224 protein-coding genes, 4 tRNA genes and 2 pseudogenes (2 of these 230 only partly in view) are annotated in these 230686 nt (G+C 64.2%); 168 read left to right on the top strand and 62 right to left on the bottom strand.

The features are described 5' to 3' along the window. Together J2X11_RS12100 and J2X11_RS12095 are read left to right on the top strand one after the other, a co-directional pair. Positions 1–1886, top strand: partial view of a hypothetical protein gene (locus J2X11_RS12100; protein ID WP_309971347.1) — the 3' portion only. Its footprint begins 94 nt before the window's first position; the window shows 1886 of its 1980 coding nt (coding positions 95–1980); its start codon lies off the left edge, out of view; the stop codon is at positions 1884–1886. A gap of 106 nt (positions 1887–1992) precedes the next feature. Next, positions 1993–2580 (top strand): YczE/YyaS/YitT family protein, encoded by a 588-nt coding sequence (locus J2X11_RS12095; protein WP_309971342.1) that lies wholly within the window; start codon positions 1993–1995, stop codon positions 2578–2580. A 53-nt stretch (positions 2581–2633) separates the two neighbouring features. Here J2X11_RS12095 and J2X11_RS12090 read toward each other — a convergent pair. The 5 genes from J2X11_RS12090 to J2X11_RS12070 form a co-directional block, all read right to left on the bottom strand. Next, positions 2634–2706, bottom strand: a tRNA-Lys gene (locus tag J2X11_RS12090). Between the two features lie 58 nt (positions 2707–2764). Further along, the gene (locus J2X11_RS12085) at positions 2765–4276 is read right to left on the bottom strand and encodes a phytoene desaturase family protein (protein ID WP_309971339.1); all 1512 of its coding nucleotides are present in this window, start codon (positions 4274–4276) and stop codon (positions 2765–2767) included. After that, positions 4266–4940: a DNA alkylation repair protein gene (locus J2X11_RS12080; protein ID WP_309971336.1), complete on the bottom strand. Its 675-nt coding sequence runs from the start codon at positions 4938–4940 to the stop codon at positions 4266–4268. The genes J2X11_RS12085 and J2X11_RS12080 overlap by 11 nt, the downstream gene beginning before the upstream one ends. 2 nt (positions 4941–4942) lie before the next feature. Then, positions 4943–5755 carry an ABC transporter permease gene (locus tag J2X11_RS12075; protein WP_309971333.1) on the bottom strand — a complete coding sequence of 271 codons (813 nt, stop codon included), beginning with the start codon at positions 5753–5755 and terminating at the stop codon, positions 4943–4945. Continuing rightward, positions 5752–6732: an ATP-binding cassette domain-containing protein gene (locus tag J2X11_RS12070; protein WP_309971329.1), complete on the bottom strand. Its 981-nt coding sequence runs from the start codon at positions 6730–6732 to the stop codon at positions 5752–5754. The genes J2X11_RS12075 and J2X11_RS12070 overlap by 4 nt, the downstream gene beginning before the upstream one ends. Positions 6733–6847: 115 nt before the next feature. Here J2X11_RS12070 and J2X11_RS12065 point away from each other — a divergent pair, with 115 nt between their 5' ends. The 4 genes from J2X11_RS12065 (at position 6848) to J2X11_RS12050 (ending at position 12002) form a co-directional block, all read left to right on the top strand. Continuing rightward, entirely contained in the window at positions 6848–7828 is a 981-nt protein-coding gene (locus tag J2X11_RS12065) for a pirin family protein (RefSeq protein WP_309971325.1), read from the top strand. A 13-nt stretch (positions 7829–7841) separates the two neighbouring features. Beyond that, a complete protein-coding gene (glpK, locus tag J2X11_RS12060) occupies positions 7842–9359 on the top strand; it encodes a glycerol kinase GlpK (RefSeq protein ID WP_309971322.1) in 1518 nt (505 codons plus the stop codon). A 148-nt stretch (positions 9360–9507) separates the two neighbouring features. Then, entirely contained in the window at positions 9508–11253 is a 1746-nt protein-coding gene (locus tag J2X11_RS12055; protein WP_309971319.1) for a glycerol-3-phosphate dehydrogenase/oxidase, read from the top strand. Beyond that, positions 11253–12002 (top strand): DUF4097 family beta strand repeat-containing protein, encoded by a 750-nt coding sequence (locus tag J2X11_RS12050; RefSeq protein WP_309971316.1) that lies wholly within the window; start codon positions 11253–11255, stop codon positions 12000–12002. Before J2X11_RS12055 ends, J2X11_RS12050 begins: the two co-directional genes overlap by 1 nt. Before the next feature lie 2 nt (positions 12003–12004). On the opposite strand, the gene J2X11_RS12045 is transcribed toward J2X11_RS12050, so the two are convergent. From J2X11_RS12045 to orn, 3 genes are all read right to left on the bottom strand, one after another. Then, positions 12005–13552, bottom strand: coding sequence for a peptidoglycan-binding protein (locus tag J2X11_RS12045; RefSeq protein WP_309971313.1), 1548 nt, complete (start codon positions 13550–13552; stop codon positions 12005–12007). A 263-nt stretch (positions 13553–13815) separates the two neighbouring features. Continuing rightward, a tRNA-His gene (locus J2X11_RS12040) sits at positions 13816–13891 on the bottom strand. Positions 13892–13952: 61 nt separating this feature from the next. After that, entirely contained in the window at positions 13953–14564 is a 612-nt protein-coding gene (gene orn, locus J2X11_RS12035; protein ID WP_309971310.1) for an oligoribonuclease, read from the bottom strand. A gap of 133 nt (positions 14565–14697) precedes the next feature. Here orn and J2X11_RS12030 point away from each other — a divergent pair, with 133 nt between their 5' ends. Beyond that, positions 14698–15459, top strand: coding sequence for a DsbA family protein (locus tag J2X11_RS12030; RefSeq protein WP_309971306.1), 762 nt, complete (start codon positions 14698–14700; stop codon positions 15457–15459). A gap of 187 nt (positions 15460–15646) precedes the next feature. After that, positions 15647–15850, top strand: a complete 204-nt coding sequence (locus J2X11_RS12025; protein ID WP_056208020.1) for a cold-shock protein — start codon at positions 15647–15649, stop codon at positions 15848–15850. Positions 15851–15915: 65 nt separating this feature from the next. Here the strand turns inward: J2X11_RS12025 and J2X11_RS12020 are convergent, their stop codons facing one another. The 3 genes from J2X11_RS12020 to J2X11_RS12010 are packed head-to-tail and all read right to left on the bottom strand — an operon-like array spanning position 15916 to position 18590. Beyond that, entirely contained in the window at positions 15916–16773 is an 858-nt protein-coding gene (locus tag J2X11_RS12020; protein ID WP_309971293.1) for an NUDIX hydrolase, read from the bottom strand. A 29-nt stretch (positions 16774–16802) separates the two neighbouring features. Continuing rightward, the gene (locus tag J2X11_RS12015; RefSeq protein WP_309971290.1) at positions 16803–18335 is read right to left on the bottom strand and encodes an alpha/beta hydrolase; all 1533 of its coding nucleotides are present in this window, start codon (positions 18333–18335) and stop codon (positions 16803–16805) included. A gap of 45 nt (positions 18336–18380) precedes the next feature. Next, a complete protein-coding gene (locus J2X11_RS12010; protein ID WP_309971288.1) occupies positions 18381–18590 on the bottom strand; it encodes a DUF6458 family protein in 210 nt (69 codons plus the stop codon). Between the two features lie 66 nt (positions 18591–18656). On the opposite strand from J2X11_RS12010, the gene J2X11_RS12005 reads away from it, so the two are divergent. The 12 genes from J2X11_RS12005 to J2X11_RS11950 all read left to right on the top strand — a co-directional run bounded on the left by J2X11_RS12005 (position 18657) and on the right by J2X11_RS11950 (position 36202). Further along, positions 18657–19487 (top strand): enoyl-CoA hydratase/isomerase family protein, encoded by an 831-nt coding sequence (locus J2X11_RS12005; protein WP_463675074.1) that lies wholly within the window; start codon positions 18657–18659, stop codon positions 19485–19487. A gap of 112 nt (positions 19488–19599) precedes the next feature. Then, positions 19600–21837, top strand: coding sequence for a coiled-coil domain-containing protein (locus tag J2X11_RS12000; protein WP_309971284.1), 2238 nt, complete (start codon positions 19600–19602; stop codon positions 21835–21837). Positions 21838–22171: 334 nt separating this feature from the next. Then, positions 22172–22996, top strand: coding sequence for a hypothetical protein (locus J2X11_RS11995; protein WP_309971282.1), 825 nt, complete (start codon positions 22172–22174; stop codon positions 22994–22996). Positions 22997–23177: 181 nt separating this feature from the next. Further along, complete coding sequence (locus tag J2X11_RS11990; RefSeq protein WP_309971279.1) at positions 23178–23957, top strand: electron transfer flavoprotein subunit beta/FixA family protein; 780 nt, start codon at positions 23178–23180, stop codon at positions 23955–23957. Positions 23958–23971: 14 nt separating this feature from the next. After that, positions 23972–24913 carry an electron transfer flavoprotein subunit alpha/FixB family protein gene (locus J2X11_RS11985; protein ID WP_309971276.1) on the top strand — a complete coding sequence of 314 codons (942 nt, stop codon included), beginning with the start codon at positions 23972–23974 and terminating at the stop codon, positions 24911–24913. Between the two features lie 258 nt (positions 24914–25171). Next, positions 25172–26809, top strand: a complete 1638-nt coding sequence (locus J2X11_RS11980; RefSeq protein ID WP_309971273.1) for a peptide ABC transporter substrate-binding protein — start codon at positions 25172–25174, stop codon at positions 26807–26809. 141 nt (positions 26810–26950) lie between these two features. After that, positions 26951–27877, top strand: a complete 927-nt coding sequence (locus tag J2X11_RS11975) for an ABC transporter permease (RefSeq protein ID WP_309971270.1) — start codon at positions 26951–26953, stop codon at positions 27875–27877. Continuing rightward, positions 27870–28844 (top strand): ABC transporter permease, encoded by a 975-nt coding sequence (locus J2X11_RS11970; RefSeq protein ID WP_309971268.1) that lies wholly within the window; start codon positions 27870–27872, stop codon positions 28842–28844. Before J2X11_RS11975 ends, J2X11_RS11970 begins: the two co-directional genes overlap by 8 nt. Beyond that, positions 28841–30553, top strand: coding sequence for an ABC transporter ATP-binding protein (locus J2X11_RS11965; protein ID WP_309971265.1), 1713 nt, complete (start codon positions 28841–28843; stop codon positions 30551–30553). Before J2X11_RS11970 ends, J2X11_RS11965 begins: the two co-directional genes overlap by 4 nt. Before the next feature lie 56 nt (positions 30554–30609). After that, entirely contained in the window at positions 30610–31281 is a 672-nt protein-coding gene (locus tag J2X11_RS11960) for a hypothetical protein (RefSeq protein ID WP_309971262.1), read from the top strand. After that, positions 31281–32789: a DNA polymerase Y family protein gene (locus J2X11_RS11955; protein ID WP_309971259.1), complete on the top strand. Its 1509-nt coding sequence runs from the start codon at positions 31281–31283 to the stop codon at positions 32787–32789. The genes J2X11_RS11960 and J2X11_RS11955 overlap by 1 nt, the downstream gene beginning before the upstream one ends. After that, positions 32789–36202 carry an error-prone DNA polymerase gene (locus J2X11_RS11950; protein WP_309971256.1) on the top strand — a complete coding sequence of 1138 codons (3414 nt, stop codon included), beginning with the start codon at positions 32789–32791 and terminating at the stop codon, positions 36200–36202. Before J2X11_RS11955 ends, J2X11_RS11950 begins: the two co-directional genes overlap by 1 nt. Before the next feature lie 28 nt (positions 36203–36230). Here the strand turns inward: J2X11_RS11950 and J2X11_RS11945 are convergent, their stop codons facing one another. The 3 genes from J2X11_RS11945 to J2X11_RS11935 all read right to left on the bottom strand — a co-directional run bounded on the left by J2X11_RS11945 (position 36231) and on the right by J2X11_RS11935 (position 39720). Continuing rightward, entirely contained in the window at positions 36231–37835 is a 1605-nt protein-coding gene (locus tag J2X11_RS11945; protein ID WP_309971254.1) for an MFS transporter, read from the bottom strand. Beyond that, complete coding sequence (locus J2X11_RS11940) at positions 37832–38449, bottom strand: TetR/AcrR family transcriptional regulator (RefSeq protein WP_309971251.1); 618 nt, start codon at positions 38447–38449, stop codon at positions 37832–37834. The genes J2X11_RS11945 and J2X11_RS11940 overlap by 4 nt, the downstream gene beginning before the upstream one ends. 101 nt (positions 38450–38550) lie before the next feature. Further along, a complete protein-coding gene (locus J2X11_RS11935) occupies positions 38551–39720 on the bottom strand; it encodes a GNAT family N-acetyltransferase (protein ID WP_309971249.1) in 1170 nt (389 codons plus the stop codon). A 106-nt stretch (positions 39721–39826) separates the two neighbouring features. Between J2X11_RS11935 and J2X11_RS11930 the strand changes: the two genes are divergently transcribed. The 8 genes from J2X11_RS11930 to J2X11_RS11895 are packed head-to-tail and all read left to right on the top strand — an operon-like array spanning position 39827 to position 48565. Next, a complete protein-coding gene (locus J2X11_RS11930; protein ID WP_309971246.1) occupies positions 39827–40519 on the top strand; it encodes an NUDIX hydrolase in 693 nt (230 codons plus the stop codon). Further along, positions 40516–41793, top strand: coding sequence for a quinolinate synthase NadA (nadA, locus tag J2X11_RS11925; RefSeq protein ID WP_309971244.1), 1278 nt, complete (start codon positions 40516–40518; stop codon positions 41791–41793). Before J2X11_RS11930 ends, nadA begins: the two co-directional genes overlap by 4 nt. Before the next feature lies 1 nt (position 41794). Then, the gene (gene nadB, locus J2X11_RS11920) at positions 41795–43327 is read left to right on the top strand and encodes an L-aspartate oxidase (RefSeq protein ID WP_309971241.1); all 1533 of its coding nucleotides are present in this window, start codon (positions 41795–41797) and stop codon (positions 43325–43327) included. Beyond that, a complete protein-coding gene (nadC, locus tag J2X11_RS11915) occupies positions 43320–44162 on the top strand; it encodes a carboxylating nicotinate-nucleotide diphosphorylase (protein WP_309971238.1) in 843 nt (280 codons plus the stop codon). Before nadB ends, nadC begins: the two co-directional genes overlap by 8 nt. Next, positions 44159–45280 carry a cysteine desulfurase family protein gene (locus J2X11_RS11910; RefSeq protein ID WP_309971235.1) on the top strand — a complete coding sequence of 374 codons (1122 nt, stop codon included), beginning with the start codon at positions 44159–44161 and terminating at the stop codon, positions 45278–45280. The genes nadC and J2X11_RS11910 overlap by 4 nt, the downstream gene beginning before the upstream one ends. A gap of 26 nt (positions 45281–45306) precedes the next feature. Then, positions 45307–46512: a cysteine desulfurase family protein gene (locus J2X11_RS11905; RefSeq protein ID WP_309971232.1), complete on the top strand. Its 1206-nt coding sequence runs from the start codon at positions 45307–45309 to the stop codon at positions 46510–46512. Next, positions 46509–47597 (top strand): tRNA 2-thiouridine(34) synthase MnmA, encoded by a 1089-nt coding sequence (gene mnmA / locus J2X11_RS11900; protein ID WP_309971229.1) that lies wholly within the window; start codon positions 46509–46511, stop codon positions 47595–47597. The genes J2X11_RS11905 and mnmA overlap by 4 nt, the downstream gene beginning before the upstream one ends. Then, positions 47594–48565 (top strand): uroporphyrinogen decarboxylase/cobalamine-independent methonine synthase family protein, encoded by a 972-nt coding sequence (locus J2X11_RS11895; protein WP_309971226.1) that lies wholly within the window; start codon positions 47594–47596, stop codon positions 48563–48565. Before mnmA ends, J2X11_RS11895 begins: the two co-directional genes overlap by 4 nt. Here the strand turns inward: J2X11_RS11895 and J2X11_RS11890 are convergent. Then, positions 48562–48753: a hypothetical protein gene (locus J2X11_RS11890; RefSeq protein WP_309971222.1), complete on the bottom strand. Its 192-nt coding sequence runs from the start codon at positions 48751–48753 to the stop codon at positions 48562–48564. The genes J2X11_RS11895 and J2X11_RS11890 overlap by 4 nt on opposite strands. Before the next feature lie 82 nt (positions 48754–48835). On the opposite strand from J2X11_RS11890, the gene ligA reads away from it, so the two are divergent. From ligA to J2X11_RS11875, 3 genes are all read left to right on the top strand, one after another. Next, on the top strand, positions 48836–50908 hold the full coding sequence (gene ligA, locus J2X11_RS11885; RefSeq protein ID WP_309971219.1) for an NAD-dependent DNA ligase LigA: 2073 nt from the start codon (positions 48836–48838) through the stop codon (positions 50906–50908). Continuing rightward, complete coding sequence (locus tag J2X11_RS11880; protein WP_309971216.1) at positions 50901–51134, top strand: DUF1272 domain-containing protein; 234 nt, start codon at positions 50901–50903, stop codon at positions 51132–51134. The genes ligA and J2X11_RS11880 overlap by 8 nt, the downstream gene beginning before the upstream one ends. 93 nt (positions 51135–51227) lie before the next feature. Further along, positions 51228–52040, top strand: a complete 813-nt coding sequence (locus J2X11_RS11875) for a pseudouridine synthase (RefSeq protein ID WP_309971212.1) — start codon at positions 51228–51230, stop codon at positions 52038–52040. On the opposite strand, the gene J2X11_RS11870 is transcribed toward J2X11_RS11875, so the two are convergent. Then, positions 52037–52378, bottom strand: coding sequence for a YrdB family protein (locus J2X11_RS11870; RefSeq protein ID WP_309971209.1), 342 nt, complete (start codon positions 52376–52378; stop codon positions 52037–52039). The two genes, J2X11_RS11875 and J2X11_RS11870, sit on opposite strands and share 4 nt — an antisense overlap. Before the next feature lie 32 nt (positions 52379–52410). On the opposite strand from J2X11_RS11870, the gene J2X11_RS11865 reads away from it, so the two are divergent. Further along, positions 52411–54072: an NAD(P)/FAD-dependent oxidoreductase gene (locus J2X11_RS11865; RefSeq protein WP_309971206.1), complete on the top strand. Its 1662-nt coding sequence runs from the start codon at positions 52411–52413 to the stop codon at positions 54070–54072. Here the strand turns inward: J2X11_RS11865 and J2X11_RS11860 are convergent, their stop codons facing one another. Continuing rightward, positions 54073–54912: an alpha/beta fold hydrolase gene (locus J2X11_RS11860; RefSeq protein WP_309971203.1), complete on the bottom strand. Its 840-nt coding sequence runs from the start codon at positions 54910–54912 to the stop codon at positions 54073–54075. It abuts the gene before it with no gap. An 85-nt stretch (positions 54913–54997) separates the two neighbouring features. Between J2X11_RS11860 and gatC the strand changes: the two genes are divergently transcribed. The 5 genes from gatC (at position 54998) to J2X11_RS11835 (ending at position 60518) form a co-directional block, all read left to right on the top strand. Next, positions 54998–55291, top strand: coding sequence for an Asp-tRNA(Asn)/Glu-tRNA(Gln) amidotransferase subunit GatC (gatC, locus tag J2X11_RS11855; RefSeq protein ID WP_425548534.1), 294 nt, complete (start codon positions 54998–55000; stop codon positions 55289–55291). Beyond that, positions 55288–56799 (top strand): Asp-tRNA(Asn)/Glu-tRNA(Gln) amidotransferase subunit GatA, encoded by a 1512-nt coding sequence (gatA, locus tag J2X11_RS11850; protein WP_309971196.1) that lies wholly within the window; start codon positions 55288–55290, stop codon positions 56797–56799. Before gatC ends, gatA begins: the two co-directional genes overlap by 4 nt. Continuing rightward, positions 56796–58289 (top strand): Asp-tRNA(Asn)/Glu-tRNA(Gln) amidotransferase subunit GatB, encoded by a 1494-nt coding sequence (gene gatB / locus J2X11_RS11845; protein WP_309971194.1) that lies wholly within the window; start codon positions 56796–56798, stop codon positions 58287–58289. The genes gatA and gatB overlap by 4 nt, the downstream gene beginning before the upstream one ends. Before the next feature lie 112 nt (positions 58290–58401). Next, a complete protein-coding gene (locus J2X11_RS11840) occupies positions 58402–59391 on the top strand; it encodes an endonuclease/exonuclease/phosphatase family protein (RefSeq protein WP_309971191.1) in 990 nt (329 codons plus the stop codon). Positions 59392–59537: 146 nt separating this feature from the next. Further along, positions 59538–60518 carry a GGDEF domain-containing protein gene (locus J2X11_RS11835; protein ID WP_309971188.1) on the top strand — a complete coding sequence of 327 codons (981 nt, stop codon included), beginning with the start codon at positions 59538–59540 and terminating at the stop codon, positions 60516–60518. Here the strand turns inward: J2X11_RS11835 and J2X11_RS11830 are convergent. Both J2X11_RS11830 and J2X11_RS11825 read right to left on the bottom strand, forming a co-directional pair. Continuing rightward, a complete protein-coding gene (locus J2X11_RS11830; protein WP_309971185.1) occupies positions 60509–61393 on the bottom strand; it encodes an alpha/beta fold hydrolase in 885 nt (294 codons plus the stop codon). The genes J2X11_RS11835 and J2X11_RS11830 overlap by 10 nt on opposite strands. A gap of 32 nt (positions 61394–61425) precedes the next feature. Next, entirely contained in the window at positions 61426–62280 is an 855-nt protein-coding gene (locus J2X11_RS11825) for an ATP-grasp domain-containing protein (protein ID WP_309971183.1), read from the bottom strand. A gap of 71 nt (positions 62281–62351) precedes the next feature. On the opposite strand from J2X11_RS11825, the gene J2X11_RS11820 reads away from it, so the two are divergent. The 7 genes from J2X11_RS11820 to ilvC all read left to right on the top strand — a co-directional run bounded on the left by J2X11_RS11820 (position 62352) and on the right by ilvC (position 70402). After that, positions 62352–62996: a SatD family protein gene (locus J2X11_RS11820; RefSeq protein WP_309971181.1), complete on the top strand. Its 645-nt coding sequence runs from the start codon at positions 62352–62354 to the stop codon at positions 62994–62996. Continuing rightward, entirely contained in the window at positions 62993–63652 is a 660-nt protein-coding gene (locus J2X11_RS11815) for a hypothetical protein (protein WP_309971178.1), read from the top strand. The genes J2X11_RS11820 and J2X11_RS11815 overlap by 4 nt, the downstream gene beginning before the upstream one ends. 42 nt (positions 63653–63694) lie before the next feature. Continuing rightward, positions 63695–65380, top strand: coding sequence for a dihydroxy-acid dehydratase (gene ilvD, locus J2X11_RS11810; RefSeq protein ID WP_309971175.1), 1686 nt, complete (start codon positions 63695–63697; stop codon positions 65378–65380). A gap of 5 nt (positions 65381–65385) precedes the next feature. Then, a complete protein-coding gene (locus J2X11_RS11805) occupies positions 65386–66813 on the top strand; it encodes an SDR family NAD(P)-dependent oxidoreductase (protein ID WP_309971172.1) in 1428 nt (475 codons plus the stop codon). 217 nt (positions 66814–67030) lie between these two features. Then, entirely contained in the window at positions 67031–68800 is a 1770-nt protein-coding gene (locus tag J2X11_RS11800; RefSeq protein WP_309971169.1) for an acetolactate synthase large subunit, read from the top strand. After that, positions 68800–69330: an acetolactate synthase small subunit gene (gene ilvN / locus J2X11_RS11795; RefSeq protein ID WP_309971166.1), complete on the top strand. Its 531-nt coding sequence runs from the start codon at positions 68800–68802 to the stop codon at positions 69328–69330. Before J2X11_RS11800 ends, ilvN begins: the two co-directional genes overlap by 1 nt. Positions 69331–69376: 46 nt before the next feature. Next, positions 69377–70402, top strand: a complete 1026-nt coding sequence (ilvC, locus tag J2X11_RS11790) for a ketol-acid reductoisomerase (protein WP_309971163.1) — start codon at positions 69377–69379, stop codon at positions 70400–70402. Here the strand turns inward: ilvC and yczR are convergent. Then, positions 70399–71850 carry a MocR-like transcription factor YczR gene (gene yczR / locus J2X11_RS11785; RefSeq protein WP_309971144.1) on the bottom strand — a complete coding sequence of 484 codons (1452 nt, stop codon included), beginning with the start codon at positions 71848–71850 and terminating at the stop codon, positions 70399–70401. The genes ilvC and yczR overlap by 4 nt on opposite strands. A gap of 60 nt (positions 71851–71910) precedes the next feature. Between yczR and J2X11_RS11780 the strand changes: the two genes are divergently transcribed. Further along, the gene (locus J2X11_RS11780) at positions 71911–72069 is read left to right on the top strand and encodes a hypothetical protein (RefSeq protein WP_309971141.1); all 159 of its coding nucleotides are present in this window, start codon (positions 71911–71913) and stop codon (positions 72067–72069) included. Continuing rightward, positions 72042–72617, top strand: a pseudogene (gene yczE, locus J2X11_RS14485) (membrane protein YczE); the annotation flags it as partial. The gene J2X11_RS11780 and the pseudogene yczE, both read left to right, overlap by 28 nt. Positions 72618–72647: 30 nt before the next feature. Here the strand turns inward: yczE and J2X11_RS11775 are convergent. After that, positions 72648–73211 carry an O-methyltransferase gene (locus J2X11_RS11775; RefSeq protein ID WP_309971138.1) on the bottom strand — a complete coding sequence of 188 codons (564 nt, stop codon included), beginning with the start codon at positions 73209–73211 and terminating at the stop codon, positions 72648–72650. A gap of 495 nt (positions 73212–73706) precedes the next feature. On the opposite strand from J2X11_RS11775, the gene J2X11_RS11770 reads away from it, so the two are divergent. From J2X11_RS11770 to J2X11_RS11760, 3 genes are all read left to right on the top strand, one after another. Then, on the top strand, positions 73707–74774 hold the full coding sequence (locus tag J2X11_RS11770; protein ID WP_396127860.1) for a 3-isopropylmalate dehydrogenase: 1068 nt from the start codon (positions 73707–73709) through the stop codon (positions 74772–74774). Between the two features lie 43 nt (positions 74775–74817). Further along, positions 74818–75921 carry a branched-chain amino acid aminotransferase gene (locus J2X11_RS11765; protein ID WP_309971131.1) on the top strand — a complete coding sequence of 368 codons (1104 nt, stop codon included), beginning with the start codon at positions 74818–74820 and terminating at the stop codon, positions 75919–75921. A gap of 108 nt (positions 75922–76029) precedes the next feature. Next, on the top strand, positions 76030–77439 hold the full coding sequence (locus J2X11_RS11760) for an aspartate ammonia-lyase (RefSeq protein WP_309971129.1): 1410 nt from the start codon (positions 76030–76032) through the stop codon (positions 77437–77439). Here the strand turns inward: J2X11_RS11760 and J2X11_RS11755 are convergent. Further along, on the bottom strand, positions 77396–79648 hold the full coding sequence (locus tag J2X11_RS11755; protein WP_309971126.1) for a hypothetical protein: 2253 nt from the start codon (positions 79646–79648) through the stop codon (positions 77396–77398). The genes J2X11_RS11760 and J2X11_RS11755 overlap by 44 nt on opposite strands. 13 nt (positions 79649–79661) lie before the next feature. Continuing rightward, a complete protein-coding gene (locus J2X11_RS11750; RefSeq protein ID WP_309971122.1) occupies positions 79662–80342 on the bottom strand; it encodes a hypothetical protein in 681 nt (226 codons plus the stop codon). Between the two features lie 167 nt (positions 80343–80509). Here J2X11_RS11750 and cimA point away from each other — a divergent pair, with 167 nt between their 5' ends. Continuing rightward, entirely contained in the window at positions 80510–82117 is a 1608-nt protein-coding gene (gene cimA, locus J2X11_RS11745; RefSeq protein ID WP_309971119.1) for a citramalate synthase, read from the top strand. Between the two features lie 13 nt (positions 82118–82130). After that, positions 82131–82883, top strand: coding sequence for a hypothetical protein (locus J2X11_RS11740; RefSeq protein ID WP_309971116.1), 753 nt, complete (start codon positions 82131–82133; stop codon positions 82881–82883). On the opposite strand, the gene J2X11_RS11735 is transcribed toward J2X11_RS11740, so the two are convergent. From J2X11_RS11735 to J2X11_RS11715, 5 genes are read right to left on the bottom strand one after another with little or no spacing between them, the layout of a single operon-like run. Continuing rightward, positions 82880–83335, bottom strand: coding sequence for a GNAT family N-acetyltransferase (locus J2X11_RS11735; protein ID WP_309971114.1), 456 nt, complete (start codon positions 83333–83335; stop codon positions 82880–82882). The genes J2X11_RS11740 and J2X11_RS11735 overlap by 4 nt on opposite strands. Position 83336: 1 nt before the next feature. Beyond that, positions 83337–83723 (bottom strand): Fur family transcriptional regulator, encoded by a 387-nt coding sequence (locus J2X11_RS11730; RefSeq protein WP_309971111.1) that lies wholly within the window; start codon positions 83721–83723, stop codon positions 83337–83339. A gap of 9 nt (positions 83724–83732) precedes the next feature. Then, positions 83733–84572, bottom strand: coding sequence for a metal ABC transporter permease (locus tag J2X11_RS11725; RefSeq protein ID WP_309971107.1), 840 nt, complete (start codon positions 84570–84572; stop codon positions 83733–83735). After that, on the bottom strand, positions 84572–85327 hold the full coding sequence (locus J2X11_RS11720; protein WP_309971104.1) for a metal ABC transporter ATP-binding protein: 756 nt from the start codon (positions 85325–85327) through the stop codon (positions 84572–84574). Before J2X11_RS11720 ends, J2X11_RS11725 begins: the two co-directional genes overlap by 1 nt. Continuing rightward, complete coding sequence (locus J2X11_RS11715; protein ID WP_309971101.1) at positions 85324–86253, bottom strand: metal ABC transporter substrate-binding protein; 930 nt, start codon at positions 86251–86253, stop codon at positions 85324–85326. The genes J2X11_RS11720 and J2X11_RS11715 overlap by 4 nt, the downstream gene beginning before the upstream one ends. Before the next feature lie 171 nt (positions 86254–86424). Between J2X11_RS11715 and J2X11_RS11710 the strand changes: the two genes are divergently transcribed. From J2X11_RS11710 to dusB, 3 genes are read left to right on the top strand one after another with little or no spacing between them, the layout of a single operon-like run. Further along, positions 86425–87825, top strand: a complete 1401-nt coding sequence (locus tag J2X11_RS11710; protein ID WP_309971098.1) for a glycine--tRNA ligase — start codon at positions 86425–86427, stop codon at positions 87823–87825. Positions 87826–87850: 25 nt separating this feature from the next. Beyond that, a complete protein-coding gene (locus J2X11_RS11705) occupies positions 87851–88432 on the top strand; it encodes a hypothetical protein (protein ID WP_309971095.1) in 582 nt (193 codons plus the stop codon). A gap of 29 nt (positions 88433–88461) precedes the next feature. Further along, positions 88462–89604, top strand: a complete 1143-nt coding sequence (dusB, locus tag J2X11_RS11700; protein WP_309971092.1) for a tRNA dihydrouridine synthase DusB — start codon at positions 88462–88464, stop codon at positions 89602–89604. Here dusB and J2X11_RS11695 read toward each other — a convergent pair. Genes J2X11_RS11695 through J2X11_RS11685 form a run of 3 tightly spaced genes read right to left on the bottom strand, consistent with a single transcriptional unit; the run spans position 89601 to position 91856 of the window. Then, a complete protein-coding gene (locus J2X11_RS11695) occupies positions 89601–90053 on the bottom strand; it encodes a GNAT family N-acetyltransferase (RefSeq protein WP_309971090.1) in 453 nt (150 codons plus the stop codon). The two genes, dusB and J2X11_RS11695, sit on opposite strands and share 4 nt — an antisense overlap. Continuing rightward, on the bottom strand, positions 90050–91369 hold the full coding sequence (locus J2X11_RS11690; RefSeq protein WP_309971088.1) for a PH domain-containing protein: 1320 nt from the start codon (positions 91367–91369) through the stop codon (positions 90050–90052). Before J2X11_RS11690 ends, J2X11_RS11695 begins: the two co-directional genes overlap by 4 nt. Continuing rightward, the gene (locus J2X11_RS11685) at positions 91362–91856 is read right to left on the bottom strand and encodes a PH domain-containing protein (RefSeq protein ID WP_309971085.1); all 495 of its coding nucleotides are present in this window, start codon (positions 91854–91856) and stop codon (positions 91362–91364) included. The genes J2X11_RS11690 and J2X11_RS11685 overlap by 8 nt, the downstream gene beginning before the upstream one ends. 168 nt (positions 91857–92024) lie before the next feature. On the opposite strand from J2X11_RS11685, the gene J2X11_RS11680 reads away from it, so the two are divergent. From J2X11_RS11680 to J2X11_RS11625, 12 genes are all read left to right on the top strand, one after another. Next, the gene (locus J2X11_RS11680) at positions 92025–92231 is read left to right on the top strand and encodes a hypothetical protein (protein WP_309971082.1); all 207 of its coding nucleotides are present in this window, start codon (positions 92025–92027) and stop codon (positions 92229–92231) included. A gap of 97 nt (positions 92232–92328) precedes the next feature. Further along, positions 92329–95889: a chromosome segregation protein SMC gene (smc, locus tag J2X11_RS11675; RefSeq protein ID WP_309971079.1), complete on the top strand. Its 3561-nt coding sequence runs from the start codon at positions 92329–92331 to the stop codon at positions 95887–95889. Beyond that, complete coding sequence (locus J2X11_RS11670; RefSeq protein ID WP_309971077.1) at positions 95886–96329, top strand: acyl-CoA thioesterase; 444 nt, start codon at positions 95886–95888, stop codon at positions 96327–96329. The genes smc and J2X11_RS11670 overlap by 4 nt, the downstream gene beginning before the upstream one ends. Positions 96330–96345: 16 nt before the next feature. Then, a complete protein-coding gene (ftsY, locus tag J2X11_RS11665) occupies positions 96346–97563 on the top strand; it encodes a signal recognition particle-docking protein FtsY (RefSeq protein WP_309971073.1) in 1218 nt (405 codons plus the stop codon). Positions 97564–97707: 144 nt separating this feature from the next. Continuing rightward, complete coding sequence (locus J2X11_RS11660) at positions 97708–98985, top strand: ammonium transporter (protein ID WP_309971070.1); 1278 nt, start codon at positions 97708–97710, stop codon at positions 98983–98985. A gap of 2 nt (positions 98986–98987) precedes the next feature. Beyond that, positions 98988–99326 (top strand): P-II family nitrogen regulator, encoded by a 339-nt coding sequence (locus J2X11_RS11655; RefSeq protein ID WP_309971067.1) that lies wholly within the window; start codon positions 98988–98990, stop codon positions 99324–99326. 135 nt (positions 99327–99461) lie between these two features. Continuing rightward, a complete protein-coding gene (locus tag J2X11_RS11650; RefSeq protein WP_309971065.1) occupies positions 99462–100736 on the top strand; it encodes an ammonium transporter in 1275 nt (424 codons plus the stop codon). Between the two features lie 10 nt (positions 100737–100746). Continuing rightward, entirely contained in the window at positions 100747–101085 is a 339-nt protein-coding gene (locus J2X11_RS11645; protein WP_309971061.1) for a P-II family nitrogen regulator, read from the top strand. Further along, complete coding sequence (locus tag J2X11_RS11640) at positions 101069–103354, top strand: [protein-PII] uridylyltransferase (RefSeq protein ID WP_309971057.1); 2286 nt, start codon at positions 101069–101071, stop codon at positions 103352–103354. Before J2X11_RS11645 ends, J2X11_RS11640 begins: the two co-directional genes overlap by 17 nt. Positions 103355–103405: 51 nt before the next feature. Beyond that, on the top strand, positions 103406–104944 hold the full coding sequence (ffh, locus tag J2X11_RS11635; RefSeq protein WP_309971054.1) for a signal recognition particle protein: 1539 nt from the start codon (positions 103406–103408) through the stop codon (positions 104942–104944). Between the two features lie 40 nt (positions 104945–104984). After that, positions 104985–106718, top strand: a complete 1734-nt coding sequence (locus J2X11_RS11630; RefSeq protein WP_309971051.1) for an ABC transporter ATP-binding protein — start codon at positions 104985–104987, stop codon at positions 106716–106718. Next, positions 106715–108625, top strand: coding sequence for an ABC transporter ATP-binding protein (locus tag J2X11_RS11625; protein WP_309971049.1), 1911 nt, complete (start codon positions 106715–106717; stop codon positions 108623–108625). The genes J2X11_RS11630 and J2X11_RS11625 overlap by 4 nt, the downstream gene beginning before the upstream one ends. On the opposite strand, the gene J2X11_RS11620 is transcribed toward J2X11_RS11625, so the two are convergent. Beyond that, the gene (locus J2X11_RS11620; protein WP_309971046.1) at positions 108622–108975 is read right to left on the bottom strand and encodes an arsenate reductase family protein; all 354 of its coding nucleotides are present in this window, start codon (positions 108973–108975) and stop codon (positions 108622–108624) included. The two genes, J2X11_RS11625 and J2X11_RS11620, sit on opposite strands and share 4 nt — an antisense overlap. A gap of 66 nt (positions 108976–109041) precedes the next feature. Between J2X11_RS11620 and J2X11_RS11615 the strand changes: the two genes are divergently transcribed. Continuing rightward, positions 109042–109953 carry a sterol desaturase family protein gene (locus J2X11_RS11615; RefSeq protein ID WP_309971043.1) on the top strand — a complete coding sequence of 304 codons (912 nt, stop codon included), beginning with the start codon at positions 109042–109044 and terminating at the stop codon, positions 109951–109953. Here J2X11_RS11615 and J2X11_RS11610 read toward each other — a convergent pair. After that, positions 109940–110281, bottom strand: coding sequence for a zinc ribbon domain-containing protein YjdM (locus tag J2X11_RS11610; protein WP_309971040.1), 342 nt, complete (start codon positions 110279–110281; stop codon positions 109940–109942). The two genes, J2X11_RS11615 and J2X11_RS11610, sit on opposite strands and share 14 nt — an antisense overlap. A 65-nt stretch (positions 110282–110346) precedes the next feature. On the opposite strand from J2X11_RS11610, the gene J2X11_RS11605 reads away from it, so the two are divergent. Beyond that, positions 110347–111135 carry a crotonase/enoyl-CoA hydratase family protein gene (locus J2X11_RS11605; protein WP_309971038.1) on the top strand — a complete coding sequence of 263 codons (789 nt, stop codon included), beginning with the start codon at positions 110347–110349 and terminating at the stop codon, positions 111133–111135. On the opposite strand, the gene J2X11_RS11600 is transcribed toward J2X11_RS11605, so the two are convergent. Then, positions 111132–111761, bottom strand: a complete 630-nt coding sequence (locus tag J2X11_RS11600; RefSeq protein WP_309971035.1) for a TetR/AcrR family transcriptional regulator — start codon at positions 111759–111761, stop codon at positions 111132–111134. The genes J2X11_RS11605 and J2X11_RS11600 overlap by 4 nt on opposite strands. A gap of 70 nt (positions 111762–111831) precedes the next feature. Between J2X11_RS11600 and J2X11_RS11595 the strand changes: the two genes are divergently transcribed. The 14 genes and pseudogenes from J2X11_RS11595 (at position 111832) to J2X11_RS11530 (ending at position 124221) form a co-directional block, all read left to right on the top strand. Beyond that, on the top strand, positions 111832–112665 hold the full coding sequence (locus J2X11_RS11595; protein ID WP_309971033.1) for an oxygenase MpaB family protein: 834 nt from the start codon (positions 111832–111834) through the stop codon (positions 112663–112665). A 192-nt stretch (positions 112666–112857) separates the two neighbouring features. Then, positions 112858–113295: pseudogene (gene rpsP / locus J2X11_RS11590) on the top strand (30S ribosomal protein S16); the annotation flags it as partial. A 218-nt stretch (positions 113296–113513) separates the two neighbouring features. Continuing rightward, positions 113514–113765 carry an RNA-binding protein gene (locus tag J2X11_RS11585; RefSeq protein ID WP_309971031.1) on the top strand — a complete coding sequence of 84 codons (252 nt, stop codon included), beginning with the start codon at positions 113514–113516 and terminating at the stop codon, positions 113763–113765. A 3-nt stretch (positions 113766–113768) separates the two neighbouring features. After that, positions 113769–114284 (top strand): ribosome maturation factor RimM, encoded by a 516-nt coding sequence (rimM, locus tag J2X11_RS11580; protein ID WP_309971029.1) that lies wholly within the window; start codon positions 113769–113771, stop codon positions 114282–114284. A 1-nt stretch (position 114285) separates the two neighbouring features. Continuing rightward, positions 114286–114972, top strand: coding sequence for a tRNA (guanosine(37)-N1)-methyltransferase TrmD (gene trmD / locus J2X11_RS11575; protein WP_309971026.1), 687 nt, complete (start codon positions 114286–114288; stop codon positions 114970–114972). Between the two features lie 119 nt (positions 114973–115091). Then, positions 115092–116381 (top strand): ammonium transporter, encoded by a 1290-nt coding sequence (locus tag J2X11_RS11570; RefSeq protein ID WP_309971023.1) that lies wholly within the window; start codon positions 115092–115094, stop codon positions 116379–116381. 305 nt (positions 116382–116686) lie between these two features. Next, positions 116687–117037, top strand: a complete 351-nt coding sequence (gene rplS / locus J2X11_RS11565) for a 50S ribosomal protein L19 (protein ID WP_309971020.1) — start codon at positions 116687–116689, stop codon at positions 117035–117037. 43 nt (positions 117038–117080) lie between these two features. Further along, complete coding sequence (gene lepB, locus J2X11_RS11560) at positions 117081–117746, top strand: signal peptidase I (RefSeq protein WP_309971017.1); 666 nt, start codon at positions 117081–117083, stop codon at positions 117744–117746. After that, a complete protein-coding gene (locus tag J2X11_RS11555; protein WP_309971014.1) occupies positions 117743–118399 on the top strand; it encodes a ribonuclease HII in 657 nt (218 codons plus the stop codon). Before lepB ends, J2X11_RS11555 begins: the two co-directional genes overlap by 4 nt. Continuing rightward, the gene (locus J2X11_RS11550) at positions 118389–118700 is read left to right on the top strand and encodes a DUF2469 domain-containing protein (RefSeq protein WP_309971011.1); all 312 of its coding nucleotides are present in this window, start codon (positions 118389–118391) and stop codon (positions 118698–118700) included. The genes J2X11_RS11555 and J2X11_RS11550 overlap by 11 nt, the downstream gene beginning before the upstream one ends. An 87-nt stretch (positions 118701–118787) precedes the next feature. Continuing rightward, complete coding sequence (locus J2X11_RS11545; protein ID WP_309971008.1) at positions 118788–119150, top strand: YraN family protein; 363 nt, start codon at positions 118788–118790, stop codon at positions 119148–119150. Beyond that, positions 119150–120736 carry a YifB family Mg chelatase-like AAA ATPase gene (locus tag J2X11_RS11540; protein ID WP_309971005.1) on the top strand — a complete coding sequence of 529 codons (1587 nt, stop codon included), beginning with the start codon at positions 119150–119152 and terminating at the stop codon, positions 120734–120736. Before J2X11_RS11545 ends, J2X11_RS11540 begins: the two co-directional genes overlap by 1 nt. Next, positions 120733–121866 (top strand): DNA-processing protein DprA, encoded by a 1134-nt coding sequence (gene dprA / locus J2X11_RS11535; protein WP_309971003.1) that lies wholly within the window; start codon positions 120733–120735, stop codon positions 121864–121866. Before J2X11_RS11540 ends, dprA begins: the two co-directional genes overlap by 4 nt. Before the next feature lie 66 nt (positions 121867–121932). Then, complete coding sequence (locus tag J2X11_RS11530; RefSeq protein ID WP_309971001.1) at positions 121933–124221, top strand: putative bifunctional diguanylate cyclase/phosphodiesterase; 2289 nt, start codon at positions 121933–121935, stop codon at positions 124219–124221. Here J2X11_RS11530 and J2X11_RS11525 read toward each other — a convergent pair. Continuing rightward, a complete protein-coding gene (locus tag J2X11_RS11525) occupies positions 124198–124539 on the bottom strand; it encodes a hypothetical protein (RefSeq protein WP_309970998.1) in 342 nt (113 codons plus the stop codon). The two genes, J2X11_RS11530 and J2X11_RS11525, sit on opposite strands and share 24 nt — an antisense overlap. A gap of 90 nt (positions 124540–124629) precedes the next feature. On the opposite strand from J2X11_RS11525, the gene J2X11_RS11520 reads away from it, so the two are divergent. Continuing rightward, positions 124630–125559, top strand: a complete 930-nt coding sequence (locus J2X11_RS11520; protein ID WP_309970995.1) for a tyrosine recombinase XerC — start codon at positions 124630–124632, stop codon at positions 125557–125559. Here J2X11_RS11520 and J2X11_RS11515 read toward each other — a convergent pair. Continuing rightward, positions 125556–126452, bottom strand: coding sequence for a peptidoglycan DD-metalloendopeptidase family protein (locus tag J2X11_RS11515; protein WP_309970993.1), 897 nt, complete (start codon positions 126450–126452; stop codon positions 125556–125558). The two genes, J2X11_RS11520 and J2X11_RS11515, sit on opposite strands and share 4 nt — an antisense overlap. A gap of 298 nt (positions 126453–126750) precedes the next feature. Between J2X11_RS11515 and rpsB the strand changes: the two genes are divergently transcribed. From rpsB to rlmN, 11 genes are all read left to right on the top strand, one after another. Further along, a complete protein-coding gene (rpsB, locus tag J2X11_RS11510) occupies positions 126751–127809 on the top strand; it encodes a 30S ribosomal protein S2 (protein ID WP_309970990.1) in 1059 nt (352 codons plus the stop codon). Positions 127810–127844: 35 nt separating this feature from the next. Next, positions 127845–128660: a translation elongation factor Ts gene (gene tsf / locus J2X11_RS11505; RefSeq protein WP_309970988.1), complete on the top strand. Its 816-nt coding sequence runs from the start codon at positions 127845–127847 to the stop codon at positions 128658–128660. Positions 128661–128709: 49 nt separating this feature from the next. After that, positions 128710–129459, top strand: coding sequence for a UMP kinase (gene pyrH / locus J2X11_RS11500; protein WP_309970985.1), 750 nt, complete (start codon positions 128710–128712; stop codon positions 129457–129459). Between the two features lie 37 nt (positions 129460–129496). After that, complete coding sequence (gene frr, locus J2X11_RS11495) at positions 129497–130051, top strand: ribosome recycling factor (RefSeq protein ID WP_309972361.1); 555 nt, start codon at positions 129497–129499, stop codon at positions 130049–130051. Then, a complete protein-coding gene (locus tag J2X11_RS11490) occupies positions 130041–130892 on the top strand; it encodes a phosphatidate cytidylyltransferase (protein WP_309970983.1) in 852 nt (283 codons plus the stop codon). The genes frr and J2X11_RS11490 overlap by 11 nt, the downstream gene beginning before the upstream one ends. A 12-nt stretch (positions 130893–130904) precedes the next feature. After that, positions 130905–131351 (top strand): nuclear transport factor 2 family protein, encoded by a 447-nt coding sequence (locus J2X11_RS11485; RefSeq protein ID WP_309970979.1) that lies wholly within the window; start codon positions 130905–130907, stop codon positions 131349–131351. Next, positions 131348–132070, top strand: coding sequence for an SDR family NAD(P)-dependent oxidoreductase (locus J2X11_RS11480; protein WP_309970975.1), 723 nt, complete (start codon positions 131348–131350; stop codon positions 132068–132070). Before J2X11_RS11485 ends, J2X11_RS11480 begins: the two co-directional genes overlap by 4 nt. A 217-nt stretch (positions 132071–132287) precedes the next feature. Beyond that, entirely contained in the window at positions 132288–134591 is a 2304-nt protein-coding gene (locus J2X11_RS11475) for an SGNH/GDSL hydrolase family protein (protein WP_309970972.1), read from the top strand. An 82-nt stretch (positions 134592–134673) separates the two neighbouring features. After that, entirely contained in the window at positions 134674–137127 is a 2454-nt protein-coding gene (locus J2X11_RS11470; protein WP_309970970.1) for a circularly permuted type 2 ATP-grasp protein, read from the top strand. Beyond that, positions 137124–137996: a transglutaminase family protein gene (locus tag J2X11_RS11465; RefSeq protein WP_309970968.1), complete on the top strand. Its 873-nt coding sequence runs from the start codon at positions 137124–137126 to the stop codon at positions 137994–137996. The genes J2X11_RS11470 and J2X11_RS11465 overlap by 4 nt, the downstream gene beginning before the upstream one ends. A gap of 39 nt (positions 137997–138035) precedes the next feature. Next, positions 138036–139163: a dual-specificity RNA methyltransferase RlmN gene (rlmN, locus tag J2X11_RS11460; RefSeq protein WP_309970966.1), complete on the top strand. Its 1128-nt coding sequence runs from the start codon at positions 138036–138038 to the stop codon at positions 139161–139163. Here rlmN and J2X11_RS11455 read toward each other — a convergent pair whose 3' ends face one another. Then, on the bottom strand, positions 139164–140843 hold the full coding sequence (locus J2X11_RS11455) for a TIGR03767 family metallophosphoesterase (RefSeq protein WP_309970963.1): 1680 nt from the start codon (positions 140841–140843) through the stop codon (positions 139164–139166). A gap of 183 nt (positions 140844–141026) precedes the next feature. Here J2X11_RS11455 and J2X11_RS11450 point away from each other — a divergent pair, with 183 nt between their 5' ends. After that, positions 141027–141746 (top strand): enoyl-CoA hydratase, encoded by a 720-nt coding sequence (locus J2X11_RS11450; protein ID WP_309970959.1) that lies wholly within the window; start codon positions 141027–141029, stop codon positions 141744–141746. After that, positions 141743–142186, top strand: coding sequence for an AMP-binding protein (locus J2X11_RS11445; protein ID WP_309970955.1), 444 nt, complete (start codon positions 141743–141745; stop codon positions 142184–142186). Before J2X11_RS11450 ends, J2X11_RS11445 begins: the two co-directional genes overlap by 4 nt. Here J2X11_RS11445 and J2X11_RS11440 read toward each other — a convergent pair. Further along, the gene (locus J2X11_RS11440) at positions 142179–142640 is read right to left on the bottom strand and encodes an Lrp/AsnC family transcriptional regulator (protein ID WP_309970953.1); all 462 of its coding nucleotides are present in this window, start codon (positions 142638–142640) and stop codon (positions 142179–142181) included. The two genes, J2X11_RS11445 and J2X11_RS11440, sit on opposite strands and share 8 nt — an antisense overlap. A gap of 97 nt (positions 142641–142737) precedes the next feature. On the opposite strand from J2X11_RS11440, the gene J2X11_RS11435 reads away from it, so the two are divergent. Continuing rightward, a complete protein-coding gene (locus J2X11_RS11435; protein ID WP_309972359.1) occupies positions 142738–143103 on the top strand; it encodes a helix-turn-helix transcriptional regulator in 366 nt (121 codons plus the stop codon). Positions 143104–143120: 17 nt separating this feature from the next. Next, positions 143121–143522 carry a VOC family protein gene (locus J2X11_RS11430; protein ID WP_309970950.1) on the top strand — a complete coding sequence of 134 codons (402 nt, stop codon included), beginning with the start codon at positions 143121–143123 and terminating at the stop codon, positions 143520–143522. Positions 143523–143554: 32 nt separating this feature from the next. On the opposite strand, the gene J2X11_RS11425 is transcribed toward J2X11_RS11430, so the two are convergent. Further along, entirely contained in the window at positions 143555–144934 is a 1380-nt protein-coding gene (locus J2X11_RS11425; protein ID WP_309970947.1) for an aspartate aminotransferase family protein, read from the bottom strand. 112 nt (positions 144935–145046) lie between these two features. Between J2X11_RS11425 and J2X11_RS11420 the strand changes: the two genes are divergently transcribed. Beyond that, entirely contained in the window at positions 145047–146384 is a 1338-nt protein-coding gene (locus J2X11_RS11420; RefSeq protein WP_309970944.1) for a flavin monoamine oxidase family protein, read from the top strand. Here J2X11_RS11420 and J2X11_RS11415 read toward each other — a convergent pair. The 3 genes from J2X11_RS11415 to J2X11_RS11405 are packed head-to-tail and all read right to left on the bottom strand — an operon-like array spanning position 146371 to position 149023. Next, positions 146371–147198, bottom strand: a complete 828-nt coding sequence (locus tag J2X11_RS11415; protein WP_309970941.1) for a class I SAM-dependent methyltransferase — start codon at positions 147196–147198, stop codon at positions 146371–146373. The two genes, J2X11_RS11420 and J2X11_RS11415, sit on opposite strands and share 14 nt — an antisense overlap. A gap of 20 nt (positions 147199–147218) precedes the next feature. Continuing rightward, complete coding sequence (locus tag J2X11_RS11410; protein WP_309970938.1) at positions 147219–147872, bottom strand: response regulator transcription factor; 654 nt, start codon at positions 147870–147872, stop codon at positions 147219–147221. After that, positions 147869–149023: a sensor histidine kinase gene (locus J2X11_RS11405; RefSeq protein ID WP_309970935.1), complete on the bottom strand. Its 1155-nt coding sequence runs from the start codon at positions 149021–149023 to the stop codon at positions 147869–147871. The genes J2X11_RS11410 and J2X11_RS11405 overlap by 4 nt, the downstream gene beginning before the upstream one ends. A gap of 129 nt (positions 149024–149152) precedes the next feature. Between J2X11_RS11405 and J2X11_RS11400 the strand changes: the two genes are divergently transcribed. From J2X11_RS11400 to J2X11_RS11360, 9 genes are all read left to right on the top strand, one after another. After that, on the top strand, positions 149153–150067 hold the full coding sequence (locus J2X11_RS11400; RefSeq protein ID WP_309970933.1) for an ABC transporter ATP-binding protein: 915 nt from the start codon (positions 149153–149155) through the stop codon (positions 150065–150067). Continuing rightward, the gene (locus tag J2X11_RS11395; protein WP_309970932.1) at positions 150064–150855 is read left to right on the top strand and encodes an ABC transporter permease; all 792 of its coding nucleotides are present in this window, start codon (positions 150064–150066) and stop codon (positions 150853–150855) included. Before J2X11_RS11400 ends, J2X11_RS11395 begins: the two co-directional genes overlap by 4 nt. Before the next feature lie 147 nt (positions 150856–151002). After that, positions 151003–152205 (top strand): 1-deoxy-D-xylulose-5-phosphate reductoisomerase, encoded by a 1203-nt coding sequence (gene dxr / locus J2X11_RS11390; protein ID WP_309970928.1) that lies wholly within the window; start codon positions 151003–151005, stop codon positions 152203–152205. Then, positions 152202–153500, top strand: a complete 1299-nt coding sequence (locus J2X11_RS11385) for a M50 family metallopeptidase (RefSeq protein ID WP_309970925.1) — start codon at positions 152202–152204, stop codon at positions 153498–153500. Before dxr ends, J2X11_RS11385 begins: the two co-directional genes overlap by 4 nt. Then, a complete protein-coding gene (ispG, locus tag J2X11_RS11380) occupies positions 153497–154642 on the top strand; it encodes a flavodoxin-dependent (E)-4-hydroxy-3-methylbut-2-enyl-diphosphate synthase (protein WP_309970924.1) in 1146 nt (381 codons plus the stop codon). Before J2X11_RS11385 ends, ispG begins: the two co-directional genes overlap by 4 nt. A 47-nt stretch (positions 154643–154689) precedes the next feature. Next, the gene (locus tag J2X11_RS11375) at positions 154690–155532 is read left to right on the top strand and encodes a GNAT family N-acetyltransferase (RefSeq protein WP_309970921.1); all 843 of its coding nucleotides are present in this window, start codon (positions 154690–154692) and stop codon (positions 155530–155532) included. 103 nt (positions 155533–155635) lie between these two features. Continuing rightward, positions 155636–155998 (top strand): DoxX family protein, encoded by a 363-nt coding sequence (locus J2X11_RS11370; RefSeq protein ID WP_309970919.1) that lies wholly within the window; start codon positions 155636–155638, stop codon positions 155996–155998. A gap of 37 nt (positions 155999–156035) precedes the next feature. After that, positions 156036–157781, top strand: a complete 1746-nt coding sequence (locus J2X11_RS11365) for a proline--tRNA ligase (RefSeq protein WP_309972357.1) — start codon at positions 156036–156038, stop codon at positions 157779–157781. Positions 157782–157783: 2 nt separating this feature from the next. Next, positions 157784–158650, top strand: coding sequence for a TylF/MycF/NovP-related O-methyltransferase (locus J2X11_RS11360; protein ID WP_309970916.1), 867 nt, complete (start codon positions 157784–157786; stop codon positions 158648–158650). Here the strand turns inward: J2X11_RS11360 and J2X11_RS11355 are convergent. Then, positions 158641–159054, bottom strand: coding sequence for a DUF4439 domain-containing protein (locus tag J2X11_RS11355; RefSeq protein ID WP_309970913.1), 414 nt, complete (start codon positions 159052–159054; stop codon positions 158641–158643). The two genes, J2X11_RS11360 and J2X11_RS11355, sit on opposite strands and share 10 nt — an antisense overlap. Further along, positions 159051–159536: a hypothetical protein gene (locus J2X11_RS11350; RefSeq protein ID WP_309970909.1), complete on the bottom strand. Its 486-nt coding sequence runs from the start codon at positions 159534–159536 to the stop codon at positions 159051–159053. The genes J2X11_RS11355 and J2X11_RS11350 overlap by 4 nt, the downstream gene beginning before the upstream one ends. A 138-nt stretch (positions 159537–159674) precedes the next feature. Between J2X11_RS11350 and rimP the strand changes: the two genes are divergently transcribed. The 9 genes from rimP to J2X11_RS11305 all read left to right on the top strand — a co-directional run bounded on the left by rimP (position 159675) and on the right by J2X11_RS11305 (position 167595). Next, the gene (rimP, locus tag J2X11_RS11345; protein WP_309970907.1) at positions 159675–160127 is read left to right on the top strand and encodes a ribosome maturation factor RimP; all 453 of its coding nucleotides are present in this window, start codon (positions 159675–159677) and stop codon (positions 160125–160127) included. Continuing rightward, positions 160127–161194 (top strand): transcription termination factor NusA, encoded by a 1068-nt coding sequence (nusA, locus tag J2X11_RS11340; protein ID WP_309970904.1) that lies wholly within the window; start codon positions 160127–160129, stop codon positions 161192–161194. The genes rimP and nusA overlap by 1 nt, the downstream gene beginning before the upstream one ends. Then, the gene (locus J2X11_RS11335; protein ID WP_309970901.1) at positions 161166–161471 is read left to right on the top strand and encodes a YlxR family protein; all 306 of its coding nucleotides are present in this window, start codon (positions 161166–161168) and stop codon (positions 161469–161471) included. Before nusA ends, J2X11_RS11335 begins: the two co-directional genes overlap by 29 nt. Before the next feature lie 152 nt (positions 161472–161623). Then, positions 161624–164386, top strand: coding sequence for a translation initiation factor IF-2 (gene infB, locus J2X11_RS11330; RefSeq protein WP_309970898.1), 2763 nt, complete (start codon positions 161624–161626; stop codon positions 164384–164386). A gap of 2 nt (positions 164387–164388) precedes the next feature. Next, positions 164389–164826: a 30S ribosome-binding factor RbfA gene (gene rbfA, locus J2X11_RS11325; protein ID WP_309970896.1), complete on the top strand. Its 438-nt coding sequence runs from the start codon at positions 164389–164391 to the stop codon at positions 164824–164826. Continuing rightward, a complete protein-coding gene (gene truB, locus J2X11_RS11320) occupies positions 164823–165695 on the top strand; it encodes a tRNA pseudouridine(55) synthase TruB (protein WP_309970895.1) in 873 nt (290 codons plus the stop codon). Before rbfA ends, truB begins: the two co-directional genes overlap by 4 nt. 11 nt (positions 165696–165706) lie before the next feature. Further along, a complete protein-coding gene (locus J2X11_RS11315; RefSeq protein WP_309970894.1) occupies positions 165707–166003 on the top strand; it encodes a phospholipase D-like domain-containing protein in 297 nt (98 codons plus the stop codon). Positions 166004–166018: 15 nt separating this feature from the next. Then, on the top strand, positions 166019–166945 hold the full coding sequence (locus J2X11_RS11310; protein ID WP_309970891.1) for a phospholipase D-like domain-containing protein: 927 nt from the start codon (positions 166019–166021) through the stop codon (positions 166943–166945). 158 nt (positions 166946–167103) lie between these two features. Then, positions 167104–167595 carry a hypothetical protein gene (locus J2X11_RS11305; protein WP_309970888.1) on the top strand — a complete coding sequence of 164 codons (492 nt, stop codon included), beginning with the start codon at positions 167104–167106 and terminating at the stop codon, positions 167593–167595. A 49-nt stretch (positions 167596–167644) separates the two neighbouring features. On the opposite strand, the gene J2X11_RS11300 is transcribed toward J2X11_RS11305, so the two are convergent. From J2X11_RS11300 to J2X11_RS11285, 4 genes are all read right to left on the bottom strand, one after another. Beyond that, a complete protein-coding gene (locus J2X11_RS11300; protein WP_309970885.1) occupies positions 167645–168307 on the bottom strand; it encodes a response regulator transcription factor in 663 nt (220 codons plus the stop codon). After that, positions 168304–169179 carry a sensor histidine kinase gene (locus J2X11_RS14470; protein ID WP_396127879.1) on the bottom strand — a complete coding sequence of 292 codons (876 nt, stop codon included), beginning with the start codon at positions 169177–169179 and terminating at the stop codon, positions 168304–168306. The genes J2X11_RS11300 and J2X11_RS14470 overlap by 4 nt, the downstream gene beginning before the upstream one ends. A gap of 528 nt (positions 169180–169707) precedes the next feature. Continuing rightward, positions 169708–170091 carry a hypothetical protein gene (locus J2X11_RS11290; protein ID WP_309970881.1) on the bottom strand — a complete coding sequence of 128 codons (384 nt, stop codon included), beginning with the start codon at positions 170089–170091 and terminating at the stop codon, positions 169708–169710. Positions 170092–170193: 102 nt separating this feature from the next. Then, on the bottom strand, positions 170194–171252 hold the full coding sequence (locus J2X11_RS11285) for an SDR family oxidoreductase (protein ID WP_309970879.1): 1059 nt from the start codon (positions 171250–171252) through the stop codon (positions 170194–170196). 66 nt (positions 171253–171318) lie between these two features. Here J2X11_RS11285 and J2X11_RS11280 point away from each other — a divergent pair, with 66 nt between their 5' ends. Together J2X11_RS11280 and J2X11_RS11275 are read left to right on the top strand one after the other, a co-directional pair. After that, on the top strand, positions 171319–171714 hold the full coding sequence (locus J2X11_RS11280) for a MerR family transcriptional regulator (RefSeq protein ID WP_309970876.1): 396 nt from the start codon (positions 171319–171321) through the stop codon (positions 171712–171714). A gap of 27 nt (positions 171715–171741) precedes the next feature. After that, entirely contained in the window at positions 171742–172668 is a 927-nt protein-coding gene (locus tag J2X11_RS11275; protein ID WP_309972355.1) for a bifunctional riboflavin kinase/FAD synthetase, read from the top strand. A gap of 3 nt (positions 172669–172671) precedes the next feature. Here J2X11_RS11275 and J2X11_RS11270 read toward each other — a convergent pair whose 3' ends face one another. The 3 genes from J2X11_RS11270 to J2X11_RS11260 are packed head-to-tail and all read right to left on the bottom strand — an operon-like array spanning position 172672 to position 175292. Further along, on the bottom strand, positions 172672–173535 hold the full coding sequence (locus tag J2X11_RS11270; RefSeq protein ID WP_309970874.1) for an SGNH/GDSL hydrolase family protein: 864 nt from the start codon (positions 173533–173535) through the stop codon (positions 172672–172674). Positions 173536–173566: 31 nt separating this feature from the next. Then, positions 173567–174433, bottom strand: coding sequence for an SGNH/GDSL hydrolase family protein (locus J2X11_RS11265; protein WP_309970870.1), 867 nt, complete (start codon positions 174431–174433; stop codon positions 173567–173569). A gap of 43 nt (positions 174434–174476) precedes the next feature. Beyond that, positions 174477–175292 (bottom strand): class I SAM-dependent methyltransferase, encoded by an 816-nt coding sequence (locus tag J2X11_RS11260; RefSeq protein ID WP_309970865.1) that lies wholly within the window; start codon positions 175290–175292, stop codon positions 174477–174479. A gap of 221 nt (positions 175293–175513) precedes the next feature. Between J2X11_RS11260 and rpsO the strand changes: the two genes are divergently transcribed. The 4 genes from rpsO to dapB all read left to right on the top strand — a co-directional run bounded on the left by rpsO (position 175514) and on the right by dapB (position 180210). After that, positions 175514–175768 (top strand): 30S ribosomal protein S15, encoded by a 255-nt coding sequence (rpsO, locus tag J2X11_RS11255; protein WP_309972353.1) that lies wholly within the window; start codon positions 175514–175516, stop codon positions 175766–175768. Positions 175769–175993: 225 nt separating this feature from the next. Then, a complete protein-coding gene (locus J2X11_RS11250) occupies positions 175994–178210 on the top strand; it encodes a polyribonucleotide nucleotidyltransferase (protein ID WP_309970862.1) in 2217 nt (738 codons plus the stop codon). Between the two features lie 68 nt (positions 178211–178278). Continuing rightward, positions 178279–179469 (top strand): kynureninase, encoded by a 1191-nt coding sequence (gene kynU / locus J2X11_RS11245; protein ID WP_309970859.1) that lies wholly within the window; start codon positions 178279–178281, stop codon positions 179467–179469. A gap of 9 nt (positions 179470–179478) precedes the next feature. Further along, on the top strand, positions 179479–180210 hold the full coding sequence (dapB, locus tag J2X11_RS11240; protein WP_309970855.1) for a 4-hydroxy-tetrahydrodipicolinate reductase: 732 nt from the start codon (positions 179479–179481) through the stop codon (positions 180208–180210). Here dapB and J2X11_RS11235 read toward each other — a convergent pair. The 4 genes from J2X11_RS11235 to J2X11_RS11220 are packed head-to-tail and all read right to left on the bottom strand — an operon-like array spanning position 180207 to position 182207. Next, entirely contained in the window at positions 180207–180512 is a 306-nt protein-coding gene (locus J2X11_RS11235) for an AzlD domain-containing protein (RefSeq protein WP_309970853.1), read from the bottom strand. The two genes, dapB and J2X11_RS11235, sit on opposite strands and share 4 nt — an antisense overlap. Beyond that, positions 180509–181180, bottom strand: coding sequence for an AzlC family ABC transporter permease (locus J2X11_RS11230; RefSeq protein WP_309970850.1), 672 nt, complete (start codon positions 181178–181180; stop codon positions 180509–180511). Before J2X11_RS11230 ends, J2X11_RS11235 begins: the two co-directional genes overlap by 4 nt. Further along, positions 181177–181710, bottom strand: coding sequence for a GNAT family N-acetyltransferase (locus J2X11_RS11225; protein ID WP_309970847.1), 534 nt, complete (start codon positions 181708–181710; stop codon positions 181177–181179). Before J2X11_RS11225 ends, J2X11_RS11230 begins: the two co-directional genes overlap by 4 nt. Beyond that, the gene (locus J2X11_RS11220; RefSeq protein ID WP_309970844.1) at positions 181707–182207 is read right to left on the bottom strand and encodes a hypothetical protein; all 501 of its coding nucleotides are present in this window, start codon (positions 182205–182207) and stop codon (positions 181707–181709) included. Before J2X11_RS11220 ends, J2X11_RS11225 begins: the two co-directional genes overlap by 4 nt. 50 nt (positions 182208–182257) lie before the next feature. Between J2X11_RS11220 and J2X11_RS11215 the strand changes: the two genes are divergently transcribed. Then, entirely contained in the window at positions 182258–183052 is a 795-nt protein-coding gene (locus J2X11_RS11215) for a thymidylate synthase (RefSeq protein WP_309970841.1), read from the top strand. Between the two features lie 25 nt (positions 183053–183077). After that, positions 183078–183566: a dihydrofolate reductase gene (locus J2X11_RS11210; protein WP_309970837.1), complete on the top strand. Its 489-nt coding sequence runs from the start codon at positions 183078–183080 to the stop codon at positions 183564–183566. Here J2X11_RS11210 and J2X11_RS11205 read toward each other — a convergent pair. After that, the gene (locus J2X11_RS11205; protein ID WP_309970834.1) at positions 183559–184350 is read right to left on the bottom strand and encodes a thioesterase family protein; all 792 of its coding nucleotides are present in this window, start codon (positions 184348–184350) and stop codon (positions 183559–183561) included. The genes J2X11_RS11210 and J2X11_RS11205 overlap by 8 nt on opposite strands. 129 nt (positions 184351–184479) lie before the next feature. Between J2X11_RS11205 and dapA the strand changes: the two genes are divergently transcribed. The 22 genes from dapA (at position 184480) to J2X11_RS11095 (ending at position 207781) form a co-directional block, all read left to right on the top strand. After that, positions 184480–185394 carry a 4-hydroxy-tetrahydrodipicolinate synthase gene (gene dapA, locus J2X11_RS11200; protein ID WP_309970831.1) on the top strand — a complete coding sequence of 305 codons (915 nt, stop codon included), beginning with the start codon at positions 184480–184482 and terminating at the stop codon, positions 185392–185394. Between the two features lie 10 nt (positions 185395–185404). After that, positions 185405–187084 carry a ribonuclease J gene (locus tag J2X11_RS11195; protein ID WP_309970828.1) on the top strand — a complete coding sequence of 560 codons (1680 nt, stop codon included), beginning with the start codon at positions 185405–185407 and terminating at the stop codon, positions 187082–187084. A gap of 102 nt (positions 187085–187186) precedes the next feature. After that, complete coding sequence (locus J2X11_RS11190; protein ID WP_309970825.1) at positions 187187–188371, top strand: molybdopterin molybdotransferase MoeA; 1185 nt, start codon at positions 187187–187189, stop codon at positions 188369–188371. A 148-nt stretch (positions 188372–188519) separates the two neighbouring features. Next, complete coding sequence (locus J2X11_RS11185) at positions 188520–190043, top strand: nitrate/nitrite transporter (protein ID WP_309970820.1); 1524 nt, start codon at positions 188520–188522, stop codon at positions 190041–190043. A 7-nt stretch (positions 190044–190050) separates the two neighbouring features. Continuing rightward, positions 190051–192135, top strand: a complete 2085-nt coding sequence (locus J2X11_RS11180; RefSeq protein ID WP_309970818.1) for a molybdopterin oxidoreductase family protein — start codon at positions 190051–190053, stop codon at positions 192133–192135. Then, complete coding sequence (locus tag J2X11_RS11175) at positions 192132–193604, top strand: FAD-dependent oxidoreductase (RefSeq protein WP_309970815.1); 1473 nt, start codon at positions 192132–192134, stop codon at positions 193602–193604. Before J2X11_RS11180 ends, J2X11_RS11175 begins: the two co-directional genes overlap by 4 nt. Before the next feature lie 45 nt (positions 193605–193649). Further along, positions 193650–196223 carry a nitrite reductase large subunit NirB gene (gene nirB, locus J2X11_RS11170; protein WP_309970812.1) on the top strand — a complete coding sequence of 858 codons (2574 nt, stop codon included), beginning with the start codon at positions 193650–193652 and terminating at the stop codon, positions 196221–196223. After that, on the top strand, positions 196220–196567 hold the full coding sequence (gene nirD, locus J2X11_RS11165; RefSeq protein ID WP_309970808.1) for a nitrite reductase small subunit NirD: 348 nt from the start codon (positions 196220–196222) through the stop codon (positions 196565–196567). The genes nirB and nirD overlap by 4 nt, the downstream gene beginning before the upstream one ends. Next, entirely contained in the window at positions 196564–197679 is a 1116-nt protein-coding gene (locus J2X11_RS11160; RefSeq protein WP_309970805.1) for a uroporphyrinogen-III synthase, read from the top strand. Before nirD ends, J2X11_RS11160 begins: the two co-directional genes overlap by 4 nt. Beyond that, positions 197676–198392 carry a sirohydrochlorin chelatase gene (locus J2X11_RS11155; RefSeq protein ID WP_309970802.1) on the top strand — a complete coding sequence of 239 codons (717 nt, stop codon included), beginning with the start codon at positions 197676–197678 and terminating at the stop codon, positions 198390–198392. Before J2X11_RS11160 ends, J2X11_RS11155 begins: the two co-directional genes overlap by 4 nt. 109 nt (positions 198393–198501) lie before the next feature. Continuing rightward, the gene (locus tag J2X11_RS11150; protein ID WP_309970799.1) at positions 198502–199215 is read left to right on the top strand and encodes a sirohydrochlorin chelatase; all 714 of its coding nucleotides are present in this window, start codon (positions 198502–198504) and stop codon (positions 199213–199215) included. Between the two features lie 68 nt (positions 199216–199283). Next, complete coding sequence (locus J2X11_RS11145) at positions 199284–201734, top strand: FtsK/SpoIIIE family DNA translocase (protein ID WP_309970796.1); 2451 nt, start codon at positions 199284–199286, stop codon at positions 201732–201734. A gap of 2 nt (positions 201735–201736) precedes the next feature. Further along, positions 201737–202180 carry a hypothetical protein gene (locus J2X11_RS11140; protein WP_309970793.1) on the top strand — a complete coding sequence of 148 codons (444 nt, stop codon included), beginning with the start codon at positions 201737–201739 and terminating at the stop codon, positions 202178–202180. 23 nt (positions 202181–202203) lie between these two features. Further along, the gene (locus J2X11_RS11135; RefSeq protein ID WP_309970790.1) at positions 202204–202824 is read left to right on the top strand and encodes a CDP-alcohol phosphatidyltransferase family protein; all 621 of its coding nucleotides are present in this window, start codon (positions 202204–202206) and stop codon (positions 202822–202824) included. Next, positions 202821–203294 (top strand): CinA family protein, encoded by a 474-nt coding sequence (locus J2X11_RS11130; protein WP_309970788.1) that lies wholly within the window; start codon positions 202821–202823, stop codon positions 203292–203294. Before J2X11_RS11135 ends, J2X11_RS11130 begins: the two co-directional genes overlap by 4 nt. A gap of 46 nt (positions 203295–203340) precedes the next feature. After that, positions 203341–203643: a helix-turn-helix domain-containing protein gene (locus J2X11_RS11125; RefSeq protein WP_309970785.1), complete on the top strand. Its 303-nt coding sequence runs from the start codon at positions 203341–203343 to the stop codon at positions 203641–203643. Between the two features lie 16 nt (positions 203644–203659). Next, positions 203660–203857, top strand: a complete 198-nt coding sequence (locus J2X11_RS11120; protein ID WP_309970782.1) for a DUF3046 domain-containing protein — start codon at positions 203660–203662, stop codon at positions 203855–203857. 182 nt (positions 203858–204039) lie between these two features. Beyond that, positions 204040–205116, top strand: a complete 1077-nt coding sequence (recA, locus tag J2X11_RS11115; RefSeq protein WP_309970779.1) for a recombinase RecA — start codon at positions 204040–204042, stop codon at positions 205114–205116. 2 nt (positions 205117–205118) lie between these two features. Further along, positions 205119–205613 carry a regulatory protein RecX gene (locus J2X11_RS11110; RefSeq protein WP_309970776.1) on the top strand — a complete coding sequence of 165 codons (495 nt, stop codon included), beginning with the start codon at positions 205119–205121 and terminating at the stop codon, positions 205611–205613. A 15-nt stretch (positions 205614–205628) separates the two neighbouring features. Next, on the top strand, positions 205629–206168 hold the full coding sequence (locus J2X11_RS11105; RefSeq protein ID WP_309970773.1) for a GNAT family N-acetyltransferase: 540 nt from the start codon (positions 205629–205631) through the stop codon (positions 206166–206168). Between the two features lie 106 nt (positions 206169–206274). After that, positions 206275–206733, top strand: a complete 459-nt coding sequence (locus tag J2X11_RS11100) for a hotdog fold domain-containing protein (RefSeq protein ID WP_309970771.1) — start codon at positions 206275–206277, stop codon at positions 206731–206733. 31 nt (positions 206734–206764) lie between these two features. Further along, entirely contained in the window at positions 206765–207781 is a 1017-nt protein-coding gene (locus tag J2X11_RS11095; RefSeq protein ID WP_309970768.1) for a lipase family alpha/beta hydrolase, read from the top strand. Here the strand turns inward: J2X11_RS11095 and J2X11_RS11090 are convergent. Then, positions 207778–208470 (bottom strand): VOC family protein, encoded by a 693-nt coding sequence (locus J2X11_RS11090; RefSeq protein WP_309970765.1) that lies wholly within the window; start codon positions 208468–208470, stop codon positions 207778–207780. The two genes, J2X11_RS11095 and J2X11_RS11090, sit on opposite strands and share 4 nt — an antisense overlap. A gap of 15 nt (positions 208471–208485) precedes the next feature. After that, positions 208486–209106 carry a TetR/AcrR family transcriptional regulator gene (locus J2X11_RS11085; protein WP_309970761.1) on the bottom strand — a complete coding sequence of 207 codons (621 nt, stop codon included), beginning with the start codon at positions 209104–209106 and terminating at the stop codon, positions 208486–208488. A 91-nt stretch (positions 209107–209197) separates the two neighbouring features. Between J2X11_RS11085 and J2X11_RS11080 the strand changes: the two genes are divergently transcribed. The 10 genes from J2X11_RS11080 to J2X11_RS11035 are packed head-to-tail and all read left to right on the top strand — an operon-like array spanning position 209198 to position 218660. Further along, the gene (locus J2X11_RS11080) at positions 209198–210130 is read left to right on the top strand and encodes an SCP2 sterol-binding domain-containing protein (protein WP_309970758.1); all 933 of its coding nucleotides are present in this window, start codon (positions 209198–209200) and stop codon (positions 210128–210130) included. Position 210131: 1 nt separating this feature from the next. Further along, complete coding sequence (locus tag J2X11_RS11075) at positions 210132–210935, top strand: MlaE family ABC transporter permease (protein WP_309970755.1); 804 nt, start codon at positions 210132–210134, stop codon at positions 210933–210935. Further along, positions 210935–211762, top strand: a complete 828-nt coding sequence (locus J2X11_RS11070; RefSeq protein ID WP_309970752.1) for an ABC transporter permease — start codon at positions 210935–210937, stop codon at positions 211760–211762. The genes J2X11_RS11075 and J2X11_RS11070 overlap by 1 nt, the downstream gene beginning before the upstream one ends. A gap of 4 nt (positions 211763–211766) precedes the next feature. Continuing rightward, entirely contained in the window at positions 211767–212978 is a 1212-nt protein-coding gene (locus J2X11_RS11065) for an MCE family protein (RefSeq protein ID WP_309970749.1), read from the top strand. Next, positions 212975–213979: an MlaD family protein gene (locus J2X11_RS11060; RefSeq protein ID WP_309970747.1), complete on the top strand. Its 1005-nt coding sequence runs from the start codon at positions 212975–212977 to the stop codon at positions 213977–213979. Before J2X11_RS11065 ends, J2X11_RS11060 begins: the two co-directional genes overlap by 4 nt. Beyond that, positions 213976–214941 (top strand): MCE family protein, encoded by a 966-nt coding sequence (locus J2X11_RS11055; protein ID WP_309970745.1) that lies wholly within the window; start codon positions 213976–213978, stop codon positions 214939–214941. Before J2X11_RS11060 ends, J2X11_RS11055 begins: the two co-directional genes overlap by 4 nt. Further along, on the top strand, positions 214935–215978 hold the full coding sequence (locus tag J2X11_RS11050; protein WP_309970742.1) for an MCE family protein: 1044 nt from the start codon (positions 214935–214937) through the stop codon (positions 215976–215978). Before J2X11_RS11055 ends, J2X11_RS11050 begins: the two co-directional genes overlap by 7 nt. After that, entirely contained in the window at positions 215975–217087 is a 1113-nt protein-coding gene (locus J2X11_RS11045; protein WP_309970739.1) for an MCE family protein, read from the top strand. The genes J2X11_RS11050 and J2X11_RS11045 overlap by 4 nt, the downstream gene beginning before the upstream one ends. Then, positions 217084–218169 carry an MlaD family protein gene (locus J2X11_RS11040; protein WP_309970736.1) on the top strand — a complete coding sequence of 362 codons (1086 nt, stop codon included), beginning with the start codon at positions 217084–217086 and terminating at the stop codon, positions 218167–218169. Before J2X11_RS11045 ends, J2X11_RS11040 begins: the two co-directional genes overlap by 4 nt. After that, complete coding sequence (locus tag J2X11_RS11035) at positions 218166–218660, top strand: hypothetical protein (RefSeq protein WP_309970733.1); 495 nt, start codon at positions 218166–218168, stop codon at positions 218658–218660. The genes J2X11_RS11040 and J2X11_RS11035 overlap by 4 nt, the downstream gene beginning before the upstream one ends. Here the strand turns inward: J2X11_RS11035 and J2X11_RS11030 are convergent. Continuing rightward, positions 218657–219076, bottom strand: a complete 420-nt coding sequence (locus tag J2X11_RS11030) for a helix-turn-helix domain-containing protein (RefSeq protein ID WP_309970730.1) — start codon at positions 219074–219076, stop codon at positions 218657–218659. The two genes, J2X11_RS11035 and J2X11_RS11030, sit on opposite strands and share 4 nt — an antisense overlap. Positions 219077–219127: 51 nt before the next feature. Between J2X11_RS11030 and J2X11_RS11025 the strand changes: the two genes are divergently transcribed. The 5 genes from J2X11_RS11025 (at position 219128) to J2X11_RS11005 (ending at position 222683) form a co-directional block, all read left to right on the top strand. Continuing rightward, positions 219128–219952 carry an NAD(P)/FAD-dependent oxidoreductase gene (locus J2X11_RS11025; RefSeq protein ID WP_309970727.1) on the top strand — a complete coding sequence of 275 codons (825 nt, stop codon included), beginning with the start codon at positions 219128–219130 and terminating at the stop codon, positions 219950–219952. A gap of 18 nt (positions 219953–219970) precedes the next feature. Further along, positions 219971–220765: a fumarylacetoacetate hydrolase family protein gene (locus J2X11_RS11020; RefSeq protein WP_309970724.1), complete on the top strand. Its 795-nt coding sequence runs from the start codon at positions 219971–219973 to the stop codon at positions 220763–220765. Beyond that, positions 220758–222233 (top strand): glutamate--tRNA ligase, encoded by a 1476-nt coding sequence (gltX, locus tag J2X11_RS11015; RefSeq protein WP_309970721.1) that lies wholly within the window; start codon positions 220758–220760, stop codon positions 222231–222233. The genes J2X11_RS11020 and gltX overlap by 8 nt, the downstream gene beginning before the upstream one ends. 239 nt (positions 222234–222472) lie before the next feature. Beyond that, positions 222473–222544: transfer RNA gene (locus tag J2X11_RS11010), tRNA-Gln, on the top strand. A 63-nt stretch (positions 222545–222607) separates the two neighbouring features. Next, positions 222608–222683, top strand: a tRNA-Glu gene (locus J2X11_RS11005). Between the two features lie 58 nt (positions 222684–222741). Here J2X11_RS11005 and J2X11_RS11000 read toward each other — a convergent pair. Beyond that, entirely contained in the window at positions 222742–223650 is a 909-nt protein-coding gene (locus J2X11_RS11000) for an SMP-30/gluconolactonase/LRE family protein (protein ID WP_309970718.1), read from the bottom strand. Between the two features lie 148 nt (positions 223651–223798). Here J2X11_RS11000 and J2X11_RS10995 point away from each other — a divergent pair, with 148 nt between their 5' ends. Together J2X11_RS10995 and J2X11_RS10990 are read left to right on the top strand one after the other, a co-directional pair. Then, a complete protein-coding gene (locus J2X11_RS10995) occupies positions 223799–224713 on the top strand; it encodes a hypothetical protein (RefSeq protein ID WP_309970716.1) in 915 nt (304 codons plus the stop codon). Between the two features lie 96 nt (positions 224714–224809). Continuing rightward, positions 224810–225211: a DUF1761 domain-containing protein gene (locus tag J2X11_RS10990; protein ID WP_309970713.1), complete on the top strand. Its 402-nt coding sequence runs from the start codon at positions 224810–224812 to the stop codon at positions 225209–225211. Between the two features lie 65 nt (positions 225212–225276). On the opposite strand, the gene J2X11_RS10985 is transcribed toward J2X11_RS10990, so the two are convergent. Continuing rightward, on the bottom strand, positions 225277–226734 hold the full coding sequence (locus J2X11_RS10985; RefSeq protein WP_309970710.1) for a glycosyltransferase 87 family protein: 1458 nt from the start codon (positions 226732–226734) through the stop codon (positions 225277–225279). A gap of 48 nt (positions 226735–226782) precedes the next feature. On the opposite strand from J2X11_RS10985, the gene J2X11_RS10980 reads away from it, so the two are divergent. Genes J2X11_RS10980 through J2X11_RS10970 form a run of 3 tightly spaced genes read left to right on the top strand, consistent with a single transcriptional unit; the run spans position 226783 to position 229162 of the window. Continuing rightward, positions 226783–228228, top strand: a complete 1446-nt coding sequence (locus J2X11_RS10980) for an AlkA N-terminal domain-containing protein (protein WP_309970707.1) — start codon at positions 226783–226785, stop codon at positions 228226–228228. Next, positions 228225–228689, top strand: coding sequence for a methylated-DNA--[protein]-cysteine S-methyltransferase (locus tag J2X11_RS10975; RefSeq protein ID WP_309970704.1), 465 nt, complete (start codon positions 228225–228227; stop codon positions 228687–228689). The genes J2X11_RS10980 and J2X11_RS10975 overlap by 4 nt, the downstream gene beginning before the upstream one ends. 38 nt (positions 228690–228727) lie before the next feature. Then, complete coding sequence (locus tag J2X11_RS10970; protein ID WP_309970701.1) at positions 228728–229162, top strand: Rho termination factor N-terminal domain-containing protein; 435 nt, start codon at positions 228728–228730, stop codon at positions 229160–229162. Here the strand turns inward: J2X11_RS10970 and J2X11_RS10965 are convergent, their stop codons facing one another. Continuing rightward, positions 229163–229879 (bottom strand): IclR family transcriptional regulator, encoded by a 717-nt coding sequence (locus tag J2X11_RS10965; protein ID WP_309970699.1) that lies wholly within the window; start codon positions 229877–229879, stop codon positions 229163–229165. Between the two features lie 56 nt (positions 229880–229935). Between J2X11_RS10965 and leuC the strand changes: the two genes are divergently transcribed. Next, positions 229936–230686 carry the 5' portion of a 3-isopropylmalate dehydratase large subunit gene (gene leuC, locus J2X11_RS10960; protein WP_309970696.1) on the top strand. The gene runs 671 nt beyond the window's last position, so the window shows 751 of its 1422 coding nt (coding positions 1–751); the start codon lies at positions 229936–229938; the stop codon falls past the right edge of the window.

Here is a 230686-nt window from a genome sequence, read left to right as displayed (position 1 = left end):
CGTCTGACGACACGGCCAAGACGGCTGACAGCCCGCCGCCTGCTGATGCAGCCGAACCGACAGACAGCTCGTCGTCTGACGACACGGCCAAGACGGCCGACAGCCCGCCGCCTGACAACACACCCAAGAAGGCCGCCAGCGCGCGGCATGCCGAAAGCACCAAGCCGGACGACAACACGTTGCCTGACGACACCGACCACAAGATCGACATCTGTCACCTCCCGCCGGGCAACCCCGCCAACGGGCAGTCCATCAGCGTCGACTTCGACTCGATCATCAATGGGACGGGCCACGGCAACGATGGTCTCGACATCATCCCGCCATTCGACTACACCAAGCAGGGTGTTCCCGGCAGCTTCCCGGGCCAGAACTGGACCGGTGAGGGTCAGTCGCAGTACAACAACGGCTGCGACGAGGACCAGCCGAATCAACCCGATGCGAAGGTCGAGAACAAGGACGAGACGGGAGACCCGAACTGCACCGAGAAGACCGTGACGACGACCTTCTACACCCGCTCGACTCCTTACGTCTTCGATGAGAACTCCTGGACCTGGGTCCTTGGCACTCCGGGCGAATGGGTTGTGGACCACACGACCTCGCGGGCCGCGACCGTTGAGGAATGCCCGACCGTGGTTGACGACACTGAGAAGACGATCGACATCTGTCACCTCCCGCCGGGCAACCCCGCAAACGGGCAGTCCATCAGCGTCGACTTCGACTCGATCATCAATGGGACGGGCCACGGCAACGATGGTCTCGACATCATCCCGCCATTCGACTACACCAAGCAGGGTGTTCCCGGCAGCTTCCCGGGCCAGAACTGGACCGTTGAGGGGCAGGCGCAGTACGGCAACGACTGCGACGATGTGATTGTCGTGACTCCGATCGCGCCGACAGTCACCGAGATCACGGCGTGTGGCACCGACGGGCTCGTGGTGCTTCCCACGACTGAGGGCGTGACGTACGCGTTCGATCCGGCTGGCGAGTCGCCGACGGAGGGTCCGTGGAAGGTGACGGCGACAGCCGATGAAGGCTTCGTCATTGCGGACGGTGCGTCGACGAGCTGGAACGGCAACTTGGGCGCGCACACCACGTGCGCGACTCCAGTCGCTCCGAGCGTCACGGATATCGAGAAGTGCGGTGAGGACGGAAACGTTGAACTCCCGACGACTGAAGGCGTGACCTACGCGTTCGATCCAGCTGGAGACTCGCCGACAGAGGGGCCGTGGAAGGTGACGGCTACCGCGAACGAAGACTTCGCGTTCCCAGCCGAGACTCAGACGATGTGGTCGGGTGACCTGGGAGATCGCATCGAATGCGCACTTCCAGTGCCGCCAACGGTCGCAGACAGCTGCGACGAGGATGGCTCGGTCACACTCCCTGTGACCGAAGGGGTCGCGTATGCCTTCACTGAGGGCGACGGGGTGACCGGCGAATGGACAGTCATGGCTACGCCGCAGGAGGGCTTCGGTTTCGCCGACGACACAGTCGCCGAGTGGAGTGGCACGGTGACGCTGCCCGAGCAGTGTGCAGGCGGTGCGCAGATCGTTGTGGCGGAGGTAGTTGTGGACGAAGGGTGCCCCGGTTCAGAGCGACCGACTCCGACGGTGATTGAAGGTGTCGTCTACACGTTCACAGTGGGCGATGGCGTCGAGGGCCCGTGGGAGATCACGGCGACTGCTGAAGAAGGCTACGAACTCGTCGGCCAGCAGGTCTTCATTGGAGACGCTGGCGCGGCAGAGTGCGGCAAGGTCGTACATCTGGACGATGAAGACGATGCCCTCTTGCCTGACACGGGAGGAGCTCCACTCGGGCCGCTCCTCGTCGGTGGCCTGCTGACAGTCGCAGGTGTCGCGGTGCTCGGCCGTCAGCGATTCGTGCAGTAACGGGAGGGGAGTGCAGGACGGGAGTCGCTTCGGCGGCTCCCTTCCTGCGTGAGCGACCACGTTCGATCCTGGCGTCCACCGACCCGCGGTCTGCGAGGATCGAGACGTGCTGTCCCAGTTGGCTCGACTCGTCGCTTCCTGTGTGATCCTCGGCATCGGGGTAGCCATGCTGCTGATCGCGGCACTCGGGTCGGATGGCTACTCCACGATGGTCAACGGCCTGTCGATCGCGTTCGACACGAAGTTCTGGGTCGTCAACCTGATTGTCGGAATCGTGCTTGTGTCGATGGCGTGGGCGCGGGGACTCAAGCCGGGGCTGGGAACAATTGTCCAGCCCCTTGTCGTGGGCTTCGTCGTGTCTGGTCTGTTGGATGCATTCGACGAGCCAAACAGCACGTGGATCCGCATCGCGCTTCTCGTGCTGTCATTCCCGGTGGTGGCCGTTGGTGTGGCGGGCTATCTCGCGGTCGACGCTGGCGCAGGGCCCACCGAGGCTGCAGCGCTGGCCTTCGACCCGCCGGTGCCGTTCAAGTGGAGCTACAGCGTCGTACAGGGCGGAGGAGCGCTGCTCGGCTGGCTGTGTGGTGCCGCGATCGGACCCGGAACGCTGCTGGTGATCTTCCTGCTCGGTCCGCTGGTCGACTGGCTCTCATCGCGATTCAGGATCCTGTCGATCGACCGCGTGAACGACTGAACTGTTCCGGGCAGAGCAAAGGCCCCGTTCGGCGAGGAACGAGGCCTTCACAGTGCGGCATCAGGGACTCGAACCCCGAACCCGCTGATTAAGAGTCAGCTGCTCTGCCAATTGAGCTAATGCCGCGAAGCGGGTGCAACATTATCAGCCGGTCCGGTCCCTTCCATAATCGGCTGGTCGAGGTCTAGGCCTCGAGGATTGCGTGCGCAGCATTGTGGCCGCCGATGCCGCTGACCGCACCGCCGCGACGTGCTCCGCTGCCGCACAAAAGCACCCTCGGATGCGCGGTCGCAACGCCCCAACGCTCTGCGGAATTGCGAGGTTTTTCACCTTCTTCGAGCCATGGCCAGGCCAGATCGCCATGGAAGATGTGGCCGCCGGGCATACCCAGCGCATCTTCGATCTGAGCGGGGGTCTTGTGCTCGACGCCCAGGATGAGTGGCTCGATCGGCTCGGCGAGGTGCTCGTTGATCGCCGCAAGGAACTGTTCGTACACACGCGTCGCCGCAGCTTCGTCCGGGAGTACCTCATAGGGAGTGTGAAGCCCGAAGTACGTCAGCGTCTGCGCATCCGAGCCCGCCAGGTCGGCGCCGAGGATCGAGCGATCGGTGAGGGTGTGGCAATACAGCTCACCAGCCGCAGCCTTTGGAAGCTGGCCTGCTGCGGCTGTCTTCCACGCCGCCTCCAGCTCAGTCATCGACTCGCCGAGGTGGAATGTGCCGGCGAATGCGATCGCCGGATCGATGCCTGACTTGAGCGCAGGGAGCCGTGACACCAGCAAGTTGATCTTGAACTGTGAGCCCGAGGGTTTGGTCGGGAGCTGGTCACCAAGTAGGCGCGCCAGTACGTACGGGGCGACACCGCTGAGCAGCCACTGGGCATCGATGACGAATCCGTCGCCGGTGACCGTGGCACCGTCGGGGTCACCGGCGATGCCGTCGACCTCACAGTTGGTACGGATGCTCACCCCGGCTTCGCGGGCGACTCGCTCGAGCTCGGCGGTCACGGCACCCATGCCGCCGACGGGCACCCGCCACTCGCCGGTGCCGTTGCCGATCAGGTGATAGAGGAAGCAGCGGTTCTGGATCAGAGTGCTGTCGTGTAGCGAGGCGAACGTGCCGATCAATGCGTCGGTGGCGACTACCCCGCGAACGAGATCGTTGGCGAATCGGCGCTCGACTGCTGTGCCGAGTGGTTCTTCGATCAGATCGGTCCAGATGGCCATCTCGACCTGGTCGCGCAGGTCTCCGACATGGGGGAGAGGTGACAGCAACGTGGGAGAGACTGCCGCAGCCACCGTGGCGACCTCGTCGTAGAACGACTTCCAGTGCGCGTATTCATCGTCGGAGCCAGTCAACGCACGGAATGACTCACGCGTGGCTTCGCCCTCTGCGGTCTCGATCAGTAGCCCACCACCGTCGTACGGCGTGTAGGAAGCCGTGTCGCGTGAACGCAGCTCAAGCTGGAGGCCGAGGTCCGCGATGACCTGCTCAGGCATCAGGCTGACGAGGTAGGAGTAGCGCGAGAGTCGAGCATCCAGGCCTTCGAAGACTGGCGCGCTGATCGCGGCGCCGCCGACATGTCCGAGCCGCTCGAGGATGACCACCGACTTGCCGGCACGCGCCAGGTAGGTCGCAGCGACGAGGGCGTTGTGGCCGCCACCGACGATCACGACGTCGGTGCGTTCATCCGACATGCTTCAAGGCCTCTCGTTTCGACAATCCGCTCAACTGATCTTCTCGCTCGGACACGAAGGTGCGCACCCAGTCAGCATCGACCTTCGCGTACTCACGCAGTGCCCATCCGATCGCCTTACGGATGAAGAACTCAGTGTCGCCCATGTTGGGCTCAATGACCTCGGTGAGCAGCTCGGTGTCGACTCGATCGCGCCGACCGAGCTGGCTGATGATCGACAGTCGCCGGAGCCACATGTCGTCAGAGGTGCTCCAACGCCGAACGTCGTGTGCTGTCTCGACGGGATGTACGTCGTGAAGGTCGGCGATGTGGTGAGCGACCTCGTCGACGTGGTCCCACCATGCCCCGGTGACTGCCATGTGTTCGTGGAGCGGAATCAAGGAGAGTCGACCCTTGGCTAGCTTGAGTCTGGTCAGCTCTGCGGCTGCGTAGCGTTCCTCGCGATGGGTCGCGTTGTCCCACAGCTCCAGCACGGTCGCTTCGAGGTCGTCGAGATTGGCAGGTGGCTGTGCCTTGGCAAGCGCACGCGCGATCTTGCGGACGTCAGGCACCCGAACGCCGAGGAATGGCATGGCCGACTTCATGTAGGCCTGCATCCGCGGCGCCCGGGTCGGATCAGCCGCCTCGCGCAATGCGCTGCGGATTGACGAGGCGAGCTGATCCACTGTCAGCGACTGGTCGAGCGACGGTATTGCGCGTTGGCCAGCGGTACGAAGATCAACAACACCGCCGCTGCCCAGATCAACGTGTAGGCCTCCGGATGGACCAACGGCCAAGCCGTCGGATCCGGTGCCAGCGGGTTGGGATCAGGGTTGCCGAACAGGTTGCGCGCAGCCTGCGTCACCGCAGAGACCGGGTTCCACTCGGCGAACACCTTGAGCGGGCCAGGCAGCGTGTCGAGCGGCACGAACGTGTTGGCGATGAACGTCAGCGGGAAGATGATGATGAACGACGCATTGTTGACCACCTCGGGACTTGGCACCAGCAGACCAACCCATGCCATCACCCACGAGATGGCGTAGGCGAAGACCAACAGCAGGATGAACCCCCACGCTGCCTCGAAGAACGACGTACGGATGCGCCATCCGACGATCAGGCCCGTCACGCTCATGACGAACAGCACGATGAGGTTGTTGACGACGTCGGACAACGTACGACCTGCGAGCACCGCCGATGGAGACATCGGTAGGGACCTGAAGCGGTCGATGATGCCCTTCTGAACGTCCTCGGCAAGACCAGCGCCCGTGATCGTCGCTCCGAAGATGACCGTCTGGGCGAAGATGCCTGCGATCAAGAACTCTCGGTAGCCACTGCCGCCGCCTTCTTGGTCGATCGCACCACCGAACACGTACGCGAACAGCAGCACGAACATGATGGGTGAAAGTGTGGTGAAGACCAGCAGGTCAGGGACTCGCTTGATCTTGATCAGGTTGCGCTTGGCGACGACGGCTGCGTCGCCGAGTACGGCGAGGGCGCTCATGCCGAGACCTCCTGGTCGGTCGTTTTGTCTTCTTCGACAGCGCGCCCCGTGAGAGTCAGGAACACGTCGTCGAGAGTTGGGCGGCGGAGGCCTGCGTCGTCGACGCTGATGCCTTCGTCCTCGAGCAACTGCAACGCCTGACGCAGGACGGCAACGCCACCTGTCACCGGCATGAGCAGGCTCTTCTGGCCTTCCGACAGGACTGGAGCTGAGACGCCCAGTGGCGCAAGCAGCTTCGCAACGCGGTCGAGATCTGCGCCTTCGCTGACGGTGACCTCGACTCGTTCGCCGCCGACCTGAGCCTTGAGTTGGTCTGACGTGCCTTGGGCGATGACCTTGCCGTGGTCGATCACGACGATGTCGTCGGCCAGCAGGTCAGCCTCCTCGAGGTATTGGGTCGTCAGCAGCAACGTCGTGCCGCCGGATACGAGTTCCTGGAGCACGGCCCACATCTCAGTACGACTACGTGGATCGAGACCGGTCGTCGGTTCGTCGAGGAACAGGACCGGGGGAGCGGCGACCAAAGCGCCGGCAAGGTCCAGGCGTCGACGCATGCCGCCGGAGTAGGTCTTGGCCGGTCGATCAGCGGCGTCCTCAAGGTTGAACCGCGCGAGCAGCTCGCGAGCGCGGTCTCGGCTCTGATTGCGCCCCAGGTGGTAGAGCCGGCCGATCATGTCGAGATTTTCGAATCCGGTGAGGTACTCGTCGACAGCGGCGTATTGGCCTGACAGTCCGAGATTGCGGCGCACCTCCCTCGGGTTGGTGAGCACGTCGATGCCGGCCACTTCTGCCGTACCGGCATCAGGTCGCAGCAGGGTCGTGAGGATGCGCACGATGGTTGTCTTGCCGGCGCCATTGGGACCGAGGAGGCCCAACACGGATCCGGTGGGCACGGTGATGTCGACGCCGTCGAGCGCGGTCACATCTCCGTACTTCTTGACTAGACCTCGAGCCTGGATCGCAGGTGTTTGAGTCATGTTCGGGAGCCTAGCCAGAGCCCCCGACGAAACGTATTGGCCAAAGGTCGAAAGATATAGTTGAAGATTGAACTAACTGGATGTATGCTGGAACTACCAAGACCGAGGAGTGAATATGCCCGCCGTAACCGTTGCTGACTGGACCGTTCTGCCGCGGGTGATCACCGCTCCGACCCAACTCGAAGACCGTGCGCCGATCAGTGTCACGACGGCGCCGCGCGGGTTTGAGGGCGAAGGTTTCCCGGTCCACCGGGCTTTCGCGGGAGTCGACCCGACCTTGCTCGACCCGTTCATCCACATGGACCAGATGGGCGAGGTTGAGTACGCACCCGGCGAGCCCAAGGGCACTCCGTGGCACCCGCACCGTGGGTTCGAAACAGTCACGTACATGATCGACGGCGTCATGGACCACCAGGACACTCACGGCGGTGGCGGATCGATCACCGACGGCGACACCCAGTGGATGACCGCCGGCAGTGGACTCCTACACATCGAGACCCCGCCCGAGTGGCTCGTCGTCAAGGGTGGCCTGTTCCACGGTCTCCAGCTCTGGGTCAACCTGCCCAAGGCCGACAAGTGGCTGCCTCCGCACTACCAAGACATCAGCCGCGACGATGTCGGCTTGGCATCGACTCCCGACGCCGGAGCGCTGCTTCGGGTCATCGCCGGTGAGGTCGACTCCGTCAAAGGCCCCGGCAGCACTCATACGCCGATGACGATGGTTCACGCGACCGTCCTGCCCGGCGCCGAGATGACCGTGCCGTGGCGCACTGATTTCAATGCGCTCGTCTACGTGCTGAGTGGCAGCGGGTACGTCGGTCGCGACCGTCGTCCGATCTCCTCAGGACAGCTCGCAGTGCTGGGTCATGGCGAGACGATCACCGTCGGCGCCAACCAGCAGCAGGACTCGCGCCACCCAGCGCTGGAGGTCGTCCTGCTCGGTGGCCTTCCGATCCGGGAGCCGATGGCGTTCGCCGGTCCGTTCGTCATGAACACCAAGGCTGAGGTGCTGCAGGCGTTCGAGGACTTCCAAAAGGGCAAGCTCGGCACTATCCCGACTGTCCCGCACGCAGACGTACACGGCGAGATCCTTTAGTTACGCTCTCCGCATGGCGGAGAAGAAGTATGTCGGCGCGATCGACCAAGGCACGACCAGCACGCGCTTCATGATCTTTGACCACGACGGTCACGAGGTCGCCAAGCATCAGCTTGAGCACGAGCAGATCCTGCCGCAGGCTGGTTGGGTGGAGCACGATGCCAGCGAGATCTGGGAGTGCACGCAGGAGGTCATCACCGCTGCGATGAGCAAGGCGGGCATCACGGCCGCCGACCTCGCGGCTGTCGGCGTCACCAACCAGCGGGAGACGACCGTCGTATGGGACAAGCGCACAGGTCAGCCCTACTACAACGCGATCGTCTGGCAGGACACTCGCACCGACAAGATCGCCTCGGCTCTGGATGCCAGCGGCAAGGGCGATTTGATCCGCGACAAGGCGGGCCTGCCTCCCGCGCCCTACTTCTCCGGCGGCAAGATCCAGTGGATTCTCGAGAACGTCGATGGCGTACGCGCTGACGCCGAGGCCGGACATGCACTCTTCAGCAACACCGACGGGTGGCTGCTGTGGTGGCTGACTGGAGGGCCCGACGGCGGCCAGCACATCACCGACGTGACCAACGCCAGCCGCACCATGCTGATGAACCTCGAGACCCTCGATTGGGATGACGAACTGCTTGCGCTGTTCGACGTACCGCGCGCAATGCTCCCTGCGATCAAGTCATCGTCTGAGGTCTACGGGCACACGCTTGAAGATGGCCCGTTCGGTGGCGAAGTGCCGCTCGCTGGTGACCTTGGAGACCAGCATGCAGCTCTCGTTGGTCAGGTGTGTTTCAAGCCAGGCGAGCTCAAGAACACGTACGGCACCGGCAACTTCCTGGTGCTCAACACCGGAACCGAGATCGTGAAGTCGAAGAACGGGCTCATCACGACGGTCGGCTACAAGTTCGGCGACGCTCCTGCTGTCTATGCGCTCGAGGGCTCGATCGCCGTCACGGGTTCTGCGATCCAATGGCTGCGCGATCAGCTCGGGATCATCAAGGCTGCTGCCGAGACCGAGGCATTGGCGGGGAGTGTCGAGGACAACGGCGGTGTCTACTTCGTACCGGCATTCTCCGGATTGTTCGCGCCCTATTGGCGGTCAGACGCCCGCGGCGTCATCGTCGGCCTGTCGCGGTTCAACACAGTCGCGCACATCGCTCGGGCCGCGCTCGAGGCGATTTGCTACCAAAGCAGAGACGTTGTCGACGCGATGGTCGCCGATGCTGACCTCAACCTTCAGACACTTCGAGTCGACGGGGGAGTCACGCAGAACGAGCTCTGCATGCAGATCCAGGCGGACATCCTGGGTGTTGCGGTGAGCCGTCCGGTCGTCGCGGAGACCACGGCGCTGGGTGCGGCGTACGCGGCCGGCCTGGCGGTTGGCTTCTGGGCCAACACGGACGAGCTCGTCGCAAACTGGAACGAGTCCAAGCGTTGGGAGCCCACCTCCACCCAGGAGCAGCGCGACGCCGGCCACGCCCAGTGGAAGAAGGCCGTCGATCGCACCTTGGATTGGGTTGAGATCGACTGAGCGAGCTCTGCGAGCGAACGTCGAGCCAGGTTGAGCGAGCCGCGCCGAAGGCGCCAGGAAGGTCGAAACCTCGTGAGTTGTCTCGATGCGTAGGAGCTCCTAGCGGTCTTCGTTCGCCTCTGCTTGCAGCTACTGATTGACTATCGCCATGCGTTCCGTTGCCCTGTCACCCGCCAATCGCCAAGCAGCGCTCGACGCCATGGCAGCAGAGCCGCTCGACATCCTTGTCGTCGGTGCCGGTGTGGTCGGCGGAGGTGCTGCGCTCGACGCCGCAACCCGCGGACTCTCGGTCGGTCTCGTCGATGCCCGCGACTTTGCCTCCGGTACGTCGAGTCGCTCCAGCAAGTTGGTCCACGGCGGCCTGCGCTACCTCGAAATGCTCGACTTCCGGCTCGTTGCCGAAGCGCTCGGTGAGCGAAGCCTGCTACTCGACAAGCTGGCACCGCACCTCGTACACCCGGTTCCGTTCCTCTACCCCCTCACGCGTCGTATCTGGGAGCGCGCGTACGCCGGCTCTGGCGTACTGCTCTATGACTCGATGGCGCTGCTTTCGGGCCGCTCCCGCGGTGTGCCGCACCACCGCCACCTGACTCGTCGTGGCGCGCTGCGGATGATGCCGGGGCTCAAGAAGGAAGCGCTGATCGGCGCACTCCACTACTACGACGGACAGGTCGACGACGCCCGTCACACCATGTTCTTGTCGCGTACGGCCGCCGCATACGGCGCGCACATCGCAAGCCGCACCCGTGTCATCGGGCTGCTGCGCGAAGGTGATCGCGTCACCGGTGCCAAGGTCAAGGACCTGGAGTCGGGCAAGGAGTTCGACATCCTCGCCAAGCAGGTCGTCAACGCGACCGGCGTCTGGACCGACGAGACGCAGTCGTTCGCCGGAGAGCGTGGCCAGTTCCACGTACGCGCCAGCAAGGGCATCCACATCGTTGTTCCCCGCGATCGCATCCGCGGAGACTCCGGACTGATCCTGCGTACCGAGAAGTCTGTTCTCTTCGTCATCCCGTGGGGCCGACTCTGGATCATCGGGACCACCGACACCGACTGGGAGCTGTCGAAGGACCACCCGGCAGCGAGCCGCAGCGACATCGACTACCTCCTCAAGCACGTCAACAAGGTGCTCGTGAGCTCGCTGACGCACGACGACATTGTGGGCGTTTACGCCGGCCTGCGGCCTCTGCTCGCCGGCGAGGACGAGGCCACCAGCAAGTTGTCGCGTGAGCACGCGGTCGGTACCAGCGTGAAGGGCCTTGTCGTGATCGCGGGCGGCAAGTACACGACCTACCGGATCATGGCGAAGGACGCGATCGACGCTGCCGTGCATGGCATGGCGAGCCACCTCGACCGTATGACTCCACCGTGCTGCACCGAGGATGTGCCTCTGCTCGGCGCGGATGGCTTCGAAGCCGTATGGAACCAGCGCCAGATGCTCGCCGCCTCCAGCGGACTCGGGATCGGTCGCATCGAGCACCTGCTGCATCGGTACGGATCGCTCATCACCGAGCTACTGGACCTCATCGCGGAGAAGCCAGACCTTGGCAAGCCGCTGACGGGCGCCGACGACTACCTGCGCGCCGAGATCGTCTACGCCGCGAGTCACGAAGGCGCTCGCCACCTCGACGATGCGATCGCTCGTCGTACGCGCATCTCGATCGAGACCTTCGATCGCGGCACTGAAGTTGCCGTCGAGGTCGCTGGCCTGATGGGTGACGTGCTCGGCTGGACCAAGGCGCAGCGCGACAACGAAGTCGACCACTACCTCAAGCGTGTTGAGGCCGAGCTCGAGAGCCAGACCATGCCCGACGACGAGACCGCCGACGCCGCACGTATGGGCGCCGGAGATGTCGTGCCGATCTCGACGACTCGCGCCAAGGCAGCAGGCTGATGCCCGACGAGATGATCGCGGACTACGACGTCCGCTCGCCGGCATCGCGCACACTTCTCACCGTCTTTGGAACTCTTCTTGCGGTTGGTCTGTTCGCGGCGGCGATCCTTGGCATTTCAGTGGCGATGAAGGACACCAAGACGTCCACCAGCCTGATCGAGATGGGCGACTCGGTTCAGATCGTCGTCAATGCGACAACGGCTGATATCCGGGTCGTTGAGGGCGCTGACGACGTCGTGAAGGTGACCGCGAAGGTCACCAGCGGACTACGCAAGACGGACTTCCTCATTGGTCGCAAGGGCGACGAGATCAAGGTCATCTCCGGTTGTACTACCTGGTTGTCACCTGGCTGCGGCGTCTCGCTGACGCTGTCTGTACCCAAAAACATCCCCATCGTCGTCAACACCACGTCCGGTGATGTCACGGCTGACTCTCTGGTGCAGGGCGTCCTGACCGTCTCGACGACCAGCGGCGACATCAAGGTCGGCGGCCTCACGGTCGACGAGTTCTCGGCTGAGTCCAACTCCGGCGACGTCGATGCGTCGTTCGCGACACAGCCCTTCGCGTTCAAGGCACTCACGAAGTCGGGCGACATCCTGGCTTCGGTGCCGTCGGGCGACCGTACGTACGCCGTCATGGTCGAGTCGAAGTCGGGCGATGTGAAGTCTGCGATCGACTCGGACGAGGATGGCCAGGGGTTCGTACGAGCGACGTCAGACAGCGGCGACATCGACCTACGTACGGGCTGACGTCAGTCTGGCAGTGTGACCGAGAACAGGATCGGCACGTGGTCTGACGGTCGGACCGGTGGGAACGTTCCAGTCGCGTCATAACCGAGCGCCACGTCGTACGCGTTCACGACCATGCCTTTGGAGCAGTAGCCGTGGTCGATGATCCATTCGGCACTCTTGCGCGCTGAGTCCTTCCTGATGTTGGTGTGCGTCGAGAACTTCGTGCTGTCGGACTTGGTCTTGGCCACTTTTCGCATGTTGACCAGTCCGGCGTTGATGAACGCCCTGAGGTCGTCTGACCTGTTCATGTCACCACCGACCAGGATCGGGCAGTTGTCGTGAAGTGCCGCGACCCGCTCGAGCTCCGTCATGGCGATCGCTGCCTGTGCCGAACGTCCAGCACCCCACTGTTTGCCGTTCACCAGGTGGGTGTTGCCGAACACGAACTTGGTGCCGCTGGCGATGTCCTCGAACACTGCCAGCGTCAGGTGCCGTCCGGGAACGGCTTTGCCGCCGACCCTGGCGGCGAGGATCTTGTCGGGCAACTTCTCCACGAGACGCGTGGTCTTCTTCTCGAAGAACAGGTAGTTCTCGTTGAAGGCGGTCGTCGGCACCACCATGGAGTAGTCAGACCCGAGCGCTGAGTCGATCTTCTTCGCGAACGCCGAACCAGTGTTGGTCGTCGAGTTTTTGCCGGGCCCGATGAGCTCGTTCATGCCGAACACCGACGGAGCACCGGTCTTGACCAGCGCGGCGCCAGCGATGGCTCGTTCAGAGTCGCGCTTGAGCTTGTCCGGGCCGGGGATGTTGTACCAAAGCGGACGCAGAATCATCGTCCCCTTGCCAGCCTTCGCGGTCTTCGCTGCAACAGGCGCAGCGGGTTTAGCGGGTTCCGCCGGTTGGGGTTCACCAGCCAGTCGTACGAGGGTCTGGCTCCCTGGGAACCCGTCAGCGTTCTTGCCCGACCAACCCTGCGCCTTCTGGAAGTCCGTGACATTCGCCTTGTCGGTCTTGCCGAAGATCGGACCAGGGCCCTTCGAATAGTGCGCACCGAATCCGTGCGCGACCAGACGCTCGCCGAGCCACGTGACGTGCGCGCCAGTGGCACCCATGAAATAGGCAGCCGGATCCATTCGGTCGCCCGACTCGGCACCGATCGCAGGCCAGGGATCGACGTGATCGGACCAGAACGAGGATCGGTTGACCTGGAAGTGGACGTGAGCACCTGTGGAGTTGCCAGCACCCCATAGCCCGGGGACTCCGCCAGACAGTCCGAGCTGTTTGCCGATCTTCACGACCTGTCCGGTCTTGACGTCGAGGCGCGACAAGTGCGCGACCTGGACGTAGCGGATCTTGCCGTGAACGGAGCCTTGGATGATCACGTGCGCGCCGTAGGCCGGACCCCAGCCGCCGCCGACACCGGCGTACCAAACTGTTCCGCTGATGGCCGCCGTGACCTTCGTGCCCTGGATGCAGCCGAAGTCGACGCCTTTGTGCGGCTTGCCGGTGCGGTAGAGCCGCTTGTATGCGAACGAAACCGGAGTTCCCGGTGGGACGGGCTTGGCCACGATGCGTCCTCCGATTCGCCAGACGGATGTCGTCGGGAGGGATATTTCAGAGTAGGCGTCGATCGGCCGCCTGAAAAGGCAGATGGCCCAAGATCGCAGGGATCTTGGGCCATCTGAAACGGGGTGGACGACGGGACTTGATCCCCCAAGCACTCCGCTTCGCTCCGTGCAGGGGGTGCCCCCACCGCTCGCGCGGGTTCTGCGCCCCGTCGTCCATGAATGACGAAACGCGGTCCTCGCTGGCGCGAGTACCGCGTTTCGTATGGGGTGGACGACGGGACTTGAACCCGCGGCCACCGGCACCACAAGCCGGTGCTCTACCAACTGAGCTACGCCCACCACGCGTGCCGAGCATGCGCCCGACACGGCGTCAGGAAGTCTAACGCAGGTCAGACGCTCGCTATGACGGGCCCGTCACTGATCCGGCGACCTGGTCCGCGATCGCCTTGGCGGCGTCGGTCTCGGGGCCGGGCTGGGGGACGAACACAGCGGCTCGGTAGTACTTGAGCTCTTCGATGCTCTCCTGGATGTCGACCAGCGCACGGTGGTGTCCGCGCTTGGGTGGCGAGGCGAAATAAGCCCGCGGGTACCACTGGCGCGTGAGCTCCTTGATCGACGAGACGTCGACGACGCGGTAGTGCATCCAAGTCTCGAGCTCGGTCATGTCGCGAGCGAGGAACATACGGTCGGTGCCGATCGTGTTGCCGGCGAGCGGGGCCTTGCGAGGCTCCTTGACGTGCTGGCGGATGTAGTCGAGCACCTGCTCCTCGGCGTCGCGCAAGCTGAGCCCATCGTCGAGTTCGGTGAGGAGTCCAGAGTTGGTGTGCATGTTGCGTACGAAGTCGTCCATCTGATCGAGCGCCTCGGCCGGAGGCTTGATGATCAGGTCGACACCGGCTCCCAAGACGTTGAGCTCGTAGTCGGTGACGAGGGCAGCAACTTCGACCAACGCATCGGTCTCAAGGCTCAGCCCGGTCATCTCGCAGTCGATCCACACCAGCTTGTCATTCACGTCGTGCACCTTACTTGCCCGCGCAGACGCCGCACTCCGAGCACAGCGCTTCGGGCGGCCGGATAAGGTCTGGTGGAACCTTCTACGAACCCCTTGCGTTGGTCATCGTGACCGCCGGACCCAGGAGACATACGTGGCAAACGAACGTCAAGAGCGCGCCGCCCGTGCCGAGCAGATGCGCAAGGAGCGGGAGAAGGCCGACCGCAAGCAGCGCAACCTGATCTCCATCGCGATTGTCACGGTGGTCATCGCGCTCATCGCTGTCGGCGGTTACGCCGTCAAGAGTGCCAACGACAAGAACAAGACCAACACTGAGCTCATTGCCCCTAAGAACGTCAACGCCGACTACGGATTCGTTTACGACGCAGAGGCAGCTGGCGGAGAAGCTGGCAAGAACCCGGTCAAGGTCATCCTGACCGAGGACTTCCAGTGCCCTGCCTGCCTGTCGTTTGAGCAGCAGAGCAGCGTCTTCCTCAACGATCTGGTCAAGAAGGGCGAGATCACGATCGAGTACCGCCCGATCAGCTTCCTCGACGGAAGTAGTGCCAATGAATACTCCAGTCGTGCGCTCAACGCAGCACTCTGCGTCCTCGACAAGGGCGGTATCGAGAAGTACAAGATCATGCACGATCTGCTGTATGCCAACCAGCCTGACGAGGGGACGGCTGGCCCTGACGATGCTGCTCTGATCGAGACGGCCAAGGCCGCGGGAGTCACCGGAATCGACTCCTGCGTCATCTCCAAACGGTTCGGTCCATGGATCGAGGATGCCTACGAGAAGCTCGCCGACGATGGTTTCAAGGGCACGCCCTGGGTCCGCATCGGTGGCAAGGACGTCAAGGCTCCGACGCCCGCAGGACTGCAGCAGGCGATCGACGCGGCCAAGAAGGCCTAGTCGCACGCCTCGCAAGGCGCATTTGTCGGGGAAAACCGGTACACTTGTGAGTAGTTGCACAACGTTGGGCCGTACGAATGAATCTGGTTTCCTTAAAAGGTGTCTTGTTCTCCTCGAAGGTTGAATGTGTGTGGCGAAGTCGCTCGCGAAACGCGTGAGTGACTAGCTCGCTAATAGGAGTAAGAACATGGCAACAGGAACCGTCAAGTGGTTCAACGCTGACAAGGGCTTTGGATTCATCGCCCCCGATGACGGCAGCGAAGACGTATTCGCGCACTTCAGCGCGATCGCCACGAGCGGCTACCGCTCGCTGGACGAGAACCAGAAGGTTGAATTCGACGTCGAGCAGGGCCAGAAGGGCCTGCAGGCGACGAACATTCGTCCCCTCTGATTCACCCACTGATTTAGTTCAGTAAGAAACCCCCCGGAGCTTCGGCTCCGGGGGGTTTCTTCTATCTACGTCTGCAGCGGCGCTTCGCGGTATGGCGCCAAGCCGCCAGCCTCGACGGCATCCAACAACTCAGTTGCGGCAAGCGCGCCATGGGATCGTACGGACTCGGGGTCGCACCACTGCACCGATTTGATCTCGGTGACCTGCAGGTCCATCCCCTCCGTGATCGAGCTGTCGACAACGCCGAGATCGAACAAGAAGATGCACGCGTCATCCCAGCCGCGCCAGGCCGGCAACCAGTTGACCGTGATCAGACCCTGCACCTCGACCGTGATGCCGAGCTCTTCCTGCAGCTCGCGTACAAGCCCGACAGCCGGAGCTTCGCCGACCTCGACGACACCGCCCGGAAGATCCCATTCGTCTTTGTATGTCAGCTCGCACAGCAGTACTCGACCTTGCTCGTCGCGGAGCAGTCCCTGGCTGATGATGCGCTTGGTCGGCAGGCCAGCGTTGAGGATCGAGATGAATCCGTCCCGGCTGAACACGGGTGGATCGTCAACCAGTCGTGCAAGCAGAGCCCGGTCCGGGTCGTCACCGGCGCCACGGGTGATGCCTTCGCGCCGGAGGCCGGAGATCGAGGCAGCTCGGATGTCGTTCTCGCGGTCCACCGGTATGCGTGCCTCGACGCGCGTCCAACCCAGTTCGCCGAAGGCGTGATCGAGGGCAAGACGCAGGGCACGGATGGCGACGCCGAGGTTGTCGGCGCCAACGTTCCATCGGATCGATCCTGCTTTGCGCTCCTCAGGCCGGAGCGCGACGGTGCCAACTCGTTCGCCGTCAATGACGATGGCGAATCCGATGAACTCATCCGAGCCAGTCGTCGGCTCGAGCGACAGGTCGTCGTCGCGCAGGATCGCCGTCATGCGTTCATCCTGCCAGCCGACGTATTGGGTCAGTTGGTGCAGCCGCCGACCTTGGCGATGTCACCGTTGAACCGCTTGGTCTTGCCGTTGCGGTCGGTGATCGCATAGGCCGAGCAGTAGTAGAAGCTCAGAGCCCCATCGAGTTTGAGTGTTGTCGGCTTCCATACGCCGTTGCCAGCCGGCTCGAGGTACTTGAACGACGTGGCCAACAGCGGGTCCGTGCCGGTGGGCTTGGCCTTGACGCTCTCGTGCTTGAGGTAGCGATCAAGCCAACGCTGTACGTACACGCTCGTTAAAGCTTGCCCATAGCGGCTGGCCGGCAGGACCAACGGGATGTCGGTGTACTCGAGGTGGGTCGATGCCCGCGGGACGATCACCATGGAGTCGACCTTCTTGGCGCGCCATGCATCGAAGCCCGTCGCGCGCTCACGCTGAGGGGCAGGGTCACCGGGTGCAGGGACCAGTGACGAGCCGCCTGACAGCGCAGCGGGTGAGACAGTGAACCCGTACTCGGACTGAATACCCAACGCCGGCACCGACGGCGTGACCGGGCCGACATCGGTCAGGCCGCCGCCGACGTCAAGCCCGCCAGCCTGGAGCTTGTCGAGCGCGACAACGGCCGCCACGCGCTTGTCCGTTCCTTGAACCTTGGACACGGCGAACGCACCGAGCGAGTGACCGATGATCGCGAATCGGGTTGTACGGCCCTTGGTCGCGGTGCGCGTGTCGACGCTTCGGTCGAACTGCTTCCACAGCGGGTTGAATGAGTCGACCTTCGCACCTGCCGCACCGATGTTCGCGTACTTCTTCGTCGGTGTGGAGAAGAAGAAGTCCGTCGCGTCCTCGGTGCCCTTGACGAAGTTGGACGACTGTTGGAACGGGAAGCCGGGGCAGCCGGTCATCTCAGTGGGTTCTGGCTCGGAGAGGGGATTGCAGAACGGGAACGTATTGCCGGTCTGGTGGGGGAGCGTCTCGCTGGTGCCTTGGCCCTGTACGTCGTACGCAAGGACGACATAGCCTCGCTCGGCGAGGTCCTCGGCGAGCCACCTGTACATGCCTTGTGAGCCCTGGACCGATCCGGGCGTGAGTACGACACCCGGGAAGGGGCCCTTCAGCGATGCGCCCGTGTACGGATCCTTTGCGCCTGGCTTGGGGCTGAACACGTCACCACGGAGCAGAGCGCCGTACCGGTTCGTGAACGTGACGGGAGTGATGACGCCACGCGTTCCATTCCAACTCGCACGCAGGGGATTGCCCACATTCCAGCCGGGCACCACCATCGCAGCGGTCAACGCTAGACGGGTCGGCGTGGCTGCCTGCGCGAGAAGCTGGGCAACCGCGGTCGCGTTGCTCTCCTTGACGAGCGCTGGCAGATAGGCGGGATTCGCGAGCTGGCCTCCCGGACCTGTGATGCGCCCGTAGGCGTTCGCGATGTTGGTCAGGTCTCGCGCCAAGTACTCAGGGGTGCCCGGCTTGGGAGCTGCAGCGTGGGCGGGAGCCGCTGTGACAACGAGCGCCAGTGAGCACATGGCCGCGGACGCGATGCGGGAGAGCGAAGGCATGTCGGGATCAACGAGCGCTCTGACCCGATGTCACGGCGCCAGAGGTCAGGCTGGCGGAGGAGGATCCCGGCGCTCGACAACAGTTCGCTCACGGTTCTGACCATTGATGATGAGGCTCACGATGAGTCCGAGAGCTCCAGCGCCCATCAGGATGTAGCCGATTTGCACGAGGTCAACTTCGTTGATGTTGTCGCGGACTGCAAACGACAGGATTCCGCCAACTGCGAGAAGGAAGATAGATCCGCCGATGAACATGCATGTGCCTTTCGTAGGGGGCACTTCGAACGTACGCGGGATCCAGCCATCCGCATCTTTTGACAGGTGACCGCCTATGCTCGTCCGCGACGACAGCATCGACCGGAAGGCCTGCTCGTGGGAGAGCTCGTACGACTCGAAGTCAGCGACGGCGTGGGAACGATCCGCCTCGACCGGCCCAAGATGAATGCGCTCAATGCGCAGATGCAGAGCGAGATCATTGACGTATGCGCCGAGGCTGAGAGCCGCGACGACGTTGCCGCAGTTGTTGTGTACGGCGGCGAGCGAGTATTCGCCGCTGGCGCTGACATCAAGGAGATGGCGGACATGTCCCACGAGGACATGAAGAAGCACGCTCATCTCCTCCAGGACTTCACCAAATCACTTGGAGCCATCAACAAGCCGACCATCTCGGCGATCACCGGGTTTGCTCTGGGTGGGGGCTGCGAGGTCGCATTGTCGACAGACCTTCGATTTGCCGCCGACAATGCCAAACTCGGCCAGCCCGAGATCCTGCTCGGAATCATCCCCGGCGCCGGCGGTACGCAGCGTCTCGCGCGCCTGGTTGGTCCGGCGAAGGCCAAGGACCTGATCTTCACGGGACGGTTCATCGACGCCCAGGAGGCTCTCGCCATCGGGCTCGTCGACCAGGTCCACCCCGCAGAAGAGGTCTATGACAAGGCTGTCGAGTGGGCGAAGCAGTTCGTCGGTGGACCGAAGGTGGCGTTGGGTGCCGCGAAGCGGGCCATCGACCAGGGCCTCGACGTGTCGCTGGAGGATGGAATTGCAGTTGAACGCGACGAGTTTGCGGCGCTGTTTGCGACTGATGACCAAAAGGCGGGCATGATCTCGTTCATGGAGAACGGGCCCGGCAAAGCCACATTCAGCGGCCGCTGACTCATCGGATTTCGACGTGCGGGATCGCATGTTGGGGCACGTGACAGGCGGGGCGCATGGGGCATACTGAGGATCGACGTAAAGACGCGTGGCGCTACAACGAGAGGGAGTCATGACTGACTCAGAAGACAACCAGCCGGTCGAGCGCAAGCGGGCCGACCCGTTGCAGGTTGCCGCCGACATGCTGGCGCAGGAGGAGACGACCAACGATCGGGCGACCTCTAGCCCGCGCCGCGCGCCGGAAAGTCACTCCCATGCACGCGTCGAGGATGAGTCCGATTCGCCGAGGGCTCGCCGTGCTGCGGCCCGTGCCGCACGCCAGGAGGCGCTGGACAAGCGCCGCGAGGAGCGCGCCGCTGCCAAGGAGCTCGCGGCATCGCGACGTCGCGGTGGCGATGAGCAGGAGAGCACCAAGTCCCTTGCGGAGAAGCTCGACGAAGCGCGCGAGGCTGTATCGACACCGCCTGACCGCGAAGATTTTGGCACCGAAGAACCGCCTCAGCCGATCAGTTGGGGCAACACTCCCACCGCCGCTGACTTCTCAGACGAGCCCGAGCCCGAGCGCGAGCCGGAGCCGACACCTGAGCCGGTGCTGGAGTCTGCGCTCGCCGTTGCAGGACTTGCAGGCGAAGAGCCCGACCCCGAGACCAGCACGAACGACACTGAGTCGGAGCCCGAAGCTGACGACGTTCCTGACGTACCGCAGCGCGACGAGATGTACGCACCTCCAGTCGAAGCATCGACGTTCGCCGAGAAGCTTGCCGCAGCGAGCGCCGCTGCCCAGCAGCGCGTTGCCGCTGCACGCCAGGAAGCCGCGCGTCTCATGGAAGAGGCCGCGCGCGAGCGTGCTCAGGTCAGCGCCAGGTTGACCGCTGACGAAGCCGCACAGCGCGAAGTCAGCGCTGCCAAGCTGAAGGCTGCCGAACAAGCCGCCGCCGAGCGGGTGTCCGCTGCCCGTCAGGAAGCTGATCGCGTATCAGCCGACATCGAACGAGAGCGCGCTGCTGCTGCCGCCAAGATCACCGAGCTCCAGCAAGCCGCTGACGCTCGAGTCGCTGCTGCACAGGCCGCCGCTGACCGCCAGGCCGAACAGCGGATCAACGAAGCCAAGACTGAAGCCAAGCGTCTTGCCGATGCTGCGGAGGCTGAAGCCCGTACGACAGCCGAACGTCGCATGGCTGAGGCTGAGGTCGAGGCCCAAGAAGCAGCGCAGCGCAGGTTGGCTGATGCAGAGCGCGATGCACAGCGTCGCATCGAAGAGGCCCGAGCCGAAGCCGCAGAGGTTTCGGCGAAGGCCAAGGCAGATCGCGAAGCCGCTCTCGCGCAGCTCGCCCAGGAACGCGAAGAAGCAGACGCGCGTCTCGCTGAGGTGCGTGCCGAGTCCGAGCGGATTGTGCGCGAAGCCGAGCAGACATCAGCGAGCCACGTCTCCGCAGCCAAGGCTGAAGCCGAGAAGTTCGCCCAGGAGTCCGCAGCCGAGCGTGTCGCGATCGCCGTACGTGTGGCCGATGCCGAGCGTGCTGCCGAAGAGAAGCTCATTGCCGCCAAGCTCGAGGCCGATCGCCTCGCAGCCGAGGCCGCACGTCGTCACGAAGAAGCCGCTGCCGAGCTCGCTCGTGAACGTGACGAGGCGAAGGCTCTCGTCGAACGCGCCAACAAGGAAGCTGAGAGGCTCGCTCGCGAGGCTGAAGCCGAGCGTGCCGATGCAGCAGCCAAGTTGGCTGACGCTGAGCGGATGGCAGCCGAGAAGGTCAGGATCGCCGAGGCTGAAGCCGAACTCGTTGCGGCCAATGCGGCAGAGGCCGCACGCGCTGCTGCGGATGCTCGCAAAGAAGCCGAGCGCAAGCTCGCTGCCGATGTTGAGGCAGCGCGACTTGATGCTCAGGAGAAGATCGAGGAAGCCGAGAAGGCCGCCGCCGAACGTGTCGCAGCCGCCCAGGCTGAAGCCAAGCGTCTCTCCGACCGTTCGGTCGAAGATGCCCAGGCCCGCGTCGCGCAGGCCCAGGCTGAGGCTGAGCGAGTCACCGTGCAGTCCAAGCGGGACGCTCAGGAACGACTCTCCCAAGCCGTTGCCGCAGCGCGAGTTGCCGCGGAGGAGAAGCTTCAGGAAGCCGAGCGGACCGCACTCGAGTGGGTCGCAGCAGCCGAGGCTGAAGCAGAGCGCGTAGCGCAGGAACACATCGTGATGGCCAACCATTCGGCCGGCTCCACTCCGTTGACGGAGCCCGAACCGCTGGTGGCCGAGTTCGTGGACGAACAACCATCGGACGATCAACAGCCTGAGGCGGTGAGCGACGAGTCTGAGGCCCTCGCCCCCCCGATCAAAAAAAGAGTCGTCCGACGAAAGTGATTCTCACGACCTCGAGGTAGAAGAGTCAGCCACGCCCCAAAGCGGTGCGCCTGGCCTCAAGACCGCAGCGGCAATTCAGTCGATCTTTGGCAGCAACGAGGTCACTGACGTCGTAGACGCTGGGCCGTCGAAGGAAGAACGCCGTCAGGCGCAGGCTGAAGCCAAGGCATCCGATCGCGCAGCACGTCTGCAGGCAAAGGCCGAGGCCAGGGCAGCTCGCGCTGAGGAGAAGGCCGCCGCCAAGGCAGCCCGTGACGAGGACCGTGCGGCGGCGAGGGCAGCCAAGCTGGCAGCCCGTGAAGCTGCGGCCTCAGGCGACGACGGTGACGAGGAAATGCGGGCACGAGCCAAGGCTGATGAAGCCGAGGCCAAGGCTGTAGCCAAACTCGAACGCGAGGCCGCTATCCAAGCCAAGCGCGAAGCCCGCGACGCCGCTCGAGCCGCACGCAAGCAGCCCACGACCGAACCGGACGTCGACGACAGCGACGGCTCAGAGCGTCCGATTGCTGTGGCGGCCAAGCTGCAGCAGGACCACGAAGACGCAGAGCAGCGCGAGCGTGAGGCGCGCGAGGCCAAGGAACGCTCTGCACAGCTCAAGCGCGAGGCCTCCGAGGCTCGCAAGGCTGCGAAGGCCGAGCTCGCTGCGGCACGCCAGAAGGAGCGCGAGGAGGCTGCTGCCGCCAAGGCTGCAGCAAAGGCCGAGCGCGAGGATGCCAAGGCTGTCAGGGTCGCAGCAACGCCTTCGCAGGGCGCTGACGACGACCACATCGTCGAAGCCCCGCGCGAACCCAAGAAGTCTCTGCTCGAGCGACTCCTGCCCGAACAGGCTGACCGGACGGGCGACGACGAGGACGCACCGTCCAACTTCGTGCCAACCCTCGCGGTTGTGCTCGGAGCCCTCGGATTCGTGTTCTCAGTGATCCTTGCGATCGGCGCGTTCATGGTGGCGCTCAATCCGCAGGATGAAGGCGGGCTGTTCAAACTCGTCTCCAACATCTGTGATGCGCTCGTCGGTCCGCTTGGAGGCCTGTTCTCGTTCTCAGGAGTCAACGGCGAAAGCAAGGAATCACTCGTGGCCTGGGGACTTGGAGCGCTCGGATATCTCGTTCTCGGTCTGTTCGCGCAGTCGTTCCTGCGTTCGCGTGCCGAGGACGACTGACTCCTGGAGTCGGTCAATTGACGCGTTGCGCGAGCAACGTGGTGTGACCTAACCCATGCCGCTGGGGGTCGCTCCCATTGCTACGCCTCGGTAACATTCAGGTCACAAGAGACCACTTCGATCCGGCGCCCTGCGCCATGGGATGGTGGCTCTGCACCCCTAACTCACAGGAGGGTCCCTCGTGACCAAGATCGTTGTTGCGGTCAAGTACGTCCCAGACGCAACCGCCAACCGCTCGTTCAACGCTGACAACACCGTTGACCGTGATGGCGTTGACGGCCTGCTGTCGGAGCTCGACGAGTACGCGGTCGAGCAGGCACTGCAGATCATCGAGGCCGGTGAGGGCGAAGTAACCGTCCTTACAGTTGGCCCGGACGATGCAGCTGATGCGATCCGCAAGGCTCTGCAGATGGGCGCCGATGCTGGCGTACACGTCAAGGACGATGCGATCCACGGTTCTGACGCCTTCGCCACGTCCCTCGTGTTGGCTGAAGCGATCAAGAAGCTCGACTACGACCTGCTGTTCTTCGGCATGACCTCGACTGATGGTGGCATGGGCGTTGTCCCGACTCTCGTCGCCGAGCGTCTCGGCGTCCCCGCCGTGACTTTCGCTTCCGAGGTCACCGTCGATGGCGACACGGTCAAGATCCGTCGCGATGGCGACGTAGCTGCTCAGACGGTTGAGGCGACCGGCAAGGTCGTCGTCAGCGTCACTGACCAGACCGGCGAAGCTCGCTACCCGTCGTTCAAGGGCATCATGGCCGCGAAGAAGAAAGAGGTCCAGGAATGGAGCCTCGCTGACCTCGGCCTCGACGCTGCAAGCGTCGGCCTCGACAACGCCTGGTCCAAGGTTGAGTCGTTCGAGCCCCGCCCGGCACGCACTGCCGGCGAAATCGTGACCGATGAGGGAGACGGCGGCACCAAGCTCGCCGAGTTCCTTGCCTCCAAGAAGTTCGTCTGAGAAGGAACTGACCTATGTCTGAAGTTCTCGTAGTCGTCGACCACGTCGACGGAGCCGTTACCAAGCCCACCCTCGAACTGCTGACGATCGCCAAGCGTCTCGGCGAGCCGTCCGCGATCTACTTCGGCGGCGGCGCTGTGCCGTCCGTGCTCGCTGAGCACGGCGCTGAAAAGATCTACCAGCTCGATGACGCTGCCTACACCGACTTCCTGGTCGCGCCCAAGGCTGAGGCAATCGCGAAGATTGCTGGCGACTCGTCGCCCGCAGCTGTGCTGCTGTCCTCGAGCGCCGAGGGCAAGGAGATCGCCGCTCGCGTCGCTCTCAAGATCGAGTCGGGTCTCATCACCGACGCTGTCGACGTCACCGCTGATGGTGTGACGACGCAGTCGGTTTTCGCCGGTAACTTCACGGTCCAGTCCAAGGTCACCAAGGGTGCCTCGGTCATCACCGTCAAGCCCAACTCGGCCAACCCCGAGGCATCGGCTGGCGCCGGCGCTGTCGAGGCCGTCTCGGTCGACATCTCGGATGCAGCCAAGGGTGCCAAGATCACTGACTCACAGCCCAAGGCAGAGTCGGGTCGCCCCGAGCTCACCGAAGCTGCCATCGTCGTCGCAGGTGGACGCGGTACTGGCGGTGACTTCTCCGAGGTCGAGGCATTCGCTGACTCGCTCGGTGCAGCTGTTGGCGCCTCGCGCGCAGCGGTTGACTCGGGTTGGTACCCGCACTCGTTCCAGATCGGTCAGACCGGCAAGACGGTTTCGCCCCAGCTGTATGTCGCCAACGGCATCTCGGGCGCGATCCAGCACCGTGCCGGTATGCAGACGTCCAAGACGATCATCGCGGTCAACAAGGACGACGAAGCACCGATCTTCGAGCTCGTCGACTTCGGTGTCGTGGGAGACCTCAAGACGGTCCTCCCGCAGGCCACCGATGAGATCAAGAAGCGCAAGGGCTGATCAGCAACACGCTCACCCTTTCGAACGGCCGGTCCCACTGGGGCCGGCCGTTCGTCATTTGCGCCTGATTCGACCGGGCGATGTCAGAGTGATCCGCTGGAACTATTGACATTCAAAATTCGTATGCCGGATTTCCCCCGCCTGAGTTTGGTAACACTTTGATTACGGAGCCCTTCCGCGCTATTCCGTGAACCAGTACCAGTGATAGCAATGGGGGTGCGCGCGCTCAGCGTGCACACACAATCACAGGAGGAATCCATGCGACTCTCTCGGCGTACACGCCTTGCGGGTGTGGCATTCGTCGCTGTCGGCAGCCTTACCTTGGCGGCTTGCGGTGGCGGAAGCGACGATAAGTCCGGCGGAACCGATTCGGTCATCACGGTCTACGGGACCAACCCGCAGAACCCGCTGATCCCGACGGCTACCAACGAGGTCGGTGGCGGTGACCCGCTCGACAACCTGTTCTCGGGTCTGGTTGCCTACAACACCGACGGTTCGGTCACCAACGAGGTCGCTGAGTCCATCGAGCCTGACGCGGCCAAGAAGGTTTGGACCGTCAAGATCAAGAGTGGCGAGAAGTTCACCAACGGTGAGGCCATCACGGCTGACTCGTTCGTGAAGGCGTGGAACTACGGCGCCAACCCTGCCAACAAGCAGCTCAACAACTACTTCTTCTACCCGATCGAGGGCACCGACGACATCGGTAACACTGTCGACGGCGACACGGTCAAGGGCCTGAAGGTTGTTGACGACAGCACGTTCACCGTCACGCTGAAGGCACCGGAGTCGGACTTCCCGCTCCGCCTCGGCTACTCGGCTTACTTCCCGGTCCCCGAAAGCGCCTATGGCCCCGACGGCAAGATCACCAAGGAGTTCGGCGAGCGTCCGATCGGTAACGGTCCGTACAAGCTGACCAAGAGCGGCTGGGAGCGCAACAAGCAGATCTCGCTTGAGCCCAACCCGGACTACGACGGAATCCACAAGCCGAAGAACGGCGGACTGGTGTTCAAGTTCTACGCAGGTGGCGGAACTGACGCTGCTTACACCGACGTTCAGTCGGGCAACCTCGATGTTCTCGACCAGGTGCCGCCGAGCGCGCTCACCACATTCGAGAGCGACGACAAGGTTGCGGCGTACAACGAGCCCGGTTCGAGCTTCTCCTCGCTGACGATTCCCGAGAAGCTTGCTCACTTCGAAGGTGCTGAGGGCGACCTGCGTCGCGCTGCCATCTCGCTGGCCATCAACCGCCCCGAGATCACCGAGAAGATCTTCAACAACGCTCGTACACCCGCGAAGGACTTCACTTCGCCCGTGCTCGATGGTTGGACGGACAAGGTCGAGGGCAATGACGTCCTGACCTTCAACGCTGAAGAGGCCAAGAAGAAGTGGGCCGAGGCTGACGCAATCTCGAAGTGGGACGGCAAGTTCGTTGTCGCCTACAACGCTGACGGCGCTGGCAACAAGGAGTTCACCGAGGCGATGACCAACCAGGTCAAGAACGTCCTCGGCATCGACTCCGAGCCGAAGGTCTACCCGACGTTCGATGAGCTCCGCAAGGAAGTCACCGAGCGCACGATCAAGACCGCCTTCCGTACCGGTTGGCAGGCCGACTACCCGTCGATGCTCAACTACCTCGGTCCGATCTACGCCACTGGCGCAGGTTCGAACGACGGTGACTACACCAACCCGGCATTCGACAAGCTGATCTCGGAGGCTTCGGCCGCTGAGGGCGATGAGCGCTACAAGCTCATCGGTGAAGCTCAGGCCATCCTTCTGAAGGAACTGCCGGCCATCCCGCTGTGGTACCAGAACGCCACCGCAGTGACGAACAAGGACCTCAACGGGTTCGAGTTCAACTGGAAGCAGAAGCCCGACTACTACAAGCTCACCAAGTAGTAGCCAGGTCCGACTAACGAGCGGGGGCAGCCACCTGGCTGCCCCCGTCTCGTCGGGCCTCCCAGGCGGATGGTTCAACACGGGGAGTACCGTGGCGGCCATCCGTGATCTGCCCTTCCACGGACTCAAGGAGGCCAACCCATGTGGTGGTACGTCGCCAAGCGGTTGTTGCAAACCATCCCAGTGTTTCTGGGCGCCACGCTGATCCTCTTCATCTTGCTGAAGCTGCGACCGGGCGACCCGATTCTCAACTTGGCCGGCAACAAGCCGGTCTCCCAAGAAGTACGCGACGCGCTCGCTGCGCAGTACCACCTCGACGACCCGCTGTTCGTCCAGTGGTTCCAGTTCGCCAAGAACGCCCTAACTTTCAATTTCGGTGAGACCTTCGCCGGTCAGCCCGTCTTCGACCTGATCAAGCAGACCTTCCCGGTCACCGTTGTCCTCGCCCTCATGGCCCTGACGATCGACGCGGTTCTCGGTATCGCCATCGGTACGTTCGCCGGTCTCCGCCGCAATGGCTGGTTCGACTCGAGCGCCCTGGTCGTCTCACTGCTCCTCATCTCGATCCCGATCTTCGTGGTCGGCTTCGTGATGCAGCTCGTGTTCGGTGTGAAACTGGGATGGACGTCTCCGACGGTCGGTAGTGACTGGACGATTGGCGACTTGATCCTTCCGGCGATCGTGCTGGCCATCGCCAACTTCGCTTACACAATCCGACTCACTCGCACCTCGGTGGCTGAGAACCTCAGCGCCGACCACGTACGTACGGCTCGTGCCAAGGGACTCTCGGAGCGACTCGTCATCAGGAACCACGTGCTCCGCAACTCGCTGGTGCCAGTCGTCACTTACATCGGCATCAACCTCGGTTCGTTGATGGCTGGCGCTGTCATCACCGAGACCATCTTCAACGTGCCGGGCATCGGCAACGCGGCCTACGTCGCCATCCAAAAGGGCGAGACCTCGACTGTCGTCGCAATTGTGACGTTCATGGTCATGGTCTACGTGCTCATGAGCCTCCTGGTGGACTTGATCTACGCCCTACTTGACCCGAGGATCCGTTATGTCTGAGACACGAGAGGGCCAGGAGCGATTCGTCGCCCCGATCGAAGAGACCCCGCTACGAGCGATTGACGCAGTCAACGTCGACGCGGTGCCCGAAAACCAGTGGAAGGAAGCCTGGAAGCGTCTGCGGACGTCGTTCCTGTTCTGGTTCGCCGTCGCCATCCTCGCGGTCATTGCAGCGATGATCTTCCTTCCTGGGTTGTTCACTGACGTTTCCGCCGACGCCGTGGGCAAGCTGGAGAACAGCTTCGCTCCTGCGAGCGAAGGTCACCCGTTCGGCTTCAACCAGCAGGGTGAAGATGTGTGGGCCAACGCGGTCTACGGCGCGCGTGCCTCGGTTGCCGTCGGAGTGCTCACCACGATCATCACGGCCATTCTCGGCATGGTGACGGGTGCGATCGCGGGCTTCTACGGCGGCATCGCCGACACGTTGATCTCTCGCTTCAGCGACATCTTCTTCTCGATCCCGTTGCTGCTCGCGTGCATCGTGGTCATCTCGGTCCTCAACAACACGTTCCCCGATCGTGGGTTCTGGGCCTCAGTCCTGGTGGTGGTGATGGCCCTTGCTTTGTTTGCCTGGCCACAGATCACTCGCCAGATGCGAGGAGCGGTGCTCGAGATCAAGAACCTCGAGTTCGTCGACGCCGCGACCGCAATCGGCGCATCGAAGATGAAGAACCTTCGTCGCCACATCGTCCCCAACGCGTTGGCGCCGGTCATTGTGACGGCGACGATCTCGCTGGGCGTGTTCATCGTTGCCGAGGCATCGCTGTCATTCCTGGGCCTTGGCCTCCCGCAGAACGTTGCCTCATGGGGCAACGACCTGTCGGATGCTCAGGTGCAGGTTCGTTCCGGTCAGCACCTCAACGTCATGTACGTACCGGCAGCCGCTCTAGCACTCACCGTCCTCGGCTTCATCCTGCTGGGTGAGGCCGTACGCGAAGCCCTCGACCCGAAGGCGAGGAAGAAGTGAACAACTCCACACCCCTTCTCCAGATCGAAGACCTGAGCGTCGGCTTCCACGCTGGCAAGGAGATCCTCACGGCCGTCGATGGCGCCAACCTGACGATCTATCCCGGTCAGACCATTGCGATCGTGGGCGAGTCCGGTTCGGGCAAGTCGACTCTTGCGCACGCCGTGATCGGGTTGCTGCCCGGCACCGGCAAGGTGACCGGCGGTGCGATCAAGTTCGATGGCGCCGACATCAGCCACGCCGGCAAGGGACAGATCCTCGCACTTCGTGGATCTTCGATCGGCCTCGTTCCTCAGGACCCGATGTCCAACCTCAACCCGCTGTGGCGGGTTGGAGCGCAGATCAAGGAAGCACTCGTCGCCAACGGTGTTGCGACTGGTGCGGCCGCTGACAAGCGCGTCGTCGAGCTGCTCGAGGAGGCTGGTCTGCCGGACGCTGAGCGTCGTGCACGCCAGTACCCCCACGAGTTCTCGGGCGGAATGCGTCAGCGTGCTCTGATCGCGATGGGTCTTGCTGCTCGACCGAAGCTGCTGATTGCCGACGAGCCGACCTCGGCTCTCGACGTGACGGTCCAGAAGCAGATCCTCGATCACCTCGACAAGCTGACAGATGACCTCGGTGTCGCGGTCATGCTGATCACCCACGACCTCGGCCTTGCTGCAGAACGTGCCGACCACCTCGTCGTGATGTACCGCGGTCGGGTCGTCGAGTCAGGTCCGGCGCGGGCAATTCTGCAGAACCCTGAGCACCCGTACACCAAGCGTTTGGTCTCGAAGGCGCCGTCGTTGGCGTCCCAGCGGCTGTCGTCCATCAAGGCGCGCGCGGAAGTGCGGGAGCAGGCGGTGCAGACTGCCGCCGAGATCGCCGAGGAGATCGCCCACAGCGAGACCGAGCTCGGCAAGGGCAAGACCGACATCATCGTGGTCGAGAACCTGACGAAGATCTTCTCGCTGCGCGGTGCCAAGCCCTGGCAGAAGATCCCGTTTGCAGCCGTGGATGACGTGTCGTTCACGCTCAAGCGCGGTACGACGACGGCAATCGTTGGCGAGTCCGGCTCGGGCAAGTCGACAGTGGCACGCATGGTCCTCGACCTGTTGCCGCCGACCTCGGGCAATGTGCTGTTCGACGGTCACAACCTGCGCGACCTCAAGTCCAAGGAAGAGCGCCTGCGCCTGCGTCGTCAGATGCAGCCGGTGTTCCAGAACCCGTATGCGTCACTCGATCCGCTCTACTCGATCTACAAGTCGATCGAGGAGCCGCTCCGCACGCATGACATCGGCACCAACAAGCAGCGCGAGGCCCGCGTACGCGATCTACTCGATCGAGTTTCGCTGCCGACGACGGTGATGTCGCGCTATCCGGGGGAGTTGTCGGGTGGTCAGCGTCAGCGCGTGGCGATCGCACGTGCTCTGGCTCTTGAGCCCGAGGTTGTCATCTGCGATGAGGCTGTCTCGGCGCTCGATGTGTTGGTGCAGGCCCAGATCCTGGAGCTACTCAATGACCTGCAGGCCGAGCTTGGTCTGAGCTACTTGTTCATCACGCACGACCTCGCAGTCGTACGTCAGATTGCTGACAACGTGCTGGTGATGCAGGACGGCAAGGTCGTGGAGTCTGCTTCGGTCACCGAGGTGTTCGACAACCCGCGCGAGGCCTACACGCGCAAGTTGCTGGATGCCATCCCCGGTGCCTCGATCGAGCTCGGAAAGTGACGAAGTAGTCCTTCTGACGGGTTGACCCATTCGAACAGATGTTCGAAGATTGATGGATGACCGTTGCCCTCTCGCCGACCCCTGAATCCTCAAAACTCAGCGAGCTGCGCGAACGCGTCAACCAGATGCAGGGTCGACCAGCTTCGCAACCCGTAGCGACACATCCTGCGCTCGCCGGTCTGCTGCAATTGCAGACCGGATCGAGCTATGGCGTCGATTCGGCGAGCCTGGCGATTGCACTGATGGCTGGCCCTTCGGCCGATGGAGCCTGGTGTGGGGTCGTCGGGTCGGCAGAGCTGGGCCTCGAGGCTGCGGCGGCTGCTGGTGTCGAGTTGCGCCGTACGATCCTGGTTCCCGATCCGGGTGACGCTTGGCTCGAGGTCACCGCTGCGCTGATCGACGTGCTCGGCGTTGTGGTCCTGCGCGCTCCTTCGTCGATCACCGACGGTGAGGTGGCGCGACTCAGCGCCCGACTGCGTCAACGCGGGGCAATCCTCATCTCGTGGGGCGACTGGCCGCGATGTGAGGCGCGACTGACGATGCGCGATGCCCAGTGGGGTGGGCTGGGGCAGGGGCATGGTCACCTGCAGGCACGCCAGGTGACGGTCGACGTACAGCGAGGCACCGCGCCCGCCCGATCGGGTCGGCTCTGGTTGCCTGACGCCGATCTCGCGATTCGTCGGGTTGAGTCAGAGGCCAAGCCCACCGTGCTCAGGAGCGTCAGCTGATGCCGCGGACCATGGTGATGTGGGCACCGGACTGGCCGATCGTTGCGGCAGACCTGCCGCCTTCGCAGCCTGCTGCGGTGCTCGACAAGGGGCAGGTGCTGGCCTGCTCCCAGGCGGCACGCGCGGAGGGCGTACGCCGTGGCATGCGTCGCCGCGATGCCCAGTCGCGCTGCCCTGGCCTGGTGCTGCACGACTACAACGCCGATGCTGATGCGCGCGGATTTGAGGCGGTGCTCACCGCGATCGAGGCGTTGAGTCCTGGAGTCGCCCCATTGCGGCCGGGATTGTGCGCGTTGCGGGTGCCGAGTCGCTTCTATGGCGGGGAGGCCGAGGCGGCGGCGGTCATCGCCGAGCGGTTGGTCGGCATCGGTGTGTGGGACGTACGCATCGGCATCGCCGACGGATTGTTTGCCGCTGAGCTGGCTGCTCGCCGGGCGTTGGCGCAGGACAGTCTCGCGATCCCGCGAGGTGGTTCGGCGCACTTCCTGCGCGACCTCCCGATTGACGCCCTCGACGATGCCGATCTCGTCGGACTGCTGCGACGTATGGGTCTGCAGACCCTCGGTGACTTTGCTGGGCTGCCCGCCGCTGACGTACATACGCGATTCGGTACGCATGGGGAGTTGCTGCACCGGCTGGCTCGTGGGCTCGACCCGCTGCCTGTCGGAAGTCGGCAGGTGCCGCCGGAGTTCGACGCGACGCTGCTGCTGGAGCCACCCCTCGAGCTGATCGAGCCGATCGCGTTCAGCCTGCGCACCACCGCCGAGGGCTTCGTCAAAGATCTCGCTGCCCATGGTCTGGTCTGCACGACAGTGCTGATCGAGGTCGATGCCGATGGCTCGTTGGCGACGGCTCGGCGCTGGATGCATCCGCGTTGGTTCGGTGCCACCGATCTGATCGACCGGGTCCGTTGGCAGCTGCAGGCCGATGGTGCCGTACGCGCACCCGTCGATGCCGTACGACTGATCCCCGAAGTCACTGAGCCGCTCGGCGACCATGCCGACAGCCTGTTTGGCGGTGGACCCGACGAGCGAGTGGAGCGCGGAGTCGCAAGAGTGCAGAGCATCGTCGGCCATGAGTCGGTGGTGTCGGCATCGGTGCAGGGCGGCCGGGGTCCTGCCGAGCGGCGGCTGCTGGTCCCGTGGGGTGAACGTGCCGTGGCCAAGCGATCCGCGGGACTGCCGTGGCCGGGCAGCCTGCCACCGCCGGCGCCGGCAACCGTCTATACCGAGCCGCATGAGGCTCTGGTCGTGGGCGCCGAAGGGCAGCCGATCGGGGTCACTGGTCGCGGGGTGATCACGGGGGAGCCGGCTCGGTTCAGGGCGGCCGTAGGCAGCGACTGGCAGCCCGTGGCGTCGTGGGCAGGCCCGTGGCCGGTCGACGAGCAGTGGTGGGACGAAGCCTCGTCGCGTCGGCTGGCCCGCTTCCAGGTCGTCGGCGTCGACGGCAGCGCCTGGCTGATGCTCGTCGAGAACGGCACCTGGTGGACTGAAGCGAGATATGACTGATGGGCTGGTCCAATCCGGACATGCCGTGGCGGGAGCTGGAGCGGCGGCTCTCAGGTCGTACGACACCCAATGATCGTCCTGTCCCTGACGGTGGCGACGGGCCGGGCTTCTCGCGCAAGCGCCCCACGTACGAGCCCACCGAGACGATCCGGCGACCCGATGGACCGGTCGTGCCCTACGCCGAGCTGCACTGCCACAGCAACTTCAGCTTCCTCGACGGTGCGAGTGGTCCCGATACGTTGGTCGAGGAGGCAATCAGCCTGGGACTGCACGGTCTGGCGATCACCGACCACAACGGGTTCTACGGGGCGCCGCTCTTTGCCGAGATCGCCCAGAAGTATGAGTCTGAGCAATTGCTCACGATCTATGGGGCCGAGCTCTCGCTGGGACTGAGCGGTCCGCAGAACGGTGTCGCTGATCCCGAGGGCAGTCACCTGTTGGTGCTGGCACGCGGGGTCGAGGGCTATCACCGGCTCGCTGGTGCCATGACCGAAGCGCACTTCCGTGGCGACGAGAAGGGGCGTCCGGTCTACGACCTCGACGAGCTCGCCGAGATGGGGCGTGACCACTGGTTGGTGCTGACGGGCTGCCGCAAGGGTTCCGTACGCCAAGCCCTCGCAGGTGGGGGGCGTGAGGCAGCCGCCAAGGAACTCGATCGACTGACGGCGATGTTCGGTCACGACAATGTCGTCGTCGAGCTGATCGACCATGGGTTCCCGACTGACAGCGCCATCAATGACGCGCTCGCAGCCCTTGCTGCCGATCACGGGCTACCGATCGTGGCAACCAACAACGTCCACTACGCCAAGCCGGCAACTCATCAGCTCGCTGCGGCAACCGCCGCCGTACGTGCGCGGCGCAGCCTGGCAGACATGGACGGCTGGCTGCCGACGTCGAGCTCGGCGCACCTGCGATCGGGAGCGGAGATGCAGCGACGTTTTGCCCGCTACCCCGGCGCCGTGCAGCACAGCGTCAGGATCGCCGACGAGGTCGCGTTCGACCTACGGGCGGCGACACCGCGACTACCGCGCCGCGGCATACCCGAGGGCCACACTGCGATGAGCTGGCTGCGCGAGCTGGCCGATCGAGGCATACGTACGCGCTACGCGCACAACATCGACAAGGCGCGTGAACGCATCGAGCGGGAGCTTGCAGTGATCGAGGAGAAGGACTTCCCGGGCTACTTCCTGATCGTTCACGACATCGTCAAGGAGGCCAAGCGGCGCAAGATCCTGTGCCAGGGCCGAGGCTCGTCAGCCAACTCAGCGCTTTGCTACGCGCTGGGCATCACCGCAGTCGACTCAATCTTCTACAACCTGCCCTTCGAGCGTTTTCTCGCCACGACCCGTGAGGAGGAGCCCGACATTGACGTCGACTTCGACTCAGCCCGGCGCGAGGAGGTCATCCAGTGGGTCTACGAGACCTACGGTCGCCACAACGCGGCACAGGTCGCAAACGTCATCAGCTATCGACCTCGCTCGGCTGTCCGTGATGCCGCCAAGGCGCTCGGCTACTCAACAGGTCAACAGGACGCCTGGTCCAAGCAGATCGACGGGTGGAGCTCGATCTCGGCCGGCGAGACCTCGGAGGTGCCAAAACAGGTCGTCGATCTGGCCAATCAGCTGATCAAGGCGCCACGCCATCTCGGCATCCACTCGGGCGGGATGATCCTGACCGAGCGGCCCATCGGCGAGGTGTGTCCCATCGAGCGCGGCCGTATGAAGGACCGCACAGTCCTGCAGTGGGACAAGGACGCGTGCGAGTGGATGGGACTGGTCAAGTTCGATCTGCTCGGCCTCGGCATGCTCGGCGCGCTCAACCACACCCTCGAGATCGTCGCCGAGCACCTGGGGGAGGAGTTGACGCTCGACACGATCCCCAAGGAAGAGGCAGCGGTCTACGACATGTTGTGTCGCGCCGACTCGATTGGTGTGTTCCAGGTTGAGAGCCGTGCCCAGATCGGCACACTCCCGCGCCTGCAACCGCGCTCCTACTACGACCTGGCGATCGAGATCGCGCTGATCCGCCCAGGTCCGATCCAGGGTGGCGCGGTGCACCCCTACATACGTCGAGCCACCGGCAAGGAGGAGGTGACCTACCCGCACCCGATCCTCGAGCCGGTGCTGGAGCGCACCAAGGGCGTGCCGCTGTTCCAGGAGCAGCTGATGCAGATGGCGATCGCGATCGGCGACTGCACCGGTGATGAGGCCGACCTGCTGCGCCGGGCGATGGGTTCCAAGCGAGGCATCGAACGCATTGAGTCACTGCGCGAGAAGCTCTACGACGGTATGGCGAGGCATGGGCTCAGCGAGGAAGAGTCCGACGTGATCTATCTCAAGATCCAGTCCTTTGCCAACTTCGGCTTCGCCGAGAGCCACGCCCTGAGCTTTGCCCTGCTGGTCTATGCCAGCTCATGGCTCAAGCTGCACTATCCCGGTGCGTTCCTGGCGGCGCTGCTGCGCAATCAGCCGATGGGGTTCTATTCACCGCAGTCGCTGGTCACCGATGCTCGCCACCACGGAGTGAAGATCCTGCGTCCTGACATCGTGCACTCCAGAGCCGTGGCTGACCTCGAACTCGGAGCCACGGGGCCAACCGGTCAAGACGTCTGCCTCGAACGTGTCCAGGATCCGGTGCCGCGGTTCATACGCGGCACGGCCGATCCGACGCCTGAGCACCGACGCGATGGCGCCTTTGCCGTACGCCTGGGGCTCGACGAGGTGCAAGGACTCGGCACCGAGATTGCCGAGCGCATCGTCTCCGTACGTGCCGAGCGTCCTTTTGCTGACATGGCAGATGTCGCGCGCCGGGCGGAGCTGACCGTCGCCCAGATGGAGTCACTGGCGACAGCCGGAGCATTCGACGGCTTTGGCATCAGTCGCCGGCAGGCGCTCTGGAATGCCGGTTATGCCGAGCGTTCCGACCAGCTTGAGGGCACTTCTGTCACTCTGCCGCCACCAACGTTGCCCGGTATGAGCGATGTCGAGTTGACGATGGCAGACCTCTGGGCCACCCGTATCTCGCCCGAGACCCACCCGATTGAGCACCTGAGGCCGCTGCTGGAGAGTGAGGGCATCTACTCCGTCGCGGGTCTGGCCAAGGCCGAGGCAGGGCGTCGGGTCAAGGTCGGCGGACTCATCACCCACCGTCAGCGACCGGCCACAGCAGTGGGAGTGACCTTCCTCAACATCGAGGACGAGACCGGCATGCTCAACGTCGTGTGCTCGGAGGCGCTGTGGAAGCGCTATCGCAGGGTTGGCCGCAATGCGGCCGGGATGATCATTCGCGGCACCCTTGAGCGCTATGAGGGAGTGACCAATCTGGTCGCCGACAAGCTCGAGCGCATCGAGACGGTCTACCCACAGGCCGCCTCCGCCATCCCCGCAAAACACAGCGGCCGCAACTTCCGGTAGGGAAGCTGCGGCCACTTGGAAGAACTAGTCAGACGACGACGCCCTCGGGCGCTTCCTCGTCGACCAGCTCGTGGTGCTTCACGTTCAGGAAGATCCAGACGATTGCCGAGGCAGTCCAAATCATGAATGCACCGACCAGGAAGGCGTGTGTCGCACCCGACGTAAAGGCGCTCTGACCAACCAGGTCACTGATGCGCTGCTGCACATCAGCCGACGGAGTGCCTCCGCCACCGGACATCGATGCCGAGATGTCCGCAGCCCGCTCGCGGGTGAAGTGCACGGCGATCGTCGAGAGAGCGGCGAGGCCGATGGCGCCACCGACCTGCTGCATCGTGTTGAGCACGCCGGAGCCGATGCCCGAGTCCTCATCCGGGATGCCGTGCACGGCAACCAGCATCATCGAGACGAACGTCAGACCCATACCGAACGACATCAGGACGACCCAGGGAGCAATCGCGGTCCAGTAGTTGATGTCGTTGCCGGCAAATCCGCCGTTGGCGGCGAGGCTGGCCAGGGTGGCCGGGCTGTCGTCAACGGTGATGCGAGAGAACGCGAACAGTGCCATACCGGCGAGGATGGTTCCCGTACCAGCGAGCCACCTCGGGTCGACCTTGGCAATCAGCTTCGACGAAATCGTGGCGCCGGCGATCATGCCGAAGGTGAACGGCAGGAACGCGAAGCCCGTACGCAGGGAGCTGTAGCCCATCACGTTCTGGACCATCAGGGACAGGAAGAAGAACATGGCGAACATTGCTGCAGGCGTGATCATCATCGACACGAGTGCCGTGGCGCGGGCCCGGCTGGCGAAGATGCTGAGCGGCAGGAGCGGGTTCTTCACAGTGCGCTCGATCTGGACGAAGGCGACGAGCAGGACCACGGCGGCGACCAGTGTGCCGATCGTGACCGAGTCACCCCAGCCGTAGCGGGAGTCGCCGGCGCGCGACAGTCCGTAGACCAGCGAGGTGAGGCCGAGCGTGCCGGACACTGCACCGGGGATGTCGAGGGCGGTGTGCTGCGGCTCGCTCTCCTTGAGGAAGCGCGGCGCGATGAACGCTGCGAACAGGCCGATCGGGACGTTGATCAGGAAGGTCAGGCGCCATCCTTCGAGGCCGCTGACCTCCAGGCCAGTCAGCCAGCCGCCGAGGATCAGGCCGATGGCTGCGCCAACGCCGGACAGCGCTGCGTACACGGAGAATGCGCGGTTGCGCAGGGGACCGGCGGGGAACGTCGTCGAGATCAGTGCGAGGGCAGCGGGAGCGGCCATGGCGGCACCGACTCCCTGCAGACCACGCGAGCCGAGCAGCATCGCTTCGTTCTGGGCGAGACCGCCCAGAGCCGATGCGAACGAGAACAAGACGAGGCCGAGCATGAAGATTCGGCGGCGTCCGTAGAGGTCAGCGAGGCGGCCACCCAGCAGGAGCAGGCCACCGAACGCTAGGGCGTAGCCCGTGACGATCCACTGGAGGTTGTTCTGCGTGATGTCGAGGTCGTGACCGATGTAGGGGAGTGCGATGTTGGCGATCGTGCTGTCGAGCACGACCATGAGCTGGGCCATGCAGATGACGACGAGCGCCCATCCCAGCTTCTCGTTGGAGGTCGAGGGCTGATCCTCGACCGCGATGGTGGTTGTCATGAAGCGTCCTTGGGGGTTGAAGGTTTGAGAACTGCGGGGAGGATCACCTGGTCGATGACCTTGGTGATGGATTCGGTTGTGGCTGGTTGACCCAGGAAGAACTGGCGATGCATGACGATGGCGGCAAGTGCAGGGCCGACAATGTCGAGATCGAGGTCGTCGCGGATCTCGCCGCGTTCCTCGGCCCGTTCAAACAGGACGCGAGTGGCCTCAACCTTGGGGCCGACGAACAGCTCGCGGAAGCCTGCTGCGAACTCGGCGTCACGAGTCAGCGCGGTGATGACACTGCCGAACACCGCAAGCGAGCGCTCGTCTGTCAGACCGCCGTGACCGCAATACGAAGCGATGAGGTCGCCTCGCAATGAGCCGGTCTCGGGTGCTTCGCCAATCGGCCCCTTCTGGGCGAGGACTGCCTCGAGAACGAGGCTTGCCTTCGTCTCCCAGCGGCGGTAGAGCGTTGCCTTGGATGCACGCGCGGCCGAGGCCACCGCGTCCATCGTCAAACGGTCATAGCCGACGTCCGCGAGGACATCGAGCGTGGCTTCGAGAATCTCTTGCTCACGCTCTCCCTCCACACGGGGTCGAGCTGCGGCTGCTACTTCTGCCGGGGTCATACGGGGCTCCTTGATGGAACGAAACTGTTTCGTACCATCAGACGGTACGACATCGTTCCATCGACATGCAAGCCGGCCATTGTGTGACCTGCCGCACAGGGCTAGAAGTAGTCGCGGATGTGCACCTGGCGTCCACCGAAAGCGGCGTCCCAGGTCTCGTCGTCGGCGATCTCGCCACCCGTGAGTTGGCTCGTGCTGCGCAGGTTAGCGCACGACTGGGCGCCGGCGTAGAGCGCGGCGAGCCCCTGAGGCGTGAGTTCGCGGGTGTCCTTGTGTGTGGTTGGTTGACACTCGCCGGTACCGGCGTCGAGGGAGAGTGAGTAGCGATCACCATCGACGCTGAACGGCAGTTCTGCAGTGATCGCCCGAGGATAGGACCGCAGCGACAGCGCCTTGTCGACCTGAAGGATGCTGAGCATGTAGGGCGTCGAGGCGGTGATCTGCCAATGCGAGGTTGGCAGCAGCAGGCGTACGGGATCGTCTCCTGAGGTTCGGATCGAGGTGGTCGGTGCCACCCCAGCAAAGGTTCCGAGCATGTTTAGAAGGGCCGCATAGGCGTCGGCGTTGCGGGCGATCAGGTCGGCGACCTCGATCTTGGCGTCCGCCTCATAGCCCTCGCCGCGATTCCAGGCGGCGTAGCCGGTGACGGTGCCGTTGCTGTCGACCGCCAGCGTGATGCCGGAGTAGGCGGCCAGGCCGTCGGCGTCGACGATGCCGCCCATGGATGGGCTGGTCCTGGTCAGGGGGCCGTTTTGCTCGCTTGACCAAGCGTCGTAGATCTCGCGGATCGCGGCCAGGTCATCGACCGTGGCGCGGCGCGTGGTGGTTGACGACTGGGGGAGTCCAGAGAGTGCGCTGGTGGGGATGGTGGCGAAAATCAGATCGGTGATCCGCTCGTAGCCGAGCCCGCGGTAGACGCGGGGTGCTGTCGGAAACAGGGCCGAGACCACAGAGCCGCGATCGACCGCGGAGGCGAGAACGGCTTCGAGGAGTGGGCGGACTATCCCGCGGCCGCGGTATTCGGCCGTCACACCAACGAAGGCAACGCCAGCCGTGGGTATGGCGACGCCGCCGAACCATGAATGGAACTCGCGGTTGATCGCCTGAGCGACCAAGAGGTCGCCGTCGAAGGCGCCGAACCACTCGCGACCCTCGCGAGTCGACGATGGCAGATCCTCGTCAGGAGTCGGGGGATTGCCGAAGCTCTCGGAACCCAGGCGCATCGCCTGCTTCATGTCGGCGTCGGTCAGCTGGCGTATCTGGAGATCCACGTCTTCATCGTGCCTCATGGAGGTGACACGAAATCTCCGACTAAAGGTTGACATGACTTTAAGGTCCGGCTTAGAGTCGAGGTGACACTAAGTCAGGAGGCGCAGAATGACGATCGGAATGCAGGTCGATCAGCGGGTATCGCTGGCCGTCTCCACCGTGATCTTCGCGCTGCGTCCGCACCCTTCTACGGGTCTGATGACGCTGTGGTTGCCGCTCGTGCGCCGCATCCGTGAGCCGTACGAGGGTCAGTGGGCATTGCCCGGGGGACCGCTCGAAGCGAACGAGGACCTCGCCGCAAGCGCGCGACACACGCTCGAACGTACGACTGGATTGACGCCCAACTACCTCGAGCAGCTCTACGCCTTCGGAAGCCTTGACCGCTCGCCCGACGATCGCGTTGTGTCGATCGTCTACTGGGCGCTCGTGCAGCCCGACGAGGTCGCCCGCGCTGTCGACGGCGAGAACGTCGAGTGGTTCGTCGCTGACGAGCTTCCGCCGCTGGCCTTCGATCACTCCGAGATCGTCACGTACGCGCTGGCTCGCCTGCGCGCCAAGATCACCTACACGCCCATCGCCTACGGGTTCCTCCCGCCTGAGTTCACGCTCGCGGAGCTGCGCGCGGTGCACGAAGCCGTGCTGCGTACGTCTCTCGATCCCGCCAACTTCCGCCGCCAGGCACTCGCCAGCGACACGCTCGTCGCCACGGGCACCTATCTCCAAGGCACCAGCTTTCGTCCACCAGCGCTGTTCCGATTCACGGCTGGCGCGCCAACCCCGCTTCCCGAGGAGCGCAGATGACCTCCGTCCACGACATCATCACCGCCGACCCAGCAGCGAGCTGCGACGTCGAGCTGGTCAAGGGACCGTGGGAATTCGACACGATCCCCGGCTACGGTCCCGGGTGCTCCGAGGACGATGTCATTCCCGAGCCCGTCGTACGTCCCGGGCAGCTGCCCGCGGCGTACCAAAAGATGAGCGACGACGAGCTCCACGCGCGCATCCGTGCCGCCAAGGAGACGCTTGGCAACAAGCTCGTGATTCTGGGGCACTTCTACCAGCGCGATGAGGTCATTCAGCACGCCGACTTCGTCGGTGACTCATTCCAGCTCGCCAACGCCGCCCTGACAATGCCCGACGCCGAGGCGATCGTGTTCTGCGGCGTGCACTTCATGGCCGAGACCGCCGACATCCTGGCCCGTCCCGAGCAGCACGTCATCCTGCCCAACCTCGCCGCCGGCTGCTCGATGGCCGACATGGCCGACGAAGACACCGTCGAGGCCTGCTGGGAAGAGCTCATGGACATCTACGGCAGCGAGCCTGATGCCGACGGCAAGCAGCCCGTCATCCCGGTGACCTACATGAACTCCTCGGCAGCGCTGAAGGCGTTCTGCGGACGCAACGGCGGCATCGTCTGCACGTCGTCCAACGCGTCGACAGTCCTGGAATGGGCCTTCGAGCGCGGACAGCGCGTGCTGTTCTTCCCCGACCAACACCTCGGCCGCAACACGGCCAAGGCCATGGGCATCACGATGGATCAGATGCCCATGTGGAACCCGCGCAAGCCGCTCGGCGGACACACCGAAGAGGTGCTGCTCGACGCCAAGGTGCTCCTGTGGCACGGCTTCTGCTCAGTGCACAAGCGCTTCACAGTGGGCCAGATCAAGAAGGCCCGCGAGGAGTTCCCGGGCGTCAAGATCATCGTCCACCCCGAGGCGCCGATGCCGGTCGTTGATGCCGCTGACGCATCAGGCTCGACAGACGCGATCCGCAAATTTGTTGAGGCGTCACAGCCTGGCGACACGATCGCGATCGGCACCGAGGTCAACATGGTCAACCGCCTCGCCGCGGAGTACCCCGACCGTACGATCTTCTGCCTCGACCCGGTCGTGTGCCCGTGCTCGACGATGTATCGCATCCATCCCGGCTATCTCGCCTGGACTCTGGACGGTCTGGTCGAGGGCGAGATCCGCAACGAGATCATCGTCGACGGTGATACCGCGACGTACGCCAAGGTCGCCCTCGAGCGGATGCTCTCGGCGCTCCCCAAAGCCGCACCTGTGATCGGAGACTGAGATGCCCAGCATCATCGTCGTCGGCAGCGGTGTCGCCGGTATGACGGCTGCCCTTGAGGCAGTCGGCTCATACGACGTCACGCTGTTGACCAAGGCGACGCTTGCGCAGAGCAACACCCGATACGCGCAGGGCGGCGTGGCTGTCGTCATCGACAACATGAAGGACCCCGGTGCACCCAAGCTTGGTGACACCGTCGAGTCCCATGTCGCCAACACCCTGGTCGCGGGCGCGGGCCTGTCCGACAAGGACACCGTCGGCATCCTGTGCGCCGAGGGCCCGGCCGCGATGGATGAACTGATCGAGCGTGGGGTGAAGTTCGACCGTCACGACGGCGAGCTCTCGCACGGACTCGAAGCGGCTCACGACTATCCGCGCATCCTGCACGCTGGAGGCGACGCGACTGGTGCGGGCATCGCCTACGCGCTGATCGACCGCGTACGCGAGAGCGACATCAGCGTTCGTACCCAGACGACCGTGGTTGACCTGCTCATCGAAGACGACCGCTGCGTCGGGGTCATGTTGCTTGGCGGCGAGGAGCTCCGCGCCGATCACGTCATCTTGGCCACGGGTGGCGCGGGACAGCTGTTCCCGTACTCGACCAATCCCGCGATCGCGACGGCTGATGGTCTCGGTATGGCTCTACGAGCCGGAGTCGTCGCTGCGGATCTGGAGTTCTACCAATTCCACCCCACGTCGCTGGATGCCCCGGGCAACTTCCTGGTGTCCGAAGCCGTACGTGGAGAGGGCGCCACGCTGATCGACGCCGACGGCAATCGCTTCATGTTTGACGTGCATCCCGACGGCGAGCTCGCGCCGCGTGACGTGGTGGCTCGCGGCATCGCGATGCAAATGGCCAAACAGCCTGGCAAGCCCGTACGACTCGACGCGACTGCACTGGGGGCCGAGTTCCTGGCCAAGCGATTCCCCAACATCGACGCGGCCTGCCGTGCGCAGGGCTTCGACTGGGGCGAGGTGCCGATCCCGGTGACACCAGCTGCTCACTACTACATGGGCGGCATCCGTACGGATGAGTGGGGACGTACGTCCTTGTCCGGTCTGTACGCAGTCGGCGAGGCAGCCTGCAACGGCCTCCACGGCGCCAACCGTCTCGCGTCCAATTCGCTGCTTGAGGGCGCCGTCTACGGCACCCGGGTGATCGAGGGGCTCAAGGATCCGCAGCCTGTCGTCGCGTTCGACGACGAGTGGCCGGCGCCGATCACCGTCGACCTTCTTGACGACCCCGAAGCAGACGACGTCAACCGCACTGACCTGCAGCGATTGATGTGGGATGCGGCCGGACTGGCACGCAATGGCCCTGACCTGGAAGCTGCGATTGCCGAGCTCAAGCGTTGCAAGGCGCCGACCGTCAACGACGCCAAGTCGGCTGAGGATGCCAACCTCCTTGTCGTCGCACGCGCGGTGGTGACGAGCGCTTTGGCCCGCAAGGAGTCGCGGGGCGGCCACTACAGGACCGACTTCCCCGAGACCGATCCCGCTCAGGCGCGTCACTCCTCGGTGGTGTCCCATGCTTGAACTCCGCCAGATTCAGTCCGTCGTCGACATGGCGCTCGACGAGGATGCGCCGTTCGGTGACCTCACGTCGCAGACGCTCGTACCGGTGACGGCGAAGGCGACGGCCGACCTCGTGGCGCGAGAGCCCGGAGTCTTCGCCGGTGCCGAAGTGTTTGAGGTCGCCATGACGACGCTTGACTCGACGGTCTCGGTGACGCTTCATGCGGCTGACGGCGACACGTTCGACAAGGGCGCGGTGTTGGCAACCGTCAGCGGTCCGGCTCGAGCGGTTCTGCAGTCCGAGCGGGTTGCACTCAACCTCGTCCAGCGGATGACTGGCATCGCGACGCTCACGGCGACGTACGTCGACGCCGTCGCGGGAACGAACGCTCGCGTGGTCGACACTCGCAAGACGACGCCGGGACTGCGTGCGCTGGAGCGTCACGCCGTACGGTGCGGCGGCGGCCACAACCACCGCTACTCGCTCTCGGATGCCGTGATGGCCAAGGACAACCATCTCGCCGTCATCGACGACATCACGGCTGCTCTCAAGCAGGCGAAGGCTGATCTGCCGCACACGACGCACATCGAGGTCGAGGTCGATCGTCTTGAGCAAATCGACGCAGTCCTCGCCTCCGGTGCCGCGCACACGATCATGCTCGACAACTTCTCGCTCGACGAGCTGCGTGCGGGCGTGGCGCAGATCGGCGATCGGGCACTGGTCGAGGCGAGCGGCGGCATCACCCTCGAGACAATCAAGGATGTTGCGGCGACCGGCGTCGATGTCATCTCGGTAGGTGCGCTGACCCACAGCGTCCGCGCGCTCGATCTTGGGCTGGACATCAAGGTCACATGATTTATCTCGACGAGGCCGCCACGACTCCCTTGTCACGGGAAGTTCTTGAAGCGATGTGGCCGTACTTGAGCACGGAGTACGGCAACCCGTCGAGTCACCACGAGGTGGGCGATGCCGCCCGTCGTGCGCTCGACCAGGCTCGCGCCGACGTTGCCGAGGTGCTGGGTGCCAAGGCATCGGAGATCACGTTCACCTCTGGCGGCACCGAGTCCGACAACGCCGCGATCAAGGGCATCGCCCTCGCCGCACCCCGCGGCAAGCACATCATCGTCTCGTCGATCGAACATCCCGCGGTACTGGCGTCAGCCGAATGGCTGGGCCGGATCGGCTACGACGTCACGGTGCTCGACGTCGATCACGAGGGAGTCGTCGCGCCCGAAACTCTCGCGGCAGCGTTGCGCCCGGACACGACGCTGGTGAGCATCCAGTACGCGAACAACGAAGTCGGCTCGATCCAGCCGATCGCCGAGCTCGTCGCGATCGCGGGCGACGTACCGTTCCACACGGATGCGGTGCAGGCCGCAGGCTGGCTCGACCTCGATGTCACCAAGCTCGGCGTGCAAGCCATGAGCATCTCGGGACACAAGATCGGTGCCCCCAAGGGGATTGGCGTGCTCTACATCCAGCGGCGCACTCCGTTCGAACCGCTGATTCACGGCGGGGGACAGGAGTCTGGACGCCGCTCCGGAACGGAGAACGTGGCATCCGCCGTTGGCATGTCCACGGCGCTTCGGTCGGCTGGCGGATCGCCGTTGTCGACGATCGCCAAGCGCGACGACTTCATCCGAGACGTGTTGGAGAAGGTTCCCGGCGCTCAGCTCACGGGGCATCCGACGCAACGGCTGCCCGGCAGTGCATCGTTCGTGTTCCCAGGTACGAGTGGCGAGGCGATCCTCGTCGAGCTCGAATCCCGCGGCATCGTCTGCTCGAGTGGCTCGGCCTGCGCTGCCGGAAGCGATGAACCCTCGCACGTGCTCACTGCAATGGGTTACGACGCGGAAGTCGCACAGACCGCCGTACGGTTCACCTTCGGACGTTCCACGAAGCCCGCCGATCTGACCACTGCGGCTGCCGATCTCGTACGAGCTGTCGCCTCAGTCACCGGGCGCGGAGCCTAGTCGCGCCGGGATAAGATTGTTGAGCGATGAACCAGTCTGGACGCACGACGTACCTCGACCACGCGGCCACCACACCGATGGTCCCCGAGGCGATCGCCGTAATGGCCGAAGAGCTTGCCCGTACGGGCAACGCGTCATCGCTCCACGCCTCTGGCCGTGCCGCCCGCCGTACCGTCGAGGAAGCCCGCGAGCTGATCGCTGAGCGGTTCGGCGCGCGACCGAGCGAAGTCGTGTTCTGCTCCGGCGGCACCGAGGCCAACAATCTCGCGATCAAGGGTCTCTACTGGTCACGGCAGGCGCAGGATCCGGCCCGCAACCGTGTCGTCTTCAGCTCGATCGAGCACCATGCGCTGCTTGACCCAGTCACCTGGCTCGCGAAGCACGAGGGTGCCGAGATCGACATGACTCCCGTCGATGGGGCAGGCCGAATCCTGGTCGACGAGCTCCGCGCAAGCGTGGCTGCTGCACCGTCGCAGGTCGCCGCGATCACGATGATGTGGGCCAACAACGAGATGGGCACCGTCCAGCCGATCGCCGAGGTTGTCGACATCGCCCGTAAGTACGACATCCCCGTTCACAGCGACGCCGTGCAGGCTGCTGGTTACCTGCCACTCGACTTCACCGCGAGCGGCCTCGACGCCATGACGATCACCGCGCACAAGCTCGGCGGCCCTGTGGGAGTTGGCGCCCTGCTGATCCGCCGCGAGGTCGAGCCGACTCCGCTTCTGCACGGTGGCGGCCAGGAGCGCGATCTCCGTTCCGGCACGATCGGCGTCGCGCTGATCGCCGCGTTCGCCAAGGCCGTCGACATCACCGTCGGGCGCCAGGGCGAGACCGTCGACCGCATCGAGAAGCTCCGGCAGCGACTCATCGACGGCATCCGCAACGTCGTGCCCGACGCGATCATCAACGGCGACCCGCTGTCGGGCCCGGATCACCGACTGCCGAACATCGCGCACGTGACCTTCCCGGGTTGCGAGGGCGACGCGATGCTCATGCTGCTCGATGCTCAGGGCATCGAGTGCTCCACCGGTTCGGCATGTGATGCCGGAGTGCCGCAGCCGAGCCACGTTCTCCTCGCAATGGGCTACGACGACGTCGCTGCCCGCGGATCGCTTCGCTTCAGCCTTGGCCACACCTCGACCGAAGCCGATGTCGACGCTTTGATCGCTGCGCTGCCGGCCGTTCACGAACGCGCCAAGCGCGCTGCCCTCGTACGGACGACGTCATGAGGGTCATCGCGGCAATGTCGGGCGGTGTCGACTCCGCCGTCGCCGCAGCGCGTGCTGTCGACGCAGGTCACGATGTCACGGGCGTACACCTCGCGCTGAGCCGCAACCCGCGCTCATACCGGACCGGTGCTCGTGGTTGCTGCTCAATCGAGGACGCCGGCGATGCTCGCCGCGCCGCCGACGAGCTCGGTGTCCCGTTCTACGTGTGGGACATGAGCGAGGAGTTCGCCGACGAGGTCGTCGACGATTTCATCGCCGAATACACCGCCGGTCGTACCCCCAACCCGTGCCTGCGCTGCAACGAGAAGATCAAGTTCGCCGCCGTCCTCGACCGCGCGTTGGCGCTCGGCTTCGACGCCGTGGCGACGGGTCACTACGCGCAACTGCGTACCGCTGATGACGGCACGATCGAGATGCATCGCGCGATCGACATGGGCAAGGACCAGTCGTACGTGCTCGGCGTGCTGACCCAGGAGCAGCTTGCGCACTCGCTGTTCCCACTCGGCGACACCACCAAGGACGTCATTCGTGTCGAGGCTGCAGCCCGCAACATTCAGGTCGCGCAGAAGCCCGACAGCCACGACATCTGCTTCATCCCCGACGGCGACAACGCCGGCTGGCTCGGCGAGAAGCTCGGCGCCAAGCCCGGCACGATCGTCGACGAGGCCGGAGCGGTCGTAGGTGAGCACGAAGGTTCGTACGCGTTCACGATCGGCCAGCGTCGCGGCCTTCGCCTCGGTATTCCGGCCGACGATGGCAAGCCACGCTTCGTACTCGACATCGAGCCCGTCAGCGGCACGGTGACGGTTGGACCGCGTGAGCACCTGAGCGTGGACTTCCTCGAAGCCATCAAGCCGCTTTGGTGTGGCGCCGCGCCGACCGAGTCGCTCGAGTGCACGGTCCAGCTCCGCGCGCATGGTGAAGAGCACCGGGCGACCGTGTTCGTCGACGGCGCCGATGTTCGCGTTGAGCTCCACGATCCTGCGAGCGGCATCGCGCCTGGTCAGGCCTGTGTCATCTATGACGGCACCCGCGTCGTCGGCTCAGCCACGATCAGCCGTACCGACCGCCGCGTCTCCGCGTGAGTCTCGCCACCGGCATCGGCTCGATGCCCGGCACTGACTTTGCGGAGTCGTTTCGCATCGTTCTCGGTGAGGTCGGCGGATTGCCATACGTTCCCGAGCTTCCCGCCAGAGGCGTGCACGCCGGGATGATCGGCCGCGCGCTTTCGGTGCTCGAGGGCATAGAAGCTGACCTGCAGCCTGATGGTTGGCGACTCGGTACCAGCGAAGGTGCCGACCTCCGTCGTGCCCGATCGCTGCTCGCACAAGACCTCGACGGCGCCGAAGAGCTCGCTGCGGGACATACGGGACCGATCAAGGTCCAAGTCGCCGGTCCGCTGACGGTCGCGGCAATGGTGGAGCGTCCGCGCGGCGACAAGATGCTCGCCGACCACGGTGCTCGCCGGGAGATCGCCGAGTCACTCGCCGAAGGACTCCGTACGCATGTGCTCGACGTACGACGTCGCTTTAGTGGTGCAGACCTGATCGTGCAGATCGACGAGCCTTCGATCGTTGCCGTGATGACGGGCGGCATCCCGACGGCGAGCGGATTCGGACGTCACCGCAGCGTGCAGCCCCCTGAAGCCGATGAGCTGCTTCGCATGATCACCCGCTCGATCACGGATGCCGGAGCGCGACCCGTTCTGCACTCGTGCGCACCCGACGTACCGATCGCATTGCTCGCTGGCGCGGGGTTCACCGCCATCTCGTTCGACCTCGGTTTGGCCAAGCCCGAGGATGAATGGGCCGAAGCGTTCGAGCAGGGCATCGACCTGTGGGTCGGTGCTGTGCCGTCGCTCGATGCGCGCGTCAGCGACACCGAGATCGCAGGACGAATCGACACATTCTTCAGCCGGCTCGGCTTCGCCGACGAGACATACGCCGACCGACTCGTGGTGAGCCCGACCTGCGGCATGGCCGGCGCATCGCCGGACTGGGCGCGCCGCGCTCTCACACTTTCGCGCGCCGTGGCCGACCGTCTCGACGCCTAGCCGCGTACTCCTTTCTTGAGGCACAGCAGCCCGAGCACGATCGCGATGATCGACCAGAACGTCGTGACGAAACCCGAGCCCGACCAGCCGTTGTCACGCGCCAGGATGGCGATGACACCACCGACGATCAGGATGGCGGCAACGGTGAGATAGGTGTCGCGGTACGGATTGGGGTATCGCATTGCCATGGGAACTCCCTCCCTGCCTGGCCCACGCTAGGCCGAAGTCGACCGCAGCGCGAGTGTCGGAGCCGGGCGATAAAGTCGACCCATGGCGACCGACGACGAGCTGCGGCAGCGACACAAGGAGCTTGCCGAGGTCATCGAGGAGCATCGGCAGCGCTATCACCGAGACGATGCGCCGACGATCTCTGACGGTGAATACGACGCGCTGATCCGCGAGCTCCAGAACCTCGAGGAGCAGCTGCCTGAGCTGCGTACCCCTGATTCGCCGACGCAGCAGGTCGGCGGCATGATTTCGTCGACTTTCGAGGCCTACGAGCACCGCGAACGGTTGATGAGCCTCGACAACGCGTTCAGCATCCCCGAGCTCGAGGCCTGGCACGCCCGCATCCTGCGCGAAGGCGTCAACAACGCCGAGTTCCTCTGTGAGCTCAAGGTCGATGGGCTCGCGATCTCGCTGACGTACGAAGACGGTGTGTTGACCCGCGGCGTCACACGCGGTGACGGTCGCGTTGGCGAGGACGTCACCAACAACGTCCGCACGATCGGCGTCATCCCGCACAAGCTCAAAGCCTCCAAGACTCATCCGATCCCTGCATACGTCGAGGTACGCGGCGAGGTGTTCTTCCCGACCGAGGCGTTCGAGGAGTTCAACAAGGCATGGGGCGAGGCGGGCAACACCCCGTTTTCCAATCCCCGCAACGCGGCTGCCGGCACGCTTCGGATGAAGGACGCGTCCGTGACGGCGAGCCGGCCGCTGTCGATGGTGTGTCACGGCATCGGCTACCGCGAAGGGTTCACACCCAGCAGGCAGAGCGATGCGTACGAAGCGCTCAAAGCTTGGGGTCTGCCCACCAGCGATCGCTTCAAGGTCTTGCCTGACCTCAAGGCCGTCGAGGAATTCATCGACTACTACGGCGAGCACCGCCACGACGTCATCCATGAGATCGACGGCGTCGTGGTCAAGGTCGACCAGGTTGATCTGCAGGGCCGACTCGGTTCGACGTCGCGTGCGCCGCGCTGGGCGATCGCGTGGAAGTACCCACCCGAAGAGGTCAACACTCGTCTTCTCGATATCCGCGTCAACGTTGGCCGCACCGGAAGAGTCACCCCCTACGGCGTCATGGAGCCCATTCGGGTCGCTGGGTCGACCGTCGAGATGGCCACGCTGCACAACCAGCACGAGGTCAAGCGCAAGGGTGTTCTGATCGGCGACATGGTGGTGCTCCGCAAGGCGGGGGACGTCATTCCCGAGATCGTGGGTCCCGTCGTCGCGCTGCGCGATGGCAGCGAGCGCGAGTTCGTCATGCCGACCGATTGCCCGGCCTGCGGCACCAAGCTCGCACCGTCACGCGAGGGCGACAAGGACATCCGCTGCCCCAACACGCGTACGTGCCCGTCGCAGCTTCGTGAGCGCCTGACTCACGTCGGTGGTCGCGGCGCGTTCGACATCGAGGTGTTTGGTTGGGAGGGCGCAATCGCGCTGCTCGATGCCGGCGTACTCGTTGATGAGGGCGGTCTGTTCAGTCTCGACGAGGAGCAGCTGCTCCGGGTTCCGCTCTACACGCGCGCGGCTAAGAAGGGCGAGGAAGGCGACCGGGTGCTGAGCGCCAACGGCATCGCGCTGCTCGACAACCTCGAGAAGGCCAAGAGTCAGCCGTTGTGGCGTGTGCTCGTCGCGCTGTCGATCCGGCACGTCGGTCCTACGGCTGCCCGGGCGTTGGCGACCCAGTTCGCCGACCTGCAGGTCATCCGCGATGCGAGTGCCGAGCAGCTCGGTGCGGCCGAAGGTGTTGGTCCGACCATCGCCGACGCCGTGGTCGAGTGGTTCGAGGTCGACTGGCATCGCGCGATCGTCGATCAGTGGGCTGCTGCCGGCGTACGCATGCGGGACGAGCGTGACGAGTCCATCGTCCGCACGCTCGAGGGGCTGACGATCGTCGTCACGGGTTCGCTGGAGCGGTTCACGCGTGACTCCGTCAAGGAGGCGATCATCAGCCGCGGGGGCAAGGCGTCCGGCTCGGTGTCCAAGAAGACCGACTTCGTCGTCGTCGGAGAAAACGCCGGATCAAAGGCCGACAAAGCTGAGGAACTCGGTCGTCCGATTCTGGACGAAGCTGGTTTCGAGAAGCTCCTCGCCGAAGGCCCGCCCGATGCTTGAGCTGCGTCCTAACTGCGAGCGGTGCGATGTTGACCTCGATCCGATGTCGACCGACGTCATGATCTGCACGTACGAATGCACCTGGTGTCGCGATTGCGCCACGATCCTCGGCGCTTGCCCCAACTGTGGTGGCGAGATGATGCAGCGTCCTCGGCCTTCGGCTGCACGCCTGGCGAAGGATCCGCCGTCGACGGTGCGGGTCTTCAACCCTGACTTGATGGCCTGAGTGCCTCCTCGTTCACCGTTGCCGCCGCGACACGGGCTTGGTGCGGCATGGCTTCGTACACCTGACCGTTCGCCCGATGTTCCGTGGAAGACGATGGGCGAGTGGCTCCGTCACCGCCTGCCGGAGCGAGTCGACATCGACGGAATGCTGGCTGACCAGCGCTTTGTCTATGACGACGGCAAACCAGTCGCCGGGGATCATCCATACGAGCCGCATACGTTCGTGTGGTTCCACCGCGATCTGGTCGACGAGGTCGACGTACCGGGCGAGATCCACATCGTCCATCGCGATGAGCGGCTGATCGTCGTCGACAAGCCCGCCTTCCTGTCGTCGATCCCGCGCGGTCGGCATGTGCGCCAGAGCGTGGTCGTACGTCTGCGCGACGAGCTCGATCTGCCCGAACTCTCGCCGCTACATCGGCTTGATCGCGTGACGTCGGGCCTGCTGATGCTCGCGACGGAGCGGCGCTGGCGGGGGAGTTATCAGACGCTGTTCCAGGACAACCAGGTCAGCAAGACGTACAAGGCTCTGGCGCCGATCCGCGAAGACCTCGAGTTGCCGGTCACCGTTGGCAATCACATCGTGAAGCGTCGTGGTTCGTGGCAGGTCGAGGTCGTTCCGGGAGCCCACGTCAACGCCGAGACTTTGATCGAGCTGGAGTCCGAGTCAGCCGCTCTGGGCGTCTACAAGCTCACGCCTCGTACCGGCCGCACCCACCAGCTGCGCAAACACCTCAACGATCTGGGCATCCCGATCGTCAATGACCCGCTCTACCCGGTTGTGCAGGACATCGAGGTCGATGACTTCAACCACCCGTTGCAGCTGCTCGCCGCAGAACTGTCCTTCACCGACCCGCTCGATGGTGATTTGCGAGAGTTCCGCAGCGTTCGCCGATTGCCGCTCTAGGGATCAGTGCGTACGCGGGATGCAAATGCGGCGGTTGCGAAGACAGCGAAGCCGATGCCCCACCAGGCCAGGCCGCCGGCTGCGGCATACAGGGCGGTGGTGGCGAACAACATGACCTGCGCGATGAACCGTTGCGGGTTGGACAAACGGCGAGCCGAGGTCGGGGCCATCCATTGCGACCAGATGCCAATCGCGACGAATGCCAGAAATATGCCGAGCGCCCAGCCGCGCCAACCCGACGCCATGCCGTGGCCAGCGGCGACGAGCAGGACGAGCATCACGAGCTCGCATGCGAAGGCGATCAGGTCTCGGGCACCGATGGTCGGCTGAGTGGTCATGGAGTCAGCCTAGGGTCGGGTAGTTTCTCGCTATGACCGAGACACCGCGACCGAAGCCGGTGATCCTGCTCGTCGTGACGGAGACGAGCCGTGCGGTGCTCACCGACGAGTTCTCGAGCCGGTACGCACGCGACTACGACATCCGCGTCGTGACCGATGTCCTCACCGTCACTGACTATGCAGCGTCCGTCATCGTCGAAGGTCAACCAATAGCGCTGATCTGCGTCGACTTTGACCTCGACATCGACGCAGTCGACGTGCTCGACGTCCTGCGCAATGTGTCACCGAGTAGCCGTCGCATCGTGCTCACGCCCTTCAGTTCGTTCCAGGCGTCTCTCGAAGAATTGCGGCCGGCGCTCGCCGTGGGTCGACTCGACACGTATTTGCTCATCCCGCAGGGACCGCGCGACGAGGAGTTCCACACCGCGATCGCTGAATATCTGTCCGAATGGGCGACCACAACGTCCACGCCAGAGGTTGTTGGCGTGCGCATCGTCGAAGACGGCAACCAGCCCGCCGTTGCTGGCATCCGCGACTTCCTCGACCGGATGGGCGTTCCGTGGTCTCGCTACCTGCCAGACAGCGAGGTCGGGCGTGAGCTGCTCGCCGAGGCTGGTGAGGGTGCCGAACTGCCGATCGTGAAGGCGTTCGCGCGCCCGCCGCTCGTCGGTGCGAACGAGCATCTAGTCGCCAGCTCGTTCTATGGGTCGCCTGCAGATCTCGGCGACGACTATGTCGCGGACCTGGTCGTCATCGGCTCAGGACCGGCGGGTCTCGCCGCGGCGGTCTATGGCGCATCCGAGGGCTTGCAAACGATCGTGTTCGAGTCGGAAGCGGTGGGCGGACAGGCCGGCACCAGCTCGATGATCCGCAACTACCTCGGCTTCCCGCGTGGGATCTCAGGTATGCGCCTTGCCTTCCGCGCCCGACTCCAAGCGACCCGTTTCGGTGCCCGCATCTATACGGGCCGCCCGGTCGAGGGGCTCACCGTCGGGGACGTGCACAAGGTGGCGCACGAGGACGGCGTCATACGGGCTCGCTCGGTGCTTATTGCATGTGGCGTGCGCTACCGGCGCCTTGGCGTGCCTGCGCTTGAGGATTTGGTCGGGCTCGGCGTGCACTACGGCGCCGCGACAAGCGTTGCTCGCGAGATGGAAGGTCGCGATGTCTTCGTGGTCGGCGGTGGCAACTCGTCAGGTCAGGCAGCGATTCACCTCGCCCGCTTCGCGCGTAGCGTCACCATCATCGTTCGTCGCCGGGCCCTTGAGGAGACGATGTCGGCGTATCTCGTAGATGAGATAGCGACGCACCGCACGATCAAGGTGCGCACGGGCTCGCGCATCGTCGATGGTGGCGGCGACGGGCGCCTGGAGTGGATCGATCTGGAAACCGATGGTGTCGAACGCCTGGCTGCTGACGGGCTGTTCCTGCTGCTCGGCGCAGAGCCAGGTTGCGACTGGCTGCCCGAGGAGGTGGCGCGCGACGAGAACGGGTTCATCCTCACGGGTCGCGACGTGCCCAAGAAGCTGTGGGTCGACGGCCTTCCGCCGGCGCCCTTGGAGACAACGGTCCCTGGCATCTTCGCCGCAGGCGACATCCGCTCCGGCTCGATGAAGCGAGTGGCATCAGCGAGCGGCGAGGGAGCGGGCGCGGTCTCACTGGTGCATGCACACCTCGCACCAGCGCCGGACTGACTACACGCCGATGCGCTTGGCAATGCTCGCGGCAAGCCGTTCTGGTGCCTCGTCGAGCAGCCAGTGCGTGTGGTCCTTGTAGACGTCGAGCTCATAGGGGCCGGTCACGTAGCGCTCCGTGAGGTCGATGCCCTTGCGCCCGAGTGCAACGTCGTCGTCGCTCCAGACCATCGTTGTCGGTACGGAGACCTTGCCTCCGATGTCACCGATCGGCGGGAACAGAAGCCCGCGATACCAACCGATCCCTCCGGTAAGAGCGCCGTAGTCAAGGATGTCGGACCGATAGGTTTCGACCATCTCCTGAGTCATCCCCGCGTTGCGCAGCCCTTTGGCGGCCACCGGCGACTTCTGCTTCAGCACTAGCTCGGGAACGACAGGCAACTGGAACAGAGCCATGTAGTACGACTTCAGCAGCTGATTGCTGCTCAGCATCGAGCGGAGGAACGCCGCTGGGTGTCCGACTGAGACGGCCGTGTACGTGGAGACGAGCTGAGGCGAGTGGGCGGATACGGCCCAGCCGACGGTCGAGCCCCAGTCGTGGCCGACCAGGTGTACGGGTCCGCCAATGTCCGAGATCAGGGCGAGGATGTCATTGCGTAGCTGCGAGGCGCGGTAGCCCCAGCGGGTACGCGGTCGGGCGCCGGGGGAGTAGCCCCGCTGATCGGGTGCGTACGTCCGCAGTCCGCGTTCGTGCAGGTGGCTGGCGACGGTGTTCCAGGCGGCAGCGCGCTGCGGGAAGCCATGAAGGAGGACTACGGGAGTGCCGTCCAAGGGACCGCTGTCGATCACGTCGAACGTGTAGCGGCCGTTCCTGAACTGGGAGATGCGCTCAGAGGTCATGCCAGCATCCTTTCAGAACTTGCCCACTCACTAGGATGGGTCAGTACCCCCGACTTCTTTTGCAAGGATTTGTATGTCAGAGCCCTTGGGCATCTCGCGCGCCGATGTCGCCCATCTGGCCGGCCTCGCGCGCATCGATCTGAGCGACGCCGAGCTCGACCATCTCGCGACCGAGCTGCCGTCGATTCTCGAGTACGTCGCTGCTGTCCAGCAGGCTGCTGGAGATGACGTCGAAGCGATGAGTCACCCCGTCCCGGTCAACAACGTGTTTCGTGAGGATGTCGTACGCCCGAGCCTGACGCAGGACGAAGCGCTCGCCATGGCGCCGGCTTCGGACCAGGGACGCTTCGGCGTGCCCAAGATTCTGGGTGAAGAATGAGCGATCTGACGAAGTCGACAGCCGACGAGCTGTCACAGAAGCTCGCCGCGGGTGACACCAGCTCGGTCGAGGTGACGCAGGCGCACATCGACCGCATCGCCGCTGTTGACGGCGCCATTCACGCGTTCCTGCACGTCGACGCCGAAGGTGCGCTCGCCACGGCGGCTGACGTTGACGCCCGCCGCGCCAAGGGTGAGAAGCTGCACGCCCTCGCCGGCGTACCGATCGCGGTCAAGGACATCGTCGCGACGATTGGCCTGCCCACGACCTGCGGCTCCAAGATCCTCGACGGCTGGATCCCGCCGTACGACGCGACGATCACGCAGCGCATCAAGGCTGCAGGCCTGCCGATTCTCGGCAAGACCAACATGGACGAATTCGCGATGGGCTCGTCGACCGAGCACTCCGCGTACGGGCCGACCTTCAACCCGTGGGACACGACCCGCAGCCCGGGCGGTTCCGGTGGTGGATCCGCTGCCGCAGTCGCCGCCTTCGAGGCACCGCTTGCGATCGGCACTGACACCGGTGGCTCGATCCGCCAGCCTGGCGCCCTCACCGGCACCGTTGGTGTGAAGCCGACGTATGGGGGAGTGAGCCGTTACGGACTCGTCGCCCTGGCCAGCAGCCTCGACCAGGCTGGCCCGGTCACCCGCTCAGTCCTCGATGCAGCGCTGCTGCACGAGCTCATCGGTGGCCATGACCCGTGTGACTCGACGAGCATTGACGAAGCCGTTCCGGCGGTCGTTGCCGCTGCACGCAAGGCTGACGTCAAGGGCCTCAAGGTCGGCATCATCACGGAGCTCGGCGGCGATGGCTTCCAGCCCGGCGTACGCGCTCGTTTCGACGAGGCTGTCGCCCTGCTGACGGGCGCCGGCGCCGAGGTTGTCGAGGTCTCACTCCCGAGCCTCGAGCACGCTCTCGCCGCCTACTACCTGGTGATGCCGAGTGAAGCGAGCAGCAACCTCGCCCGCTTCGATGCGATGCGTTATGGCGTACGCGTGCCGCCCGAAGGTTCCGACGATCCGAGCGCTGAGCAGGTCATGGCCTCGAGTCGTGACGCTGGCTTCGGCGATGAGGTCAAGCGCCGCATCATCCTCGGCACCTACGCGCTGTCGAGCGGCTACTACGACGCCTACTACGGCTCGGCACAGAAGGTGCGCACGCTCATCGCCTCCGACTTCGCGGCTGCATTCGCGAAGGTTGACGTGCTCGTCTCGCCGACATCGCCAACCACTGCGTTCGAGCTTGGCGCCAAGCTCGATGACCCGCTGTCGATGTACTTGCAGGACGTAGCCACGATCCCCGCGAACCTCGTGGGCATCCCAGGACTGTCACTTCCGATCGGCCTCGCCGACGAGGACAGCCTTCCGGTGGGTCTGCAGTTCCTCGCACCGCAGAAGGCAGATGACCGGCTCTACAACGCCGGCGCTGCACTCGAACGACTCCTCGAGGAGAAGTGGGGCGGCCAGTTGATTGCGCAGGCCCCCGAGCTGGAGGTGGCCCGATGACTGAGACTCTTGTCCCGTTCGACGAGGCCATCGAGCGCTACGACCCCGTGATGGGTCTCGAGATCCACATCGAGCTCAACACGGCGACCAAGATGTTCTGTGGTTGCCCGACCGAGTTCGGCGCTGAGCCCAACACGCAGACGTGCCCCGTATGTCTCGCGCTGCCAGGTGCTCTGCCGGTCGTGAACGCCAAGGCCGTCGAGTCCGCCATCCGTATGGGTCTCGCGCTCAACTGCGAGATCGCCGAGTGGTGCCGCTTCGCGCGCAAGAACTACTTCTATCCGGACATGCCCAAGAACTTCCAGACGTCGCAGTACGACGAGCCCATCGCGTTCGACGGCTACGTTGACGTTGAGGTCGACGGTGAGACCTACCGGATCGAGATCGAGCGCGCTCACATGGAGGAAGACACCGGCAAGGCGCTGCACGTGGGCGGCTCGACGGGTCGCATCCACGGTGCTGACTACTCGCTGGTCGACTACAACCGCGCCGGCATCCCGCTGATCGAGATCGTCACCCGCACGATCGAGGTTCCGGCTGACAAGGCTCCTGCCGTTGCTCGCGCCTACGTGTCGCACGTGCGCGACCTGATCGGTGGTCTCGGCGTCTCCGATGTCCGCATGGACCAGGGCTCGCTGCGCGCTGACGTCAACCTGTCGCTCAAGCCCAAGGGCTCGGACACGCTCGGCACCCGCTCCGAGACCAAGAACGTCAACTCGTTCAGGTCAGTCGAGCGAGCCGTACGGTACGAGGTCTCGCGGCACGCCGGAATCCTCGATGAGGGCGGCAAGGTTCTGCAGGAAACTCGCCACTTCCAGGAGGACAGCGGCACCACGTCTTCTGGTCGCGAGAAGTCCGATGCTGACGACTACCGTTATTTCCCGGAGCCTGACCTCGCTCCCGTTTCGCCATCGCGCGAATGGGTCGAAGAGCTGCGCAAGACTCTGCCCGAGCCTCCGGCCGTACGCCGAGCTCGCCTCCAGGCCGACTGGGGCTTCTCCGACCTCGACATGCGCGACACGATCGGTGCGGGCGCGCTCGACCTGATCGTCGCCACGGTTGAGGCTGGCACGACTCCGCAAGCTGCCAAGAAGTGGTGGCTTGGCGAGATGGCTCGACGTGCCAACGAAACCGGCACGGATCTCGATACCCTCGGCATCACGCCGACACAGGTCGCCGAGATCCAGGCGTTGATCGACTCAGGTCGTATCAACGACAAGCTCGCTCGCTCTGTCTTTGACGGTGTCATCGCTGGGGAGGGCACTCCGGAGGAAGTCATCGCCGGGCGCAGCCTCGAAGTTGTCTCCGACGATGGTGCGCTTGGTGCAGCGGTCGATCGCGCCATCGAGGGTGACCCGGACGCGGCGCAGAAGATCCGTGACGGCAACCTTGGTGTCGCTGGCGCGCTGATCGGAGCCGTGATGAAGGAGATGCGCGGCCAGGCTGACGCCGGTCGCGTGCGCGAGCTCATCCTCGAAAAACTGACCTGACGCCCTAGTCCTCCTGGATCGATTTCCGAATTCTCCGGATTTTCTTTTCAGTTCACCGATACTGGTGTCAGGGAGAGCAGGATGAGGGTCTTGCTGTGAGGGAGCAGTTGTCATGAGGAGTACGTCTGTCGTACGCACGCGAGCACGTGCCATTTTCGCGGCCCTGGTCTTGGCGAGCGCACTCGCGACAGGGCAGTCTGCGCAGGCTGGCGCTGTCTCAGCGAGCGGTCTCCAGACGGCCGACGAGCCGTCGGAAGGCCTGTCGATTGCGGCCTACAACGTCCGCAAGATCTACTCGACAACTGACTGGGGTGCGCGTCGCCAACCCGTCGCCGACAACATCTTGAGCATCGCGCCCGATGTCATCGGACTGTCCGAGGCGACCCCCAAGACGTGGGCTGGGAACGGCAAGAAGCAATTTGCTGATCTGCTCGCACTTCTGGGCAGCCCCTACGCCCTCGCCACCAGCGGATCGACCTCCAGCGGCACACAGTTGGCGTACAACCGAGATCGCCTGTCCGTGGTCAGCAGCGGCGTCAAGGTGCTCCTGAAGAAAGGTGACGCTCGCCGCTACGCCGTGTGGGCTGTCTTCAAGGATCGGCTGAACGGCAAGTCCTTCTTCGCGATCACCACCCACCTCGAGCCCGGATCGCAGAAGAGCAGCACCTACAACGATGTGCGCATCCGTCAGGCGCGGCAGGTTCGGGACCTGGCGAAGGCCAACTCCGGAGGTCGCCCCACAGTGATTCTCGGTGACATGAACTCCAGCCGCTCCGCCCAGCCATACAACGGCCAGTACAAGGTTTTCGTGGGTGCCGGCTACATCGATCCGCTCGACAACGCCAAAGCCTCGTGGGCCGCAGGTGACAACGCGCTTGCCGAGACGATGATCAACGCGCAGTACAACTCCGCGAACCACTTCTATCTCACACCACCACGCACCAAGTTCGACGTCGGCACCCACATCGACTACATGTATGTGTCGCCGGGCATCCGCGTCGAGACGTGGCGACAGGTGCTGTCGCTCGACGAAGCGGGCAATTTCGTCGGGACGATCCCGTCGGATCACAACATGATGGAAATGCGCGTTCACCTGCCGTAATTGGCCTAGTCGAAAACCCTACGTGACTGGGGTCACATTTTCGCGTCATAAGTGCACATCTGGCGCGTCTGGTGGGTATGACCGTTTTGCCTCGGATCCCCGCACATCCCGGTAACGTCAGAAGTGGCGTACAGGGAGGGAGACCCGTGCTCGCAGGTGATTTGAACGAGCCTGGACAGATTGCTGTCTGGCACCGTCGGGGTGCCCTGAGGTTCTCGATTGCGATCGTCATCATGCTGACGGCCGAGATCGTCACCCTGACCATTTCTTTCGCAGCGTTGGTCACCTTGCTCAGTGCAGCAATCGTCGGGTACGCGGCGTTCAGAGCTTTGACATACCTCGGTCTTGCGGAGCGACGGTGGTCGCTCCTGCTGTGGCCGCTGGCCACCTGTTCGACACTCGGCGTTCTGCACATGGCCTCGAGCGACATCGGAACTCTGCTGCCGGGCCTCATCGTCCTGGCATTCCAGTTCATCGGGATCACTCAGCCGCCGGGAACCGGCTTGCTGTTCATTTTGCCCGCGTCGGCGCTCTTGCTTCATCTCACTGACATGAGCAGCCGCGACGCGGTCATCCGACTTCCCCTCGCCATCTTGGTGTGGCTCGTGGTCAGTGAGGTTCCTTCGCGTCTGCTCGGTGAGCTGCGGGACAAGCAGCGCGCTCTGGAACTGCTCGCGACCACCGATCCACTCACGGGTTTGCTGAATCGCTCGCGGCTCGAAGCGCACCTCGAAATGGCGGGGGACAGCAGCGCTGTTGCCGTCATCGACCTGGATCATTTCAAGGAATTCAACGACACGCAGGGCCATATTTCTGGAGATCGGGCCCTCGCGGACTTCTCCGGTGTGCTGCAGTCGATGACCCGCGCGGGCGATGCGGCATTCCGCTACGGCGGCGATGAATTCCTGGTGATCTTCCCTCGTACGACACCGGCGGAAGCCGCCGAGATCCTCGACCGATGTGCCGAGATGTGGGACGGCCACGGCTCTGGTCTGACGTTCAGCGCAGGGATCGCGGAGGGTGGAGACGATGCAGTCAGGGCCGCCGACGGACTGTTGTACGAGGCCAAGCGGGGCGGGCGTGAACGTGTACTGACGGTCGAGCGCTCGTTGGCGCGTCAGGCGTGAACGCGGTCGAGCAGTAGTTCGAGCTCTTCCATCACGATCTCGGGGAACTCGACCGGGATGAAGTGCGTCGACGCCAGCTCTCGGTAGCGCGATCCCTCGACCCGCTTGGAAGCGGAGAGCATGTCTCGGGCGCCGGTGAGCATGTCCCACTTGCCGGAGAGGAACGTGGCCGGCACGGCGATCGATGACAATGACACGCGCTGGTGCTCCGAGACGCCGATGGCTAGCTTGGCGTACCAGGACGGGTGGGTCGTGCAGAACTCCTGAAGCAACGTACGCAGCTCGCCGACGTCGGCTGCTGGGTTGATCAGACGTGACCAGCGCAGCATGTTGGCCGTTGCATTGGTCCACGGAATGCGCTTGGTGATCGGCGCGATCACCGGCCCCGACCATCCGCCGGAGCGCGCCAGGCCGACCATGAGGCGTTTGGCGATGAAGGGCGGCACCTTGATCGGCGCCAGCATCGTGGCGAATGTGTTGCCGGGGACTCCGGCCACAGCGAGGATCCCGTTGACGCGCTCGGGGTAGCGACCTGCCAGTTCGAAGGCGACTGTGACTCCCGCCGACCAGCTCACCACGGTTGCGGTCGCGACTCCGGCGTCGTCCATGATGGCGACGGCGTCCTCAACGAAGGCATCGAGATCAACCCGGTTGTCGACAGGTCGAGCCGAGCCACCGGTGCCTCGGTGGTTCCACGAGATGACGCGCACCCCGCAGCCGGGATTGAGCAACGACGGCCATGCGTGCGGATTGGTGCCGAGGCCATTCGACACCAGCACGACGGGACCCTCGGCATCGTTGGTCCAGGCCCGGAGCTTCGTGCCGTCGGCGCTGATGACGTCGTAGTAGCGCACGAACGCTGTCGGTGTGGTCACGCCGTGAATTGTCGCACCCGCCCGCGTCGTGGTCAGAGGTTCGTCGCAATCGCATCGACGAGACGCTCGGCGCCGCCGTTGGACCACGGCAGGAAAAGGCTCGGTTCGGTCAGCTCGAGCTCGATGACCAGCGGCGATCCGTCGGCTGCGGTCACCAGGTCGACGCGCGCATACATCAGCCCGGCACTTCGTCCGAGGATCTCGTCGGTTGCGGCGAGTGCCTGCTTGGCGATGGCGTGCTGAGCTTCGGAGGGCTCACGCGACATCGGGTTCTCGCCACGTCCGTCGCGGTCCTGACGTACGCCTTCGCCCTTGGCGAGGATTGCGCCCTTGCGGATCGCGTGCGAGAACACGCCGCCGAAGAACAGCATCGCGGTCTCGCCCTCGTCGTCGACAGAGGCAATGTAGGGCTGGGTCATCGAGGTGCGACCGGCGGCCACGAGCTGGGCGGAATGCGCGTACACGTCGTCACGCGAGGTCCACCGCGCCGTGTCCTTCGAGCCGGCGGAGACGGTCGGCTTCACGACCCACTCGTCGTGCTCTCCGATGTCATCTCCGGCTGCGATGTCCCAACGCGTCTCGATGATCGGTACGCCGGCAGCTTCGAGCTGGCGCAAGTAGACCTTGTCGGTGTTCCAGCTGATGACGTCGTGGCTGTTGTGGAGGTTGGGCACGGACGCAGTCCAGGTGAGGAACTCCTCGCGGCGGTTGATGTAGTCCCAGCACGAGCGGACGATCACGGCGTCGTACGCGGACCAGTCGACGGAAGGGTCGTCCCAGTTGGCGAGCTCGGCGTCGATGCCGCGTTGCTTCGCTGCGTCGAGCAGGAGGGGGAGGTCTTCATCCAGTTCACGGAAAGGGGCAGCGGAGACAAAAGCGATGGTCACGCACCCATCCTATGTATGAAGCAATCTGCTTCAAGGTTGCTAAATCAAGCAAATGGCTTCACTATAGAGAAATGAAGCAAAACACTTCACTTCGAGATGCAGCACTTCAGTACGCCGTGATCGGTGACCTGGTCGGTTCTCGCCAGCAGACGTCACGCGGAGAAGCCCAGCAGCACCTGCTCGCGGCACTCGACGCCGTGAACACGCGACTCCCGGCACTCCAAAAGCTCGAGCCGACAATCGGCGACGAGCTCCAGGGTGTGTACGCCAACCTGCACGACGCGCTCTACGCGACCGTGCTGGTCAGGCTCGCGCTGCCCGAAAGCATGGACTGCCGCTTCGGCATCGGCGAAGGAGAGGTGGAGATCGTCGGCACCTCCGCGTACGGTCTGACACAGGACGGACAGGCGTGGTGGTCAGCTCGGGAGGCAATTGATGACGCCAAAGCAAGGGGACGCCATTTTCCGGGACTTCGGACCCGGATCGTGCGCGAGGGATCTGACCAGGGGGATGTCGTGAACGCCTATCTGCTGTGTCGGGACACGCTCGTGAGCGACTTCGACGGGCGCCAGCGACGCATTGCGCTGGGCGTTCTGGACGGCAAGAAGCTGGCTCAGATCGCTACCGACGAGGGCATTTCGACCTCCGCAGTGTCACAGCGTCACCGATCCGGTGTCAGCGTGCTGGTCGAGTCGATCGCGGAGGTACCTCGATGAGTGTGCTCGCAGTCCTGCTCGCGGCAATAGGCGCGGCTGACCTGATTGGCCGGAGGATCTTCTCCGGCTTCATCGTCGTGATCGTCGGACTGTTGCTGGTCGGCGCGGGCTGGAACACCCTGTGGCTTGCCCCGCTGCTCGGCATCGCGGTCTTCGTGTGGATTGTCGGGGCTCGGAGTGACTCCTTCGCCGGCATCACGCTGCTCGCGGTCTACACCGTCGTGCTCATCGCTCTGTCGGAGCAGCTCTCGTTCGACGACGTACCGATCCAGGGCTGGTACGACGACCTCGACATACCTTCGCTCGCGACCGTTCCGTTCGATCGCTTCGCGCTGGGGCTCGGCGTCGTCCTGTTCCTGACCAGCGCGGCCAATGTCGTCGTACGTGAAGTTCTCACCCTGACCGGGCCGCGGGTCCTGGAGCAGGAGGACGACCTCCAAGGAGGTCGCGTGCTCGGTCCGCTGGAGCGCTGGTTCGTGTTCGGCTGCGCCGTGACCGGCAACCTCGCCGCCATCGCCCTGGTTGTCGCAGCCAAGGGCATCCTCCGGTTTCCCGAAATCTCGCGTGACAAGCCCGAGGGGCTGCGCGCGGAGTATGTGCTCGTGGGGAGCTTCGTGAGCTGGGGACTCGCACTGCTGTTCGTCCCACTGTTCTGAGCCACGATCTGACGTCCGGGAGCCCGGTCGTACGCTTGGCGCATGGCATCTGAAAAGCCCATCGACATCAAACCGCGCAGTCGTACCGTCACAGACGGCCTTGAGGCCACGGCATCACGTGGCATGCTGCGCGCAGTAGGCATGGGTGACGACGACTGGGAAAAGCCCCAGATCGGTGTGGCTTCGAGCTGGAACGAGATCACCCCGTGCAACCTGTCGCTCGACCGGCTGGCCAAGGCGGTCAAGACCGGCGTGCACAGCGGCGGTGGCTATCCGCTCGAGTTCGGCACGATCTCGGTGTCGGACGGCATCTCAATGGGACACGAAGGCATGCACTTCTCGCTGGTGAGCCGCGAGATCATCGCTGACTCAGTCGAGACAGTCATGATGGCCGAGCGCCTCGACGGATCCGTCCTGCTCGCTGGCTGCGACAAGAGCCTCCCCGGAATGTTGATGGCAGCTGCGCGCCTCGACCTGGCCAGCGTGTTCCTGTACGCCGGATCGATCATGCCCGGCAACGTCGACGGCAAGGACGTCACGATCATCGACGCCTTCGAGGCAGTCGGAGCGTGCATCAAGGGACTCATCACCCGCGAAGAGGTCGACAAGATCGAACGCGCCATCTGTCCTGGCGAAGGCGCATGTGGTGGCATGTTCACCGCCAACACCATGGCCACGGCCGCTGAGGCACTCGGCATGAGCCTGCCCGGATCGGCCGCACCGCCGGCGATCGACAGCCGCCGCGACGAGTTCGCCGTCGCCTCCGGCGAGGCAGTCGTCGAGCTGCTCCGCAAGGGCATCACGGCTCGACAGATCATGACGAAGGAGGCGTTCGAGAACGCCATCACCGTCACGATGGCACTCGGCGGCTCCACCAACGCTGTGCTCCACCTGTTGGCGATCGCCCGCGAGGCCGAGGTGCCGCTGACGCTTGAGGACTTCAACCGCATCGGCGACAAGGTCCCGCACCTGGGCGACCTCAAGCCGTTCGGCCGCTATGTCATGAACGACGTCGACAAGGCCGGCGGCACCGCCGTCATCATGAAGGCGCTGCTCGACGCGGGTCTGATGCACGGCGACTGCATGACGGTCACCGGCAAGACGATGGCCGAGAACCTCGCCAACATCACCGAGAAGCTTGATGGCGATGTCATCCGTACGCTCGACAAGCCGATTCACAAGACCGGTGGCCTCACGATCCTTCGTGGCTCGCTTGCGCCCGATGGCGCAGTCGTCAAGAGCGCCGGCTTCGATTCCGATGTCTTCCGTGGCACGGCTCGGGTGTTCGACGGCGAGCGCGCTGCCATGGATGCCCTCGAGGACGGCACGATCGTCGCCAACGACGTCGTGGTGATCCGCAACGAGGGACCCAAGGGCGGTCCTGGCATGCGCGAGATGCTCGCGATCACCGGCGCCATCAAGGGTGCTGGACTCGGCAAGGACGTCCTGCTGCTGACCGACGGTCGCTTCTCGGGCGGTACGACCGGACTCTGCGTCGGACACGTCGCACCCGAGGCCGTTGACGGTGGACCCATTGCGTTCGTCAAGGACGGCGACCCGATCGTCCTCGACATGGCCAACCGCACGCTTGAGGTCGAGGTCGAACCCGAAGAGCTCGAGGCTCGAAAGGTCGGCTGGGAGCCCATGCCGCCCAAGTACACAACCGGTGTGCTCGCGAAGTACCGCAAGCTCGTCAGCTCTGCCGCTGACGGCGCCGTCTGCGGCTAGGACCTATGTCTGACATAGATCCGGACGAGCTCGCCATTGCACTGAAGGTGCTCAAGGCCGCCGAACAGCTCATCGAAGATGATCCCGACTACGTTGCGCTGCGTCGCGCGTGCGGGAAGTTCTACAAGAACGTCAAGAAGAACCGTCGACTCGACAAGCGTGCCCAGGTTGCCGCAGCGGACCGTGCTGTCGTCTCGGTGACCGCTACTGGTTCACCCACGCGTATCGATGACGAGACCGAAGGCATCCCGCTAGTCTCCAACGCGCCTGGCGCCACGGCGGGGACGCTTCAGGTCGCGCGGCCTTGCTACATCTGCAAGCAGAAGTACACGGTTGTCGACGCGTTCTATCACCAGCTCTGCCCGGAGTGCGCTGCGCTCAATCGATCCAAGCGCGATGCCCATACCGATCTGACAGGCAAACGGGCCCTGCTCACGGGTGGCCGCGCCAAGATCGGCATGTACATCGCACTGCGCCTCCTGCGCGACGGTGCGCACACGACGGTCACTACGCGATTCCCGCACGACGCCGTACGCCGATTCACCGCAATGCCAGACAGCGCTGACTGGCTGCATCGCCTGCGCATCGTCGGTATCGACCTGCGCGATCCGGCACAGGTTGTCGCGCTCGCCGACTCGGTGGCAGAGCAGGGCTCTCTCGACATCCTGATCAACAACGCAGCGCAGACCGTACGACGTACGCCCGGCGCCTATGCACCCCTGGCTGAAGCCGAGAACGCTCCGCTCCCCGAAGGCCCGTTGCCCGAGCTGTTGACGTTCGGCCACACCAGCGACGCGCATCCTGCGGCGCTCGTCGGCTCAGTCGACTCGCACCCTGTGCTCGCCGGCGACGCGCATACGGCCGAGGAGCTGACCGCGATGGCGCTTACGGCAGGTTCCGCCGATCTCGAGCGGATCGACGCCGGTGGACTGGTGCCTGACACTGTCGACGTCAACAGCTGGACTCAGCGCGTGCACGAGGTCGATGCCCTTGAACTGCTCGAGGTGCAGCTGTGCAACACGACGGCCCCGTTTATCCTCGTCAGCCGACTCCGCCCATCGATGGCCGCAGCGGATGCGCGGCGTACATATGTCGTCAACGTCTCGGCGATGGAGGGCCAGTTCAGCCGCCGCTACAAGGGACCGGGCCACCCGCACACCAACATGGCGAAGGCCGCGCTCAACATGCTGACCCGCACCAGCGCGGGGGAGATGCTCGAGCAGGACGGCATTCTGATGACTGCCGTCGACACGGGATGGATCACGGACGAGCGCCCGCACCCGACCAAAGTGCGCCTGGCCGAGGAGGGCTTCAAGGCTCCTCTCGACCTCGTCGACGGGGCCGCGCGGGTGTACGACCCGATCGTCCAGGGTGAGGCTGGCACCGACCTGTTCGGCGTCTTCCTCAAGGACTACGTGCCGTCACCTTGGTGATCGTCCACATGTTGGTACTTCCTGTCTCAGCACTTGACCATTTCGGCGCGCAGGACGAGACTTAGCGACGTGAACGTGGAAATTCTCGTAGTAGATGACTGACGCGATGGCCTGATCGGCCCCGCGTCTCCCTCGAATGCCTCACGGCCGAGGGATTTTTTTATGCGAACTCACCGACAAGCCACGGGCATACTGAAATGAACAGAAGGAAGAACTCATGACCGAGCAGCTCACCGGGGCCCAGAGCCTCGTGCGGGCACTGGAGCAGGCCGGGGTCGACACGATCTTCGGCATCCCAGGCGGCGCGATCCTGCCTGCGTACGACCCGCTCTTCGACTCCAAGCAGATCCGCCACATCCTCGTACGCCATGAGCAGGGTGCAGGTCACGCGGCTCAGGGCTACGCGCAGGTCACCGGCCGCGTGGGTGTCTGCATGGCCACGTCGGGTCCCGGCGCGACCAACCTCGTGACGGCAATCGCTGACGCACACATGGACTCGGTCCCGATCGTTGCGATCACCGGCCAGGTCCCGAGTGGCGCGATTGGCTCGGACGCGTTCCAGGAAGCCGACATCCGCGGCATCACGATGCCGATCACCAAGCACAGCTTCCTCGTCACGAACGCCGATGACATCCCGCGCGTCATCGCGGAGGCATTCCACATCGCCAGCACTGGTCGTCCCGGCCCAGTCCTCGTCGACATCTCCAAGGACGCGCTGCAGGCGCAGACCACGTACAACTGGCCGAGCGAGCTCGCTCTGCCCGGCTACCGCCCGACCACGCGTCCGCACGGCAAGCAGGTGCGCGAAGCCGCGCGTCTGATCGCTGAGTCCGAGCGCCCGGTCCTGTACGTCGGTGGTGGCGTCATCAAGGCCGAGGCATGGGAAGAGCTGAAGGTTCTTGCCGAGCTGACCCAGATCCCCGTTGTCACGACGCTGATGGCACGTGGAGCGTTCCCCGATTCACACGAGCTGCACCTGGGCATGCCCGGTATGCATGGTTCCGTCGCTGCTGTCGGTGCGCTGCAGAAAAGCGATCTGCTCATCTCGCTGGGTGCTCGCTTCGACGACCGGGTGACGGGCAAGCTCGACTCGTTCGCACCCGGCGCCAAGATCATCCACGCCGACATCGACCCTGCCGAGATCTCCAAGAACCGCGCAGCTGACGTCCCGATCGTGGGCGACTGCCGCGAGGTCATCGCTGATCTGATCGCGATGCTGCAGAAGCAGACCTCGGAGGACAAGCTCACGGTTGAGTGCAGCGCGTGGAAGGCGCAGATGCTCGCTGTGAAGGCGAAGTACCCCGTCGCGTACGACAAGCCCAAGACGGGACTCGCTCCGCAGACGGTCATCGAACGCATCAGCGCGATCGCCGGACCTGACGCCACCTACACGGCCGGCGTCGGCCAGCACCAGATGTGGGCCGCCCACTACGTCGACTTCGAACGTCCGCGCCAATGGCTCAACTCCGGTGGCCTCGGCACGATGGGTTACGCCGTTCCTGCCGCGATGGGCGCGCAGGTCGGTCTGCCCGGAACGGTCGTCTGGGCCATCGACGGCGACGGCTGCTTCCAGATGACCAACCAGGAACTCGCGACCTGCGCGATCGAGGGCATCCCGATCAAGGTCGCGGTCATCAACAACTCCTCACTCGGCATGGTGCGCCAGTGGCAGACGCTGCTGTACGACGGTCGCTACTCCAACACCGACCTCAACACCGGACCGGAGGAGATCGGCGCTCGTCGTATCCCCGACTTCGTGAAGTTGGCGGACGCGTACGGCTGCGTCGGACTTCGCTGCGACAGCGAGGCCGACCTGGACGCCACGATCGAGAAGGCCATGGCGATCACCGATCGGCCGGTCGTGATCGACTTCGTGGTCGAGCGCGACGCAATGGTCTGGCCGATGGTCCACGCCGGCACCAGCAATGACGAGATCCAGATCGCTCGCGACATGGCTCCCGAGTTCGACTCAGAGGAGATGATCTGATGTCCCGCCACACTCTCAGCGTGCTCGTCGAAAACACCCCGGGTGTTCTCGCGCGCGTCTCGAGCTTGTTCATGCGTCGCGGCTTCAACATCGACTCGCTCGCTGTTGGGCCGACAGAGATCCCCGAGATCTCGCGTATGACGATCGTTGTCAACGTCGATGAGCTTCCGCTTGAGCAGGTCACCAAGCAGCTCAACAAGCTCGTCAACGTGCTCAAGATCGTTGAGCTCGACTCGAGTACGGCAGTTGAGCGCGAGCTCATGCTGATCAAGGTCCGTACTGACGCCCAGACTCGTGGGCAGGTGCTCGAGACCGTGCAGCTGTTCCGCGCCAAGGTCGTCGACGTCGCCACAGACGCCGTGACGATCGAGGCAACCGGCGACTCCGGCAAGCTCACCGCGATGCTCAACGTCCTGGAGCCCTTCGGGATCCGAGAGATCGCACAGTCGGGACGCGTGGCCATCGGTCGCGGATCCCGTTCCATCACCGACCGCACCCTGCGTACCGTTCCTGGCTCGCAGGCAGTCTGACTAGCAACACCCAACACTCAAAACCGCTTCAAGGAGAAGAACCCCAGTGGCTGAACTGTTTTACGACGACGACGCAGACCTGAGCATCATCCAAGGACGCCACGTGGCGGTCATCGGCTACGGAAGCCAGGGTCACGCGCACGCGCTCAACCTGCGCGACTCCGGCGTCGACGTTCGTGTCGGTCTGGCCGAAGGCTCCAAGAGCAAGGCCAAGGCTGAAGCCGAGGGCCTCCGCGTCCTTTCGGTCGCTGAAGCAGTCGAGGAAGCCGACGTCACCGTCGTGCTCGCACCCGACCAGTTCCAGCGCCACATCTACGCCGAGTCGATCGCGCCCAACCTGGTCGAGGGCGACGCCCTGGTCTTTGGTCACGGCTTCAACATCCGCTTCGGCTACATCGAGCCCCCGGCGGGCGTCGACGTCCTCCTGGTTGCTCCCAAGGCACCCGGCCACACCGTGCGTCGCGAGTTCGTCGCCGGTCGCGGCATCCCCGACATCGTCGCGGTTGAGCAGGACGCCAGTGGCAAGGGATGGGACCTCGCGCTCTCCTACGCGAAGGCCATTGGCGGTACACGCGCAGGCGTCATCAAGACGACCTTCACCGAGGAGACCGAGACGGATCTCTTCGGCGAGCAGGCAGTGCTCTGTGGTGGCGTTTCGCACCTCGTCCAGGCTGGCTTCGAGACGCTGACCGAGGCTGGCTACCAGCCGGAGATCGCGTACTTCGAGGTGCTGCACGAGCTCAAGCTGATCGTCGACCTCATGTGGGAGGGCGGCATCGCGAAGCAGCGTTGGAGCGTCTCCGACACCGCAGAGTACGGCGACTACGTCTCAGGTCCGCGCATCATCGATGCGTCGGTCAAGGAGCGTATGCAGTCGGTTCTCGCCGAGATCCAGGACGGCACGTTCGCCACGCGCTTCATCGGCGACCAGGACAACGGCGGCAAGGAATTCCTCGAGCTGCGCGAGAAGGAAGCCGGCCACTCGATCGAGGCGACCGGCAAGATTCTCCGTTCGCACTTCTCGTGGAAGCAGCAGGACGCCGACTACGTCGACGGCCAAGCTGCCCGCTAAGCGATCATCTCGAGCGTGGCCGATCGCGGGGGAGTCTCCGCGACGGCCCGCTCAGAGCCGCGTACCTCGCCGTAGGCCAGCGCCAATCGGCTGACAGCTTCGGTGAGGATCTCTGGCGACTGCGTGTAGGGCAGTCGCAGGTGCTTTTCGCCCGCCGATCCGGCGCGCGCGAAGAAGCGAGGTCCGGGAGTCAGCAGCAACTTGTGGCGTGCGGCCGCTGCGGTGAGCTGCGACGAGATGCGATCCGGAAGCGTGAGCCACAAGCTGAGCCCGCCGGCGGGGCACTCCGCCTCGATATCCGGCAACTGGCGGGCGAGCTCGCCCAGCAGATGATCACGGCCAGCGCGCAACGTCGCTCGGCCGGCCGCCGCGGTCTGTCCACCCTCGACGAGCAGTTCGGCGAGTACGAGCTGCTCGAATGCCGCGCTGCCCAGGTCCAGGGTCATACGTGACTGGATCAGCGGCATGACGAGATCGCGGGGAGCGCGGACCCAGCCGACCCGGAGGCCACCCCAGAACACCTTGGATGCCGAGTCGACGAGAACGGTGCGGTTGTCGTACTTCGCGTACGACGGCGGCAGCTCGACTCCGTCGAGATTCACGTCGCGCAAGGACTCGTCGATGATCGGCAGCACGTCGTGCCGACGCAGCTCTCGTGCCCATGCGCTGCGTTCGTCATCGCTCATGATCGACGCGGTGGGGTTGTGGAAGTCAGGGATCAAATAGGCCAGGCGGTGACTGGAACCGCTGAGAGTCGACGCAAGAGCCGGAACATCCCACGCAGTATCGAGCATCGGCAGCGCCGACAGGCGCCCGCCGACAGCTGAGAATGCCTCGTGGGCGTGCGGGTAGCTCGCACCTTCGACGATCACACGGTCGCCGGGGGAGAGCACGGTGTGGGCCATCAACGAGACGGCGCCAAGGGCGCCATTCGTGATGACGATCTGATCAGGATCTGTGGGCAGTCCGCGATCGGTGTAGCGCTGGGCGAGGAGTTCCCGCAGCATTGGCAACCCGTCCGGCAGATAGCCGGTTGTTGCCAGAAGGCCCGGGAGCTTGGTGACCGCCGCCTCGAAGGCCCGGCCGAGGCCAGCGGGTCCGGCAGGTGCGGAGTAGGTGAGCGCGATCGTGTCCTCGCCGTCCGGCGTGACGATCAGGCTGCTCGCGCTGGATGCGGCGTACGGGACATGGATGACGCTCCCGGAACCCTGACGCGAACGCAGAAGGCCTGACGCGCGTAGCTCGGCGTACGTACGTGTGGTCGTTGTCCGACTGACCCCGAGCGCCGTCGCCAGCTCGCGTTCGCTGGGCAGCCGGCTCCCGTCGAGGACTCGACCGTCGACGACAAGCAGCCGGATGCCTTCCGCGAGTCCGCGATAGGCAGGCCCATCGGAGGCGTATGGCCTCAGCAGGGTGGCGAGGCGGGAGGCAGAGATGAGCGTGGACACGAGGCCACTGTTTCACAATTGGCTATGTATTGGAATGCCAATCTGCTGCACCATGGAGTCATGACCGTGATCCTCGCCCTCGTTGGGCTCCTTGCCCTCGCGGCGACGCTGACAGCGCTCGCCCGCGCCGTCGCCACGGACGGCTATGGCAAACGCCCGCCTCCACGCAGCCACCAGGAAGAGTTGGGTCCATGGATCACGCAGCAGTTTTCTCGATGACGCGCATGCCAGAGCGGCTCGTTCGTCTCATCGCTGGGCTGTTCCTCTACGGATTCACGATGGCGATGATGGTCGAGTCGACTCTCGGCCTTGACCCATGGGACGTCTTCCATGAAGGCGTGGCCGAGCAGGCGCCGCTGACTTTTGGACAAGTAGTCATCGTGACGGGTGCGATCGTCCTGCTGCTCTGGATCCCGCTCAAGCAGATCCCAGGCATCGGCACAGTCCTCAACGTCATCATCATCGGACTTGCTGCTGACTTGGGCATCGCCGTGATCACCCAGCCGGACAACATCTGGCTGCGCGGTCTCCTTCTCGTCGGGGGAGTCGTCGGAAACGGCTTTGCCGGCGCGCTCTACATCGGTGCTCAGCTCGGACCGGGACCGCGCGATGGGCTGTGGCTCGCCCTGGTCAAGCGGACTCGGCGAAGCGTTCGCTTCTGGCGCACCACGATTGAGGTCACCGTCCTCGTGGTCGGCTTCCTGCTCGGCGGAACGGTCGGCGTCGGAACGGTCCTGTACGCCCTGACGATCGGCCCGATCGTGCAGTTCTTCCTGCCGTTGGCGCAGATCGACCTGTCAGCGGCGAGTGGCGATGATGAGCGAGGCGTCGACGTCGATGAGCATCTCGACGGCAGCGAACCGATCGTCGGTCAGCCAGCGCTCACGAATGGTGTCGACGCGACCCTCGACGATGGGCGGCCAGAACGCTGACGGCTCGAAGTCGTCGAGCACGACGATGCCGCCTGGCTCAAGGAGATCGGCGAACACGTCGATGGCTTCCATGACCTCGCGAACGTCAACGAACAACAGCGAGAACGGTGCGTACTGCTCCAGCGTCGACCAGTCGCCGGCGATGACGTCCACATTGGGCGTCTCGGCGAAGATCTTCTGAACGTCTTCGGCCAGAGCTGGGTCGAGCTCGGCGCTGACAATCCGGGCATCCTTCGGAGCGCCGCTCGACAGCCAGGCCGAACCGACACCGCAGCCGGTGCCTAGTTCGGCGAGTGTTCCCGTACGCGAGGCAGCGAGCGCGGCAAGCAATCGACCGGTCTCGTTGCGAATCGACGTGATGAATCCGCGCTGGCGAGACAGGTCGAGCGTGCTCGAAACGATCTCGGGGACTTCCGCTGGCGCGCTCACGCCAGACAGTGTCGCATGACTGACTGACGTCTGGCGGCGCTCTCAAATCGTCTCGTCAATCGAGACTCGGCGAAGAAATGCGGACGTAGCAGCAATGGTCGGTCTACTCTCGACACATGCGGAAGCAGCAGCTCGTAGTAATCGCTTGCCGCGGCAGGGCCTCTTAGGGCCACCCCTGCCGCGGAGTTTCGGCATTGGCTCGCCGTTCCGCCGCAGGGATCCAGATCACGATCTGATCTGTTGATGCATCTCTTTCTCCTTTCCGGATGATCTCCGGTTTTGGTGTCTGGCGGAACGGCGGACCCGCCACCTCCGTCGGCGCGATCAACGAAGGAGCAAGACCATGGATCCGTACCTGATGGAGTGGGGACCGGCGCATCTGCGTGATGAGCCAACCCCCGAACTCGAGCTCGAGTTCGACGACCGTCCCGACGACAACTGAGGCGTCCCAAATGACAAGACGGCTGTTTCAAATCATGAGACGACGACCGTAGAATGACGCCTATGAGTCGCACGTACAAGCTTGCTGTCATCCCCGGTGACGGTATTGGCCCCGAAGTCACTGCCCAGGCACTCAAGGTGCTCGACCTCGTCGCTGCAGAGCACGGTGTCGCCTTCGACAAGACCGAGTTCAACCTCGGCGCTAAGCGTTGGCACGCCACCGGCGAAGTCCTCCCTGACGCTGAGCTCGCTTCGATCCGTACGCACGACGCGATCCTGCTCGGAGCCGTTGGCGATCCGACCGTGCCCTCAGGCACCCTCGAGCGCGGACTGCTGCTCAAGCTTCGCTTTGAGCTCGATCACTACGTCAACCTGCGCCCGTCGAAGATCTACCCGGGCGTCCCCACTCCTCTCGCCAACCCCGGAGTCGTCGACTTCGTCGTGGTCCGCGAAGGCACCGAGGGCCCCTATGTCGGCAACGGCGGCGCAATCCGCGTCGGCACGCCGCAGGAGCTCGCGACTGAGGTCAGCGTCAACACGGCATTCGGTGTCGAGCGCGTTGTCCGCGATGCGTTCGCCCGCGCCCAGGCTCGGCCTCGCAAGAAGCTCACCCTGGTACACAAGAACAACGTCCTCGTCCACGCCGGACACCTGTGGACTCGTACGGTCGACGCTGTCGCGACCGAGTTCCCCGACATCGCTGTCGACTACCTTCACGTCGATGCCGCAACGATCTTCCTGGTCACTGATCCGTCACGCTTCGACGTGATCGTCACCGACAACCTGTTCGGCGACATCCTGACCGACCTCGCCGCCGCCGTAACGGGTGGCATTGGTGTTGCCGCCAGCGGCAACATCAACCCCGATGGCACTGCACCGAGCATGTTTGAGCCGGTCCATGGATCAGCCCCCGACATCGCCGGACAGTCGAAGGCAGATCCGACTGCCGCCATCCTTTCGGCCGCACTCCTTCTCGATCACCTGGGTCTGCCCGAAGCGGCTGCCCAGATCAACGCAGCTGTCGAGTCCGACATCGCGTCACGTGGCACCTCTCCTCGCAGCACAGAGGAGGTGGGAGAGGCTATCGCCGCACGCGTGGCCGGAGGCGTAGCGGTCGGTTAACGACCATTACCCTCCGACCTCAGAAAGTACTACCGTGACTCCTATGACTGCATCACCCGCGTTTGCCCCAACCGTCGAGCTGCATCCGCATCCGCGGACCCGCGACGAGCTTGGCGTGATCCTCGCCAATCCAGGCTTCGGCAACTACTTCACGGACCACATGTTCTTGGCCAAGTGGACGCCGGACGAGGGCTGGGCCTATCCACGGATCGTGCCCTACGGCCCCCTGACGCTTGATCCGGCCACTGCTGTTCTTCATTACGCCCAGGAAGTCTTCGAAGGACTCAAGGCGTACGCGCACGCCGACGGCTCGATCTGGCTGTTTCGTCCCGAGGCAAATGCCGAGCGGATGCAGCGGTCCGCGCATCGACTCGCGCTGCCTGAGCTCCCGACCGATTGGTTCATCGGTTCAATCAAGGCGCTCATTGAAGTCGACGCGGCATGGGTTCCGAACGGTGACGAGAAGAGTCTGTACCTCCGTCCATTCATGTTCGCGTCGGAGCGGTTCCTCGGCGTGCGGCCCAGCCAGCACGTCACGTACGGACTCATCAGTTCGCCGGCCGGTGCCTACTTCCCCGAGGGTCTCAAGCCTGTCTCGATCTGGCTGTCGACTGAGTACGCCCGCGCCGGTGCGGGCGGCACAGGCGCCGCCAAGTGCGGCGGCAACTACGCGTCGAGTCTGCTGCCCCAGCAGGAAGCCGCAGCTCAGGGCTGTGCCCAGGTTGCGTTCCTGGATTCCACGGAGCACAAGTGGGTCGAGGAGCTGGGTGGCATGAACCTCTTTTACGTTCAGTCCGATGGCTCAATCGTCACCCCAGAGCTCTCCGGCTCGATCCTCGAGGGCATCACCCGCGACTCGCTCATCACGCTGGCACGCGACCTCGGACACGAAGTCGTCGAGCGGCGGGTCAGCATCGACGAGTGGCGCGACGGCTGTGCCGACGGCACGATCACTGAGGTGTTCGCCTGCGGAACGGCCGCAGTCGTCACACCGATCCGCTCGCTGAAGTGGGAGGGCGGGGAGGCTGTCCCCGGTGACGGCGAGGCAGGCAAGGTCACGTCTGAGCTCCGGGCCGCTCTGGTCGATATCCAGTACGGTCGCGCACCCGACCGTCACGGCTGGTTGCAGCAGGTTCTTCCGGCCTGAAATTTACTGTACTGGCCAGTACAGTCACCGGGTGCTCGGAATGAGCCTTGTCGTGCCCTAGTGTCGGCCTAGAGGCCCAACGATGTGCCTCTTGTACTGGAGGCGCACATGTCTGTTGTCACGCGTACCGAACACGATCTGATCGGTGACCGCGAGATTCCTGCCGACGTCTACTGGGGTGTACACACCCTGCGGGCGTTGGAGAACTTTCCCATCACCGGTATCCCCATCGGGGTGAGCCCGTACCTCGTCGAGTCGCTCGCCGCGGTCAAGCAGGCTGCCGCTGCTGCGAACCATGATCTTGGGCTGCTCGATGACGAGCGGTACGCAGCAATTCGCGGTGCCTGCGAGGAGATCCGCTCGGGTGCGCTGCACGATCATTTTGTCGTTGATGTGATGCAGGGCGGCGCCGGCACGTCGACCAACATGAACGCCAACGAGGTCATCGCCAACCGCGCTCTTGAGTTGATGGGGTACAAGAAGGGCGACTACGACACGCTGCACCCCAACGAGCACATCAACCTCAGCCAGTCGACCAACGACGTCTACCCGACCGCGGTCAAGATCGCGATCATCATGGCGACTCACGCTTTGCTCGACGCGATGGAAGTGCTCGAAGCCTCGTTCGCGGCCAAGGCCGACGAGTTCCACGACGTACTCAAGATGGGCCGAACGCAGCTTCAGGACGCGGTGCCGATGACGCTCGGCCAGGAATTCCGCACCTACTCGTTGATGATCGGCGAGGATCGCGCGCGCCTGTCCGAGTCGGTGATGCTGCTGCACGAGATCAACCTCGGCGCCACGGCGATTGGCACGATGCTCAACGCGCCCGCGGGATACGTGCCCTCAGCCTGTGGGCACCTGGCCAAGCTCACGGGGCTCCCGCTCGAGAGCGCGGTCGACCTGATCGAGGCGACCCAGGATTGTGGTGCGTTCGTTCAGCACTCCGGCACATTGAAGCGCGTCGCGGTGAAGCTCTCGAAAATCTGCAATGACCTGCGACTCCTTTCGTCCGGACCACGCGCAGGCTTCAACGAGATCAACCTCCCCGCTGTGCAAGCCGGGTCGAGCATCATGCCCGGCAAGGTCAACCCTGTCATCCCCGAGGTCGTCAACCAGGTCGCCTTCCAGATCATCGGCATGGATGTCACGGTCTCGATGGCAGCGGAAGGGGGGCAGCTTCAGCTCAACGCATTTGAGCCGGTCATTTGCTACTCGCTGTCGGCCGGCCTTTCCCGGCTGCGTGAGGCGGTGCTGGTGTTGGCCAAGCGCTGCGTCGACGGCATCACGGCGAACGTGGAGCTTTTGCGCGCTGAGGTCGAGAACTCGATCGGTCTGGTGACCGCGCTCAACCCGTACATCGGATACGCAGCCGCGACCGAGGTCGCCAAGGAGGCGCTGGCCACGGGGCGCGGTGTGGCTGAGCTCGTTCTAGAGCGCGGATTGCTGCCGCGCGAGAAGCTTGAGGCGATTCTCAAACCTGAGACGCTGGCGAATCTGGCTCCGCGGCCGAAGTAGCGGCTTCCCAGGCTGCCGTCGCGTCGGCGATCTGCTGCGTCTGTTCCTCCAACTTGAACGGATGGTCTTGGATCGGCGTGGAGGTGAAGACCGCATCCACAAGGTCGACGTCCAGATCCGCCAACAAGCCAGAAGACAACTCAGCCGCGGCCGCAGTCGCGAGTTGATGGGCGCGGCCTATGTCGGGTTGCACGCGTGCCCAGGAAGCCAGCATCAGGCGAGCTATCGCGGAATGGTCGGCGACCTGCTCAAAGAGCGCGATCTGCTCAGGGATCATGCTCTCTTTGTCTCGGCGATACGCAAACAGGTCGAGCAGCGAGAGCCTCCGGTCGAGCCGCCACTCTGCTCTCAGGCGATCAGCGATCACGGCGTCACCTTGGTCGACAAGGCCATCGCGGTAGAACCACGAGGCCTCGACGATGGGGTAGAGGCGATTCTGCGGGTCAAGCCTGCCGGCCGCGGAGAGAAGTCGCGAGGCCTCCGCGGCATCGAGGGAATGTCGGACCACGTGGTACGCGGACCACCAGGCGTAGGCCGACTGGAGCGGGTGGTACCGACTCTCGTTGAGGGTCAGGTCATCAATGATGAGGCGGTGCTGCTGCTCGGCAGAGAACAGATCGTTGGGATTCACCACGGCTCGCCCCGAGATCTTGGAAGCTTGCTGGGCGAAGCCACTTGTTGCCGCGACCATCAGATCTGCGCGGGTCATCACGGTGAGGTCGAACAGCGCCTTGTCCGCCCTGCTGGTCCAGGTCGGTTGCGCCAGGTCATTGATGCTCATGACGCCCTCGGTGTCTCGCAGCTCGTCGAGCACATCCTGCTCCTGCCCAACGGCCAGAACCGTCCGGCCTTCCGCATGTAGGTGCCGGACCGCCGCACGTGCGACGGGGAGGGCCATCGCCTTGGACATGAACCGCGATGATTCGCGAAAGAAGCCGACTATCAGGTCACCGCCGCGCAGATGGATTGCCGCCATGCCGTCATCCAGGTCCAGCTCACGCGCCGCGTCCACTGCGGCTTGCCGTTGGGCAGAGAACCCGATCTCGCTGAACTCGCGCGAATAGTTCTCGGCTAGCTCGGGAAAGTCCGTCGATGACAGGTGCCGATCAAGTCCGTGGCTTTTGCACGAGAGCCCGATCGCGCGTACGAGTCGACGGTCCAGCTCTTCAAGGGTCTGGTCATCGGGCCCCAGCGTGATGATGTTGGTCGAGTCATTCTCGCCCTCGTACGTGTCGCGGAACTCCTGCGTGAACATGTTGGCGGCGGGCTCGATCGCGTGCAAGGCGTCGTCGACGTACCGGTTTGTCCACGAGTACTGGAAGGTGAGTCCCATCAGCCGGGCAAGGCGTATGGCGGCCACCATGGCGTTGAGCCGTTCGCCGAAACCGTCGGTGCGCTGCGACACCGCCAGCTTGTGTCTCAAGGTCGAGCTGCTCTCAGCAGGAAGTGCTCGCACCTCGACGTCACGGATCTCCACGCCGTCAGGACTCACCAGCCGCACGTGTCGTGTCCACACCTGCCTGGCGAAGCGTCCGACACCCACGTGCCTCGCGCCGGTCAGCTTGATCTTGGCGACATCGATCCAGCGCGTGCCCTCGTTGCTCACCTGAACAGTTAGCACGCCGGGGGTGGTGGCCTGTCGTCTCACCCAGACCGAATCGATGCTGTGCACGTACCCGAGATCGATCAGACTCCTGTCTTGCGAGACGTCGCCGAAGGCCGCCAGGTCAACCAGGTAGCGACGGCCTCGTCGACGGGCGACGGTGATGTGTTTCCCGCTCGTGACCTCGCCCAGCGCGCCTCGCAGTTGTGCTGTGCGAGCCCAGGAAGGGTCGGTCTCGCGCATGTTCGCGTCGACTGGCGCCTGGACCTCGGCGAGGCGATCGACAAGGTTCGAGCCCCGCTCGAGCGAGACGTAGGCGCCGTGCTCCTCAACCTGTCGCAACATCCACCAGATGGTCTTGGCGGACGGAGCGAAGGCGACGTCATCGATCACCACATCGAACTTCGAGTTCTGCAGCGCGGGCCGTGCGGCAGACGCGCGCCCAGCAGGCGACAAAACCAAAATGCTGGCTTCCGGGAACCAGCGGTGCGCCCGACGTATCCAAGGCCCACGAGACCGGCTCGTCACCACTGCGACTGACGTTGGTTCCAGCGGGCGAAGTGCAGCGAGGGTCTCGCGGAGTGCGCGTCGCCGACCGACCTGCATGTGGACATTCATGTCAGTTCCCGAACAAGGTGGCTGGGTCGTCGATCAGCGACACGTCCAGGAGGTGTTCTGTCGCGTCGTAGTCGATCAATATGCCGACGCCCTGCTCGGTCGCGGCCGTGTCGCCGCCGTCATAGCCTGCGGCGATGTCGCCCAGCGTTACGCGGGCGGGACCGACGGGATCATGCTGGGGCCACTCGTCGAGGAGGCGGTGGACCAGGCCGACGACAACCATGTCGTACATCTGACGCTTGTCCTCCGGGACGTCGCGCACCATGATCTCCGGCAGTCCGAGGACGTTGAGTCCGTGCGTGCGGATCGTGGTGACGTCCTGGAGGTCGTACTCGAACGTAAACAGAGCTGACGCCGGACGTGGGGACGTCTCGGGCGCATCGGCGACCCGTGGCGTTTGAAGGTCGACGACCAGGCCGTCGTGCTCGTCGGCGATCGTCAGCGCCTCTTGGAGCGCCTCTTCTGCAGCGAGCCGTGCGGCGCCCGCGCTGACGCTGCGCGAGACGAGCCGTTGGTACGACAGGCCGCTCATCCGATTGAGGTCCTTGACCGTGCTGCCGCGGAGTCTCAGCAGCGACCGCTCCGGCAACGGGACGAGATCCTCGCGATCCAGCGGTTGGGCAGTCAGCACGACGTACGCAATGGTGACGACGCGCGGCACCGGTACGGGTCTGGCGCTCATAGATCGCTCAGTCTAGACTGGCCGACATGACGATCATCTCGATCATTATCGACAGGCGCGCCGGGCACTGAACTACGCCCGACGCGCTGCCTCCCATTGCCATGGGGGGCATTTTTTATGGATACAGCTGTTGGATTGACTGAGATGACACAACGAAGGATTGACCAGTGACGGCAGGCAAGCAGCACGTGAGCGACTTTCACGTCTACGACACGACGATGCGCGATGGCGCCCAGCAGGAGGGGCTCAACCTCTCGGTGCAGGACAAGATGCACATTGCGCGGCATCTCGACGATCTCGGAGTCGGCTACATCGAAGGCGGCTGGCCCGGTTCGAACCCCAAGGACACCGAATTCTTCGCCCTTGCCGCCAAGGAGCTTGACCTCAAGCACGCCACACTGGCTGCGTTCGGTGCCACGCGCCGCGCTGACGGAGTCGCCGCGGATGACGAGCTTGTCGCTGCGCTGCGCGAGTCCGGCGCTTCGGTCGTCACGCTGGTCGCCAAGAGCCACGATCGCCACGTCGAGCTGGCGTTGCGTACGACGCTCGCCGAGAACCTCGCCATGGTTCGCGACAGCGTTACCCACCTGCGCGAGGAAGGTCAGCGGGTCTTCGTCGACCTGGAGCACTTCTTCGACGGCTACCGCGCCAACCGTGACTACGCGCTCGAGGTGGCAGCGACCGCCGCTGACGCCGGAGCCGAAGTCGTCATCCTCTGCGACACCAACGGCGGCATGCTGCCTCATTGGGTCAGCGAGATCGTCACGGACGTCGCCACCACCGGCGCACGCCTTGGCATCCACGCCCACAACGACACGGGCTGCGCCGTCGCCAACTCCATGGCTGCCGTGCAAGCCGGAGTCACCCACGTGCAGGGCTGCATCAACGGTTACGGCGAACGTACGGGCAACGCCGATCTGATCACCTGCGTCGCCAATCTGGAGCTCAAGTTCGACATGCAGGTGCTGCCCGAGGGCAAGCTCGCCGAGGCCACTCGCATCGCGCATGCGATCGCCGAGATCACCAACTACCCGCCGTCGGCTCGTCAGCCGTACACGGGAGTGTCGTCCTTCGCTCACAAGGCGGGACTGCATGCGAGTGCGATCCGCGTCGATCCCAACCTCTACCAGCACATCGACCCAGCGCTGGTCGGCAACGACATGCGCCTGCTGGTTTCCGAGATGGCCGGTCGCGCAACGATCGAGCTCAAGGGCAAGGAGCTGGGCTACGACCTGGCCAACGACGCCAAGCGGCTTGCCCGGGTGACGGACCGGGTCAAGCAGATGGAGCAGGACGGCTACACATTCGAGGCTGCAGACGCATCGTTCGAGCTGCTGCTCGCCGAGGAGATGGAAGGCGCTCGCCCTTCGTACTTCGATGTCGAGTCGTGGCGAGTGCTCGCCGAGTCGGCTCGTGGCGAAGAAGCGTCGTCGGAAGCCACGGTCAAGCTGACCGCCGGGGGAGTGCGTCTCGCTGTCATCGGCGAAGGCAACGGCCCGGTCAACGCGCTCGACCATGCGCTGCGTCAGGCGATCGAACAGGTCTATCCCGACGTCGCTCGATTCCACCTGATCGACTTCCGCGTACGCATCCTCGACCAGGGCCATGGCACCGACGCCATCACGCGCGTCCTGATCGAGACCACGGACGGCAAGGACGTATGGGTCACGGTTGGTGTCGGCGCCAACATCATCGAAGCCTCGTGGGAGGCGCTCGTGGACGCGTTCACGTACGGGCTGCGCAAGCACGGCGTGGATCCGCGTATTGACCACTAGCTAGCGTAGAAGCATGAGTGCGCGAAGGGCAGCGATGGTGCTGCCGGTGCTGATCACGTTGGTGGTCGGCGCGGCGATTGGCGGCCTCGTCATCACGCAGAACCAGCGTCAGGACGAGCAAGTCGCTGAGGCAGAGGCGATTGGCCGAGACTATTTGTCGGCTGCAGCGGAATTCCAGTCTGGCGTGGCCAAGTCGATCAAGGCCGCCGACTCCACGAAGCTCAACGAGATCACGCGTGCCCTCAACACCGCGATCGCCAAACCGCCGAAGCTGCCGAAGGCGACGGCATATGGGCGGCAGAACTCGTCGACCTACCGTGAAGCCGTCGATGTGAAGTCGACATTGCTGGGTCCGTACAAGCGGCTCGGGCGCCAGCTCAAGGAAGCCAAAGTTGCCGAGACGTTCATCGCTGAGGCGCGCAAGCTGCTCGAGCTGCGCGCCACGGACTACGTAGGCGCCAGTGTCATCACCAGCAGCGGAGTCGTGCGATCTCGGTTGATCCCGGCGTTCGCGAATGCCAGAGACGCCTTTGACGCGGTGCCGGTCCCGAAGGGACAGAAAAAGCTCGCCTCGACGATCCATGACGCCGCGCAGTACGTCGTTGACCAAGCCACGCTGCTCGCGAACAGGATCGACGATCGGAAGAGCTTCTCGTTCAGCTATGCAGCGCAGTTCCAGACTGCTGCTGATGCACTCAACGACTACGCGACGACGATCGAGGGTGACGTGACCGAGGCGGTCAACGTCGTGATCGAAGCGGGCTAAGGGGCAGGACGAACCATCGGCGTGTGCTGGATGCCGGCTTCGTCGAAGTCTTCGCCCGAACGCATGTAACCGAACGACTCGTACCAGCGCTCAAGGTGTGACTGTGCGTTGAGGGCGATCTCGCGGTCTCCCCAGAGGCGCGTGGCCTCAGCCATGAGCTGTCCCGCCAGTCCGAGGCCTCGCTGATCCTGGCGAGTGCAGACCCGCCCAAGGTGTACGTGCCCGTCGTCCAGAACGCGCAGGTAGCTCGTTGGTCCTTGGTGGTCGGCCAGCCACATGTGAGTTGTCGTCGGGAGGAGATCACGACCATCGGGATCGGTGTCCTCGACGTGTTGCTCAAACGCGAACACCGCATCGCGGATCTTCCAGATGTCATAGACATCCTGTGCGGTGAGCGTGTCGCCCGTGGCCGTACGACAATGCCCTTGATGAGCTCGCTGGCGCTCGCTCATGTCATGCGCACGCATTGCAGGTGCCGAAGATCTCGAGCGTGTGCGACACGTCGCGGAAGCCGTTCTCCTCGGCGATCTTGTCTGCCCATCGCTCGACCGTTGGACCTTCGACCTCGACCGTACGGCCACAGGACCGGCACACGAGGTGATGGTGGTGGCCCGCGCTGCATTGGCGGTAGAGGACTTCGCCCTCGTCATTGCGGAGCGCATCGATCTCTGCGGACTCAGCAAGCACCTGGAGGCTGCGATAGACCGTCGAGAGGCCGACCGAGTCACCGCGCTTGGTCAGCGCGTCGTGGATCTCCTGAGCGCTGGCAAACCCGTCGAGGTCGTTGAGGATCGCCACGACGGCACGTCGTTGACGGGTGTTGCGCGGTGCTTCAACCATGACTTCTCCTCAGACGTAATCTACTTGGCGCCGACGGCTGCGTGATCGCCTCATCAGCGCTCCGACGAAGGCCGAGACGCCGAAGATCGCCAGGGCGATCATCACGATCGTCGGGCCGGGCTGGGTATCGATCTGGTAGCTGGCGACGACGCCGCCAACAGCAGCGACGAGTCCAATGCCCATTGCGCCGAAATGGGTCGTGCGAAAGCTCCGGGTGAGCTGTTGCGACGCTGCGACGGGAACGACCATCAGTGCCGATACGAGCAGCAGGCCGACCGTACGCATGGCAACTGTGATCGTGACGGCAGCGAGGATCGCGATCAGGATGCTGTAGGCGCGTACCGGTACGCCGCTCACCCTGGCGTGCTCCTCGTCCTGGCACACCGCAAACAGCTGCGGCGACAATCCGATCGAAAGTGCGATCACGATCGCTCCGAGGATCCCGACGAGAACGAGATCTCCGGCCGAGACCGTGGTGATCGAGCCGAACAGGAAGGTGTTGAGGGTTGCCGCGCTCTCTTCGGCGAGGTCGGCAATGAGAATGCCGCCGGCGATTCCGCCGTAGAAAAGCATCGCCAGTGCCACGTCGGCGCTGGTACGGGCATACATACGCAGCAGTTCGATCACGACGGCACCGACCGTCGCGACGATCACAGCGGTGACGATTGGCTCGACGTGGGTGAGCAGGCCGAGAGCAACGCCGGTGAGCGCGACGTGGCCGAGACCATCGCCCAACAGGGCGAGGCGGCGCTGCACGAGGAACGTGCCGATGGCTGGTGCGGCGAGCCCGGTGAACACCGCCGCTGCCAGCGCAAGTTGCATGAACTTGTAGTCGAGGAACTCGAACATCAGATCACCCCTTCGCCGGGGATGCCTGGGTTGCGCTCATGCTCTGCATGGTGGTGCACATGAGAGTGGTCCTCGTGCACGACGCCGTCGACGGGTCCTTCGTACGTGACCGAGCCCGCATCAAGCACGACAGCACGATCGATCAGCTGTCGGAGTGGCCCGAGCTCGTGTGCCACGAGAAGGATGGACGCGCCTTCTTTGACGAGCGCACCCAGTAGTTCGGCAAGCACCTGTTGGTTCTCGTGGTCGACTCCAGCGGTGGGCTCATCCATCACGAGCAGCTCGGCCTGGGTCGCGAGGGCTCGCGCGATCAGTGCACGTTGCTGCATACCGCCCGAAAGTTCATCGAGCGCGGAGCGACTGCGGTCGGCCAATCCCACGCGGGCGATGGCCGCGGCGACCGCGGCGTTGTCCTTGGACGAATTGCGACCGACATATGGGCGATAGGCGAGCCGCCCGCTGGCCACGACCTCGCGTACGGTCGCGGGCACGCCAGCGACTGCGCGAGACCGTTGCGGCACGTAGCCCAGTCGTCGACGCTCGCGGAAGTCAGCCAGGGGAGTGCCGAACAGCTCAACGGTTCCCGCGGTCATCGGCACGAGCCCGATGGCAGCGCGCACCAGTGTCGACTTGCCCGAGCCGTTGGATCCGAGCAGAGCGACGAACTCACCCTCGCCGACCTCGAGGTCGACACCGCGAACAACGTCACGGCCCTCGAAAGAGACCGTGACACCTCGCGCGACAAGGGGCTTCATTTACAGGAATTCGCCTTCTGCAGAGTCGCGAGGTTCTTTTCCATCAGCGTCACGTAGTTCTCGTCCTTCGTGTCGTCTGACAGTCCCTCGATGGGGTCGAGCGTAGCGGTCTTGGCGCCGGTCTCTCGGGCAATCGTGTCAGCGATGGCCGGGCTCACGAGCTCCTCGGTGAAGACGGTCGTGATGCCGTCCTTGCGGACCAGCTTGGTGATGTCCGCGAGCTGGGAGGGGGACGGTTCGTTGCTCGGATCAATGCCAGCGATCGGCACCTGGGTCAGGTTGAATTGCGCGGCGAGATAGTGGAACGCCGCGTGGCTCGTGACGATCGTACGAGTGCGGCAGGCGGCGAGACCTTCCTTGAACTGGATGCCGAGCTTGTCCAGCTTGGCGAGCAGCCGATCCGCGTTGGCGCGGTATTCGACGGCGTGGGCTGGGTCCACCTTGGAAAGCTGAACTTCGACGGCGTTGGTGATCACGCGCATGTTCTGAGGGTCGAGCCACACGTGCGGGTCGGTGTCTTCATCGTGGTCGTGTCCGTCCTCGGCATCGTGGTGCTCACCCTCCTCGCCTGACGCCGCGTCGAGCGTGATGAGGCGGGCAACGTCAACGGTGTCCTTCTTGGTGCGCCCAGCCTGGTCGACCGCACTATCCACGGCAGCCTGGAAGTGATTCTGGTAGATCACCAGGTCGGCTTCCTGTACGGCGGCGACCTGCTTGGGCTTGAGCTCCAGGTCGTGCGGCTCAGCACCAGGAGCGGTGAGGTTCTGCACGTTGACGAAGGAGCCCCCGACCTGCTGGGCGATGAATGCGTACGGGTAAAACGATGCGATGACCGAGGTCTTCCCATCGTCCTTCGCGCCCGCACCACAAGCGGCAAGGAGGGCAACGAGTGGGACTATCGCGAGCAGGGCGGGGTGCTTCTTCATGAGAATGATTCTCAACTACTTGGGAATCATTGTCAACTTCTCTCCATGGCGCAGGCTCCCGGTCAGGGTGTGCCCCGCCTCGACCGATATCGTTGCTGGTTCAACACCTCGGGCGTACGTCGTCACGACGACGTGCATGGCCCGCCGACACCCAGCCGGAATGGATCTCTCATGGCATCGACCGTCGACAACGTCATCAGCCTCAGCAAGCGCAGAGGATTCGTCTACCAATGTGGAGAGATCTACGGCGGTACTCGCTCGGCGTGGGACTACGGCCCGCTCGGTGTCGAGCTCAAGGACAACATCAAGCGCCAGTGGTGGCGCTCGATGGTGCAGGGCCGCGATGACGTCGTCGGCCTCGACTCCTCGGTGATCCTGCCGACGCCAGTCTGGAACGCGTCGGGCCACCTTGCTGCGTTTGTCGACCCTCTCGTCGAGTGCCAGAAGTGCCACAAGCGCTATCGCCAGGACCACTTGCAAGAGGCCTACGTCGAGAAGAAGGCCAAAAAGGATGGGTCCAGTGACGATCCCGATGCTGTCGGCATGGAGCTGATCGTCTGCGAGAACTGCGGCACCCGCGGTGAGTGGACCGAACCCAAGATGTTCAACGGGCTGCTCAAGACCTACCTCGGCCCGGTCGAGTCCGACGAGGGCCTGCACTACCTGCGCCCCGAGACCGCCCAGGGCATTTTCATCAACTTCGCTCAGGTCATGACGACGTCGCGCAAGAAGCCGCCATTCGGCATCGGCCAGATCGGCAAGAGCTTCCGCAACGAGATCACGCCGGGCAACTTCATCTTCCGCACCCGCGAGTTCGAGCAGATGGAGATGGAGTTCTTCGTCGAGCCGGGCACGGACGAGGAGTGGCACGAGACCTGGATCCAGACGCGTATGGATTGGTACACCGGCCTCGGCATCAACCCCGACAACTTGCGTCTCTACGAACACGCGCAAGAGAAGCTGTCCCACTACTCCAAACGAACCGTCGACATTGAGTACCGCTTCGAGTTTCAGGGTTCGGAATGGGGCGAGCTCGAGGGCATCGCCAACCGTACGGATTTCGACCTCAAGACCCACAGCGAGCACTCCGGCAAGGACCTGCAGTACTTCGACCAGCCCAACAATGAGCGCTGGACGCCGTACGTCATCGAGCCCGCCGCCGGCGTCAACCGCTCGATGATGGCCTTCCTGGTCGACGCGTACGTCGAGGAGGAAGTGCCGAACGCCAAGGGCGGCACTGACACCCGTACGGTCCTGAAGCTCGACCACCGGCTGGCGCCGGTCAAGGCTGCGGTGCTCCCGCTTTCGCGCAACGAGGACCTGTCGCCCAAGGCGCGTGCACTCGCTGCCGAGCTGCGCGGATTCTGGAATGTCGAGTTCGACGACGCGCAGGCCATCGGCAAGCGCTATCGCCGCCAGGACGAGATCGGCACGCCGTTCTGCATCACGGTCGACTTCGAGACCCTCGAGGACAACGCCGTGACAATCCGTGAGCGCGACACGATGACTCAGGAGCGCATCCCGCTCGACCAGGTCACGAACTGGCTGGCGGCGCGTCTGCCTGGTTGCTGACCCGCGCGTGAGTGACAATCGGCAGGTGTCGACACTCAAACGCCCTGCTCTGATCGTCGCCGCTGTTGTGGCGATGTTCGCCGTCGCCGCCTGCGGTTCGGATGCCAAGGACGAAGGCGTACCGGTGCCCAAGGGCTTCGACCTGCCCGACGGAGTGACCCTGACCAAGGGCGGCACGGTGCTCACCGAAGACGACTCGGCGAGTGTCGTCTATCAGGTGGGCAATGCGGCTGCGAGCGCCATCACGGTCACCGTGACCGAGGTGCGCAAGGGAGACATCAAGGACTTCAGGTTCTTCTCGCTCGATGAGGAGTCCAAGCAGTCGACGCCGTTCTACGTCAAAGTGACGGTCAAGAACGAGGGTCCGGCCGGATTGGGTGGCGCAGCTCTACCGATCTACTCGCACGACTCGGCCAACACGATTCGGCAGGCCAACGAGCTGGTCGGCACCTTCAAGCCGTGCCCTTCGCCGGCATTGCCCAAGACGTTCCTCCCGGGAGCGTCGGCGGATCTGTGCCTGGTCTACCTCGTACCCAAGGGCAAGGCGCTCCAGTCGGTTGACCTGCAGACAGGGTCTGCCAAGGACGTCATCACCTGGACCCCGTAGTCCCGTCATCCGGATGGGACAATGGGCGTATGTCCATTGCCACCGTGCCGCGCACTCTGCGCCTTGGCGACCTCGAGGTCGCGACACCCGTGGTGCTTGCGCCGATGGCAGGCGTGACCAATGCGGCATTCCGCCAACTTTGCGCTGAGCAGGGCGCGGGCCTCTACGTGTGCGAGATGATCACGTCGCGCGGCATCGTCGAAGGTGACAAAACCAGCATGGCGATGCTGACATTCGCACCCAACGAGACCGTTCGGTCGGTGCAGCTATACGGCATTGATCCCACGTACGTCGGTCGCGCCGTTGAAATCCTGTGCGCCGATCACGGCGTCGACCACGTTGACCTCAATTTCGGATGCCCCGTTCCCAAGGTGACTCGCAAGGGCGGTGGCGCGGCCCTTCCATGGAAGTCGACGCTCCTCGGCGAGATCCTGACCGCAGCAGTCAGTGCGGCAAAACCGTACGGGATCCCCGTAACCATGAAGACTCGCAAGGGCATCGACGACGAACACCTGACCTATCTCGACGCAGGCCGCATCGCGCAGGACGCCGGCTGCGCCGCGATCGCGCTGCACGGTCGTACGGCTGTTCAGCACTACTCGGGCCGAGCCGACTGGGACTCGATCGCTGAGCTCAAGGCGGCGGTCGACATCCCGGTGCTCGGCAACGGCGACATCTGGGAAGCTGCCGACGCGATTCGTATGGTCGACGAGACCGGCGTTGACGGCGTCGTCGTCGGCCGCGGCTGCCTCGGACGTCCGTGGCTGTTCCGCGATCTTGCCGCTGCGTTCAATGGCGAGGACGTGCTGCAGCTTCCGACGCTCGGCGAGGTCTCCGGCGTGATGCGTCGCCACGCGGAGCTGCTCGGCGAGTTGCTCGGCGAGGAACGTGGCTGCATCGAGTTCCGCAAGCACATTGCCTGGTACCTCAAGGGATTTGCCGCTGGTAAGGATGTCCGCAGCCAGCTCGGGATGGTGTCGTCCTACGCACAGCTCGACGAGCTGCTGGGTCGGCTCGACCCGACCGAGGCCTATCCGGTGGCTGAGCTCGGCACACCTCGTGGTCGCCAGGGGACGCCCAAGCGCGTCTCGGTGCCAGACGGTTGGCTCGACTCACGTGAGGTCACTTCACCGCTAGACGCAGGAGCCGAGGACCCGACCTCAGGCGGCTAGGGCTGGTCGCGGACGTAGACGATGAAGCCTTGGTTCTCTGCGACCGAGTCATAGAGCCGTCGACCTGGTGTGTTGGTCTCATGCGTCTGCCAGTAGACGCGCTTGATGCCCTCGGCGTGAGTTCGCTCGCTGACCGCCTCGATCAGTGCACGCCCAACGCCTTTGCCTCGTTCTGTCGGCAACGTGAAGAGGTCTTGGAGATAGCAGACGAGGTCGATGCGCGATGAGCTGCGATGGAACAGATAGTGGACGAGTCCGACGAGCTGACCGTCGCCTTCGGCGACCATAGCGAAGATCGGCTCGGCGGGATCGAAGAAGCGTGCCCAGGTCGTTGAGGTGACTTCCTCGCTCAGGGCGGCATCGCCTGTGCGCTCGTAGAACTCGTTGTAGCCGTCCCACAGCGGACGCCAGGCGTCGAGATCGGACTGTTCTATCGGGCGGAGGATCATGAGCGGGCCTCTCGTGCGCGGTCGAGCTGTGCCAACATCGTCGCGCGAGCAGCATCGGCCGGGAGGTTCCTGCCGTCTGCATCGACGGGACCCTTGGGCGAGTGCACTTCGACTGTGGCCAGTCCGAGACGGCGCTGAAGCGGTCCCTGGCTGAGCTCCACCGACTGTGTCTTGTGATGCGGCACGATGCTGGTCGTCCGCTGGATCCAGCCTTCGCTGGCCACGAAGGTTGCAGCGTTGGCAGCAACCCAGCGGTAGCGGAAACCGATCGGTGCGAACCACCACGATCGTGGCGACGCGTACGTGCGGTTGCCGATCGCAGGGTCTGCGCCGGGGAGCAGTTCGGCGATGATCGCGTTCGCGAGAGGCGCGTCGCTGATCGGGAGGAGGGTCGAGTTGGCATTGTTGCCTTCGCTCTCGCTGCCCTGGGAGGCATACCCGGCGACGTCGACCTCGAGTCGCTGCCAGCCAAGACGCCGCCACACCAAGGGTTCTTTGATCGCGATGCCCTGGACGCGGTCGTACGGGATGGTCTGCGAGGTACGAGACAACAGACCGCGCTCGATCCTCAGACCACGCTCACCGCGCGAGAGGGTGAAGTCCCACTGCTGGATGACGCGCTGACCGACGATCTGCACGAGCCAGGAGGCCAGCGGGATGATGCCGCCGATGAACGCAATCACGTTGCCGAACCACAGCGCCGCGATCAGCACTCCGACGGTTCCGAGTGCTGCGAACAGGAAGTCGAGTGACAGCAGCGTGCCGATGATGATGCGCATGGGCGGGACGACCGTGATGATGCTGCGCTGCTCATCGGGCGCCTCATCTGCTGTCGTTCGCCCGTGGGTTCGGTCGAGCAGTACGCGTCGAAGTGCTCCGGCGTCGTCGAGCTTGAGGAATCGCAGCGACGTGCGGGAGTTCTTGCCGCCCGCCATCTCGATGCGCAACTCGGCGAGACCGAAGATACGAGCAACGAGGGGTTCGGCTATGTCGACCGACTGAATGCGTTCGTACGGGATGCGCCGTGACGACTTGGTGATGATGCCGCTGTTGATGCGCAGCTCGGTTCCGTCGATCACATAGCGGGTGAATCGCCAGGTCAGGAAACCAACACCCATGCCGATCAGCAAGCCACTGAAAAGCAGGATGAAGCCGGTGAGCACGGGGTTGATCCCGTTCAAACCTTCGCCGCTGAACATCGAGCTGAAGAGACCGAACACTGCGGCAGCAGCCCAGAGCGTCCCCTGGACCACCCCGGTCAGCGGATGAGTGCGCAGCCCTACCGCCTCGGTGACTGCGGGTGAGGACTCAGACACCGGCGCCGTGCGATTCGCCGAGCTCAGTCAGCCGGTTGCGGAGCGCGGTCGCTTGATCGGCGGGGAGGCCGGGTACGTCTGCGGCGGTCTCAGGACTCGCGGTATGCAGCGTGACGGTGGCGATGCCGTAGGCGCGGGCAAGGGGGCCGGCTTCGACATCCACGAACTGCATGCGGCCGTAGGGGATTGCGACGAGCCGCTTGAACATCACGCCACTCGTGACGAGTAGATCGTCAGCGTTCTCGGCGTAGCCCCAACTGCGTTGGTTACGTCCGGACCAGATCCAGCCCCACACCGCACCGGCCAGGGCGACGGCAGCGACGATCGCTCCGATCCACCTCAGATCGTCGGGCAAAAGGAGCGCCAGGGCGATGCCAGCGACCAGGAATACCGCCGAAAAGACGAGGGTCAGAATGCGACGAACGGTGGCAAGACGGGGGGAGTTGCGCTTCCATTCGCCGACGACGGGTTCGAAGAGAGGATCCACGCGCCTCACTGTAGACGGGCGACCAATCGATGCTTCTCTGCAGACAAATCAGGCTTGGATTCGGGGAAAAAAGGCATTTGACCGCACTAGTCCTGCGGTGGGAGACTGAGAGACGCAGGCCAGCCCCTGCCCTTCCCCAAATGCCACCCTTTTTGTGCGGAGATTTCCATGGCCAAAGCACTTGTCGGCTTCATCGGCGGCCCCACATCAGCGCAGTCTCGTGACACTGCGATGTTGCGTCGCCGCATTGCCGATCTTGAGGCAGAAGTACTGCGTCTCAAGGTCGAGAACGACGGACTCCTCAAGACCCTGCGTGAGCAAGTTGACCACGTGACGGCGGGCGATCTGCTCGAGCCCGTCGCCGGTCACCGCTGACGCTGAAAGATTGAACTGGCGACAGTCCGTCGCCCGCGGCAACCGGTCGCCTAGTGTGTCCTAAAGTCCACTCTCGGCCGTCGTCGTAGGAGCACCGTTGTACCTCAAGAGCCTCACACTTCGTGGGTTCAAGTCCTTTGCATCCTCGACGACTCTCCAGTTCGAAACTGGCATCACGTGTGTCGTCGGCCCCAACGGCTCCGGCAAGTCCAATGTCGTTGACGCCCTCGCGTGGGTCATGGGCGAGCAGGGAGCCAAGTCACTGCGCGGCGGCAAGATGGAAGACGTCATCTTTGCCGGTACGTCTGGCCGCCCGCCGCTCGGTCGCGCCGAGGTCGTACTCACGATCGACAACACCGATGGCGCGCTTCCCATCGAGTACACCGAAGTCACGATCACCCGCACGATGTTCCGCAACGGCGGATCCGAATACGCGATCAACGGCAACACCTGCCGACTCCTCGACGTCCAGGAACTGCTGAGCGATTCGGGTATCGGCCGCGAGATGCACGTCATCGTCGGCCAGGGCCAGCTCGACAGTGTCCTGCGCGCCACGCCCGAGGAGCGTCGCGGCTTCATCGAAGAAGCTGCCGGTGTCCTCAAGCACCGCAAGCGCAAAGAGAAGGCGCTCCGCAAGCTTGATGCGACACAAGGCAATCTGACTCGACTCAACGACGTACTCACCGAGCTTCGTCGTCAGTTGAAGCCGCTCGGTCGTCAGGCCGAAGTCGCTCGCCGAGCCGCCGTCATCCAGGCCGACGTACGCGACGCCCGGGCCCGCTTGCTCGCCGACGACGTGACGCAGGCACGCAAGGTCATCGCCGAGGAGTTGGCCGACGAGACCGCGTTGAAGGATCGCCGACAGTCAGTCGAGGCGGCGATCGCCGAGGCTCGCGAACAGGAGACGGTGCTCGAGGACCAGCTGCGCGAGGACTCTCCGCGTCTGGCCGCTGCCCAAGAGACCTGGTACTCGCTGTCGGGTCTGCGTGAACGCTTCCGCGGTACGGCTGGTCTGGCCAACGAGCGCGTGCGCCTAGCTGCTGTCGAGGCTGACGATCGTCGAGTCGGTCGTGACCCCGAAGCGCTCGAGGCCGAAGCACGTGCGGCGCAAGCCAAGCACGAGCAGCTCGATGCCGGCGTATCCGAAGCAACCGAATCTCTCGAGCAGGTGATCGCTGCGAAGGATGCAGCCGAAGCCGCCTACACAGCCGAAGAGCGTCGCGTTGCGGGTCTGCTTCGTGCCGCCGCCGATCAGCGTGAAGGTCTGGCCCGGCTCCATGGCCAGGTCAACTCGCTCAAGAGTCGCGCCACAGCAGCCGGTGAAGAAATTGGCCGCCTGACAGTGGCGCGTGACGAGGCCGAGCTTCGCGCCACGGACGCGCACCGTGAGTTCAGCTCGCTCGAGAACACGATCGCTGGACTCAACGCTGGCGAGTCTGGACTCGACGAGGACCTCGAGACGGCCGAAACGGCCCTCGCCGAAATCGTCGAACAGCTGGCATCGCTCGGTTCCCAGACGCAAGAGGCTGAGCGTCAGCAGTCCGCTCTGGCCGCACGCAAGGAAGCGCTCGAGCTGGGTCTGGCCCGCAAGGACGGCGCGGGCGCGCTGCTTGCGGCGACCGACGAGATCAGTGGGCTCCTTGGCTCGGTTGCAGCACTGCTGACCGTACGCAGTGGGTTCGAGACCGCAATCGCCTCGGCCCTCGGTTCAGCCGCGGATGCCGTCGCTGTCGATCACCTCGACACCGCTGTCTCGGCAATGGAGAAGCTCAAGTCTGAGGACCTTGGGCGTGCTGGCATGTTGCTCGGCGGCGGCGAGGTTGATGACTCGTCGTGGCCCGGATTGCCAGCATTCGCGACCTACGCGATTGACGTAGTCGATGGTCCCGCCAAGTTGCAGGGTGCGTTGCGGCGGCTGCTCTACAAGGTCGCTGTGGTCGATGACCTTGAGCAGTCCCGTCAGCTGATCTCCCAATCTCCTGATGTCGTTGCCGTGACTCGTGACGGCGACGTCCTGGGTCCGCACTTCGCGTCAGGTGGATCGTCGTCGAAGCAGAGCCTGATCGAGGTCAAGGCTGCGATCGAGACAGCCGCCGAAGACCTCGAGCGAGCGGTGCACACGCTGGAGCGCCTTCGCTTCGAGATCGAAGGTGCCGAGACTCGTCGGGTTGTCGCTCAGGATCACGTCGATGCGGCGCTGGGTCGACTTCACGAGTCGGACGCCACGATGGCTGCAGTCGCCGAAAATCTCGGCCACCTGGGCGCCACATCGCGAGCTGCACGTGGCGAGGCCGATCGACTGACGACGGCGATCAACGCGGCGGCCGAGGCTCGCGATGTCGACCTCTCAGGACTCGCCGAGCTTGAGGACCGACTCCAGCAGGCCGAGTCCGCGCCGGAGGAAGAGCCGGACACGACCCTGCTCGAGGAACTTGCCGAGAAGGCATCCGCTGGTCGCCGCTCCGAGACCGACGCTCGGCTCGCGTTGCGTACCAACGAAGAGCGCGCCCGTGCCCTTGCCGCGCAGGTCAGCTCACTTTTCGAGGCCGCCGCCGCCGAGCGTCAGGCCCGCATCAAGGCCGAAGAACGGCGCGAACGTCAGCTCCGTGAGGCCGAAACCGCCAAGGCTGTGATCGCCGCGAGCGATCGCGTGCTCGTGCGGCTCGAGCAGTCGGTTCTGCAAGCCTCCGAGCTCCGTCGAACGATCGAGTCGTCACGCTCCGGTCGCGAGGAGACGCTGCGAGGCGTACGCATCAAGTTGCGCGAGCTGAGCACCGAGCTCGACGGACTCACCGACTCAGTCCACAAGGACGAGATGGCCAGGGCCGAGATGCGCCTGCGCCTCGAAGGACTTGAGACCCGGGCCCTCGAAGAGCTGGGCCTCAACATCGAAGAGCTGATCGCCGACTACGGCCCGGATCAGCTCGTGACACCGATCGCCGAGACGCCCGAGGAGGGCGAGGACGCCGCCGAGCCCGGTCCTGCAGTTCCGTACAACCGCGACGAGCAGACCAAGCGGCTTCGCGCCGCGGAGCGATCCATGGCGATGCTCGGCAAGGTCAACCCGCTTGCCCTTGAGGAATTCAGTGCGCTTGAGGAGCGTCACCAGTTCCTGTCGGAGCAGCTCGAGGACCTGCGCAAGACTCGCAAGGATCTGCTGGAGATCGTCGAAGAGGTTGACGCGAAGGTTGAGCAGGTCTTCACCGAGGCTTGGTACGACGTTGAGCGCGAGTTCGCCGACGTGTTCTCACGACTCTTCCCGGGCGGTGAGGGATCGCTGATCCTGACCGACCCGCAGAACATGCTCACGACCGGCATCGACGTGGAGGCCAGGCCTCCTGGCAAGAAGGTCAAGCGACTGTCGCTGCTCTCCGGCGGTGAGCGCTCGCTGGTCGCGGTGGCATTCCTGGTCGCACTGTTCAAGGCGCGCCCGAGCCCGTTCTACATCCTCGATGAGGTTGAAGCGGCTCTCGATGACACCAACCTCGGTCGTCTGCTGGAGATCTACGAAGAGCTGCGCGCCAGCTCGCAGCTGATCGTGATCACGCACCAGAAGCGCACGATGGAAGTTGCCGACGCGCTCTACGGCGTCTCGATGCGCGGCGACGGCGTCTCAGCCGTGATCAGCCAGCGCCTGCGTGACGAGGCTTCGGCTTGAGTCAGGCCACGCTGCGTACGGAGTTCCCGACGCTGCGGACCATCACGACGCGGTGGGAGGACGAGGACGTCTACGGCCACGTCAACAACGTGGTCTACTACTCGTACTTCGACACCGCGGTCAACGGCTACTTGATGGAAGCCACAGGCACCGACATTCGCAAGCTGGACGCCGTCGGCCTGGTGGTCGAAACCCAGTGCACCTTCAAACGGTCCCTCGGATTCCCCGAGGATGTCCGGGCTGGCATCGCCGTCACCAAGATCGGCGGCACGAGCATCGAGTACCGCATCGGCCTGTTCCAGGGAGACACCGACGAGCCGGCCGCGATCGGGCGGTTCGTCCATGTGTACGTCGATGCCGAGACGCGCAAGGTCATACGCATCCCGCAGTCGATCAAGGACGCAGTCACGCCGCTGCTTCAGGAATCCGAGCCGTCCTAGCCTCTAGGATCGCGGTGTGACCACGCTGACCTTGCTGCTGATCCTCGCCGGTGTTGTCGTCGTTCTCGGCGCTGGTCTCGGTCTGGTGATCTCCCGGCGCCGGGCAGAGCTTCCGCCGCCGGATGAGCTCGATGCGATTACCGAAGAGGTCATCGAGCATCCCGAGCACCCGGAACCACAGCTCGAGGAGCCGGTCGCCAAACCCAAGCCTGCTCCGAAGCCCAAGCCGGCACCCGAGCCTGTTCCGGAGCCAGAGCCTGCACTGGAACCCGAGCCGGCCCCCGAACCCGCTCCACCGACGCTTGAGCGTCCCGAGGCGCCGAAGGGCCGACTCGTACGTTTGCGTGCCCGTCTCGCTCGCTCACAAGGCACGCTCGGCAAAGGTCTGCTCGCAGTCCTCGGTCGCGCGAGCCTGGACGACGCCGCATGGGAAGAGATCGAGGACACGCTGCTTGCCGCTGACGTGGGCGTCGGTCCGACCGACGAGCTCGTCGAGCAGCTCAAGACCCGTATGCGAGTCGAAGGAATCAAGGATCCCAACCATGCCCGTACGGTGCTGCGCGAAGAGCTCATCGCTCTGATCGGCCCGAGCAACGATCGCTCGCTCAAGTCGACAGGTGCCGACGGAAAGCCTGGCGTCGTCCTCGTTGTCGGCGTCAACGGCACCGGCAAGACAACGACCGTCGGACGCCTCGCCCGCGTTCTCGTGGCTGAAGACAAGTCCGTCGTGCTCGGTGCCGCCGACACCTTCCGTGCCGCCGCTGCCGAACAGCTCCAAACCTGGGGCGAACGAGTCGGTGTCAACACCGTGCGTGGACCTGAGGGCGGCGATCCTGCGAGTGTCGGCTTCGACGCGGTCCAGAAGGGCATCGCTGACGGGGTCGACGTGGTGCTGGTCGACACCGCTGGCCGCCTGCACACCAAGGCCGGCCTGATGGACGAGCTCGGCAAGGTCAAGCGCGTGATTGAGAAGCAGGCGCCCGTCACCGAGGTACTTCTCGTCATTGACGCCACAACAGGCCAGAACGGTATGACCCAGGCTCGCGTATTCGGCGAAGTCGTCGAGGTGACCGGCATCGTGCTGACCAAGCTCGATGGCACGGCCAAGGGCGGCATCGTGATCGCTGTCCAGCGTGAGCTCGGCGTACCCGTGAAGTTCGTCGGACTCGGCGAAGGTGTGGACGATCTTGCACCTTTCGATCCCGAAGATTTTGTTGACGCTCTCCTCGAGTGACCTGCGGGTTTACCTGCTGTTAACACAACCTGCCGATTCGTGACATTGCCGCAACACGACGAAACCCATATCGAAACCGTCCGATAACAGCCTGTAGCGCAGCGGGTGTTGTCCATGCCTGCGTACGACGACTTCGGAGGTTCCATGAATACCGGTGATACCGCGTGGGTCCTGGCCAGCTCGGCCTTGGTCCTGCTCATGACGCCCGGCCTGGCGTTCTTCTATGGCGGGATGACACGCAGCAAGAGCGTGCTCAACATGATGATGATGAGCTTCGGCGCCATCAGCGTCGTCTCGGTGCTCTGGGTGCTCTACGGCTTCTCAGTTGCGTTCGGCGAGGAGAAGAGCGGCCTGTGGGGCGGTCTTGACTGGGCAGGCATGAAGCACATGACCTCCATCGAGACGACTCTCAACGGCTCGGTCTACGGGATCCCGCTGCTGGTGTTCGCGGCCTTCCAGCTGATGTTCGCGATCATCACAGTTGCGCTGATCAGCGGCGCCATCGCTGACCGCGCGAAGTTCGTCACCTGGCTGATCTTCTCCGTGCTCTGGGTCAGCATCGTTTACTTCCCGGTTGCGCACTGGGTCTTCGACTTCGGCAACGAAGACGGCGAAGGCGCCGGTTGGCTCGCCGCCAAGGGCGTCCTCGACTTCGCCGGTGGTACCGCTGTCCACGTCAACGCCGGTGCAGCAGGCCTCGCCCTGGCACTGGTTCTTGGCAAGCGCGTCGGTTGGAAGCGCGACCCGATGCGTCCGCACAGCTTGCCGCTCGTAATGCTCGGTGCCGGACTCCTGTGGTTCGGTTGGTTCGGCTTCAACGCAGGCTCGGCACTCGGTGCGAACGCGCTGGCCGGTCAGGCGTTCTTCACCACAATGGTCGCCACAGCTGCAGCCGTGCTCGGTTGGATGCTCGTGGAGCTCGTCCGTGACAAGAAGGCAACCAGCCTCGGCGCCGCTTCCGGTGCTGTGGCCGGACTCGTGGCCATCACGCCTGCGTGTGCCTTCGTGACACCCGTTGGCGCTGTCGGCCTCGGACTCGTGGCAGGCGCGATCTGTGCCTTCGCCGTGGGCCTCAAGTACAAGCTGGGCATCGACGACTCGCTCGATGTCGTGGGCGTTCACCTCGTCGGCGGTGCGGTCGGCGCTCTGTCGCTCGGCTTCATCTCCAACTACTCCGGAAGCGAAGGCTTCTTCTACGGAGGCGACTCGACCGTGCTCGGCCACCAGGCACTCGCAGTCGGCGCCGTCGCGGCCTTCTCGTTCACCGTGTCGCTCATCCTCGGCAAGCTGCTCGATCTGACGATCGGGTTCCGTGTCAGCGAAGAGACTGAAGTGACCGGCATCGACCAGATCGAACATCTCGAAACCGCATACGAATTTGCCGGCTCCGGCGGCGGCTCGCACCTCACGAAGGGACTCTGAGAATGAAGCTCGTTACAGCAGTCATCAAGCCGCACAAGTGGGAAGAGGTCCGCGAGGCTCTCGCCGCTGCGGGTGTCGCCGGTATGACCGTGACTGAGGCCAGTGGCTATGGCCAGCAGAAGGGTCACACAGAGGTCTACCGCGGTGCGGAGTACGACGTCTCGCTGGTTCCGAAGATCCGCCTCGAGGTCGTCGTCGATGATGCCGATGTCGACAGCGTGGTTGCCACGATCAGTGGTGCCGCCAAGACCGGCAAGATCGGTGACGGCAAGGTGTGGGTCATTCCCGTCGAGTCCGTCGTACGCGTTCGTACTGGCGAAACCGACGAGGCAGCCCTCTAAAGACTGGAATCACAGCACTGGCGCCGTACCCGCACGGGTGCGGCGCCGGAGTTGCTTCTCGTTCACGACACCGAGAATGTCGCGGTGCGATAGTGTCCGCGACCGACGCGGGTACATCAAAAACGTGGAGGCGACATGAACGCAGGCGATACCGCATGGATGCTGGCCTCATCGGCCCTTGTGCTGCTGATGGCTCCGGGCCTGGCGTTCTTCTACGGCGGCATGGTGCGTGCCAAGAGCGTGCTCAACATGATGATGATGAGCTTCATCGCGATGGCGATCGTCCCGGTCGCATGGTTCCTGTACGCGTACAGCCTGGCCTTCGATGACGACGTCACCGGCGGGCTGGTCGGCGGGCTTGGACATGTTGGTCTCAACGGCATCACGCCTGAGACCCTGACCGGCACGATTCCGACGTACGTATTCGTCGTCTTCCAACTGACGTTCGCGATTGTCACGGTTGCCCTGGTCAGCGGCGCTGTCGCCGACCGGATGAAGTTCGTCGCCTGGGCACTGTTCGTACCGGTGTGGCTCACGGTCGTCTATGCGCCTGTCGCTCACTGGGTCTTTGCGTTCGACACCGAAGACGCCAAGGGCGGATGGATCGCCAACAAGCTCGGCGCTCTCGACTTTGCGGGAGGCACCGTCGTGGAGATCAGCTCCGGTGCGTCGGCCCTGGCCCTTGCGCTCGTCGTCGGCAAACGAGTTGGCTGGAAGCGCGACCCGATGCGTCCGCACAACCTTCCGTCCGTGCTCCTTGGTGCGGGACTCCTCTGGTTCGGCTGGATTGGCTTCAACGCGGGCTCGGCGCTCGGCGCCAACCATCTCGCCAGCCTCGCCCTGATCAACACCGTCGCTGCAGGCGCCGCTGCCATGCTCGGTTGGCTCGCGATCGAGGTACTTCGCGAAGGCAAGGGCACCAGTTTCGGCGCAGCCTCCGGCCTGGTGGCCGGTCTCGTCGCCATCACACCTTCGTGTGGTTCGGTTTCACCGATGGGCGCCCTTGTGGTCGGCGCGGTCGCCGGCGGCATCTGTGCCTTCGCGATCGGCTTCAAGTTCAAGCTCGGCTACGACGACTCGCTCGACGTGGTCGGTGTTCACCTGGTCGGGGGCCTCGTCGGCACGCTCCTCATCGGCCTGCTCGCCAGCAACGCAGCGATTGAGTTGCTCGGCTTCGGTCAGCCGGGGCTGTTCTACGGTGGCGGCCTCGATCAGCTCGGCAAGCAGGTCGTTGCCGCAGCGGTCGTGCTCGTCTACGCATTCACGTGTACGTACGTGATCGCTACCGTGATTGACAGGCTCATCGGCCTACGCATCGACGAAGAGCACGAAATCACTGGCATCGATCAGGTCGAACACCTGGAGACCGCGTACGATCACGCGGGATCGTCGACCGGCGGACTGGGATAGGGGACTGAAGATGAAGCTCGTGACTGCGGTCGTCAAGCCGCACAAGTGGGAAGAGGTCCGCGAGGCTCTCGCCGCCACAGGAATCGCCGGTATGACGGTGACTGAGGCCAGTGGTTATGGCCAGCAGAAGGGTCACACCGAGGTCTACCGCGGCGCTGAGTACGACGTTTCGCTGGTTCCGAAGATCCGCCTTGAGGTCGTCGTCGATGACGCCGAGGTGGAGAAGGTGGTCGCCACGATTACTGGAGCTGCCAAGACCGGCAAGATCGGTGACGGCAAGGTCTGGGTCATTCCCGTGGAGTCCGTGGTGCGTGTCCGCACTGGCGAGACCGATGAGGCAGCGCTCTAAGCAGGTGCTTCCCGAGAACGAGCTGGCGCAGCGGCGAAGGGATCGTGCCCTCGAGGCCGACGAGACGCTGCGTGAGCTCTTTGCGAAGGCCACCGCCGATGGCGGAGGGTCCGGAATCGTGCTCGTCGCAGTTGGTGGCTACGGGCGTAGCGAGCTGTCGCCGTTCAGCGATCTCGACGTTGTCCTGCTGCACGAGCCAGGGCTCGACGAGGATCACGTACGAGCGGTCGCCGAGGCGATCTGGTACCCGCTGTGGAACGACAATGTCGCCCTTGACCACTCCGTACGCGACACGGTGCAGATGCGTGAAGCGGCTGCGACAGACCACCGAGCGGCGATGGGCATGCTCGACGCTCGCGCGGTAGCCGGTGACTCTGAGCTCGTCACTGCACTTCGCTCGGAGGTGCTGGCTGATTGGAGGCGCGAGGCTCGTACGCGTGTCCAGGAGGTTCGTGAAGCTCGCTTGGCCCGCATCGAACGGTCCGGCTGGTTGGCGCACTCGGCTGTCCCGGACCTCAAGGAGTCCGGGGGAGGGCTGCGCGACAGCGTGATCCTCCGCGCGCTGGTCGCGACCTGGCTGATCGACGTGCCGCACGAAGAATCCGAGAGCCTGCGCAACTCGTTGCTGGACGTACGCGACGCGCTTCACGAAGTGAGCGGCCGACGCGTCGAGCGGCTGGACGCGGAGCTGATCCCCGAAGTCGCCCGCTTGCTCGATATGAATCCAGAGGAACTCGACCTTCACACCCGCCAGTTGGGCCGTCGAATCGCGCACCTGTGTTCATTGGCGTGGCGCCGTATCGATCGCGCCGTTGCTCCGACGCGCAAGCCGAAGATTTCGGCCACAGGTCCCGTCGTCACTCGTCTGGCCGAAGGCGTCGGTTTGCTCGACGGTGAAGTTATTGTCATGCAGCGCGCTGATCCGGCGATCGATCCGGAGCTTGCTCTGCGGGCTGCGGCTGTGGCCGCTCGAGACGGCCACCCGTTGAGCGCGGGTTCCGCGGCTCGGCTGGCCGCAACGATGGGCGAGATGCACGATCCGTGGCCCAAGTCGTCGACCCGGCTGATGGTCGACCTACTCACGGCAGGCCCGGGCCTCATCCCGGTCTGGGACGAGCTCGACTTCGCGGGAGTGATCGATCGCCTGCTCCCCGAGTGGGGACCGGTCAGGCTTCGGGGGTCGTCATCGCCGGTGCATAGCTTCACGGTCGATCGCCACAGCCTGGAGACCTGCGTGTTCGCTTCCGAGGTGCAGCGCGACGTCGCTCGTCCGGATCTGTTGGCCGTCGCTGCATTGCTCCACGACATCGGCAAGGGCGTCGACGGTGACCACAGTGTCGAAGGTGAACCGATGGCCGTGGCAATCGCCACGCGGTGGGGCTTTGACGCAGAGGACGCAGCGACGATCGGACGACTCGTACGTTGGCATCTCCTGCTGCCGACGATCGCCACGCGGCGAGATATTGAGGATCCGTCGACGGCGGCGAACGTCGCCGAGGTCGTGGAGTCGGCTGACTTCCTGGAACTGCTCGCCGCGTTGTCAGCCTCGGATGCTCAGGCAACCGGATCGGCGGCGTGGACGACGTGGCGCCGGGGCCTGATCGAAGGTCTGGTCTCCAAGACGCAGGCTCAGCTCGATGATGCCGTCGCGAGTCCCGACCCGCAGGCGTACGAGGGGTGGCCCGCCCAGGTTCCGATTCCCGAGCACGGCACTACTGGGCCGGCTGACTTCACTCTTGAGGTTGAAGCGCACAAGGACGGTTCCTTGCTCACAGTCGTGACCTCTGATCGGCACGGTTTGATGGCTGATCTTGCAGGTGCCATCGCGCTTGCTGGGCTGGAGGTTCGCTCCGCACGCACCGTGACTCTCGGCGATGCGGCGGCGTCGTTGTGGGAGGTTTCGCGGGAAGACGTCGACGCGAGTCGACTGAGCGAGCGGATTCGACCCGCGCTCGCTGGCGAGATTGACCTCGCTGCACGACTCGAACTCAAGCCGGCTGATGATGCCGTGGGCTCACGCATCCGGATCCTCGACCGGCTGTCGGAGACAGCAACCTTGCTGGAAGTCCGCGCGCACGACCGCCGCGGTCTCGTGTGGACCGTGTGCCACGAGATCGCGTCCTCCGGACTCTCGATTCGTTCGGCGCACATGTCGACGTACGGCACCGAGGTACGCGATGTGTTCTACGTCGTCGACGCCGACGGCAACCGTCTCGACGACGCAACCGCTGCCGACCTGCGCGATCGGGTCGAGGCGGCTCTCGGCTAACCCGTTAGGCTTGGCACACCCTCATACCTGATCCAAGGACACCGTCTCCACATGTTCGACACCCTGCAAGACCGGCTCCAGTCGGCGTTCAAGAACCTTCGTGGCAAGGGTCGACTGTCTGAGGCTGATATCGACGCCGTTGCGCGCGAGATCAGAGTCGCCCTGCTCGACGCCGATGTCGCGGTCCCGGTCGTCCGCGAGTTCATCGCCAACGTCAAGCTGCGCGCTGCAGGTGCAGAGGTCAGCCAGGCACTCAACCCGGCCCAACAGGTCATCAAGATCGTCAACGACGAGCTCGTCACGATCCTCGGCGGCGAAACGCGTCGCATCCGCTACGCCAAGACCGGGCCGACCGTCATCATTCTGGCCGGCCTCCAGGGTGCGGGCAAGACCACGCTCGCCGGAAAGCTCGGACTCTGGCTCAAGTCGCAGGGCAAGTCGCCGATGCTTGTTGCGGCCGACCTCCAGCGTCCCAACGCCGTCACTCAGCTGCAGGTTGTGGGCCAGCAGGCTGGTGTCACGGTCTTTGCGCCCGAGCCCGGCAATGGCAAGGGCAATCCGGTCAAGGTTGCCAAGGCGGGCCTCAAGGAAGCGCAACGCACACTCCACGATGTCGTGATCGTCGACACCGCCGGACGCCTCGGCATCGATGCCGAATTGATGCAGCAGGCAGCCGACATTCGCAAGGCCGTCGATCCCGACGAAGTGTTGTTCGTGATCGACGCGATGATCGGTCAGGACGCTGTCACGACAGCGCAGGCATTCCTTGAGGGTGTCGACTTCACCGGTGTCGTGCTGACCAAGCTCGACGGCGATGCACGCGGTGGTGCGGCACTGTCCGTACGGTCCATCACCGGTCGCCCGATCATGTTCGCCTCGACCGGCGAGAAGCTCACCGACTTCGATGTGTTCCACCCCGACCGCATGGCCGGGCGAATCCTCGACATGGGCGACATGATGACCCTCATCGAGCAGGCCGAAAAGGTCTTCGATGAGGAGGAGGCCAACAAGGCCGCCGAAAAGCTCATGGGTGGTTCGTTCACCCTGCAGGACTTCCTGGGCCAGATGGAAGCCATGGCCAAGATGGGCTCGATGTCCAAGCTCATGGGCATGCTCCCGGGCATGGGCGCCATGAAGGAACAGCTCGACAACTTCGACGAGCGTGAAGTCGACCGCATCAAGGCGATCATCCTGTCGATGACACCGGCCGAGCGCGACAACCCCAAGATGATCGACGGCTCCCGCCGAGCTCGCATCTCCAAGGGCTCGGGAACGCAGGTCAAGGACGTCAACCAGCTGGTTGACCGGTTCTTCGACGCCCGCAAGATGATGCAGCAAATGGCCAAGGGTGGCGGAATGCCAGGGATGCCCGGTATGCCGGGAATGCCTGGTTTGCCCGGTCCTGGCAAGCGTGCGGGTGCCAAGCAGAAGCCGCAGCAGAAGAAGGGCAAGCGCGTCTCCGGCAACCCCGCCAAGCGCGCGGCTGAGGCCGCGGCCACCAAGAAGGTGGATGGCGCGAGCGCATTCGGCTTCCCCGCTGGTGGCAAGGACGATTTCGAGCTGCCCCAGGAGCTCAAGGATCTGATGTAGGTCGGCTTGTCCCGTCGTACCGGCGGGATAACCTGCAGTAATGCTCATCCCGCTGATGCGGACCTATCTCGCGCCCTACAAGGGTCCGCTTGCAGTGGTCATCTTCTTCCAGCTTGCTGGCACGATCGCCAACCTCTACCTGCCGGGTCTGAACGCCGACATCATCGACAAAGGCATCGTCCAGGGCGACACCGGCTTCATCGTGAGCACAGGAACGGTCATGCTGGGCTTCACGGTGCTCCAGGTGATCTGCACGATCATCGCGGTCTACTACGGAGCCCGTACGTCGATGGCTGTCGGCCGCGATATGCGGGCCGGCATTTTCGGCAAGGTTGAGACCTTCGCGCAGCGCGAGATGACTGAGCTCGGCGCTCCGACACTGATCACCCGCACCACCAACGACGTGCAGCAGGTCCAGCTGCTGGTGTTCATGCTCCTGACGATGCTCGTCGCTGCGCCGATCATGGGGGTCGGCGGCTTGGTGATGGCATTGCGTCAGGATGTCGAGCTGTCCGGGATCCTGGTTTTCGTCCTCCCCGTGCTGATCTTTTGCCTGTCTTTGATCATCCGCCGGCTGCGTCCGCTGTTCCGGCAGCTGCAGGAGCGCATCGACGACATCAACGGCGTCATGCGCGAGCAGATCATGGGCATCCGGGTTATTCGTGCCTTCGTCAAGGAGGACTACGAGACCGAGCGGTTCCGCGATGCCAACCACGCCAACATGGACGTCGCGATTTCGGTCGGCAAACTCACCGCCCTGTTCTTCCCGCTCGTCATGCTGATCATGAACGTGTCGGTGGTTCTCGCGACCTGGATCGGCGGATTCCGGGTCGGCAGCGGCGACCTTGATGTAGGCACGCTGACGGCATTTCAGGCGTACATCACCCAGATCCTGATGTCGGTCATGATGGCGACCTTCCTGTTCATGATGTGGCCGCGTGCCGAGGTGTCGGCCGAGCGCATCACCGAGGTGCTCGAGACCGAACCCAGCGTGCTGGCGCCTGACGATGCCGTCGAGGTCACGCTTGGCGAAGGCCGCATCGACATCGAGAAGGCATCCTTCGCATTCCCGGGCGCCGAGCAGGACGTACTGCACGAGATCGATCTGATTGCCCGACCGGGGGAGACCACCGCAATCATCGGCTCCACCGGCAGCGGCAAGACGACACTCCTCAGCCTGATCCCACGCCTCTTCGATGCCACGGCCGGCACGATCCGTATCGACGGACACGACATTCGGTCGCTGCACCCCGAGAACGTGTGGGCGGCCATTGGGCTGGTGCCTCAGAGACCGTTCCTCTTTGGCGGCACGGTCGCTTCCAACCTGAAGTACGGGCGACCCGACGCGACGGACGAAGAACTCTGGGACGCGCTCGAGATCGCGCAGGCCAAAGACTTCGTCATGAAGATGCCCGAGCAGCTCAACGCGCCGATCTCCCAGGGCGGTACGAATGTGTCGGGCGGTCAGCGCCAGCGGCTCGCAATTGCTCGAGCGATCGTCAAGCGCCCACCGATCTACCTGTTCGACGACTCGTTCTCGGCGCTCGACTACGCGACCGATGCCGCTCTGCGCAATGCGCTGCGAGCCGTCACCGCGGATGCCGCAGTTGTCATCGTCGCCCAGCGGGTTTCGACGATTCGCAACGCCGATCGCATCGTCGTGCTCGATGAAGGACGAGTGGTTGGCACGGGCAAGCACCCGGATCTCATGCAGACCTGCGAGGTCTACCGCGAGATCGTCCTCTCCCAGTTGACGGAGGAGGAGGCCGCATGAGTGCGATGCGTGGGCCGATGCTCGGACTTCCACCGGCCAAGCCCAAGGACTTCAAGGCGACGTTCAAACGCCTCGCCGAGCGACTCCTGCGCGATCGTCTCCTTGTCTGGGGTGTCATCTCGTTTGGTGTCGTCGGCACGATCCTCACGGTCGTCGGACCGAAGATCCTCGGTCACGCAACTGACATCGTCTTCACGGGCTTCTTGTCGAGCAAGTTCCCGGACGGCGCAACCAAGGCGGAGGTCGTCGCGCAGCTACGCGCGAATGGCGAGGACAAGCTCGCATCGCTCGTGGGCTCAGTCGACCTGCAGCCTGGCAAGGGCATCGACTACACGTCGCTTTCGTGGGTGCTCGGTGCCGTACTCGTCTTGTACGTCGTCGCATCGGTCCTGACGTGGTTCCAGGGTGTCGTCACGACGACCGTCGTGCAGCGCACCGTTGCGACTCTCCGTGACGATGTTGAAGCCAAGATTCACCGGATGCCGCTGTCGTACTTCGACAAGACCGAACGCGGAGAAGTGCTGTCCAAGACGACCAACGACATCGACAACATCGCGCAGTCGTTCCAGCAGACGATGAGCCAGCTCCTCACCTCGATCCTGATGGTGATTGGCACGCTCACGATGATGCTGATCATCTCGCCGCTTCTGGCTCTGGTTGCGGTCGGAACGATCCCCATCGCGTTCCTGCTGACCAAGGCGATCGCCAAGCGTTCGCAGCCTCAGTTCATGGCGCAGTGGGCCAGCACCGGGCGGCTCAACGGGCACATCGAAGAGGTCTTCACCGGCCACGAGGTCGTCAAGGTGTTCGGACGCCAGGCCGAGGCTCGCAAGGTGTTCGACGAGCGCAATGACGATCTGTTCAAGGCGGCGTTCAAGGCGCAGTTCATCTCCGGCGTGATCCAGCCCGTGATGATGTTCGTGTCCAACCTCAACTACGTGCTCGTCGCCGTCATCGGTGGTCTGCGCGTGGCATCCGGCTCGCTGAGTATCGGTGACGTACAGGCGTTCATTCAGTACTCACGCCAATTCACCCAGCCGCTGACGCAGGTCGCCGCAATGATCAACCTGCTCCAGTCGGGTCTTGCCTCGGCGGAACGAGTGTTCCGTCTGCTTGACGAGCCCGAAGAGAGCGCCGACATTGCCGACGCGCCGTTCCCCGATCCCATACGCGGTCGCGTCGTGTTCGATGACGTCTCATTCGCGTACAAGCCGGATGAGCCGCTGATCGAGCACCTCAATCTGACCGCCGAGCCCGGACAGACGATTGCCATCGTTGGTCCGACGGGTGCGGGCAAGACCACGCTGACCAATCTCGTGCTGCGCTTCTATGACGTCCAGGCTGGGCGGATCACGCTCGACGATGTCGACATCTCGCACATGGATCGCAGTTTGCTGCGCGACAATTTCGGCGTCGTGCTTCAGGACACGTGGCTGTTCAAGGGGACGATCCGCGAGAACATTGCGTACGGCGCACACCGCGCGACCGAAGAACAGGTCATGGCGGCTGCAGAGGCTGCGTACGTCGACCACTTCGTGCGTACGTCGCCCGACGGCTACGACACGATCATCGAGGACGAGGGCACCAACGTCAGCGCAGGTCAGCGACAGTTGTTGACGATCGCGCGTGCGTTCCTCGCCGACCCGGCGATCCTGGTGCTCGACGAGGCAACGAGCTCGGTCGACACCCGTACGGAGTCGCTGGTGCAGGGCGCCATGGAGCAACTGCGTTCGGGTCGCACGTCGTTCGTGATCGCTCACCGTCTGTCGACGATTCGCGACGCCGACCACATCGTCGTGATGGAAGACGGCCACATCGTCGAACAGGGCACGCATGACTCTCTGCGAGCCGCGGGTGGCGCATACGAGCGTCTTTACAGCGCCCAATTCGCCGGCTCGACCGTCTAGGCCAAGAACGCGGCGACCCGGTCCTTGGGTCGACCGATGATGGCGCGGTCTCCGCGTACGAGCACGGGACGCTGCATCAGGCGGGGATGTTCAACGAGCAGATCAGCGACGGCCGAAGGCGTCGTGTAGTCGTCGGGGTTCAGCTCGAGACCCTTGAAGAAGCCGTCCTTGCGTACGAGATCGGCAGCGGGATCCTCGAGCTTTTCGATCAGGTCGAGCAGCTCGTCTCGGGTCAGTGGCTTCTTGAGGTACTGCACGATCTCAGGCTCGATGCCGGACACGGACGCCTCGTCGAGGGCGTGCCTCGAGGTCGAGCACGCGGTGTTGTGGAGGATCGTCACGTCAGCCATGCCGCCGAGCATACGACCGCAGCAGAACTGCTGTCGGCGGCCCACCTCGCATGCGACGATGTCCGGATGTGGGAGGCGTTTTCGCACAATCTGAAGGATCCGGCCGGTGCCGCGATCCCGTTCTTCCTGTTGTTCATGTTCATCGAGATGGCAGCGGTGAAGAACGAGGCCAAGCACGACCGTGAGGCAGACGTCGCTGCTGGCAACGTGATGGTCAAGGGCTACCTCAAGGAGGACACCCGGGCCAGCCTGACGATGTTCTTCGGCTCAATCGGGTTCTCGGCGGTGTTTCGTACGGCAGCGTTCCTGCTTTACACGGTGATCTACGTGCACCTGGCGCCGTGGCATCTGTCGGCCGAGAACCCGTGGACCTGGGTTGGCGTGCTGCTCGGTGTCGACCTGCTGTTCTACACGTACCACCGCTTCGCTCACCGGGTACGCCTTGGCTGGGCTGGCCATCAAGCACACCACTCGAGCGTTTACTTCAACTTCTCGACCGCCTTGAGGCAAAAGTGGAATCAGTGGTTTGAGGTCGTCGTGTGGCTTCCGTTGCCTCTCCTTGGCGTGCCGCCGTGGATGATCTACTTCGTCTTCTCAATCAACCTGATCTGGCAGTTCCACCTGCATACCGAAAAGATCGAGAAGCTGCCGCGCTTCTGGGAGTTCATCTTCAACACGCCTTCACACCATCGCGTGCATCACGGCTCTGATCCGATCTACCTGGATCGCAACTACGCCGGAATGCTGATCATCTGGGACCGGATGTTCAAGTCGTTCCAGCCTGAACTGCATCGCCCCACGTACGGGCTGACAGTGCCGGTCGAGACATACAACGTGTGGTCGCTCCAGTACGGCGAATACAAGCGCATCTGGCAGGACGCCCGCCGTGCGCCTCGGCTCCGAGACAAGCTCGGCTATGTCTTCGGCCCACCGGGCTGGGCGCCTGGGCAGCCAGCCAAGACCGTCAAGCCTTCTTGACCACGCTGGACTTCAGCTGCATCGGACCAAACCCGTCAACTTTGCAGTCAATGTCGTGGTCGCCGACGCCGTCGACGAGCCGAATGTTGCGCACCTTGGTGCCGACCTTGATCGACAACGCCTGACCCTTGACCTTGAGGTCCTTGATGATCGTCACAGTGTCGCCGTTGTTCAGGACGGTGCCGTACGCGTCCTTGATCTGCGCCTCGGCCTCAGCGGCCTCGGCTTCGGCCGGCGACCACTCGTACGCGCATTCTGGGCAAACGATCAGTTCGCCCATCTCGTACGTGTATTCGCAGGCGCAGGACGGACACGGTGGCAGGTTCACCGCATCAGGATAGGGCGCGCCGGACCGACTTCTTGATGATCCGGACGTGTGGCAAGAATGGGTGCATGAGCACTGAGGTGAAACGGACCGTACGTCTCGACATCGATGACGCCATCTGCACCATCACGATCGACCGTCCGGAGGTGCGCAACGCCGTAGACGGACCAACGGCGCGACAGCTCCGAGATGCGTTCGAGGAGTTCGAGGGCAATGACGACCTCGCTGTCGCCGTCCTGACGGGCGCCGAAGGCACATTCTGCGCTGGCGCCGACCTGCAGGCATTCGATACGTCCCGACGCAATGAGCTGGATTCAACCGGCGGGGGAGATGGACCGATGGGTCCTTCTCGTATGGAGCTCACCAAGCCCGTCATTGCTGCTGTCGCCGGTCACGCGGTCGCCGGTGGCCTCGAGTTGGCTCTCTGGGCGGATCTTCGGGTGGTCGAGGAGGACGCCGTGTTCGGTGTGTTCTGTCGTCGCTGGGGCGTTCCGCTGATCGACGGCGGCACCGTACGCCTTCCGCGCATCGTTGGACAGGGCCGCGCTCTCGACATGATCCTCACCGGGCGACCCGTCGGAGCGCACGAAGCGCTGCAGATGGGTCTCGCCAACCGCGTCGTACCGGTAGGGGAGTCGTTGACCGCTGCTCACGATCTCGCCGAGCAGATTGCTGCGTTCCCGGCCGCCTGTATGAAGGCCGACCGCGCGTCGGCATACCGCCAATGGGACCTGCCGCTCGACGCTGCGCTGCGGTCCGAGGGATCAGCCGGCATCCAAATGCTGATGTCCAACCCAGATGCTGCCGAGGGCGCCAAGGCGTTCAGCGAAGGCGCCGGCCGCCACGGTGAGTTCTAGTCGCGCACAGAGGCGGCTGACGAGGCGAACAGCGCGACACAGAGGTCGACCAGTTCTTCCTGCGTCACGTCGAGGTCACCGTGCTGCCACGCGGTGAGCGTCTCGCCGAATCCGCCCACGAGGAACCGGGCAACCGCATCAAGGCGGGCTGTCGGATCGGTCTTGTAGAACGATTGCGCTTGGGCTGCAAGCAGTCCCGCGAACATGCGGACCATCTCGAGCCGCTTCGCAGCGAGCGCGGGATGAGACAGGGCGGTGGTGAAGATCAGTCGCCCGCGACGAGGATCAGCAGCGAGGTGCGCAACGATCGCGCTGAGACCCGTGCGGATCCGCTCCTGCTCTTCTTCGGGGGATGTCGCGAGAGCTGCCAGGGTCTCGTCGACGAGATTCGTGATGACCCGTTCATAGACCTCGACCGCAAGCGCGTCGCTGTCGGCGAAGGACTCGTAGAAGTAGCGCGCAACGACGCCGGCCTGGGCGCACACGCCGCGTACGGTCAGCGTCACCGAGTCGTCGGCTGAACCGAGCAGGTCGAGACCAGCGTCGAGTAGCCGTTCGCGGCGCTCGGAGGCGCGCTGATCGGCGTTGACGCCGCCGTATGGGCGGACTGACGCGGACGTGCTCATACGTACATCTTGACACGTGCGTGTGCGGAGTGTTCCATAAGTGCTAACAGACGTTCTCAGATTTTGGAGCATGATGGCAACCGCGACAGTCCTGCCCGACGACCATCGGCTGCGCTACACGTTCGACCCCATGATGATGCAGGGCGCGACGGCCAACGTGATCATGCAGTTGGCCCTCAAGCCAGTCGGCTATGGCGTGGTCTACGGCAAGGTCGACAGCGGCAACGTGTTCAAGCATCCGATGAAGCGGCTGCGTACGACGCTCAGCTATCTCGCCGTGGCGACGCTCGGCACAGACGAAGAGATCAACGCCTTTCGCGAGGCGGTCAACGAGGTCCACAAATACGTCAAGTCGCAGCCTGGCGCCGAGGTGAAGTTCAACGCGTTCGACAGGGATCTTCAGCTTTGGGTCGCTGCGTGCCTCTACATGGGCTTCAAACTCGGCTACGAGGCCATGCACGGTGAGATCGATGAGGACATCGCCGACTACATCTATGACGAGGCGGCCAAGCTCGGCACCTCGCTGCAAGTGACTCAGGACCAGTGGCCCGCCGATCGCGCTGCCTTCGACGAGTACTGGGAGCAGGGCCTTGCCAAATGCGAGATCGATGACGTCACCCGCGAATACCTCTGGTCGCTCACCAACCTCAAGCAGCTCCCGGCTTGGGCGCGTTGGCCGTTCGTGCCTTCCAGCCGATTCTTCACGATCGGCTTCCTGCCGCAGGTTCTGCGCGACCAGATGCATGCCAACTGGACTGACAAGCAGCAGAAGCGCTTCGACAGGTTCTTCCGCGTATGTGGTCGGCTCTCTCGCTTCTCGCCTCGTTTCGTGCGCGAATACCCGTTCAACGTCTACATCTGGGACGTCCGTCGCCGGATCAAGAAGGGCAAGCGGCTCCTCTGAGCGCCGGTTGCATCTCCGAATTGGAGCCACGAATTGGAGCAAGGGCCAGCGGTCTGGCAGAATGACTCCTTGCGTCCGGTACGCGTGAGGGCCCTCTCTCCCACATGCTCCGGCACACAGATTTCGTCGGCCGTGTCCCCACGCGGCACCGGCAAGTCACCACATACAAGATTCTGAGGAGACACCACACTCGTGGCAGTCAAGATTCGCCTGAAGCGCATGGGCAAGATCCGCACGCCGTTCTACCGCATCGTCATCGCCGACTCGCGCACCAAGCGCGACGGTCGCGTGATCGAAGAGATCGGTACGTACAACCCCAAGGCCGACCCGTCGATCATCAAGATCGATGGCGACCGTGCCAAGTACTGGCTCGGAGTTGGCGCTCAGCCGACCGAAGCCGTCGCCGCACTGCTCAAGATCACCGGCGACATCGGTGGCAAGAACACCATGAAGTTTGCTGAGCCGAAGCGCGACAAGGAAGAGATCTTCCAGGAAGCGCTCAAGGAGCTCCACAGCGACAACAAGGCTGACGCCGTAACTCGCAAGGCTGCTGCTGCCAAGAAGGCTGCTGCTGCCGCTGAGGACGAGGCCAAGGAAGCCACCACGGCCAAGAAGAAGGCCGACACTGCGCCTTCTGATGAGGCGAAGGCTGACGCCCCGGTCGAGTCGCCTGCCGATGAGGCACCTGCTGCTGAAGAGGCGAAGGCTGAAGAGCCCGCCGCTGAGGAAGCACCTGCTGAAGCTGCGCCTGCTGAAGAGGCAAAGGCTGACGAGGCTCCCGCCGACGAGGCAAAGGCTGAAGAGCCCGCCGCCGAGGAAGCACCTGCTGACGAGGCAAAGGCCTGATCGTGGCCGCGCCCATCGTCGAGGTCATCGAGCACCTGGTCGCCGGCATCGTCGACAATCCTGACGACGTCAACGTGCGAGCCAAGCAGACACGCAACGGTGAGCTGTTCGAGGTCCGGGTCAATCCCAGCGACCTCGGCAAGGTCATCGGACGTCAAGGTCGTACCGCAACCGCCATCCGCAAGGTCGCTGGCGCGATCGCCGGCAGGGGCGGCGCGCGCATCGATTTTGTGGACGTCGACCGCCGGAACTGACCCATGCAGGTCGTCATCGGCCGCATTGGTCGAGCCCACGGCATTCGCGGTGAGCTCAACGTAGATATTCGAACTGACGAGCCCGAACGGCGTTTCGCCGCGGGCTCGTCAGTCATTTGTGGCGATCGCAAGCTGACTGTCGCGACGGCACGTCACCACAGTGGACGTCTGGTCGTCTCGTTCAAGGAGATCGCCGACCGTACGGCGGCCGAGGGCCTGCACGGCAAGGTCCTCGAAGCTGAGATCGACCCCGTCGAGACCCCGGATGATCCCGACGAGTTCTACGACCACCAGTTGGTCGGACTCGAGGCGCGCAGCGGCGATGCCGTTGTCGGCACCGTGACGGGAATCGTCCATGGCCCGTACCAGGACACGTTGACGATCAAGATCGACGGCCGCGAGGTCTTCGTACCGTTCGTGACTGCCCTGATCCCTGAAGTCAGCGTGAGTGGTGGATTCGTCACGATCAACGAGATCGAGGGTCTCCTCGATCCTGACAAGGCCGAGCGAGACGATTGAGATGCGTATCGACGTCATCTCGATCTTCCCCGCCTACCTCGACGCGCTTCAGCTGTCGTTGGCAGGCAAGGCGCAGGCTGCAGGGCTGCTCGAGATCGCTGCACACGACTTGCGCGAGTTCACCCGCGACAAGCACCGCAGTGTCGACGACACCCCGTACGGGGGCGGCGCGGGCATGGTGATGAAGCCAGAGCCGTGGGGCGAAGCTCTCGACACGGTCACCACGGACGAGGCCGTCATCATCGTGCCGACTCCGTCAGGTGAGGTGTTCACCCAGCGCACGGCTGAGCGACTCAGCGGCGAACGGCACCTCGTCTTCGCGTGCGGACGCTACGAAGGCATTGATCAACGCGTCATGGACCACGCCGCAACCCGCTGGCGGGTCGAGGAGATCTCGCTCGGTGACTTCGTTTTGAACGGGGGAGAGGTCGCAGCGCTCGCGATGATCGAAGCCGTCGTACGCCTGATTCCCGGTTTCATGAGCAACCCAGAGTCGCTGGTCGAGGAGTCTCACGGCGATGACGGCCTGCTTGAATACCCGGTCTATACGAAGCCCGCATCGTGGCGAGAGCTCGACGTACCCGACGTTCTCCTATCGGGGAACCACGCGGCAATCGCCGCCTGGCGACGCGAGAAGGCAGTTGAGCGCACCCAGGATCGTCGCCCGGATCTCACAGGTGAGATGTAACACTCCCGAAACCTGCGGGTAGCCGACTCAAAACTTCCCGTCGACAGACTCTCGTCATTCCTTCCGGGCAGCAATGAAGCTGCACCATTCGGATGGACCCTTCACGAGAGGTATTTCGCATGGATCTGTCATCTGCCTGGTTGCTGCTGAGCGCAGCCCTGGTTCTCTTCATGACGCCGGGACTGGCGTTCTTCTATGGAGGTTTGGTTAAGGCCAAGAGCGTCGTCTCCATGATGATGCTGAGCTTCGGAGCTATGGGCCTCGTGGCCGTGCTCTGGGTGCTCTACGGCTTCAACATGTCCTTCGTTGACGGCAGCAAGGGGGACTGGATCCCCGAGATCGTCGGCGACGCATTCTCCGACTTCGGACTCGCTGACACTGCGAAGGCTGCCTTCGGCGGCGGCGGCGAGCTGACCCTCGCTGGTGTCATCTTCGGTGCCACGTTCGCGATCATCACGGTCGCGCTGGTTTCCGGTGCCATCGCCGACCGCGCTCGCTTCTTCCCGTGGATGGTGTTCGCGGGTCTTTTCGCGACGCTCGTCTACTTCCCGGTTGCTGCTTGGGTCTTCGCGTTCACGGTTGACGACAAGGGCGTACCGACCTTCACCGGTTGGGTTGGACAGCTCAGCACTCACCTCGACATCGCTGACAAGTTCACGATCGACTACGCCGGTGGTACTGCGGTCCACATCAACGCTGGTGCCGCTGCACTCGCACTCGCACTCGTTCTCGGCAAGCGCGTCAACTTCAGCCGTGAGCTCAACAAGCCCCACAACGTTCCGCTCGTGCTCATCGGCGCAGCGATCCTGTGGTTCGGCTGGTTCGGCTTCAACGGCGGCGCTGCACTGGCCACCGGCACGCCCGGCACCAACGGTTCCGCTGGCCTGATCTACGTCAACACGCTCGTCGCTCCTGCGGCTGCGCTGCTCGGCTGGATCTTGGTTGAGCACTTCAAGAACGGCAAGGCCACCGCTGTGGGTGCCGCATCCGGAATTGTCGCGGGACTCGTCGCGATCACGCCGGCGTGTGCCAACCTTTCGCCGCACTGGGCCATCGTGCTCGGCCTCCTTGCTGGTGGCGTGTGCGCGATCGCGATCGAGTTCAAGTACAAGCTCGGATTCGATGACTCCCTCGATGTTGTCGGCATCCACCTTGTCGGCGGCCTCATCGGAACGCTGTTCCTCGGGTTCTTCGCGATCGGTACCGGCCTGTTCACTGGTGGTGGCAACCTCGAGCAGCTCGTGCTCCAGGCCATCCCGGCGTTCGCCATCGGTCTCTACTCGTTCATCGTTGCCTACATCCTGGGCACGATCATCGACAAGACGATCGGATTCCGCGTCAAGGCGGACGAAGAAGCCGCGGGCATCGACTCGGTGCTCCACGGTGAAGAGGGTTACGCCCTCAACTGATCAGTTCCATCAGGACGCGCCCGCCAGAACCTTGGCGGGCGCGTTCTGCGTTGCCTTGGGTTTGGGAGGTATCCCACCAGGTTTCACAGTGGCGGCTTGGCCGCGGGACGTTCAACCCGCCCAGACGCTTCGGCCGCGGACGGCCTTCGGTCCAGGCGGATTTCCTCCGCACCCGTCCGCTATGGCAAGATTGACCCTTGGCGCAGGATGGTTCTGCCGCAGGGGCACCATCGCCGACCGCCGTACGATCCTTCATTTTTCTTAGCAATCCGTGAGTGACCTGTGGCACCAGCGAGGAGACAGCAATGACGAACATCATCGACCAGGTCTCGGGCGAGTCACTCCGCACCGACCTCCCCAACTTTCGCGCCGGCGACACCCTTGAAGTTCACGTTCGCGTGATCGAGGGAAGCCGCTCGCGCATCCAGGTGTTCAAGGGCGTCTGCCTCAAGGTCCAGGGTTCCGGCATCGGCCGTACCTTCACGGTCCGCAAGATCAGCTTCGGTGTCGGTGTTGAGCGTACGTTCCCGCTGCACACCCCGGTGATCGAGAAGATCGAGATCGCCAGCCGCGGTGACGTTCGTCGCGCCAAGCTCTACTACCTCCGCAACCTGCGCGGCAAGGCTGCCAAGATCAAGGAAAAGCGCGAGGACTGAGCGCCCTCGTTCGTGCGTTGTGCGCTACGGCTAGGCTCACCGCGTGACTGAGAAGCGACGACAGCTCCCCGTCTGGCAGGAGTCGATCCTTCTGGTCATCACCGCGATGGTGATGGCGGTGATCGTCAAGACGTTCTTCCTGCAGGCCTTCTACATTCCATCGGAATCGATGGAGCCCACGATGCTTGTCGACGACAAGCTCCTGGTTCAGAAGGTTTCCTACTGGGCCGGAGAGGCCAAGCGCGGCGACATTGTCGTGTTTGACGATCCGGGTGGATGGCTGGGCGAGGATGAGTCTCGTCATGCTTCCAACCCACTTCAGCGGGCACTCGAAACGGTAGGCCTGTTCCCGACCGGCGGTCACCTCATCAAGCGCGTGATCGGCGTCGGCGGCGACGAGGTCGTCTGCTGCACCGCGGCAGGCAAGCTGACGGTCAACGGTACGACGCTCAACGAGCCGTACCTTCTTGACCAGTCCGGACCCGCCAGCACCGAGAAGTTCGACGTCAAGGTTCCCCAGGGCCACTTGTGGGTCATGGGCGACAATCGCGGCAACTCGGCCGACTCCCGGTCCCACCTGGGCGATCCCGGTGGCGGCTTCATCGCTGAGAAGGCGGTCGTCGGCAAGGCCTGGCTGCGCGTATGGCCGTGGAAGCGTGCCGGCATCATTCACAAGCCCTCGTCCTTCGAAGCCGTCAACGGCAAATGACGCAGTTCGCCAAAGGTGCGACGATCCGGCGCGATGCCGGCTTGTACGGCTTTGAGCGCGCGCTAGCCCGTCAGGGACTGACTCCCGTGGCTGGAGTCGACGAAGCCGGTCGCGGCGCCTGTGCGGGCCCTCTGGTCGCCGCTGCCGTCGTGTTGGATCGGCCGATCCCGGGCATCGCAGACTCGAAGCTGCTGACTGAGGCGCGTCGCGAAAAGTGCTTCGACCTGATCATGAAGCGTGCCACCGACGTATCAGTCGTCATTGTTTCGGCGCCCGACTGCGATCAGATGGGCATGCACGTCGCCAACATCTCAGCCCTGCGCCGCGCACTGGCTCGCCTTGCCGTTCGGCCCGGCTACGTGCTGACTGACGGCTTCCCTGTCGATGGGCTAGGTGTTCCGGGGCTCGCGGTCTGGAAGGGCGACCGGGTGGCGGCATCGATCGCCGCTGCATCCATCGTCGCCAAAGTGACACGCGATCGGATCATGGTGCAGCTGCACGAGGAATATCCGGCATACGATTTCGCCACGCACAAGGGTTACTGCACGTCGCTCCACCAGGAGAAGCTCGACGAGCACGGCCCGTGCCCAGAGCACCGTAGGCGATACGTCAACGTACGAGCAGCGATGGAGGGAGCAGTCCGTGAGCAGTGAAGACCTCGAACGCTATGAGTCTGAGATGGAGCTGGCGCTCTACCGCGAATATCGCGATGTCGTCTCTATCTTCAAGTATGTCGTCGAAACCGATCGGCGCTTCTATCTGTGCAACGCCGTCGATGTGAAGGTGCGCTCGGAGACTGGCGATGCGTACTTCGAAGTCACGATGAGCGACGCGTGGGTGTGGGACATCTACCGTCCCGCTCGCTTCGCCAAGACCGTCAAGGTGCTGACGTTCAAAGACGTCAACGTCGAGGAGCTGCAGGAGTCCGAAACCCAGCTTCCGTCGGCTGACTGATTTCCACAGCGCTGCCTCGCTGATCGGTCGTCCACAGAGCAGTTCTGGACGGCACTCGTACTGACGTGTTCCGACAAGGCTCGGGAGATGACGTACGCGCGCAACAAGGCCATCGGGACCTTCGGAGAGAATGTCGCTGCCGAGCACCTCATATCGCTCGGCATGGTCATCCTGGCCCGCAACTGGACCTGCAAGTTCGGTGAGATCGACATCGTCGCGCGAGACGGCTCGACTCTGGTGATCTGCGAGGTCAAGACCCGCGGCAGCTCCGACTACGGTGGCCCGTTCGAAGCCGTGACAGGTCACAAGGCCATGCGGTTGCGCCGACTGGCAATGCACTGGCTCGAGGTGCATGACATCGAGCCGCCGAGTGTGCGCATCGATGTGGTGTCGGTGTCGCTCCGTCCGCGGGGCGGACCCGTCGTCGAACGCATTGCTGGCGTGGCCTGATGAGCGCTCCCACGCACTCAGTCACTCTCGATGGGCTCTCGGGTCGGCCGATCGAGATCGAAGTCCACATCGGAGGTGGCTTGCCGAGGACAGTTCTCGTCGGACTGGCCGACACGATGGTCAGTGAAGCTCGTGACCGATGCCGATCAGCCGTAGCCAACTCCGGTACGACCTGGCCCGATCAACTCGTGACGATCAACCTTGCGCCCTCGACGCTGCCCAAGTCTGGATCGCACTACGACCTCGCGATCGCTCTCGCGGTGTTCGCGGCGAAGTCGCTGGTGCCCGCCGAACGACTCGCTGGCGCGGCATTCCTCGGAGAACTGGCCCTTGATGGGCGGTTGCGGGCGATACGCGGTGTCCTTCCTGCGACGCTGGCTGCCGCGGAAGCCGGCTTTGAACGGGTCTATGTGCCCGAGGTCAACGTGCCCGAGGCAGAACTTGTGCGAGGGATCACCGTCGTGGGCGTTCGCTCGCTGCGCCAGGCGGTGGCATTGCTGACGGGCACCGAAGAACCGGACGACCCACCGGTGCCGCCACTCGACGAGATACCGGGAATGTCGTGGACGTCTGCCGAGCGTCTGGCTCATCTCGACCTCGCGGACATCGCCGGTCAGGAGGACGCTCGCATGGCGTTGGTGATTGCTGCGGCGGGCGGTCATCACATGCTCATGACAGGTCCGCCAGGCATCGGCAAGACGATGCTTGCTCAGCGGTTGCCAGGACTGCTGCCTGATCTGACTCACGATCAGTCGCTCGCGGTCAGCGCCGTTCATTCGGTTGCGGGGGTGCTGCCGAGCGATGCACCACTTCTCACGCGTCCACCGTTTCTTGATCCACACCACACCGCCAGCGCAGTGTCGATTGTCGGCGGCGGCAGCAAGGTCATCCGGCCAGGCGCGCTGTCGCTCGCCCATAACGGCGTGTTGTTCCTCGATGAGGCGCCGGAGTTCGCCTCCAATGTCCTCGAGGCGTTGCGGCAACCGCTTGAGAGCGGGCATGTCGTGGTCTCGAGGGCAGCCCTCACCGCCGCCTATCCCGCCCGCTTCCAGCTCATCTTGGCTGCCAATCCGTGTCCCTGCGGATTGGCCAGCTCGGTGAGCGACCAATGCCGGTGTTCGCCGTTGAGTCGTCGCCGTTATGCCGATCGACTGTCCGGACCGATTCGCGATCGAATCGACATCCATCGCTCGTTGTCTGCACTCGCGCGCCCGGAACTCGTGACTGCAATGTCAGGCGCCCGTTCGACAGCCGAACTCGCCGGCACGGTTGTCGAGGCCCGCGAGCGACAGCAACGCCGGCTGAGCGGCACGCCGTGGACGCTCAACAGTGCCGTTCCCGGCGTTGAGCTGCGCAAGCAATGGCCGGTCAGTGAGGAAGGGCGCGTGATGGTCGATCAGCAGCTACGCACCAACAAGCTCAATGCGCGCTCGGCCGACCGCATATTGCGCCTTTCGTGGAGCGTCGCGGACCTGCACGGTCACGATGTTCCGACCGGAGATGACGTCGACACGGCATTGTCCCTCCGACGCGGAACACCGCTCGGCAGCGCCATGCGCGATCTCGTTCAGGTCTCAAGACCGTGACGGAGAAGCAGGATCGATTGGCGTTGAGTCTGATCGCCGAACCCGGTGATCCTCGTCTTCGCGACCTGCTCGCACACCACGAACCCGGGCGCATCGTGGCGGGTGCGCGGGGCGACTCGAGCGTGCGTGTTCCGGCTGGGTGGTCCGACAGAGCGTTGGGCATGCGCACTGCGCTGGACGAGGTCAAGGCGCGGGCCAAGGCGAGTGGTCTGCGATGGCTGTGCCCGGACGACCCAGGCTGGCCCACCTCGCTATCTGACCTCGATCACATCGAGCCGCTGCATGGCACGGCGGGCGCTCCGATCGGCCTGTGGATCCGCGGCAATGGGAATCTTGCTCAGCTGACAGAGGAGAGTGTGGCCATCGTCGGGGCTCGGGACTGCACGACATATGGTGCCGAGTCAGCCTCTGAGCTCGCAGCGGACTGCACGGACGCAGGCTTCACGATTGTCAGCGGAGCGGCTTTCGGAGTCGATGGATGTGCCCACCGAGGCGCCCTGCTCATGAACAAGCCGACAGTTGCGGTTCTCGCCTGCGGAGCCGACGTTGACTACCCGGCAGGACACGGCGCATTGATCGCTGCAATCGCCGACACCGGTCTGGTGGTGAGTGAGCAAATGCCAGGCGCCCATCCGCTCAAGGGGCGGTTCTTGTCGCGCAACCGGATCATTGCCGCGCTGAGTCAGGGCACGGTCGTCATCGAAGCGGCGGTGCGCAGCGGCTCGCTCAACACGCTCAACTGGGCTGACCAACTTGGCCGCACAACGATGGCGCTGCCCGGACCGGTCACTTCGAAGCAGTCGTCAGGCACGCACGAATCCATTCGCACCGGCAAGGCTGTGCTCGTGACGAATGGAAAGAACGTCGTCGAAGAGTTGCGAGGTCTTGGAGCAGAGACGTCCACGCCGGAAGCCATTCCCAGTACAGAGTTCGATCGACTTCCACCCGCAGCACGCAAGACCCTCGACGGGGTCGACTGGAGAATCGGACGCTCGCTGACGGAGATTGCGTCTGGGGTGCGGCTCACGGCTCGTGAAGTGCAGACCTCGCTCGATCTGCTCGAACGTCGAGGTTTGGTCGTGCGCTTCGGGTCGGGCTGGATCCTCGCGCGGCGCGCCGACGTCGGCTGACCAATTGGCCGCGGGATGAACCTGTCAGGGGCCATGATTGGTCGACGGACAAGCCCGAGGAGGCGCGTGACCAGGCAGTGGTGGCAGCTCTACTTGGGTGGGGGCGCGTTGGCGCTGATCGCCTATCCCGCCATGCCGGCAGGCGTCCCGCAAGACGCGTTCTACGTGGCTGTCGGGGCCTCGTGTGTCGCAGCCATCATGGTCGGAGTTCGACTGCGCCGCCCCAGCCGGCGCCTGCCGTGGCTACTCATGGCCGGGGGTCAACTCTCGTGGGTCTCGGCAGACGTGCTGTACAGCTGGTACGAGGCGGCGGGCCGCGCTGACCTGTTCCCGACCCCCGCTGACGGGCTCTACATCGCCGCATACCCGCTACTGGGCGCCGGTTTGGCAGTGCTCATCCGTCTCCGTCGCAGAGGGCCCGACCCGGCTGGGCTGATCGACAGTGTCATCGTCACGGTCAGCTTCGGCCTTCTGTCGTGGGTGTTGGTGGCCGAGTCGCTCATCAATGGGACTGACGCGCCGTGGATTGACCGGTTGGTTGCCGTTGCCTACCCGGCAGGCGACATCTTGCTTTTGGCACTTCTGGCGCTGCTCATCACCACGGCGGGAGCGCGGACCGCTGCGTTTCGCTTCCTCACTGGGGCAGTACTGCTCCAGATCCTCGCTGACAGCGTGTTCGCCGCGACCGAACTGAGCGGAGGCTACAACGAGGCACTGGACCTCTTGTGGCTCGCGTCCTACGTGTTGTGGGGTGCGGCGGCCCTGCATCCCTCGATGACTCAATTGGGTGACTCGACCACGCAGGAGCCGCAGCCACTCAGCCCCCGACGCGTCATCGCTCTGACGGCTGCCGTTCTGGTAGCACCCCTGACACTGGCAGCCCAGTTGGCCGTCGGCGACCCAGGCGACGCTTGGGCCGTCGTGGTTTGTTCGACAGCTCTCTTCCTGCTCGTCGTCGCGCGGATGAGTCTGGCAATCAGGGAGGTCGTCGCCACGGCGTCGCAGCGCGACCAACTCCAGGGCGTGCTGTCCCACGAGGTCGCGCACGACTCGCTGACCGGACTCGCCAATCGTGCCTCGGTGCTCGCCCAGGTCGAGGCTGCTCTGCACCGCGGACAGCGCGCCGGGACGCTCTCGGCGTTGCTGTTCATCGACCTTGACCGATTCAAAGCCGTCAACGACAAGTTCGGGCACCGCGCGGGTGATGAAGTGCTGAGGGAGACGGCGCGACGAATGCGCCAATGCGCTCGCGACGGTGACACGGTCGGTCGTCTGGGCGGCGACGAGTTCGCCGTCCTTCTTGAGCTGCTGAGCTCTGAGTCGGAGGCAATCGATCTGGCCGACCGAATCGTCGAGGCTCTGGCTGTTCCGTTCGATGTCGGCGGGATCAACATCACCGTCGGGGCAAGTGTCGGGATCGCCTACAGCATGGATGCTGGAACAAAGGCTGCTCAGTTGCTCCACGAGGCCGACGTCGCGAGTCACCGAGCGAGGGAGGCCGGGCGTGGTCGATCACATGTGTTCGGTGACGCGCTTCGTCGCGAGCTGAGTGAGCAGAACGCGATCGAAACCGCGCTTGGCGCAGCTCTCGCAAACGGAGAGTTCGTCCTGTACTACCAGCCGGTCGTCGCTGTCGAAACCGGTGACGTGGAGGGGTACGAAGCACTGATTCGCTGGCCGAGGCCAGGCCTCGGCTTGCAGCAGCCCGACACCTTCATCCCGGTTGCGGAGAAGTCTGACCTGATCTGTGACATCGACCGTTGGGGTCTACGGGAGGCGACTCGTCAGCTTGCCCAGTGGTCAGAGGACGAGCCCGAGCGGTACGCGGACCTCACTGTCGCAGTCAACATCTCGGGCCGACATCTCGCGGATGTCGGGATCATCAGCGACGTCACGGGCGCACTTGCCAGCTCCGGATTGGCGGCCCACCGCCTCGTGTTAGAAATCACCGAGAGCGTGCTCATCGACGTGCCAGCCGCCACCGCGCACCTCGTCGCGCTCAGAGAGATGGGTATCTCGATCAGCATTGACGACTTCGGTACCGGCTACACATCCATCGCCCAGCTCCAGCAGCTTCCGGTCGACACGCTCAAGATCGACCGACAGTTCGTCACGTCCACAGTGGCTGGAGCACGGGACCTGCTGATGCTCATGGTCAATGCGGCTCACAGTTGCGGTCTGAGTGTGGTGGCTGAGGGGGTCGAGACAGATGACCAGCTTGAGGCCTTGCGCGCCCTGTCGGTCGACTCGGTGCAGGGCTTCTTGTTGGCACGTCCGCAGCCAGCCGATGTCGTCCAGGGGCGACTCGGCACCGTTCGAGACGCTCAGGGGCTACAGCTGCGGACCGAGGGCTGATTCCGGGGAGCGGGTCTGGATTGGTTCCTTGAGTTCTACAAAGATCGTGTGCGTTGCGGTCTTGCCAATGTTCTCGCCTGAATGAGTCTGAGCAGGCAACCAGGTTGCGATCCCTGATGAAAGCGACACTTCGCGTTGCTGATCTCCGACGCTGAGGCGACGATCGAAACCGCTCAGCGTGATCATGACGCTGTCTGGGTGGCTGTGAGGTGTCGTACTGTCGCCCGGCCCGTCCAGGTACTCCAGGACGCGTACACGCTCGTTCTCGAACACGATCTTGTAGAGGTCGGGGTTTGTTGTTGTGGGATCGCCAGTCATTCAGTCATCTTCAGTCCAGAAGGCGCGCTCGTAAAGGTGTAGCGGCGCGCCGACGTCGGCTGAACTGCGCCTCGGCGCACACTGGAGTGGATGACCGAGTCGACACAGGATGAGCTCGGCGAGGCGTGGGCGCGCGTCCTCGCTGAATACGAGCGCCATCTGGTGTCCGAGCGAGATCTGTCCGTGCACTCGGTGCGCGCGTATGTCACTGACCTGCACGCCCTGGCAGTGCACGCTGAGCGCCTAGGCATCACCGAGCCCTCCGGCATGACGATTCGTACGCTCCGAAGCTGGCTCGCCAATTTGCAGTCACTCGGCAAAGCGCGCACGACGATGGCTCGCCGCGCTGCGTCGGCACGCGTGTTCACCGCCTGGTTGGTCCGTACCGGACGTGCCACAGCCGATCCGGGTGCGCTGTTGGCCAGCCCGAAGGCGCGGCGCGAACTTCCGGGTGCGCTGACACAGACCGAGATGCGGGCCGTGCTCGATGCGTCACTGGCCGAGCTGGCCGATGAAGGACCGCGTGGGCAACGCGATCTGGCAATCCTCGAGCTGCTCTACGCCACGGGCATTCGTGTGGGTGAGCTCGTGGGACTCGACGTCGACGATTTGGATCGTGGCCGCCGTGTTGTTCGAGTGTTCGGCAAGGGCCGCAAGGAGCGTTCCGTGCCCTACGGTGCTCCGGCCGCAGATGCCCTAGAGCTCTGGCTCAGCAGCGGCCGTCCCGCGATGACATCCGGTGATCCAGCCGTGTTCGTCGGAATGCGGGGGAGCCGCATCGATCCCCGAGCTGTTCGCCGGATCGTGCACGAGCGACTAGGCGCAGTCGAGGGTGGCCCAGACCTCGGCCCCCACGGCCTGCGGCACACGGCCGCGACACATCTCCTTGAAGGAGGCGCTGATTTGCGCAGCGTTCAAGAGATCCTCGGACACGCCTCGCTGGGTACGACCCAGATTTACACCCACGTCAGCAACGACCGCCTCAAAGCGGCCTTCAAGCTCGCGCATCCCAGGGCCTAAAGGAACTTCGAGGGGTTCACTGCGTGGCCGTTCTTGACGACCATGAAGTGCAAGTGGCATCCGGTCGACAAGCCCGTGTTGCCTGAGCGCCCGATGACCGTGCCGCGTCCCACTCGCTCGCCGGTTGAGACTGACTGCCTGCTCAGGTGGTTGTAGGACGTCTCAAGGCCCGGTCGGTGCCTGATGACGATCCGCTTGCCGTACGCGGCGCTGCGTGAACGTCGGACTACGGTTCCGGCCGCTGCTGCGTGAACCGGCGTGCCGCACGAAACGCCGAAGTCGATGCCGTCGTGCAGCTTTCGCACCCCGGTCACCGGGTGGACTCGCATACCGAAAGCAGACGTGACCGGACCGCCAACGGGACGATCAAGGGAGCCGTTGCCCGAGGCCGGCGGTGCCGGTGGCTTGCCGTGGGGGCTGATGAGTCGGTATCGACCGCTGGAGAGCAGTTCGAGGGGATCGAGATAGTCATCCTTCCCAACAACCCTGCCGAGATGGAGGCACGACCCGGCGCAATGACTCGGTGAGCCGAGCAACGTCCCGATCTCCTGCCCCGCCGCGACGGAGTCGCCGACTTTCAGAGGTGACGAGACGGGCTGGTAGGTAGAACGTTCCCGGCCGTGCTCAATCGTGACGACCGGAATCCCGGCTACTGGCCCTGTAAAGGCGACTCGACCTGCCGCGACGGCTCGCACTGGGTCGCCGACCGATGCGGCCAGATCGACGCCGCGGTGGCCGGGACCGTACGCGCTCTCGGGTTTGTCGAATCGCTGTCGTATGTCATGCCAAGGCAATGGCCAGATCCACGGTTCGGACCCGCCAGCGGTGGCCGGACCATTGGGTACGAGCGATGCCACCACCAGAACGAGCACGAGGAACGATCGACGATTCATCCCGCCAGCCAAGACCGGTCAGTTCCGGGATATCTGTCCGGTGACTCAAGCTGGGGAATTCAGCCTGGGGGAGCGGCCGTTGTGGATTTCGCAGGGGACGTACCCGTGCCCTAGACTGAGCGCAATCACTTCGAAAGAAGTGAAATTCGCGCGCCTGTCTCCGTATGACGCGAAAGTCGAATACGGATGCGGTCCTGGTCTCCCTCGGGAGTGGGCCACAAACGCAGGCGCCAGGTCACCGCCAACCGGCGGTGAGTTAACCAGGAAGTGGCACACACGTGTCACAAGGAGAATCACCATGGCAGTAGTCACTATGCGCCAGCTGCTCGAGAGCGGCGTTCACTTCGGGCACCAGACCCGTCGTTGGAACCCCAAGATGAAGCGATTCATCTTCACCGAGCGCAACGGCATCTACATCATCGACCTCCAGCAGTCGCTCGCGTACATCGACGCCGGCTACGAGTTCGTCAAGACCACCGTCGCCCGTGGCGGCACGATCCTGTTCGTCGGCACCAAGCGCCAGGCGCAGGAGCCGATCGAGGAGCAGGCCAAGCGCGTCGGTATGCCCTACGTCAACCAGCGTTGGCTCGGCGGCATGCTCACCAACTTCCAGACGATGCACCAGCGCCTTCAGCGTATGAAGGAGCTCGAGGAGATCGACTTCGACGACGTCGCAGGCTCCAACCGCACCAAGAAGGAACTCCTTCACATGAGCCGCGAGTACGCGAAGCTTTCGCGCACTCTCGGCGGCATCCGCGACATGGGCCGCACTCCGGCCGCTGTCTGGATCGTCGACACCAAGAAGGAGCACCTCGCGGTTGACGAGGCCAAGAAGCTCGGTATCCCGATCATCGCGATCCTCGACACCAACTGCGACCCCGATGACGTCGACTTCCCGATCCCGGGCAACGACGACGCCATCCGCTCCGTTGGTCTCCTGACCCGCGTCATCGCCGACGCCGTTGCCGAGGGCCTCATCGCCCGCGGTGGCAGCAAGACCGGCGAAGAAGCACCCGGCACCGAGCTCGGCGCCGAGGAGCCCCTGGCTGACTGGGAGCGTGAGCTCCTCGAGTCGAAGGCTGCTGAAGCTGCTGCTGAGGCGCCCGCCGCTGACGCTGACGCTGCCAAGGCCGATGACGCTGAGGCACCCGCCGCCAAGAAGGCTCCGGCCAAGAAGGCTGCTGCCAAGGCTGACGACGCTGAGGCACCCGCCGCCAAGAAGGCTCCGGCCAAGAAGGCTGCTGCCAAGGCTGACGACGCTGAGAAGCCCGCCGCCAAGAAGGCTCCGGCCAAGAAGGTTGCAGCTGAGAAGGCTCCGGCCAAGAAGGCGCCCGCCAAGAAGGCCGCCGCCAAGTAGGCGACCACACCACCCTGAAAAGCGAGAACACGTACATGGCAATCACTGCCCAAGAGGTCAAGAAGCTCCGCGACGCCACTGGCGCAGGAATGATGGACGCCAAGAAGGCGCTCACCGAGACTGACGGAGACTTCGAGAAGGCGATCGAGGTCCTCCGGATCTCGGGCGCCGCGAAGGCTGCCAAGCGCGCTGAGCGCGAGGCGACTTCCGGACTCGTTGCCAACTTCGGCAGCGCCATCGTCGAGCTCAACTCTGAGACCGACTTTGTCGCCAAGAACGAGCAGTTCATCACGCTCGCCGAGGACCTCGCGGTTCTCGCGGACAAGACGAAGCCTGCCGACGCTGCTGCCTTCGCCAGTGCCACTCTCGACAGCGGCAAGACCGTTGCCGAAGCGGTCGCTGACCTCGCCATCGTCATTGGCGAGAAGATCGAGCTCGGTCGCGTCGCGAGCTTCTCGGATGGCAGCGTCGTTTCGTACATGCACCGTCGCGCCAGCGACCTGCCGCCCGCTGTTGGCGTGCTCGTCGAGTTCGACGGCGACAGCCACGACGTCGCTCGCGGCGTTGCGATGCAGATCGCTGCGATGCGTCCTCGCTACCTCACTCGCGAAGACGTTCCTGCCGAGGTTGTTGCCAAGGAGCGTGAGATCGCCGAGGCGACCTCGCGTGAAGAGGGCAAGCCCGAGCAGGCGATTGCCAAGATCACCGAAGGCCGCCTCAATGGCTTCTTCAAGGACAATGTTCTGCTCGAGCAGGCGTCAGTCCAGGACAACAAGAAGACCGTCAAGGCACTCTTGGATGAGGCAGGCGTGACCATCAAGCGCTTCGCTCACATCGAGATCGGCGCCTGAACCACACGAACAACCGCTCACGGACGCCCTTTGTTGGCAGGAGACTGAAATGGACAACGCCCAGCTCGTCAAAGATTCAGTCTCCGACAAGCGATTCAATCGTGTGCTCCTGAAGCTGTCAGGCGAGGCCTTTGGCGGCGGCAAGATCGGTATCGATCCTGACGTCGTCAACGGCATCGCCCACCAGGTCGCCGAGGCAATTGCCGAGGGCGTCGAAGTAGCCATCGTCGTCGGTGGCGGCAACTTCTTCCGTGGAGCTGAGCTCAGCCAGCGAGGTATGGACCGGGCGCGCGCCGACTACATCGGCATGCTCGGAACTGTGATGAACTGTCTGGCATTGCAGGACTTCTGCGAGAAGCTCGGCATCGAGACGCGGGTTCAATCAGCCATCACGATGGGACAGGTCGCCGAACCGTACATCCCGCGCAAGGCGATTCGTCACCTCGAGAAGGGTCGCGTCGTCATCTTCGGCGCCGGCGCCGGTATGCCGTACTTCTCCACTGACACTGTCTCCGCACAGCGTGCACTGGAGATCGGAGCAGACGCGGTGCTGATGTCCAAGAGCGGTGTTGACGGTGTCTACTCGGCCGACCCGCGTACGAACCCTGACGCCAAGAAGTACGACGAGATCAGCTTTGATGACGCGCTGCGGATGGGCCTCAAAGTCGTCGATGCCGCCGCGTTCGCGCTGTGCATGGAGAACAAGCTCCCCATGATCGTCTTCGGAATGGATGGCGAGGGCAACATCGCCCGCGTCCTTCGTGGTGAGAAGATCGGAACGCTGGTCCACGCCGCCTAGGCGTCCGGACCGACCAGAACTGGATGGAGACATCGTGATTGACCAAACCCTGCGTGACGCCGACAGCAAGATGGAGAAGGCTGTCGAGCACACCCGCGAGGAGTTCGCTGCGATCCGAACCGGACGCGCCCACCCGGCGATGTTCGCCCAGATCACGGCCGAGTACTACGGCCAGCAGACGCCACTCAACCAGCTCGCCGGGTTCCAGGTACCGGAGCCGCGCACGGTCGTCATCCAGCCGTACGACATAGGCGCCAAGGCTGCGATCGAGAAGGCCATCCGCGAATCGGATCTCGGCGTCAACCCCAGCGATGATGGCAAGGTCTTGCGCGTCACCCTGCCGGAGCTGACTGAGGACCGTCGCAAGGAATACATCAAGCTTGCCAAGACCAAGGCCGAAGAAGGCCGGGTCGCCGTACGTGGAGCGCGCCGCAACGCCAAGCAGACTCTCGACAAGGCCGAAAAGGACTCCGAGATCAGCAAGGACGACAACGCTGGTGCCGAGAAGCGCCTCGACGGCCTGACCAAGAAGCATGTCGACACGATCGACGATCTGCTCAAGAACAAAGAGGCAGAACTCCTTGACATCTGAGCCGTCGGAGACGGCCGCAGTCGCGAAACACAGTCGCGCGGGCCGCAATCTTCCGGCCGCGATCGGCGTAGGCGTCAGCCTCTGCGCCATGATCGTCCTGTCGCTGTTTCTGGTGAAGGACGTGTTCGTCGCGGTCGTTGTGATTGCGCTGGGCATCGGCCTGTGGGAGTTGGCGCGGGCGTTCGCGAAGGCCGACATCAACATCCCGTTCCTGCCGATTGTCACCGGCGGCACGATCATGCTCGTCGGTGCCTTCTATGGCGGCATGGAGACGGCAGCAGTTGCCATGGCTCTCACGGTGATCGGCACACTCGTATGGCGTCTCGCTGAAGGCGCGGACGGATTCGTACGCGATGTCAGCGCTGGCATTTTCTCGCTGTCGTACCTCTACCTCATGGGCGTGTTCGTCCTACTGATGCTGATCGAGGAAGACGGACCGTGGCGCATCGTCGCGTTCATCGTCGCCACGATCGCCTCCGACACCGGCGGCTACATCGCAGGCGTGCTGTTCGGCAAGCATCCGATGGCGCCGACGATCAGCCCCAAGAAGTCATGGGAAGGCTTCGCCGGTTCGCTCATTGTCGGCGTGGCCGCAGGCATCGGCACCGTTGTCTACGGGCTCGATGGTCGCTGGTGGGTCGGTGCGATCCTTGGCGTCGCGGGCGTCGTCTTCGCAACGCTCGGCGACCTGTCGGAGTCCTTGATCAAGCGGGATCTCGGCATCAAGGACATGGGCGACCTGCTCCCGGGTCACGGTGGTCTGATGGATCGTCTCGACTCGTTGATTGCCGTGGCTCCGATTGCCTGGCTGATTTTGCACACCCTCGTCGACGTGTCCTGACAGTCTGCTTCCATGCCACTGTCAGACGGCGATCACATTCGCGGCCTCCTGGGGACCTACTGTCGTTTGATCGATGCGGGTGACTTCGCCGGCATCGGCACGCTGATGGCCGATGCGGTGTTGATGACCGAGGACGGTACGCCCATCGCTACTGGCGCGGAGGAGATCGCAGGTCTCTACGCCGGGATCGTCACGGTGCACGCAGATGGCACCCCGGGCACACAGCACGTCGTTGCCAACACGGCGCTCGAGGAGCTCGACGGCGCCATCCGCGCCCGCTCGACGTACCTCGTGTTCCAGGCCGTCACTGGACTCCCGCTCCAGCCCATCATCACGGGCTCGTACGTCGACACGTTCGACCAGGATTCGACGGGCACCTGGCGCTTTGTCGAGCGCAGGTTCTCCATCGGCCGTTCCGGCGATCTCACCCACCACCTAGCCCCAGGAGTCATTGGATGACCGAGTCCAGCCCACGCGTCGTTGTCATCACCGGTGCAGCTTCCGGCATTGGCTATGCAACAGCAGAGCTCTTCCGCGACGAAGGCGCGATCGTCTTCGGCCTCGATATCTCTTCGACCGTTCCGGACGGCGTGACGTACGTCGAGTGCAACGTTGCCGATCGTGCCTCCGTCGACGCCGCCATCGCCGTATGCGCTCAGCACGGGCACATTGACGTACTCGCCAACGTTGCCGGCATCGTTCAGTTCGGCAGGTTCGCGGAGATCGAAGAAGACCTGTGGGATCGGGTGCACGCGATCGACCTCAAGGGCCCGTTCATGATGTCGCAGGCGGCGTTGCCGTACCTCGAGGAGTGCAACGGCAATATCGTCAACGTCTCGTCTGTTGCCGGCAATGCGCCTCAGCCCTATTCGGTTGCTTATGCGGCGGCGAAGGGCGGACTGACCATGATGACCCGATCGCTGGCCCTCGAGCTGACGCCCAAAAACATCCGCGTCAACGCAATTTGCCCGGGCACCGTCGCCACTCCGTTGGTGGACGCCGTGGCGGCAACGTTCCCGTCAGACCTGGAGCCTCGCCTGATGGAACGGATCTTCGGGATGCTTCCTGGTCCGCCCATCACCCCGACCGAGCTCGGCTCCGCGATCGTCTACCTCGCGTCGCCCTCCGCGCGGATGATCACGGGAGCCGTCCTGGCGTTCGACGCCGGAATGAGCTGAACCAGACGTTCGGGGCAGTTTGACCGTCTCACCTCGGTGACGGGCTCGGAGACCTACTATCGAGTAACTCCCTTCGCCCCCGGAAGTGACCATGTCCCGACCTGCGGTCTCTGTTTCTGCGTGCCTGCTGGTTCTGTCGGGCCTGTCTGTGGTGTCGGCTCCTGTCGCGCACGCTGAAACTGGCCCGAACGCGGCCGCCTGCGCCCCTGCAGGGTCAGTGGCGCAGAGTGGGATCTCCTATCGCGCCACGCCCTCCACTCCGCAGGTCGGCAGCAGTGTGACGATGACGGGCCAGATCGCCCCGGGCTTCAGTGGAAGGACGGTGTGGATTCAGCAAGAGCAGGACACGGCAAACACCTGGAAAACCGTCACGCAGGCGACCACGAACGCATCAGGCGAGTACTTTGCCTCGGTCACGGTGAAGTCGACGGGCACTCGCACCTATCGGGCTCGCCTGGTTGGGCTCAACCCCGCAACCTCCCTCATCCGTGTCGTGAAGGTCATCAGCAAGCCGTCGGCGAGTAGAGCGTTCAAGTCCGTGAACCCGACTGTGTCGGGGGCGGCCCGGGTGGGCAACCGGATCGGGCTCGCGACGGGACAGTGGACGCCAACGCCGTCGAAATTCTCCTACCAGTGGAGGCGTGACGGCACCAAGATCACCGGCGCGACGGCAAAGTCGTACGTGCTCACCGCGGCCGATCATTGCGCGCATGTCACGGTGGAGGCGAAGGCTTCACGCAACAGCAAGCTGACAGTGCGGGAGAGCATCGCAGCCACGCCTGTCAGTGCCGGAACATTCGTCTCGGGGACCGCGACGATCAGCGGTGACACTGTCATCGGCCATGTCATGACGGCATCGTCGAAAGGCTGGAGTCCCGCACCGGATCAACTCACCTATCAGTGGACTCGAAACCAGCAACCGATCTCAGGAGCGACCTACGCCACGTACTCGACGAAATCGGCAGACGTGGGCGCGGATCTCGGCGTCACTGTGGTCGCGCACCGAACGGCCTACAGCTCGACCTCAGCTCGAAGCGCACCCGTACGAATCTCCGAGCCGCCACCTGCTGAGCCGATTCCGACGACTCCGGAGCCAACGACTCCGGTTCCGACCACGCCTGAGCCGACAACTCCCGAGCCAACGACTCCAGTTCCGACGACGCCCGAACCGACGACTCCTGAGCCGACGACTCCCGAGCCCACGACACCTGAGCCGACAACACCCGAACCGACGACACCGGTTCCTACGACGCCCGAACCAACCACGCCTGAGCCGACCACGCCGTTGCCTACCGAACCGGAACCCTCGGTGCCGGCATCAGCTCCGACGTTCGGCGATCTGATGAAACCTGAGTCCGCGGGGGTTGTGTCGCCGTCGGTGGCGACCGTGACATTCAGCGACAAGCAGCCGGACTGGTTCGCGCGCAACACCTTCGTACGTTGGGACACCCCGGGTGCCTTCGCGCACTCACTGGATCCTGTGCCCTATGGCACGCTGCACTCGGCAGCCCACGACGACAACGTGTATCGACCGTCGGTCGGCGGCGAGTATCACGTGAACAACTCGTTCTACAAAGCTGCCGACGTCAGCTTCAAGGTCACCGGTGACAAGTTTGCAATCCGCTATCTGACGTACAAAGAGTCAGACGCCATGCTGTGGATCGACGGCCAACCGGTGGCAACAGAACCGTTCCTCGGGAGCGATCCTGGCGGCACCGGTGCCTGGAACTGGCTCATCGTTTCCCGGACTTCGAGCGCCCCCGTCACGGTGCGCTTCGCTGGTCCGCTGGTGTTCAGCGGTGTCGACCATGATTCACGCGACAACGTGACAGTCACGGCTACCCAGCAGTTCACGCTGGGAGTGGTGAGCGATTCGATGTACGAGATTCTGAACCACGAAAAGCCGAAGTTTCAGAACGCCGGATCGGCGCTCAGCACTGTGACCGGCTTCCGAGTGTGGAACATGGCTGAGGGCGGCACTGGCTACGTCAACGACGGATCTGGCACCGCGTTGAGTGGTGGCAAGGGATATCCGGGCCATATCTCCACGCCCTATGGATCAGACCGGCGCATCGCCACAATCGCGGCCGCACCCATTGATGCGTTGCTCGTGAACGGTTCGCTCAACGATCGATGGTTCAGCGCGAGCGCACATCGGGAGGCGATGGACAAGTTCCTCGACCGAGTGGCCGAGGTCCGACCAGATCTCCCGGTCGTGCTGCTCAGTCTGGAACCGTTGTCCTACCTTGGCGTCGACGACCGGACGTTTGCGCGGTACTGGGAACTCAATGCCAACTTCGCCTCTGTAGCTGCCACACATCCCAACGTTGTGGGAGTGATCGATCCGTTCACAGCTGACTGGATCACCGGCACGGGCAGCTCTGTCCACCCGAAGGGTGATGGCAATCAGGATCAGTTCGTCGGATTGGACGAGATTCATCTGAACGGCGCAGGACAGGCTTATTACCAAACCAGAGTGGCCGATGAGCTGCGGCCGATGCTGGCTCGCCTTCCCCGCTAGTACCTCAGATCGGCATGTCGCTGACGTTCGAAACATTGGCATGCAAGGGTGATCCCGTGCTCCATGACCTGAGGCGATGCCGGTGACTGCGCTCCAGGACTATTCCGCCGCGGTCACTCAGCCGACGTTGACCAGCGATGCCACCCGGTACGACGAGGTCGTCGCCCCCGACGGCAGCCTGCGCACGGCGTGGAAGGGTCTCGCCGAGACGGCGGTCCAGCTCACCGAGTCCGACCTCGTACGCGTCACGGGTGACATCGAGCGGATGCTGGCCGACGATGGCGTCACATACACGCCGCCAGAGCAGTCGCCGGGCCCGTGGCGACTCGACCCGATCCCGCTCGTCATCGATTCCGCAGAATGGACGCCGCTCGAGATCGGGCTGGCGCAGCGGACGGAGCTGCTCAACGCGATCCTGGTCGACCTCTATGGCCCGCAGCGCCTGCTGTCGTCGGGTGTACTCCCGCCAGCGCTCGTGTTTGGGCACTCGGGATTCCTGCGCGTGTCAGCACGTGCGTCAGCCCACGATCCGTGGCCACTGCTGCTTGCAGCCGCTGATCTCGGCCGCAATGCGGCAGGGGAGTGGCAGGTCATCGCCGATCGTGCCCAGGCCCCGTCTGGCATCGGGTTTGCAATGGAGAACCGTCGAGTCATCTCACGCGTGATGCCCGAGCTCTACCGCCAGGCCGGAATGCATCGCATGGCTCCGTTCTTCCAGGCGCTCCGCACGACGCTGATGGAGGCTGCGCCCAACGGCGCTCCAGATCCTCGCGTCGTCGTGTTGTCGCCCGGTACGCACTCGGAGACGTCGTACGACCAGGCCTTCGTGGCGTCGATGCTTGGCTTCCCTCTCGTTGAGGGAAGCGACCTGGTGATGCGCGAAGGCTCTGTTTGGGTGCGTGTGTTCGGTCGACTCGAGCGCGTCGATGTGATCCTGCGGCGCGTCGATGCGGCCTGGAGCGATGCGCTTGAGCTGCGCAAGAACTCCCAGCTCGGCGTTGCGGGACTTTCAGAGGCGGTACGCCGCGGCACCGTACGTGTCGTCAACGGCCTCGGAGCTGGCGTGCTCGAGAACCCGGGCCTGCTCCCGTTCATGTCGGCCATGTGCGAGACGTTGCTGGACGAGCCGTTGCGCATTCCGTCGGTGCAGACCTATTGGTGTGGTTTGCCCCGGTCGCTGTCCTTCGTGGAGGACAACATCGACGATCTGGTTATTCGAGCGATCGACAATCCCGTCGACCTGGGTCACCTGACTCCTGACGCGCTGCGAGAGCTCATCCGTGCCGAACCACATCGGTATGTCGGGCAGGAGTCGCTGTCGCTCTCGCAGGCTCCGTCCTACGGTTCACGGGGCATCCGGCCGCAGGCGTTGACGCTGCGTACGTTCACTCTTCGCTACGGGTCGACGTACAGACCACTGGTCGGCGGTCTGGCCAACGTCATTGGCGAAGGTGCCACGGCATCGAGCAAAGACGTGTGGGTGCTCAAGGAGCGTGCTGAGGACGCCGACCAGGGCCTTTCCGAGGTGCTGCCGATCACGCAGGGGCGCGCCACAGCTGCCATGGTGCCGCGCGTGCTCGAGGACATGTTCTGGTTCGGCCGGTATGCCGAACGGGCTGAGGACATGCTGCGACTGATCCTCGCGACGCATGCCAGCGCAGAAGACAACGCCAGCCGTCCACACACCGTTGGCGGCGCCAGTCTGGCCGTGTTGCTCAGTGCGATCACCCGGCTGAGCGACGTACCGTTCGAACGCGACAGTCTCGACGCCCATTTCCGCTCGCTGCTGCTCGACAAGGATCGTCCTGGCTCGGTTGCCCAGTCGATCAGCTCGCTGCGTGAAGCCGCGCAGAGCGTACGTGACCAGCTGTCGCCTGACGTCTGGCACGCATTCAGCTCGACCGAGCGTGCGTCGGCTGCCCTGACGAGCTATCACTACAGCCACCAAGTCTCCGAGAGCGCCAGCCGCATGCTGACCGGCATCCTCTCGCTTCAGGGTGTCACGGCCAACATGATGCGCGATCCCGGCTGGCGCATGATCAGTGCCGGACGAGTTGTCGAGCGCGGGCTCCAGCTCAGCCACCTGTTGCGCGCGACGACGACCGTACGTCGGGGCATCGACATCGACCGCGAGATCAACAACGCCGTGTTGTCGATCGCCGAGAGTGCCGTCACCCACCGTCGGCGCTATCGCGGGTACGTACGACTCGCGGGTGTGCTCGACCTGCTCCTGATGGATGCCGACAACCCCCGCTCTCTGGCGTTCGGCATCAGCGAGCTGCGTGAGCATCTCGCAGCGATGCCAGGTTCGACCGGCGCGACTCGCCCCGAGCGTCTGCTCGACGATCTCGCCCACGAGTTGGCGCGCGCAGACGTTGCCAGCTTGGTCGCGGTCGAGGGGGAGCGTCGCCCCAACCTCGAACGGTTCCTTGACGGCTACGTCAGCCAGCTCTCGCGGGTTGCCGAGGCGATCGGCGAGCTGCACTTCGCAGTCGGCCCGGCACCGCGTGCCTTCGGCTTTGGTGGCGTGTCATGAGGTACGAGGTCTCGCACCGTACGACGTACTCGTACGACGAGGACGTCAGCGACAGCCTGGGCATCGCCTACTTGGTGCCGCGCGAGCTGCCGTGGCAGCGGGTGCTGGAGCGCGAGCTCGTCATCGAACCTGTGGCCATCGATCGCACCGAAGATCTCGACTTCTACGGCAACACAGCCACCTACTTCCAGGTCACCACGGCCCACAAGAACCTCGACATCCTCGCGACCAGTCGGGTAGAGGTCGATGCGCCGACATACGACGAGCAGGCGCTGGCGACACCCTGGGAGCAGGCGATCCCATCAGCCCGCGACGACGTCGATGACGCGTGGCGTGCCCAAGACTTCGCTCTCCCGTCCGCGCTCGCCGATCACACCGCCGAAGTGCGCGAGTACGGCGCCGAATCGCTGCAGCCTGGCCGTCCCATCGGCGAAGCCGTGACTGACCTGATGCATCGCATCAACACAGACTTTCGCTACGACAAGACGGCCACGACCGTGACGTCGCGACTCGAAGATGTTTTCGCGCAGCGTGCGGGTGTGTGCCAGGACTTCGCGCACCTCACGCTGGCCTGCCTGCGTACGCATGGGCTCGCAGCCCGGTATGTCAGCGGTTATCTCGCCACCCAGCCACCGCCGGGCAAAGAGCGCGTGTTTGGCGCCGATGCCACCCACGCGTGGGCCGCGGTGTGGCTGCCTGGTGGTGGGTGGCTTGCTGTCGACCCGACCAACGACCAATGGGCCAACGATCGCTACGTGACACTCGCCTGGGGTCGCGACTACGCGGATGTGCCGCCGGTCAAGGGCGTCATCTTCACCGAGGCCAAGACCTCATCGCTCAACGTCGAGGTGGACGTAGCGCCGGTCTGACGATTCGGGGGATCGGGCGCCCGAATGAGAGAATGTGGTGTGTCCTCCGTCAATCCGAACCCGCTGCCGCTTGTCTTCGAGCAGAAGCGTGGTCGCGTCAAGCCTCCGCGGCATCTTGCCGACCTGACGGCCGAGGAGCGAACAGCTGTCGCCGAAGCTCTGGGGGAGCCGGCATTCCGCGTCAAGCAGGTCGCCAACCACTACTACAGCCGCCTTGAGCGCGATCCCGCCAATATGACGGATCTGCCGGCCGCGAGCCGTGACCGCATCGTCGCCGAGTTGTTGCCGACACTGCTCAACCCCGTCCGCACGATGGAGGCTGACAAGGGCACCACGGTCAAGTCGCTGTGGAAGTTGTTCGACGGAGCTCTCGTCGAGTCCGTTCTCATGCGCTACACCGACCGCGCCACGATCTGCGTTTCGAGCCAGGCAGGCTGCGGCATGGCGTGCCCGTTCTGCGCGACTGGCCAGGGCGGACTCGAGCGCAATATGAGCGCGGCCGAGATCGTCGATCAGGTTCAGGATGCTGCCGGCAAGATGGCGCGCGGCGAAGTTGCCGGTGGCCCCGGCCGTCTCTCCAACGTGGTGTTCATGGGCATGGGTGAGCCGATGGCCAACTACAAGGCCGTCATCGGAGCCGTACGCCGCATGGTTGCGCCAACACCCGACGGACTCGGTATGTCAGCGCGCAACATCACGGTCAGCACGGTCGGACTCGTTCCTCGTATGAAGCAGCTCGCCACTGAAGGCATCCCCGTCACGCTTGCACTGTCGCTGCACGCGCCCGACGACGAGCTGCGCAACGAGCTCGTACCGATCAACACCCGCTGGTCAGTGCACGAGGCCGTTGAAGCCGCGTGGGAGTACGCCGAGACCACGAAGCGCCGCGTCTCGATCGAGTACGCGATGATCAAGGACATCAACGATCAGGCTTGGCGTGCTGACCTGCTCGGGGACGTCCTGCAGTCGTACGGCGACTGGGGATGGGTGCACGTCAACCTGATCCCGCTGAACCCCACGCCGGGTTCGAAGTGGACCGCGTCGCGTCCAGAGGACGAGCGCGAATTCGTACGACGACTCATCGCCAAGGGCATACCGACCACCGTCCGCGACACCCGCGGCAGTGACATCGACGGTGCCTGCGGCCAGCTGGCCGCTGCAGAGTAGTTAGACGACCAGCGCGGGCTTCTTGACCAGCAGCTCGACGTTGCGATCTGCCGTGGTGCCGCTCGCGTTGCTGTTGCGACCCTGAGGGTCGTTGGCGGCGAGTTCGCGGGCGAGACCGGCGAGGGCGACCGTTGAGGTCAGCGGCCCAGTCGGTCCGACCGTTCCAGCGTGGTCGAGCATCGTGGTGAAGATCGACAGCGACCCGTCCTGGTTGTCCAACAACTCGATCAGGCGTGACTGCTGCGGGAAGTCGATGTGCGATGCCGTGTTGATCTCCCAGAACCCTGTGCCACCCGTCGCGGCCGTGTGCGCCCATATCTGGTTGCGGTGGGTGTGGCCGTTGACCCAGGCGATCACGTTCGGGTTGGCGAGCAGGAGCTCGACGACAGCCGGCCCGAGCACGCGCTGCTCAAGATCGACGCCAGTCGCGATGAGTGGGTTGGTCATGGTGCCCGACGTGTGGTGGCTGAAGATCATGACGTACTTGTTCTTCGAGCTGGCCAGCGTCGTCTTGAGCCACGCCATCTGCTTCGTGCCGAGCGATCCTTCCGCGTAGCCGTTCGGGTTGACCGAGTCGAGCACGATCCCGCGGAACAACGGGCCCTTGTCGAACGTGTAATAGGCCGTGCCCTTCGTCTTGTTCTCCTCGGTGAAGCCGTGACCAACGGGTCCCGGCGATTCGGGAGTGAGGAAGTGCTCGGCGATGACCTGCTTGCGGGTGAGAACCTTGCGCTTGGGGTCGTACTTGACGAGCCTGGCGCTTGCCAGACCTGCTGCGGCCACCAGGATGCTCGGATCGGCTGCCGTGAGGCTGGAGATGACGTCCGACTGGGACAGGCCCGGAGGCAGTGCGGTCGCCTTGAGCGGTCCGGTGGCGACGACACCAAGCTGCAGTGCGGGCGGGAAGTTGCCCTGTACGAGGCCGTCGTGGTTGCCGAAGACGGAGTACCACGGCATCTTGATGCCTTCGGCCTGGAACGGAGCACGCGCGGCGTTCAGCAGTCCGGTGACCTGCGGGAATCCGTAGCGAGTCTTGAAGATGTCGTTCGGCTTGTTGGCTGGCGCGGGATCCGGGTGCCAGTAGTGGACGTCATAGTCGACGTTGTCGGAGACACCCTGGTACTTCGTCAGGTCGCCTGAGTCCGGTGTGACGCTCTTGCCGTCGAGGATGTCGATGTTCCAGCGGAATTCATTGAGCTGGCAGTTGTCGGCGTTGTCGCCAGTCTGGATCGCAAATTCGAGCAGGCCGCCTCGTACGGGACCGTACTTTGCCTTGTTGACCGCCCGGACCATGGCGTCGGCGGTCTGCAGAGTCAGCATTTCCTGGGGCCGGTAGCTCGACTGCAGCAGTCCGAGCGTCGGCTCGCTGCCGGTGTACTTGTCCTCGAGGCGGTCGACGTACTCAACTCGCATCGGCGACTGGGCGTCGACGAGGTGTACGTCGGTCAGGTGCGCGAACGCGGTGACTGACTGACGGCCGGAGATCGGTGTGGAGCTGGCAGGTGTTCCGAGGTCGGTACGCGCGATGTGGGGCTCGTGTGACGCCTCAACGACCGGCGTGTAGCCGCCAGGTCCGGGAGTGCCACGCTTGAGCGTGCCAGCGAGAGTGGTCACTGGGGGAGCGGTCTGACCTTCCACAGCCCATGCGGCCGGCGAGAGCGCCAGGTCCGTCAGAGCCATCGCCCCGCCGATGACAACGCCAGATTGAATCAGTTTGCGACGAGACAGGTCCATGGTGAAGTAACGATTCAATGTCAGTGAAGTGACGGCTATATGAGTCTCAGGTCACATTGGGTCGCCGAACGGGTTTCGGGTGGGGCACGCGAGGATGATGGGACACAGTTTCAGGCACCAAGGAGAACCATGCTGAGTGCGACCACCGACGGCGAAGTCGTCATCCTCGAGCTCCAGCGCGAGGAGCGACGCAATGCGCTCAACCTCGAGCTGTGCCGCGAGATCCACGCCGGCGTCGACCAAGCTGTCGACGACGGTGCCAGAGTCATCGTCATCACGGGACAGGGCTCGGCCTTCTGCGCTGGTGCTGACCTCGGAGGTGTGTACGGCGACGAGTTCCTCGAGGCTCTCTACGGGATGTTGACGCGCCTGACCCAGGTGCCGGTCCCACTCATCGCTGCGGTGAACGGACCTGCAATTGGTGCCGGCACACAGCTCGCGATGGCGTGCGACCTCCGAGTCGCCGACGTCACCTCAAAGTTCGCCGTTCCTACGGCCCGCAACGGTATGGCGGTCGACGCCTGGACGATTCGTACGCTGGCTGCGCTGGCTGGCGGGGGTACGGCGCGCCGACTGATGCTTGGCGCCGAGTCGCTCGATGTAGAAGCCGCCCTTGCTGTGGGTCTCGCCGACCGAGCAGGCACCCTTGCTCACGCGATCGCTTGGGCGCACGAGATTGCTGAGTTCGCACCGCTCGCGCTCGCGCACAACAAGCTCATCCTCAACAGCACGTCGGCTGATGACCCGGCGATCGACGCGAGCTTTGCGGCTGTCTGGGCCAGCGAAGACGTACGAGAGTCTGCCGCGGCACGCGACGAGAAGCGCCCGCCGAAGTTCACCGGCCGATGACGAGCCTGGTGTTCCGCGCCCTCGACCAGCACGTGGTCGGCGGACTTGCCGACGACACCGCCGTCGAGGACGAGCTCGGCCCGTTGTCGTATGCAGAGCTCACCCACGAGTCGGCCTGCGTCGCTGGCGCCATCAACCACCTCGGGGTCGAGAGCGGTACGGAAGTTTCGATCGACATCCCGTCGGGTCGCAACCTGGCGATCGCGGTCCTTGCATGCGCGCGTCTTGGCGCTGTGCCGAGTGCTGGTGGCATCTATCGCTTTGAAGGTGAGACTTTCTACACGCCTGAGACTGAGGTCCCGTGGGATCTGCTGATGCGGGCAGGGCGATCCGAACCGTCGCCAGCACCCGACAGTGACCCTGAGGGCTATGAGGACGTGATGCGCGAGGCGTTCCCGGACCTGTTCAGCTCATTGCTGGCAGGTGGAACGGCTACCTAGTACCCCAGGCGTACGTCTGCTTCTCGAGCTGCAGGTAGACGAACGTCTCGGTCATCACAACCTGCTCCAGCGCGCTGATCTGGCCAGACACGATGTCGAGGAGCTCATCGTCGCTTTCGGCAACGAGCTCGGCCAGAATGTCGAAGCGGCCGGTCGTGATCACGATGTAGTCGAGTTGATCCATCTGGGCGAGCTCAGCAGCCACAACGCGTACGTCACCGGACACCTTGATGCCGATCATGGCCTGACGGGCGAACCCCATCTGCAACGGATCCGTGACAGCGACGATCTGCATGACTCCGCTGTCGATCAGCTTCTGCACGCGGTGACGAGCGGCGGCCTCCGAGAGACCAACCTGCTTGGCGATCGCGGAGTAGGAGAGGCGGCCGTCGCCCTGGAGCAGCTCGATGATCTTGCGAGCCTTGTCGTCGAGAGAGATGGCGCGGTCCGTCATGCGAGTCATTGTGCCGCATGCACTCGCTGACCCTGCGTGAAATACTCAGCGCGTGGAAACCTCGGACCTTGTGCTGTTGCGCAAGGCGCGCGACCAGATGGATCGCGAGTACGCGCGCCCCCTCGATGTGACGGTGCTGGCGCGCACAGCCCTGATGTCTCCGGGTCACTTCTCGCGTAGTTTCCGCGACGCTTTTGGCGAGACGCCGTACGGCTATCTGATGACTCGACGCATCGAGCGCGCGATGGCTCTGCTGCGTCGCGGCGACCTATCCGTCACCGAGGTGTGCTTCGAAGTCGGTTGTTCGTCGCTTGGCTCGTTCAGCGCGAAGTTCTCCGAGCTTGTCGGCGAGAGTCCCAGCGCCTATCGCGCCCGTCCCCACGACCCGAACACCACACTGCCCTGCATCGAGAAGATCTACACCAGACCGATCAGGAATGGAGAAGCGCGAACTCTCGGTTGACCCATAGCGTGGGCGTCATGGATATCAAGATCTCAACCAGCTACCTCAATGTCGACGATCCCGACGCGGCTCTCGTCTTCTATCGCGACGTGCTCGGGTACGACGTTCGCAACGACGTGGGCCAGGGAGAAATGCGCTGGATCACCGTCGGTCCGGCCTCGCAGCCGGACGTCTCAGTCGTACTCGGCCCGGCAGCCCCCGAAGCGCCTCCCGCCGAGCGCAAGCTGCTCCTCGACATGATGGCCAAGGGCATGATCGGCCTCATGCAGTTCACGACCGACGACTTGGACGCGACGTTCGAGAAGCTCCAGGCTTCGGGAGCCGACGTCGTGCAGGAGCCCATCGATCAGCCGTGGGGTGTACGCGACTGTGCCGTACGGGACCCAGCAGGCAACATGCTCCGCTTCAACCAGGTCTGAACATGTGCTCACCCGCCTTGCAGGCGGCTCGATCAGAGCAGGTTCTGCGCCTCGCTGAGGACACTGCGCAGGATCGACTCGATCTCATCGAAGTGGGACTGGTCAGCGATCAGAGGTGGCGAGAGCTGGATGACAGGGTCGCCTCGATCGTCGGCTCGGCAGTACAGACCGCCGTCGAACAACGCCTTTGAGAGGAAGCCACGGAGGAGCTTCTCCGACTCAGCGTCGTTGAAGCTTTCCTTCGTGGCTTTGTCCTTGACGAGTTCGATGCCGTAGAAGAAGCCATCACCGCGTACGTCGCCGACGATGTCGAGGTCGAGCAACTTCTCGAGGGTCCCGCGGAACGCGCCCTCTGTGTCACGTACGTGCTCGTTGATCTTCTCGCGCTCGAAGATGTCGAGGTTCGCCATCGCCACCGCTGTCGAGACCGGGTGGCCGCCGAACGTGTAGCCGTGGAGGAAGCTCGTGGTGCCCTCCAGGAACGGTTCCATGATGCGATCAGAGGCGATCATCGCGCCGAGCGGCGAGTAGCCCGAGGTCAGGCCCTTGGCGCAGGTGATCATGTCGGGGACGTAGCCGTAGCGGTTGGCTCCGAACATGTCGCCGAGGCGGCCGAATGCGCAGATGACCTCGTCTGACACGAGCAATACGTCATGGCGGTCGCAGATTTCGCGTACCCGCTGGAAGTAACCGGGCGGGGGAGGGAAGCAGCCGCCGGCGTTCTGCACCGGCTCGAGGAACACGGCACATACGGTGTCGGGGCCCTCGGCGATGATCGCGTTCTCGATCTCGTCAGCGGCCCACTGCCCGAACGCCTTTTCATCCATCGTCTGATCAGGAGCGCGGTAGTAGTTGGTGTTGGCGACGTGAACTGTGGTCGGGACCAGCGGCTCAAACGGCTCCTTCAGCCCCGGGATGCCGGTGATCGAGAGCGCTCCTTGGGTGGTGCCGTGATAGGCGATCTCGCGGCTGATGACCTTGGTCTTGTTGGGCTTGCCCGTCAGCTTGAAGTACTGCTTGGCGGCCTTCCATGCTGTCTCGACTGCCTCGCCGCCACCCGTCGTGAAGAACACGCGGTTGAGGTCGGAGGGGGCGTACGACGCGATGCGTTCGGCCAGCTCGATCGCCATCGGGTGCGCGAACGTCCACAGCGGGAAGAACGCCAGCTCCTTGGCCTGCTTGGCCGCCGCCTCGGCAAGCTCTTCGCGCCCGTGTCCTGCCTGCACGACAAAGAGACCTGCGAGTCCGTCGAGGTAGCGCTTGCCCTGTGCGTCCCAGATGTACATGCCGTCACCCTTGGTGATGACCGGGATGTCGTGGTCGGCGTACGAGCCGTGGCGCGAGAAGTGCATCCACAGGTGGCGCTTGCCGGCCTTCTGGAGTCGGGCAAATTCCTCGTCGGAGTAGGTCATTGGGCCATGATCGCAATACGCGACCGGCGAAGACAAGGGATTTCGTCGTACAATCCGTGTTTCATTGCGATTTCCGTTGCCGCTGTCTTGACGCATGCGGTTGGATGAAGCCATGGATCGCTACGACACCATCGTGGTCGGGGCGGGAGTCTCCGGCCTCACGGCAGCCCGTCTACTTGCGCGGTCTGGCCGTCGAGTCGTGGTGCTCGAGGCTCGCGACCGGGTGGGTGGCCGGGTCTGGACCGACCGTGCGGACGGACACGTGATGGATCGTGGCGCGTCGTGGATCCACGGTGTCGACGACAACCCCGTCGCCGCGGCCGTAGAAGCGTTCGGGATGCCGACGCACGAGTACACGATCGGCAGTTATCAGCCGGACGGCCGTCCCATCGTCTATTTCGGGCCGGGAGCAGAGCGGCTGTCGGACAGTGAGGTCCAGCTCTTCGCCGACGACGTTCGCGCAGTCGATCGCGAGATGGCTAGCCTCATCGCGACGTCGGCCGCTGACGCGACGTACGCCGAGATGTCAGAAGCCGCTCTTGCGTCGCTGGGCTGGGAGACAGCTCGGGCCGACCGAGTGCGTGAGTTCCTCAGTCATCGAACCGAGGAACAACTCGGCGCGTGGATCGAGGATCTCGCCGCGCACGGCCTGGACAACGACGAAATCGACGGCGACGAGGTTGTGTTCCCCGACGGCTACGGCCGCTTGCCCGAGAATCTGGCGAAGGGTCTCGACCTTCGCCTCGAGCACGTCGTCTCGCAGGTTCGCTGGGCAGCCGACGGCGTGACAGTCATAGTCGGCGATGAAACGTTCTCAGCTGACTCCGCGGTTGTGACGGTGCCGGTGGGAGTGCTGCAAAGCGATGACTTCGTCATCTCGCCCTCGCTGCCTGAGCCCGTTGCCAGTGCCTTGGGCCGACTGGAGATGAACGCCTTCGAGAAGGTGTTTCTGCGATTCCCGACCAAGTTCTGGGATGAGGGCGTCTATGCGATCCGTCAGCTGGGGCCAGAGGGCGAATGGTGGCATTCCTGGTACGACCTGACGGCCGTGGATGGCACGCCCACGTTGCTCACGTTTGCGGCGGGACCGGCAGCCAAGGCGACGCGAGGCTGGGATGACGCGCGGCTAGCCGAGTCAGTTCTCGCCCAGTTGAGGCGTCTGTACGGCGACCGGGTGGAAGAGCCGACGGCCGTGCATGTCACCGGTTGGCAGGACGATCTTTTCGCTCGCGGCTCGTTCGCGTACATGACGGTGGGTGCGTCGACGGACGACCACGACACCCTTGCAACGCCCGTGGGTGGAGTGCTGCATATCGCCGGCGAGGCCACCTGGACTGACGACCCGGCCACCGTGACGGCCGCGATGTGGTCAGGTCACCGGGCTGCGGTCAACATCCTGGGCCGGGACATCCCCATTGCGGATGCTTGGGAGCCAGTCAGCCCTGCTTGATGGCCTGCAGCGTGTAGGTGTGGGGGAGTCGGTGCGGTCGATCGCGCAGGCGCCACTCGCCATTGGGGAGCAGCTCCATCTGGTCGTCGATCGCTTCCCAGGGCACGCTGTCGTGCTCGACAAAGCCTGTGATGGTCAATCCCGCTTCGAGTAGCGCGGTGATGATCTCGCCCATGCCGTGATTCCACTCGTGGGTGACGGTGTGAGCGAACTCGGTGTCCGTCTCGACGTAGGTGCCCGGCTCATCCCAAACCGTGGGCTCTTCATGCTCGAAGTACGGGTGCTCGATCGCAAGCACCCCATCCGTACGGTCTCCCAGCGACCAGAGCACGGGATGACCCTCGCGGATGAAGAGTCGACCATCAGGAGCGAGCAAGCCCGAGACAACGGACGCCCACTTCTTGATGTCGGGCAGCCAACCGATGGCCCCGATCCCCGTGAAGACCAGATCGAACGAATGCGGTGGCAGTACTGCCGTCGCCTCGTACAGCTCGGCTTCGACGAATTTCACGTCGTGACCGAGCTCGGTAGCGAGCTTCTGCGCTTCGGCGATGGCGACACCGCTGAAGTCGAGACCCGTCATGTGCGCGCCAAGTCGGGCGAGCGAGATTGTGTCGGTGCCGATGTGGCACTGCAGGTGGACTCCGCGGAGTCCGGCGACGGATCCGAGCAACGGGAGGTCGAACCGCACCACGTCAGAGATGAACTCCGGGTCCGCGCGGAACTTGTCGACGGCATAGCCGGGCGAGTCGATGTGGGCTGGCGCGCGCTCGTCCCAGTTGGCGCGATTTACGTCGCGATAGTCGTCAGCCATGCGCAGAAATGTAGCGGCTGTCAGAGCAGTCCGGCGTCATGCATGCAAATTGCCACTTGTACGCGGTTTGTCACGTCGAGCTTGGTGAAGATGTGGGAGATGTGCGCCTTCACAGTCGCAATGCTCATGTGCAGGTCAGCAGCAATTTCTGCGTTCGAGGAGCCTTGGCCCACAGCGATGGCGACCTCGCGCTCGCGGGCAGTCAGGCTGTCGGCCAGAACCAAGGCTTCATCGCTTCGTTCGTCGGGCGCCGCCTCGGTGACCTGTCGGATGAGCTGCGCTGTGATGGTGGGCGACAGCATCGGCTCGCCATCGACAACCTTGCCGATCGCCGCGACGATGTCGGCTGGCGGTGTGTCCTTGAGCAGGAATCCGTGAGCTCCGGCCGCCAGCGCTCGTACGACGTATTCGTCGGCGTCGAAGGTTGTCAGCACTATGACCTTGGGTGCATCCGGCAGGTCGAGCAGGGCCGCCGTGGCGGCAATGCCATCCATGATTGGCATGCGGATGTCCATCAGTACGAGGTCGACCCCGCCCGCCTGGACGATCTTCACGGCTTCGGCGCCGTTGACTGCCTCGCCGACGACGGTGATGTCTGGGGATCCGCCGAGGATCAGCGACAACCCCGCACGGACCAGCGGATCGTCGTCCGTGAGCAGCACCCGAGTGGTCATGACGGCCACGGTAGCCACGTTGAGAGCACGAACTCGTGCTCGGGCGTCACGCGGTGAGTCAACAGGCCACCCGCCAGTGCGGCGCGCTCGGCCAAGCCGATGAGGCCGAGACCGGACTCGGGTTCGCCCGACAGCTTGGAACCAATGGGCAGCGGGTTGCGCACTTCCGCCTTCAGACCATCACCGGGACCACCCTCGAGGCTGACGTTGACCGACGTGTTGGGCGCGTGCTTGCGGGCATTCGTCAGGCCCTCCTGGATCACTCGGTACGCAGTGCGGCCGAGCGTCTCGGGGATCCCGTCGAGGTCGATGAGTTGCGACTCGACCCGCATGCCCGCCTGCCGGGCTTCGTCGAGCAAGGCGGGCAGATCGGTGGCCGACGGCTGAGGGAGTTCTGGTGCGGAATCGCCGGGACCGTCGCGCAGCAGGCCCAGCACCTCACGAAGCTCGACCATCGCTTGGTGTGAGTTGTCCTGGATGACTTCCGCAGTCGCCCGCATCTCGTCGGCACTGAGGTCTGTTCGGTAGGTCAACGCGCCGGCGTGCATCGTCACCAGCGAGATGCGGTGGGCGAGGACGTCGTGCATCTCGCGGGCGATCTGTGCGCGCTCAGCCGTACGCGCCTGTTCGACCTTGGCCGCCTGAGCGGCTTCAGAGATGTTCGCACGCTCGCGAAGGGTGGCAAGCAGTTCGCGCCGCGAGCCGATGTACATGCCCCAGCCGACCGTTACCGCGACGATGGCCACGATGAACGGGATCGTGAACGCGAACTCGTCGTTGTTGACTGGGTTGAAGCTCTCCAGCACCAGTCCGCCGATGAGCGACAGGATTCCGACGGGGATGATCTCGCGCCAGCGTCTGCGTGTTGCCAGCGAGACGAGGGCAAGCGTCGCGGGCCCCGCCGCAGAGAACGAGACGAACGACAGCGCGTTGATGACCACGGCGACGGGCACGGGGAACGACCGGCGCCAGGCGATGAGCACGTAGGTGAAGACGCCGATGCCCAGGTCAGTCCAGAACCACCAGCGGTCGTGGTCCCACTGCCAGGCGAACGCTTCGGCCCACGCTGCGGCCGAAATCGAAAGCATGATCGCGTAGCGCCACGTGTGGCTCCACCAGCTGAGTGGTGGTTGGTAGTCGACGGCGATCACGTCCCAAGGCTAGGGGTCTGGCAGCCGCGGCGCGTCGTCCAAGCGTCTTGTGCGTCTCATACTTTCGGCTAGCGATTGTCGCCCTCCGGTGGATGTGCGCGCCTCGCACGCTCGGGCAGACTGATCGACATGATCAAAGTTGAGAACCTCTCAAAGACGTACGGCGGCTTCAAAGCTGTTGATGACGTCTCTTTCGAAGCCCGACCGGGCTCAGTCACCGGATTCCTGGGCCCGAACGGCGCAGGCAAGTCCACGACCATGCGCATCATCGCGGGTCTTACGCCGCAATCCTCAGGCGAAGCGACCATTTCGGGGGTCAAGTACCAGTCGATCCCCAATCCAGGCACGCAGATGGGTGTCCTCCTGGATGCATCGGCCCAGCACGCAGGTCGTACGGGTCGCGAGATCCTGACGATCAGCGCGCTCACGATGGACCTCCCCTCGTCGCGCATCGACGAGATGCTCGAGCTGGTCAGCCTGACCAAGGATGAGTCGAAGCGTCGCGTCAAGAACTACTCGCTCGGTATGCGCCAGCGCCTTGGTATTGCCAACGCGCTTCTTGGCGATCCCAAGATCCTGATGCTGGATGAGCCGGCCAACGGCCTCGACCCCGCAGGCATCCACTGGATGCGCATCCTGTTGCGCGAGTACGCCAACCGAGGCGGCACGGTTCTCCTCTCATCGCACCTGCTGCACGAGATCGAAGTCATTGCCGACGAGATCATCGTGATCGGTCGCGGCAAGATCGTCGCCCAGGGCACCAAGGCTGAACTTCTCCAGACGGCTGGAACGTTCGTGAAGGCGTCCGACACGTCGGCACTCGCCCACGCGTTGACCAAGGCGGGCCTCGAGGCTTCGCCTTCCGGTGACGGGGGACTTCGTACCGAAGCCGCTCCCGAAGTTGTCGGACAAGCCGCCGCCGCCGCCGGCGTGGCGCTTGTCGAGCTGCGTCCCGCAGAAGGTGCCGGCCTCGAGGAGATGTTCCTCGAGCTCACCGGTGACACCCAGCGTGAAACCCTGCCCACCCAAGGAGTCACAGCATGAGTACCGCAACCGTGGAAAAGATCGACACCGCCAAACCGGGCGTTCCGCTGGGTCGGCTGGTGAAGGTTGAGCTTCGCAAGATGTTCGACACCCGCTCGGGCTTCTGGCTCATGATGAGCATCGGCATCTTGGCCGCCTTGGCCACGCTCGGTGTGATTCTGTTCGCGCCGGACGACATCATTTCGTACAACTCCTTCGGCACAGCCGTAGGCGTTCCGATGGCCATCCTGTTGCCCGTCATCGCGATCCTGTCGGTGACCGGTGAGTGGAGTCAGCGCACTGGACTCATCACGTTCACGCTCGTACCGCATCGTGGCCAGGTCATCTGGGCCAAGCTCATTGCCTCGGTCCTCGTCGGTGTGGTGTCGATGGTCATCGCGTTTGCGATCGGCGCTCTCGGCAACGTGGTCGGCGCAGCGGTCAACGGCGTATCTACGGACTGGGACGTCAGCTTGAGGCAGATGATCGTGATCATCTTCGCCAACGTGCTCGGACTGCTGGTCGGATTCATGCTCGGTGTTCTCATCCGCAACACACCGGGCGCGATCGTCGGTTACTTCGTCTACTCGTTCGTGCTGCCCGGCATCTTCGGAGCGCTCGCGGCATTCGTGGAGTGGTTCCGCGATCTGCAGCCTTGGGTCGACTTCGGCTTCGCTCAGACGCCGTTGTTCGACGGCAGCAACCCGACTGCTGAGCAGTGGGCCCAACTCGGAGTCTCCAGCCTTCCGTGGTTGGTCATCCCGTTGACGTTCGGCATCTGGTCGGTGTTGAGGTCAGAGGTCAAGTAACGACTCCCGGGGCGGGGGGACAGGGCAGTGGGACTACCGCCTGCCTCGTCCCGGGGCTACACACGATGGCGGCACCCTCGGGGGGTGTCGCCATCGCTTTGTCTGGGCGAATAGGCCGAAGGTCCGTCCGTGCGAGAGAATGGCGACATGCGCAAGCGTGTCGCCATTCTGGGTTCGACGGGCTCGATCGGCACGCAAGCCCTCGAGTTGATTGCCACCAACCCCGAACGCTTCGAGGTCGTCGCGCTCGCAGCCGGTGGTGGCAACCCAGCTCTCCTCGCGCAACAGGCCATCGAGTTCGGCGTCCCGCTCGTAGCTGTCGCCAAAGCGAGTGCCGCTGAGGACGTACAGCTTGCGCTCTACGCCGAGGCGCAGAGGCACGGGTACGAGAACGGTGACCATCGGGTGCCGCGACTCCTTGCCGGACCTGAGGCTGCGAGTGATGTGGCGCGCGTCGACTGCGATGTCGTGCTCAACGGCATGACTGGCTCGGTTGGCCTCCTTCCCACGCTTGCTGCGCTCGAGGCAGGTACGACCCTCGCGCTCGCCAACAAGGAATCGTTGATCATCGGCGGGGAACTCGTGACCGGCGCTGCCAAACCCGGCCAGCTCGTCCCGGTTGATTCCGAGCATTCAGCGCTGGCGCAGGCGATGCGTGGTGAACGCCGTGAGGACGTACAACGCCTCATCGTCACTGCAAGTGGTGGACCGTTCCGCGGTCGTACGCGTGCAGATCTCGCCAACGTCACTCCCGAGCAGGCCATGGCTCACCCGACCTGGGACATGGGCCCGGTCATCACGATCAACTCGGCAACGCTGGTCAACAAGGGTCTCGAAGTGATCGAGGCCAACCTGCTGTTCGACATCGGCTATGACCGCATCGACGTCGTCGTGCATCCGTCGTCGGTAGTCCATTCGATGGTCGAGTTCACGGATGGTTCGACGATGGTGCAGGCCTCACCGCCCGACATGAAGTTGCCGATCGCCCTCGGCCTCAACTGGCCCGATCGCGTACCGGGCTCGGCGGCAGCGTGCGACTGGACGAACCCCACGACCTGGGAGTTCTTCCCACTCGACAACGAGGCGTTCCCGGCGGTGACTCTGGCTCGCAAGGCGGGGGAGTTCGGACGTACGGGCCCTGCCGTCTTCAACGCGGCCAACGAGGTCTGTGTGGACGCGTTCGTCGCCGGACATTTGGACTTCCTCGGCATTGTTGACACGGTGGGCGCGGTCCTCGACGAGCATCTCGGCGATCCGGACGTTGCTCGACAGGACATGACCCTCGACGGCGTTCTCGGCGCCGACGCATGGGCCCGCACCCGGGCCGCACAACTGGTGGAGCAGCGATGAACGCCCTGATCTACACGCTCGGCGTCGTGGTCTTCGTGTTTGGTGTTGTGCTCTCGATCGCCCTGCACGAGCTCGGGCACATGTATCCCGCCAAGAAGTTCGGGATCAAAGTCACCCAGTTCTTCGTCGGCTTCGGCAACACCGTCTGGTCGACCAAGCGCGGCGAGACGGAGTACGGCTTCAAGTCGATTCCGCTCGGTGGCTACGTCAAGCTCGTCGGCATGCTGCCGCCGGCCAAGGACGCCGACCCGCACGAGGTGCGTGAGACCAACACGGGACTGTTCACCCAGCTCGTTTCCGATGCCCGCAACGCCGAGTACGAGCACGTCGACGACAAGGATCTCGACCGGCTGTTTTATCGCAAGCCGTGGTGGCAGAAGCTGATCGTCATGGCGGGCGGGCCGACCGTCAACATCATCATCGCCGTGTTCCTGTTCTCCGTCGTGTTCATGGGCTTTGGCGCGCTGAAGCCGACGACCACGGTTGCTTCGGTGTCGGACTGTGCGATCAGCGCCGCTGAAAAGGGCCGCGCGTGCAAGGCAGACGACCCGGTCGCCCCGGCACGTCAGGCAGGACTCAAGCCCGGCGATCGCATCGATTCGTTCAATGGCACGAAGATCGAGGAGTGGGATCAGCTCACCGCGCTGATCCGCGCCAACGGCAACAACGAGGCAACGATTGAGTATGAGCGGGACGGCGCCGCCAAGTCGGTCACGGTCGACACGTCCGTGCTCGCTCGACTCGACGTCGACGATCCAACCAAGACGGTTAACGTCGGCTTTCTTGGTGTGGGCCCGACCGAATCGATGCAGCGCCAAGGCCCTGTCTACGTCGCTCAGGTGATGGGGGACTACGTCGGGGAGACGGCATCAGCGATCGTGCATCTGCCCGAGCGCATGGTGAGCGTCGTCAAGGCGGCCTTCGGTGGCGAGCGCGAAGCCAACGGCCCGATCAGTGTCGTCGGCGCGAGTCGCGTCGCAGGTGAACTCGTCACCGTCGACGATCCGACCTGGGCCGAAAGGGCGCAGCGAGTGCTCGTGCTCCTCGCCGGCCTCAACCTCTTCCTCGCGATGTTCAACTTCATTCCGCTGCTTCCACTCGACGGCGGACACATCGCGGGTGCGCTGTGGGAAGCCATCCGGCGACCCATCGCCAAGCTGCGCGGCCGTCCGGATCCGGGCTACGTCGACGTCGCCAAGATGTTGCCGGTCGCGTATGGCGTGGGTGCTCTCCTTATGCTGATGAGTGTGATCTTGATTTACGCCGACATCGTCAACCCTGTGAAGCTCTCATGACTGATCTCGGCCTGCCGGCGATGCCGCCTCCGGTGCTCACTCCTCGGCGCAAGACCCGCAAGATCAAGGTCGGCTCGATCGACGTGGGTGGCGACGCTCCTGTCTCAGTCCAGTCGATGACGACGACGCTGACGTCCGACGTCAATACGACGCTTCAGCAGATCGCGGAGCTCACGGCCGCGGGCTGCGACATCGTACGAGTGGCGTGCCCGAGCCAGGACGACGCTGACGCGCTCGCCGAGATCGCTCAGCACTCCAACATCCCCGTCATCGCGGACATTCACTTCCAGCCGAAGTACGTGTTCGCTGCGATCGACGCTGGCTGTGCGGCCGTACGCGTCAATCCCGGCAACATCCGCAAGTTCGACGATCAGGTCGGCGCAATTGCCAAGGCTGCCAAGGATGCTGGCGTCTCGATCCGCATCGGGGTCAACGCCGGATCGCTCGACAAGCGCATCTTTGAGAAGTACGGCAAGGCGACACCAGAGGCCCTCGTCGAGTCGGCTGTCTGGGAAGCATCGCTGTTCGAAGAGCACGACTTCCACGACTTCAAGATCTCGGTCAAGCACAACGACCCCGTCGTGATGGTGCAGGCCTACGAAATGCTCTCGGAGCGCGGCGATTGGCCGCTCCACCTCGGCGTGACCGAAGCCGGTCCGGCATTCCAGGGCACGATCAAGAGCTCGGTCGCCTTCGGTTCGCTGCTCAGCAAGGGCATCGGCGACACGATTCGTGTGTCGCTCTCGGCTCCGCCTGTCGAAGAGGTCAAGGTCGGGATCCAGATCCTTCAGTCGCTCAACCTGCGTGAGCGCAAGCTCGAGATCGTGTCGTGCCCGTCGTGCGGTCGCGCGCAGGTCGACGTCTACACGCTCGCCGAGCAGGTCACCGCTGGCCTTGAAGGTCTCGAAGTACCGCTGCGCGTCGCGGTCATGGGTTGCGTCGTCAACGGTCCGGGCGAAGCCCGCGAGGCCGACCTCGGGGTTGCTTCCGGCAACGGCAAGGGCCAGATCTTCGTCAAGGGCGAGGTCATCAAGACCGTCCCCGAGTCCAAGATCGTCGAGACCTTGATCGAAGAGGCCATGCGTCTCGCCGAGGGCATGGAGCCCGTCGAAGGCGCTGGCGCAGCCGTCACGGTCAGCTGAACCCGGTCGACAAGTAGGCTGGAGCTACTTCACTCCCGGAGGCTGTCGTGCTCGAGACCACAACGCAGGTACGCGCGTTGACGGCCGCCGACGTGCCCGTTCTTCGTGAGCTCCTGGACCAAGATCCGCTGGTCAACCTGTTCGTACGCGGTCGTGTTGACGCGAGTCGACTGCAGACCAGATGGCTGGGCGGTGAGATCTGGGGCTACTTCGAGGACGACGAACTCGTCTCGGCCTGCCACGCCGGCGCCAATATCGTCCCGGTCCAGGCAACACCAAGAGCCATCGAGGCGTTTGCCGATCGCGCGCTCCGCGAGAACATGCGTCCGTCGTCGATCGTCGGGCCCCGTTCCGCAGTCGAGCCGATGTGGGAGATCCTCGAACCGCACTGGGGCCCCGCCCGCTCTCCACGGCTCGACCAACCATTCATGGTGCTCGAGCACGATCCGGACATCCGGCCAGATCCCCGCGTACGGCCGGTCGCGATAGATGAGTTCGACCTCGTTTATCCGTCCTGTGTCGCCATGTTCACTGAGGAAGTCGGTGTCGACCCAGAGCTGGGCAACCGCAACGGTTACCGCGCCCGCGTCGCCCAACTCATCACGCAAGGCTGGGCGTTCGCGATCATCGAAGACGGCGATGTGCTGTTCAAGACTGAAGTCGGCGCGGCAACCTCCTACGCCTGCCAGCTTCAAGGCGTCTACGTACGCCCTGACCTGCGAGGACAGGGCATCGCAGCGGCGGCTGTTGCAGCTGTCGTGGAGCAAGTGCGTGCGTCAGTCGCGCCGTCGGTGACGCTGTACGTCAACGGTCACAACACCCCTGCTCGACGCGCCTACGAGCGAGTCGGCTTCACCCACACCGAGACGTTCGCCTCGATCCTTTTCTGATCTGGCCATAGGGTCGTGACATGAGTGAGCGCCAGCGAACGAATCATGAGGCAGGGATCATGCCGACGCATCCGTACTCTGCCTTTCCAACGGAGGTGACGGCATGAGTCGTGACATAACAGGCCTTGCCCTCGGATTCGCCGCATCGGGTGTTTTGCATCTGGTGAAGCCGGAACCGTATGTCGCGATCGTTCCGAAGCCGCTCCCGTTCAAGAAGGAGCTCGTGCTCGGTTCGGGTGTCCTCGAGATCGCGCTCGGCGCGATGATGCTGCATCCGCGTACTCGTCGGCTGGGTGGTCGGGCCTCTGTGGGGCTGCTTGCGGCCGTGTTCCCGGCCAATGTGCAGATGGCGATGGACGTCGTGCGCGATGAAAAGGCGCCGACGTTGTTCAAGGCTGCTGCCATTGGGCGACTGCCGTTGCAGCTGCCGATGATCCGGATTGCCCAGAAGGCTGCCCGCAGCTAGCTCGACCGGTCTCACCGTTAGGCTCGGCGTCATGCGTATGTCCCGGATGTTCCTGCGAACCCTGCGAGACGATCCGGCCGATGCCGAGGTCCCAAGCCACCGCCTGCTGGTGCGCGCCGGATACGTGCGTCGTGTCGCTCCCGGCATCTACTCGTGGCTCCCGCTGGGCCTGAAGGTGCTCGCCAAGGTCGAGCGCATCATCCGCGAGGAAATGGAGTCGATCGGCTCGCAGGAGGTGCGGTTCCCCGCGCTGCTGCCGCGCGAGCCGTACGAGGTCTCCGGGCGCTGGACCGACTACGGACCCAACGTGTTCAGGCTCAAGGACCGCAAGGGCAACGACATGATGCTCGGTCCGACCCACGAGGAGTTCTTCACGCTGCTGGTGAAGGACCTCTACTCGTCCTACAAGGACCTGCCGCTCAGCCTCTATCAGATCCAGACGAAGTACCGCGACGAAGCGCGTCCCCGCGCCGGCATCCTGCGCGGCCGCGAGTTCATCATGAAGGACTCCTACTCGTTCGACATCGACGACGCTGGACTGGACGCGTCCTACCAGGCGCACCGCGAGGCATACGTACGCATCTTCGAGCGTCTCGGCTTCGACTACGTCATCGTCAAGGCAACCTCAGGCGCGATGGGCGGCTCAGCGAGCGAGGAATTCCTCGCCGTCTCCGATACGGGTGAGGACACGTTCGTGCGCTCACCCGGCGGCTACGCAGCCAACATCGAGGCCGTCACGACCGTCGCCCCCGACGCGATCCCGTACGACAACGCACCGGCCGCGCACGCCGAGCAGACCCCTGACACGCCCACGATCGAGACGCTCGTGGACCATCTCAACGAGAAGTTCCCCCGCGAGGATCGTCCCTGGGCGGCGGGCGACACGCTCAAGAACGTGCTCGTCATCCTGCGCCACCCGGACGGGACACGTGAGCCTGTGGCGATCGGCGTTCCCGGCGACCGTGAGGTCGACGCCAAGCGGCTCGAGGCGCAGGTCGCGCCGGCCGAGGTCGAGCCGTTCGAGGAGAAGGACTTTGCGGCCAATCCTGGTCTCGTCAAGGGCTACATCGGCCCCGCCGCGCTCGGTAGCGAGAGCAGCACCGGCATCCGCTACCTGACCGATCCGCGCGTCGTCGACGGCACCCGCTGGGTCACCGGAGCCAACGTCCAGGGCTCACATGTGATCGACCTGGTCGCCGGACGGGACTTCACCGCCGACGGCACGATCGAGGCCGCCGAGGTCCGCGCCGGCGACGAGGCACCTGACGGCTCGGGTCCGCTCGAGCTCGCTCGCGGCATCGAGATGGGTCACATCTTCCAGCTCGGTCGCCTGTACGCCGAGGCACTCGGGCTCAAGGTGCTCGACGAGAACGGCAAGCTCGTGACGGTCACGATGGGTTCGTACGGTGTGGGCGTGTCCCGCGCTGTCGCCGCTGTCGCCGAGTACGCGCACGATGAGCTCGGCCTGGTCTGGCCGCGCGAGCTCGCGCCATTCGACGTACACCTGGTCGCTGCTGGCAAGGATGAGGCGGTCCTGGCCGCAGCCGAGGGTGTGTACGCGGAGCTCATCGGTGCAGGCCTCGAGGTCCTGTACGACGACCGCGTGGGCAAGGTGTCGCCCGGCGTGAAGTTCAAGGATGCCGAGTTGATCGGCGTGCCTACGATCGTTGTTGTCGGCAAGGGCATCGTCGACGGTGTTGTCGAAGTCAAGGATCGATCGACCGGAGAACGCACCGACGTGGCCCTCGCGGACCTCGTCCACGCAGTTTCAAGCCAGGGGTAACCGTGAACCGGATCAGGTCGGCCGTCATACGTCGTCTCGGTGGAACTGTTCCGAAACCAGCGAAGGCGCGGACTGCCGGTACGCCTGACCAGCCCAAGAAGGAGCCGAAAGTGCTCCGCCTCTTGCGGGCGCGGTACGAACGCCTGCAGGCCGACTACTTCGGTGTGCTCAGAATTCTGGCCGGGGACACCGAGCTATCGCCCGAGGTTGGCCGTGTCCTGCTGCATGTCGTCTCCAACAGGTTGACCATGATCAGAGTTCCGGAGCTGGTCGAGATGTGTGCAGTCGTGACGGATCTCCAGGCCAGAGGCATCAAGGGTTCGTTCTTGGAGACGGGGACAGCCAATGGCGGTTCCGCGATCTTGCTGACGGCGCTCAAGGAACCCGACCGCGAACTGGCGGTCTACGACGTGTTTGGCCAGATCCCGCCGCCATCATCCGAGGACGGCAAGGACGTCCACAAGCGCTACGAAACGATCGTCAGCGGCGAAGCTGTGGGGCCGGGCGGCAGCGACTACTACGGCTACGAAGATGACCTCCTGGGCAAGGTCTCGGCAGCATTCTCAGCTGCTGGCTATCCGGTGGACGACAATCGGGTGAGCCTGGTTCAGGGCCTGTTCGAGGACACGCTGCACCCGGATGGCCCGATCGCCTTCGCGCACCTCGACGGCGATTGGTACGAGTCGACCATAGTTTCGCTGGAGCGAGTGGTCCCGCACCTCAGCGTCGGCGGCGTACTCGCCATCGACGACTACCGCTCGTGGTCGGGCTGCGCCAAGGCCGTTGACGAGTTCTTCGCAGAACGTACGGATTTTGAACGTATCGACGATGCCGCTCGACTGCGCTTTGTCCGCTTGTCTCAGGACTGAGCAGCCAAGCCAGGGAACGCGCGCGGTTCGCCGCCCCACGCCATCTCGGCCCGGGCGGCCCGTCGCAGTCGGGTGATGGCGTACTTCTGGTCGCCCTGCTCTGACGACTCGCCAGCCAAGTCGAGGCACGCTGCAGCGATGGCCTGCTCAAGCCGACGTGCCAACTTGATCGCCACCTGCGGTGAGCTCAGCGAGCCGACGGCATACGACAGTTTCGCGGGTACGGGCTCGATGTCGAGGGTGTGCAACCGCGCCAGCAGGTGGTCGCGGGTGCTGAGGTGGGCATCGTGAGCCTCGCGGGCCCGTTGGGTCAGCTGGTCGAACCGCGCTCCGATGACGGGATAGAGCCACACCGACTCGTGCTCAAGTGCGAGCCAGTTCTGCATGGCCTCGGTCGCGCTCATCGCAGGTCCTTGATCGCGTCGGCGCACTGGTACAGCCCGGCGGACATGGAAGCGAGCACGCGCACGAGGGCGGGGGAGGCAGCCTCGAGGGCATCGGCAGCTCTCGCACGAGCGGCGTTCGCGTAGGCGGACGATAGGTCGCTGACAGCCGTTTCCGGGTCGGCGGACGGTGGTGCGACGTCGGGCACGCTGGCAGCCACACCGACCGCCTTCGCATGTGACGTGCTGATCGAGAGGTAGCGGTCCAGCTTCAAGGTCGAGTGCGCGCCAGCCGTCGCTTCGACCATGGCGAGCAAGGTGTTCTGGTCGACGGCGACCCGTGCGAGCAGCTTCGAGTCCGATGGATCGGGCTCGGGATGAGGCTTGATGCCGACGCCTCGTGCGAGGTCGTCGAGCCGGTGAGTGAGCGCGGCGCCTCCGAGGGCAGCAGCGGTGATGGCAGTTGCCGCTCCGGTGCCGAGGAGGGCGCGACGGCTGATCACCTCGGCAGGCTATCCGACGGTGCCGCGTCGGGCGCGCGTCGATACGGTTCGTAGGTCCCGCGAGGTTCGATAGGGTGGGGGCACACGCAACGCGGGACGGCAGAACATGCCGACAACAGAACAGAGGAGGACGAGCCAATGACTGACAGGCTTGAGACCCTCGTGAACGACTGTGTGTCCGCACTCGGCCTGGATGTTGAAGCCGTTGAGCTCAGCTCCGGCGGCCGACGCAAGGTCCTTCGTATCGCTCTGGATGTCGACGGTGGCATCGGGATCGACCACATCACCGACGCCACCCGCGCGCTGTCTGAGGCTCTCGACAGCTCCGATGTGATGGGTGCCGAGCCCTACACGCTCGAGGTGACCTCCCGCGGTGTCGAACGCCCGCTCACCTTGCCCCGCCATTGGCGACGCAACGCAGGGCGCCTCGTACGCGTGACGCTTGAGGACGACATCACCCTGGACGGTCGCATCGGAGACAGCGATGACACCGGAGTCCAGCTGACCACCAAGAAAGACACGACGCGGATCGCGTATGACCAGATCGTGACGGCGCTCGTACAGACCGAGCTGAACAGGAAGGACGCCTGATGGACATCGACATGGCAGCCCTGAGAGCTCTCGAGCACGAGAAGGACATCTCGTTCGAGGTGGTCGTCGAGGCCATCGAGACCGCGCTCCTCTCGGCCTATCACAAGTCGCCGGGATCGTTCCCGAATGCGCGCGTTGAGCTCAACCGCAAGACCGGCCACGTCATCGTGTGGGCCAAGGAGCGCCTCGCCGACGACGAGCCCGTCGAGGCGGAGGGCGATGGGCCCGTTGAACGGCCCGAACCCAACTTCACTGAGGAGTTCGAGCACACTCCTGACGACTTCGGCCGCTTTGCCGCGACGATCGCGCGCCAGCTGATCATGCAGCGCATCCGCGACGCCGAGGACGAGGCGAAGTACGGCGAGTTCTCTGGCCGCGTCGGCGACATCGTCTCCGGTGTCATCCAGCAGAGCCGTCCGGGTGATGTTGCCCTCGATCTCGGTCGTATTGAGGCAATTCTCGTGGCGTCCGAGCGGGTGCCCGAGGAGAAGTACGCCCACGGCGAGCGCCTCAAGGCGTACGTGTACGAGGTCGAAAAGGGATTGCGGGGACCGCGCGTCAAGGTTTCGCGCACCCACCCCAACCTCGTGAAGCTTCTTTTCGCGCTTGAAGCGCCCGAAATCGCTGACGGATCGGTCGAAATCGTCGCGATTGCCCGCGAAGCAGGTCACCGCACCAAGATCGCCGTACGCGCCAATGTGCCGGGCATCAACGCCAAGGGTTCCTGCATCGGTCCCATGGGGTCACGCGTACGCAACGTCATGCACGAGCTGCACGGCGAAAAGATCGACATCGTCGATTACAGCGACGATCCCGCGGAATTCATCGCGCACGCACTGTCGCCCTCGCAGGTCAAGGGCGTCACGCTGGTCGACCCGACGACGCGCTCGGCGCGGGTTGTCGTACCCGATTTTCAGCTGTCGCTCGCGATCGGCAAGGAAGGTCAGAATGCGCGGCTCGCCGCCAAGCTGACCGGATGGCGCATCGACATCCGCTCCGACACCGAAGTCCCCGCCACGGGAGACGGCACGGGAACCGATGGCGCAGCCGCCTCGCGAAACGGGTAGACTGACCGAGGTCCTTCGTACGTGCATCGGCTGCCGAGAGCGTGCGGACAAGACCACTCTGGTGCGAGTCGTCGCAGCTAAGGAGTCCACGACCACGGTCGTGACACCCGATCTGAGCCGATCGTTGCCGGGCCGCGGGGCGCATCTGCACCCAACGGCACGGTGCCTGGAGCTCGCGACACGACGCAAAGCGTTTGGTCGGGCCCTTCGAGTCGAAGGGTCGCTTGACCTGAATGCGCTGAGTGCCATGATCAGCGAATCACCACCTGCTGAATGACCACGAGGAACGCACACAGCGTTCCCAGACCACGAATCGGAGCACCCCGCTCATGACGAACCGATGAGTACTCACCGATGAGTACTGACCGATGAGCCTGCACGTCAACTAGGTCTGATCCTCCTTTGGGTCGGACCCCCTGAAGGAGAAAAGTGGCTGTAAGAGTCCACGAGCTCGCCCGCGAGTTCGGTGTCGAGAGCAAAGTCGTCCTGTCCACCCTGAAAGACATGGGTGAGTACGTAAAGTCGGCTTCCTCGACCGTCGAAGCGCCCGTCGTACGCCGCCTCACCGAAGAACACGGTGAAGCGCTGCGCGCCCAAGGTGCCAAGAAGTCCGGCGGCAAGCCCGCCGCCAAGAAGGCTGCCCCCGCCAAGGCTGCAGCGCCTGCTGAGGCTCCGGCCGAGGTTGTCGAAGCGCCCGAGCCGGTCGCCGAGAAGCCCACCGGTCCTACGCCCGGCCCGCGCGTTGTCGCGGAGCCCGAGCCTGAGCCGGTCGCTGAAGCGCCCGTCGAGGCTCCCGCTGCCGCAACTGAAGCCCCCGCGGCCCCGCGCCCCGGTGGCGCTCCCAGCCCCGGCCCCCGCGCGCCTGGTGCAGGTGGCGCACGCCCCGGCAACAACCCGTTCTCATCGACGCAGGGCATGCAGCGCGCCCCGCGTCCCCCTGCAGCACGCGAAGGTGGCGCAGCGGCAGCACCGGCAGTTCCCGGTATGCCTCGCCCCAACCCCGCGATGATGCCGCGTCAGTCCGGCCTCGGCGGTCCTCCGACGAGCCGTGACCAGGCTCGTGGCGGACCCGGCGCCGGTCGCGGTGGACCCGGTGGCGCACCCGGTCGCGGTGCACCCGGTGGTTACCAAGGCCGTCCAGGCGGAGCACCCGGTGGCGGAGGCGCACCCGGTCGCGGTGGACCCGGCGGAGCACCCGGTGGCGGTGGAGGATTCGGTCCTCCGCGCAGCGGTGGCGGTCCTGCTGGTCGCAACACGCGTGGTGGCACCCAGGGCGCGTTCGGTCGCGCCGGCGGTCCCGTACGTCGTGGACGCAAGAGCAAGCGCGCCAAGCGCCAGGAATACGACCAGATGCAGGCTCCTGCCATCGGCGGAGTCCGCGTACGCAAGGGCGACGGCGAGAACGTACGCCTGACTCGCGGCTCGTCGCTGAGCGACTTCGCCGAGAAGATTGGCGCAGACTCCGCGTCGCTCGTCGAGGTGCTGTTCCACCTCGGTGAGATCGTCACGGCCACTCAGTCGGCCAATGACGAGACGCTGCTGCTGCTCGGCGAAGAGCTCAACTACAACGTTGAGATCATCTCGCCCGAAGACGAGGACCGCGAGCTGCTCGAGTCGTTCGACCTCGAGTTCGGTGAGCACGAGGGCGACGACAAGGACCTCGCTCCGCGTCCGCCGGTCGTGACCGTCATGGGTCACGTCGATCACGGTAAGACCAAGCTGCTCGACGCACTCCGCAACGCCAACGTTGTCGACAAGGAAGCCGGTGGCATCACGCAGTCCATCGGCGCCTACCAGGTCGCGACCGAAGTTGACGGCACCGAGCGTCGCATCACGCTGATCGATACACCGGGCCACGAGGCGTTCACCGCCATGCGTGCCCGTGGTGCGCAGGCAACCGACATCGTGATCCTCGTGGTCGCAGCCGATGACGGTGTCATGCCGCAGACGATCGAGGCGCTCAACCACGCCAAGGCCGCCGGCGTTCCGATCGTGGTCGCGGTAAACAAGGTCGACAAGCCCGGTGCAGATCCGATCAAGGCACGCGGTCAGCTCACCGAGTACGGGCTCCAGCCCGAGGAGTACGGCGGAGACACGATGTTCGTCGACGTCTCGGCCAAGGCCGGTACGGGTCTCAATGAGCTTCTTGAAGCGGTTGTCCTCACGGCTGACGCATCGCTCGATCTGCGCGCCAACCCCGACCAGAACGCCGAGGGCCTCGTCATCGAGGCGCACCTCGACCGTGGTCGCGGTCCTGTCGCAACGATCCTCGTGCACCGTGGAACGCTCAAGGTGGGCGACTCGATCGTCGCCGGCCCGGCGTTCGGTCGCGTTCGCGCCCTGCTCGACGAGCACGGCGAGAACATCGAAGAAGCCACACCGTCGCGTCCTGCGCTGGTGCTCGGTCTGACGGCAGTACCCGGCGCAGGTGACAACTTCATGGTTGTCGCTGATGACCGCCTGGCTCGCCAGATCGCTGAGAAGCGCGAAGCGCGTGAGCGCAACGCTCTCCTGGCGCAGCGCAGTGGTCGCCGTACGCTCGAGGACTTCATGTCCTCGCTCGAGAAGGGCGAGACCGACGAGCTGCTCCTCATCCTCAAGGGTGATGGTTCAGGTTCGGTCGAGGCTCTCGAGGATGCGCTCGCACAGATCGACGTCGGCGAAGGTGTCGCACTGCGCGTCATCGACCGCGGTGTCGGTGCGATCACGGAGACCAACGTCATGCTGGCCGCCGCGTCCAACGCCGTGATCATCGGCTTCAACGTCCGCCCGCAGGGCAAGGCGACGGAGCTGGCTGACCGCGAAGGCGTCGAGATCCGCTACTACTCGATCATCTACAACGCGATCGAGGAGATTGAGGCATCGCTCAAGGGCCTGCTCAAGCCGGAGTTCGAAGAGGCGCAGCTCGGTACCGCCGAGATCCGCGACATCTTCCGCTCCAGCAAGATCGGCAACATCGCCGGTTGCATGGTCACGGGTGGCGTCATCAAGCGCAATGCCAAGGCACGTCTGCTTCGCGACAGCGCTGTCGTCGCCGAGAACCTCGATCTCGGCAGCCTGCGTCGTGAGAAGGATGACGCGTCCGAGGTCCGCGAGGGCTTTGAGTGCGGCATCGTGCTCAAGGGCTACAACGACATCAAGGTCGGCGACATCATCGAAACGTACGAAATGCGAGAAAAGGTTCGCGCGTAACCATGGCCGGTCCAAGGAATGCCAAGGTCGGTGACCGGATCAAGGTGGTCGTCGCACAGATGCTGGAGCGTCGGGTCAAAGACCCGCGCCTCGGCTTTGTGACGATCACCGACGTCCGGATGACCGGAGACGGCCAGCAGGCCTCGGTGTTCTACACCGTCATGGGTGACGAGACGGCCCGGGCTGAGACCGCGGCGGCGCTCAAGAGCGCCACCGGTCTCATCCGGTCCGAAGTCGGCAAGCAGCTCGGTACGCGGATCACTCCGTCGATCGACTTCTACCTCGACGCAGTGCCCGAGACGGCCAAGGAGATCGAAGATCTGCTCGCCAGGGCCAAGGCGGCTGACGACGCTGTCGCCGCGCAGTCGACCGGGGCGACCTACGCCGGCGACGCTGATCCTTACAAGAAGCCGCACGTTGACGAGGCCGACTCCGAGTGACGGAGTCAGGCCTTGTCATCGTCGACAAGCCTTCAGGCTGGACCTCGCATGACGTGGTCGGCCGTATGCGTCGACTCGCTGGCACCCGCAAGGTCGGACACAGCGGCACGCTCGACCCCATGGCCACGGGTGTCTTGGTGCTCGGCATCAACCGTGCAACCCGTCTGCTCGGACATCTGACACTCGCCGACAAGGAGTACGTCGCCACGATCCGTCTCGGCCAGTCCACCGTGACAGACGATGCCGAGGGTGACGTTGTCGAGACGACGTCTGCAGCGCACCTGGATGAGGACGCCGTACGAGCTGCGCTGCTGCCCTTGACCGGCGACATTGAGCAGGTCCCGTCATCGGTGTCGGCAATCAAGGTCGACGGAGTTCGCTCGTACGCCCGCGTTCGTTCGGGTGAAGAGGTCGCGCTCAAGGCTCGCCCCGTCACAGTCGCGGTCTTCGAGGTGACCGAGTCACGGCACGTGGGAGAAACATTCGACGTTGACGTACGCGTCGTGTGCTCGAGCGGTACCTACATACGCGCCCTGGCCCGCGACCTCGGTTCGGCTCTCGGAGTCGGCGGCCATCTCACGGCCCTGCGGCGTACGCGCGTGGGCGGGTTCGGAATCGATCGCGCGGGCACCCTCGAAGAGCTCGAGAAGGAGCTCACGGTCGTACCCCTCGATGACGTCGCACGAGCGAGCTTCGCAACGTACGAGCTCACGGAAGCGCAGGCGACGGACGTGACGTTCGGGCGCGCTCTGTCGGGCGTGGATCTCGGCGTGCCGGGCCCGGTTGCGGTGTTCGCGCCGACCGGAACGTTCTTGGCGTTGTACGAGCAGCACGGCGCGGATGCCAAGGCCATTGCAGTGTTCGTCTAGGGTTTGGCTCCATGAGACTTCGGGCCCGCACGATCCTCCGACGCGGGTTCCTGACCATGATCACGCTTCAGTTCCTCACCATCGGAACGTTGATGATCGTCACGAAGGTCCGCAAGGTCATTCGTGGCCGCTCGGCGACACCGTTCCCAGTCACCCCGCCACGACCCATCCCGATCGGTGATCAAGGGATTGCCACGGCGTTCACATACGGCGCCGACCTGTACGAGGACATGCTCGCGGAAATCGACGCCGCGCAGGACCGCATCCTCTTCGAGACGTACATCATCAAGGGCGATGCGATGGGGTAGCGCTTCAAGCAGGCGTTGATTCGCGCCGCCGACCGCGGTGTTGATGTCTATGTCGTCTATGACGCTTTCGCGAACCTCGTCGTACGGCCCAGCTTCCTGCGTTTCCCTTCGAACGTCCACGTGCTTCGCTATCCGATCTACTCCGCAGGATGGAAGGTGTTCAGCTTCCGCAGCTACGGTCGCGATCACCGCAAGATCCTGGTTGTGGACAAGGCCGTCGGTTACGTCGGCGGATTCAACATCGGAGCCTTGTACGCCACCGAATGGCGCGACACCCACATCAAGATCGTTGGACCGTCGGTCTGGGATCTCGACAACGCCTTCGTCGACTTCTGGAATCTGCGCGACGACATCACGGCACGCCCTCTCGAGCAGCTGGGGGAGGCGAGTTGGGAGCCGCAGGTCCGCGCTCACCGCAACGTGCCGCGCCAGCTGATGTTCCCGATCCGAGGGATGTACCTCGAAGCCATCGACCGGGCGAAGGACCGCATCTTCATCACGGCCGCCTATTTCATCCCCGACCGCGACATCCTGCAAGGTCTGCTCGATGCTGCAGCGAGGGGCGTCGACGTACGCATCCTGATGCCTGAGGTCTCCAACCACGCTGCGACCGACGTGCTGTCACGCGGGTTCTATGGCTCGTTGCTGCGTGGCGGCGTACGGATCCTGCTCTATCAAGACTGGATGGTGCACGCGAAGACCGCGACGATCGATGGTCGCTGGACGACCATCGGTACCGCGAACATCGACCGCCTCAGCCTCACCGGCAACTACGAGATCAACATGGAGTTCCTCGACGCCGGGCTCGCCGCTGAGATGGAGACGATCTTTGAGAACGACTCCTCCATCGCCCGCGAGCTGAGCCTTGAGGAATGGGAGTCCCGGCCGTGGGTCGCTAGGGCGTGCGAACTGATCGTGCGGCCGCTGCGACCTCTGCTGTAGAAGCGCCGCCACAGGCCAGGTGTGGTTCGCGGCTCCAGAACTTCTCGCGGTCGGGCCAAACGCAGATGAGAGTTGTCTCATCTGCCGCTCACCTCCACCTCACGCGTCAGCGGGAGTCTGCTTCTCAACAGGAACACACAAATGGAGGAGAGAGAGCCATGGAGAAGTACTTCCGCACAGGAGTGGTAGCGCTGGGAGCCGCAGTCATCCTCGGGACAGGTTTGGCAGTGGCCAATGCAGTAGTCGCAGACGATAGCCCCGACCCCGCACCCCGCTCGACTTCGACGCCGACACAGGATGTCGACGACGACAACGGTGGACTTCTCGGTGGGCATGGTGCTGACGACCCGGCCGATCATGACGCCAACGACGACAATGGCGGTGCAACTGATGGGCACGGTGCTGACGACCCGGCCGATCATGACGCCAATGATGACGACGGTCGAAACCGCGGTCCCGGTGGGGGCGATGACTCGTCAGATGACGACGACTCGGATCACGCCGGCTCAGGCCACGACGAGTCTGACGACCAGGGCGATGACGACAGCGACGACGACAGCGACGACGACAGCGACGACGACAGCGACGATGACGGCGGTCATCACGATGGCGACGACAACGACGACGAGTCTGACGGCTCGGAGGACTGACTCTCCCTGTGGGAGCCGGGACGACCGCATGGTCGTCCCGGTTTCTTGTTCACTCGACGCGGTAGCCCATGCCCCGCACGGTCGCGACAAACTCGGTGCCGAGCTTCTTGCGGAGATAGCCGATGTACACGTCGACGATGTTGGATCCTGGATCGAAGTCGTACCCCCAGACCTGGGAAAGTAGTTGCTCCCGTGAGAGGACCTGGCCGCGATTGACGAGTAGCACCTCCGCCAGCGCGAACTCGCGTGCCGAGAGCTCGACCTCGTCCTGGCCGACGTGCGCGCGCCTGGAACGAAGATTCAGCCGTACGGTTCCGCTCGCGAGGTTCTCTGCAAGAGGCTGCCCGCCGGAAGGTGCGCGAAGACGCAGCCGTACGCGGGCGAGCAGCTCACCGAACCGGAACGGTTTCGACATGTAGTCAGCAGCGCCGCCCTCGAGAGCCGTGACTGTGTCGGTGACTGAGTCACGCGCCGTGAGGACGATGACTGGAAGTGCTGGCCGATCCTTTGATACCCGCTCGAGGACGCTGAATCCATCGATTCCCGGCAACCCGATGTCCAGGATCATCAGGTCGAACTCGCCGGTGAGCGCGTAGTCGAGTCCGGTCAACCCATCAGCCACCACTGTGGGAGTGAATCCCTCCGCGCGAAGGCCCTTCGCCACAAACGACGAGATGCGTTCTTCGTCCTCGACGATCAGGATCCGACTCACCAGGTAACTCCCGTCGGGATGCGCATGCGAAACGTCGCTCCGGTGGACGTGTCGTCAAGCAGGATCGCACCTCCATGGGCCTCGACGATCGCGCGAACGATTGAAAGCCCCAGACCGAACCCCTCGTCACTGCGCTGCCCGCGTGCGAACCGCTCGAATACCTCATGCCGCAACTGTGGATCCACACCGGGACCGGTGTCGCGAACCCATAGCTCGAGCTGTCCATCCGCGATTCTGGACCCGATGCCGATCTCGATGCCCTGCTCGGTGTGGCGTGCAGCATTCTCGGCGAGCTGGAGCATCGCCTGAGTGATGCGCTGCTCGTCCAGGTCGTGATGCCCTCGGGCTACCCCGTCGAGGAGCCAGGTGCGATGTCCCAGCGATTTGGCGCGGTTAAGGATCCCGTGGGTCAGGGTCTCGATGTCTGTCGGTTTGGGCGACACGAAGTCGGGCCGGCGTGCCTTCGCAAGCATCAGAAGGTCTCCGACGAGTCGGGTCATGCGATCGACCTCGTCGAGCAGAAGGTTGCGGGTGGCGATGACGTCATCGGGATCGTCGGGATCCAGCACTTCGAGTTGGCCACGTAGAACCGTCAATGGGGTGCGCAGCTCGTGGCCGGCGTCATCGAGCATCTGGCGTTGCGCCGTGAACGCCGACTCGAGGCGATCGAGCATGTCGTTGAACGTTCGCTGAAGGTCGGCGAGGTCGTCCTGCCCGGTCACCTCTATTCGTCGACTGAGGTCGCCGTCGGTGATGCCCTGGGCTGTGTCCCGTAGGCGTCGGACGGGGCTGAGTAGGCGTCCTGCGAGCCACGAGGCGAGAGCCGCAATGATGAGTACGGCGAGAGCTGCCAGCACGGCGTAGGTAACCATCAGGTCGCGCAGAGGTGCGAGCGTCAATGTCACGTCATGCACGACGACGAACGCCGCCGTGACCTTGCCGTCCGTGATGGGAAGCACGGCCACGCGGTACTCGTTACCGGCAACAATCACGGTCGAGGTGCCACCGGCTACCCGGTCGCGGCCGACCGTCGTGCGGAAAGCATCGGACGTCTGCAGCGAGGATGGGGCGTCACCGACGAACTGTGGCTTGCCCGTGCTGGGAAAGCCGAACAGGATCTCGTTCTGGTCTGGGAGGTTGCGCTCAAGGAACGATGTGACGAGAAGATCCGGCGAGGCGAACGGCTTGAGCGTGTCAGGGTCACGGCCAGACTTCTGGAACGCGCGCATCTCACCGAGTTCTGAGGTCAGCGCTACGGAAACTGAGCGGTCGATGCGGCGCGACTCAACGACGTACATCGTGACGCCGACGACCACGAGCCCGAGTGTGGTCGCGAGGGCGACGGTCGTGGTGAGCCTCTGCCTCACCGACAGGCGCGACAGGGGCAGGGCCTTCACCACTCAGTCGTCCTCGGGATGGTCTCGCCCGGACCCGCTACTGCCGGAGTTCTCGTCGTCGTCATCGTCGCCCTCGTCGTGTCCCTCGCCGCTGTGGTCATCGACGTCGCGCGGCTCGGGTGTGATGGACGTGTAACCGTCGTCATCGTCGCGAGAGCCGGAGTGCGACGGTGAGGGTGGAGATTTGGCCGAAGGGGACGGAGAATTGGCCGAAGGGGAAGGTGTCGGGTCCGCGTTGGTGGGGACGGTTGTCGGGCTCAGGACGACAGGTGACGTGCCCTCGGGTGCGGGGTTCGCGCCAGCCGATATGCGTTGACCGATCACGGTCACGAGAGCGAGTGCGATCACGGCGATGAGGAAGGCCGGGACGCGCTGACGGAAGGGCATGGTCTAAGGGTGCCTCACCCAGCCCAGAGGGTCGACGGATCCGCGGTGAGAGTGTTCTTAGACTCGGCCCAACCGAACCAACCAACGCAGCCTGATTGGCAACTATGAGATCAGCATGGGGTTTGGTGACGTAGGACTCCACGCTCGAGTCGATGCGGCGATGGCCTTCCGGATGTCGGGTCGATCGATGCCGTGCGACCGTTCAAACGCCTTCAGTGCCGTGACGTCGAACCGATCGGTCCGTATGAATCCAAGACTTTCGCGGCTGGTCGGCACGGCGCGGCGCAGCCCTGGAACTGACAGCGCGAACCGCAGGACGCCGACCGGGACGTGAGCACGAACCCGTCGTCGGCCGGCGGTCGTCGCAATGAGATTGATCAACTCGCCCAGGCTGGGGGAGTTGTCGTCCAGCGCAAGGAGCTCGCGCCCGTGCGCGTGTGGGTCTTCGATCGCGCGGGTGATCAGAGTTGCCAGGTGATCGACAGTCACGAGGGGGAGCCAGTGATCCCGTGACCCGGGTATGGCCGCCATGCGTCCCGACTTCACGGTGTCGATCAGGTCGTACAGCGGCTGTCCCGCGGCGAGGTGGCCCGCGACGCTGTGTCCACTCAGGGTCGCCGGATGGATGGCCTGCCAGGTCACGCCCAATTCGACGGCGAGAGCGACGGCGCGTGCGTGGCTCTCGATCTTGCTCGCTTCGTAAACACCGGTCTTCGCTGCGACGGCGGCCCAGTCGGTGTCATCGGGTTGGGCGAGATCGATGCCGAGCTCGCCGAGATGAGTTCGATTGGTCAGCATGTAGCCACCAATGAGCACGAGGTGCGCGTTGTGGCGAGCCGCGAGTCGCACGACGTCGAGGCTGCCCTCGACATTGGTCGCACGAGCCACGTCGTGGTCGAGGTTCCACGCGAAGGACGCGCCCAGATGAACAATGACGTCCGGGTCGACCGATTCAGTGAGTCCGAGACCGGGTTGGGCGAGATCGCCGATCACGCTCGACACCCTGTCAGCGTCACCACCGCGCTCCGTCACGAGCTGGGCGAGGGTCGCGGCCTGGTCGGGCCGGCGGATGAGGGCGATCACGTCGTGACCCGCCGAGGTCAGCGTTGGAATGGTCCAGCTCCCAATGAAGCCGGTGGCTCCGGTCAGCATGACTTTCATGGCATCTCCTACGTCGTCGTAAAACGACGGTAAAGTATCGACCATGGTCTACAGTCAAGTCCGCTCGTGAAGGTCGGCGAAGTCGAGCAACGTACGGGTCTCAGTCGTCACTCGCTGCGCTTCTACGAGCGACGCGGTGTCATCGCGTCCCCTGAGCGTGGTGACAACAACTATCGCGACTATGACGAGTCGGTGATTGCCGAGCTTGAGTTCATCCAGAAGGCTCAGCCTCTGGGGTTCGGCCTGGCCGAGATTGCCAGCATCCTCAGCCATATGCGTGACAGCTCGATCAATTGTCTCGACGGAATGGCGTTGGTCGACGCCAAGCTCGCCGATGTCGAGCAGCGCCTGAGCGAATTGCACACAGTGCGTGAAATGTTGACTGGCGCGCGAGTCGAACTTCAGATCAGCGCGGAGGCCCATGGTCTGACCGTTCCGACGCCGAGCCCGAATAATTCGTGATGGGCCGTATGGCAAAGTTTCCCCGTGATGATGTGGCGCGACACTGAGGGTGCAGCGACGAATCCGCGCACCTCGCGAGCCGCAATCGCGATAGGCACATTCGACGGCGTTCACCGTGGTCACCAGCATGTTCTTGACCGCACTCGTGAGCTCGCCGATGGCGCACCGGTCGTGGCGGTCACGTTCGATCCTCATCCAATGGCTGTGGTGCGACCCGATCGCGAGCCTCGCAAGCTGACGACGCTCGAGCGCCGGGTCGAGCTCTTGCGCGAGCACGGCGCCGACGAAGTACGTGTGCTCGCGTTCAGCGCAGAGATGTCGGGCTGGTCGCCCGCCGAGTTCGTCGAACGAGTCTTGGTGGACGAGCTCCGCAGCAGTGTCGTGGTCGTAGGCGAGAAGTTCCGGTTTGGTCACAAGGCAGCGGGCGATGTCGCATTCCTCGGTACGGCGGGGGAGCAGCACGGGTTCCGTGCTGTCGGTCTGCCGCTGATTGGCGACGGCGAGGTGCTCTCATCTACTCGGGTGCGCACGCACATTGCAGCCGGTGAGCTAGTTGAAGCGGCCGACGTGCTGGGCCGCCCGCACGAGGTGAGCGGCGTGGTGACCCGCGGTGACCAGCGCGGACGCGAGCTTGGGTTCCCGACCGCCAACGTCCCAGTCGACGATACGTACGCAGTGCCTCCCGACGGTGTCTACGCGGGGTGGGTCGTACGAGCCAGCAGCGAACGCCTGCCGGCGGCGATCTCGATCGGCACCAACCCCACGTTCGATGGCGTCGAGCGACGCGTGGAGTCGTACGTACTCGACCGCACTGACCTGGATCTCTATGACGAGCTGATCAGGGTCGAGCTCGTCGATCGACTGCGCGGAATGGTGAAGTACGAAGGCATTGAGCCGCTCATCGAGCAGATGAACCAGGACGTCGAGGACGCTCGCGCACGGCTTGCGCCGTAACGACTACTTCTCGAGGTACGCCGCCAGGATGTTCGCCACGGCGCGCATTCCCCTCTTGTTGGGGTGGAGAAGTGCGCCGTTGCCCGGTTCGCCCTCCATGCCGGTGACCCACGCCTTGTCGCCGTCGCACGAAATGTGGTCGGCGCCCCGATCGACTAAGGAAATGAAGTCGACGTCGGCGCTGTCGGCGGCCTTCTTGAATGCCTGGTTGATCGCCATCAGTCCAGAGCGCGTAGGGGCGATGCGCGCCGGATCAAGGTCTGGCATGACGCAGCCGCCGTCCTCAGGCATGACTGGCAGGTAGCCGATCAGGATGACGCGCGCGTTTGGTGCCTTGGTTTTGATGCTCTCCAGGGCGGATGCCAATCGCTTGACTGTCTTCTTCAAGATCTTGTCGAGCTTGGTGTCAAGGAACTTTGCGCACTTCGCGGCGTCATATTCGTAGAACAAGCATGAGACGACGATGCCGCTCGATGCCCCACCGTCGTTGCCGCCAATGCTGACGGTCACCAGCTCGGTGTCGGCCGTGACGGCGTCAAGCATTGCTCCAGGTACTTCGCTGACGATCGGTCGTGCCTCGGTGATGTCCTTCGTCAAGGCGCCGCTGCAGCTCACATCGCGCACCGAGGGGATCTTCAGGGCCTTGGCCAACAAGGCGGGGTAGTTCTTCTTGGCGCGAGAGCACGCACCAGAGCTGCGATCCACTGGGTGGATGCCGGGACCTGCAGTACTTGAGTCGCCGATCGCGACGTACGTCCTGAACGCGCCGTGCGGCTTATCGACCCTGGGTGTCGGCTCGTTGCTGGCGCAGGCGGCCGTCGCCACGAGTCCGGCCATCGCCAGCATCAAGAGGAGTCGACGAGCCATGGCACGAGGTTATAGGTGGGGTGGGTCTGGGCTAACGCTCGAGGTGGTCGGCCACGACCTTGGCCACGGCATGCATCCCTGCTGCGTTGGGGTGCAGGAAAGCGCCGTCGCCCGGAACAGCCTGCAGACCGTTGACCCAGGCCTGGTCGCCATTGCAGGACTCGTGTCCGATGCTCTGGTCCGCCAGCGACACGTAGTCGACGTCTGCGCGTTTGGCTGCGGTTGTCAGTGCCTGATTCAGGGCGGTCCATGCATCAGCGGATGGCTGAAGACGCGAATCCGTGATGCCGGGCACGTCGCACCCACTGGTGTCCGGGAGGAGGCGGAGGTAGCCGACCATGACGACTCGGGCCTTCGGTGCTTTGGTGCGGATGCGCTCGAGGGTCGTGGCGACGTGGTCAGTCGTTCGCTTGAGGATCGCGTCGAGCTTGGTGTCCATGAAGGAAGCGCACGCGCTGTCGGAGGCGTATTTTCCGGCAAGGCAGGCAAGGATGATCTTGGTGTAGACGCCTTCGTCGTTTCCCCCGATGCTGACCGTCACCAGATCGGTATCGGCCGTGACGGCATCGATCTGCGCATCAGCCGTCGTGGCGTTTGCCGCAGTCTTGGTGAGGAGGATGTCGGCAGAGACGGCGCCGCTGCAGCTCACGTCGTCCAGATTCTTGGTCTTCAGTTCTTTGGCGAGCAGCGCGGGCCAGTTGTTCTTCGAGCGGGCGCACGGCCCCGAGAGCAGGTTGGTCGGGTCGATGCCAGGACCAGCGACCGATGAGTCGCCCATGGCAACGTACGAGTCGAACGGGTTCGTGGGTTGGGGAGCTTGCTTGTCGCTCGAGCAGGCTGCCGTCGCGAGGAGAGCAAGGGCGACCAGAGCCACTCCAGCATGTCGAGCATGAACCATGCCGCGAGATTATCTGGCTGCCCAAGACCGTCGGTCGTGCTGGCTACGCCTTCTTCGCCGTGTAGAGCAGGTACTCCCACTCCATCGGTCCGCTACCGACACCGTGACGTACGGCGAGGTCGGCAAGCTCGCGATCCAACGATGCGGCGCGCTCGGCGTCGTCGCCGATGAACGAGTAGACCGAGATGGTCGGCCCGTAGAAGCTCTTGAAGAAGTCGCGGAACTCCGCTGCCGTGCTGAACATGTCGATGGTGATCGTCTGGCGCCGTGCCACAACGTCAGTCACGCGGTCACCAAACAGTGCAGCGACGTGCTCCTCGCTACCCCACAGAAGAGCAGGCTGGGCACCAGGAGGTGGCGGCGGAGCGTAGGGCTTCATGACGCCGAACATCTGGCCGATGAAACCCTCGGGCGTCCAGTTGATGAGCCCGATGGATCCGCCCGGGCGCAACACGCGTACGAGCTCGTCAGCGCTTTCGTGATGGTGTGGAGCGAACATGATGCCGACACAGGAGATCGCGACGTCGAACTCGTCATCGCCGAACGGCAGCGCCTCCGCGTCGGCCACGCGCCATTCGAGCGTGAGCCCTTCGGACTCGGCCTGCTTGCGACCCTTCTCGAGCAGCTCCGGAGTCAGGTCGGAGGCGATCACGTCGGCTCCCGTCCGTGCCGCGGGTATCGAGGCGTTGCCCGAACCGGCGCCGATGTCGAGCACGCGGTCGCCCGGCTTGATCCCGGTCGCCGCAACGAGGGTCGGGCCGAATGCGGAGATGAGATCGGCGGCGACAGTTGCGTAGTCGCCGGACGCCCACATGGCGCGGTTCTTGGCCTTGATGTCTGGAGCAGCGCTGTCACTCATGATCGATCTCCCTCTGGTGTGGCGATGATCCCGAGATTGCCTGCAGCGTACGTCTATCCGACTGGATTCGCAGTTGGCGTACTCCCGCTGATACCCTGAATGTTGCCGTGTAACGGCCACGGATTGATAGTGCCCCGGTGGACAAGCCCGAGCGCGCCGTGCAACGAAACCCTCAGAGGAGAAAAGTGTCGAAGAAGACTGCTGCGCCCACGGTCGCAGACATGCCCAAGGACGAAATCATCAAGCAGTACGCGCTCAAGGACGGCGACACCGGATCCCCTGAGGTCCAGATCGCGCTCCTCACGGGCCGCATCTCGCACCTGACCGGTCACCTGCAGGAGCACAAGCACGACCACCACAGCCGTCGTGGTCTGCTGCTCCTCGTTGGCCAGCGTCGTCGTCTGCTCAACTACTTGCAGAACAACGACATCGAACGCTACCGCGCGCTCATTGAGCGTCTCGGTCTGCGCCGCTAAGACCCCCGGGGGCGGTCACTTCTTCGTGAAGTGACCGCCTTCTTCAAAACTGCACACAGAAACACCCATGACGAGTAGCACCGGCAGACGCGTTCGGTCCTCGGTAGTGGCCCTCGGATCCGCTCAGAGCGGCTCCCGCAGGCCTCGATCGAAGACCGACAGAGTTTCACCGCCGGCACGCAGCTCGTCCCAATGAGCAGGCTTTGTCCTGCGGAAGGGACTTCCATGTCGGAACTCCACACAGCCGAAACCGTTATTGACAACGGCACCTTCGGCAAGCGCACCATCCGATTCGAGACGGGCATCCTCGCCCAGCAGGCCGCAGGTTCGGTCTCCGCGTTCATCGATGACGACACCATGCTTCTGTCGGCCACCACGGCTGGCAAGCACCCCAAGGACCAGTTCGACTTCTTCCCGCTGACGATTGACGTCGAAGAGCGCATGTACGCCGCGGGTCGCATCCCGGGCTCGTTCTTCCGTCGCGAAGGTCGTCCGTCCGAAGACGCCATCCTGACCTGCCGCCTGATCGACCGCCCGCTTCGCCCGACCTTCAAGAAGGGTCTGCGCAACGAGGTCCAGGTCGTCATCACGGTTCTGGCACTTAACCCCGACACCCCGTACGACGTTCTCGCGATCAACGCGGCCTCCGCGTCGACGCAGATCTCGGGTCTGCCGTTCACCGGCCCGGTCGGCGCCACCCGCGTCGCCCTGATCGACGGTCAGTGGGTCGGCTTCCCGACACACAGCCAGCTCGAGAACGCCGTGTTCGACATGGTTGTTGCCGGCCGCATCGCCGACGACGACGTCGCGATCATGATGGTTGAAGCCGAGTCGACTGAGAAGACCTGGGAGCTCGTCCAGAGCGGTGTCCAGGCTCCGACCGAAGAGATCGTCGCTGGCGGCCTCGACGCAGCCAAGGTCTTCATCAAGCAGCTCTGCGAAGCGCAGATCGAGCTTGCGAAGTCCGCTGCCAAGCCCGTCCAGGACTTCCCGGTCTTCCTCGACTACCAGGACGATGTGTACGACGCGGTCAAGGCTGTTGCCGCCGCGCCGCTCGCCGAGGCCATGACGATCCTGTTCAAGGCTGACCGTGAGGCTCGTGAGTCTGAGATCAAGGCTGACGTTCTTGACCAGCTCGGTGCACAGTTCGAAGGTCGCGAGAAGGAGATTGGTGCTGCGGTTCGCGCCGTCACCAAGTCCGTCGTTCGTGACCGTGTCCTCCGCGAGAACATCCGCATCGATGGCCGTGGCCTCGCTGACATCCGCGCCCTGAGCGCTGAAGTCGGCGTCGTCCCCCGCGTCCACGGTTCGGCACTGTTCCAGCGTGGCGAGACCCAGATCATGGGAATCACGACGCTCAACATGCTTGGTCTCGAGCAGAAGCTCGACACGCTGTCGCCCGTCACCTCGGTGCGCTACATGCACAACTACAACTTCCCGCCCTACTCGACTGGTGAGACCGGTCGCGTTGGTTCGCCGAAGCGTCGCGAGATCGGCCACGGTGCCCTCGCGGGCCGTGCGCTGCTGCCCGTGCTGCCGACGCGCGAGGAGTTCCCCTACGCGATCCGCCAGGTGTCCGAGGCGCTCAGCTCCAACGGTTCCACCTCGATGGGTTCGGTCTGCGCTTCGACGCTCGGCCTGCTCAACGCTGGTGTCCCGCTGCGCGCGCCGGTTGCCGGTATCGCAATGGGCCTCATCTCCGGTGAGGTTGACGGCAAGCAGACATTCGTCACGCTGACCGACATCCTCGGTGCTGAGGACGCATTCGGCGACATGGACTTCAAGGTCGCCGGTACGCGTGAGTTCGTCACCGCCCTGCAGCTCGACACCAAGCTCGACGGCATCCCCGCCGACGTTCTGGCTGGCGCGCTGACGCAGGCATACGGCGCTCGCGTTGCGATCCTCGACGTCATGGCTGAAGCCATCGACGAGCCCGACGAGATGAGCCCCTACGCGCCGCGGATCATCACGATCAAGATCCCCGTGGACAAGATCGGTGAGGTCATCGGCCCGAAGGGCAAGATCATCAACCAGATCCAGGACGAGACTGGCGCCAACATCTCACTCGAAGATGACGGCACCGTCTACGTCGGCGCTGAGAACGGCGAAGCGGCTGAGGCTGCTCGTGACGCGATCAACGCGATCGCCAACCCGACGATGCCCGAGGTCGGCGAGCGCTACCTCGGCACGGTCGTCAAGGTTGTCGACTTCGGCGCCTTCGTGTCGCTGTCACCGGGCCGCGACGGACTGCTGCACATCAGCAAGCTCCGTGAGCTCAACGGTGGCCAGCGCGTCAACAACGTCGAAGACGTTGTGTCGGTCGGTCAGAAGATCCAGGTCGAGATCGCCGAGCTCGGCGACCGCGGCAAGCTCTCGCTGGTTCCGGTCATCGAAGGTGGCGCTGAGGCTGCTGCTGAAGAGCCGGCCACGGCCGACGCCTGATCTACCCAGTACGTCAGAAGGACCCCGTCGCACTGCGGCGGGGTCCTTCTGCATGAGAGCATCACTCGGTGACGACACCGCCTGACGTCCTCGACGCAGCAGATCCGTTGGCTCAGTTCCGCGATCGCTTCGTGATCACCGACGACGTTGTGGCATACCTCGACGGCAACTCACTCGGACGCCTCCCGAAGGCGACGGCCGAGCGACTCGCGACGTTCGTCCAGGACGAATGGGGAGGGCGGCTCATCCGCGGATGGTCGGAAGGCTGGGTCGAACTGCCGGTGACAGTGGGCGATGAGCTGGGTGCCGCTGTGCTGGGCGCTGCGGCTGGCCAGACGGTGATCGCCGACTCGACCTCGGTCAACATCTACAAGCTCCTACATGCTGCTGCATCGGTGCGTCCCGATCGCACGGAGCTTGTGATCGATTCGACGAGCTTCCCGACCGATCGATACATCGTGGAATCGGTCGCTGCTTCGCGCGGTCTCGACGTGCGGTGGATTGAGCCTGACCTGGTTGAGAACGTCACCACGGACGTACTTGCCAGTGTTCTCAGTGATCGGACGGCAGCCGTACTGCTAGGACATGTCGACTACCGGTCGGCGACCCTGCTGGACCTGCCTGGGCTCACTGCGCAGGTGCACGATGCGGGTGCGGTGATCATCTGGGACCTTTGCCACTCAGCGGGAGCCGTCCCGATTGATCTCGACGACAACAATGTCGACTTCGCGGTCGGGTGCACCTACAAGTACCTCAACGCAGGGCCGGGAGCGCCGGCGTTCCTGTACGTCGCAGAGCGCCACCTCGCTGCCGCGACTCAGCCGATTGCCGGATGGTGGAGTGCAGCCGACCTGTTTGCGATGGCCGACCGCTACGACGCATCGCCGACTATCACCCGGATGCTAAGCGGTACGCCGCCGATTGGCGGGATCATCGCCGTGCAGGAGGGTGTGCGCCTGGTTGCTGAGGCAGGCATCGACGCCATTCGTACGAAGTCGATCGCGCTGACCGACTATCTGGTGGAACGGCTGGACGACGCGGGATTCGACATCGCGACGCCGCGCGACAGCTCTGGACGAGGGAGTCACGTGACAGTCCGGCATCCAGATGCACGCTGGATCACGGATGCGCTGATCGAGCGGGGAGTGATCCCGGACTACCGCGAACCGGACTTCATTCGCCTGGGTCTCTCACCGCTCACGACATCGTTCGCCGAAGTCGATGCGGCGGTCGCGGTACTCATCGCAGTCACGCTCTAGGCTTGGCCCATGACACGAGTCGCGGTCCTGGGTGCCAAGGGACGTATGGGCACAGCTTCCGTCGAGGCGTTGAAGGCGGCTGGACTCGACGTCGTGGCCGAGGTCGACGTTGATGACTCGATCGACCAGCTGGCCGACGCCGGGGCAGAGGTCGCGCTCGACTTCACCCAGCCGGGTGTCGCGCTCGACAACGTGAAGTGGTGCATCGAACACGGCGTGCACGTTGTGGTCGGTACGTCGGGCTTCGACGATGCCAAGATCGCCGAGGTGAGCGCGCTTGATCCCAAGACCGGCGTGCTGATCGTGCCCAACTTCTCGATTGGCGCAGTGCTGATGATGAAGTTCGCCGCAACCGCGGCCCCATTCTTCGAGTCCGTCGAGGTCATCGAGATGCACCATCCGGACAAAGTCGATGCGCCGTCCGGCACAGCGACACGTACTGCTGAACTCATCGCCTCGGCTCGCAAGGACGCCGGGTCGGCGCCGCTGCCGGATGCCACCACCACCGATCCCGATGGTGCTCGAGGTGCCAAGGTCGCCGGCGTACCAGTGCATTCGCTCCGCGCACGCGGTTTCGTCGCATCTCAAGACGTCGTGTTCGGGGGAGTGGGCGAGACCCTGTCGATCCGCCACGACTCAAGCAATCGTGACTCGTTCATGCCGGGCGTCGTCGCAGCAGTCAAGGCCGTCAGCGACAAGCCGGGTGTGACTGTCGGCCTCGAGAGCGTCCTCGGTCTCTAGAACTGCCGTACGAGGGCGGCCACTAGCGCTGCCGCGAATACCATCGGCAGGAACGGCACGCGAAGAGTCAGCAGAACCGCCGCGACACCCAACGCAAGCAACCGGGCGTCGACCTCAATCTCACCGTCTCTCGCGAAGACCTGCACCGCGATGAGCGCGCCGAGCAGTCCGGCTGGGATCAGATCGGTGGCCCGTACGGTCAGCCGGTGTTGGAGGACTCGTTCAGGCACCGACAGTCCCGCGTACTTCAGCGCGAAGCAGCCAGCGATCATGACGGCAATGCCGCCCCACAGCGGAGTCATGAGGGCTTCCTCGATCCCCACAGCATGCCGATCAACACGGCGACGGCACCACCGATGATGATCGGCATCCCAGCGCTGGTGAAAGGTACGAGACCAAGCGCGACGGCCGAGCCGATCAACGCGACCATCCGGCCTTGCCACGTGGCGAGGCGTGGCCAGAGCAACCCGAGGAACGCTGCGCCGACGGCCGCATCTAGTCCGTACGTTCGTGGGTCACCGATCGCGTTGCCGGCCAGTGCGCCGAGGAACGTGAAGAGATTCCAGAGCACGAAGATTGAGAGCCCGGTCCAGTAGAAACCGAGACGAGCTTGCCGCTGCGTCTCACGGGTCACGGCCATCGCGGTGGACTCATCGATCACCAGGTGCGCCGAGGCGAAGCGTGATCGCGCGTCGAGTCCCAGCTTCGGGGCGATGCTCACGCCATAGAACATGTTGCGGCTGCCCAGCAGAATCGCGGTGAACGCGCCCGCGAACGGGTTGCCGCCCGAGGCGATGACTCCGACGAAAGCGAACTGGGACGCGCCTGTGAAGACCAAGAGCGAGAGCAAGCAGGTCTGCAGGACGCTGAGGCCCGACGTGGCTGAGATCGCGCCGAACGAGGCGCCGTACGTTCCGGTCGCGATGCCGACGCCAAGCGAATCGACGATGACCGAGCGATCTGTCGTCACGCGAGACTCGTGTGCAGCCGAATCTGCTTGACCGTGCTGCCGTCGTCGGCGGCGAGCTCGCGGTGCGCCCCGTCGGGCTCCCAGCCGGACTCGCTGACGAACCGGCGCAGCGCATCGTCGGTCGAACCGATCCACCAGACAGCGCGGGTGAACTTGTCGGCCGAGAGAGTGTCGATCGCAGCCTGGAGCAGGCGCGAGCCGTGGCCTTCACGCTGGTGCTCCGGATCGATGATGAACTCACCGATCTCGCCGTCCGTGACCTGATCGCTGTCGGGGTCGTACGAAGGGTGCACCAACGTGAAGCCGCGGACGTCGGCACGTTCGAGCGCTACGAGTACCCGCATGCGGGCCTCCTTGGGCGTGCTGATCGTCATGGCCCAGCGCTCGGCGAGCTGAGCAGGGTCGAGAGCGTCGAGCTCGGCGGCCGGAATCAGTTCGGCGTAGTTGGCGCGCCATGCAGCAATTTGTACGCGCGCCATCGGGCTTGCATCGTCCGGCCAGGCAAGACGAGCGCTGACATCTGCGTTCACAGGGATGAGAATCCTTCAATCAGGCCGGAGTCGACGCCGCTTGAGTCGAGCATTGCGGCCGTACGGGAAACGTTGCGGAGGGTCGGCCAGATCTCCCAGGCGAGGAGCAGAATCCCCGGGAAACCAGCAATCACGATGGGCCACCCGCCGTACGAACCCACGAAGCCGACGATGACTGCGGGAAGCATGGAAGCCTCGACGATCAACATCTTGCGGACGGTCTGAGCCGCAAATGCGTCAAGCCCGGCGGATTTGAGTCGGACGGCATCGTCGTCGCCCGCGAGCGGTTTGCCCGACAACCAGACTCGCTCGGCGAAGACAGCCGCGATGACAATCGGCACGACGAGCGCTCCCGCGAGCCACGGCGGGGGATAACTGGCATCGGTGGCCCCGCAGAACCAGAACAGGGCCAGGAGGAACGCGCCAGTGAGGCCGAGCTGCAGCGTTGCGAAGTTACGAATCTCGCGAGGCGTGGTGTTGTATTCAGCGCTCGGCATGGTGCGAGTTTCGCACACGATCTGTCATCGCCGATTGATACTCTGCGGTCATGCGGGCTTACCTCGATCTTGTCCAACGGATCCTCGACGAAGGAGTCGACAAAGGTGACCGCACAGGCACCGGCACCAAGAGTGTTTTCGGCCATCAGATGCGGTTCGACCTGAGCGAGGGTTTCCCGCTCGTCACGACCAAGAAGGTCCACACCCGTTCGATCATCGAAGAGCTTCTCTGGTTCATCGCTGGATCGACCGACAACAACGCACTTCGCGACAAGGGCGTCACGATCTGGGACGAATGGGCCGCTGAGGATGGCGACCTCGGGCCGATCTATGGCTACCAGTGGCGCTCCTGGCCGGCCCCCGACGGTCAGCACATCGACCAGCTCGCGCAGGTCATTGAGCAGATCAAGGCCAATCCCAACTCACGCCGCCACATTGTCAGCGCATGGAACGTGGCTGATCTCGATGCCATGGCGCTGATGCCGTGCCACGCGTTCTTCCAGTTCTACGTTGCCGACGGCAAGCTCTCCTGCCAGATGTACCAGCGCTCGGCTGACGTGTTCCTAGGTGTGCCGTTCAACATCGCGTCCTACGCCCTGCTGACCCACATGGTCGCGCAGGTGGCGGGGCTCGAGGTCGGTGATTTCGTGCACACGTTCGGTGACGCGCACCTCTACATCAACCACCTCGACCAGGCTCACGAACAGCTTTCCCGCGAGCCGCGCCCGCTTCCGGAGTTGTGGCTTGATCCGTCGGTCACCTCGATCGATGACTTCACCTTCGACTCGATCAAGATCACCGGCTACGAGCCTCACCCCGGCATCAAGGCTCCGATCGCAGTATGAGGCGGAGCCGAATGAGGTCAACAGAGTGACGCTGACGCTCGTCGTGGCGATGGGCACCAACGGCGTCATTGGCGCCGACGGCGGTATCCCGTGGCGCCTGCCCGCTGACCTCGCCAACTTCAAGGCGCTGACCATGGGCCATCCGATGGTGATGGGTCGCGCGACCTATGACTCGATCGGTCGACCGCTCCCAGGTCGTACGACGATCGTCGTCACCCGACAGGTCGTGTGGTCCGCACCGGGTGTCTTGGTCGCCCCGAGCCTGCCCGACGCACTCAGGCAGGCGGCAGAGCTCGACAACGAGATCTTCCTGGTCGGTGGCGCGCAGATCTACGCTGAAGCGCTTGACGCCGGACTCGTCGACTCGATGGTCGTTACTCGGGTCGAGCTGGCGCCTGAGGGCGACACCTATTTCCCCGAGGTCGACTGGGCTGAGTGGACCGTCGTAGAGCGCAGCGACCACCCCGACGACGTTCCGCCGTTCACGATCACTCGCTTCGACCGCGCTAACTGAGCAGGATCGCGAGCTGGCGGCTCTGCGCGACGAGGTTGCCGGCTTCGTCCCAAAGCTCGCAGTCCTCTTCGTGATAGCCGTTGATGACGTGCCGCGTCGTCAGCCGAGTGGCGATCCAGCCCGGGACGGGGCGTCGGTGCAAGTGCACCGTGAGCTGCACCGTCATCGACATGAACTCGCCGATCTCGAGCACCGGTGGGGCGTACGCGTCGCAGAGAAACGCAAGAGCTGGGAAGTCGATCTCGCGGCCTCCTGCGAGCCGCTGCCAGAGCTCCGCAGTGGGATCGCCGCTGGGCTCGCCGAGCGCCCAGCCCGGGGCTTCGGTGAGCCGATAGTCGACGCGATCGAAGATGCTGGACGAGGGCAAGGCGTCGGGAAAATCCTTCGGGTCGAAGCACTCGTCGGGCGCAGGCAGCGCCGGGGGAGTGCCAAGCTCGACGGACCGCCCACCCGTACGAGCGCCGAAGCTCGCCAGCAGATGGGCGATGTGTCGGTCGCCTTCCCACAGCGCCGCTTCACCGGTCTGTACGCGGCGTCCACGACGCAGCGCGGTCGTACGAAGTTCGGCTGCTCCGGTCTCCGGCGAGGCGAGATAGGAGATCGCGGCGACCATCGGGTCGTCGGCCTCCATCTCCTCGCCGAGACCGCGCAGCATGGCCGCGAGGATGTAGCCGCCGTTGGGCTTGCCGAGCGGCGTGTTCCAGCGGTCGGTCAGCACCAAGTCGCGTATGCCGTCTCCGCGGGGCGTTGACGCGGTGTCGATGTCGTAAATGTCCTCGGCCATGCCGCAACCTCCGTTGAAGGCAAAGATACGGAGGCAGCGGCATTTGCTACCTCATGGTGCCCTCGCTGGCGCTCGGGCAGCTCCCATCCTGCCCGTCGCCGGGGACGTTCGAAGCGGTAACCTCGACGTATGACGTCGCCACTCGCCACCGAGGCCGCGCCTTTTGGGCGTGTGCTGACCGCAATGGTCACGCCGTTCACCCGCGAGGGTGAACTCGATCTCGATGCTGTGCAGAAGGTGGCGTCACACCTTGTCGACAGCGGCAGCGACGGCCTCGTCGTCAGCGGAACGACTGGCGAGTCGCCCACGACGACCATCGCCGAAGACGGTCGACTCCTCACCGCCGTGATCGAAGCAGTCGGAGATCGCGCCTCGATCGTTGCTGGTGTCGGCACCAACGACACGCGTCACTCGATCGAGCTCGCCCAGCAGGCCAAGAAGGCCGGTGCCGATGGCCTCCTCATCGTGACGCCTTACTACAGCAAGCCACCGCAGTCCGGCCTGCTCTCGCACTTCACTGAAGTCGCTCGTGCTGGCGATGACACGCCCGTGATGCTCTATGACATTCCGAGCCGCAGCGTGATCACGATCGCCGACGAGACGTATGCCGCGATGGCGGACAACCCGCTGATCGTTGCAGTCAAGGATGCCGTCGGCGACCTCAACCGCGGCGCCTGGCTGATGCGCGAGACCGGCATCAAGATCTACTCCGGTGACGACCCGCTCAACCTCCCGTGGCTCGCCATGGGCGCCAGCGGTGTCGTCAGCGTCGCGTCCCACGCGGCCGCACGCCAGTACGCCGACATGGTTGCCGCAGTCGACGCAGGCAACCTCGCCGAAGCGCGGTCGATCAACGACCGGCTCCTTCCCGCCGTCAAGGCGATCATGAACTACACGCAAGGTGCGATCTCCGCCAAGGCGACGCTCCAGCTGCTCGGTGTTCTCGAGCACCGCACGATGCGTGCACCCCTCCCCGAAGCCACCGAAGAGGAAGTCGCGATCATTCGCGCCGGACTGGTGGCGTCGGGCCTTCTCGAAAGCTAGGCCTTTCTGTATGAGCCACATGCACCTCGAACTTGATCTACCCCCAGCACTCCCGCGAGGCGCACTTCGCGTCATCCCGCTCGGAGGACTCGGCGAGATCGGCCGCAACATGACGGTCTTCGAGTACGACGGCAAACTGCTGATCGTCGACTGCGGAGTGCTGTTCCCCGAGGAGCACCAGCCCGGCGTCGACCTGATCCTCCCGGACTTTGGTCCGATCCGCGACCGACTCAAGGACGTCGTCGGCATCATGCTGACGCATGGCCACGAGGACCACATCGGTGGCGTGCCCTACCTCCTGCGCGAGCGTGGCGACATTCCGGTGATCGGATCCAGGCTGACGCTGGCTCTATTGGCGCCCAAGCTCAAGGAACACCGCCTCAAGGACGCCCCGACACACACCGTCACCGAGGGCCAGATCGAGAAGTTCGGCCCCTTCGAGCTCGAGTTCGTTGCCGTCAACCACTCGATCCCCGACGCACTCGCCGTTGCGATCAAGACCCCTGCGGGAGTCGCGCTGCATACGGGCGACTTCAAGATGGACCAGCTGCCCCTGGACGGCCGCATCACCGACCTTCGCGCCTTCGCGCGGCTCGGCGAGCAGGGAGTCGACCTGTTCCTCACGGACTCGACCAACGCGGAAGTACCAGGATTCACGACGTCGGAGCGCAGCATCACACCGGCGATCGACAACGTCTTTGCCAGCAGCAACGGCCGGATCATTGTCGCGTCGTTCGCCTCGCACGTTCACCGCATCCAGCAGGTCATCGACGCAGCGCACAAGCACGGACGCAAGGTTGCGTACGTCGGCCGCTCGATGGTTCGCAACATGCAGATCGCTCGCGACCTGGGCTACCTCAACGTGCCCGACGGCGTCGTGGTCGACAAGATCGATGCGGCGCCGCCCAACAAGATGGTGCTGATGTCGACCGGTTCGCAGGGCGAGCCGATGGCCGCCTTGTCGCGGATGGCCAACAACAGCCACCAGCAGGTCAGCCTCGAACCGGGCGACACCGTGCTGATGGCCTCGTCGCTGATTCCGGGCAACGAGAACGCGATCTACCGCGTGATCGACGGCCTCACCAAGCTCGGCGCCAACGTCGTTCACAAGGGCAATGCCCTCGTCCACGTCTCGGGTCACGCGTCTGCTGGCGAGCTGCTCTACTGCTACAACATCGTCAAGCCGACCAATGTGCTCCCGGTGCACGGCGAGATCCGCCACCTGCACTCCAACGCCAAGCTCGCCACGGCGACCGGTGTTCCCAACGTGATCCTGGCTGAAGATGGCTACGTCATCGACCTCGTCGATGGTCACGCCTCGATTGTCGGCGCGGTCCAGTGTGGCTATGTGTACGTCGACGGCTCGTCGGTCGGCGACCTCACCGATTCTGAGCTCAAGGACCGCCGCGTTCTGGGCGAAGAGGGCTTCATCTCCGTCGTCGTCGTGATCGACTCGACGAACGGCAAGATCCTGTCCGGTCCCGAGATTCACGCCCGCGGTATCGCCGAGGAGGATTCGGCATTCGACGAGGTCATGCCCAAGATCATTTCGGCGATCGAGGAGGCCCTCAAGGAGGGCACCCATGACTCCAGGCAGCTCGAACAGGTCATCCGCAGGGTGCTCGGATCGTTCGTCGGACGCAAGCTGCGCCGGCGCCCGATGATCCTCCCGGTCGTCCTCGAAGCCTGATTCGCAACCTCACAGTCGGACTAGTCCGACTGTGAGAACACTGTTACGCCGCGATCACGCGACCTCGTGGTCGCGGAAACCTCGTGTTCATAGCCTCAAGCCATGGCAGCACTCGTACGTGGTGATTGGGATGCGGTTCGTCGCGTCTCGACGAGCCGTGCCAAGCCTCTCGCCAGCGAAATGTGCGATCTTGCCGATGCGCACGGTCGGGTCCTCGCAAGCGACGTACGATCCCTGATCGACCTGCCCGCCGCTGATGTTTCGGCAATGGACGGGTGGGCAGTGTCCGGTGAAGGCCCGTGGCAGGTCCGCGGACGGCTGGTCAACGGCACGACGCCGGATGGACCGCTTGGAGCGCAGGAAGCCATCGGAATCGGCACCGGGGGAGTCGTCCCGGCTGGAGCGACCGCGATCATACGACGCGAGCATGGCGACATCATCGACGGACAACTGCAGTGGGCTCCACCGACTGGCGTTGCACTCAGCCTCAAAGATGTACGTCCGCGCGGCGACGAAGCACATCGCGGAGACGTGATGGTCCATGCCGGCGCGAGACTCGACTCGATGTCGATCGCTCTGGCCGCCAGCACAGGACACGACGAGCTTGAAGTGGCGATCGTCCCGACGATCGATCTACTGGTTACCGGCGACGAAGTCGATCTGAGCGGCCGACCAGTGCCAGGGCGCGTACGCGACTCAGTCAGCCCAGCCCTCACCGGCATGGTGCGAGGTGCGGGCGGCTCAGTCGAGAACGTTCTCGCCGTGCCCGACGATGTCGAGGCGCTTGCCGCGCAACTGCTTGCCTCGACCGCGGACATCGTCATCACGACCGGCGGAACCGCCGTCGGCGAGGCAGACCATTTGCACGAGGCGCTGCGCCGGGTGCGGGCCGAAATCATCGTCGACCGAGTCGCCGTGCGACCCGGAGGACCAACTGTTCTGGCGATCCTTCCCGACGGCCGACTGGTTGCCGGACTGCCCGGAAACCCGCTCGCAGCCGTCGTCGGATTCCTGGCCGTGGTTGAGCCGGCCCTCCGTGCGATGACCCTCGAAACAGAACGCCCAAACACCCGTGAACTGCTCGGTACCGACTTGGACCGATTCGACGGCGGGACCCGGATTGTGCCGTTCATCAGGTCCGATGCGGGAGTCGTGCCGACATCGTGGACGGGCTCGTCGATGCTCCGCGGACTCGCGTCGTCTGACGGACTACTGGTCGTACGGCCAGGTGCAGCGACTGCCGGTACGTCGATCGAGACGCTCCCCGCGGTGTGGAGGCACGCATGAGTGCCGATCTCACAACGGGCATGTTGCGACCGTGCAGAGAGTGTTACCCACTCCTGATCGGAGTTCACCTTCGACCGAAACACGAGGTCCATACGTTCAGGGTCACGAGATACCGCACCGTGCGGAATCGCCGACCTCGGAGCGTCCTATGACAAGCGTCATCACTAGTCCTCCCGACAACTCGTCGGCCCCACAACCCTCTGCCACTCATCGCACCGGTCGCTGGATCGACGATTGGGATCCCGAGGACGAAGCGTTCTGGGAGTCCACCGGCAAGCCGATCGCACGCCGCAACCTGATCTGGTCCATCTTCAGCGAACACCTCGGCTTCTCGGTGTGGCTGCTGTGGAGCGTCAGCTCGGTCATGCTGGTCAAGGTCGGGTTCAACTTCACCCCGCAGCAGCTGTTCTTCCTTGTCGCCGTGCCCAACCTGGTCGGTGCGCTCATCCGACTGCCCTACACATTTGCCGTACCGAAATTCGGTGGCCGCAACTGGACGATTGTCAGCGCTCTGCTGCTGCTGATCCCGACGCTGCTGTTCGCCTACTTCGTGCAGCGCCCTGACACTCCGTACGGCGTGTTCGTCGCGATCGCGGCAACGGCCGGCCTGGGTGGCGGCAACTTTGCCTCCTCGATGGCCAACATCAACTTCTTCTACCCCGCACGCAAGAAGGGTTCGGCTCTCGGCCTGAACGCAGCCGGCGGCAACCTCGGTGTGGCGATCATCCAGTTCTTCCTGCCGATCATCGTCGGTGGCGCCGGAGCCTTCGGTCTCGTCAAGGCGAGCCAGAGCGGTCTGGTCCTCCAGCGCGCTGGCTACCTGTACGCAGCTCTCGCTGTCATTGCCGCAGTCTGCGCGTACCTCTTCATGAACAACCTGACGTCCGCGTACTCCAAGCCGCGCGAGCAGATGGCCGTCGTGAAGTACAAGCACACGTGGATCATGTCGTTCCTCTACATCGGTACGTTCGGATCGTTCATCGGCTACTCGGCCGCCATGCCGCTGCTGATCAAGATCAACTTCTTCCGCTCACCGATCCCCACTGAGTCCATCGGTATCAACTTCGCGTACTACGCGTTCCTCGGCGCTCTCGTCGGCTCCATCGCCCGTCCCATCGGCGGCAAGCTGGCCGACAAGTTCGGCGGAGCGCGCGTCACCTTCTGGACGTTCATCGCGATGATCGTCGGCACGCTGACGGTGCTCTACACGCTGACGCTGCTGAAGCCCGTTCCTGTCGCACCGCCGGAGAAGCTCGCTCTGTGGGCCAAGGATCCGTCGGCGTTCCCCGGCTTCAGCCCGGAGATCGTCTCGGCCGTCAACCACAACTCCGACATCTTCCCGTTCTTCCTGATCGCATTCCTGTTCGTCTTCGCCGCCACCGGTATCGGCAACGGCTCGACGTACCGGATGATCCCGCTGATCTGGAAGAACCTGGCCAAGGGCACCAAGGCCACCAAGGAATCGTCGGCAGTGATCGGCATCGCCGGAGCGATCGGTGCTCTGGGCGGGTTCCTGATCCCGATCACCTTCGGTTCGCCGTGGGTCGACAACCCTGTCGAGGCCGTCAAGACCGCGTTCGGAATCTTCACCGCGTTCTATGTCATCTGCCTCGCCGTGACGTGGTTCTTCTACGTACGCAAGTCGGCCACGATGGCAAAGGCTGGTGTTTGAGAACCACATGACCGACACGCACTGTCCCTACTGCGCACTCCAATGCGCCCAGAAGCTCGGCGGCGATCCCATCGCCGCCGAGCCGCGGGCGTTCCCGACCAATGTCGGCGGAATGTGCCAAAAGGGCTGGACCAGTGCGGAACTTCTTCGGGCGCAGGATCGCATCACCACGCCGCTTCGCCGTACTCCGACAGGGTTTGAGCCTGTCGGATGGGACGAGGCGCTCGATGACATCGCCGCTCGCGTGCAGGCGATCCAGGCAGAGCACGGGCCGGACGGTGTTGCTGTGTTCGGCGGGGGAGGCCTGACCAACGAGAAGGCCTATCAGTTGGGCAAGTTCGCCCGGCTCGCACTTCGCACGAGGTTGATCGACTACAACGGTCGCTTCTGTATGTCGTCCGCTGCGGCCGCCGCGAATCGCACGCTCGGTATTGACCGTGGGTTGCCGTTCCCGCTGACGGATCTCAACGACGCGGACGTGGTCGTACTGTTCGGCAGCAACCTGGCAGACACCATGCCGCCAGCGGTCCAGCACCTCGGCGGCGTACGCGAGCGCGGCGGGTTGATCGTCGTGGATCCGCGTGTCAGTGCGACTGCCAAGCTCACCGAGGAAGGCGGGGGAGAGCACGTTCAGCTCGTTCCCGGCACCGACCTCGTGTTCATCCTCGGACTCCTGCACATTGTGTTCGCCGAGTCACTGTTCGACAGCGACTACCTCGCGGCACGGGTCGATGGTGTCGATGCCGTACGTCGCAGTGTCGCGGAGTGGTGGCCCGAGCGGGTCGCCGCGACGACGGGCGTCTCCGAGACGCAGCTGCGTCGTATCGCTCGTATCCTGGCGGACGCCAGCCCTCATCGCGGAGGCAAGGGCGCCTTCCTGTTGACCGGCCGCGGCTCCGAACAACACGTCGACGGCACTGACACGGTGACCGCTGTCATCAATCTTGCGCTGACGCTCGGACTCGTCGGAGCCGAGCGCGGTGGTTACGGCGCGATCACGGGTCAGGGCAACGGCCAAGGTGGCCGCGAGCACGGCCAGAAGTCCGACCAGCTTCCCGGCTACCGGATGATCGTTGACCCGGCAGCCCGCGAACATGTCGCCGCCGTATGGGGCGTCGATCCCGACGCGATCCCTGGCGCCGGTGTGCCGGCAGTCCAACTGCTGATGAGCTTGGGTCAACCCGACGGCCCGCGTGCACTGTTCGTGCACGGCAGCAACGTCCTGGTCAGTGCGCCGGATGCCGGCACCATACGTCGCCGCGTCGAGTCACTCGATCTGGTTGTCGTCTGTGACTTCATCCCGTCCGAAACCGCCATGCTCGCCGACTACATCCTCCCGGTCACGCAGTGGGCCGAGGAGGAGGGAACGATGACGGGCCTCGAAGGCCGTGTGCTCCGACGCCGAAAGGCAGTCGAAGCGCCCGACGGCGTTCGCTCGGAGCTCGAGATCTTCTCCGAGCTCGCGGCACGTCTCGACGCGCCAAGCACCTGGCCCACCGAACCGCGTGAGGTGTACGACGAGCTTCGTCTCGCCAGTGCAGGCGGGCGTGCTGACTATGCAGGCATCTCGTACGACCGCCTCGACGCAGGTGAAGCGCTCTATTGGCCGTGCCCGTCCGAGGACCACCCCGGCACGCCGCGACTGTTCGCTGAGTCGTTCCCCACTCCGACTGGAAAAGCAAAGATGATCGCCGTTCGGGCTGTCGGACCCGACGACGTCCTGCGCGCTGATGCACCCGTCTGGCTCGTGACTGGGCGGGTGCTTCAGCACTACCAATCCGGAGCCCAGACCCGTCGCGTCGCGAAGCTCAACGACTCGATGCCGCGCGCGTACGTGGAGATCCATCCCGTACTCGCGCAGCGGATCGGCGTCGAAGGCATCGACAACATCAGTATCACGTCCAGGCGCGGCTCGATGGTCGCTCAGGCGCGCATCAGCCCCGACATCCGCCCGGACACAGTGTTCGTCCCGTTCCATTTCGCAGACGAGGGGATGGTCAACGCCGTGACGAGCTCCGCGACAGATCCAGTGTCCGGAATGCCGGAATTCAAGGTGTGCGCCGTACAGATCAGCAGGGAGGCGACGGCATGAAGGTTGTAGTCATTGGTGCCGGCATGGTGGGCAACCGTTTCGTCGATGAGCTGGGACGCATTGCGCCCGACGTCGACGTCGACCTGCTCGGCGAGGAGTCGTACGAGCCCTATAACCGTGTGCTGCTGACTGAGCTCGTCGCGGGTCGTGTGGACTTGGCTGGATTGGCCCTGCCGACTCCGGATGAAGGCCGCGTGCGCGTACGCCCGGGTGCCGCCGCACTCGAGATCGACCGGGAGCGCCGCTGTGTCGTCACGGCGCAGGGCGAGTTCGAGTACGACCACCTCGTGCTGGCCACCGGTGCCCGCGGGCGAGTCATCCCGATCCCGGGTCTTCGCGACGGCTTGCCTCGCGGTGCCCACGTTCTCCGCAGCCTTGACGACGCACGCGACATCTCGGCCGCAGCGCTCAACGTCGATCGTGCGGTCGTGATCGGCGGTGGTCCGCTGGGCATCGAGCTCGCCTGTGGCCTGCAGCATCGCGGTGTCAGCGTCACGGTCATGTCGATCATGCCGACGATGCTCGATCGCGATCTCGACCCGGTAGTCGCTCAGATCGCCGAGAGCACCGCCAAGGATTTGGGCATCGACTTCGTCGGTAACGCCCAGATCGCATCCGTCGCAGTTTCCGATGGCCGAGTCACGGCAGTCCGCCTCGAAGACGGAACGTCGTATCCCGCGGGACTCGTCGTGCTGGCTGCCGGCACGGCCCCCGAGACAGGTCTCGCCGGTGCTGCCGGACTTGAGACCAACATGGGCATCGTCGTTGGCGAGGATCTGCGGACAACTCTGGATCCGCGAATCTCAGCCATCGGTGACTGCGCCGAAACTCCCAGTGGAGTCAGCGGTCTGGTCGCGCCGGGCTGGGCTCAGGCCCGAGCCCTGGCTCGCAGCATCGCGCACGACACCGAACTAGAACTCCCACCCATCTCCGGATCGGCCATGCGACTGAAGGCGGTCGGTATGAGCGTCGTGACGATGGGCATCCGCGCCTCGACGGCGTCCGAGCGCGACCGTGTCGTGACGCTGTCCGACCCCCGCGAACGTCGCCATGTTGAGCTCGTCGCCCGTGGCGACACGCTCGTCGGAGTGACCTGCGTCGGAGCGCCTGATCTTGCCGCGCACCTCTCGACCCAGTTCGACCGTCCGGGCATGCTCCCGGCCGACCCGATGCTCCTGCTGATGGGCACCGGTTCGATGGGAGTCGTCGAGAGCGCATCGCCGACGACGATGCCGGCAGCTACCACGGTGTGCCGATGCAACGGCGTGACCAAAGGTGACCTTGTGCACGCTTGGGATTGCGGCTCCACGACGGTCGAAGCGCTTGCCAGCGCGACGCTCGCGACCACGGGTTGTGGCGGGTGCAAGAAGCTCGTCTGCGGCATCGTTGACTGGCTGCAGGAGACCGATCCGCCGGAGATCTCACAGGCGTCGGACGAGGCACGTGAGGCAACCGTTCCGTCGAGGTAACACGGACACGCACGCCCTGAAATCTGCGTTTCCTACCGTCGAATCATGACTAAGAAGAAGCTCGCAGTTGTTGGCGCCGGCATGGTCGCTCATCGTCTTGTCGAGGCGATGGTCGAGCGTGGAGCCGACCAAGAGTGGGACATCGAAGTCTTCGGCGACGAGACTCGCCCCCCGTACGACCGCGTCGCACTGACGTCCTTCTTCTCCAACAGCGATCCCGACGACCTGCTTCTCGGCGACGGCGAACTGTGGAAGCGCCCGGGCGTACGCCTCTACCGCGGATCGATCGTCAGTCATATCGATCGCGAAGCGAAGCAGATTCACGCTCGCAACACGACTTTTGAGTACGACCGCTTGGTGATTGCCACCGGTTCGTACGCCACGGTGCCTCCCGTCGAGGGCTCTGACCTGCCGGGCTGCTTCGTCTACCGCACCGTCGATGACGTCGCGGAGCTCCGCGCCTGGGTGACTGACCGCGAGGCTGCGCTGGGCCGCAAAGTCAAGGGAGCCGTCGTGGGTGGCGGACTACTCGGGCTCGAAGCGGCTGGCGCGCTGACGGCGCTCGGCGCCGAGACCACAGTCATCGAGTTTGCCGACTGGCTGATGCCGATGCAGGTCGATCAGGCCGGCGGCGGCGCACTCCAGCGGATCATCGAACAGATGGGTGTCGAAGTTCGTACGTCCACCGCGACCTCCAAGCTGCGCGCGGACCGCGACGGCAAGGTCGCACGCATGCAGTTCGCCGACGGCGAGAAGATCCAGGCCGATGTCGTGGTCTTCGCGACCGGTGTACGACCGCGCGACGAGCTCGCCCGCGAGGCAGGGCTTGAGGTGGGCGAACGCGGGGGAGTGATCGCCGACAAGTACTGCGCCACCAGCGACGAATCGATCTTCGCGATCGGCGAGGTTGCGCACATCGCCGGCCGCCTGTGGGGTCTCGTGGGACCGGGCTACTCGATGGCCGAGGTCGTCGCTGACCGACTCCTCGGTGGCGACGCGACGTTCGAGGGTGCGGATCTGTCGACCAAGCTCAAGTTGCTCGGTGTCGACGTCGCCAGCTTCGGCGATGCCTTCGCCGCGACCAACGGCAGCCTCGAGGTTGTCTATGCCGATCCGCTGGCGGGCATCTACAAGAAGCTCGTCATGAGTGACGACGCACAGACACTGCTGGGCGGCATGCTCGTCGGTGACGCCAGCGCCTACACGAATCTCCGACCCATGGTGGGCCGCGCGCTCGGCAGCGATCCGACGGCGTGGCTGCTGCCCGAAGGTATGGAGCCGCCGACCGGTGGCACGCTGCCGGACGACGCCAACGTCTGCTCCTGCAACAACGTGACGGCCGGAACCGTACGCGGTGCTGTGACTGACCACCAGTGCACCGACATCGCTGCGGTGAAGGCGTGCACGAAGGCCGGCACGAGCTGCGGCTCGTGCGTCTCCCTGGTCAAGAAGCTCATGGAGACCCAGATGGCCGAGGAGGGCCTCGAGGTCAACACCGCGTTGTGCGAGCACTTCGCGTACACCCGCGCTCAGTTGTTCGACGTCGTCAGGGTCAGCGAGATCACGACGTTCTCCGAGCTCGTCGAGAAGCACGGCACTGGCCGCGGTTGCGACATCTGCCGCCCCGTCGCGGCATCGATCCTCGCCTCGCTCGGCAACGGACACGTCCTCGACGGCGAGAACGCGGCGATCCAGGACACCAACGACCACGTCATGGCCAACCTGCAGAAGGACGGCACCTACTCGGTCGTACCCCGCATCCCCGGCGGTGAAGTCACCCCCGAAGGACTGATCGTGATCGGTCAGGTGGCCGCTGACTATGGGCTCTACACGAAGATCACCGGCGGTCAGCGCATCGATTTGTTCGGCGCTCGCATCGAGCAGCTGCCCGCGATCTGGAAGCGCCTCGTCGACGCAGGCTTCGAGTCGGGTCACGCGTACGGCAAGTCGCTTCGCACGGTGAAGTCCTGTGTCGGGCAGTCGTGGTGCCGTTACGGAGTGCAGGACTCGACGACTCTCGCGGTCGACCTGGAGCTCCGCTATCGCGGCCTCAGGTCGCCGCACAAGCTCAAGCTCGCCGTGTCTGGCTGCGCCCGCGAGTGCGCTGAGGCCCGCGGCAAGGACGTCGGCATCATCGCGACCGACAAGGGTTGGAACATGTACGTCGGCGGCAACGGCGGGTTCACACCGCGCCACGCGCAACTGTTCGCTGAGGACCTCAGCACCGAGGACCTTGTACGCGCGATCGATCGCTTCCTCATGTACTACGTACGCACGGCTGACCGCCTGCAGCGCACCGCGCCGTGGCTCGAGTCGGTCGAGGGTGGCATCGAAGCCGTACGTGCCGTCGTGTTCGAGGACAGCCTCGGAATCGCTGCCGATCTCGACGCCGCGATGGAGGCTCACGTGGACGCATACGAGGATGAATGGGCGGCAACTCTCGCTGACGACGAGAAGTTAGCGCGGTTCGCATCATTCGTTAACGCGCCGGAAACACCAGACCCCGATCTTGTATATGTCGAGGAACGTGGTCAACGACGACCCGCAAACGGCGATGAACGAGCTGTACTGATCGCCGGTACAAGCATTCCAGTGCGCGAGGCGGAGGTAGTCGTATGAGCGGATGGCAGCGCGTGTGCACGCTCGACGCCTTGGTGCCCGATCGCGGTGCCGCGGCTCTCGTTGGCGATCACCAGGTCGCGCTGTTCCGTCTCAGCGACACCGAATACGTACACGCGGTCGACCACCTCGACCCGTTCAGCCAGGCCAATGTGATGGCTCGCGGACTGGTCGGCAGCCGTGGCGGCGTAGCAACGGTCGCATCCCCGATGCACAAACAAGCGTTTGATCTCAAGACCGGTCAATGCCTCGACGATCCCGAAGTCTCGCTCCAGGTGTGGCCCACACGCGTATCTGACGGTTGGGTCGAGGTTGAACTTCCCGAACGTGTAGGACCCCCGTGACCCCACTCGGACCAGTTCTTGCTGGAACCCAGATCCTCGTCACGGCTCAGCGCCGGGCCGAGGATCTATCGCTGGCGCTTGGCCGACGCGGTGCCGTCGTCACGACGGCAGCGTCACTCGGTGTTGAGTCGCACATCGATGAGAGCACCCTGATCGCACAGACCCGACAGATGATTGCCGCGGGCACCGACATCGTCGTCGTCACCACCGGCATTGGTTTTCGTGGCTGGCTCGATACCGCCGAGGCAGCCGGTATCGGCCACGAGCTCGTCGAGGCATTGCGATCCGTACGACTGATTGCCCGAGGTCCCAAGGCGCGCGGAGCGCTTCAGGCCGCCGGCCTCATGCCTGACTGGGTTGCTGAGTCGGAGACGTCGGCCGAGATCGCTGACTTCCTGTCGGCCGAAGGCGTCCGTGGGATGTCGATCGCCGTGCAGCATCACGGAGCAGGTGACGACGGGCTCGAGAAGCGACTGGCTGCCGCCGGTGGAAGGCCGTTCGGCCTCGTTGTCTATCGCTGGGGCCCGCCGCCGGACCCCGCCGCAGTTGAGCGTTCGGTCTTCGACACCGCAGCAGGTCTGTACGACGCCGTCGTGTTTACGTCAGCACCAGGCGCCGCAGCGTGGCTGGCATCCGTCATCGAGCACGGCGCCGTCGACGAGATTCGTCGGCTCGAGAAGGATCGTCGTCTCGTGCTCGCAGCGGTCGGCCCCGTAACAGCTGATCCACTACGCGCCGCGGGCTTCGACCCGCTGTTGCCGGAGCGAGCACGGCTTGGAGCGCTCGTACGATCGCTCGTCATGTTCCTCGGCGACGCATCCGAGAACGTACAGACCACCGCCGGTCAGCTGCGGGTGCGTGCAACCGCTGCGACCCTCAATCACGAAATTCTGCCCGTGTCGCCCAGCGGTCTCGCCATCCTGCGGGCGCTTGCGAGCGAGCCGGGTTCAGTGCGCTCCCGCGGGGAGCTTCTTGCCGTCTTGCCGGGGGAGTCGGACGATCCGCACTCGGCCGAGGTTGCCGTGGCCCGCCTGCGCGAGGCCATGGGGCAGCCCATCATCCAGACCGTGGTCAAGCGTGGCTACCGCCTCGCAGTTGCGGAGGATTCATGACGATCTCGCTCGTGGCGACCAGCCACGGAACCAGCGTTCCTGAAGCTCGCGAGGCGATCACCTCGCTGATTGACGGCGTACGCGAGGCTGCACCTCACTTGGACGTGCACGAGGCGTTTGTCGACGTCCAGGATCCGTACGTCGGCGATGTCGTCGAGCAGATCGATGGTGCTGCCGTGGTCGTACCGCTGCTTCTTGCGCCCGGATTCCATGTCGACGTCGACATCGTGAATGCCGCTGCGCGTCCGACGGCTGCCGCAGCCCGCACGCTCGGTCCGGATGCGCGACTGACCCGGGTACTCCTTAAACGCTTGGCCGACGTGGGTGCGACCCGCGACGACGTGGTCGTCCTGGCTGGCGCCGGCTCGACCAATGACATCGCGTTGCGAAGCGTTGACGCTGCCGCACGAATGCTGGGCACTGCGTGGGGCTCGCCGATCCCGGTCGGCCACGTGGGTGGCAAGGCCAATCCGATCGAAGACGTCGTGCGCGACGTTGCACGATCCGGCCGCCGTGTGGTCGTGGCGAGCTATCTAATGGCCCCCGGCTACTTCTTCGACAAGCTGACGCAATGTGGCGCTGACGTCGTCACGCAGCCGTTGCTCGATGGACCGGTGGCCGATCCGGACCTGGTCTCGTTGGTGATTGACCGGTACGCAGAGGCGGCGGATCTGCTCGATCAGACGCATACAGCCCTCGAACGATGGATGTAACCGAACCTCGTTGTGCTGTTAACGCCCGGGTAACATCCCGCCGCGACTCTGGAGATGTGCCTGCATCCGGTCGTGGTTTACGCAATTGCGGCCCTCGGGGGTGCAGGAAATGACGCGCAGCCTCCTACTGTGCGCGCATGGCCCGCAGAGCACACGCGGACGTGCCGCCCTCGCCGGACTGGTCAATGCAGTCAGGCGAGAGGCGCACGACCTCGACGTGATGGACGCGTACGTCGATCTGCAGGAGCCTTCGATCGTCAGCACGGTCGAGGCGACATCAGGTCCGCGGGCGTTGGTGCCATTGATGCTGGCGTACGACCGCTCGGTCAGCGTCGACATCGTGAGGGCATCGCATCTTGATCCGTCGGTAACCGTCACGCCGCCGCTCGGACCCGACTGGGTGCTTGCGGAGGTCGGCGTACGTCGACTGTTCGAGGCTGGGGCACGTTCGAACGACACCATCGTGCTGGCGGCAGACACAACGACAGATGAGCGTGCGCTCGCTGACGTTGCCAAGGCTGCACGACTTCTCAGCGCCGTATGGGGAGGACGCGTACATGTCGGAGCACTCGGGGGTCCCGACACAGCGCTCGTCGAAGCGGTCGATGTCGCGCGTGCGTACGGGCACCGCGTCGTGGTCTCGAGCTATCTCCTCACGGCCGGTACGGCTCACGACGCCATGCGTGAGTGCGGTGCCGATGTCGTCACCGACCCGTTGTTGGACAACAACCCGCCTGATCAGCGTCTCGTGAGCCTCGTGATGGCACGCGCTCGCGGCGAGGGCGCCAACACGAATGACCTCACCAAAGCCAGCTGGAACTGACCGATTTCAGCGTGGCCGAGCAGCGTGGGATCCGCTGAAACACTCATGTTCTGCTTTAGCCTTTCCCCATGGCGACCCGAACGTCTTCCCCGCCGCGCAAGCGGCCGTCCGGTAGCCAGGCTCGAAAGAAGCCGGCAGCACGCAAGCCGCAGCCAAAGAGGCCGCAGCGACCGCGCAAGCCGCGCAGTTCCGGACCTGGCCCAATCAGTGCTGCTTTCAGCGGCCTGATCAATCTGCTGCGCTCCATCTGGTTCGGCCTTGCCGGACTGACTGGCGCGATTGCCCGAAGCATTGGCAGCAGTGCCAAAGAGCTCGACCCTGCGCAACGGCGTGACGGTGTCGGCTTTGGTCTGCTCGGCATCAGCATCATCGTTGCCGCGTCGGTGTGGTGGGACATTCCAGGACGCGTCGGCGGTCTGGTCCGCACGATCACGTCCGGCAGCGTCGGCATCCTCGCGTGGGCCGTCCCCGTGCTGCTCGCCGTCATCGCCTGGCGCACACTGCGTCACCCCGATCGCAATGGTCCCGCTGGTCGTCAGATCATCGGCTGGAGCGCGATCACCGGCGGCATCCTCGGACTCGTGCACCTGTCACACGGTGTGCCGCGCCCCAGTGACGCCAACCCCGACGCGATGCGCGAGGCAGGCGGAGCGATCGGCTTCCTGTTCTCTGCTCTGATGGTTGACCTGCTCAAGAGCCCGTACGTCGTCGCGCCGCTTCTCGTGCTCGTCGTCGCGTTTGGCCTGCTTGTGGTGACCAATACGCCGCTGCACGCCGTACCCGGCCGCCTGACCGAGCTCCGCGACAAGGCCCTCGGCCGTACGACCGAAGAAGAGGTCGAGGACGAGAAGCCCAAGCGACCCAGGCACCCCAAGACTCCTGTCGTTGAAGAGTTCGAGAGTCCGCTCGTCGAAGGACCCGACGAGGACCGCCAGGTTCCCGCACGCGTCTTCGAGGTCCATGAGCCCCAGGCGGATATTGACGACACTGGTCCGATCCGTGCGATCGAGCCGATCCCGGCTTCGGCGGAGCAGCTCGCACTGGCCAGCGACGTCATCTACACGCTCCCGGAGCCGTCCGTGCTCCGCGAAGGTACGCCACACAAGGCACGCTCGACCGCCTCGGATGAGGTCGTCGAACGCCTCACGGAGGTGCTCGAGCAGTTCCAGATCGACGCCACTGTCACCGGCTACACCCGTGGCCCGACCGTCACCCGCTACGAGGTCGAGCTCGGCCCCGCGGTCAAGGTGGAGAAGGTCACCGCGTTGTCGCGCAATATCTCGTACGCCGTGGCCTCGGCCGAAGTGCGCATCCTGAGCCCGATTCCGGGCAAGTCTGCGATTGGCGTCGAGATCCCCAACGTCGACAAGGAGATGGTGTCGCTCGGCGACGTCCTGCGCTCCGGCAAGGCCCGCAGCGACCACCACCCGATGGTCATCGGCCTCGGCAAGGACGTCGAGGGTGGCTACGTCGTGGCCAACCTCGCGAAGATGCCTCACCTGCTCGTCGCGGGTGCGACCGGCTCGGGCAAGTCGTCGTTCGTCAACTCGATGATCGGCTCGATCCTGATGCGGTCGACGCCTGAAGAGGTGCGCATGATCCTCGTCGACCCCAAGCGGGTCGAGCTGACCGCGTACGAGGGTGTTCCGCACCTGATCACGCCGATCATCACCAACCCCAAGAAGGCTGCCGAGGCGCTTCAGTGGGTCGTACGCGAGATGGACATGCGTTACGACGACCTGGCCAACTTCGGCTACCGCCACATCGACGACTTCAACAAGGCCGTACGAGCGGGCAAGGTGCAGCTGCCTCCGGGCAGTGAGCGCATTCTGGCGCCCTACCCGTACCTGCTCGTGGTTGTCGACGAGCTCGCCGACCTGATGATGGTTGCGCCGCGTGATGTTGAGGACTCGATCGTCCGCATCACGCAGCTTGCTCGTGCGGCCGGCATCCACCTCGTGCTCGCCACGCAGCGACCCTCGGTCGATGTCGTCACGGGTCTGATCAAGGCCAACGTGCCCAGCCGTCTCGCGTTCGCGACGTCGTCGGTCACCGACAGCCGCGTCATCCTCGACCAGCCTGGCGCTGAGAAGCTCGTCGGTCAGGGTGACGGACTGTTCCTGCCCATGGGCCAGAACAAGGCCATGCGTATGCAGGGTGCCTGGATCACCGAAGCCGAGATCCACTCGATCGTGGAGCACTGCAAGAAGCAGCTGCAGCCGATCTATCGTGAGGACGTCACAGCTCCCGCGGCGGCTTCCAGGCGCGAACTCGACGACGACATCGGCGACGACATGGATCTCGTGCTGCAGGCGATTGAGCTCTGCGTGACGACCCAGTTCGGCTCGACGTCGATGCTGCAGCGCAAGCTGCGCGTCGGCTTCGCCAAGGCCGGTCGCCTGATGGACATCCTCGAGAGCCGCGGCATCGTCGGACCCAGTGAGGGTTCGAAGGCCCGCGACGTACTCATCAAGCCCGATGACCTCGACCAGGTCCTCGCAAGCATCCAAGCGGGTTGAACATGAGCACAGGTCTTGAGCCGTTCGAGATCCGACGGCGCGTGAAACTGTTCGCGCTCCTCGGATTGCTGAGCCTCGCGTCCGCTGCCGGCTTCGGCTGGCTCGCCTACGACCGCAGCGAACCGCTCCTCTGGGTTCCTGCTGCGCTGCTGGCGATGCTGGGTCTGATCCACCTGCGTGGAACTAGTGACGCCCGTGCGCCGCTGTTCGTCGCGGACGACCACGGCGTACGTCTTCGTGGCCGCGAGGGCTGGGTTGGCCTGCTGTGGAGCGAGATGGCTGAAATCCGGATTGAACGCCGTGCTGGCCGCCACGATCCGCGGGTCAAGGTCGTCAGCAAGGACGGCACCCGTTTCTACACCTCACCGCTGGGCCTGGCGACTGACACCTCGCCGGGGGAGGCCGAAGTCCAGTTGGCGCGGCGCCGTCCCGCTGCCGCATACTGAGACGTCACCAGCGAGAGGGACCCATGGAAACGGCACACCAGCCGAGCAGGCTCAACATTGCCAACGTGCTGACCGTCCTTCGCATTGCCGGCGTCCCGTTGTTCGGTTGGCTGTTGCTGACACAGGACGGACAGTCGGTCGAGTTCCGCGTCTGGTCGTGGGTCGCGTTCCTCTTGCTCATGGCCACCGACAAGATCGACGGCGACCTCGCGCGCAAGCACAACCTGGTGACCAACTTCGGCAAGCTGGCCGACCCGATCGCTGACAAAGCGCTCACCGGCATGGCATTCGTCGGACTCGCGATCATCTTCACGGACACACGGTTTGGCTGGCTGTTCTGGACCGTCACGATCATCGTGCTGGTTCGCGAGTGGGGCATCACCCTCATGCGGTTCGTGGTCAAGAAGTACGGCGTCATGCCGGCCGGCCAGAACGGCAAGATCAAGACGACCCTCCAGGCCGTCGCGATCGGTGGCTACCTGCTCCCGTTCGAGATCTGGGACAACACGATCTCCGACATTCTTCGCTGGATCACGCACGGCTTCATGGCCGCGGCGTTCTTCATCACGGTGAGCACAGCGGTCGCGTACGTACGCGATGCCCGCAAGCTGCGCCGTGACTCCAAGGCTGCAGCTCGCACATGAGCCTCGCCGATGACGTCATCGGCGCACTTCGTACGGCCGGTGCAACAGTGGCCACTGGTGAGTCGCTGACAGGCGGACTCGTCTGCGCGACGCTCATCAACGTCCCTGGTGCGTCTGATGTCGTGCTCGGGGGAGTCGTCGCCTATGCGGCCGAAGCCAAGATCGAGTTGCTCGACGTCGATGTCGAGCTGATCGAAGATCACGGCACTGTTGACGCCGATGTTGCGGCTCAGATGGCATTCGGCGCTCAGGAACGGTTCAACGCGACGTACGGCCTCGCGACGACGGGAGTCGCCGGCCCGGGGGACAGCGAAGGAAAGCCCGCCGGGACTGTGTTTATCGCCATTGCGGGCCCCGACGGCGTGGTCACGACCGCCCTGGAACTCGCTGGTGACCGCGACACGGTCCGCAATGGGACGGTCGACGCGCTGCTGTCGCAACTGGTCGGTAGGCTGAGGGAAGAAACCTGATCCACACAGGGTTGTAGGTTTGTATGAACAACCGAGGAGGTGCCCGATGACCGCAATGCGACAGCTGGTCGGCGAGGTCCTCCGTGCGCGCCGCATCTCGCAGGGGCTGACGCTCCGCGATGTGTCAGGCAAGGCCCGGGTCAGCCTCGGCTACATCTCCGAGGTTGAGCGTGGGCAGAAGGAGCCGAGCTCTGAGTTGCTCGCCGCTCTTGCCGCCGCACTCGAGGTTCCGCTGTCAAAGGTTCTGCTCGACGTCAGCTCGCTGCTCGAAGTCGAAGAAGCCGCAGAAGCACATATCGCGAGCATCTCGTCCATCGCTCGCGGTGACGTTTCCGCTTCCGCTGCCTGAATCCTCTGCTGACTAAATGAAGTACAGCGAATTCTGGGTCCGCATGGACCAGCATTTCGGCGATCGTGGCTATGCCCGCGTTTGGGCCGACAACCACGTGATGCGCGAGCTTGGCGGCCGTACGGCGACCGCTGCGCTCGAAGATGGCGAGACGCCCAAGACCGTGTGGCGCGCGATCCACGAAACCCTCGGCCTGCCCGCCTCGGAGCGCTAGAAAAACTTCCGCGACACGCCGGGTTCGAACACCGTGATCGAACAGACGTTCGGATAATCTCGTGCACAGGTTGGACGTCAGAAGGACGGATTCCACAGTCGGGTCGATGAGGCCCACATATGTCTGAGGGTCCTTCTAGCGTCGTCGATGACCCGCCGCCCACGAGCAGAAACGGACCCACCATGGCACAACCCAATAGCTCCCTCGCCAGCGACAAGGACAAAGGCAAGTCCCTCGAAAACGCGATGGCCCAGATCGACCGCGCACATGGCAAGGGTGCCGTGATGCGACTTGGCGACCAGGCTCGCGCACCGATCGAAGTCATCCCCACTGGAGCGACGACGCTCGACATCGCACTCGGCATTGGCGGTCTTCCGCGCGGCCGTGTTGTCGAGATCTACGGTCCGGAGTCCTCAGGCAAGACGACGGTCGCCCTCCATGCGATCGCCAACGCACAGAAGGCCGGCGGGGTCGCTGCCTTCATCGATGCAGAGCACGCACTCGATCCTGAGTACGCCAAGCGTCTCGGTGTCGACACGGATGCGCTTCTGATCTCACAGCCCGACAGCGGTGAGCAGGCGCTCGAGATCGCCGACATGCTGATCCGCTCGGGTGCGCTCGACATCATCGTGATCGACTCCGTGGCGGCACTCGTGCCCCGCGCCGAGATCGATGGCGAGATGGGTGACAGCCACGTGGGTCTGCAGGCTCGCCTCATGAGCCAGGCACTGCGCAAGATGACCGGTGCGATCAACGGGTCCGGCACCACCGCGATCTTCATCAACCAGCTGCGCGAAAAGATCGGCGTGATGTTCGGTTCGCCCGAGACCACGACGGGTGGCAAGGCGCTGAAGTTCTACGCCTCGGTCCGCCTCGACGTACGACGCATCGAGACGCTCAAGGACGGCACCGACATGGTCGGCAACCGCACCCGCATCAAGGTCGTCAAGAACAAGCTCGCCCCGCCGTTCAAGCAGGCCGAGTTCGACATCATGTACGGCACCGGCATCAGCCGCGAAGGCAGCCTGATCGACGTTGGTGTCGACACAGGCTTCGTCCGCAAGGCCGGCGCTTGGTACACCTACGAAGGCGATCAGCTTGGACAGGGCAAGGAGAACTCCCGCAAGTTCCTCAAGGACAATCCTGACCTGGCCGATGAGCTCGAGAAGCGCATCATGGAGCACATGGGAATCGGCGCACAGGCCGACAAGCCCGCCCTCGAGATCGTCGAGGAGCCGCCGACCGACATCGACTTCTGACCTTGCTCAGGGAAGAAGCCGAAGCGCTCGCCAAGAAGGTCATCTACGACCGTCTGGCCGTCCGCGCCCAAAGCCGCAGCGACCTCGCTCAGGCACTGGCCAAGAAGCTGGTGCCTGAGGAGGTCGCTTTGGCGATGCTCGACAAGTTCGAGATTGCTGGCCTGATCGACGACGAAGAGTTTGCTCGCGCCTGGGTCCAGTCTCGTCAGCGCAGCAAGGGGTTGTCCTCGCGCGTGCTGGCGATGGAGTTGCGCCAGAAGGGCGTCGACGACGAGATCTCCAAAGAGGTGCTGGCCGAGCTCGACCCCGCCGACGAGCTGCAGGCGGCGCACCGACTGGTGCAGGGCAAGCTGCGATCGATGGCTCGTTTCGACAACACCACCAAGACTCGGCGGCTGACCAGCATGCTCGCCCGCAAGGGCTACTCGCCGTCGATTGCTTTCGACGTCGTCCGCCAAGAGCTCGGCGCGGAAGCAGCGGCACTCGACAGCATGTGACCCTAGGCTCGTCCCGTGGGAACAATCGCGTTCCGGCGGCTGGCCGATGCCGACATGCCAGCTCTGGTCGGCTGGATGGCGGCGGAGCACGCTCAGCCTTGGTTCGGTGACGAGCCCCGGACGCCCGAGCTGGCTCGTGAGCACTACGCCAAGGAACTCGACGGCACCAGTCCCACCCGTATGTGGATTGTCGTGCTCGACGCGGTCGACATCGGCTACATCCAGGACTATCCCGTCATCGCCTACGACGACTACGCCGTACGCGTTCAGGACCCCAAGGCGATCGCCTTCGACTACCTGATCGGCGTGCCAGAGCTGATCGACCGGGGGATCGGGACCCAGATGATCACCACGTTCTGCGCTGAGGTCTTGTGTCGCGACTATCCGGATGCACCACGATTCGTCGCGAGTCCCGACGTGCGCAACACCCGATCAATCCGCGTTCTCGAGAAGTGTGGGTTCACCCAGGGCCTCTGGATCCAGCCAGAATCCGTGACGCATCCCGAGGTCGTATGTACTGCATCGCGAGCTCTATTCGAGGGTTTCGGTTCCTAGGGAGGCCGCCCGCGGCCGACCGGGAGCGAGCTCTGCGAGCGAAGGACGAGCTGGTGTGACGCTCGTGACGCTGACAGTAGTGGTGTAACGGTTCTACACTCGCCGCATGTCTTCGACCCTTGATCTGTACAAGAAGTTCACCGCCCTGCCTCAGGGCAAGCGACTGTTCTCCGTCGCGTTCAGCCAGAAGGCGCCGTACTTCGCGTCGATCCACCTCGAGGTGAAGGAGATGAAGCCGCACCTAGGTCAGATCCGTATCCCCAAGCGTCGTTCGGTCAAGAACCACATCGGCACCATCCATGCGATCGCTGCGTGCAATGGCCTTGAAGCGGCCATGGGTCTGCTCGCCGAGGCGACGTGCCCCGACGACATGCGCTGGCTCCCCAAGGGCATGGAAGTCAGCTACCTCGCCAAGTCGACGACGGCCCTCACCTGTACGGCCGAGACGACCGAAGCCGACTGGGCCGGTGCGCCGGACGTACCGGTCAAGGTCAAGGCAGTCACCTCTGACGGCACTGTGACTGTCGAAGGCGTCATCCACCTCTGGGTGACACCCAAGTCGTAACGCGCGTCGTCTTCGGGTCGTTGGTGGTGCCATGACCCGAATGCGAAGTGTGGCCGTTGTTGTTGGTCTCGTGATGGCGATGTCCGCCTCACCGGCGACGGCAGCTTCGCCGTACGCGCCGGTCGATCGTCCCGGGCCGAAGCTGACGGTGCCCACCGCGACGCTCAAGGCTGCCCTGCAGTGCAGCGGCGACTTCAAGCACTCCAAGCTCCAGCCGATCCTGCTGAACCCCGCAACAGGCGTCACGGTCGATGAGAACTACTCGTGGAACTACGAGCCAGCATTCACGGCACAGAAGCGCCCGTGGTGCGCGATTCACATGCCGTCCCACACGCTCGGCGACATCCAGGTGTCGGGGGAGTACCTCGTCTACGCGATCCGCACGATGCGAGCCAAGTCGACCCGCGACATCGCGATCATGGGCCACAGCCAGGGCGGTATGTCGATGCGCTGGGCGCTCCGCTTCTGGCCCGACACTCGGGCGATGGTCGATGATGTGATCGGCATGGCCGGCTCCAACCACGGAACGACCGGCATTCCGGGGTGTATCGCCGGTGTGACGACCTGCATGCCTGCCGTATGGCAGCAAGGCGCGAACGCCCAGTTCATCAACGCCCTCAACAGTGGTGCCGAGACCTGGAAGGGCATCTCCTACACGGAGATCTACACCAAGACGGACGAGGTGGTGACTCCAGCGGTATCGGCGACCTTGCACACCGGCCAGGGTCGAATCACGAACGTGGCCACGCAGGATGTGTGCCCGCAGGCGTTCTACGAACACCTCACAGTCGGCACGATCGACAATGCTGCCTACGTGCTCGCCATGGATGCGCTGAATCATGACGGTCCAGCCAAACTGTCGCGGTTCGACAAGGCTGAGTGCGGCAAGCTCTATCACCCGGGCGTCAACCCGGCGAATGTCGCCATGTATCTCAGCATTCTGTCCGCCGCTCCGGGCCTGGCCAGCGTCCCGCTGCCTAGCTTCAACCTCGTGGGCGCCCCGCAGGTGCCCCAGGAGCCCGCTCTGCGTAGTTATACGAAGCGCTAGCCCATCACGCAGAACGCGTTGCCGTCTGGATCGGCCATGGCCACCGCGCCGTCCTCGCATGGCGTGGTGTCCGTACGAGTTGCTCCGAGAGAGATCAGGCGTTCGACCTCTGACTGCTGATCGCCGTCAGGTGCAAGATCGAAGTGGAGACGGACTGGGCTCGTGCGTATGTGCACAGGAGGGCCGCCCCAGCTGATCTTGGAACCGCCGTCGCGAGACTGGATCGCAGTCTCCTCGTCCTGGTCCCACACCAGCGGCCAGTCGAGTGCCTTGCTCCAGAAGTAGCCGACCGCCTGAGTGCCGTCGCTGGAGTAGGCCCCAATGCGGGCAGTGTCCTTGAGGAAATTGTTGATCGGCTCGATGACGCAGAACTCGTTGCCCTCAGGGTCTTGGAGTGGGACGTGCAGCTCGTCCGGCTCCAGGTCGAAGTCGAGGTGGGCGCCACCCAGGCTGATCGCGCGCTCGACCGTCTCCTGCTGGTCCTCCCATGAGGTCGTCGTGGTGTCGAAATGCATTTGGTTGGGCTCGACCTTGGGGTCGTCGTTCGGGACGAAACGGATCGGGATGGCCGTGTCGGTGGCCGGAAGCGTGGTGCCGTCGACCGGGCGGTTGAGGACACCTCCCCAGAACGAGGCGAGTCGCGTTGGATCGGCTGCGGCAAAGCTGAGTGCATGAAGGGAAGAACTCATGCCCTCAACGCTACGTCAGAGCCAGCTGGTGAGCACGAGGTCGGTGACCGACTGTGCGAGCTCCGCGGGGTCCCATTCGCCAGGGTTCTGCAGAAGCGTCGCAGCGTTGGCCTCGGCGAGGGCGATGAGGTTTTGCGCGTAGAGGCGCACCGTTCGCTCGGGCAGCACGCGATCCATCGACTCAAGATGGTGTGCCAGCAATGCGGTGAGCTGACCTGTGATCAGGGCGCGAGCAACGTTCACCTTCGTCGTGATGACGGGATCCTTGACGTGTGGAGCGTCGAACACGACACGCCACGACGCGGGGTGCTCCAGGGTCGCGCGGAAGAAGGCCTCGTACGCCGTACGCATGACCTCGCCGACGTCGTCGAGGTCGATCGACTCGGGGAGCGCATCCTGCGCTGCGCCGACGAGCCGTTCTTCCTCGCGTGACATGAGGGCGCGTAGGGCTTCGTCCTTGTGGGCGTAGCAGGCGTAGAGAACGGGTTTGCTGACGTTGGCGGCCTTGGCGATGCGCGCCATCGTCGTGCCGGCATAGCCATGTTCGATCCACACTTCGAGCGCGGCATCCAGCACCAGCGGGCGTCGGACCTCGGGTCCGAGGTGCTCCGCGCGGATGCGGGTTTCGGTCGTCATGGGATTGCCCAATCTCGTTGACACTCCACAGGGGTGTCACTACTGTTTACAAAATCCTACCGCAGGGTAGGAAACACTCCCAGAGGTAAACGTGAGCGAACTTCGTACGTGGTTGAGCGGCATACCTGAAGACAAGCTCGACAAGCACTTCGCGAGCGTTGATGCCGAAGAGATCGCCCGCATGCTTGGCCAGGCGTCGGATGCCGAGCTCAAAGAGCTGATCGCTGACGAGTCGATCCGTCAGGCAGCGCTGAGTGCGGGCTTCGGTCGCTTTGCCGACTTCGCCGTGCCAGAACAGCTCAAGACCATGGATGGCGTCGTACGGTTCGTGGTTCGCCGCGACAGAGGAGTCGACGAAACGTATGACGCGCACTTCGGCAACGCCACCGTCGAGGTGAAGCCAGCAGGTGCCGACGCGCCTGACGTCACGATCAGTACGGATGCCTTGACGTTCCTGCGGCTTCTTTCCGGTACGGCCAGCGCTGCGCTTCTCGTGCTGCAGGGCACGATCAAAGTCAGCGGGGACGAGCAGCTCGCACTGCAGACCGGCGGCGTGTTCCGTGTGCCAGGCCAGGAAGGCGTGGCCGTCGACCCAACTGCGCTCGACGCCGTGCAGGTGGCCGGCGTCATCGCCAAGGCCAAGGACTCGCACCTGCAGGACGTCATGCGCGGAGGCTTCCGCAACGTCGTGCTCGATGAGATCTTCCGCCGGTTCCCCGAGTACCTCAACCAGCGCAGCGCCGACAAGCTCAAGCTTGCCGCTTGCTTCAAGATTGGCGGGGGACCCGACGGAGACGATCGCTATCTCGTGGAGATCGACCACGGCAAGTGCACCGTCACGCCTGAAGGTGAAGGGGAACGATCGGTCACGATCGCTCTCGGCGGTGCCGAGTTCCTGAAACTCGCAACCGGCAACCTCAACCCGACGATCGCGTTCATGAAAGGCAGGCTGAAGGTCAAGGGCGATCTCGCCTCCGCACTCGCCCTCAGCGGCGCCGTACGCATCCCTTCGGCGAAGGGCTGACGTGAGCGTCATTGCTGCCGTACGGTCCAAGACCGACGCGGGTCTTGAGACATTCGGCGCGATGATCGTGCTCGCCATCCAGGCGAGCGTGTTCACGGTGGTCGACATCGTCAAGCGGCGCTTTGCCTGGCACGAGTTCCTCGAGCAGGCCTGGTTCATGACCCGTGTCTCTCTGCTTCCGACGATCCTGGTCGCGATCCCATTCGGTGTGATCGTGTCGATCCAGGTCGGCGCCATTGCTCAACAGATCGGCGCAGTGTCGTTCACGGGAGCCGTCAACGGCATCGGCATCCTCCGTCAGGGCGCACCACTGGTGACGTCATTGCTCCTCGCTGGCGCGGTCGGATCGGCGATGTGCGCCCAGTTGGGAGCCCAGGCCGCACGCGAAGAGGTTGACGCCATGCGTGTCATGGGCCTCAACCCCGTGCAGCGTCTCGTGGCACCACGCCTGCTGGCAGCGGTTGTCGTCGGCATGCTTCTCAACGTCGTTGTTGCCGTGACTGCCATGACCACCGGCTTCATCCTCAACGTCGGCGGCGGCACCGTGAGCTCCGGTGCCTACCTCGGCTCGTTCACCAGCTTCGCCCAACCGACTGACTTGTGGCTCGCCATGGGCAAGGCCGCGATCTTCGGCTTCCTCGCCACGATCGTGGCGTGTCACAAGGGACTTAATGTCGTCGGTGGACCCAAGCAGGTCGCCGACGCGGTCAACCAGGCCGTCGTGCTGAGCGTCGTCATGCTTGCCGTCGTCAACGTAGCCATCACCCAGGCGTACGTAATGCTCGTGCCGCAGAGGATGGCGTGATGGGCTGGGCGCGGCAGACCGGCGAAAAGGCGCTCGACGGCGTCGCCGTCATCGGTGCGCAGGCGACCTTCGTACGACGCACGCTGCAGTCGATCCCCGCTGCGATGACGACGTACCGGCAAGAGACCTTCCGTGTCCTCGCCGACATCAGCTGGGGCAGTGGTGCCCTCGTGGTCGGCGGCGGAACGATCGGCGTGATGATCCTGCTCGCCGTCTCAGCAGGCACATCCCTGGGCATCGAGGGCTTCAACGGGCTCGAGACGATCGGTCTGGCGCCGCTCACGGGCTTCGTGTCCGCGATCGTCAACACACGTGAACTGGCACCGCTGATCGCGGCCTTGGCGCTTGCCGCTCAGGTGGGCTGCCGGTTCACGGCACAACTCGGCACGATGCGCACGAGCGAGGAGATCGATGCGCTCTCGGTCATCAGCGTGCCGCCCATGCAGTACCTGATTGCCACCCGCGTCGTAGCCTCGATGCTCGCGATCCTGCCGCTCTACCTGATCGGTCTGGTCGGCTCTTACATCGCGTCACAGGCTGCGGTCACAGTGCTTTTCGGGCAACCCAAGGGCACCTATCTGCACTATTTCCAGACGTTCATCAGCTCGGGAGACATCTGGCTATCGGTGGCCAAGGTGCTGGTGTTTGCGTTCGCTGTGACGCTCATCCACTGCTGGTACGGCTTCATGGCGAACGGTGGCGCCCAGGGCGTCGGCGAAGCCACGGGTCGCGCGATTCGCGCCAGCATCGTGATCGTCGTGCTACTCGACATGGTCATGACCCTGCTGTTCTGGGGCGGCAATCCCGGCGTGCGGATCTCGGGGTGATCAGGTGATCGACGCAACCATGATCGACCCGCGGATCGACAACCGCGGGATCTTGCTTCGCTATGCCCTCGTCATGTCAGTCGTCGCGGCACTCATCGGTACGGGACTGCTTGCGTGGGGCAAAGGCATGTTCAGCGACGAAGTACGCGTGTCGGCGCAGGTCGACGAGATCGGTGGTGCGCTGGCGGCAGGAGCGGACGTCAAGGTACGAGGCGTCATCGTTGGACGCATTTCGTCGATCGAAGCGCGTGACGGCGGCGTACGCCTCGGTCTCGTGATCGATGGCGACGCTGCCTCCGAGATCCCACGCGATGTGTCTGCTCGGATCTTGCCTGCCTCGGTGTTCGGCACCTCGTTCGTCGACCTCGCTGTCCCCGAGAAGGCCACCGCTACGCATCTCGCGGCAGGTCAAGTGATCGAGCAGGATCGACGAGAGTCGACTCTCGAGCTCCAGGACTCGCTCGACAGCACGTACCGCGTCATGACAGCCGTACGGCCGGCAGACCTGTCGATCACTCTCGGGGCGATCGCCGATGCGCTCGACGGCCGCGGAGAGCAGCTCGGCGCCACGATGGAGACCTTCAACTCCTTCCTGCAGCGACTAGAGACGCACACGCCGCTGCTCAAGGAAGATCTGGCGCTGCTGGCCCAGAACCTCGACACGTTCGCGCAGGTCTCACCTGACCTATTGGCGGCAGTCGACAGCGGGCTCGTCACCGCCCGAACGATCGTGGCGAAGCGAGCTCAGCTCATCTCAATCATGGCGGGAGGGACAGCCCTGGCCGACGATGCCGAGCGGCTGCTCGCGGATCAGGAGAAGCCGTTCGTCGAGACGATGCGTCAGTCAGCGATCGTCGTCGACGCGGTGTTCGACAAGCGGACGGGCATCGCTTCGGGCTTCCGCAACTTCGTATCGTTCGCTAGCAAGGGCAAGGGCGTGTTCTCGGCTGGCCCCTGGATGGCAACCGACGTCATCATCAAGACCGGTGACGATGCGCCCTACACATCGGCGGACTGCCCGGTCTTCGGCCCGGTACGCGGAGACAACTGCGGGGGAGCAGCCAGTACATCGCGACGGTCGCAAGCAACGGCTCAGGACGACGCGGCTCTGCTCGGCCAGATCCGTGGCCTGCTCTCCGGACTCGACGCCAACGTGCCAACCGACGGCGGCGTCGGACAGCTGCTGATCGGCCCCTACGTGGGTGAAGCGTCATGAAGCCGATCCTCATCAAGTTCGTTGCGTTCGCCGTGGCCGCGCTGATCGCCTTGGTCGTTCTTGCCAACACGATGGACAACCAGGTCGCTGGCTCGTCGCACGAGTACTCGGCCGACTTCAGCAACGTCAGCGGGCTTCGCGTCGGTGACGATGTGCGTGCCGCCGGCGTACGAGTGGGTCGAGTTGAGTCGATCAACCTGCGCGGGGGAGACACCGCGCGCGTGAAGTTCACGCTGTCGGACGAGCAGGGTCTGTTCGACACGACGGGCATCGTGATCCGCTATCAAAACCTGCTCGGCCAGCGCTATCTCTCGCTGACCCCGGGCGAAGAGAAGGGCAAGCGGCTAGTCGGCGACAGCATCGTGCCGGAGTCGCGAACGAGCCCTGGCTTCGATCTGACGGCGCTGCTGAATGGCTTCGAACCGCTCTTCGCAACCCTCGAGCCCGAGCAGATCAACCGCCTGTCCGAATCGATCATGGCCGTCATGCAGGGACAGGGTGGAACGATCGAGTCGCTGCTGTCCGAGACCGCCGAGCTCACCAACCACCTTGCGGACAAGGACGAGGTGCTGGGGAGAGTCCTCGACAACTTGACCCCGGTCCTGAAGAACGTGAGCGGGCAGGACGAGCAGCTCGATTCGACGATTGAGTCGTTGCAGACGCTGATGACTCGACTCGCCTCTGAGCGCAAGACCATTGGCGACACGATCGACGGCGTGACCGAGCTGTCCGCCGTGACCGCCGACCTGGCCACCGACGTACGCCCGTCGTTCGACAAGGACGTGGCATCACTGCGACAGACCGCGAAACTGTTCGTCGACAACACCGAAGCCCTCATCAGAGCGTTCAAGACACTTCCCAAGACGACCGAAGCGTTTGCGCGACCGATGTCGTCCGGCACCTGGCTCGACATCTACATCTGCAACATCGAGACGGTCATTCGCGGCGCCTCGGTGCCGCTCGGCCCCGATGGCCCCTACTCGGCGGTGTGCAGCCGATGAAGAATTTCAGCACCCGACAGATAGGGATCGCCGGCGTCGTCGGCACGGTGATCATGGGCCTGTTCGTGCTCGCGCTCAGCGTGATCCCGTTCGGGCAGAAGCATTACTCGGCTCTCATGGAGCACTCGGCAGGACTGCGAGTGGGCGAGGAAGTGCAGGTCGCGGGTGTCGGCGTCGGCGAAGTTCGCGATATCAAGCTCGAGGGCAAGCACGTACGCGTCGAATTCACGCTCGACAAGGACATCGAGCTGGGCAGTCAGTCGCGCGCCGCGGTCAAGGTGGCGACGCTGCTGGGCACGCACTTCCTCGACGTCACGGCCAAGAAGGGTGGCGACCTCAAAGACGACACAATCCCGCTGGCCCAGACGTCCGTGCCCTACAACCTGCAAGACGTCATCGACGGCGGCAGCGGCGCATTGAACGCGCTCGACGGCGAAGCGATCAGCGACTCGATGACAGTGCTGGCCGAAGCCCTGCGGGGTACGCCGGTTGCCGCCCGTGAGGCAATCGACGGCGTTGCGAGGCTGACTGAGGTTGCTGGCAAGCGTTCCGACCAGATGCGGGCGCTGCTCGCCGCCACCAACGACGTCACGGATGACCTGGTTCGCAACAAGGAACGCATCATCGACCTGCTCGAGCAGTCGTCGCTCGTACTTCACGAACTCACCAGCAGGCGCGACGCAATCGACCAGCTGCTCACGGACAGCCAGCGGCTGGCCCGCGCCGTGATCGGTGTTCTTGACGACACCGAGAAGGACTTCACGCCGCTGATGAGAGACCTCACCAAGGCGCTCGACACCATGAAGTCGCAGAAGAAGTCACTGACGCAGTCGATCGACGGACTCGCCACGATGGCGACCTATTTCGCCAACGCGACCGGCAACGGTCGGTGGCTCGACCTCAAGGTCCCAGCTCCGCTCGGCGACAACCTCACCTGCGCAGCGAGGGGGCCAGCATGCTGAAACGTCTGCTCGTTGTCCTCGTGCTCGTCGTGACCCCGCTGTCGGGTTGCGGCGGATCCGGTCCGACCACAGTCACTGCCCAGTTCAGCGATGCCGCTGGACTCTTTGAAGGCAACGATGTCGGCGTGCTGGGCGTACGAGTCGGCAGCGTCACCAAGGTGGAACCCAAGGGCGACCACGTCGACGTCACGCTCCAGATCGACGACGGCGTAAAGGTGCCCGCCAAGGCTGGCGCAGTCATCGTCTCTCGCTCGGTCGCGACGGACCGGTACGTCGAGCTGACGCCGGTCTACGATTCCGGTCCCGTCCTCGCGTCAGGAACCGTGCTGTCGCTCGCTCGTACGCGTACGCCGGTCGAGTTCGATGACCTTCTCGCGTCGTTGACTGACATCTCCGACGAACTGGCAGGTCAGGACAAGACCGCGCCGCTGAACGAGCTGTTGGAGACCGGTGCCAAGACGCTCGACGGTAAGGGCAAGAAGATCTCGGAGAGCATGCACGGCCTCGCCGACACCCTGGGCACACTCGACGACGCCTCCGGCGACATCAAGGGCACGCTCGACAACCTCGATCAGCTCACGCAGACCCTCGCCGACAACGATGCGCTGATCCGTCGCTTCAACGGCGAGGTCACTTCGGCCGCGTCGATGCTCGACGACCAGCATGAGGCAATCGAGTCGACGTTCACGATCCTGTCGGCGATGTTGCAGCGGGTGGCTGCGTTCTCACACGACCACCGCGCCAAGATCGCCAGCCAGATCAAGGACATCACCTCGCTGTCGAACACGCTGCTTGAGCACCGCAAGGGTCTTGAGGACGCGGTGTCGACCCTGCCGCTGATGATGCAGAACGTCGACCGCGCGATTGACGAGGACGACCGACTCAACATGCGTACGCGACCCGGCGACCTCATACCGGCGCAGGACGTCGTCAACTTGCTGTGCGAGTCGCTACCGCCGGCCGTCTGCGACGCCACGGGGCTCGAGAATCTGTCGCTGCTCGACGTCCTCGGCGCAATCGCGGGGGTGAAGTCATGAAGCGGCTCGCGATCCTGCTGATGGCCGTCCTGACGCTCGGGGCGTGCGGAACCTCGGCTTCTGACCTCCCGCTGCCCGGTTCGAAGCTGTCCGGGCCGAGCTACGAGATCTCCGCCAAGATCGACGACGCGCTCAACCTGGCTGTCGGTGCGCCCGTGAAGCTCAACGGAGTCACAGTCGGCCGCGTGAAGACGGTGACGGCGCACGACTTCACCGCCCGCATCACGATGGACGTACGCAAGTCGTCACCACTGCACGCCGGCTCGACGATCCGCCTTCGTTCGACGACGCCGTTGGGTGAGTTGTTCGTCGACGTCACCGACAAGCCGAAGGGCGCGCTGCTCGCCGACGGCGGATCGATCGACGCGGACAGTGCGTCGGCAGCTCCGACGGTCGAGGACACCCTGGCGTCAGCGTCGATGCTGATCAACGGGGGAGGCCTGGGCCAGCTCCAGACGATTGTGCGCGAAGCCAACGAGGCTCTCGGTGGACGCGAGGACACTGCCCGCGATCTGCTCACGTCGCTCAACACGGCCACGAGCAGCGTGAACGACAGCAGCGCGGAGATTGACGCCACGCTGGACGCTCTCGCCGACCTGTCGGAGACGCTCAACCGGCGCAACGACACGATCGACCAAGCGTTGGTCGACGTCGCACCCGCCGCGCGCGTACTGAGCGAAAGCACCGACGACCTGACCAAGCTGTTGCAGGCGGTCGACCAGCTCAGTGGCACCACCACCCGCGTCGTACGCGAGACCCGCGCCGACCTGCTGACCACCTTCGAGGAGCTCGGCCCCATCCTCGACCAGCTCGTATCGCTCAAGGGCGAGTTCGGGCCAGGGCTGGATTCGCTCGTGACGTTCGCTGAGGCGATCGACAAGGGTGTGCCGGGCAACTACCTCAACGTCTACCTGAAGTTCCAGGGCACGCTGAATCTCGGCCTCCCGAACCTGCCGATCGTGGGCGATCTCGGACTTCCGTCGATCGAGCTGGGTGAAGGCCTGCTCAAGAAGCTTCCGCTCCCGCCCTCGCTGCAGGACATGCTCGACCAGAGTTCGTCGCAGCAGTCCGGTGCTGGCTTGTTCGGCTTGTTTGGGGGTGCACGATGAGGCGCCGCGTCCACCGCAAGCACTTCGTGGCCGCGATCGGCCTGCTCGGGATCTTCCTGGCGACCATCGCGTACCTGTACGGAGCCATCCTCGACGGCTCGCTGACAAAACGCCCGGTGCACGTCGCCGTAGAGCTGGAGGAGACCGGCGGTCTTTTCGGCGGATCCGGTGTCACCTACCGCGGCGTACGAGTCGGCAAAGTCGAGAGCGTGAAGCTCGACGACGGCCGGATCGTCGCGATGCTCAACCTCGAGCCGTCGGCACACGTACCGGCTGACAGCGAGGCTGCCGTACGTACGCTGTCGCCGGCTGGCGAGCAGTACCTCGACTTCCAGCCCACTGCATCCAAGGGGCCGTGGCTCAAGAACGGCGACACGATAGAGGCGACGCATACGGCGACGCCGACCTCGATTGCCACCGCGCTGGAGTCGATCGACTCGCTGATGTCGCAGATCGACTCTGACGACCTAGCCACAGTGCTCGACGAGTTGCATACCGCCTTCAGCGACACCGACGACCTCAGCCGCATCCTCACGTCAGGCTCCCACCTTGTTGACCTCCTCGATGAGAGCTGGCCCCAGACCCTGCGCACGCTCGAGAACGCTCGCACAGTCCTGCGCACAGGGGTCGAGAGCAAGGACCAGTTCGTTGAGCTGTCCAGCTCATTGAAGTCGTTGACGGCATCGCTGGAGGAGTACGACCCCAAGCTCCGATCGATCCTCGACAAGACGCCGAAGCAGGTGAAGGAGATCCGCGCGCTGACCGCCTCGATTGCGAACGTCCTGCCCGACTTCCTGACCGCTGCCGACGATCTCACTGGCACGCTGGCCGATCGTGATCCACACTTGCGTCAGCTGCTCACTGACTTCCCGAACGGACTGCAGCGTCTCGCCGACACCATCGTGGAGGGCTTCTTGCGCGTCAACATGCTCGTCTCGCCGGGTGAGGTCTGCTCGTACGGTGTCGACCAGCCGTCGCCACGCTCAACCGACCGCGAGCCTCTCGTTCATGGCCGTGAATGCACCGCGAACGTCAGCGGCCAGCAGCGCGGCTCGGCCCACGTACCGGCGCCGCTGCGATGAGGCTGGTCAAGGACGGCCCGCAGCGGTCGACAGTCATCTTTAGCTCGATCATCGCGCTGCTCGTCGCAGCGCTGGCGATTGTGCTGTGGAACGGGCGCGGAGGCGATGAAGACGACTCCACGGTCAGGCTGGACGTGCTCGCCGCCGCGACCTCGGCGGCAGGGGACATGACGACGTACAGCTACAGGCACCTCGATCGGGACTTCGCCTGGGTCGATGACGCCGGAACGGCGTCGTTCAAGAAGGAGTACGGGCCCGCCACCAAGCAGCTCAGCAAAGTTGTCACCAAGCTCGAGGGCAAGGCGGTGGGCGCAGTCGTGGAGGCAGCCGTGACCCTGGATGGCTCGGATCGCGCCACAGTGCTGCTGTTCGTCGACCAGACGATCACGAACGGCAAGGACTCGAAGATCCGTACAGAGCGCAATCGAGTCGTGATGTCGATGGTCAAGAGCGGAAGCGACTGGCTCGTCGACGACGTCGAGCTCCGTTAGTGAGTTAACGACCAGTCGCGGGTGCCTTCGAGTACGTCGGCGATCATCGTCCGAAAATGCGGGCATGCAGTGATGTCATGCGCTTTGCACTCGAATGCGTGCACCGTCATCTCCCGGGAGCGCTGCATGTCCTCCATGCGCCGATCCAGGTCGGCCAGATGCTCCTGAAGTACGGCATGCCGCTTCGGCCCGTGGTCGTCCGCGATCAACACAGCGATCTGCTCGAGGCTCATACCGGCAGCTTTGCTCCGCAGAATGACCGCAATGCGTACGAGGTCGTCGTCGCTGTAGAGGCGTCGGTCCGCACTGTCACGTTCCGGTTCGAGAAGCCCAACGGCCTCCCAATGGCGAAGAACGTGGGTTTCGAGCCCAAAACGGGAGGCAGTTTCGCCGATTGAGCGCAGATTTGACTTCATGTTGACATTAACTCGCACGATGGACTCAACAGCAAATCTGAAGGAGAAATCATGCTTGACGCCATCGTCATCGGCGGGGGACCAGCGGGCCTACAGGCCACGCTCACTCTCGGCCGTATGCACCGCGACGTACTGCTCCTCGACTCCGGCACCTACCGCAACGCCACGGTCGAGCACATGCAGAACTTCATCACCCACGACGGCCGCGACCCTGCTGAGCTGCGCCGGCTCGCGCGCAAGGACATCGCCGCATACGACACCGCCGAGATCCGCGAGGTGACCGTCGACTCGGTACGCCGCACGGGTGACACCTTCGAGGTGATCGTCGGCGACGAAGTGCTCGCCACTCGCAAGATCGTGCTCGCCACCGGCGTGCGCGACACGCTCCCTGACGTGCCCGGCATCGCCGAGGCCTGGGGTCGCGAGATCGCCCACTGCCCGTACTGCCACGGCCACGAGTTCGCCGGTGAGCGCGTCGCGATCCTCGGCACCGAGCGCGCCGAACACCTCACCGCCCTGCTCGGCAACATCGCCAGCGAGCTCATCGTGCTCGACGAGGACTCCGTACGCGAAGTCGAGCGCACCAACTTCGGCCTCCGCATCACCCTCGACGACGAGACGATCGGGGTCGGCGGCATGTTCATCGCGACCCAGGTGTCGCAGCAGGCACCGTTCGCCGAGCAGCTCGGCGTGGACCTATACGAGTCCGGGTTCGTCCAGATCGACGCCATGGGCCGCACCAACGTTCCCGGCGTCTTCGCGGCCGGCGACCTGGGCCACGTACCCGCGTTGCCCGGCCCGATGCCATCCGTTGCGACAGCCATCGCCGCGGGAGTCATCGCCGGCTCGGTCTGCAACATGGAGCTCGCCATGTGACCGATACGATGGAGCCATATGAGAATTGCACGTTTCGCGGGTGACGACGATCCCCGTTTTGGAGTCATTGGCGATGACAACGGGGTCCCCACGATCGCGGTGCTCAACGGCGATCCGCTGTACGCCGGGCTCAACCTGAGTGGTCAGAAGATCCCGCTGGCAGACGTACGTCTCCTCGCTCCGGTCATCCCGCGCAGCAAGGTTGTGTGTGTCGGCAAGAACTACGCCGGGCACGCTGCGGAGATGGGCGGTGAGGTGCCGGCCGAGCCGCTGATCTTCCTCAAGCCCAACACCAGCGTCATCGGTCCTGGCGACCCGATCTTCTACCCCACGCAGAGCGAGGACGTGCACTACGAGGCCGAGCTCGCCGTGGTGATCGGCCGCATCTGCCGCGACATCGCCGCTGAGGACGCCGCGAAGGTGATCTTCGGCTACACCGTCGCCAACGACGTCACCGCACGAGACCTGCAGGCCAAGGACGGTCAGTGGGCTCGCGCCAAGGGCTTCGACACGTTCTGCCCGCTCGGACCATGGATCGAGACAGACTTCGACCCGTCGAGCGTCGGCGTCACCACAAGGCTCGAGAGCCTGGGCGGGGGAGACGAGCTCAAGCAGAACGGCAACACCTCAGACATGTTCTTCAAGGTGCCCGAGATCATCGAGTACATCTCGTCCTTCATGACGCTGCTGCCCGGCGACGTGATCCTCACCGGCACACCGGAGGGCGTCGGTCCGATGCACCCGGGTGACTCGGTCAGCGTCACCGTCGAAGGCATCGGCACCCTCACGAACCCGGTGGTTTCGCATGACTAGGCCCGTAGTTGCACGTTTCTGCCCGTCACCGACCGGCAACCCGCACGTCGGTATGGCGCGTACGGCGCTGTTCTCGTGGGCGTTTGCGCGCCACAACCAGGGCAAGTTCGTCTTCCGCATCGAGGACACCGACACTTCGCGCGACAACGAGGAGTCCTACCAACTCCTGATCGACGTCATGCGTTGGCTCGGTCTCGACTGGGACGAGGGCCCGGAGGTCGGCGGCCCCAACGGCCCCTACCGCCAGTCCGAGCGCATGGACATCTACGCCGACGTCGCGAAGCAGCTGCTCGAGAGCGGTCACGCGTACAAGGCGTACGACACCGCCGAGGAGCTTGAGGAGCGCCGCAATGCAGCCCGCGCTGCTGGCAAGCCCAGCGGCTACGACGGACTCCACCGCGACCTGACGCCCGAGCAGCAGGCTGCGTACGAGGCTGAGGGCCGCGAGCCGGTCATCCGCTTCAAGATGCCCGAGAAGGTCTACACGTTCAACGACCTCGTACGCGGTGAGATCACGTTCGACTCCGCCAACGTGCAGGACTACGTGATCGTGCGTGCCAACGGCCAGCCGCTCTACACGCTGACCAACCCCACCGACGACGCGATGATGGGCATCACCCACGTGCTGCGCGGCGAGGATCTGCTGAGCTCGACCCCGCGCCAGATTGCCCTGTACGAGGCGTTCGCCGAGATCGGTATCGGCGGTGGGTTCACGCCCGAGTTCGGTCACCTGCCGTTCGTCATGGGCGAGGGCAACCGCAAGCTGTCGAAGCGTGATCCCGAGTCCAACCTGCTCGACTACAAGCCCAAGGGCTTCCTGCCCGAAGCGCTGCTCAATTACATGGCGCTGCTCGGCTGGTCGATCGCCGACGACCGTGACGTGTTCTCGATCCCGGAGATGGTGGAGGCGTTCGAGATTGGTCGGGTCAACCCCAACCCCGCGCGCTTCGACATCAAGAAGGCTGAAGCGATCAACGGATCGCACATCCGCCTGCTCGCCGAGGACGACGTTCGCGATCGCCTGGTGCCGTACTTCCAGGACGCCGGTCTAATCTCCGATCCGCCGACCGCAGAGCAGCTCGCCACACTGGCGGCCGCAACGCCGCTGGTGCACGAGCGCATGGGGCTGCTGACCGAAGCGGTCGACATGCTGCGCTTCCTGTTCATCGCCGAAGACGACTTCGCGATCGACGAGGCGGACGCCGCCAAGAACCTCGACGAGAAGGGTCTCGACGTCGTACGAGCCGCTCGTGAAGCCCTTGCGGAACTGTCTGATTGGTCGACGCCGGCGATCGAGGAGGCGCTTCGTACGAGCCTGATCGAAGGTCTTGAGCTCAAGCCGAGACTGGCATTCGGACCCGTACGCGTTGCGGTTACAGGCAGTCGTATCTCGCCGCCGCTGTTCGAGTCGCTGGAGCTGCTCGGCCAGGCGCCTTCACTGGCCAGATTGGACGCCGCGCTGGCCTAATCGCTCGCTAAGGAGGCCGCCTGCGGCCGACTGGGAGGGGCCCGAGGAACGAGGGCCCCGAAGCGTGGTGAGAGAGCTCGTCAGAGCAAGTACGTGGTGGTTGAGTAGCCCGAGGAACGAGGGCGTATCGAAACCACGCAACTATGACTTATCCGACTCGCTCAAGGGCCATCCCGGTTTGGGCGCAGGCGGGGGAGTCGGGTAAAGTCGGTGCTTGGCTCGGCCCCCGGCAGAGCCATTGGGATATGGTGTAATTGGCAACACAGCGGTTTCTGGTACCGCCATTCTAGGTTCGAGTCCTAGTATCCCAGCGAGGCCATTTCGAGCGAGATTCACACGCACGATATGGTGTCTCCGGTCGCAAGACCACCCATGGCCCCGTTGTGTAGCGGCCTAGCACGCCGCCCTCTCAAGGCGGTAGCGCGGGTTCGAATCCCGTCGGGGCTACCATGGATAGAAAGTGTCTCTGACCTGCGGGTTAGGGACACTTTCGCTTTTGTGGGACCAGTTAGGGCTTGACGCCGGCAGGCGGGATCAGCTCAAGCAGCTTGCCGTCGAAGCCGACGGCGTAGAGGCGACTCGACGGGAACGTCGTGCCCCGGCCCTGCTTCACGGCACTGGTGTTTTTGAGGCCGCTGGCAATGACGCACGACTGCTTGGTGAGCGGGTCGAGGCGGATCACCTCGCCGGACAGGTTCGCGGCAATGTAGAGCTTGCCGGAAGTGGCGATCGTGAGGTCGTCGAGGCCCTTGAAGATTCCGAGGCCTTGGAGCGAAGTCACGACCTGTCGGTTCGATGGGTGGGCGATCTCAGTGCGGTAGACCTTGGCTCCGAGGGTGAATGTTTCATCGCTGTAGAGCCACTTCCCGGTGGGGTCGACGGCCATGCCGTTGCTGTCGGATTGGTTCGACCACTTCGGCTGTACGACGCCCTTCGGCGATACGCGGGTAATGCCCGTGGGATTCACGATGCCAAGATCCCGGCTCGTGACGGCACTGCCGTCCGGCAAGAACGCGAGGCCATTCGGCATGACCAGACCCGATGCGAAGGTCGTACGTTTGCCGTTCCTCAGGTCGAGCTTCTGGATCGTGCCATCGGCGGTGCCGAGCAAACCTGACTGAAGCGAGTCGCCAGTGTTGAAGTACAAGAAGTTGCCACGGACTCGCAGACCGCCGGGGCTGGCCGCTGCGGCAAATAGTTTCGACCCTCCCGAACGCGTGTAGCGGGCGACTCCCGAGGTCGTACTGATGAACAGACCCTTCCCACCATCGGGCTCGACGTTCTCGAGGCTTCCGAGCCCGCTCGCGAGTACTTTGACGGTCCACGGAGCACACGGATTGGGAGCCGCGGTCGCAGTGTTGGGAGCAGCGAACGTACCCGCGACAAGGGCGGCGATGACAAGGGTTTTTAGACGCACGTACGCCTTAACGAGTTCAGGCCGCGAACGTCCCGCCCGCCGTGTTGGGGTGTTCGGCTCTTTCTTGGAGTGATCCGCCCCTGTTGAGCGCCTTTCTGAGCGGTAACATTTCGATCTCGTCGAACCTCGAACTCCCTAGGAGAACTTCATGACCAGCTCGGGCAAGGATGAAGCAGAAGGCACAGGAACGTGGAAAGCCTCCGCTGAGTCGGAAGCTAAGGCCAAGAAGAACCGCATTCTTGCCTTCCTTCTGTGGGGACTTGGCATCGCAGTTGAGATCGGTGCGATCTTCGGTCTGCTGCTCAACAAGTCGATCCTCGAAGAGAAGGCATCGGTTGACGCCAAGGGCGTCCTGTCGACTGACAACAGTTTCCCGACGTGGGCGTTCGCGCTCCTGATCGGACTCCTCGTCCTCGACGCGATCCTGGTCATCATCGGATCGATGCTGTGGAAGAAGGCCAACAAGCTTGACCCGGCTTCCGAGCAGCAGAAGTTCAAGTTCTTCGTTCAGAACCAGCTCGGCGCGTTCATCCCGATCATCGCGTTCCTGCCGATCATCATCCTGATCTTCCTGAACAAGGACATGGGCAAGACGCAGAAGGGCATCGCCGGCGGTGTCGGCATCGCCGTCGCGCTCGCCGCTGTGGCCCTGGGCATCGACTTCAACCCCGCCTCGGTCGAGAAGTACACCGCTGACAAGCAGGCCGTGATCCAGCTCCTCGGCGAGGACAAGGTCTACTACGCCGGCGGCGGCGAGGTCTACCACGTATGTGGCAACGTCTCCGACCTGTCGGGCAGCGACGTGAAGGACGGCACCACGGCCGACGCCGTCGCCGCAGGCAAGCCGCGTCTGACGCTGAAGCTCGGATCTGAGCTGAAGGCATGCGAGCGTCCCGTCCCCAACAACCTGGACGAGATCGTCGAGGCGATCCGCGCCGTACAGCAGGGACAGGCAACCGAGCAGGTTCTGCCGTCGCCCGACTGGACTGGCGTGGAGAACGCTCCGTCCGGCGGCGCACTCGACTCGCTCGAGGACGCGCTCAAGGACGTCAACGCCTCGTAGCGAACAGAAACGAGCGAAGGAGGGCAGCGCGGCGCGCTGCCCTCCTTCGTATCTGAAATCCCCGTTTGAGAGGTCTCGCGGGCGTACTTTCAGGCCATGGACAACATTTCGATTGTTGGCATCATCGTTGCGGCGCTGGCCTTTTTCTTCCTGGGCGGTGCTTGGTACACGGTTCTGTTCGGCAAGCCATGGCGAGCAGAGATGGGCATCTCCGAAGAGGATGCCGTCAACCAGAACCCCAGCCCGCTGATCTTCGCGTGGTCGATCTTGGTCTCGCTGGTCATCGCGTTCACTCTTGCCAAGCTGATTGGCGAGACGAGCGTCGAGTACGGCCTCAAGGTTGGTGCCGGAGTCGGCGCTGGCGTCGGAGCCGCGATCCTCGCGCAGAACTACGTGTATGAGCAGAAGTCGATCCGGTTCTGGCTCATCAACGCGGGCTACACGATCATCGGACTCGGAGTCATGGGCATCATCATCGGTGCCTTCCAAGCCCCCTGACTTCGGCTCACCACGCTTCGGGGCCTCGTCCCTCGGCCCCTCCCAGTCGGCCGCGGGCGGCCTCCTTAGCGGGCGGGTTTGCGTTCGCGTATGTCGAAGAAGCTGGCTTCGAACTTCACATCGTTGTGGAAGTTGGCGCGTATGTAGTCGCGATTGGTTTCGTCGAGGTACCAGGACTCGAGCGGGCCCATGACGACCGCATCAGCCTTCTCGAGCTGACCCTGAACCTCGCGCTGCCACGCCTCAGACCGGCGATCATCTTTGCTATTGATCATGTGAAAGCCATAGCCATCGATCTGGAAGCCGCAGCCATGAGCGAGGTTGCGTGACATGGTGTCGGACTCAACCAGGTACGAGGCGTTGAGGGTCCAGATGCAGTCGTACCCGGAGGTCGCGTCCACCAGTTTCGGACGGTCGACTGCCGTGAACTGTGTTCCCGAGATCGTCGTGAGCGCGGCGCCGGCGATGACCGGCACGGCCACGAGAGTCGCCGCACGCAGGTGCCGCATCGTGAGGACAAGCAGGCCACCCCAGAGCAAGGCGACCTGGGGGCCGACAAACGCGGCGTACGGCTTGTAGAACACCGGCGCCGTGAACAGCATGGTCAGCTGCACCACGACCACCATTGCCAACCATGCAGCATCGCTCCATTCGCGGGGATGGGAGCGACTCGCGAGGGCAACGACGAGCGGCGAAGCAATGGCGACCAGAACGGCTGCGACGAATAGGGCGCCTAACGTGCTGGTCTCACTGGAGCCCCCACTGACGAACATGTTGAGGACGACATTGAACGGTGGGAATTCTGATGGGCGTCCGAGCTGTTCCGTGACGACTGACTTCCAAGCCGCTCCTGGGTCGATGATGGCGAACGGACCGCAGACCACCGTGACCATGGCTGCGACTCCGGCAAGAAAGCGAAAAGCCGCGGCGCGGCCGTGCTTTGCCCAGATATAGGGCACGAACACTGGCACAAACACGACGGCCCACACCTTCGTGGCGCATGCGAAGCCAATGAAGAGTCCTGCTAGCAGGGTTCGCTTGGGCCAGCGCTGCAGCAGCAGCGCTGCAAACAAGAACATCGTGTTCACGATCGTCACGAGTTGCACATTGCCCTCGGGGATCGCCACAACGTTCCACGAGGCGTAGAACAGGCCCGCGCCGACGGCGGCGATCCGTCCGTACCGCCAAATCAGGGTCGTCACGATCACTGCGTTCAAGGCTGCGAGAGCAACGAACCCCATCCGGGCGAGGAACATCCCGGTGCTCTCGGTGAACACCGAACCGATTGCAACGAAAGGAGTCAGGACGGCCAGAATGCCCGGCGGGTGTAGGTGGATGAAGTCCGTATACGGCATGGACCCTTGCCAAAATGCCATCGTCGACGCGTAGTAAATGCATTCGTCAGCGTGCGTTTGGTACATCAGGGCGCCGTCTTGCCACAGCACGAATGTCCTGACGAAGAACGTGGCGCCGAACACCAACGCGGCTGCCGCGAGATACCGGGGATTGAGACGTCTCACCATGTCTGATTTCCGCTAGAAGTTGTCAGTGCTGGGACGCATGATGGACATATGCACACAGACCACGAGCGATGCTACCGGGCGGCTGAATCGCGCGATGCTCGATTCGACGGCGTCTTTTTCGTGGGCGTCAAGACGACCGGTATCTACTGCCGACCGTCCTGCCCGGCGGTGACGCCGAAGCGACAGAACGTGCTGTTCTACGCCTCGGCGGCTGCCGCTCAGGACGCGGGCTTCCGCGCCTGCCGTCGCTGCCGCCCCGACACCACGCCGGGCTCGCCGGAGTGGAACGTACGTGCCGACGCCGTCGGTCGCGCGATGCGGCTGATTGGAGACGGCGTCGTCGAACGTGAAGGTGTCGAAGGGCTGGCCAGCCGCCTTGGCTACAGCCAGCGTCACGTCACGCGCATGCTGACCCAGGAGCTTGGCGCCGGGCCACTCGCTCTCGCTCGCAGCAACCGTTCACATGCAGCACGTGTGCTCATCGAGACCACCGACATGCCGATGTCCGATATCGCATTCGCCTCGGGTTTCTCTTCGATCCGGCAGTTCAACGACTCCGTACGCCACGCGTATGCGTTGTCGCCGACGGATATGCGGGGGAGGCGTCGCGGTACGCCGACAGGTCACGTCACGCTGCGTCTTGCCGTACGGCAGCCGTTCCACGCGGACGGGCTGATCGAGTTCCTCGGCGGCCGAGCCATCACCGGTGTCGAGCGCGTCGAAGACCGTACGTACGCCCGCGTGCTGCGCCTGCCTCACGGGCTCGGCGTCGTACAACTGACGCTCCACGACGATCACGTCGCCTGCGAGCTCGAACTGGCCGACCTTCGCGACACCGCGGTTGCGGTTCAGCGGTGTCGGCGACTGCTTGACCTTGACTCCGATCCGCTCGCGATCGACGAGGTGTTGTCGGCCGATCCGCTGCTCGCACCGATGGTGGCTGCAGCGCCGGGACTACGGCTGCCGAGCCAGGTCGACGGATTCGAAGTCGCCGTACGCGCGATCGTCGGGCAGCAGGTCTCTGTTGTCGGTGCTCGTACGATCCTCGGCCGCTTCGCGGAGACGTACGGAACTGCCGTCACCTTCGACCTCGCCGCGGCGCACGGGCTCACCCACGCGTTCGCAACGCCAGAGGCACTGGCCGAGGCCGACGACACGTCGCTGAGCATGCCGCGATCACGTGCCCGGGCACTGATCGGCGTTGCCCAGGCAGTCGCCGACGGCAAGATCGAGCTCGATCCCGGCTCAGACCGCGAAGTCGTACGCGAAAGGCTCATCAACCTGCCCGGCATCGGCCCGTGGACGGCCGACTACATCAGCATGCGAGCCCTAGCCAATCCCGACGTCATGCTCGAGACCGACTTGATCATCAAGCGCATTCTCGAGCGCCACGGCGTCGACGCAGACCGAACCGAACGATGGAAGCCCTGGCGTTCCTACGCCGCAATGCACCTGTGGCGCAACAGCGCCGACCCTGAGAGGACTGAAGCATGAGCACACGATGGATGGACTCACCGATCGGTGGCCTGCGCATTCACGCGTCGGCCGGACTGATCACCGCGATCGACTTCGGCGCGGCCAAGCCGCGCAAGGAGCGCACGGCCGACCCGCTGCTCGACGAGGCAGAAGCGCAGCTGACCGCGTACTTCAACGGCGAGCTCAAGGACTTCAACCTGCCGCTCGCGAGTGAGGGATCGGAGTTCCAGAAGAAGGTATGGGGTGAGCTTCGGCGCATCCCGTACGGCGAGACCGCCAGCTATGGCGACATCGCCCGACGACTCGGCTACGAGCCGGTGATCTCGAGGGCTGTGGGTGCGGCCAACGGCGCCAACCCCATCCCGATCATCGTTCCGTGCCATCGCGTCATCGGCGCTGACGGCTCGCTGACCGGGTATGCCGGGGGACTGGATCGCAAGAAGATCCTGCTCGACCTCGAGACGCCGGGCTTGTTCTGAGTCACCTTTTGTTCATCTTGGACTGGCATGATCCCGCCATGGCGAAATCAAAGGACAAGAAGCCCAGCAAGTCCAAGAAGTCGAGCAAGCCCGGCGCAGATGAGTTGAAGGCCGCCAAGGCGACGATCAAGAAGCTCCAGGCGACGATCGCCCAGCTCGAGAAGGCGGCGAGCAAGGCTGCCAAGAAGGCCAGGGACAAGGCACCCAAGATCAAGGCGCCGACGGTCAAGGGCACCAAGCTCGTACCCAAGGACGTGGCTCCGAAGGCGGCAGCCAAGCCGGCATCCGCGCCGGCCAAGAAGGCAGCCCCAGCCAAGAAGGCAGCCCCAGCCAAGAAGGCAGCCCCAGCCAAGAAGGCAGCGCCTTCAGGAGACCCGCGTACGGTCGCGCAACTGCGCGCCCTCGCCAAGGCCAAGGGTGTCGCAGGCTATTCGTCGATGCGCAAAGACCAGCTGGTCGCCGCGCTCAAGTAGTTAGCTGCTGCGGCGGAGCGTCTGCGACAGGCGCTCTGCGGCAGCAACGACGGCCGGGGCGTGCATACGACCGGGCTGACGCGTGAGGCGTTCGAGCGGACCTGACACCGACACTGCGGCGACGACCTTGCCGGAGGGGGAGCGGACCGGCGCTGACACCGAGCCGACGCCGTTCTCGCGTTCGCCGACGCTCTGGGCCCAGCCACGACGGCGTACGGCCGACAACTCGGCAGCGGAGAACGTTGCCTTGAGCAGGCCCTTGTTCATGCGCTCGGGGTCTTCCCACGACAGCAGGATCTGCGCGGCAGAGCCGGCGTTCATGGTCAGCTGGCCACCAACGGGGATCGAGTCACGCAGGCCGGTAGGACGATCGGCGGCAGCAACACATACGCGGAAGTCACCCTGGCGGCGAAACAGCTGAGCCGACTCACCGGTGATGTCGCGCAGGCGAGCGAGTACAGGTCCGGCGGCAGCGAGGAGGCGGTCCTCGCCAGCGGCGGCAGCGAGCTCGCCCAGGCGCGGGCCGAGGATGAAGCGCCCTTGCATGTCGCGGGCGACAAGGCGATGGTGTTCGAGTGCAACGGCGAGACGGTGTGCCGTCGGGCGGGCGAGACCGGTGCTGGTCACCAGTCCGGCCAGCGTGGCGGGTCCTGGCTCCAAAGCAGCCAAGACAAGTGCCGCTTTGTCGAGAACGCCGACTCCGCTAGAGTTGTCCATGTCTTGATACTGCCGTATCGCATAGTGAGACGCAAGCCTGACGCACGAGGAGAATCATGGGCAAGACACTTGCCGAGAAGATCTGGGACGAACACGTCGTACGCAGCCACGAAGGCGAGCCCGACCTCCTTTATGTAGATCTCCACCTCATTCACGAGGTGACCAGCCCCCAGGCTTTCGACGGTCTCCGCATTTCCGGTCGCACGGTTCGCCGGCCCGACCTGACCCTCGCCACTGAGGACCACAACATCCCGACGACCGACCTCGACAAGCCGATCGCCGACCTCGTGTCGCGTACGCAGGTCGAGACGCTCCGCCGCAACTGCGAGGAGTTCGGTGTCCGCCTGCACCCCATGGGTGACATCGACCAGGGCATCGTCCACGTCGTCGGCCCGCAGCTCGGCCTGACCCAGCCCGGTATGACGATCGTGTGCGGCGACTCGCACACCTCGACGCACGGCGCTTTCGGCTCGATCGCATTCGGTATCGGTACGTCCGAGGTCGAGCACGTACTCGCCACACAGTCGCTCTCGCAGGCCAAGCCCAAGATGATGGCCGTCGAAGTTGTCGGCGACCTGCCCGTCGGCTCCACCGCCAAGGACTTGATCCTCGCGCTCATCACGCAGGAGACCACCGGCGGCGGCCAGGGCTACATCGTCGAATACCGCGGCGACGCGATCCGCGCACTGTCGATGGAAGCTCGCATGACGATCTGCAACATGTCGATCGAGTGGGGCGCCAAGGCCGGGCTCATCGCACCGGACCAGACGACGTACGACTACCTCAAGGGCCGCCCGAGCGCGCCGA

Origin of the sequence: Aeromicrobium panaciterrae (assembly GCF_031457275.1) — a bacterium.
GTDB lineage: Bacteria > Actinomycetota > Actinomycetes > Propionibacteriales > Nocardioidaceae > Aeromicrobium > Aeromicrobium panaciterrae_A.
Note: the sequence above shows the minus strand (reverse complement) of the source record. Positions and strands in the feature narration are given on the sequence as shown.

Coding starts and splice junctions, on each gene's coding strand:
- J2X11_RS12085 (WP_309971339.1), bottom strand. CDS start 4,276: ATGTCGGATGAACGCACCGACGTCGTGATCGTCGGTGGCGGCCACAAC.
- J2X11_RS12075 (WP_309971333.1), bottom strand. CDS start 5,755: ATGAGCGCCCTCGCCGTACTCGGCGACGCAGCCGTCGTCGCCAAGCGC.
- J2X11_RS12070 (WP_309971329.1), bottom strand. CDS start 6,732: ATGACTCAAACACCTGCGATCCAGGCTCGAGGTCTAGTCAAGAAGTAC.
- J2X11_RS12065 (WP_309971325.1), top strand. CDS start 6,848: ATGCCCGCCGTAACCGTTGCTGACTGGACCGTTCTGCCGCGGGTGATC.
- glpK (WP_309971322.1), top strand. CDS start 7,842: ATGGCGGAGAAGAAGTATGTCGGCGCGATCGACCAAGGCACGACCAGC.
- J2X11_RS12055 (WP_309971319.1), top strand. CDS start 9,508: ATGCGTTCCGTTGCCCTGTCACCCGCCAATCGCCAAGCAGCGCTCGAC.
- J2X11_RS12050 (WP_309971316.1), top strand. CDS start 11,253: ATGCCCGACGAGATGATCGCGGACTACGACGTCCGCTCGCCGGCATCG.
- J2X11_RS12025 (WP_056208020.1), top strand. CDS start 15,647: ATGGCAACAGGAACCGTCAAGTGGTTCAACGCTGACAAGGGCTTTGGA.
- J2X11_RS12020 (WP_309971293.1), bottom strand. CDS start 16,773: ATGACGGCGATCCTGCGCGACGACGACCTGTCGCTCGAGCCGACGACT.
- J2X11_RS12015 (WP_309971290.1), bottom strand. CDS start 18,335: ATGCCTTCGCTCTCCCGCATCGCGTCCGCGGCCATGTGCTCACTGGCG.
- J2X11_RS12010 (WP_309971288.1), bottom strand. CDS start 18,590: ATGTTCATCGGCGGATCTATCTTCCTTCTCGCAGTTGGCGGAATCCTG.
- J2X11_RS12000 (WP_309971284.1), top strand. CDS start 19,600: ATGACTGACTCAGAAGACAACCAGCCGGTCGAGCGCAAGCGGGCCGAC.
- J2X11_RS11995 (WP_309971282.1), top strand. CDS start 22,172: ATGCGGGCACGAGCCAAGGCTGATGAAGCCGAGGCCAAGGCTGTAGCC.
- J2X11_RS11985 (WP_309971276.1), top strand. CDS start 23,972: ATGTCTGAAGTTCTCGTAGTCGTCGACCACGTCGACGGAGCCGTTACC.
- J2X11_RS11980 (WP_309971273.1), top strand. CDS start 25,172: ATGCGACTCTCTCGGCGTACACGCCTTGCGGGTGTGGCATTCGTCGCT.
- J2X11_RS11975 (WP_309971270.1), top strand. CDS start 26,951: ATGTGGTGGTACGTCGCCAAGCGGTTGTTGCAAACCATCCCAGTGTTT.
- J2X11_RS11970 (WP_309971268.1), top strand. CDS start 27,870: ATGTCTGAGACACGAGAGGGCCAGGAGCGATTCGTCGCCCCGATCGAA.
- J2X11_RS11960 (WP_309971262.1), top strand. CDS start 30,610: ATGACCGTTGCCCTCTCGCCGACCCCTGAATCCTCAAAACTCAGCGAG.
- J2X11_RS11955 (WP_309971259.1), top strand. CDS start 31,281: ATGCCGCGGACCATGGTGATGTGGGCACCGGACTGGCCGATCGTTGCG.
- J2X11_RS11950 (WP_309971256.1), top strand. CDS start 32,789: ATGGGCTGGTCCAATCCGGACATGCCGTGGCGGGAGCTGGAGCGGCGG.
- J2X11_RS11945 (WP_309971254.1), bottom strand. CDS start 37,835: ATGACAACCACCATCGCGGTCGAGGATCAGCCCTCGACCTCCAACGAG.
- J2X11_RS11940 (WP_309971251.1), bottom strand. CDS start 38,449: ATGACCCCGGCAGAAGTAGCAGCCGCAGCTCGACCCCGTGTGGAGGGA.
- J2X11_RS11930 (WP_309971246.1), top strand. CDS start 39,827: ATGACGATCGGAATGCAGGTCGATCAGCGGGTATCGCTGGCCGTCTCC.
- nadA (WP_309971244.1), top strand. CDS start 40,516: ATGACCTCCGTCCACGACATCATCACCGCCGACCCAGCAGCGAGCTGC.
- nadB (WP_309971241.1), top strand. CDS start 41,795: ATGCCCAGCATCATCGTCGTCGGCAGCGGTGTCGCCGGTATGACGGCT.
- nadC (WP_309971238.1), top strand. CDS start 43,320: ATGCTTGAACTCCGCCAGATTCAGTCCGTCGTCGACATGGCGCTCGAC.
- J2X11_RS11910 (WP_309971235.1), top strand. CDS start 44,159: ATGATTTATCTCGACGAGGCCGCCACGACTCCCTTGTCACGGGAAGTT.
- J2X11_RS11905 (WP_309971232.1), top strand. CDS start 45,307: ATGAACCAGTCTGGACGCACGACGTACCTCGACCACGCGGCCACCACA.
- mnmA (WP_309971229.1), top strand. CDS start 46,509: ATGAGGGTCATCGCGGCAATGTCGGGCGGTGTCGACTCCGCCGTCGCC.
- J2X11_RS11890 (WP_309971222.1), bottom strand. CDS start 48,753: ATGGCAATGCGATACCCCAATCCGTACCGCGACACCTATCTCACCGTT.
- ligA (WP_309971219.1), top strand. CDS start 48,836: ATGGCGACCGACGACGAGCTGCGGCAGCGACACAAGGAGCTTGCCGAG.
- J2X11_RS11880 (WP_309971216.1), top strand. CDS start 50,901: ATGCTTGAGCTGCGTCCTAACTGCGAGCGGTGCGATGTTGACCTCGAT.
- J2X11_RS11875 (WP_309971212.1), top strand. CDS start 51,228: ATGGGCGAGTGGCTCCGTCACCGCCTGCCGGAGCGAGTCGACATCGAC.
- J2X11_RS11870 (WP_309971209.1), bottom strand. CDS start 52,378: ATGACCACTCAGCCGACCATCGGTGCCCGAGACCTGATCGCCTTCGCA.
- J2X11_RS11865 (WP_309971206.1), top strand. CDS start 52,411: ATGACCGAGACACCGCGACCGAAGCCGGTGATCCTGCTCGTCGTGACG.
- J2X11_RS11860 (WP_309971203.1), bottom strand. CDS start 54,912: ATGACCTCTGAGCGCATCTCCCAGTTCAGGAACGGCCGCTACACGTTC.
- gatA (WP_309971196.1), top strand. CDS start 55,288: ATGAGCGATCTGACGAAGTCGACAGCCGACGAGCTGTCACAGAAGCTC.
- gatB (WP_309971194.1), top strand. CDS start 56,796: ATGACTGAGACTCTTGTCCCGTTCGACGAGGCCATCGAGCGCTACGAC.
- J2X11_RS11840 (WP_309971191.1), top strand. CDS start 58,402: ATGAGGAGTACGTCTGTCGTACGCACGCGAGCACGTGCCATTTTCGCG.
- J2X11_RS11820 (WP_309971181.1), top strand. CDS start 62,352: ATGAAGCAAAACACTTCACTTCGAGATGCAGCACTTCAGTACGCCGTG.
- J2X11_RS11815 (WP_309971178.1), top strand. CDS start 62,993: ATGAGTGTGCTCGCAGTCCTGCTCGCGGCAATAGGCGCGGCTGACCTG.
- ilvD (WP_309971175.1), top strand. CDS start 63,695: ATGGCATCTGAAAAGCCCATCGACATCAAACCGCGCAGTCGTACCGTC.
- J2X11_RS11805 (WP_309971172.1), top strand. CDS start 65,386: ATGTCTGACATAGATCCGGACGAGCTCGCCATTGCACTGAAGGTGCTC.
- J2X11_RS11800 (WP_309971169.1), top strand. CDS start 67,031: ATGACCGAGCAGCTCACCGGGGCCCAGAGCCTCGTGCGGGCACTGGAG.
- ilvN (WP_309971166.1), top strand. CDS start 68,800: ATGTCCCGCCACACTCTCAGCGTGCTCGTCGAAAACACCCCGGGTGTT.
- J2X11_RS11780 (WP_309971141.1), top strand. CDS start 71,911: ATGACCGTGATCCTCGCCCTCGTTGGGCTCCTTGCCCTCGCGGCGACG.
- J2X11_RS11770 (WP_396127860.1), top strand. CDS start 73,707: ATGACGCCTATGAGTCGCACGTACAAGCTTGCTGTCATCCCCGGTGAC.
- J2X11_RS11765 (WP_309971131.1), top strand. CDS start 74,818: ATGACTGCATCACCCGCGTTTGCCCCAACCGTCGAGCTGCATCCGCAT.
- J2X11_RS11760 (WP_309971129.1), top strand. CDS start 76,030: ATGTCTGTTGTCACGCGTACCGAACACGATCTGATCGGTGACCGCGAG.
- J2X11_RS11755 (WP_309971126.1), bottom strand. CDS start 79,648: ATGCAGGTCGGTCGGCGACGCGCACTCCGCGAGACCCTCGCTGCACTT.
- J2X11_RS11750 (WP_309971122.1), bottom strand. CDS start 80,342: ATGAGCGCCAGACCCGTACCGGTGCCGCGCGTCGTCACCATTGCGTAC.
- J2X11_RS11740 (WP_309971116.1), top strand. CDS start 82,131: ATGAGTGCGCGAAGGGCAGCGATGGTGCTGCCGGTGCTGATCACGTTG.
- J2X11_RS11735 (WP_309971114.1), bottom strand. CDS start 83,335: ATGAGCGAGCGCCAGCGAGCTCATCAAGGGCATTGTCGTACGGCCACG.
- J2X11_RS11730 (WP_309971111.1), bottom strand. CDS start 83,723: ATGGTTGAAGCACCGCGCAACACCCGTCAACGACGTGCCGTCGTGGCG.
- J2X11_RS11725 (WP_309971107.1), bottom strand. CDS start 84,572: ATGTTCGAGTTCCTCGACTACAAGTTCATGCAACTTGCGCTGGCAGCG.
- J2X11_RS11720 (WP_309971104.1), bottom strand. CDS start 85,327: ATGAAGCCCCTTGTCGCGCGAGGTGTCACGGTCTCTTTCGAGGGCCGT.
- J2X11_RS11715 (WP_309971101.1), bottom strand. CDS start 86,253: ATGAAGAAGCACCCCGCCCTGCTCGCGATAGTCCCACTCGTTGCCCTC.
- J2X11_RS11710 (WP_309971098.1), top strand. CDS start 86,425: ATGGCATCGACCGTCGACAACGTCATCAGCCTCAGCAAGCGCAGAGGA.
- dusB (WP_309971092.1), top strand. CDS start 88,462: ATGTCCATTGCCACCGTGCCGCGCACTCTGCGCCTTGGCGACCTCGAG.
- J2X11_RS11695 (WP_309971090.1), bottom strand. CDS start 90,053: ATGATCCTCCGCCCGATAGAACAGTCCGATCTCGACGCCTGGCGTCCG.
- J2X11_RS11680 (WP_309971082.1), top strand. CDS start 92,025: ATGGCCAAAGCACTTGTCGGCTTCATCGGCGGCCCCACATCAGCGCAG.
- J2X11_RS11660 (WP_309971070.1), top strand. CDS start 97,708: ATGAATACCGGTGATACCGCGTGGGTCCTGGCCAGCTCGGCCTTGGTC.
- J2X11_RS11655 (WP_309971067.1), top strand. CDS start 98,988: ATGAAGCTCGTTACAGCAGTCATCAAGCCGCACAAGTGGGAAGAGGTC.
- J2X11_RS11650 (WP_309971065.1), top strand. CDS start 99,462: ATGAACGCAGGCGATACCGCATGGATGCTGGCCTCATCGGCCCTTGTG.
- J2X11_RS11645 (WP_309971061.1), top strand. CDS start 100,747: ATGAAGCTCGTGACTGCGGTCGTCAAGCCGCACAAGTGGGAAGAGGTC.
- J2X11_RS11640 (WP_309971057.1), top strand. CDS start 101,069: ATGAGGCAGCGCTCTAAGCAGGTGCTTCCCGAGAACGAGCTGGCGCAG.
- ffh (WP_309971054.1), top strand. CDS start 103,406: ATGTTCGACACCCTGCAAGACCGGCTCCAGTCGGCGTTCAAGAACCTT.
- J2X11_RS11630 (WP_309971051.1), top strand. CDS start 104,985: ATGCTCATCCCGCTGATGCGGACCTATCTCGCGCCCTACAAGGGTCCG.
- J2X11_RS11625 (WP_309971049.1), top strand. CDS start 106,715: ATGAGTGCGATGCGTGGGCCGATGCTCGGACTTCCACCGGCCAAGCCC.
- J2X11_RS11620 (WP_309971046.1), bottom strand. CDS start 108,975: ATGGCTGACGTGACGATCCTCCACAACACCGCGTGCTCGACCTCGAGG.
- J2X11_RS11615 (WP_309971043.1), top strand. CDS start 109,042: ATGTGGGAGGCGTTTTCGCACAATCTGAAGGATCCGGCCGGTGCCGCG.
- J2X11_RS11605 (WP_309971038.1), top strand. CDS start 110,347: ATGAGCACTGAGGTGAAACGGACCGTACGTCTCGACATCGATGACGCC.
- J2X11_RS11600 (WP_309971035.1), bottom strand. CDS start 111,761: ATGAGCACGTCCGCGTCAGTCCGCCCATACGGCGGCGTCAACGCCGAT.
- J2X11_RS11595 (WP_309971033.1), top strand. CDS start 111,832: ATGATGGCAACCGCGACAGTCCTGCCCGACGACCATCGGCTGCGCTAC.
- rimM (WP_309971029.1), top strand. CDS start 113,769: ATGCAGGTCGTCATCGGCCGCATTGGTCGAGCCCACGGCATTCGCGGT.
- trmD (WP_309971026.1), top strand. CDS start 114,286: ATGCGTATCGACGTCATCTCGATCTTCCCCGCCTACCTCGACGCGCTT.
- J2X11_RS11570 (WP_309971023.1), top strand. CDS start 115,092: ATGGATCTGTCATCTGCCTGGTTGCTGCTGAGCGCAGCCCTGGTTCTC.
- rplS (WP_309971020.1), top strand. CDS start 116,687: ATGACGAACATCATCGACCAGGTCTCGGGCGAGTCACTCCGCACCGAC.
- J2X11_RS11555 (WP_309971014.1), top strand. CDS start 117,743: ATGACGCAGTTCGCCAAAGGTGCGACGATCCGGCGCGATGCCGGCTTG.
- J2X11_RS11545 (WP_309971008.1), top strand. CDS start 118,788: ATGACGTACGCGCGCAACAAGGCCATCGGGACCTTCGGAGAGAATGTC.
- J2X11_RS11540 (WP_309971005.1), top strand. CDS start 119,150: ATGAGCGCTCCCACGCACTCAGTCACTCTCGATGGGCTCTCGGGTCGG.
- J2X11_RS11525 (WP_309970998.1), bottom strand. CDS start 124,539: ATGACTGGCGATCCCACAACAACAAACCCCGACCTCTACAAGATCGTG.
- J2X11_RS11520 (WP_309970995.1), top strand. CDS start 124,630: ATGACCGAGTCGACACAGGATGAGCTCGGCGAGGCGTGGGCGCGCGTC.
- J2X11_RS11515 (WP_309970993.1), bottom strand. CDS start 126,452: ATGAATCGTCGATCGTTCCTCGTGCTCGTTCTGGTGGTGGCATCGCTC.
- rpsB (WP_309970990.1), top strand. CDS start 126,751: ATGGCAGTAGTCACTATGCGCCAGCTGCTCGAGAGCGGCGTTCACTTC.
- tsf (WP_309970988.1), top strand. CDS start 127,845: ATGGCAATCACTGCCCAAGAGGTCAAGAAGCTCCGCGACGCCACTGGC.
- pyrH (WP_309970985.1), top strand. CDS start 128,710: ATGGACAACGCCCAGCTCGTCAAAGATTCAGTCTCCGACAAGCGATTC.
- J2X11_RS11485 (WP_309970979.1), top strand. CDS start 130,905: ATGCCACTGTCAGACGGCGATCACATTCGCGGCCTCCTGGGGACCTAC.
- J2X11_RS11480 (WP_309970975.1), top strand. CDS start 131,348: ATGACCGAGTCCAGCCCACGCGTCGTTGTCATCACCGGTGCAGCTTCC.
- J2X11_RS11465 (WP_309970968.1), top strand. CDS start 137,124: ATGAGGTACGAGGTCTCGCACCGTACGACGTACTCGTACGACGAGGAC.
- J2X11_RS11455 (WP_309970963.1), bottom strand. CDS start 140,843: ATGGCTCTGACGGACCTGGCGCTCTCGCCGGCCGCATGGGCTGTGGAA.
- J2X11_RS11450 (WP_309970959.1), top strand. CDS start 141,027: ATGCTGAGTGCGACCACCGACGGCGAAGTCGTCATCCTCGAGCTCCAG.
- J2X11_RS11445 (WP_309970955.1), top strand. CDS start 141,743: ATGACGAGCCTGGTGTTCCGCGCCCTCGACCAGCACGTGGTCGGCGGA.
- J2X11_RS11440 (WP_309970953.1), bottom strand. CDS start 142,640: ATGACGGACCGCGCCATCTCTCTCGACGACAAGGCTCGCAAGATCATC.
- J2X11_RS11435 (WP_309972359.1), top strand. CDS start 142,738: ATGGATCGCGAGTACGCGCGCCCCCTCGATGTGACGGTGCTGGCGCGC.
- J2X11_RS11430 (WP_309970950.1), top strand. CDS start 143,121: ATGGATATCAAGATCTCAACCAGCTACCTCAATGTCGACGATCCCGAC.
- J2X11_RS11425 (WP_309970947.1), bottom strand. CDS start 144,934: ATGACCTACTCCGACGAGGAATTTGCCCGACTCCAGAAGGCCGGCAAG.
- J2X11_RS11420 (WP_309970944.1), top strand. CDS start 145,047: ATGGATCGCTACGACACCATCGTGGTCGGGGCGGGAGTCTCCGGCCTC.
- J2X11_RS11415 (WP_309970941.1), bottom strand. CDS start 147,198: ATGGCTGACGACTATCGCGACGTAAATCGCGCCAACTGGGACGAGCGC.
- J2X11_RS11410 (WP_309970938.1), bottom strand. CDS start 147,872: ATGACCACTCGGGTGCTGCTCACGGACGACGATCCGCTGGTCCGTGCG.
- J2X11_RS11400 (WP_309970933.1), top strand. CDS start 149,153: ATGATCAAAGTTGAGAACCTCTCAAAGACGTACGGCGGCTTCAAAGCT.
- J2X11_RS11395 (WP_309970932.1), top strand. CDS start 150,064: ATGAGTACCGCAACCGTGGAAAAGATCGACACCGCCAAACCGGGCGTT.
- dxr (WP_309970928.1), top strand. CDS start 151,003: ATGCGCAAGCGTGTCGCCATTCTGGGTTCGACGGGCTCGATCGGCACG.
- J2X11_RS11385 (WP_309970925.1), top strand. CDS start 152,202: ATGAACGCCCTGATCTACACGCTCGGCGTCGTGGTCTTCGTGTTTGGT.
- ispG (WP_309970924.1), top strand. CDS start 153,497: ATGACTGATCTCGGCCTGCCGGCGATGCCGCCTCCGGTGCTCACTCCT.
- J2X11_RS11370 (WP_309970919.1), top strand. CDS start 155,636: ATGAGTCGTGACATAACAGGCCTTGCCCTCGGATTCGCCGCATCGGGT.
- J2X11_RS11365 (WP_309972357.1), top strand. CDS start 156,036: ATGTCCCGGATGTTCCTGCGAACCCTGCGAGACGATCCGGCCGATGCC.
- J2X11_RS11355 (WP_309970913.1), bottom strand. CDS start 159,054: ATGAGCGCGACCGAGGCCATGCAGAACTGGCTCGCACTTGAGCACGAG.
- rimP (WP_309970907.1), top strand. CDS start 159,675: ATGACTGACAGGCTTGAGACCCTCGTGAACGACTGTGTGTCCGCACTC.
- nusA (WP_309970904.1), top strand. CDS start 160,127: ATGGACATCGACATGGCAGCCCTGAGAGCTCTCGAGCACGAGAAGGAC.
- J2X11_RS11335 (WP_309970901.1), top strand. CDS start 161,166: ATGGCGCAGCCGCCTCGCGAAACGGGTAGACTGACCGAGGTCCTTCGT.
- rbfA (WP_309970896.1), top strand. CDS start 164,389: ATGGCCGGTCCAAGGAATGCCAAGGTCGGTGACCGGATCAAGGTGGTC.
- J2X11_RS11315 (WP_309970894.1), top strand. CDS start 165,707: ATGAGACTTCGGGCCCGCACGATCCTCCGACGCGGGTTCCTGACCATG.
- J2X11_RS11305 (WP_309970888.1), top strand. CDS start 167,104: ATGGAGAAGTACTTCCGCACAGGAGTGGTAGCGCTGGGAGCCGCAGTC.
- J2X11_RS14470 (WP_396127879.1), bottom strand. CDS start 169,179: ATGGTTACCTACGCCGTGCTGGCAGCTCTCGCCGTACTCATCATTGCG.
- J2X11_RS11290 (WP_309970881.1), bottom strand. CDS start 170,091: ATGCCCTTCCGTCAGCGCGTCCCGGCCTTCCTCATCGCCGTGATCGCA.
- J2X11_RS11285 (WP_309970879.1), bottom strand. CDS start 171,252: ATGAAAGTCATGCTGACCGGAGCCACCGGCTTCATTGGGAGCTGGACC.
- J2X11_RS11275 (WP_309972355.1), top strand. CDS start 171,742: ATGATGTGGCGCGACACTGAGGGTGCAGCGACGAATCCGCGCACCTCG.
- J2X11_RS11270 (WP_309970874.1), bottom strand. CDS start 173,535: ATGGCTCGTCGACTCCTCTTGATGCTGGCGATGGCCGGACTCGTGGCG.
- J2X11_RS11265 (WP_309970870.1), bottom strand. CDS start 174,433: ATGGTTCATGCTCGACATGCTGGAGTGGCTCTGGTCGCCCTTGCTCTC.
- J2X11_RS11260 (WP_309970865.1), bottom strand. CDS start 175,292: ATGAGTGACAGCGCTGCTCCAGACATCAAGGCCAAGAACCGCGCCATG.
- rpsO (WP_309972353.1), top strand. CDS start 175,514: ATGCCCAAGGACGAAATCATCAAGCAGTACGCGCTCAAGGACGGCGAC.
- J2X11_RS11250 (WP_309970862.1), top strand. CDS start 175,994: ATGTCGGAACTCCACACAGCCGAAACCGTTATTGACAACGGCACCTTC.
- dapB (WP_309970855.1), top strand. CDS start 179,479: ATGACACGAGTCGCGGTCCTGGGTGCCAAGGGACGTATGGGCACAGCT.
- J2X11_RS11235 (WP_309970853.1), bottom strand. CDS start 180,512: ATGACTCCGCTGTGGGGCGGCATTGCCGTCATGATCGCTGGCTGCTTC.
- J2X11_RS11220 (WP_309970844.1), bottom strand. CDS start 182,207: ATGCCGAGCGCTGAATACAACACCACGCCTCGCGAGATTCGTAACTTC.
- J2X11_RS11215 (WP_309970841.1), top strand. CDS start 182,258: ATGCGGGCTTACCTCGATCTTGTCCAACGGATCCTCGACGAAGGAGTC.
- J2X11_RS11205 (WP_309970834.1), bottom strand. CDS start 184,350: ATGGCCGAGGACATTTACGACATCGACACCGCGTCAACGCCCCGCGGA.
- dapA (WP_309970831.1), top strand. CDS start 184,480: ATGACGTCGCCACTCGCCACCGAGGCCGCGCCTTTTGGGCGTGTGCTG.
- J2X11_RS11195 (WP_309970828.1), top strand. CDS start 185,405: ATGAGCCACATGCACCTCGAACTTGATCTACCCCCAGCACTCCCGCGA.
- J2X11_RS11190 (WP_309970825.1), top strand. CDS start 187,187: ATGGCAGCACTCGTACGTGGTGATTGGGATGCGGTTCGTCGCGTCTCG.
- J2X11_RS11185 (WP_309970820.1), top strand. CDS start 188,520: ATGACAAGCGTCATCACTAGTCCTCCCGACAACTCGTCGGCCCCACAA.
- J2X11_RS11180 (WP_309970818.1), top strand. CDS start 190,051: ATGACCGACACGCACTGTCCCTACTGCGCACTCCAATGCGCCCAGAAG.
- J2X11_RS11175 (WP_309970815.1), top strand. CDS start 192,132: ATGAAGGTTGTAGTCATTGGTGCCGGCATGGTGGGCAACCGTTTCGTC.
- nirB (WP_309970812.1), top strand. CDS start 193,650: ATGACTAAGAAGAAGCTCGCAGTTGTTGGCGCCGGCATGGTCGCTCAT.
- nirD (WP_309970808.1), top strand. CDS start 196,220: ATGAGCGGATGGCAGCGCGTGTGCACGCTCGACGCCTTGGTGCCCGAT.
- J2X11_RS11155 (WP_309970802.1), top strand. CDS start 197,676: ATGACGATCTCGCTCGTGGCGACCAGCCACGGAACCAGCGTTCCTGAA.
- J2X11_RS11150 (WP_309970799.1), top strand. CDS start 198,502: ATGACGCGCAGCCTCCTACTGTGCGCGCATGGCCCGCAGAGCACACGC.
- J2X11_RS11145 (WP_309970796.1), top strand. CDS start 199,284: ATGGCGACCCGAACGTCTTCCCCGCCGCGCAAGCGGCCGTCCGGTAGC.
- J2X11_RS11140 (WP_309970793.1), top strand. CDS start 201,737: ATGAGCACAGGTCTTGAGCCGTTCGAGATCCGACGGCGCGTGAAACTG.
- J2X11_RS11135 (WP_309970790.1), top strand. CDS start 202,204: ATGGAAACGGCACACCAGCCGAGCAGGCTCAACATTGCCAACGTGCTG.
- J2X11_RS11130 (WP_309970788.1), top strand. CDS start 202,821: ATGAGCCTCGCCGATGACGTCATCGGCGCACTTCGTACGGCCGGTGCA.
- J2X11_RS11125 (WP_309970785.1), top strand. CDS start 203,341: ATGACCGCAATGCGACAGCTGGTCGGCGAGGTCCTCCGTGCGCGCCGC.
- J2X11_RS11120 (WP_309970782.1), top strand. CDS start 203,660: ATGAAGTACAGCGAATTCTGGGTCCGCATGGACCAGCATTTCGGCGAT.
- recA (WP_309970779.1), top strand. CDS start 204,040: ATGGCACAACCCAATAGCTCCCTCGCCAGCGACAAGGACAAAGGCAAG.
- J2X11_RS11100 (WP_309970771.1), top strand. CDS start 206,275: ATGTCTTCGACCCTTGATCTGTACAAGAAGTTCACCGCCCTGCCTCAG.
- J2X11_RS11095 (WP_309970768.1), top strand. CDS start 206,765: ATGACCCGAATGCGAAGTGTGGCCGTTGTTGTTGGTCTCGTGATGGCG.
- J2X11_RS11090 (WP_309970765.1), bottom strand. CDS start 208,470: ATGAGTTCTTCCCTTCATGCACTCAGCTTTGCCGCAGCCGATCCAACG.
- J2X11_RS11085 (WP_309970761.1), bottom strand. CDS start 209,106: ATGACGACCGAAACCCGCATCCGCGCGGAGCACCTCGGACCCGAGGTC.
- J2X11_RS11070 (WP_309970752.1), top strand. CDS start 210,935: ATGGGCTGGGCGCGGCAGACCGGCGAAAAGGCGCTCGACGGCGTCGCC.
- J2X11_RS11060 (WP_309970747.1), top strand. CDS start 212,975: ATGAAGCCGATCCTCATCAAGTTCGTTGCGTTCGCCGTGGCCGCGCTG.
- J2X11_RS11055 (WP_309970745.1), top strand. CDS start 213,976: ATGAAGAATTTCAGCACCCGACAGATAGGGATCGCCGGCGTCGTCGGC.
- J2X11_RS11050 (WP_309970742.1), top strand. CDS start 214,935: ATGCTGAAACGTCTGCTCGTTGTCCTCGTGCTCGTCGTGACCCCGCTG.
- J2X11_RS11045 (WP_309970739.1), top strand. CDS start 215,975: ATGAAGCGGCTCGCGATCCTGCTGATGGCCGTCCTGACGCTCGGGGCG.
- J2X11_RS11040 (WP_309970736.1), top strand. CDS start 217,084: ATGAGGCGCCGCGTCCACCGCAAGCACTTCGTGGCCGCGATCGGCCTG.
- J2X11_RS11035 (WP_309970733.1), top strand. CDS start 218,166: ATGAGGCTGGTCAAGGACGGCCCGCAGCGGTCGACAGTCATCTTTAGC.
- J2X11_RS11030 (WP_309970730.1), bottom strand. CDS start 219,076: ATGAAGTCAAATCTGCGCTCAATCGGCGAAACTGCCTCCCGTTTTGGG.
- J2X11_RS11025 (WP_309970727.1), top strand. CDS start 219,128: ATGCTTGACGCCATCGTCATCGGCGGGGGACCAGCGGGCCTACAGGCC.
- J2X11_RS11020 (WP_309970724.1), top strand. CDS start 219,971: ATGAGAATTGCACGTTTCGCGGGTGACGACGATCCCCGTTTTGGAGTC.
- gltX (WP_309970721.1), top strand. CDS start 220,758: ATGACTAGGCCCGTAGTTGCACGTTTCTGCCCGTCACCGACCGGCAAC.
- J2X11_RS10995 (WP_309970716.1), top strand. CDS start 223,799: ATGACCAGCTCGGGCAAGGATGAAGCAGAAGGCACAGGAACGTGGAAA.
- J2X11_RS10990 (WP_309970713.1), top strand. CDS start 224,810: ATGGACAACATTTCGATTGTTGGCATCATCGTTGCGGCGCTGGCCTTT.
- J2X11_RS10985 (WP_309970710.1), bottom strand. CDS start 226,734: ATGGTGAGACGTCTCAATCCCCGGTATCTCGCGGCAGCCGCGTTGGTG.
- J2X11_RS10980 (WP_309970707.1), top strand. CDS start 226,783: ATGCACACAGACCACGAGCGATGCTACCGGGCGGCTGAATCGCGCGAT.
- J2X11_RS10975 (WP_309970704.1), top strand. CDS start 228,225: ATGAGCACACGATGGATGGACTCACCGATCGGTGGCCTGCGCATTCAC.
- J2X11_RS10970 (WP_309970701.1), top strand. CDS start 228,728: ATGGCGAAATCAAAGGACAAGAAGCCCAGCAAGTCCAAGAAGTCGAGC.
- J2X11_RS10965 (WP_309970699.1), bottom strand. CDS start 229,879: ATGGACAACTCTAGCGGAGTCGGCGTTCTCGACAAAGCGGCACTTGTC.